222 protein-coding genes, 1 tRNA gene and 1 riboswitch (2 of these 224 running past the window's edge) are annotated in these 230686 nt (G+C 54.8%); of the genes, 102 read left to right on the top strand and 121 right to left on the bottom strand.

The features are described 5' to 3' along the window. Both QQL54_RS12840 and QQL54_RS12835 read right to left on the bottom strand, forming a co-directional pair. On the bottom strand, nucleotides 1-29 hold the start of the coding sequence (locus QQL54_RS12840) for a hypothetical protein (protein WP_284391392.1). It extends 832 nt beyond the left edge of the window; 29 of the gene's 861 nt are visible here — the first part of the coding sequence; it begins with the start codon at nucleotides 27-29; its stop codon lies beyond the left edge, outside the window. A 402-nt stretch (nucleotides 30-431) separates the two neighbouring features. Then, nucleotides 432-1439: an NAD-dependent epimerase/dehydratase family protein gene (locus QQL54_RS12835; RefSeq protein ID WP_284391389.1), complete on the bottom strand. Its 1008-nt coding sequence runs from the start codon at nucleotides 1437-1439 to the stop codon at nucleotides 432-434. Nucleotides 1440-1598: 159 nt separating this feature from the next. Here QQL54_RS12835 and glmS point away from each other — a divergent pair, with 159 nt between their 5' ends. Beyond that, on the top strand, nucleotides 1599-3413 hold the full coding sequence (gene glmS, locus QQL54_RS12830) for a glutamine--fructose-6-phosphate transaminase (isomerizing) (RefSeq protein ID WP_284391386.1): 1815 nt from the start codon (nucleotides 1599-1601) through the stop codon (nucleotides 3411-3413). A 9-nt stretch (nucleotides 3414-3422) separates the two neighbouring features. Then, entirely contained in the window at nucleotides 3423-4265 is an 843-nt protein-coding gene (gene rfbD, locus QQL54_RS12825; RefSeq protein WP_284391382.1) for a dTDP-4-dehydrorhamnose reductase, read from the top strand. On the opposite strand, the gene rfbC is transcribed toward rfbD, so the two are convergent. From rfbC to QQL54_RS12805, 4 genes are all read right to left on the bottom strand, one after another. Further along, nucleotides 4249-4800, bottom strand: coding sequence for a dTDP-4-dehydrorhamnose 3,5-epimerase (rfbC, locus tag QQL54_RS12820; protein ID WP_284391377.1), 552 nt, complete (start codon nucleotides 4798-4800; stop codon nucleotides 4249-4251). The two genes, rfbD and rfbC, sit on opposite strands and share 17 nt — an antisense overlap. A 1-nt stretch (nucleotide 4801) precedes the next feature. After that, complete coding sequence (locus QQL54_RS12815) at nucleotides 4802-5140, bottom strand: DUF2794 domain-containing protein (RefSeq protein WP_284391374.1); 339 nt, start codon at nucleotides 5138-5140, stop codon at nucleotides 4802-4804. Nucleotides 5141-5530: 390 nt separating this feature from the next. Beyond that, nucleotides 5531-6193 (bottom strand): DUF1223 domain-containing protein, encoded by a 663-nt coding sequence (locus QQL54_RS12810; protein WP_284391372.1) that lies wholly within the window; start codon nucleotides 6191-6193, stop codon nucleotides 5531-5533. Nucleotides 6194-6265: 72 nt separating this feature from the next. Then, complete coding sequence (locus QQL54_RS12805; RefSeq protein ID WP_284391369.1) at nucleotides 6266-7348, bottom strand: AI-2E family transporter; 1083 nt, start codon at nucleotides 7346-7348, stop codon at nucleotides 6266-6268. A gap of 80 nt (nucleotides 7349-7428) precedes the next feature. On the opposite strand from QQL54_RS12805, the gene QQL54_RS12800 reads away from it, so the two are divergent. From QQL54_RS12800 to rfbA, 4 genes are read left to right on the top strand one after another with little or no spacing between them, the layout of a single operon-like run. Next, the gene (locus tag QQL54_RS12800; RefSeq protein ID WP_284391367.1) at nucleotides 7429-8940 is read left to right on the top strand and encodes a helicase HerA-like domain-containing protein; all 1512 of its coding nucleotides are present in this window, start codon (nucleotides 7429-7431) and stop codon (nucleotides 8938-8940) included. A gap of 34 nt (nucleotides 8941-8974) precedes the next feature. Beyond that, nucleotides 8975-9712: a glutamate--tRNA ligase family protein gene (locus tag QQL54_RS12795; protein ID WP_284391365.1), complete on the top strand. Its 738-nt coding sequence runs from the start codon at nucleotides 8975-8977 to the stop codon at nucleotides 9710-9712. Further along, a complete protein-coding gene (gene rfbB / locus QQL54_RS12790) occupies nucleotides 9709-10770 on the top strand; it encodes a dTDP-glucose 4,6-dehydratase (protein ID WP_284391361.1) in 1062 nt (353 codons plus the stop codon). The genes QQL54_RS12795 and rfbB overlap by 4 nt, the downstream gene beginning before the upstream one ends. A 9-nt stretch (nucleotides 10771-10779) precedes the next feature. Next, a complete protein-coding gene (gene rfbA / locus QQL54_RS12785; protein WP_284391359.1) occupies nucleotides 10780-11658 on the top strand; it encodes a glucose-1-phosphate thymidylyltransferase RfbA in 879 nt (292 codons plus the stop codon). Between the two features lie 3 nt (nucleotides 11659-11661). Here the strand turns inward: rfbA and QQL54_RS12780 are convergent, their stop codons facing one another. Both QQL54_RS12780 and QQL54_RS12775 read right to left on the bottom strand, forming a co-directional pair. Beyond that, complete coding sequence (locus QQL54_RS12780) at nucleotides 11662-13023, bottom strand: HlyD family type I secretion periplasmic adaptor subunit (RefSeq protein WP_284391357.1); 1362 nt, start codon at nucleotides 13021-13023, stop codon at nucleotides 11662-11664. Then, nucleotides 13020-14894, bottom strand: coding sequence for a type I secretion system permease/ATPase (locus QQL54_RS12775; protein WP_284391356.1), 1875 nt, complete (start codon nucleotides 14892-14894; stop codon nucleotides 13020-13022). Before QQL54_RS12775 ends, QQL54_RS12780 begins: the two co-directional genes overlap by 4 nt. A 294-nt stretch (nucleotides 14895-15188) precedes the next feature. On the opposite strand from QQL54_RS12775, the gene QQL54_RS12770 reads away from it, so the two are divergent. Beyond that, nucleotides 15189-17597, top strand: coding sequence for an LPS-assembly protein LptD (locus QQL54_RS12770; RefSeq protein WP_284391354.1), 2409 nt, complete (start codon nucleotides 15189-15191; stop codon nucleotides 17595-17597). 18 nt (nucleotides 17598-17615) lie between these two features. Here the strand turns inward: QQL54_RS12770 and QQL54_RS12765 are convergent, their stop codons facing one another. Then, the gene (locus QQL54_RS12765; RefSeq protein WP_284391352.1) at nucleotides 17616-18413 is read right to left on the bottom strand and encodes a ferredoxin--NADP reductase; all 798 of its coding nucleotides are present in this window, start codon (nucleotides 18411-18413) and stop codon (nucleotides 17616-17618) included. A 206-nt stretch (nucleotides 18414-18619) separates the two neighbouring features. Here QQL54_RS12765 and QQL54_RS12760 point away from each other — a divergent pair, with 206 nt between their 5' ends. Further along, nucleotides 18620-19846: a methylmalonyl-CoA mutase family protein gene (locus QQL54_RS12760; protein WP_284391350.1), complete on the top strand. Its 1227-nt coding sequence runs from the start codon at nucleotides 18620-18622 to the stop codon at nucleotides 19844-19846. Further along, a complete protein-coding gene (gene scpA, locus QQL54_RS12755) occupies nucleotides 19843-21978 on the top strand; it encodes a methylmalonyl-CoA mutase (protein ID WP_284391348.1) in 2136 nt (711 codons plus the stop codon). The genes QQL54_RS12760 and scpA overlap by 4 nt, the downstream gene beginning before the upstream one ends. Before the next feature lie 19 nt (nucleotides 21979-21997). Here the strand turns inward: scpA and QQL54_RS12750 are convergent, their stop codons facing one another. Beyond that, nucleotides 21998-22954 carry a hypothetical protein gene (locus tag QQL54_RS12750; protein WP_284391347.1) on the bottom strand — a complete coding sequence of 319 codons (957 nt, stop codon included), beginning with the start codon at nucleotides 22952-22954 and terminating at the stop codon, nucleotides 21998-22000. Nucleotides 22955-23035: 81 nt separating this feature from the next. Here QQL54_RS12750 and gmd point away from each other — a divergent pair, with 81 nt between their 5' ends. The 6 genes from gmd (at nucleotide 23036) to QQL54_RS12720 (ending at nucleotide 29354) form a co-directional block, all read left to right on the top strand. Further along, complete coding sequence (gmd, locus tag QQL54_RS12745) at nucleotides 23036-24106, top strand: GDP-mannose 4,6-dehydratase (protein WP_284391343.1); 1071 nt, start codon at nucleotides 23036-23038, stop codon at nucleotides 24104-24106. Further along, nucleotides 24099-25052 (top strand): GDP-L-fucose synthase family protein, encoded by a 954-nt coding sequence (locus tag QQL54_RS12740; RefSeq protein ID WP_284391341.1) that lies wholly within the window; start codon nucleotides 24099-24101, stop codon nucleotides 25050-25052. The genes gmd and QQL54_RS12740 overlap by 8 nt, the downstream gene beginning before the upstream one ends. Nucleotides 25053-25108: 56 nt before the next feature. Further along, complete coding sequence (cysD, locus tag QQL54_RS12735; RefSeq protein WP_284391339.1) at nucleotides 25109-26212, top strand: sulfate adenylyltransferase subunit CysD; 1104 nt, start codon at nucleotides 25109-25111, stop codon at nucleotides 26210-26212. Further along, on the top strand, nucleotides 26212-28149 hold the full coding sequence (gene cysN / locus QQL54_RS12730) for a sulfate adenylyltransferase subunit CysN (protein WP_284391337.1): 1938 nt from the start codon (nucleotides 26212-26214) through the stop codon (nucleotides 28147-28149). The genes cysD and cysN overlap by 1 nt, the downstream gene beginning before the upstream one ends. Then, a complete protein-coding gene (locus QQL54_RS12725) occupies nucleotides 28149-29120 on the top strand; it encodes a hypothetical protein (protein ID WP_284391335.1) in 972 nt (323 codons plus the stop codon). Before cysN ends, QQL54_RS12725 begins: the two co-directional genes overlap by 1 nt. A 78-nt stretch (nucleotides 29121-29198) precedes the next feature. Then, complete coding sequence (locus QQL54_RS12720; RefSeq protein ID WP_284391333.1) at nucleotides 29199-29354, top strand: hypothetical protein; 156 nt, start codon at nucleotides 29199-29201, stop codon at nucleotides 29352-29354. Between the two features lie 7 nt (nucleotides 29355-29361). Here the strand turns inward: QQL54_RS12720 and zapE are convergent, their stop codons facing one another. Next, on the bottom strand, nucleotides 29362-30519 hold the full coding sequence (gene zapE / locus QQL54_RS12715) for a cell division protein ZapE (protein WP_284391329.1): 1158 nt from the start codon (nucleotides 30517-30519) through the stop codon (nucleotides 29362-29364). A gap of 311 nt (nucleotides 30520-30830) precedes the next feature. Here zapE and QQL54_RS12710 point away from each other — a divergent pair, with 311 nt between their 5' ends. Then, nucleotides 30831-32060: a mechanosensitive ion channel gene (locus QQL54_RS12710; RefSeq protein WP_284391327.1), complete on the top strand. Its 1230-nt coding sequence runs from the start codon at nucleotides 30831-30833 to the stop codon at nucleotides 32058-32060. A 63-nt stretch (nucleotides 32061-32123) separates the two neighbouring features. Here the strand turns inward: QQL54_RS12710 and QQL54_RS12705 are convergent, their stop codons facing one another. Beyond that, a complete protein-coding gene (locus QQL54_RS12705; protein WP_284391325.1) occupies nucleotides 32124-32600 on the bottom strand; it encodes an arsenate reductase ArsC in 477 nt (158 codons plus the stop codon). Between the two features lie 46 nt (nucleotides 32601-32646). Between QQL54_RS12705 and QQL54_RS12700 the strand changes: the two genes are divergently transcribed. The 4 genes from QQL54_RS12700 (at nucleotide 32647) to QQL54_RS12685 (ending at nucleotide 37801) form a co-directional block, all read left to right on the top strand. Beyond that, on the top strand, nucleotides 32647-33441 hold the full coding sequence (locus QQL54_RS12700; protein ID WP_284391323.1) for a 1-acyl-sn-glycerol-3-phosphate acyltransferase: 795 nt from the start codon (nucleotides 32647-32649) through the stop codon (nucleotides 33439-33441). Nucleotides 33442-33475: 34 nt separating this feature from the next. Beyond that, entirely contained in the window at nucleotides 33476-34870 is a 1395-nt protein-coding gene (locus tag QQL54_RS12695; protein ID WP_284391321.1) for a sensor histidine kinase, read from the top strand. A 116-nt stretch (nucleotides 34871-34986) separates the two neighbouring features. Further along, nucleotides 34987-36327, top strand: a complete 1341-nt coding sequence (locus QQL54_RS12690; protein ID WP_284391320.1) for a sensor histidine kinase — start codon at nucleotides 34987-34989, stop codon at nucleotides 36325-36327. An 85-nt stretch (nucleotides 36328-36412) separates the two neighbouring features. Further along, on the top strand, nucleotides 36413-37801 hold the full coding sequence (locus tag QQL54_RS12685; protein WP_284391318.1) for a sensor histidine kinase: 1389 nt from the start codon (nucleotides 36413-36415) through the stop codon (nucleotides 37799-37801). Between the two features lie 6 nt (nucleotides 37802-37807). Here the strand turns inward: QQL54_RS12685 and QQL54_RS12680 are convergent, their stop codons facing one another. The 5 genes from QQL54_RS12680 to QQL54_RS12660 all read right to left on the bottom strand — a co-directional run bounded on the left by QQL54_RS12680 (nucleotide 37808) and on the right by QQL54_RS12660 (nucleotide 42582). Continuing rightward, on the bottom strand, nucleotides 37808-38587 hold the full coding sequence (locus tag QQL54_RS12680; RefSeq protein ID WP_284391316.1) for a succinate dehydrogenase iron-sulfur subunit: 780 nt from the start codon (nucleotides 38585-38587) through the stop codon (nucleotides 37808-37810). Nucleotides 38588-38662: 75 nt separating this feature from the next. Further along, nucleotides 38663-40105: a cell envelope integrity protein CreD gene (gene creD, locus QQL54_RS12675; protein ID WP_284391314.1), complete on the bottom strand. Its 1443-nt coding sequence runs from the start codon at nucleotides 40103-40105 to the stop codon at nucleotides 38663-38665. 104 nt (nucleotides 40106-40209) lie between these two features. After that, nucleotides 40210-40530, bottom strand: a complete 321-nt coding sequence (locus tag QQL54_RS12670; protein ID WP_284391312.1) for a hypothetical protein — start codon at nucleotides 40528-40530, stop codon at nucleotides 40210-40212. 158 nt (nucleotides 40531-40688) lie between these two features. After that, nucleotides 40689-41417, bottom strand: a complete 729-nt coding sequence (locus QQL54_RS12665) for a DUF4197 domain-containing protein (RefSeq protein WP_284391310.1) — start codon at nucleotides 41415-41417, stop codon at nucleotides 40689-40691. Between the two features lie 331 nt (nucleotides 41418-41748). After that, nucleotides 41749-42582 (bottom strand): enoyl-CoA hydratase-related protein, encoded by an 834-nt coding sequence (locus tag QQL54_RS12660; RefSeq protein ID WP_284391307.1) that lies wholly within the window; start codon nucleotides 42580-42582, stop codon nucleotides 41749-41751. A gap of 220 nt (nucleotides 42583-42802) precedes the next feature. Here QQL54_RS12660 and QQL54_RS12655 point away from each other — a divergent pair, with 220 nt between their 5' ends. Then, nucleotides 42803-43372 (top strand): carboxymuconolactone decarboxylase family protein, encoded by a 570-nt coding sequence (locus QQL54_RS12655; RefSeq protein WP_284391305.1) that lies wholly within the window; start codon nucleotides 42803-42805, stop codon nucleotides 43370-43372. Between the two features lie 140 nt (nucleotides 43373-43512). Here QQL54_RS12655 and QQL54_RS12650 read toward each other — a convergent pair whose 3' ends face one another. From QQL54_RS12650 to sdhC, 7 genes are all read right to left on the bottom strand, one after another. Then, a complete protein-coding gene (locus QQL54_RS12650) occupies nucleotides 43513-45087 on the bottom strand; it encodes a PAS domain-containing hybrid sensor histidine kinase/response regulator (RefSeq protein WP_284391303.1) in 1575 nt (524 codons plus the stop codon). Between the two features lie 49 nt (nucleotides 45088-45136). Next, nucleotides 45137-46432 (bottom strand): replication-associated recombination protein A, encoded by a 1296-nt coding sequence (locus tag QQL54_RS12645; RefSeq protein ID WP_284391301.1) that lies wholly within the window; start codon nucleotides 46430-46432, stop codon nucleotides 45137-45139. A 933-nt stretch (nucleotides 46433-47365) separates the two neighbouring features. After that, entirely contained in the window at nucleotides 47366-49771 is a 2406-nt protein-coding gene (locus QQL54_RS12640; RefSeq protein ID WP_284391299.1) for a hypothetical protein, read from the bottom strand. A 449-nt stretch (nucleotides 49772-50220) separates the two neighbouring features. Further along, nucleotides 50221-50562, bottom strand: a complete 342-nt coding sequence (locus QQL54_RS12635) for a hypothetical protein (protein WP_284391297.1) — start codon at nucleotides 50560-50562, stop codon at nucleotides 50221-50223. Between the two features lie 3 nt (nucleotides 50563-50565). After that, nucleotides 50566-52350: a succinate dehydrogenase flavoprotein subunit gene (gene sdhA, locus QQL54_RS12630; RefSeq protein ID WP_284391295.1), complete on the bottom strand. Its 1785-nt coding sequence runs from the start codon at nucleotides 52348-52350 to the stop codon at nucleotides 50566-50568. A gap of 10 nt (nucleotides 52351-52360) precedes the next feature. After that, nucleotides 52361-52705, bottom strand: coding sequence for a succinate dehydrogenase/fumarate reductase transmembrane subunit (locus tag QQL54_RS12625; RefSeq protein WP_284391293.1), 345 nt, complete (start codon nucleotides 52703-52705; stop codon nucleotides 52361-52363). Next, complete coding sequence (gene sdhC, locus QQL54_RS12620; protein ID WP_284391292.1) at nucleotides 52702-53088, bottom strand: succinate dehydrogenase, cytochrome b556 subunit; 387 nt, start codon at nucleotides 53086-53088, stop codon at nucleotides 52702-52704. Before sdhC ends, QQL54_RS12625 begins: the two co-directional genes overlap by 4 nt. A gap of 195 nt (nucleotides 53089-53283) precedes the next feature. On the opposite strand from sdhC, the gene QQL54_RS12615 reads away from it, so the two are divergent. Further along, nucleotides 53284-53823 (top strand): GNAT family N-acetyltransferase, encoded by a 540-nt coding sequence (locus tag QQL54_RS12615; protein ID WP_284391291.1) that lies wholly within the window; start codon nucleotides 53284-53286, stop codon nucleotides 53821-53823. Nucleotides 53824-53941: 118 nt separating this feature from the next. On the opposite strand, the gene QQL54_RS12610 is transcribed toward QQL54_RS12615, so the two are convergent. Together QQL54_RS12610 and QQL54_RS12605 are read right to left on the bottom strand one after the other, a co-directional pair. Continuing rightward, nucleotides 53942-54487 carry a rhodanese family protein gene (locus tag QQL54_RS12610; RefSeq protein ID WP_284391290.1) on the bottom strand — a complete coding sequence of 182 codons (546 nt, stop codon included), beginning with the start codon at nucleotides 54485-54487 and terminating at the stop codon, nucleotides 53942-53944. Next, the gene (locus tag QQL54_RS12605) at nucleotides 54484-54810 is read right to left on the bottom strand and encodes an ArsR/SmtB family transcription factor (protein WP_284391289.1); all 327 of its coding nucleotides are present in this window, start codon (nucleotides 54808-54810) and stop codon (nucleotides 54484-54486) included. The genes QQL54_RS12610 and QQL54_RS12605 overlap by 4 nt, the downstream gene beginning before the upstream one ends. A gap of 66 nt (nucleotides 54811-54876) precedes the next feature. Here QQL54_RS12605 and QQL54_RS12600 point away from each other — a divergent pair, with 66 nt between their 5' ends. Beyond that, nucleotides 54877-55731, top strand: coding sequence for an MBL fold metallo-hydrolase (locus QQL54_RS12600; RefSeq protein WP_284391288.1), 855 nt, complete (start codon nucleotides 54877-54879; stop codon nucleotides 55729-55731). A 95-nt stretch (nucleotides 55732-55826) separates the two neighbouring features. Here the strand turns inward: QQL54_RS12600 and QQL54_RS12595 are convergent, their stop codons facing one another. Next, nucleotides 55827-56186, bottom strand: coding sequence for a response regulator (locus QQL54_RS12595; RefSeq protein ID WP_284391287.1), 360 nt, complete (start codon nucleotides 56184-56186; stop codon nucleotides 55827-55829). A gap of 193 nt (nucleotides 56187-56379) precedes the next feature. Between QQL54_RS12595 and QQL54_RS12590 the strand changes: the two genes are divergently transcribed. From QQL54_RS12590 to QQL54_RS12570, 5 genes are all read left to right on the top strand, one after another. Further along, nucleotides 56380-57279 (top strand): N-formylglutamate amidohydrolase, encoded by a 900-nt coding sequence (locus QQL54_RS12590; RefSeq protein ID WP_284391286.1) that lies wholly within the window; start codon nucleotides 56380-56382, stop codon nucleotides 57277-57279. Between the two features lie 193 nt (nucleotides 57280-57472). Next, nucleotides 57473-57874 (top strand): helix-turn-helix domain-containing protein, encoded by a 402-nt coding sequence (locus tag QQL54_RS12585; RefSeq protein ID WP_284391285.1) that lies wholly within the window; start codon nucleotides 57473-57475, stop codon nucleotides 57872-57874. Nucleotides 57875-57946: 72 nt separating this feature from the next. Continuing rightward, a complete protein-coding gene (locus QQL54_RS12580) occupies nucleotides 57947-58765 on the top strand; it encodes an inositol monophosphatase family protein (protein WP_284391284.1) in 819 nt (272 codons plus the stop codon). 175 nt (nucleotides 58766-58940) lie between these two features. Next, a complete protein-coding gene (locus QQL54_RS12575) occupies nucleotides 58941-60398 on the top strand; it encodes a Do family serine endopeptidase (protein ID WP_284391283.1) in 1458 nt (485 codons plus the stop codon). A gap of 38 nt (nucleotides 60399-60436) precedes the next feature. After that, nucleotides 60437-60988 (top strand): hypothetical protein, encoded by a 552-nt coding sequence (locus tag QQL54_RS12570; RefSeq protein WP_284391282.1) that lies wholly within the window; start codon nucleotides 60437-60439, stop codon nucleotides 60986-60988. Nucleotides 60989-61101: 113 nt separating this feature from the next. Here QQL54_RS12570 and QQL54_RS12565 read toward each other — a convergent pair whose 3' ends face one another. After that, nucleotides 61102-61824, bottom strand: a complete 723-nt coding sequence (locus tag QQL54_RS12565; RefSeq protein WP_284391281.1) for an aspartate/glutamate racemase family protein — start codon at nucleotides 61822-61824, stop codon at nucleotides 61102-61104. A 94-nt stretch (nucleotides 61825-61918) separates the two neighbouring features. Then, nucleotides 61919-65206 carry a carbamoyl-phosphate synthase large subunit gene (gene carB / locus QQL54_RS12560; protein ID WP_284391280.1) on the bottom strand — a complete coding sequence of 1096 codons (3288 nt, stop codon included), beginning with the start codon at nucleotides 65204-65206 and terminating at the stop codon, nucleotides 61919-61921. A 252-nt stretch (nucleotides 65207-65458) separates the two neighbouring features. On the opposite strand from carB, the gene QQL54_RS12555 reads away from it, so the two are divergent. After that, nucleotides 65459-65962, top strand: a complete 504-nt coding sequence (locus QQL54_RS12555; protein WP_284391279.1) for a MarR family winged helix-turn-helix transcriptional regulator — start codon at nucleotides 65459-65461, stop codon at nucleotides 65960-65962. Further along, entirely contained in the window at nucleotides 65959-68865 is a 2907-nt protein-coding gene (locus tag QQL54_RS12550) for a M16 family metallopeptidase (protein ID WP_284391278.1), read from the top strand. The genes QQL54_RS12555 and QQL54_RS12550 overlap by 4 nt, the downstream gene beginning before the upstream one ends. A 78-nt stretch (nucleotides 68866-68943) precedes the next feature. On the opposite strand, the gene QQL54_RS12545 is transcribed toward QQL54_RS12550, so the two are convergent. The 5 genes from QQL54_RS12545 to QQL54_RS12525 all read right to left on the bottom strand — a co-directional run bounded on the left by QQL54_RS12545 (nucleotide 68944) and on the right by QQL54_RS12525 (nucleotide 73369). After that, nucleotides 68944-69240, bottom strand: a complete 297-nt coding sequence (locus QQL54_RS12545) for a putative quinol monooxygenase (RefSeq protein ID WP_284391277.1) — start codon at nucleotides 69238-69240, stop codon at nucleotides 68944-68946. A gap of 28 nt (nucleotides 69241-69268) precedes the next feature. Beyond that, on the bottom strand, nucleotides 69269-69649 hold the full coding sequence (locus QQL54_RS12540) for a DUF1304 domain-containing protein (protein WP_284391276.1): 381 nt from the start codon (nucleotides 69647-69649) through the stop codon (nucleotides 69269-69271). A gap of 153 nt (nucleotides 69650-69802) precedes the next feature. After that, the gene (locus QQL54_RS12535; RefSeq protein WP_284391275.1) at nucleotides 69803-70963 is read right to left on the bottom strand and encodes an acyl-CoA dehydrogenase family protein; all 1161 of its coding nucleotides are present in this window, start codon (nucleotides 70961-70963) and stop codon (nucleotides 69803-69805) included. 109 nt (nucleotides 70964-71072) lie between these two features. Then, nucleotides 71073-72863, bottom strand: coding sequence for an acyl-CoA dehydrogenase C-terminal domain-containing protein (locus tag QQL54_RS12530; protein ID WP_284391274.1), 1791 nt, complete (start codon nucleotides 72861-72863; stop codon nucleotides 71073-71075). Further along, the gene (locus tag QQL54_RS12525; protein ID WP_284391273.1) at nucleotides 72863-73369 is read right to left on the bottom strand and encodes a MerR family transcriptional regulator; all 507 of its coding nucleotides are present in this window, start codon (nucleotides 73367-73369) and stop codon (nucleotides 72863-72865) included. Before QQL54_RS12525 ends, QQL54_RS12530 begins: the two co-directional genes overlap by 1 nt. A gap of 208 nt (nucleotides 73370-73577) precedes the next feature. On the opposite strand from QQL54_RS12525, the gene QQL54_RS12520 reads away from it, so the two are divergent. Both QQL54_RS12520 and QQL54_RS12515 read left to right on the top strand, forming a co-directional pair. Next, nucleotides 73578-76292 carry a peptidoglycan-binding protein gene (locus tag QQL54_RS12520; RefSeq protein WP_284391272.1) on the top strand — a complete coding sequence of 905 codons (2715 nt, stop codon included), beginning with the start codon at nucleotides 73578-73580 and terminating at the stop codon, nucleotides 76290-76292. A 48-nt stretch (nucleotides 76293-76340) separates the two neighbouring features. Beyond that, on the top strand, nucleotides 76341-76817 hold the full coding sequence (locus QQL54_RS12515) for a GNAT family N-acetyltransferase (RefSeq protein ID WP_284391271.1): 477 nt from the start codon (nucleotides 76341-76343) through the stop codon (nucleotides 76815-76817). Here the strand turns inward: QQL54_RS12515 and QQL54_RS12510 are convergent. The 4 genes from QQL54_RS12510 to QQL54_RS12495 form a co-directional block, all read right to left on the bottom strand. Continuing rightward, nucleotides 76814-78238, bottom strand: coding sequence for a DUF1501 domain-containing protein (locus QQL54_RS12510; RefSeq protein WP_284391269.1), 1425 nt, complete (start codon nucleotides 78236-78238; stop codon nucleotides 76814-76816). The genes QQL54_RS12515 and QQL54_RS12510 overlap by 4 nt on opposite strands. Nucleotides 78239-78249: 11 nt before the next feature. Next, a complete protein-coding gene (locus QQL54_RS12505; RefSeq protein ID WP_284391234.1) occupies nucleotides 78250-79983 on the bottom strand; it encodes a DUF1800 domain-containing protein in 1734 nt (577 codons plus the stop codon). A 151-nt stretch (nucleotides 79984-80134) separates the two neighbouring features. After that, nucleotides 80135-81421 (bottom strand): aspartate kinase, encoded by a 1287-nt coding sequence (locus tag QQL54_RS12500; RefSeq protein ID WP_284391233.1) that lies wholly within the window; start codon nucleotides 81419-81421, stop codon nucleotides 80135-80137. Between the two features lie 209 nt (nucleotides 81422-81630). Beyond that, a complete protein-coding gene (locus QQL54_RS12495; protein ID WP_284391231.1) occupies nucleotides 81631-81798 on the bottom strand; it encodes a CsbD family protein in 168 nt (55 codons plus the stop codon). Nucleotides 81799-81890: 92 nt separating this feature from the next. Between QQL54_RS12495 and ubiG the strand changes: the two genes are divergently transcribed. The 4 genes from ubiG (at nucleotide 81891) to QQL54_RS12475 (ending at nucleotide 85126) form a co-directional block, all read left to right on the top strand. Next, the gene (ubiG, locus tag QQL54_RS12490) at nucleotides 81891-82664 is read left to right on the top strand and encodes a bifunctional 2-polyprenyl-6-hydroxyphenol methylase/3-demethylubiquinol 3-O-methyltransferase UbiG (protein WP_284391229.1); all 774 of its coding nucleotides are present in this window, start codon (nucleotides 81891-81893) and stop codon (nucleotides 82662-82664) included. Between the two features lie 119 nt (nucleotides 82665-82783). Further along, nucleotides 82784-83443 carry a ParB N-terminal domain-containing protein gene (locus QQL54_RS12485; protein WP_284391227.1) on the top strand — a complete coding sequence of 220 codons (660 nt, stop codon included), beginning with the start codon at nucleotides 82784-82786 and terminating at the stop codon, nucleotides 83441-83443. Nucleotides 83444-83711: 268 nt separating this feature from the next. Continuing rightward, on the top strand, nucleotides 83712-84344 hold the full coding sequence (locus tag QQL54_RS12480; RefSeq protein WP_284391224.1) for a ParB/RepB/Spo0J family partition protein: 633 nt from the start codon (nucleotides 83712-83714) through the stop codon (nucleotides 84342-84344). A gap of 302 nt (nucleotides 84345-84646) precedes the next feature. Further along, on the top strand, nucleotides 84647-85126 hold the full coding sequence (locus QQL54_RS12475; RefSeq protein ID WP_284391222.1) for a DUF2141 domain-containing protein: 480 nt from the start codon (nucleotides 84647-84649) through the stop codon (nucleotides 85124-85126). Nucleotides 85127-85501: 375 nt separating this feature from the next. On the opposite strand, the gene QQL54_RS12470 is transcribed toward QQL54_RS12475, so the two are convergent. From QQL54_RS12470 to QQL54_RS12440, 7 genes are all read right to left on the bottom strand, one after another. Continuing rightward, nucleotides 85502-85963 (bottom strand): hypothetical protein, encoded by a 462-nt coding sequence (locus tag QQL54_RS12470; protein ID WP_284391219.1) that lies wholly within the window; start codon nucleotides 85961-85963, stop codon nucleotides 85502-85504. A gap of 83 nt (nucleotides 85964-86046) precedes the next feature. After that, nucleotides 86047-86202, bottom strand: coding sequence for a hypothetical protein (locus QQL54_RS12465; protein WP_284391217.1), 156 nt, complete (start codon nucleotides 86200-86202; stop codon nucleotides 86047-86049). Nucleotides 86203-86246: 44 nt separating this feature from the next. After that, nucleotides 86247-86711: a hypothetical protein gene (locus QQL54_RS12460; protein ID WP_284391215.1), complete on the bottom strand. Its 465-nt coding sequence runs from the start codon at nucleotides 86709-86711 to the stop codon at nucleotides 86247-86249. A 62-nt stretch (nucleotides 86712-86773) separates the two neighbouring features. After that, complete coding sequence (locus QQL54_RS12455; protein ID WP_284391213.1) at nucleotides 86774-87133, bottom strand: ElaB/YgaM/YqjD family protein; 360 nt, start codon at nucleotides 87131-87133, stop codon at nucleotides 86774-86776. 336 nt (nucleotides 87134-87469) lie between these two features. After that, a complete protein-coding gene (locus QQL54_RS12450) occupies nucleotides 87470-89194 on the bottom strand; it encodes a sensor histidine kinase (protein ID WP_284391211.1) in 1725 nt (574 codons plus the stop codon). A gap of 80 nt (nucleotides 89195-89274) precedes the next feature. Then, nucleotides 89275-89895 (bottom strand): sigma-70 family RNA polymerase sigma factor, encoded by a 621-nt coding sequence (locus QQL54_RS12445; protein WP_284391209.1) that lies wholly within the window; start codon nucleotides 89893-89895, stop codon nucleotides 89275-89277. Beyond that, nucleotides 89892-90173, bottom strand: a complete 282-nt coding sequence (locus tag QQL54_RS12440) for a NepR family anti-sigma factor (RefSeq protein WP_284391208.1) — start codon at nucleotides 90171-90173, stop codon at nucleotides 89892-89894. The genes QQL54_RS12445 and QQL54_RS12440 overlap by 4 nt, the downstream gene beginning before the upstream one ends. Before the next feature lie 85 nt (nucleotides 90174-90258). Here QQL54_RS12440 and QQL54_RS12435 point away from each other — a divergent pair, with 85 nt between their 5' ends. Beyond that, a complete protein-coding gene (locus QQL54_RS12435; RefSeq protein ID WP_284391205.1) occupies nucleotides 90259-91029 on the top strand; it encodes a response regulator in 771 nt (256 codons plus the stop codon). A gap of 36 nt (nucleotides 91030-91065) precedes the next feature. On the opposite strand, the gene QQL54_RS12430 is transcribed toward QQL54_RS12435, so the two are convergent. Together QQL54_RS12430 and QQL54_RS12425 are read right to left on the bottom strand one after the other, a co-directional pair. Continuing rightward, nucleotides 91066-91770 (bottom strand): Crp/Fnr family transcriptional regulator, encoded by a 705-nt coding sequence (locus tag QQL54_RS12430; RefSeq protein WP_284391203.1) that lies wholly within the window; start codon nucleotides 91768-91770, stop codon nucleotides 91066-91068. A gap of 76 nt (nucleotides 91771-91846) precedes the next feature. Then, on the bottom strand, nucleotides 91847-92335 hold the full coding sequence (locus QQL54_RS12425) for a hypothetical protein (RefSeq protein WP_284391201.1): 489 nt from the start codon (nucleotides 92333-92335) through the stop codon (nucleotides 91847-91849). Between the two features lie 149 nt (nucleotides 92336-92484). Between QQL54_RS12425 and QQL54_RS12420 the strand changes: the two genes are divergently transcribed. Genes QQL54_RS12420 through QQL54_RS12410 form a run of 3 tightly spaced genes read left to right on the top strand, consistent with a single transcriptional unit; the run spans nucleotide 92485 to nucleotide 95046 of the window. Beyond that, nucleotides 92485-92700, top strand: a complete 216-nt coding sequence (locus QQL54_RS12420; protein ID WP_284391198.1) for a hypervirulence associated TUDOR domain-containing protein — start codon at nucleotides 92485-92487, stop codon at nucleotides 92698-92700. Nucleotides 92701-92712: 12 nt separating this feature from the next. Continuing rightward, the gene (locus QQL54_RS12415) at nucleotides 92713-93663 is read left to right on the top strand and encodes a mechanosensitive ion channel family protein (protein ID WP_284391196.1); all 951 of its coding nucleotides are present in this window, start codon (nucleotides 92713-92715) and stop codon (nucleotides 93661-93663) included. A gap of 42 nt (nucleotides 93664-93705) precedes the next feature. Next, nucleotides 93706-95046, top strand: a complete 1341-nt coding sequence (locus QQL54_RS12410) for a DUF2254 domain-containing protein (protein WP_284391194.1) — start codon at nucleotides 93706-93708, stop codon at nucleotides 95044-95046. Nucleotides 95047-95067: 21 nt separating this feature from the next. On the opposite strand, the gene QQL54_RS12405 is transcribed toward QQL54_RS12410, so the two are convergent. After that, on the bottom strand, nucleotides 95068-95445 hold the full coding sequence (locus QQL54_RS12405; RefSeq protein WP_284391192.1) for a response regulator: 378 nt from the start codon (nucleotides 95443-95445) through the stop codon (nucleotides 95068-95070). A 125-nt stretch (nucleotides 95446-95570) separates the two neighbouring features. On the opposite strand from QQL54_RS12405, the gene QQL54_RS12400 reads away from it, so the two are divergent. Further along, nucleotides 95571-96047 carry a CreA family protein gene (locus tag QQL54_RS12400; RefSeq protein WP_284391190.1) on the top strand — a complete coding sequence of 159 codons (477 nt, stop codon included), beginning with the start codon at nucleotides 95571-95573 and terminating at the stop codon, nucleotides 96045-96047. A 213-nt stretch (nucleotides 96048-96260) separates the two neighbouring features. Here the strand turns inward: QQL54_RS12400 and QQL54_RS12395 are convergent, their stop codons facing one another. Next, nucleotides 96261-97295 carry a DNA topoisomerase IB gene (locus QQL54_RS12395; RefSeq protein ID WP_284391188.1) on the bottom strand — a complete coding sequence of 345 codons (1035 nt, stop codon included), beginning with the start codon at nucleotides 97293-97295 and terminating at the stop codon, nucleotides 96261-96263. Nucleotides 97296-97509: 214 nt separating this feature from the next. Here QQL54_RS12395 and QQL54_RS12390 point away from each other — a divergent pair, with 214 nt between their 5' ends. Both QQL54_RS12390 and QQL54_RS12385 read left to right on the top strand, forming a co-directional pair. Further along, on the top strand, nucleotides 97510-97692 hold the full coding sequence (locus QQL54_RS12390; protein ID WP_284391186.1) for a PLDc N-terminal domain-containing protein: 183 nt from the start codon (nucleotides 97510-97512) through the stop codon (nucleotides 97690-97692). A 38-nt stretch (nucleotides 97693-97730) separates the two neighbouring features. Then, nucleotides 97731-98096 carry a hypothetical protein gene (locus tag QQL54_RS12385; RefSeq protein ID WP_284391184.1) on the top strand — a complete coding sequence of 122 codons (366 nt, stop codon included), beginning with the start codon at nucleotides 97731-97733 and terminating at the stop codon, nucleotides 98094-98096. Between the two features lie 121 nt (nucleotides 98097-98217). Here the strand turns inward: QQL54_RS12385 and QQL54_RS12380 are convergent, their stop codons facing one another. Both QQL54_RS12380 and QQL54_RS12375 read right to left on the bottom strand, forming a co-directional pair. Next, nucleotides 98218-98676 (bottom strand): DUF4112 domain-containing protein, encoded by a 459-nt coding sequence (locus QQL54_RS12380; RefSeq protein ID WP_284391183.1) that lies wholly within the window; start codon nucleotides 98674-98676, stop codon nucleotides 98218-98220. A 77-nt stretch (nucleotides 98677-98753) separates the two neighbouring features. Beyond that, a complete protein-coding gene (locus QQL54_RS12375) occupies nucleotides 98754-99152 on the bottom strand; it encodes a hypothetical protein (protein WP_284391182.1) in 399 nt (132 codons plus the stop codon). A 185-nt stretch (nucleotides 99153-99337) separates the two neighbouring features. Between QQL54_RS12375 and QQL54_RS12370 the strand changes: the two genes are divergently transcribed. The 3 genes from QQL54_RS12370 (at nucleotide 99338) to QQL54_RS12360 (ending at nucleotide 102372) form a co-directional block, all read left to right on the top strand. Then, a complete protein-coding gene (locus QQL54_RS12370; RefSeq protein WP_284391180.1) occupies nucleotides 99338-99613 on the top strand; it encodes a hypothetical protein in 276 nt (91 codons plus the stop codon). 72 nt (nucleotides 99614-99685) lie between these two features. Continuing rightward, the gene (locus QQL54_RS12365; RefSeq protein WP_284391179.1) at nucleotides 99686-100936 is read left to right on the top strand and encodes a putative DNA modification/repair radical SAM protein; all 1251 of its coding nucleotides are present in this window, start codon (nucleotides 99686-99688) and stop codon (nucleotides 100934-100936) included. Continuing rightward, entirely contained in the window at nucleotides 100936-102372 is a 1437-nt protein-coding gene (locus QQL54_RS12360; RefSeq protein WP_284391177.1) for a UdgX family uracil-DNA binding protein, read from the top strand. The genes QQL54_RS12365 and QQL54_RS12360 overlap by 1 nt, the downstream gene beginning before the upstream one ends. Here the strand turns inward: QQL54_RS12360 and QQL54_RS12355 are convergent, their stop codons facing one another. Together QQL54_RS12355 and QQL54_RS12350 are read right to left on the bottom strand one after the other, a co-directional pair. Next, a complete protein-coding gene (locus tag QQL54_RS12355) occupies nucleotides 102373-102792 on the bottom strand; it encodes a VOC family protein (protein WP_284391176.1) in 420 nt (139 codons plus the stop codon). Nucleotides 102793-102963: 171 nt separating this feature from the next. Further along, a complete protein-coding gene (locus QQL54_RS12350) occupies nucleotides 102964-103143 on the bottom strand; it encodes a hypothetical protein (RefSeq protein ID WP_348520761.1) in 180 nt (59 codons plus the stop codon). Nucleotides 103144-103439: 296 nt separating this feature from the next. Between QQL54_RS12350 and QQL54_RS12345 the strand changes: the two genes are divergently transcribed. The 15 genes from QQL54_RS12345 (at nucleotide 103440) to QQL54_RS12275 (ending at nucleotide 119873) form a co-directional block, all read left to right on the top strand. Further along, the gene (locus tag QQL54_RS12345) at nucleotides 103440-103688 is read left to right on the top strand and encodes an HP1242/YdcH family protein (RefSeq protein WP_284391172.1); all 249 of its coding nucleotides are present in this window, start codon (nucleotides 103440-103442) and stop codon (nucleotides 103686-103688) included. A 74-nt stretch (nucleotides 103689-103762) separates the two neighbouring features. Then, nucleotides 103763-104137 (top strand): DUF983 domain-containing protein, encoded by a 375-nt coding sequence (locus QQL54_RS12340; protein ID WP_284391170.1) that lies wholly within the window; start codon nucleotides 103763-103765, stop codon nucleotides 104135-104137. 59 nt (nucleotides 104138-104196) lie between these two features. Continuing rightward, nucleotides 104197-104306, top strand: a riboswitch (SAM riboswitch). Between the two features lie 77 nt (nucleotides 104307-104383). Further along, nucleotides 104384-105358, top strand: a complete 975-nt coding sequence (gene metX, locus QQL54_RS12335) for a homoserine O-succinyltransferase MetX (protein WP_284391168.1) — start codon at nucleotides 104384-104386, stop codon at nucleotides 105356-105358. Next, nucleotides 105355-106482 carry a cystathionine gamma-synthase gene (gene metB / locus QQL54_RS12330; RefSeq protein ID WP_284391166.1) on the top strand — a complete coding sequence of 376 codons (1128 nt, stop codon included), beginning with the start codon at nucleotides 105355-105357 and terminating at the stop codon, nucleotides 106480-106482. Before metX ends, metB begins: the two co-directional genes overlap by 4 nt. 310 nt (nucleotides 106483-106792) lie before the next feature. Further along, nucleotides 106793-108463: a dihydroxy-acid dehydratase gene (gene ilvD / locus QQL54_RS12325; protein WP_284391164.1), complete on the top strand. Its 1671-nt coding sequence runs from the start codon at nucleotides 106793-106795 to the stop codon at nucleotides 108461-108463. A gap of 6 nt (nucleotides 108464-108469) precedes the next feature. Next, nucleotides 108470-109495: a ketol-acid reductoisomerase gene (gene ilvC, locus QQL54_RS12320; protein ID WP_284391161.1), complete on the top strand. Its 1026-nt coding sequence runs from the start codon at nucleotides 108470-108472 to the stop codon at nucleotides 109493-109495. Nucleotides 109496-109566: 71 nt separating this feature from the next. Continuing rightward, nucleotides 109567-111294 carry an acetolactate synthase 2 catalytic subunit gene (gene ilvG / locus QQL54_RS12315; RefSeq protein WP_284391158.1) on the top strand — a complete coding sequence of 576 codons (1728 nt, stop codon included), beginning with the start codon at nucleotides 109567-109569 and terminating at the stop codon, nucleotides 111292-111294. A 1-nt stretch (nucleotide 111295) separates the two neighbouring features. Further along, nucleotides 111296-111598 (top strand): ACT domain-containing protein, encoded by a 303-nt coding sequence (locus QQL54_RS12310; protein WP_284391156.1) that lies wholly within the window; start codon nucleotides 111296-111298, stop codon nucleotides 111596-111598. Further along, complete coding sequence (locus QQL54_RS12305; RefSeq protein WP_284391153.1) at nucleotides 111595-113142, top strand: 2-isopropylmalate synthase; 1548 nt, start codon at nucleotides 111595-111597, stop codon at nucleotides 113140-113142. Before QQL54_RS12310 ends, QQL54_RS12305 begins: the two co-directional genes overlap by 4 nt. A 1-nt stretch (nucleotide 113143) precedes the next feature. Further along, nucleotides 113144-114541, top strand: a complete 1398-nt coding sequence (leuC, locus tag QQL54_RS12300; RefSeq protein WP_284391150.1) for a 3-isopropylmalate dehydratase large subunit — start codon at nucleotides 113144-113146, stop codon at nucleotides 114539-114541. Continuing rightward, the gene (gene leuD / locus QQL54_RS12295) at nucleotides 114538-115122 is read left to right on the top strand and encodes a 3-isopropylmalate dehydratase small subunit (RefSeq protein ID WP_284391145.1); all 585 of its coding nucleotides are present in this window, start codon (nucleotides 114538-114540) and stop codon (nucleotides 115120-115122) included. Before leuC ends, leuD begins: the two co-directional genes overlap by 4 nt. Beyond that, complete coding sequence (gene leuB, locus QQL54_RS12290) at nucleotides 115119-116192, top strand: 3-isopropylmalate dehydrogenase (protein WP_284391143.1); 1074 nt, start codon at nucleotides 115119-115121, stop codon at nucleotides 116190-116192. The genes leuD and leuB overlap by 4 nt, the downstream gene beginning before the upstream one ends. Continuing rightward, entirely contained in the window at nucleotides 116182-117699 is a 1518-nt protein-coding gene (gene ilvA, locus QQL54_RS12285) for a threonine ammonia-lyase, biosynthetic (RefSeq protein WP_284391141.1), read from the top strand. The genes leuB and ilvA overlap by 11 nt, the downstream gene beginning before the upstream one ends. 97 nt (nucleotides 117700-117796) lie before the next feature. After that, nucleotides 117797-119650, top strand: coding sequence for a DUF3604 domain-containing protein (locus QQL54_RS12280; protein WP_284391139.1), 1854 nt, complete (start codon nucleotides 117797-117799; stop codon nucleotides 119648-119650). Between the two features lie 67 nt (nucleotides 119651-119717). Continuing rightward, the gene (locus QQL54_RS12275; protein WP_284391138.1) at nucleotides 119718-119873 is read left to right on the top strand and encodes a hypothetical protein; all 156 of its coding nucleotides are present in this window, start codon (nucleotides 119718-119720) and stop codon (nucleotides 119871-119873) included. A 60-nt stretch (nucleotides 119874-119933) separates the two neighbouring features. Here the strand turns inward: QQL54_RS12275 and QQL54_RS12270 are convergent, their stop codons facing one another. The 10 genes from QQL54_RS12270 to ahcY form a co-directional block, all read right to left on the bottom strand. After that, entirely contained in the window at nucleotides 119934-120476 is a 543-nt protein-coding gene (locus QQL54_RS12270) for a DUF7010 family protein (protein ID WP_284391136.1), read from the bottom strand. Continuing rightward, a complete protein-coding gene (locus tag QQL54_RS12265; protein ID WP_284391133.1) occupies nucleotides 120476-122161 on the bottom strand; it encodes a DUF8614 domain-containing protein in 1686 nt (561 codons plus the stop codon). The genes QQL54_RS12270 and QQL54_RS12265 overlap by 1 nt, the downstream gene beginning before the upstream one ends. A 14-nt stretch (nucleotides 122162-122175) precedes the next feature. Beyond that, on the bottom strand, nucleotides 122176-122610 hold the full coding sequence (locus tag QQL54_RS12260) for an HIT family protein (RefSeq protein ID WP_284391131.1): 435 nt from the start codon (nucleotides 122608-122610) through the stop codon (nucleotides 122176-122178). Between the two features lie 76 nt (nucleotides 122611-122686). Next, complete coding sequence (locus QQL54_RS12255) at nucleotides 122687-123241, bottom strand: DUF421 domain-containing protein (RefSeq protein ID WP_284391129.1); 555 nt, start codon at nucleotides 123239-123241, stop codon at nucleotides 122687-122689. A 41-nt stretch (nucleotides 123242-123282) separates the two neighbouring features. Next, nucleotides 123283-124428 (bottom strand): GNAT family N-acetyltransferase, encoded by a 1146-nt coding sequence (locus tag QQL54_RS12250; protein WP_284391126.1) that lies wholly within the window; start codon nucleotides 124426-124428, stop codon nucleotides 123283-123285. Nucleotides 124429-124433: 5 nt separating this feature from the next. Further along, complete coding sequence (locus QQL54_RS12245) at nucleotides 124434-124943, bottom strand: hypothetical protein (protein WP_284391124.1); 510 nt, start codon at nucleotides 124941-124943, stop codon at nucleotides 124434-124436. A gap of 46 nt (nucleotides 124944-124989) precedes the next feature. Then, entirely contained in the window at nucleotides 124990-127266 is a 2277-nt protein-coding gene (gene ptsP, locus QQL54_RS12240) for a phosphoenolpyruvate--protein phosphotransferase (RefSeq protein WP_284391123.1), read from the bottom strand. Between the two features lie 67 nt (nucleotides 127267-127333). Continuing rightward, a complete protein-coding gene (gene rimM, locus QQL54_RS12235; RefSeq protein WP_284391121.1) occupies nucleotides 127334-127882 on the bottom strand; it encodes a ribosome maturation factor RimM in 549 nt (182 codons plus the stop codon). Beyond that, nucleotides 127879-129081, bottom strand: coding sequence for a methionine adenosyltransferase (metK, locus tag QQL54_RS12230; protein WP_284391119.1), 1203 nt, complete (start codon nucleotides 129079-129081; stop codon nucleotides 127879-127881). Before metK ends, rimM begins: the two co-directional genes overlap by 4 nt. 108 nt (nucleotides 129082-129189) lie before the next feature. Further along, a complete protein-coding gene (gene ahcY, locus QQL54_RS12225) occupies nucleotides 129190-130599 on the bottom strand; it encodes an adenosylhomocysteinase (protein WP_284391116.1) in 1410 nt (469 codons plus the stop codon). 146 nt (nucleotides 130600-130745) lie between these two features. Between ahcY and QQL54_RS12220 the strand changes: the two genes are divergently transcribed. From QQL54_RS12220 to QQL54_RS12205, 4 genes are read left to right on the top strand one after another with little or no spacing between them, the layout of a single operon-like run. Then, on the top strand, nucleotides 130746-131735 hold the full coding sequence (locus QQL54_RS12220) for a glycosyltransferase family 2 protein (protein WP_348520759.1): 990 nt from the start codon (nucleotides 130746-130748) through the stop codon (nucleotides 131733-131735). Between the two features lie 52 nt (nucleotides 131736-131787). Further along, nucleotides 131788-133308, top strand: a complete 1521-nt coding sequence (locus QQL54_RS12215; RefSeq protein WP_284391114.1) for a phosphomannomutase/phosphoglucomutase — start codon at nucleotides 131788-131790, stop codon at nucleotides 133306-133308. A gap of 3 nt (nucleotides 133309-133311) precedes the next feature. Beyond that, nucleotides 133312-133950, top strand: a complete 639-nt coding sequence (locus tag QQL54_RS12210; protein WP_284391113.1) for a hypothetical protein — start codon at nucleotides 133312-133314, stop codon at nucleotides 133948-133950. Between the two features lies 1 nt (nucleotide 133951). Beyond that, a complete protein-coding gene (locus QQL54_RS12205; protein ID WP_284391110.1) occupies nucleotides 133952-134743 on the top strand; it encodes an SDR family NAD(P)-dependent oxidoreductase in 792 nt (263 codons plus the stop codon). Here the strand turns inward: QQL54_RS12205 and QQL54_RS12200 are convergent. Then, complete coding sequence (locus tag QQL54_RS12200) at nucleotides 134740-135519, bottom strand: hypothetical protein (protein WP_284391108.1); 780 nt, start codon at nucleotides 135517-135519, stop codon at nucleotides 134740-134742. The genes QQL54_RS12205 and QQL54_RS12200 overlap by 4 nt on opposite strands. 84 nt (nucleotides 135520-135603) lie before the next feature. Here QQL54_RS12200 and QQL54_RS12195 point away from each other — a divergent pair, with 84 nt between their 5' ends. Beyond that, complete coding sequence (locus QQL54_RS12195; protein WP_284391106.1) at nucleotides 135604-137367, top strand: alkaline phosphatase D family protein; 1764 nt, start codon at nucleotides 135604-135606, stop codon at nucleotides 137365-137367. Here the strand turns inward: QQL54_RS12195 and QQL54_RS12190 are convergent. Then, entirely contained in the window at nucleotides 137364-138302 is a 939-nt protein-coding gene (locus QQL54_RS12190; protein WP_284391103.1) for a sterol desaturase family protein, read from the bottom strand. The two genes, QQL54_RS12195 and QQL54_RS12190, sit on opposite strands and share 4 nt — an antisense overlap. 52 nt (nucleotides 138303-138354) lie before the next feature. Here QQL54_RS12190 and QQL54_RS12185 point away from each other — a divergent pair, with 52 nt between their 5' ends. Both QQL54_RS12185 and galU read left to right on the top strand, forming a co-directional pair. Next, complete coding sequence (locus QQL54_RS12185) at nucleotides 138355-139695, top strand: UDP-glucose dehydrogenase family protein (protein ID WP_284391101.1); 1341 nt, start codon at nucleotides 138355-138357, stop codon at nucleotides 139693-139695. Nucleotides 139696-139697: 2 nt separating this feature from the next. Beyond that, entirely contained in the window at nucleotides 139698-140573 is an 876-nt protein-coding gene (gene galU, locus QQL54_RS12180) for a UTP--glucose-1-phosphate uridylyltransferase GalU (RefSeq protein ID WP_284391099.1), read from the top strand. Here the strand turns inward: galU and QQL54_RS12175 are convergent, their stop codons facing one another. From QQL54_RS12175 to QQL54_RS12155, 5 genes are read right to left on the bottom strand one after another with little or no spacing between them, the layout of a single operon-like run. Continuing rightward, entirely contained in the window at nucleotides 140574-141491 is a 918-nt protein-coding gene (locus tag QQL54_RS12175) for an alpha/beta hydrolase (protein WP_284391097.1), read from the bottom strand. A gap of 22 nt (nucleotides 141492-141513) precedes the next feature. Further along, on the bottom strand, nucleotides 141514-141828 hold the full coding sequence (locus QQL54_RS12170) for a hypothetical protein (RefSeq protein WP_284391096.1): 315 nt from the start codon (nucleotides 141826-141828) through the stop codon (nucleotides 141514-141516). A 37-nt stretch (nucleotides 141829-141865) separates the two neighbouring features. Beyond that, nucleotides 141866-142240, bottom strand: a complete 375-nt coding sequence (locus QQL54_RS12165; protein WP_284391094.1) for a hypothetical protein — start codon at nucleotides 142238-142240, stop codon at nucleotides 141866-141868. 31 nt (nucleotides 142241-142271) lie between these two features. Further along, entirely contained in the window at nucleotides 142272-142739 is a 468-nt protein-coding gene (locus QQL54_RS12160; protein ID WP_284391092.1) for a heavy-metal-associated domain-containing protein, read from the bottom strand. Nucleotides 142740-142751: 12 nt separating this feature from the next. After that, nucleotides 142752-143354: a hypothetical protein gene (locus QQL54_RS12155; RefSeq protein WP_284391090.1), complete on the bottom strand. Its 603-nt coding sequence runs from the start codon at nucleotides 143352-143354 to the stop codon at nucleotides 142752-142754. 91 nt (nucleotides 143355-143445) lie between these two features. Between QQL54_RS12155 and QQL54_RS12150 the strand changes: the two genes are divergently transcribed. Beyond that, nucleotides 143446-143736, top strand: a complete 291-nt coding sequence (locus QQL54_RS12150) for a metal-sensitive transcriptional regulator (protein ID WP_284391087.1) — start codon at nucleotides 143446-143448, stop codon at nucleotides 143734-143736. Between the two features lie 25 nt (nucleotides 143737-143761). Here QQL54_RS12150 and QQL54_RS12145 read toward each other — a convergent pair whose 3' ends face one another. The 4 genes from QQL54_RS12145 to QQL54_RS12130 all read right to left on the bottom strand — a co-directional run bounded on the left by QQL54_RS12145 (nucleotide 143762) and on the right by QQL54_RS12130 (nucleotide 148429). After that, nucleotides 143762-144706, bottom strand: coding sequence for an isoaspartyl peptidase/L-asparaginase family protein (locus QQL54_RS12145; RefSeq protein ID WP_284391085.1), 945 nt, complete (start codon nucleotides 144704-144706; stop codon nucleotides 143762-143764). Between the two features lie 73 nt (nucleotides 144707-144779). Further along, nucleotides 144780-145838 carry a peptide chain release factor 1 gene (gene prfA / locus QQL54_RS12140; protein ID WP_284391083.1) on the bottom strand — a complete coding sequence of 353 codons (1059 nt, stop codon included), beginning with the start codon at nucleotides 145836-145838 and terminating at the stop codon, nucleotides 144780-144782. Nucleotides 145839-145856: 18 nt separating this feature from the next. Continuing rightward, complete coding sequence (locus QQL54_RS12135) at nucleotides 145857-147809, bottom strand: TonB-dependent receptor (RefSeq protein WP_284391081.1); 1953 nt, start codon at nucleotides 147807-147809, stop codon at nucleotides 145857-145859. After that, nucleotides 147809-148429: a TetR/AcrR family transcriptional regulator gene (locus QQL54_RS12130; RefSeq protein WP_284391044.1), complete on the bottom strand. Its 621-nt coding sequence runs from the start codon at nucleotides 148427-148429 to the stop codon at nucleotides 147809-147811. The genes QQL54_RS12135 and QQL54_RS12130 overlap by 1 nt, the downstream gene beginning before the upstream one ends. Nucleotides 148430-148635: 206 nt before the next feature. Between QQL54_RS12130 and clpB the strand changes: the two genes are divergently transcribed. Further along, nucleotides 148636-151233, top strand: a complete 2598-nt coding sequence (gene clpB, locus QQL54_RS12125; protein ID WP_284391042.1) for an ATP-dependent chaperone ClpB — start codon at nucleotides 148636-148638, stop codon at nucleotides 151231-151233. A 108-nt stretch (nucleotides 151234-151341) separates the two neighbouring features. Here clpB and QQL54_RS12120 read toward each other — a convergent pair whose 3' ends face one another. Beyond that, nucleotides 151342-152262 (bottom strand): DUF4282 domain-containing protein, encoded by a 921-nt coding sequence (locus QQL54_RS12120; RefSeq protein ID WP_284391040.1) that lies wholly within the window; start codon nucleotides 152260-152262, stop codon nucleotides 151342-151344. A gap of 177 nt (nucleotides 152263-152439) precedes the next feature. Beyond that, nucleotides 152440-153822: a M23 family metallopeptidase gene (locus QQL54_RS12115; protein ID WP_284391038.1), complete on the bottom strand. Its 1383-nt coding sequence runs from the start codon at nucleotides 153820-153822 to the stop codon at nucleotides 152440-152442. 170 nt (nucleotides 153823-153992) lie between these two features. Between QQL54_RS12115 and QQL54_RS12110 the strand changes: the two genes are divergently transcribed. Further along, nucleotides 153993-157097, top strand: a complete 3105-nt coding sequence (locus QQL54_RS12110; RefSeq protein ID WP_284391037.1) for an intermembrane phospholipid transport protein YdbH family protein — start codon at nucleotides 153993-153995, stop codon at nucleotides 157095-157097. On the opposite strand, the gene QQL54_RS12105 is transcribed toward QQL54_RS12110, so the two are convergent. The 6 genes from QQL54_RS12105 to QQL54_RS12080 form a co-directional block, all read right to left on the bottom strand. Beyond that, nucleotides 157094-157777 carry an MBL fold metallo-hydrolase gene (locus tag QQL54_RS12105; RefSeq protein WP_284391035.1) on the bottom strand — a complete coding sequence of 228 codons (684 nt, stop codon included), beginning with the start codon at nucleotides 157775-157777 and terminating at the stop codon, nucleotides 157094-157096. The genes QQL54_RS12110 and QQL54_RS12105 overlap by 4 nt on opposite strands. A gap of 305 nt (nucleotides 157778-158082) precedes the next feature. Then, nucleotides 158083-159576 carry a histidine--tRNA ligase gene (hisS, locus tag QQL54_RS12100; protein WP_284391033.1) on the bottom strand — a complete coding sequence of 498 codons (1494 nt, stop codon included), beginning with the start codon at nucleotides 159574-159576 and terminating at the stop codon, nucleotides 158083-158085. 40 nt (nucleotides 159577-159616) lie between these two features. Further along, entirely contained in the window at nucleotides 159617-159994 is a 378-nt protein-coding gene (locus QQL54_RS12095) for a response regulator (RefSeq protein ID WP_284391030.1), read from the bottom strand. A 111-nt stretch (nucleotides 159995-160105) separates the two neighbouring features. Then, nucleotides 160106-161656 (bottom strand): glucose-6-phosphate isomerase, encoded by a 1551-nt coding sequence (gene pgi, locus QQL54_RS12090; RefSeq protein ID WP_284391028.1) that lies wholly within the window; start codon nucleotides 161654-161656, stop codon nucleotides 160106-160108. Nucleotides 161657-161755: 99 nt separating this feature from the next. Continuing rightward, nucleotides 161756-162499, bottom strand: a complete 744-nt coding sequence (locus QQL54_RS12085; RefSeq protein ID WP_284391026.1) for a hypothetical protein — start codon at nucleotides 162497-162499, stop codon at nucleotides 161756-161758. 329 nt (nucleotides 162500-162828) lie between these two features. Further along, nucleotides 162829-164802 carry a ribonucleoside-diphosphate reductase subunit alpha gene (locus QQL54_RS12080; RefSeq protein ID WP_284391024.1) on the bottom strand — a complete coding sequence of 658 codons (1974 nt, stop codon included), beginning with the start codon at nucleotides 164800-164802 and terminating at the stop codon, nucleotides 162829-162831. A 638-nt stretch (nucleotides 164803-165440) separates the two neighbouring features. On the opposite strand from QQL54_RS12080, the gene QQL54_RS12075 reads away from it, so the two are divergent. Then, a complete protein-coding gene (locus QQL54_RS12075) occupies nucleotides 165441-166586 on the top strand; it encodes a glycosyltransferase family 4 protein (RefSeq protein WP_348520758.1) in 1146 nt (381 codons plus the stop codon). Here the strand turns inward: QQL54_RS12075 and QQL54_RS12070 are convergent. The 8 genes from QQL54_RS12070 to QQL54_RS12035 all read right to left on the bottom strand — a co-directional run bounded on the left by QQL54_RS12070 (nucleotide 166583) and on the right by QQL54_RS12035 (nucleotide 172537). Continuing rightward, nucleotides 166583-167308: an ABC transporter permease gene (locus QQL54_RS12070; RefSeq protein ID WP_284391019.1), complete on the bottom strand. Its 726-nt coding sequence runs from the start codon at nucleotides 167306-167308 to the stop codon at nucleotides 166583-166585. The genes QQL54_RS12075 and QQL54_RS12070 overlap by 4 nt on opposite strands. After that, nucleotides 167305-168237, bottom strand: a complete 933-nt coding sequence (locus QQL54_RS12065; RefSeq protein ID WP_284391017.1) for an ABC transporter ATP-binding protein — start codon at nucleotides 168235-168237, stop codon at nucleotides 167305-167307. The genes QQL54_RS12070 and QQL54_RS12065 overlap by 4 nt, the downstream gene beginning before the upstream one ends. Nucleotides 168238-168327: 90 nt before the next feature. Further along, nucleotides 168328-168504 (bottom strand): DUF4177 domain-containing protein, encoded by a 177-nt coding sequence (locus QQL54_RS12060; RefSeq protein ID WP_284391015.1) that lies wholly within the window; start codon nucleotides 168502-168504, stop codon nucleotides 168328-168330. A 9-nt stretch (nucleotides 168505-168513) separates the two neighbouring features. Further along, nucleotides 168514-168687: a DUF4177 domain-containing protein gene (locus QQL54_RS12055; RefSeq protein WP_284391013.1), complete on the bottom strand. Its 174-nt coding sequence runs from the start codon at nucleotides 168685-168687 to the stop codon at nucleotides 168514-168516. Further along, nucleotides 168684-168863: a type II toxin-antitoxin system antitoxin gene (locus QQL54_RS12050; protein WP_284391011.1), complete on the bottom strand. Its 180-nt coding sequence runs from the start codon at nucleotides 168861-168863 to the stop codon at nucleotides 168684-168686. The genes QQL54_RS12055 and QQL54_RS12050 overlap by 4 nt, the downstream gene beginning before the upstream one ends. A gap of 6 nt (nucleotides 168864-168869) precedes the next feature. Next, nucleotides 168870-169652, bottom strand: coding sequence for an SPFH domain-containing protein (locus QQL54_RS12045; RefSeq protein WP_431355941.1), 783 nt, complete (start codon nucleotides 169650-169652; stop codon nucleotides 168870-168872). Nucleotides 169653-169865: 213 nt separating this feature from the next. Continuing rightward, entirely contained in the window at nucleotides 169866-171821 is a 1956-nt protein-coding gene (locus QQL54_RS12040) for a S9 family peptidase (RefSeq protein WP_284391007.1), read from the bottom strand. A gap of 140 nt (nucleotides 171822-171961) precedes the next feature. After that, a complete protein-coding gene (locus QQL54_RS12035) occupies nucleotides 171962-172537 on the bottom strand; it encodes an SLATT domain-containing protein (protein ID WP_284391004.1) in 576 nt (191 codons plus the stop codon). Between the two features lie 38 nt (nucleotides 172538-172575). Here QQL54_RS12035 and QQL54_RS12030 point away from each other — a divergent pair, with 38 nt between their 5' ends. Both QQL54_RS12030 and QQL54_RS12025 read left to right on the top strand, forming a co-directional pair. Continuing rightward, a complete protein-coding gene (locus QQL54_RS12030; protein WP_284391002.1) occupies nucleotides 172576-173214 on the top strand; it encodes a MarC family protein in 639 nt (212 codons plus the stop codon). Nucleotides 173215-173300: 86 nt separating this feature from the next. Further along, the gene (locus QQL54_RS12025) at nucleotides 173301-174998 is read left to right on the top strand and encodes a carboxylesterase/lipase family protein (protein WP_284391000.1); all 1698 of its coding nucleotides are present in this window, start codon (nucleotides 173301-173303) and stop codon (nucleotides 174996-174998) included. A gap of 7 nt (nucleotides 174999-175005) precedes the next feature. Here the strand turns inward: QQL54_RS12025 and QQL54_RS12020 are convergent, their stop codons facing one another. After that, entirely contained in the window at nucleotides 175006-175995 is a 990-nt protein-coding gene (locus QQL54_RS12020; RefSeq protein WP_284390999.1) for a carbon-nitrogen hydrolase family protein, read from the bottom strand. Between the two features lie 35 nt (nucleotides 175996-176030). Then, on the bottom strand, nucleotides 176031-176342 hold the full coding sequence (locus tag QQL54_RS12015) for a DUF6958 family protein (RefSeq protein ID WP_284390997.1): 312 nt from the start codon (nucleotides 176340-176342) through the stop codon (nucleotides 176031-176033). A gap of 80 nt (nucleotides 176343-176422) precedes the next feature. Between QQL54_RS12015 and QQL54_RS12010 the strand changes: the two genes are divergently transcribed. The 3 genes from QQL54_RS12010 (at nucleotide 176423) to QQL54_RS12000 (ending at nucleotide 178113) form a co-directional block, all read left to right on the top strand. After that, entirely contained in the window at nucleotides 176423-177046 is a 624-nt protein-coding gene (locus QQL54_RS12010) for a class I SAM-dependent methyltransferase (protein WP_284390995.1), read from the top strand. Then, nucleotides 177043-177519 (top strand): hypothetical protein, encoded by a 477-nt coding sequence (locus QQL54_RS12005; RefSeq protein WP_284390993.1) that lies wholly within the window; start codon nucleotides 177043-177045, stop codon nucleotides 177517-177519. Before QQL54_RS12010 ends, QQL54_RS12005 begins: the two co-directional genes overlap by 4 nt. Nucleotides 177520-177630: 111 nt before the next feature. Continuing rightward, a complete protein-coding gene (locus tag QQL54_RS12000) occupies nucleotides 177631-178113 on the top strand; it encodes a hypothetical protein (protein ID WP_284390991.1) in 483 nt (160 codons plus the stop codon). Here the strand turns inward: QQL54_RS12000 and QQL54_RS11995 are convergent. Next, nucleotides 178110-178955 (bottom strand): enoyl-CoA hydratase-related protein, encoded by an 846-nt coding sequence (locus QQL54_RS11995; protein ID WP_284390988.1) that lies wholly within the window; start codon nucleotides 178953-178955, stop codon nucleotides 178110-178112. The two genes, QQL54_RS12000 and QQL54_RS11995, sit on opposite strands and share 4 nt — an antisense overlap. 2 nt (nucleotides 178956-178957) lie before the next feature. Next, on the bottom strand, nucleotides 178958-180043 hold the full coding sequence (locus QQL54_RS11990) for a DUF2855 family protein (protein ID WP_284390986.1): 1086 nt from the start codon (nucleotides 180041-180043) through the stop codon (nucleotides 178958-178960). A gap of 406 nt (nucleotides 180044-180449) precedes the next feature. Between QQL54_RS11990 and QQL54_RS11985 the strand changes: the two genes are divergently transcribed. Beyond that, entirely contained in the window at nucleotides 180450-180851 is a 402-nt protein-coding gene (locus QQL54_RS11985) for a UrcA family protein (RefSeq protein ID WP_284390984.1), read from the top strand. A 154-nt stretch (nucleotides 180852-181005) separates the two neighbouring features. Further along, nucleotides 181006-182136: an acyltransferase family protein gene (locus tag QQL54_RS11980; RefSeq protein ID WP_284390982.1), complete on the top strand. Its 1131-nt coding sequence runs from the start codon at nucleotides 181006-181008 to the stop codon at nucleotides 182134-182136. Nucleotides 182137-182148: 12 nt separating this feature from the next. Here QQL54_RS11980 and QQL54_RS11975 read toward each other — a convergent pair whose 3' ends face one another. Next, on the bottom strand, nucleotides 182149-183513 hold the full coding sequence (locus tag QQL54_RS11975; RefSeq protein ID WP_284390980.1) for an O-antigen ligase family protein: 1365 nt from the start codon (nucleotides 183511-183513) through the stop codon (nucleotides 182149-182151). Nucleotides 183514-183600: 87 nt separating this feature from the next. Here QQL54_RS11975 and QQL54_RS11970 point away from each other — a divergent pair, with 87 nt between their 5' ends. The 9 genes from QQL54_RS11970 to rpmE all read left to right on the top strand — a co-directional run bounded on the left by QQL54_RS11970 (nucleotide 183601) and on the right by rpmE (nucleotide 190750). Beyond that, the gene (locus QQL54_RS11970) at nucleotides 183601-184254 is read left to right on the top strand and encodes an HAD family hydrolase (protein ID WP_284390978.1); all 654 of its coding nucleotides are present in this window, start codon (nucleotides 183601-183603) and stop codon (nucleotides 184252-184254) included. Between the two features lie 39 nt (nucleotides 184255-184293). Next, nucleotides 184294-186051: an acyclic terpene utilization AtuA family protein gene (locus QQL54_RS11965; protein ID WP_284390976.1), complete on the top strand. Its 1758-nt coding sequence runs from the start codon at nucleotides 184294-184296 to the stop codon at nucleotides 186049-186051. A gap of 142 nt (nucleotides 186052-186193) precedes the next feature. Further along, nucleotides 186194-187369: an acyl-CoA dehydrogenase family protein gene (locus QQL54_RS11960; protein ID WP_284390974.1), complete on the top strand. Its 1176-nt coding sequence runs from the start codon at nucleotides 186194-186196 to the stop codon at nucleotides 187367-187369. 9 nt (nucleotides 187370-187378) lie between these two features. Beyond that, nucleotides 187379-188155, top strand: a complete 777-nt coding sequence (locus tag QQL54_RS11955) for an SDR family NAD(P)-dependent oxidoreductase (RefSeq protein ID WP_284390972.1) — start codon at nucleotides 187379-187381, stop codon at nucleotides 188153-188155. 83 nt (nucleotides 188156-188238) lie between these two features. Beyond that, on the top strand, nucleotides 188239-188802 hold the full coding sequence (gene efp, locus QQL54_RS11950; protein WP_284390970.1) for an elongation factor P: 564 nt from the start codon (nucleotides 188239-188241) through the stop codon (nucleotides 188800-188802). Nucleotides 188803-188838: 36 nt separating this feature from the next. Next, nucleotides 188839-189015 (top strand): hypothetical protein, encoded by a 177-nt coding sequence (locus tag QQL54_RS11945; protein ID WP_284390968.1) that lies wholly within the window; start codon nucleotides 188839-188841, stop codon nucleotides 189013-189015. A gap of 256 nt (nucleotides 189016-189271) precedes the next feature. Then, on the top strand, nucleotides 189272-189454 hold the full coding sequence (locus QQL54_RS11940; RefSeq protein ID WP_284390966.1) for a hypothetical protein: 183 nt from the start codon (nucleotides 189272-189274) through the stop codon (nucleotides 189452-189454). 175 nt (nucleotides 189455-189629) lie between these two features. Next, nucleotides 189630-190448: an inositol monophosphatase family protein gene (locus tag QQL54_RS11935; RefSeq protein WP_284390964.1), complete on the top strand. Its 819-nt coding sequence runs from the start codon at nucleotides 189630-189632 to the stop codon at nucleotides 190446-190448. A gap of 86 nt (nucleotides 190449-190534) precedes the next feature. Continuing rightward, the gene (gene rpmE, locus QQL54_RS11930) at nucleotides 190535-190750 is read left to right on the top strand and encodes a 50S ribosomal protein L31 (protein WP_284390962.1); all 216 of its coding nucleotides are present in this window, start codon (nucleotides 190535-190537) and stop codon (nucleotides 190748-190750) included. A 74-nt stretch (nucleotides 190751-190824) separates the two neighbouring features. Here the strand turns inward: rpmE and QQL54_RS11925 are convergent, their stop codons facing one another. Genes QQL54_RS11925 through cls form a run of 3 tightly spaced genes read right to left on the bottom strand, consistent with a single transcriptional unit; the run spans nucleotide 190825 to nucleotide 194064 of the window. Then, nucleotides 190825-191676, bottom strand: a complete 852-nt coding sequence (locus QQL54_RS11925) for a metallophosphoesterase family protein (protein WP_284390960.1) — start codon at nucleotides 191674-191676, stop codon at nucleotides 190825-190827. 7 nt (nucleotides 191677-191683) lie between these two features. Beyond that, the gene (locus tag QQL54_RS11920) at nucleotides 191684-192670 is read right to left on the bottom strand and encodes a diacylglycerol/lipid kinase family protein (RefSeq protein WP_348520735.1); all 987 of its coding nucleotides are present in this window, start codon (nucleotides 192668-192670) and stop codon (nucleotides 191684-191686) included. Then, nucleotides 192601-194064 (bottom strand): cardiolipin synthase, encoded by a 1464-nt coding sequence (gene cls / locus QQL54_RS11915; RefSeq protein ID WP_284390957.1) that lies wholly within the window; start codon nucleotides 194062-194064, stop codon nucleotides 192601-192603. The genes QQL54_RS11920 and cls overlap by 70 nt, the downstream gene beginning before the upstream one ends. Before the next feature lie 125 nt (nucleotides 194065-194189). Between cls and QQL54_RS11910 the strand changes: the two genes are divergently transcribed. Beyond that, on the top strand, nucleotides 194190-194954 hold the full coding sequence (locus tag QQL54_RS11910; protein WP_284390955.1) for an endonuclease/exonuclease/phosphatase family protein: 765 nt from the start codon (nucleotides 194190-194192) through the stop codon (nucleotides 194952-194954). Nucleotides 194955-194971: 17 nt separating this feature from the next. Here QQL54_RS11910 and QQL54_RS11905 read toward each other — a convergent pair whose 3' ends face one another. From QQL54_RS11905 to QQL54_RS11855, 11 genes are all read right to left on the bottom strand, one after another. Further along, nucleotides 194972-195643, bottom strand: coding sequence for a Crp/Fnr family transcriptional regulator (locus QQL54_RS11905; RefSeq protein ID WP_284390953.1), 672 nt, complete (start codon nucleotides 195641-195643; stop codon nucleotides 194972-194974). Between the two features lie 287 nt (nucleotides 195644-195930). After that, entirely contained in the window at nucleotides 195931-196089 is a 159-nt protein-coding gene (locus QQL54_RS11900) for a hypothetical protein (RefSeq protein WP_284390951.1), read from the bottom strand. Nucleotides 196090-196201: 112 nt separating this feature from the next. After that, entirely contained in the window at nucleotides 196202-196462 is a 261-nt protein-coding gene (locus tag QQL54_RS11895) for a DUF5710 domain-containing protein (RefSeq protein WP_284390949.1), read from the bottom strand. Nucleotides 196463-197081: 619 nt separating this feature from the next. Then, nucleotides 197082-197660, bottom strand: coding sequence for a type II toxin-antitoxin system VapC family toxin (locus tag QQL54_RS11890; RefSeq protein WP_284390947.1), 579 nt, complete (start codon nucleotides 197658-197660; stop codon nucleotides 197082-197084). Continuing rightward, nucleotides 197660-198472 carry a hypothetical protein gene (locus tag QQL54_RS11885; RefSeq protein ID WP_284390945.1) on the bottom strand — a complete coding sequence of 271 codons (813 nt, stop codon included), beginning with the start codon at nucleotides 198470-198472 and terminating at the stop codon, nucleotides 197660-197662. Before QQL54_RS11885 ends, QQL54_RS11890 begins: the two co-directional genes overlap by 1 nt. 69 nt (nucleotides 198473-198541) lie before the next feature. Beyond that, on the bottom strand, nucleotides 198542-199576 hold the full coding sequence (locus QQL54_RS11880) for an IS1595 family transposase (RefSeq protein ID WP_284390943.1): 1035 nt from the start codon (nucleotides 199574-199576) through the stop codon (nucleotides 198542-198544). 100 nt (nucleotides 199577-199676) lie between these two features. Next, nucleotides 199677-200231, bottom strand: a complete 555-nt coding sequence (locus QQL54_RS11875) for a hypothetical protein (protein WP_284390940.1) — start codon at nucleotides 200229-200231, stop codon at nucleotides 199677-199679. Nucleotides 200232-200317: 86 nt separating this feature from the next. Further along, complete coding sequence (gene astD / locus QQL54_RS11870) at nucleotides 200318-201685, bottom strand: succinylglutamate-semialdehyde dehydrogenase (RefSeq protein WP_284390938.1); 1368 nt, start codon at nucleotides 201683-201685, stop codon at nucleotides 200318-200320. Continuing rightward, nucleotides 201682-202944, bottom strand: coding sequence for a hydrolase (locus QQL54_RS11865; protein ID WP_284390935.1), 1263 nt, complete (start codon nucleotides 202942-202944; stop codon nucleotides 201682-201684). Before QQL54_RS11865 ends, astD begins: the two co-directional genes overlap by 4 nt. After that, a complete protein-coding gene (locus QQL54_RS11860) occupies nucleotides 202941-204281 on the bottom strand; it encodes an N-succinylarginine dihydrolase (RefSeq protein WP_284390933.1) in 1341 nt (446 codons plus the stop codon). Before QQL54_RS11860 ends, QQL54_RS11865 begins: the two co-directional genes overlap by 4 nt. Beyond that, entirely contained in the window at nucleotides 204278-205255 is a 978-nt protein-coding gene (locus QQL54_RS11855) for an arginine N-succinyltransferase (protein ID WP_284390932.1), read from the bottom strand. Before QQL54_RS11855 ends, QQL54_RS11860 begins: the two co-directional genes overlap by 4 nt. Nucleotides 205256-205462: 207 nt before the next feature. Here QQL54_RS11855 and QQL54_RS11850 point away from each other — a divergent pair, with 207 nt between their 5' ends. Then, complete coding sequence (locus QQL54_RS11850) at nucleotides 205463-206653, top strand: serine hydrolase domain-containing protein (protein ID WP_284390929.1); 1191 nt, start codon at nucleotides 205463-205465, stop codon at nucleotides 206651-206653. 22 nt (nucleotides 206654-206675) lie between these two features. Here the strand turns inward: QQL54_RS11850 and QQL54_RS11845 are convergent, their stop codons facing one another. The 3 genes from QQL54_RS11845 to QQL54_RS11835 all read right to left on the bottom strand — a co-directional run bounded on the left by QQL54_RS11845 (nucleotide 206676) and on the right by QQL54_RS11835 (nucleotide 210549). Continuing rightward, nucleotides 206676-208700, bottom strand: coding sequence for a LamG domain-containing protein (locus QQL54_RS11845; protein ID WP_284390927.1), 2025 nt, complete (start codon nucleotides 208698-208700; stop codon nucleotides 206676-206678). A gap of 67 nt (nucleotides 208701-208767) precedes the next feature. Beyond that, complete coding sequence (locus QQL54_RS11840; RefSeq protein ID WP_284390925.1) at nucleotides 208768-210132, bottom strand: hypothetical protein; 1365 nt, start codon at nucleotides 210130-210132, stop codon at nucleotides 208768-208770. Between the two features lie 334 nt (nucleotides 210133-210466). After that, nucleotides 210467-210549 (bottom strand) — tRNA-Leu (locus QQL54_RS11835). Nucleotides 210550-210661: 112 nt separating this feature from the next. Here QQL54_RS11835 and QQL54_RS11830 point away from each other — a divergent pair. Continuing rightward, the gene (locus QQL54_RS11830) at nucleotides 210662-211264 is read left to right on the top strand and encodes a YqaA family protein (protein ID WP_284390923.1); all 603 of its coding nucleotides are present in this window, start codon (nucleotides 210662-210664) and stop codon (nucleotides 211262-211264) included. A gap of 4 nt (nucleotides 211265-211268) precedes the next feature. On the opposite strand, the gene murI is transcribed toward QQL54_RS11830, so the two are convergent. Next, complete coding sequence (gene murI, locus QQL54_RS11825; protein ID WP_284390921.1) at nucleotides 211269-212093, bottom strand: glutamate racemase; 825 nt, start codon at nucleotides 212091-212093, stop codon at nucleotides 211269-211271. A gap of 83 nt (nucleotides 212094-212176) precedes the next feature. On the opposite strand from murI, the gene QQL54_RS11820 reads away from it, so the two are divergent. Then, nucleotides 212177-213658 carry an ArnT family glycosyltransferase gene (locus QQL54_RS11820; RefSeq protein ID WP_284390920.1) on the top strand — a complete coding sequence of 494 codons (1482 nt, stop codon included), beginning with the start codon at nucleotides 212177-212179 and terminating at the stop codon, nucleotides 213656-213658. A 6-nt stretch (nucleotides 213659-213664) separates the two neighbouring features. Here QQL54_RS11820 and msrA read toward each other — a convergent pair whose 3' ends face one another. Then, the gene (gene msrA / locus QQL54_RS11815) at nucleotides 213665-214381 is read right to left on the bottom strand and encodes a peptide-methionine (S)-S-oxide reductase MsrA (RefSeq protein ID WP_284390918.1); all 717 of its coding nucleotides are present in this window, start codon (nucleotides 214379-214381) and stop codon (nucleotides 213665-213667) included. A gap of 58 nt (nucleotides 214382-214439) precedes the next feature. Further along, on the bottom strand, nucleotides 214440-215861 hold the full coding sequence (locus QQL54_RS11810; RefSeq protein ID WP_284390916.1) for a cryptochrome/photolyase family protein: 1422 nt from the start codon (nucleotides 215859-215861) through the stop codon (nucleotides 214440-214442). Nucleotides 215862-215964: 103 nt separating this feature from the next. Here QQL54_RS11810 and cobT point away from each other — a divergent pair, with 103 nt between their 5' ends. The 3 genes from cobT to QQL54_RS11795 all read left to right on the top strand — a co-directional run bounded on the left by cobT (nucleotide 215965) and on the right by QQL54_RS11795 (nucleotide 220199). After that, a complete protein-coding gene (gene cobT / locus QQL54_RS11805; RefSeq protein WP_284390913.1) occupies nucleotides 215965-217800 on the top strand; it encodes a cobaltochelatase subunit CobT in 1836 nt (611 codons plus the stop codon). After that, nucleotides 217797-218969, top strand: a complete 1173-nt coding sequence (locus QQL54_RS11800; protein ID WP_284390911.1) for a serine hydrolase — start codon at nucleotides 217797-217799, stop codon at nucleotides 218967-218969. Before cobT ends, QQL54_RS11800 begins: the two co-directional genes overlap by 4 nt. Nucleotides 218970-219053: 84 nt before the next feature. Next, complete coding sequence (locus QQL54_RS11795; protein ID WP_284390910.1) at nucleotides 219054-220199, top strand: nitrilase-related carbon-nitrogen hydrolase; 1146 nt, start codon at nucleotides 219054-219056, stop codon at nucleotides 220197-220199. Between the two features lie 80 nt (nucleotides 220200-220279). Here the strand turns inward: QQL54_RS11795 and QQL54_RS11790 are convergent, their stop codons facing one another. Then, entirely contained in the window at nucleotides 220280-221293 is a 1014-nt protein-coding gene (locus QQL54_RS11790; protein WP_284390908.1) for a hypothetical protein, read from the bottom strand. Between the two features lie 164 nt (nucleotides 221294-221457). Then, entirely contained in the window at nucleotides 221458-221943 is a 486-nt protein-coding gene (gene bfr / locus QQL54_RS11785; protein ID WP_284390906.1) for a bacterioferritin, read from the bottom strand. A 78-nt stretch (nucleotides 221944-222021) separates the two neighbouring features. Between bfr and QQL54_RS11780 the strand changes: the two genes are divergently transcribed. Beyond that, a complete protein-coding gene (locus QQL54_RS11780) occupies nucleotides 222022-222276 on the top strand; it encodes a hypothetical protein (protein WP_284390904.1) in 255 nt (84 codons plus the stop codon). Nucleotides 222277-222326: 50 nt separating this feature from the next. Here QQL54_RS11780 and QQL54_RS11775 read toward each other — a convergent pair whose 3' ends face one another. The 3 genes from QQL54_RS11775 to mtaB all read right to left on the bottom strand — a co-directional run bounded on the left by QQL54_RS11775 (nucleotide 222327) and on the right by mtaB (nucleotide 226260). After that, nucleotides 222327-223112 (bottom strand): SDR family oxidoreductase, encoded by a 786-nt coding sequence (locus tag QQL54_RS11775; RefSeq protein ID WP_284390902.1) that lies wholly within the window; start codon nucleotides 223110-223112, stop codon nucleotides 222327-222329. 71 nt (nucleotides 223113-223183) lie between these two features. Then, nucleotides 223184-224944, bottom strand: coding sequence for a signal recognition particle-docking protein FtsY (gene ftsY / locus QQL54_RS11770; RefSeq protein WP_284390900.1), 1761 nt, complete (start codon nucleotides 224942-224944; stop codon nucleotides 223184-223186). A gap of 8 nt (nucleotides 224945-224952) precedes the next feature. After that, nucleotides 224953-226260 (bottom strand): tRNA (N(6)-L-threonylcarbamoyladenosine(37)-C(2))-methylthiotransferase MtaB, encoded by a 1308-nt coding sequence (gene mtaB / locus QQL54_RS11765; RefSeq protein ID WP_284390896.1) that lies wholly within the window; start codon nucleotides 226258-226260, stop codon nucleotides 224953-224955. Nucleotides 226261-226393: 133 nt separating this feature from the next. Between mtaB and QQL54_RS11760 the strand changes: the two genes are divergently transcribed. The 6 genes from QQL54_RS11760 (at nucleotide 226394) to QQL54_RS11735 (ending at nucleotide 230168) form a co-directional block, all read left to right on the top strand. Then, nucleotides 226394-226759: a DUF6249 domain-containing protein gene (locus QQL54_RS11760; protein WP_284390894.1), complete on the top strand. Its 366-nt coding sequence runs from the start codon at nucleotides 226394-226396 to the stop codon at nucleotides 226757-226759. Between the two features lie 2 nt (nucleotides 226760-226761). Then, entirely contained in the window at nucleotides 226762-227256 is a 495-nt protein-coding gene (locus QQL54_RS11755; protein WP_284390892.1) for an RNA polymerase sigma factor, read from the top strand. Next, nucleotides 227253-227600 (top strand): hypothetical protein, encoded by a 348-nt coding sequence (locus QQL54_RS11750; RefSeq protein ID WP_284390890.1) that lies wholly within the window; start codon nucleotides 227253-227255, stop codon nucleotides 227598-227600. The genes QQL54_RS11755 and QQL54_RS11750 overlap by 4 nt, the downstream gene beginning before the upstream one ends. Nucleotides 227601-227665: 65 nt before the next feature. Beyond that, on the top strand, nucleotides 227666-228481 hold the full coding sequence (locus QQL54_RS11745; RefSeq protein WP_284390887.1) for a UDP-2,3-diacylglucosamine diphosphatase: 816 nt from the start codon (nucleotides 227666-227668) through the stop codon (nucleotides 228479-228481). 37 nt (nucleotides 228482-228518) lie between these two features. Further along, nucleotides 228519-229430 (top strand): aminotransferase class IV, encoded by a 912-nt coding sequence (locus QQL54_RS11740; protein WP_284390885.1) that lies wholly within the window; start codon nucleotides 228519-228521, stop codon nucleotides 229428-229430. A 9-nt stretch (nucleotides 229431-229439) separates the two neighbouring features. After that, nucleotides 229440-230168, top strand: a complete 729-nt coding sequence (locus tag QQL54_RS11735; protein ID WP_284390883.1) for a sulfotransferase-like domain-containing protein — start codon at nucleotides 229440-229442, stop codon at nucleotides 230166-230168. Between the two features lie 25 nt (nucleotides 230169-230193). Here the strand turns inward: QQL54_RS11735 and QQL54_RS11730 are convergent, their stop codons facing one another. Then, nucleotides 230194-230686 carry the 3' portion of a DUF998 domain-containing protein gene (locus QQL54_RS11730; RefSeq protein ID WP_284390881.1) on the bottom strand. It continues 89 nt past the right edge of the window, so the window shows 493 of its 582 coding nt (coding positions 90-582); the start codon falls outside the window, past its right edge — the gene reads right to left on this strand; the stop codon is at nucleotides 230194-230196.

Here is a 230686-nt window from a genome sequence, read left to right as displayed (position 1 = left end):
GCACGCTCAAAGTCGCTAAGGTCTGTCACAATATATGTGTGCCCGTGTTTAGTGATGTCGAGTTGTTGCTACCGCACTCAGTTTCCGTAGCCCAAGCACCAAGCACCAAGCGCCACGTTTGCGAAGGTCTCAGTTCCGGCATAAAAAAAGGCGATACTACAATATCGGTCACGAGAGTCGTCGCAGTGCAGTGGGTAATTTTTTGCACGACATAAGCTTCACCTATCGAAATCGCCTCAGCGGAATACCGTCATAGGTGCATCGCTCCTGCTTATACTCATGCACGCCACCTTCGCAAAGTCGCCTGCAGCTCCGAATCGAGAATTCGCTAAGTCGCATCAATACAGCGCCAATACCAAGTTGGATCGACAGCGCCGTGCGGTGTCCCTCTAAGACTGAGGCCCTCGCTTTTAGCCCTCGTGACGGGTCCGCTAAGTCCCGGCCTGGTAGTAATCGCGGTACCAGTCGACAAAGGCTTGGACACCGTCACGGACCGATGTGGACGGACGATACCCTGTCAAAACCTCTAGTAAATCAGAGTCGGCATAAGTCTTCGTCACGTCCCCTGGCTGCATCGGCAGCAGCTCTTTTTCGGCCGTTACCCCGACCGCGCGTTCGATTTCTGCGATGAAGTCCATCAGCGGAACCGGGTCTGCATTTCCGATATTCACAAGCCGATAGGGCGCCACCGGGGACAGTGAATCGCGGTCCGAAACGGGCGCTCCACGAACCGGTGCACAGTCCAGCAAAAGCTCAATTGAGCGCGTCAGATCGTCGACATAAGTGAAGTCGCGCGCCATTCGACCTTCATTAAAAACCTTGATCGGACGACCTTCAAACATCGCCTTTGTAAACAGGAAAAACGCCATGTCAGGACGCCCCCAAGGTCCATAAACTGTGAAGAAACGGAGCACAGTGGTCGGCAAATTGTGAAGATGGCTATGGCTGTGCGCGATGAGTTCAGATGCCTGTTTGGTCGCCGCGTAAATGGTCAGGGGGAAGCTGGCCTTATCGGTCTCAACAAAGGGATATTGATCGTTCGCGCCATAAGCAGAACTGGTCGACGCTAGGACCAAATGCTCTACCGCATGTTCACGACTTAATTCGATCACGTTGAAACTGCCGGTCACATTCGTATCGACATAGGCGCGGGGATTTTCGAGCGAATAGCGCACGCCCGCCTGCGCGGCGAGGTGGACAACCCGGTCCGGTTTGAAGTCGGCAAAGACCGCCGACATCGCATCGAAATCTTCTAATGCAATCTGGTGCGTGGTGAAGCTTTCAAACGGCGTCAGCTGGGCCAGCCGGTCATGTTTTAGCGACACATCGTAATAAGGTGTGATCGAGTCGATACCGCAAACATCGTGGCCATCGCGAAGCAACCGCAATGCCAAATTCTGGCCGATAAAGCCTGCTGTGCCTGTGATCAGGGTTTTCATAAGGCGCGAGTGGTGATCATAAGTTAAGCTGTCAAGCACTCGGGTGATGCGCGAGGCTTGTCCGATCCCCTCACCCCGCAGAATAATCCATTTGTCGCATCTCACTTCCACTGTTAGGCGCGACCTAGGCAAAAATTTGCAAAACCCTAGGTAGGCAGAATGTGCGGCATTGTCGGCATCATTGGACGTGCACCCGTCTCGGATCGTTTGGTCTCGGGCCTGAAACGTCTGGAATATCGCGGCTATGATAGTGCCGGTATTGCCGTCATCAATGACGATACCGTCCATCGACGCCGCGCAAGGGGTAAGATTGCTAATCTTGAGGCCTGCCTCAATGACGATCCTATCGACGGTCATTCCGGCATAGCCCATACACGGTGGGCCACCCATGGTGCGCCTACAGAGACTAACGCCCATCCGCACCATGCGGGTCGCGTGGCGCTCGTTCACAACGGGATTATCGAGAATTATGCCGATATTCGCGAGGCCCTTCCCCCGAGAAATTATGAATCTGACACGGACACTGAAGTCGCCGCTCATCTGATCGATGAAGCCCTCAAAAACGGGCAGTCTCCGCGCGAGGCCTTTGCCGCTGCGCTGGCACAATTCCGCGGGGCCTACGCACTGGGTGTCTTGATCAAAGGTGCGGATGACGAAATCTTCTGCGCCCGTCACGGCTCACCACTCGCTATCGGCCTTGGTGACGGAGAAATGTATCTCGGCTCCGACGCCATGGCGCTGGCGCCATTGACGAGCCGACTGATCTATTTGGAAGAAGGCGATTGGGCCATTTTAAAGCGCGACGGAGTCGAAATCTTTGACAAGACTAACGCGCCCGTCGACCGCCCTGTCACCGACGTTAAAGGCGTGGACGAAGTCGCGAATAAGGGCGAATATGCGCACTTCATGCTCAAGGAAATCTATGAGCAGCCTGAAACACTCGCCCGGACCTTGTCCCACTATCTTGATCTAAGCGAAATGCGGGTCGATATGCCTGACGGCCTTGATTTCAGCGAAATTGACCGTGTCATTATCGTCGCCTGCGGCACAGCCTTCATTGCCGGCATGGTCGCAAAATATATGTTCGAGCAAATTGCCGCCATTCCAGTCGATATCGATATCGCTTCAGAATTCCGCTACCGTGATCCCGTCTTGAGCCCAAAAAGCCTGATGATCGTGGTATCGCAATCTGGCGAAACGGCGGATACGCTTGCGGCTCTGCGCTATGCAAAACAGCACGGGCTAACAACGGCCGCTCTGGTCAATGTCATGACCTCAACGATGGCACGCGAAGCCGATATTGCTATGCCGATCAAGGCCGGACCCGAGATCGGCGTTGCCTCGACCAAAGCCTTCACCTCGCAAACCTGTGCTTTGGCGGCTCTGGCCGTTGGCGCGGCTTTCCAGACTGGGCGTATCGATGACAATGCCGCCGCCACCCATTGTCGCGATCTCGCATCATTGCCGCAGCGCGTTACCGAAGCGCTATCCTCTGACACGATAATTGCCAAAACGGCCAAAGGCCTCGTTACCGCGCGTTCAGCGTTCTTCTTGGGACGCGGAGCCATGGTCCCAATTGCCTTGGAAGGGGCGCTCAAGCTCAAGGAAATTTCCTACATCCATGCTGAAGGTTACGCGGCGGGCGAGCTAAAGCACGGCCCCATCGCGCTGATTGAAGACGGAACGCCCGTGATCGTGATTGCGCCAGATGATGCGCTATACGAAAAAACCGTGTCCAACTTGCAGGAAGTCGCCGCGCGTGGCGCACGCGTCATTTTGTTCACTGACCCTAAAGGGGCAGCCGCGGCAAAATCGCTATCCGACGACATCGTCGTACTACCAGAAGCCACGCCACTAACCGCGCCGATCGTTCAGGCCATCGGCCAGCAACTTCTCGCTTATTACACAGCCGTGGAGCTTGGCACCGACGTCGACCAGCCCCGTAATCTGGCAAAATCCGTTACTGTTGAATAGGCGGCCCTCGTGACGGCTCCGCTTCTTGTTATTGGTCGATCTGGCCAGCTCGCTCGTGCTTTGTCGAGGCTGGAGCCTGACGCAATCACGCTCTCTCGAAGGACGCTTGATATATCAGATAGCGCATCAATCTCTCGAATTCTTGGGGACCTTCTGGACAGACAGAGCATTCGCGCTGTAATTAACGCCGCCGCCTACACACAGGTCGATCTGGCTGAATCAGACAAGGTGTTCGCTGATAGGATCAACGCGGCCGCCCCGGAAATGATCGCACAACTCTGCGATCAGCATTCGGTGCCTTTCGTTCATGTCTCAACCGATTATGTCTTCGACGGAACCAACACACGGCCCTACCGTGAGGACGATCCGACAAACCCAGTCAATTTTTACGGTGAGAGCAAGCTCGGGGGTGAGCGCGGGGTCCTCAATACGGCTAAAAAGGCCGCCATTCTACGAACCTCCTGGGTCTATGATCTGCAGGGAAAAAACTTTGTCACGACGATGTTGCGACTGGCCGAAGAACGCGATGAGCTCCGCATTGTCTGTGACCAAATTGGCCGACCCACCCACGCGAATGTGCTCGCCAAAGCCTGCATCGCCGCCATCAGACATGAGGGCATTTTCCACGTCTCCGGAACAGGTGATCCCGTCAGCTGGGCCGAGTTTGCGAAAGAGATATTCGAAGCAGCGGGTAAGACCATCAATGTCGTGCCGATACCGACGTCCGATTATCCGACGCCCGCAAAGCGACCAGCCTACTCTGTGCTCGATACATCGAAATTTGAAAGCGAGATTGGTCCCCTGCCCGACTGGCGGGACACATTACGCGAAAGCTTCAGTCGAACGGGCTGACCCAATCGGCAAAGGCGGGGGCATCCACATCCTTGCCCGACAGGATGGGAGCACTCGCGCCCAGATCCCAATCGACACCAGCACTCTTCCACAAAACTGAGCCGTCATGATCGCGCGAATAGGGCGCACTGACCTTATAAGCGATCTCGCTATTGGGCTCTCGCGTGACAAAGCCGTGCAAAAAGCCCGTCGGGACGAAGAGTTGGTGGGCGTTTTGTGCCGATAGCTCCACGGCAATCCACTGTCCGTAACTCGCTGAGCCGCGCCGCACATCGACGGCCACATCCAGAACCGATCCGGCAATGCAGCGCACGAGCTTGTCCTGCGCGCAAGGAGGTGCCTGATAATGCAAGCCCCGCAGCGTGCCGACAGCCGTGGACAAAGAATGATTATCTTGAACAAAATGAACTGTCCGTCCGGCGGCTTCATTCAGCGCGTCCTTACGATAGCTTTCCATGAACCAGCCTCGGTCATCGCCGTGGCGCATGGGTTCGCACAGGAGTAACCCGTCGATTGAAAGAGATTTGATGTTCATGTCAGATTGCGCGGAACCGCGCCTTGTCGAAAACTTTTAGGACCTGCGTCAGATCATGACCACGCTTCAGGATCAACCCACCCGGCGCAACAACTGCATATTGCCCTTGGCGATTGCGCAGCGCGGGCACTTTCTCAATTCGGTAGAGTGGATGTTCGGACGCTTTCCGAAAGACTGAAAACACACAGCGATCCTGCAGAAAGTCGATCGCGTAATCCTTCCAATCCCCCTTCGAGACCATCTGGCCATAGACATTGAGGATAAAGGACAGTTCACGCCGATCAAAACTGACCTGAGACGGGGACCTGAGTCCGTTGCCAATCCGAACGACGTTGCTCATTACAACCTACATAGCCTCTGAACATAGCTCATGGCAAAAGGTTTAAAGCCTCAAAAATAGCCTCAGCGATTATGGCTGTTCTCTGCACAAACCGTATGGTCGTGCCTCACTTTCACCACATTTGAGACAATTTTCAGGCATGGTTCGCAGGGATAGCGGCCATGTCGGGAGGATGGCGGCGGGATTGGCTTGGTTATTTTCAGCCCCCCAGCCCCCAAGTTGAAAACATCGCTGTTCTCTCGACACCCAAAATTCAGAGGCAAACGTCCTCTAATAATTCGGGTTGCGCTCTCCTGATCCGCACCCGGATCGGCCTTGGCAAATAGCAGGGGTCGAATAGCGGGTCGACCTCGTTCAGCCCCGGGGCCGGCCCGTTTTATCTATGAAACGCTAAGGCTCGAACCGCGCTGCACCGATGATCGCCGCCGTGGTCGCATCATGCGCAAGCACAGCGAGACCCGCTTTCGGGTGAAGGCCGCAGACCATCTGTCCGCTCCACTCACGATAATCCAAGTCTGTCACAACATTCGCCAGAGTCAGCGTATGACCGCGATTCTCACCCTTCTTCACGTTGACCGCCTGTATGCCGGGCTCATAGCCAATCAGAGCCAATTTCGACCCTTTCGGCAGCTTTCCTTCAACGCATAACTCACCGCTTTGGCGTACCAGCGCTATTGATGCTGGCACGTTTGCGCGAGTTGCCGTGTCGATGGGCATACGCGGCGCGTGGGCTTGACCACCCACAACCATCATCGGCGTATAAACGCCGGAATCGAGCGCTTGATCATATTGACGCTGACGCGCGGTGAAAGCTGGGTCACCAAACGTATCTTTCCAACCCAAATAGTCCCAATAGGTTACCCCATAAGACAGAGCCAGAACGTCCGGATGATCTGCGTCGAGACCAGCGATGAAAGCATTCGCTGTCGGGCAGGACGAACATCCTTGCGACGTGAACAGCTCGACCACAGAGGTTGGTTGCGATGTTGTCGCGGCTACTGCGGGTGCCGCGCACACAGTGATAGCCAATACGGAAAGAAGAGTGGATTTCATAAATCTCTCATACGCCAGAGCAAATTGACCTGCCATGAACGGCTGCATCACGTTGCGGTGAAGCGTTGATCGTTAGAGAGATTGTATTGGCGCTTTGTCGGGCTTTCCATCACCGTCCATATCGGGATCACCATCGGCTGAGAGCAGGATTGCAATCCATCGGGTTGTCGGAAACTGAGCCAAGATGATCATCAGAATGACGGTCATTGGTGCGGATAGAAACGCGCCGACCCCGCCCCATAATGCCCCCCAAACGGTTAGCGATAATACGACGACGAGCGCGCTCATGTTCATACTGTCACCCATCATCTTAGGTTGGATCGTATTGGACACAACAAATTGGGCGGCGAATAGAATACTGGCGAGCACTGCGACACGACCAAAGCTATCGAACTCAACCAAGCCGAACAGAACCGGCATCGCCACAGCGGCAAATCCGCCAACGATGGGGATATAATTCAGAATGAAGATCACCAAGGCCCAGAACAGGGCATTGTCGAGCCCCAAAGCGACCATGGCGATGTAAGAGATCACGGTCTGCATCAGACTGACGAGGGTCTGCACAGAAATATATTGCTCAATAGAATGACGAATGGACGTGCCGATCCGCGACGCCTGCGCCCGGCGGACCGGGTCTGGGAAGAGGTTGTCCATCTTACTTGGGAAACTGGCCTGAGCAAGAAACAGAAAGACGACATAGATCGCGATCAGGACGAATTCCGACAGAACCCCCTGAATGGTTGAGGCGAACCCACCGATTACACCTTCGAGCCGATCCGTCAGGGCAAACCGTTCATTCAACGCCGAGAAGGAAATATCCTGCCCCGTGAGCTCGCCCACCCATGCGAACAATTCTCCGATACGGGCCTGGTAGCGGGGCACTTCATCTACAACGCCGCTGACTGTATCGGCGACCACAACAACCAGTCCAGCCAGCAGGCCAACCGTAATCAACGACGCAATTGTGAGCGCAAACCAATAGGGAATGCGATCAGACAGATTGTCGATCCATCGCGCCAGCGCATCAATCGCCAACCAAAAGAAGAGTGCCAACGCAAACGGCGCGACAAGGTCGCGCGTTACGTAGAGCGTCCAAAATACGGCGACCGCCGCAATAACGAGGAGTGAGGATCGTATAGTCGTATCAACAGTCATAGAGTCCTTATATTGCATTCAAGGGGCGAGGCTCATAACGGTTTTTAATCACCCGGTCTCAGCGGGTAGGAGAACGAACTATGAGTGAGACAATTTTCATTGGCACTGACACGGATGGCGTGCGGCAGGAATTGCGGCTCGATAAGGCCAATCGCCATGGTCTGGTCGCGGGCGCAACCGGCACCGGTAAGACAGTGACTTTGCAAATTTTGACGGAAGGTTTCTCTAAAAACGGCATTCCCGTGTTTGCCGCCGATGTGAAAGGCGATCTCTCCGGTATCTCGCAAAGCGGATCGGAAACACACAAACTACACGACAAGCTGATCAGTCGCGCGGGCAAGATCGGGCTAGAGGGTTACAGCTACCGGGCGTTCCCGACGATCTTCTGGGATCTCTACGGCAAACAGGGCCATCCAGTCCGCACGACAATTTCGGAAATGGGGCCGGTTTTACTGTCTCGTCTGATGGGCCTGACGGAAACGCAGGAAGGCATCATGACGATCGCCTTCGAATTTGCCGATGATAACGGCATGCTGCTGCTCGACCTTAAGGACCTCAATAGCCTGCTCAATCATCTGGCTGAGAATCGTGATGAGATCAGCCGCGAATATGGCAATGTCACGGGCCAATCCGTCGCCGCGATCCGGCGCAACTTGCTGCAGCTGGAACGCGCGGGCGCAGAAGCCTTTTTCGGCGAACCGGCCTTAGAGCTCGAAGACTTTATGAAAGTCGGTGAGGACGGCATGGGCATGGTCAACATTTTGGCCGCCGACGAGTTGATCAACAGCCCGTCTCTTTACGCGACTTTCCTGCTCTGGCTCCTGTCCGAACTGTTCGAAGAACTCCCAGAAGTCGGCAACCCCGACAAGCCCGTCATGGTGTTCTTCTTCGACGAGGCTCACCTCCTTTTTGACGACGCGCCCAAACCCTTGATCCAGAAAATTGAACAAGTGGCCCGTCTGATCCGCTCGAAAGGCGTGGGCGTTTATTTCGTCACGCAAAACCCGATGGATATTCCCGACAGTGTGCTCGGTCAGCTTGGCAATCGCATTCAACATGCCTTGCGCGCATATACGCCGAGAGAGCAGCGCGCCGTCCGCGCGGCGGCCACTAGTTTCCGGGAAAACCCCGCCTTCGATACGGAAGAGGTCATCACCGATTTGGGGGTTGGTGAGGCGCTAGTCAGCTTGCTGAATGAGCGCGGCGCCCCTGACATTGTTGGCCGGACCTTGATCCGCCCACCCTCATCGCGCCTTGGCCCCGCCACAACGGCAGAGCGGAAGGCTGTGCAGGCTGATAGCCCAATCGGCGAGAAGTACGACACGGCCATCGACCGAGAAAGCGCCTACGAAACGCTGGAAACTCGCGCCGACAAGCGCGCCCGGGAAGAGGCCGCAGAAGCCAAGCGACTTGAGCGGGAAAAGGCGAAGACAAAACGCGCCACGACGACGCGCAAGCGCACATCACGGAAAAAAGAGAGCGTGCTGGTCAAAGAGGTTAAACGGGAGATGAAACGCGAAGGGCGGCTGATCATGCGGCGGGCCATGCGCAATGCGGTCCGCGGTATTCTCGGCGGGATGATGCGGCGCTAACGCACTCACCCATGTTTCACACGAAACAGAAATAATGCTGACCCGCTTCGCTCCATCACCAACGGGATTTCTCCATTTGGGCCACGCCTATGCAGCCGAGCAAGCCTTTTCACTTGGGCCGTGCCTGCTCAGGATGGAGGACATCGACAACACCCGATCTCGCCCTGAATTGGTTGATGCCATCTATGAGGATCTGAGATGGCTCGGATTTGATTGGCCTGAGCCAGTGCGGGTCCAGCGTGACCACATGGCGGACTATCAAGGTGTGATCGAGGCCTTAAATGCGCGCGGCTTGCTCTATGAAGATTATACGACCCGAACCGGGCGGGAAAATCGGGACCTCCCACCTGCGATCAAACTCTCTACCGCACGCGCCGTGAAAGCACTCGGCACGGATCAGTTGAGCTTTCAGGAAGGGTCGAAAACAATCCCAATCGACTTAACCCAGCTTGAGGACAAAACCTTAGTACGGCGCGACATTGGCACGAGCTATCATATTGCGGTGACGCATGATGACTGGCTGCAAAACATCACGGATGTTGGGCGTGGGTGCGACCTCTATGAGAAAACACCCGTTCACGTCCTGATCCAAAGTTTGATGGGGTGGCCGGTGCCGCGCTACCATCACCATGCGCTGGTGATGGAGACGGCAGACCGGAAAATGAGCAAGCGGTCAGGATCACAAACGATCCGATCACTGCGAGAGAGTGGACGATCTGCAGCGGAAGTGCTGGACCTAGCGCGCGCCAGCGTCGATAGGCCAGCCCCATGAAAAACGACCCAACGCTTCTTGTCACCGGCGGGTGCGGCTTCATCGGTTCAGCCGTGTGCCGCATGGCTGTGTCGCGCGGCCTGCGCGTCATAAATGTGGATTCGCTCACCTACGCCGCTAATCCGGCCAATGTCGCGCCGGTTGCGGATAGCCCGCTCTATAGTTTCGAGCATGCGGACATTCGTGACGCAGACGCCATGACGCGCATTTTCGAGGCCTATCAACCGACCGCCGTGATGCATCTCGCCGCTGAGAGTCATGTCGATCGGTCCATCGACGGCCCAACCGCCTTTGTCGACACCAACGTCATGGGCACGGCAACTTTGTTGCAAGCCGCCCGCGCGCAATGGGAAGCCATTGGAAAATCAGACGATTTTCGCTTCGTCCATGTCAGCACGGATGAAGTTTACGGCGATCTTGGCCCAGATGACCCCGCCTTTTCAGAAACGACGCCTTACGCGCCCAGCAGCCCTTATTCCGCGTCCAAAGCCGCGTCAGACCATCTGGTGCGCGCGTGGCATAGGACGTTCGGTCTGCCGATCCTGATCACCAATTGCTCGAATAATTACGGGCCCTACCAGTTCCCGGAAAAGCTGATCCCTGTTGTCATTCTCAACGGCCTCGCAGGTCGCCCAATCCCGGTTTACGGTGAGGGCACAAACCGCCGTGACTGGTTGCATGTCGATGACCATGCGGACGCCCTACTCACCGTTCTGGAGGGCGGGCAGCCGGGCCGAACTTACAATATTGGCGGCGATAATGAACAAGCCAATATCGATCTAGTTCACGAAATATGCCGCCAGCTTGACGCTCACCCCGGCGCGCCAGGAACCGACCATGCTGCATTGATTGAATTCGTCACAGACCGGCCCGGCCATGACCGCCGCTACGCGATTGATGCGTCGCGGATGCGGGACGAACTTAACTGGACCGCACGCACCAATGGCAGCGACGGCCTGTCAGCCACAGTGGATTGGTATTTGTCGAACCGCGATTGGTGGCAGGCGCTGACGGATCAAGCCGCACAACGGCTTGGCCAAGGCAACAAGACCCGCTAGGCGGTCCAGATGGAAAATAGACGCGGTATCATTTTGGCAGGCGGCACTGGGTCGCGCCTACACCCCTCCACGATCAGCGTGAGCAAACAGCTCATGCCAGTCTTTGACAAACCGATGATTTATTATCCGCTCTGCACACTGATGAGTGCAGGTATGCGGGAGATTCTCGTCATTACGACCCCCCGCGATCAAGACGCGTTTCGCAACCTACTCGGCGATGGATCACTGCTTGGCATTTCGATCACTTACGCCGTTCAAGCCAAACCAAAAGGAATCGCCCAGGCCCTTGTCATTGGTGAGGATGAGGGGTTTCTCGACGGTCATCAGTCCGCGCTCGTGCTGGGCGATAACTTGTTTTTTGGTGACGAGTTCGACGATCAACTTCTGGAAACCAATAAGCCGCATGTGGGCGCTACGGTCTTCGGATATCACGTCAAAAACCCCAAAGATTATGGCGTCTTAGGGTTTGATGATGATGGTCGCGTGACCTCGATTGAGGAAAAACCTGACAATCCTCAATCCAACTTTGCCGTAACAGGTCTCTATTTTTACGACGAACATGCGCCGACCTATGCACGCACAGTTCGCCCATCAGGCCGTCAGGAACTTGAAATCACGGCGCTCAACCAAGCCTATCTCGACCGGGGCGAATTGCGCGTGGAAACATTAGGCACCGGAACGACTTGGCTCGACACAGGGACGCACCGTTCATTGCTGCAAGCATCTAACTTTGTCGGGATTATCGAGGAACGTCAGGGCCGCCGGATCTGCTGTCCGGAAGAAGTGGCATGGCGTAAGGGATGGATTGATGATGCCGGATTTGCGCGCGCCGCAGAGCCCGTGGCGAAATCTAATTATGGACGCTATCTGCTCAGCCTGCTGGATTAAGGCTTATTCTTCACGCCCGGCACGGCGCATGGCGTCGATGGCGGGCTTCATCAGATAGTTTAGAACTGTGCGCGAATCCGTCTGCATGAAAGCTTCTGCTGGCATGCCGGGCACTAAGGTAAGCGTGTCAGACAAGCGCGACAGCTGGTCTGCTGGCAGTTCAACTTGCACTTCATAATATGGGAAACCCGTGGCCGGATCGACCAGTCGGTCCGGGGCAATGCGGACAATCGATCCGTTTAATTCCGGCGTAGTGCGCGCATTGAAAGCCGATAGGCGCACCGTGGCCAACTGGCCAACATAGATTTGATCGATGTCGGCCGGCTGGACTTGAGTCATGATGATCAACCGCGCTTCAGACGGGATAATTTGCATCAGCTCAGCCGCCGACTGAACCACGCCCCCAGTGGTCGTAATCATGAGATTATGGACAGTCCCCGTAACGGGTGCGGTAATTAGAACCCGGCCTGCCTGAGCGGACGCCGCCGTCATTTGCTCGCGAAAATTCGCCATTTCGGCTTCGGTCTGGCGCAACTCAGTTAAAACCTCGGCCTGCATATCGCGTTCCAGCTGGTCAATTTCGCCGCGTGTTTCTACGATTTGTCCGCGCAATCGGTCGATCTCGGACTGTCGTGATTGCACCTCGCCTTCAAGACGAAGCTGCTCGCGCTCCAGCGCCAATACGGCAGGTTTACCGAGAAATCCTTTATCGACGAGTGTCTGCTTGGCTGTGCGCTCCTCGATCAGCTTGCCAACTTGTGATTTATTAGAATCGATCAGCGCGCGCAGCCCCGTGATCTGGCTTTCCGACTGACCTAGTCGTTGCTGCAAGAGCCCGACCTGTCCCAACATCGCCGCGCGACGGGCAGCAAACAGGTTGCGTTGCCCTTCGACAGCACTACGGACCCGCGGATTAGATGCCGCCGACGCAAGCAAATCATCGGGAAAATCGATTTGGGCCAGACCATCCCGCTCGGCCTTGAGCCGCTCGACCCGCGCTCGGGTTTCATTCAGTTGAACTTGAACGATTTCGCGCGAGGCATCGATTTCAGTTGGATCAAGTTGGATTAGCGGGTCACCCACTTCGACCTTATCACCGTCCCGCACAAAAATCTCGCCGACAACGCCGCCGTCGAGATGCTGGATCAAGGCGGGTTTACCTTCGACCGCGACAAAACCCGGCGCAATCACGGCCCCTTTGATCTTGGCGACTGCGGACCACCCAAACAGGCCGAAAACCAACATAGCGACACCGATATAACCAATGCGCAGGTAGCGCTGATAACCATCATCCGAGACAGGCGGCTGTGCAGGCGACGCGCCGCTCAACTGGGCCGAAAAATCCGGAGGCAGTGGCGCATTCATGACGTATCACCGGAGCGTTTCGCGGCGGCGGACTGACCAAGCACAAGCGGCCCCGTACCTGTCCCCTTCAAAGAGATCGGAGATATGGCGGGCTTTGATGGTTTACTTTTTTTTGCCTTAGCCGCTTTTTTCTCCTGCATCGCGCCGCGCAAGGCGGCTAGAACCTCATCCTTGGGACCAAAGGCTTCCTGCTTGCCGTCGCGCAGGCTCAAGATCAGATCAACGGCAGCAATAGCGGATGGGCGGTGCGCCATAACGATCACGCTAGCGCCTTTTTTCTTAGCGGTCGCAATGGCCTTGGTCAGCGCCTGATCTCCCTCATGATCCAGATTGGCGTTCGGCTCGTCCAGCACGATCAGCTTCGGCGATCCGTAAAGAGCACGCGCCAACCCGATCCGTTGCGTCTGGCCACCCGACAGCACGGATCGACCGATACCGACTTGAGTTTCATATCCCGCCGGCAAGCGCAGGATTAGGTCATGCACCCCCGCCCACTTTGCGGCGGTGACCACGCTTTCATCCGTCTTTGCAGGATCAAAACGGGCAATATTCTCGGAAATAGTTCCATCGAATAACTCAACCATCTGCGGCAGGTAGCCAATATGGCGCCCGACAGTTTCCCGGTCCCACTGATCAAACGTAGCGCCATCGAGACGGACGGACCCGCGCTGCGGCATCCAAACCCCAACAAGCAGGCGCGCAAGGGTAGACTTCCCCGACGCGCTCGGCCCGATCACGCCGAGCCCTTGTCCCGGCTGAACTGAGAAATTCAGGCCTGACAGCACCGCTTTTTGCGCCCCCGGAGGACCTGCTGTGAGGCCTTCCACCGTAATATGACCTGTCGGATCGGGAAGCCGCGTCGATTGCGGCTGGTCGATTTCCCGCAAGTGGAAATCATTCAACCGATCATAGGCATCCCGCGCCTGACCGATATTGCGCCATTGGCCGATAATCATCTGAACGGGGGCTAAGGCGCGACCTAAAATGATAGAGCCAGCAATCATCGCACCGGGGCTGATAATCTGTTGGATTGCGAGCGCGCCGCCCGCGCCCAACATGGCAGATTGAAGAAACATACGAAATGCTTTGGTAAAAGACGACGCGCCGCCGGACCGATCTGCCGCCGCCACAGTCTCGCGCGAGCCCTCCACATTAAACTGAGCCCATCGGGCGCGGACATTTTCGCCCATGCCCATCGCCTGAATGGCTTCGGCATTACGCTGAGCCGTTCCTGCGAAGGCTTGTTCAGCACGCCTCAGCTTGAGGCTCTCCATCATCGGCTTTTCGGTCCGACGACTGGAAATCCAAGCCGATGTAAAAATGATGGCCGAGCCGATCACTGCGAGCACACCCAGTGTCCAATGCAGGAAGAAGATCAGCAAAATGAAGAGGGGAGCCCATGGCAAGTCAAAGAACGTCCCCGGCGCTGGGCCGGAGAGAAATTGGCGTAGCGTGCTAATGTCGGACATGGGCTGAGCCCGGGCCGCCGCCCCGCCACCCGTCGACTGTCGTAACCAGGGCGTGAACGTCTTAGACGTCATGACCCCTTCAAACTCGTCGGCGACGCGAACCAGCACGCGGGACCGCCAGAAATCAAACAGCCCCATGAAGAAATAAAGCAGCAGCATCGCGACCGAGATAAAGATCAGCGTCGCCATAGAGCGGCTCATCAAGACGCGGTCATAGACCTGTAACATGTAGATTGGGCCCGTCAGCATGAGCAGGTTCACGAAGAATGAGAACACGCCAATCCCGACAAAAGCGGACCGCGCACGCGTGAGGACTTCGCCAACAGGCGAGCGCAACCCCGTGCGGTCAGCAGCATCGCCCCCCGAACGTCGGGCTTTATCAACCGTCTTGCCTGCCGTCATTGATCGTCCCGATCTGTCCGGGCTGCATCATTACAGGCCGGATCAATACCTTAGGGGTCAGTCGATCCGGTTGCAAAGTTGCAATTCAGCCAGCGCTCTCAGATTCAGTCCTGCCGTAAAGCGGCGACTCCCTATTGAAAATTAATGCAAAACAACCGTCTTTTTTACCCGTGTGACCGTGGACCCGGTGCGGACGAGGCGCTAAGGCGGAACTTTAAAGGCAGGGATTTCTTCGAACCTTTTCGGTTCTGGAGGCCCGGTCGATGTCTGGCAAGGAACTGTTCACAACCCTTCATGACCGCCTCATTTACAAAACGGCCGACCACTCTGTTCTCGCGCTTAACGGCATGTGCGGCTTTGACGCCTATGCTCACGGTGGCAGCGATTGCGCTCGTGAGTTTCGCGACGCCGTCTTTAGCGCAAATGGCCCCTGATCAAACAGCTGCAATGTCTGGCCGCGCGCTCAAGCTTGCACCCGACAGCCCCTTTCGCGATCCCGACGTCATCTATCTTGAAGCGGACGAACTCATCAATGATGAGGCCGCGAACTTGCTGACGGCCATTGGCGAAGTGGAAGGCCGCTATCAGGACCGAACGTTGCGCGCCAATCGCGTCGAATATGATCTCAATACAGGGTTAGTTCTGGCCATCGGCGACGTCGTGCTAATCGATGCAACGGGCGACGTGCAATATGCGGATAAGCTAGAGCTTTCCGACGAACTTCAGGCCGGGACTGCCGCGAACTTCACCGCAAGACTGGCCACAGGCGCGACCACAGCCGCACGGTTCGTGACCCGTGACGAGGACGGCGAGTTCGAGCTTTTCAACGTCACCTACACGGCGTGCGAGCTTTGCAAGAATAGTGAAGGTAAGACCAAGAACCCGACTTGGCGGCTGCGCGCCCGTCGCGTCAAACAAGACGCAGAGAGCCGCACCATTCGCTACAATGATGCCGTCCTAGAGTTGTTCGGCCTTCCTATCTTTTACACGCCTTACTTGGCCCACCCTGACCCCAGCCAAGACAGGGCATCAGGGCTGTTGATTCCAACGATTGGGAATTCCGGATCTCGCGGCTTTACGACTGTCTTGCCCTATTACTGGGCAATTGATGATTATACTGAAGCGACCATCACGCCGCACATCTTCTCAAAGGTCAATCCGCTGCTCGATATTGAAGCGCGGCGGAAATTTCATACGGGTGAGCTGAATTTCGCCGGCTCTGTAACACGTGGAACTCTATTTGACCGTAATGGTGACCCTCTCGACGATCCGAGCCGTTTCCTCCTCCCGGGGGATGCGGAACGCGGCGCAGAAATTTCGAGCCACTTCTTTGTCGATGGCTATTTCAAGCCGTCTGACATTTGGAGTTACGGTTATACCGTTATGCTCCAGACCGATGACACCTATCTGCGGCGATACGGCCTCGATACGACATTTAAAACCAATGGTCTGATCGAAAATGAACCGCTGCGGAATACGACTCAGGCCTTCATTGCGGGCCAAGGCGACAATTTCCGCGTCTCGGCCGTCGCGGTTGGGTTTCAGGACCTCAGATCGCAATATTTTGAAGATGAGACGACCCAACTCATCTCTTTATTCCGGGACGATAACACGGTTCTACCGATCATCGCGCCGCGGGTGCAGGGCGAGTATTACATCAATGATCCCGCGCTTGGCGGACGGTTCCGTCTCTTCGGCGATGCAAGTTATCTCACGCGAGAGACTGGCAGTGATTATGGGCGCGCCACCGCAGGCGCTGAATATTCCAAGACTTGGATCGCGCCAGGCGGGATGGAGGTCAAACCTTTCGTCTGGGGTCGGTTCGACAATTACGACATTGAAAGTAATGCCGGGACCGAGATCGGATTTAGCCGCACTATCGGTCAAGCGGGGGTCGATCTTCGCTATCCATTCATTCGTCGCGGGAAGTCAGTCGACCTGATCATCGAACCCCGGGCTTTATATACGGAAAGCTTTGGGAACTCTAAACTGGATGAGTTTTTTGATCCCGCTGACGGCACTTTGTTAATCGAAGACGGAAGTTCACCCGATTTGGACTCGGCGTTGTTGTTTGAAGCCAACAAAGCTGATGGTTATGACTTCTTTGAAGAAGGCAGACGGATTAATTTGGGTGCGCGATTTGCTGCCCGCTGGGATATGGCTGGGCGTCCGAGTGAAGCCGCTATTTTTGCGGGTCGAAGCTTTAGCGATGGGGTCTCAGATCGGTTTGATCCGGAATCAGGCTTATCGAATGACAATTCGGAATATGTTGCCGAACTGGATCTTAATCTCGGCGGTTTCTTCAAATCCAACACTTGGGTCCGCTATGACGAGGACCGGGACGTGTTTTCTCGGATCGATTCAACGGTAAGTCTGGATACAAAGTTCGTGAGCCTGACAGGCCGTTATTACACGCTGGACCTCCCGACACTGGCCATCGTCCCTGGTACGCCGCAAGAAGAAATTTCAGGCGACATCACCGTCCGACCGTTTGGTGGCTGGTCCGTCGGCTATAGTGCCGTCCATGATTTCGATAGCGACGTGACCCGGACACAGAGAGCCACTCTGGGTTATCGGGATGATTGCACCTTGGTCGAAATCTATTTCCAGAAACAAGATTTTGATAATGACGTGATCCGGAACGACAGTACGATCGGCATCCGGCTTACCCTTGCGACATTAGGTGACCTAGGTAGCAACTAGACACCTATCGTTGGCTGGTTAGCCAACGAAGGCTTTTTCAATAACAAATTCTTTGGGATCAGAGTTTGATCCTTCGGTCAGCCCGAAGCCTGCGACTAATGCCGCTGTGTCATCAATCATGTCTTTAGATCCGCAAATCATCACCCGGTCAGTGGCGGGATCGAGTGGCGGTGTGCCCGCAGCCTCAAACAATTTTCCAGTTTCAATCAATGTCGTGATGCGACCCTTAAGCGGATGATCTTCGCGAGTGAGCGAGGTGATCAGCTTCAACTTCGGCGACCCGTCCTCATTGACCACCATTTCGCCGACCAGTGGATCGTTGATCAGATCAGCAACCAAGCGCTGTGAGTATTGCAGTTCGTCAGCTTCGCGACAGGTATGAGTCACGATGACCTCATCATAGCGCTCAAAGGTCTCCGGGTCGCGCACAAGCGAAGCGAAAGGCGCAAAGCCCGTGCCCGTCGAGAACATCCACAGCCGCTTTCCGGGCAGTAAAGCATCAAGGACCAGCGTACCGACCGGCTTACGACCCAGCAGAACCGTGTCCCCATTTTGAATTTTCTGTAAGCGCGAAGTCAGCGGACCATCTGGCACCTTGATCGAATAAAATTCGAGTTTGTCGTCCCAAGCGGGTGAAGCGATCGAATAGGCCCGCATGATTGGGCGTTTCTGGTCTTCAGTCTTGGGCAAACCAATCATGATGAACTCACCCGTGCGAAACCGAAAGGCAGGCGGCCGGGTAATTGAAAAGGCGAACAGACGATCCGTAAAATGCTCAACGTCGAGCACAGTTTCCTCTGTAGGAGAATTAGACATTGAAAGACGCCTTTCTGGAGCAAGTATGCGCAGCGCGGGGCCTCTAGCGGGACATCAACGCTGATTCAATGACTGATATAGAGAACATCTGTTCTTTATACAGAACACCTACCACGCTGGGCCATCACGTTTCCGATAGGACCATTTACGGAGTTTTTTTGGACCTAACTCAAGACGCCACCGGGTTGGACCGTTAAGAACACACCATGACTGAGCTGCAACTTCAAACCGAATTCCCTGACTATCACCGCGATGACTGGCAAGCGCTGGCGGAGGGCGGCCTGCGCGGCGCCGAATTCGATACACTGATTAGCCAGACAGAGGATATTCTAACGCGCGGGCCCCTCTTTGATGCGGGCAATCGGCCTGTCGATCATGCGTCCCTCCCACGTCGAGGCGCTCCGCTGCTGGAAGGTCGTCCTTGGCATATATGCGCAGCTATCAGCGACGCGGATCTGGCCTTTGCCAATGAACAGGTCTTAGCCGACCTTAAAGGCGGTGCCAGCGCGGTGCGAATCACGCGGTCCGGCTTCACCCGCCGCGCCGAGGTCAGACGCGTGCTAGAAGGCGTTCATCTTGATCTCGTACCACTGATCATCGCGCCTGGCAGCGATGCAGCAGAATTCGTCCTCCAAATGGATGAGCTAACCAACACGCCCGTAACCCTCGGTCTCGATCCACTCGGAGAGCAACCGGATTGCCCAAATGAATGGCGCGCTTTCACCGCCAACGCCGCCGCGATCCATGAGGCAGGCGGCACTGATAGGTTGGAATTGGCTGGATTTGCAGCCACGATGGCGGAAACGTTTCGTCGGCACGGGCCAAGCGTCCATGCGCATATGAGTGTCTTGCTCAGCCTTGGAACGGACGCACATTTGAACATTGTGAAAATCCGCGCGGCCCGGCGGATTTATACCAGTATCGCCAATGCCTTCGGGATCGAAGACCCGTCCCTGCCCGTTCACGCCATATCATCCCTCCGCATGATGCAGAACGAAGATGCTTGGACCAATCTATTACGCACTATGAGCGCTGGATTTGGCGCTGTGGCGGGCGGGGCGGACTATGTAACGCTTCGTCCGTTTACGGACACGCCTAGTGAAAGACGGCTCGGCAACGCGACGCCTTTTGGCTACCGAGTCGCGCGCAATCAGCAGCTACTAATGATGGAAGAGAGTCATCTCGGTCAGGTTCAAGACGCCGCTTATGGGAGCTACTTTCATGAGCGCCTAACCGAAGACCTCGCGCAAGCGGCTTGGGCCAAGTTCCAACAGATCGAAGGCGATGGCGGGATCGAACCGTATTTGATGAGCGGGGCGTTTAAGGCCGATTGCGATAATGCGGCCAAAGCACGAGACAATCGCTCTGATCCAATCCTTGGCGTCACCCTCCACCCCAGCAGCGACATGACCCCGCCGGAGGTTCGCAAATGACCCTCGACTTCACCAAAATCCCGCTAGGGTCCGCGACACCCTTTGATCGTTCTGGGGAGGCCTGGGAATCACCAGAAGGCATTACCATCGCCGCAGCTTACAGTCCCGACGATGTCAGCAACTTAGACAATCTGAACACATACCCCGGCCTCGCGCCCTATGTGCGCGGCCCCTACCCGACCATGTATGTTCAGCGGCCGTGGACCATCCGGCAATATGCGGGGTTCTCAACAGCGGAAGACAGCAACGCCTTCTACCGCCGCAATCTTGCCGCCGGGCAGAAAGGCCTGTCGGTCGCCTTCGATCTGGCAACGCATCGCGGCTATGATTCAGACCACCCGCGTGTGCCAGGTGACGTCGGCATGGCGGGCGTAGCCATCGATTCTATCTATGACATGCGGGTCTTGTTCGACGGAATTCCGCTCGACAAAATGAGCGTCTCAATGACGATGAACGGCGCTGTCCTGCCGATCCTCGCCCTCTACATTGCCGCCGCCGAAGAACAGGGCGTCGCGCAGGACCAACTCTCAGGCACAATTCAGAACGATATCCTCAAAGAGTTCATGGTCCGGAACACCTATATCTATCCGCCTGTGCCAAGCATGCGGATCATCGGCGATATTTTCGCACATACATCTGAGTATATGCCAAAGTTCAACTCGATCTCGATTTCCGGCTACCACATGCAGGAAGCGGGTGCGTCTGCGGATATTGAGTTGGGCTACACGATTGCCGACGGGCTGGAATATGTCCGCACCGGGCTAGCGGCCGGAATGGATATTGACCGGTTCGCGCCAAGGCTGTCCTTCTTCTGGGCCATTGGCATGAATTACTTCATGGAAGTCGCGAAGATGCGAGCCGCGCGTCTACTTTGGGCGAAACTGATCACGCCATTCGGGGCGGAGAATCCCAAATCGACCATGCTCCGTACACATTGCCAGACGTCTGGCTGGTCACTCACCGCGCAGGATGTGTTCAATAATGTCGGGCGCACCCATATCGAAGCGATGGCTGCCGTTGATGGCCACACGCAAAGCCTGCACACGAATTCTCTGGATGAAGCCTTGGCGCTTCCGACTGACTTCTCGGCCCGGATCGCGCGCAATACGCAGATTTTCCTCCAGACTGAAGGCGGACATACCAAGACGATCGATCCGTGGGGCGGCAGCTATTATGTTGAGGCCCTGACCCATCAGCTGGCGGATAAGGCACTGGCCCACATTCGCGAAGTGGAAGCACTGGGCGGCATGGCCAAAGCCATTGAAGCGGGCATTCCGAAACTGCGGATCGAGGAAAGCGCGGCGCGCACTCAGGCCCGCATTGATAGCGGCGCGCAAACCGTTGTTGGTGTCAATAAATATGTTACGGATGATGACCGCGAAATTCCGATCTTGAAGGTTGATAACGCCGCCGTCCGACAAGGACAGATCGCCCGACTTAAACAGTTAAAGGCAGACCGCGATCCGGGTGAGGTCGCTGATGCGCTCGACGCTCTGACGCAGTCGGCGGGAACAGGCGACGGTAATTTGCTAGCCCTTGCCGTTGATGCGGCCCGTAAAAAAGCCACGGTCGGCGAAATTTCTGATGCACTAGAAAAGGTCTATGGCCGGTTCGAGGCCAAGCCCGCAGGTGTGACGGGTGTTTACTCATCCGCCTTTGATGCGCGAAACCCGGCCTATGCTGAGGCGCTATCGCGCGTGCAGGCTTTCTCTGAGCTAGAGGGCCGCAAGCCCCGTATCCTGATCGCCAAAATGGGCCAAGATGGCCATGATCGTGGTCAGAAAGTCGTCGCCACAGCTTTTTCCGATCTTGGTTTTGAAGTGGTCATTGGGCCGCTCTTTCAAACACCTGAGGAAGCCGCGGCGCTCGGCATCGAAAATAATGTCGACATTGTTGCGGCCTCTTCCCTCGCCGCGGGTCATTTGACGCTTGTGCCGGGCTTGCGTGATGCCCTCGCCGCGCAAGGACGCTCTGACATCCTCATCATTGTCGGAGGTGTAATCCCACCCGAAGATATGGACACACTGCGCGAGATGGGCGCCAAGGCCGTCTTCCTTCCCGGCACAAATATTCCGGATGCGGTGCTAGAGGTATTGGAAGTCGTGAACGCGCGGGTCAGCCAGGGTGCATAACAGAGGGCGCTTAAAGCGCCTACTGAAACTCCAACCGTTCTTGCGAAGCGAAAAACAGAGACGCGACTTCGCTATCTTTGACGCTATCTTCTGGCGGCAGAGACAGGATCGTACGGATTGTCTGTTTGCGCTCGACGAGGGCGGTTTCAAAGTCGGCCTCAATCTTGGCGCGAGTCCCCCGGATTTCGAGATTGCGCATCAGCGATTCGTAGATATCCACCCGGCCCATCAGGAAGTAGCTTTCATACAGGATCTTTGATGCAATCTTCTCATGAATGTCGCGATAGGCGAGCTGTTCCAGCATTTTGTCGACCGGTTTAACGATAAAATCGAGCTCTTCACGCACCGATGGCATCATCAGGAACAGGCGCTTCACCTTCAAAAATTCTTTCTCGATCGCTTCGATCTTGTTGGGGTCAGCGGCATGATTGGTGACGATGACAATATCGATGTCGGACCCGTTGACTGGCACATCCAGCGTCGCATGCATTCGGCGTGTATCATGCGCCAGAAAATAGGCGATGTCGCCCGACAGGAAGACAACGCAATGATCGTTCAACTCTTTTTGCAAATCCGGACTTAGTTCCAGCAAAGCCTGACGCGCGCGGCTGAGCTTGCGTAAGGAAATGGTCCTGAACTTATTAGCCATCAGCGTCCCGCCTTCGACTGCGGCCACGCTTTGCTCCGGTAGATAAATCAGGCTGAAGGTCAGAAAATCGCGCAAAATGGACGGCGACAGGCGAAGCGTATTGTCGCGCTTAATATCGTAACGCAGATAGTAACGCGCGCAATTGCGCACGCGGATCTGATTCGACGTATAGCAGGTGCGCCAGAGATCGATTGGCGGAATATCCGACAACCACTCGGAAAGTTGATGCCCCGGCGTTGGCCCGTTTTCTCGGATCAGATCACAAATACGCTCAGCCAATGTTACGGCATTAAGATCGGTTGGTGATGGCGTTTCGGATTCGCTCATGGCGCTATGTTGCACGGCGTGACGGGAGCTGTATAGCCTGTCCCGTCACGGCGACACGCCCCTTTTAAAGGCCAGAAACCCATGAGCAAAACCGCGTTGATCACCGGTATTACGGGACAGGACGGCGCCTATCTGGCGGAGCTTCTGCTCGCCAAGGGATATGTCGTTCACGGTCTCAAGCGCCGTAGCTCGTCCTTCAACACGTCCCGCATCGACCATCTTTATGTTGATCCACATGAGGGCGATGGCCGCTTTCACCTTCACTATGGCGACCTGACGGATGCGACCAATCTAATCCGGGTGGTGCAGGAAACCCAACCGGACGAGATTTACAATCTCGGCGCCCAGTCCCACGTCATGGTCAGTTTCGAGACGCCGGAATATACGGCCAACGCCGACGCGATTGGCACGCTCCGTCTCCTCGAAGCGATCCGTATCCTGAAGATGGAAGACAAAGCACGCTTCTACCAAGCCTCAACATCCGAGCTTTATGGCAAGGTTCAGGCCGTGCCGCAAAATGAGGACACGCCCTTCTATCCGCGTAGTCCGTATGGGGCCGCGAAACTCTACGCTTATTGGATCACGGTCAATTACCGTGAAAGCTACGGCATTCACGCCTCGAACGGGATATTGTTCAATCATGAGAGTCCACGCCGAGGTGAAACTTTCGTGACGCGAAAGATCACCCGCGCCGTCGCCGCCATTCATCATGGCCTGCAAGACAGGCTCTATCTCGGCAATCTTGATGCCAAACGCGATTGGGGTCATGCGCGCGATTTTGTCGAAGGCATGTGGCGTATCGTGCAGCAAGATCATGCGGACGATTATGTGCTGGGCACAGGCGAAACCCATTCCGTGCGCGAATTTGCAGAACTCGCTTTTGCGCGCGCCGGGATTACGCTCGCATGGTCTGGCGACGGCGTCGATGAAGTCGGCCGAAATGCGGCGACGGGGGACACGTTAGTGCAAATCGACCCGCGTTATTTCCGCCCGGCAGAGGTCGATCTACTCCTGTCAGACCCGTCCAAAGCGAAGGCGGATCTCGGCTGGGAAGCCACGACCAGCTTTGCAGACTTAGTCGAAGAAATGGTCGACGCTGATCTGAAACTCGCCGCCCAGACGGCAGCCCTCGACGATATTGGTCATGGCTGATCCACAATTTGATTTATGCGGCCAACGCGTCTGGGTGTCGGGTCATCGAGGTATGGTGGGATCGGCCCTGCTCCGCCGCCTTGCCACTGAACCTGTCGCGGACGTTCTGACGGCAGGACGCGATCAGCTCGACCTGACCGATCAAGCAGCGGTGAACCAATGGGTGTCTGACGCCAAGCCGGACGTGGCTATTATCGCTGCGGCCAAGGTTGGCGGTATCGTCGCGAATGACAGCGCCCCTGCTGACTTCCTCTATGAAAACCTGATGATCGCGAGTCATTCCATTCACGCGGCCTATCAAGCGGGCGTGAAGAAGCTCCTCTTCCTCGGCTCATCCTGCATTTACCCCAAATATGCCGAGCAGCCGATCCGTGAGGACTCGTTACTGACTGGGCCGCTGGAACCCACTAACCAATGGTATGCCATCGCTAAGATTGCGGGCGTCAAGCTTTGCCAAGCCTATCGGGCTCAACATGGCTGCGACTTTATCTCAGCCATGCCGACCAATCTCTATGGCCCCGGCGACAATTACGACCTGCAAACCTCCCACGTTATTCCCGCCCTGATCCGCAAAGCCGAAGCCGCACGATTAGCGGGTGACGAGAGTATGGAAATCTGGGGGACAGGTTCGGCGCGGCGCGAATTTATGCATGTCGATGATCTGGCGGACGCCGCCATCTTCGTCCTGAAGCACTATTCCGACGCAGACCCGATCAACATCGGCGCAGGAGACGATGTCACAATCCTCGAACTAACCCAGGCAGTCATGGATGCCATCGGCTTCCAGGGGGAGATTACTCACGACCGAACTAGGCCGGACGGGACACCGCGGAAATTGATGGACGGATCGAAACTCAGCAAAATGGGTTGGGCAACATCCATACCCCTGAACGTCGGCTTAGCCCGCACCGTCGAGACATTTCGGCAAGAAATCGCGAAGGCGTGATGAGCTCAGTCGACTCTTCTATTGACGCGCAGACTTAATCGTGGGATTTTTCCCACATGAATACACAATCTCTTCTTTCCTCCTTAGAGGACTTCGCTCAACGTAGCGGTCAATCTGTCTCGACCCTATCGCGCAAGCTCTTCAATGATGGCAAAACGGTCGTGCGCTTGCGCGAGGGCGGACAACTCACCCCACGTACGCTGGAAAAAGCCTGCGAACGTCTCGAAGAACTAGAGAGAGAGGCGGCTGGGCCGCTCGGCCTCGAACTCTCGCATCTCGACCGGCTTGAAGCGGAGAGCATTCACATCATGCGTGAGGTCGTCGCGCAGTGCGATAATCCCGTCATGCTCTACTCCGTCGGCAAGGATAGTTCGGTGATGCTGGAATTGGCTATTAAGGCCTTCTACCCGTCTCCGCCGCCCTTCCCGTTGCTCCATGTCGACACACGCTGGAAGTTCAAGGAAATGTACGAATTCCGCGACAGCCGCGCCAAGGAAGCCGGAATGGAGTTGATCGTTCACATTAATCCTGACGCCATTGCGCAGGATGTCGGTCCGTTCACTCATGGCTCCGCAACGCATACTGACATCACCAAAACCCAAGGGTTAAAGCAGGCCCTCAATGCCGGGAAATTTGACGCAGCCTTTGGCGGCGCGCGTCGCGATGAGGAAAAGAGTCGCGCTAAAGAGCGCATATTCTCATTCCGGAATGAGCATCATCGTTGGGACGCCAAAAACCAACGTCCAGAACTCTGGGACATTTATAATGCGCGCGTAAAATCGGGCGAAAGCATGCGGGTTTTCCCGCTCTCCAATTGGACCGAGCTTGATATCTGGCAGTATATATACCGCGAAAACATCCAAATCCCCGGCCTCTATCTTTCCTCAGAACGCCCTGTTGTGAAACGCGACGGCACCTATTTCATGGTTGATGATGACCGCATGCCAATGGAGCCGGGCGAAACGCCAGAAATGCGCTCGGTCCGATTCCGAACATTAGGCTGCTACCCGCTCACAGGCGCCGTCGAGTCTGAAGCCAAGACGCTAGAAGGCGTTATTCAAGAAACTTTGCTCGCAACCACGTCTGAGCGTCAAGGCCGGGTCATCGACTCGGACTCCGGCGCATCGATGGAGAAGAAGAAAGAGGAGGGCTATTTCTAATGGCTCACCACGACCCCCTCATTGCGACTGACATTAAAGCCTATCTCGACTCCCAAGCGCGTAAGAGCTTTCTACGCGTCTTCACTTGCGGCTCTGTCGATGACGGCAAGTCGACCCTCATCGGGCGGCTGCTTTACGATTCCAAACTCATCTATGAAGACCAGATGGCGGCGATTGAGCGCGACTCAAAAGCCTCCGGCACAACGGGCGAGCGTCCCGATTTGGCGCTGCTGGTGGACGGTCTTGCGGCAGAGCGCGAACAAGGCATCACCATTGATGTCGCCTACCGGTTTTTCTCAACCGATAAGCGCAAATTCATCATCGCCGATACGCCTGGTCACGTACAATACACCCGCAACATGGCGACTGGCGGATCGACGGCCGATGTCGCGATCTTGCTGATTGATGCGCGGCACGGTGTGGTCGAGCAGACTCGTCGCCACGCTTTCATCGCAAGCTTGCTCGGCATTCCTCAAGTCGTTGTCTGTGTGAACAAAATGGACCTCGTCGATTTCGATCAGAGTGTCTTCAACGCCATTGATGTCGACTTCCGCGCGTTTGCCGACGGTCTGAGTTTTGACGACATCATGACTATTCCGGTGAGTGCGCTCAATGGCGACAATGTCACGACCCGATCGGATAAAGCCGACTGGTATAAAGGACCAAGCCTGCTCAACTTCCTAGAGGAGACCGAAGTTGACCGGGAGAGTCTAGAAGCGCCGTTCCGTCTGCCTGTCCAATGGGTCAACCGCCCCAATCTGGACTTTCGGGGCTTTTCCGGCACCATCGCGTCCGGCACGGTCTCCAAAGGCGACGAGATTATCGCTATGCCGTCGGGGAAACGCTCACGCGTCGCTGACATCATCCTGCATACGCAGCATTTAGAACATGCACGGCAGGATCAGGCCGTCACGCTGACCTTAGAAGACGAGATCGACATTTCACGCGGCGACATGATTTGCCGCACAGATCATCCCGTCGACATCGCTGACCAGTTTCAAGCCCATCTGATCTGGATGGATGACAATGCGCTATTTCCCGGACGCCAATATATTCTCCGCTCGACGAATACGTCGGTCACGGGGTCAATCACGGCCTTGAAACACCGGATCAATGTCACAGATTTCAGTGAAGTCGCCGCCAAGACGTTAGAGTTAAACGAAATTGGCGTTGTGACTCTCTCCCTCTCCAAAGCCATTCCCTTTGATGCCTATTCGGATAATCGAAAAACCGGAGCGTTCATCGTTGTGGACCGTCTGACCAACCGGACCGTTGGGGCTGGCATGATAGATTTCGCCTTGCGGCGATCTAAAAATATCGTGCGTCAGGACTTGATCGTCGACCGCACAGACCGGGCGTCCCAGAAAGGTCAGCAACCGACCGTGCTCTGGTTCACGGGTCTATCGGGGTCAGGCAAATCAACCATTGCCAATCTGGTCGACAAAGCCTTGTTCGAACGCGGCCACCACACCTATACTTTGGACGGCGACAATGTCCGGCACGGGCTGAACCGCGATCTGGGTTTCACTAAGGAAGACCGGATCGAGAATATTCGGCGCATTGGTGAAGTCGCGAAGCTGATGAGCCATGCCGGGTTGATCGTCATGTGCAGCTTTATCAGCCCCTATCGGGCAGAACGGCAAATGGTGCGTGATCTGATGGAAGAAGATGAGTTTTTTGAAATCTTCATCGACACACCGCTCGCCATCGCCGAAGATCGAGATGTGAAAGGCCTCTACAAACGTGCACGAGCCGGTGAGATTAAGAATTTCACGGGTATTGATTCAGAGTATCAGCCGCCCGTTAGACCGGATCTTCGTATCGACACGACGGTAACGTCCGCAGCGGATGCCGCTGAACAGGTGCTTGATCTCTTGCGATCGCGTTTCCGATTAGACGATCCAAAGCTCGTTATGCGTGACGGCGGCGGCATCTAATGGCTGATTTCGATCTCTTTAACGGCGATGCCGACGGCATCTTTTCGTTGCTGCAATTACGACAGGTCGAACCCCGACCCGATGCCGAATACATTACGGGCGTAAAGCGAGAGATCGCCCTCTTCCCACGCATCGCGGGACGAGCCGGCAAAGGCGACCGCGTCGTCGCGCTCGATATTTCAATGGCCAAGAACACAGCGGGCCTGACACAAGTTCTGAAAGACGGGGCTGAGGTCTTCTATGTCGACCATCACGCGACAGGCACTATTCCGGAAAGCGATCATCTCACCGTCATCACAGATGACGCCAAAGAAACGTGCACGGCCTATCTTATGGATCGTCACCTCAACGGAGCCAAGGCGACCTGGGCTGTTTGCGGTGCCTACGGTGATAACTTCCAAGATCTTGCAGACAAAATCGCCACATCCCGCAATCTCGCTGTGCCGATGGGTCGGCTGCGCGAATTGGGCGAGCTAGTGAACTATAATGCTTATGGGTTGAGCCTGGACGATCTGCACATCCACCCGGCAGCACTGTTCGAGATCCTTCTGGCCTATCCCGGTCCAGTCGAGTTTCTAGAGGATGCGCATCCAATCTTCACAACGCTCAAGACGGGCTTTCACAGTGACTGGGATGTGGCGCAAAGCGCCCGTGAGATCGATGTGTCGGACGCCGGTGACATCTTATGCCTGCCAGCCCTATCTGCCTCCAACCGGGTCAGCGGCTTATTCGGTAATGCGCTCGTCGATGAGGAACCACATAAGGCGTTTGCAGTGCTGACAGAATTGGGCGGCAATCCCTCGACTTACCGCGTCTCGATCCGTGCGCCCCGCGGTCGTGAAAGCGGGTCGGCTGCAAAACTGGCGACAGAGTTTGGCGGCGGTGGACGGGCCGCAGCCTCGGGCATTGACGATCTGTCAGATGCCGATCTTCCGCGCTTTGTCGATGAGTTCCGCAAAGCGTTCGCCTGATCACGAAATTTTGCGTGCCCTCGAATATGTTTGAGTGTATTAAGAGCGCAGGTTCCACCAGCTTTGATGGAGATAACCATGTCAAAGCGTCACCGCAAAAACCGTATGTTTGACGAGACCGTCATGAGTGAAGGGCCTGTTGCCGATCTACAGACCCCGAAAACAAAGCGTCCGAAGGGTAAGGATTGGGGCAAAGCTCGTCGGTCCAATCAAAAAGCCGCTTATTGGGACTGACCCGCGTCTAGCGGGTGAAATCCGAACCTGCCTTTCGCGCCTTTGCCAGATATTCGTCTGATCGCATTTCGATCATGCGAGACGCTGTTCGTTCAAATTCAAACGCGCCATCTCCCGATGGATAAAGATCGCTTGGTTCTGCGGCGGCGGAAACGATCAGCTTTGTGCGCGTTTCATAGAGCGCGTCGATCAGCGCCACGAACCGTTTCGCTTGGTTTCGCATGTCCCGGCTCATCTGCGGCACGTCATCGAGCATAAGCGTATGAAAGGTTGCGGCGAGGGTCAGATAGTCCGCCGCGCCCAAGGGGCGATCACACAGCGCTTCGAATGTTTCACGCGCGGCGCCGGAACCTGTCCGGGCTAAGGTCAGATTACGGCCTTGTACGCTCAGGGTCGTCGGCCGCATCTTAGCCTCTCCCGTTATTCGAGCCCAAGCCATGTCCATAGCCGCCTGTGTATCTGCATTGAGCGGCGCATAATAAACTGGTGCGGCGCTCAGCTGCCGCAAACGATGGTCCGTTTGTCCGTCAAAATCGAAAACGACTAAGTGCTGCGGCATCATTTTGATAAAGGGTTCGAACAAAGCGCGATTAAGCCCATTTTTGTAGAGATCGCGCGGCGGTCTGTTCGATGTTGCAACCACGACGACACCTTCCGCCCACAAGGCTTCAAACAGGCGCGCCAAAATCATGGCGTCCGTAATGTCCGTAATGTGAAATTCGTCGAAACAGAGCAGCGTCGCCTCAGCCGCGATGGACCGCGCGACAGGGACAATCGGATCGTCCCCATCGCCTCGCTTATGATGTGGACTGGCTCGCCGACCAGACCGGTCAAGCTTGCGCCATTCATTGATACGGTCATGCACATCGATCATGAAGGCGTGGAAATGAACCCGGCGCTTGGGTTGGGTCGGCGCGAGACGAAAGAACACATCCATCAGCATGGATTTGCCGCGTCCAACGCCGCCCCACAAATAAAGCCCTTTCGGCGTGGGGTCACGGCCGAACAGGCCCAGCAACCCCGGCTCAGGGTCATAATCTCTTAGGCGGTCCAAGGTGGCATCCAACGCAGCCGCTGCCAACGTTTGCACAGCATCATCAGTCAAAGCGCCCGATGAGCGTTTCGCCGCCAGCCATTCGCTTACAGACGTTGGCCGAACGATCAAAGCAGGAGCGCCAGAACTGCCGCGCCAAGGAGGCCAAACGCCACCATTGCCGAGGCATACAACAGGATAGGACGGCGAATAGGCGGCACCGAATCAGGGGCATCATCAGATCGAGTCGGGCGGGTCACGGCGCGGCTTTCGGCCATTCGCCCTATCTTCGTCAACAAATTCGAACCAATTAACGACTCAAGAGGGAACGAGTCCATTCACGCCACGTTTAACTTACTGTAAGGTAAGGTCACTCGGCCATCGACTCACACTGAGTCGACGGTATCGGTGCTACTTTGCCGAAATAGGAGGGGACCCTTATTATGGACCAGATCAACGAATTCATGGCGACCATGCCTGGCTGGCTCGCCGCCGTCATCACCGCCATCGTGGCCGTACTCATCGCTCTGATCATCAGAGCCGTTGTTGCAACTGTCATCAACAAGACTCAGTTCGGCGCCAAAGCGAAGACAACAGGGGGCAATATCGGTATCGCGCTCGGTCGCGCAGGCTTCTGGCTGACACTATTATTCTTTGTGCCGCCCTTCCTAGGTTTCCTCAATCTCGGCGAATATGCGCAACCGGTCGATGACCTGTTCCGCAACATTGCGGCCTTCCTGCCTAATTTGATTGGTGCAGCGCTACTCTTCGGTATTGGTTTCGTTATTGCCAAGATCGCGCAAAACGCCACATCCACCACATTACGAGCTGTTCAAGTCGACAATCTGATGTCGCGCTTTGGTGTTAATGACGCGACTGGTTCAACAGGGTCTTTGGCCAATGGTGCGGGCACACTCGTCTTTATCCTTGTCATCGTCCCCGTCGCGATCGGCGCACTCGGTATTCTTGATATTGAAGAGATTTCTGTTCCACTGAGTAACTTGCTGCAGGACTTCTTGGACTTTATTCCAGAGCTGATCAGTGCTGCTGTCGTCCTTGGCCTCGCGATCTTCATTGGTAAGTTTGTCTCGAACTTCTTGAAAGGCTTCTTGCCGACGCTTGGTTTCGACAACTCAGTCAACACACTGATGTCCGTCGATGATGGTCAAGGCCTGCGGGTTTCGCCGTCATCCGTCGCTGGCAATCTAGCCTTCTTGATTATCGCTGTTCTGGGTTTGACCGCGGCACTCGACATTCTCGGCATCGAGTTCTTGTCAGAGACGTTCAATGACATTGTCGCCTTTGGTGGACAATTGCTGCGCGCGGCCGTCCTCATCATGATCGGCGTATTCCTAGCGAACTTTATCGCTCGAATCATGGCCGGCGTGATCAGCCCACGCATCGCGGAATTCTTCCGCTATGTTGCGGTTCTGATTTTCGTCTTCCTCGGACTGTCCTCATTGGACCCTGCTGGCGATATCATCCCAACCGCTTTTGGCGCACTGGTCATTGGCACCGCTGTTGCTGGAGCCCTCGCCTTCGGCTTGGGAGGTCGTGACTGGGCGGGTGATGTCCTGCAGGAAATGTTCCCACCCAAGGATATGGGCGGATCAGCAACAAAGCCGGCAACGAAGAAACCGGCTCCGCGTCGCAAGACACCGCCGAAACTCTAGTCTCAATTGGTTTTCCCAAGCTGACTTCAAATCTGAAAGCCGCCTCCAAGTGAGGCGGCTTTTTTATTGCGCAATCGCCTGCAAAGCTTGCCGATCAGTCAAAGCTGTCTCAGGCAGCGCGATTAAAGCCTCAATGCGGGACCGACAAAGATCATAGACATCCGAGAATGCCTGCCGTCGGATCGTGTCGTTCTTAATATGGGCGGGATCTGGCGCCGACCAATGAACGCGAAGACCAGGGCCGTGAAAGACCGGGCATGTTTCCGCCGCCGCACTATCGCAGACGGTGATGACAATATCGAAGGCGGGCGCATCGTCCCCTGAGAAAGCATCCCAACTTTTCGAGCGATAACCTTCTGTCGAATGTCGGCGTCGGCGCAGTTCTGCCAAACCATCAGGATGCGGAACGCCTGAAGGCTGAGACCCCGCGCTAAATGCGCGAAAGCGCCGCTTTCCCAAATCGTTCAAAAGCGCTTCCGATAGGATGCTGCGGGCCGAGTTCCCCGTGCAAAGAAACAGAACATTGATAGGATCAGACATAGTCCGGCGCTTGCCAACCGGGCCGACCCCGGTCAAGACGCGCGGCGTGCATATCGTCGAACAGCTGATCCGCGAACGCGCGCCTAAACTTGTCAGCCGGCCACGGCTCTGGCGGGCTGTTCGCCCCCTGCTCTATCGACTCCTTGCGTATGATGCGGCGGTGTTCCTCGCCAATGCCGTGCGCCCCATGAGCGGTCACGAGGCATTTCGGATGGTGGCACATCATATCTCACCACGGACAGCGGTCGAGGGGCTTCAGAACATCCCGCGCAAAGGCGCGTGCATCCTTATCGCCAATCACCCCACTGGCCTCGCCGATGGGCTCGCCGTATTTCAAGCGATCCGTGATCGACGCCGCGATCATGTCTTCCTTGCTAATGCCGATGCGCTCCGCGTGATCCCAGAAGGCGAAGACATCATCATTCCAGTGGAATGGGTGAAAGAAAAACGCAGTCTCGCCAAAACGCGCGAGACGATGGTTGCCATGCGAAAGGCCATCAAAGAAGAGAAATGCATTGTCATCTTCCCAGCGGGTCGTCTGGCGCGGATGACATGGCATGGTCTGGTTGATCAATCATGGGAACGCTCGGCCGCTATGGTGGCCAAAAAATATAATGTTCCAGTGATCCCACTCCGCATTCAGGCCCGGAACTCAATGCTATATTACTTCTTCCATCGCGTCAGTGGAGAGCTACGCGATATCACCTTGTTCCATGAGCTTCTGAACAAGAAACACCGTCTATTTCGTCTGACTTTTGGCAATTTCATTCCGCCCGGCGAGATACCCGATAATGCGGACGAAGCGACGGCGCAGTTACGTAAAATAGTCACCAGCCTGTAGTGCCCCCTTAACCTCTTTCCCTTAGCCCATTCGGATGATCGGGAACTGGTCGCATCATAAAGACGCATTCGAGCGCTTCCTTCGGATCAGTCCCGAGATGAGCGCGGAAAAACGACTTCGCGCACGCGTCATATATCTGAGCTGCCTTGGCTTTTTGGCGTTACTCATCACAAATTTAATCTATTTCATGGTCTGTTATGACGGGTTCGCGTTAAAACGGCCTATATTGGCCGCGACTTGCGTCATCATGGCCTTGGCCCTTCTAATGGTGCGCTGGACCAAATCTGCAACGGTCTATGGCCTGTTTTTCACTGTTTTCCCTTTGTCAGCCGTCTGGATATCCGCTCGGCACAGCGTGGCGGCCAAGACCTCAGAAATGTTGGGCGGCGGCATCCACACACCGACATTGCCTATTCTTTGTGTCGGGATCGTTCTTGCAGCTATCGTCGGCACGCGATTGACAACAATGCTCTACGCCGTCCTTTGCCTCGGCTTGGTGATCGGGTTGAACCGAATGTCCGGCGTGGCACCGATGAGCGCCGAATTCAGCGTGATCACTGAACTGCGGTCCATGCAGATCTCCGTCGCCGTGTCTTTGCTCGGCATTACGGCCTTCACCCTGTCCCGATTAGCCTATTCGGCATTGGCCAACATCGAATCTGCACTCCGCCGCGCGACCCGTGCCGAAGCGGCCCGCAAAGAATTGCTAGCCACCATGAGCCACGAAATCCGTACGCCCCTCAACGGCATCATCTCCGTCTCAGATCTGCTCGGAAAAGGGGATCATAGCGAAACAACACAGAACCATCTCAACATCATTGAGATGAGTGCCTCTAATCTTCTGACCATCGTCAATGAATCGCTCGGTAGAGCTCGATCCGAACATCTTGGCGAGGAGAACACCAACGCCATTCAAATCAGCAACCAGCCATTTGATCCAAGTGATTTAATACAACAAGTCTGCAACCTGTTCACGGCCAACGCATCTCAAAAAGGCTTGTGGATCGGCACTTACGGTCTTGAGGCTCTGCCGGATAATCTGCTCGGTGATGCCCCACATTTAAGGCAAGTTCTCAACAATCTCGTCGGGAACGCGATCAAGTTCACACATCGAGGCGGCGTTCGCATCGGGGCCCGATTGGTCGGCTCTACCGAGGAGAACAATGCCGTCCAATTCTTTGTCCAAGATACAGGCGTAGGAATCGAGGACGATGCCAAGGCCCGTGTGTTTGAGCGATTTGGACAGAGCGCGTCAGGCCTGACGACCGAGGCTGACGGAACCGGACTCGGCCTCGCGATTAGCAATGATTTAGTGTCCGCCATGGGCGGAACGCTTGAAATGGAGAGCGCCGTGGGCGTTGGGACGGCCTTCTACTTCACTCTACCGATACCTATCGCGGTCGACAGCACAAAACCCGTCGCAGCCTAGACCCGCCCTATTCCTTTAGAAACGCGTTCAAGGTTAAGCCTCTTATAAGTCTTGACCGTTAAACCGCACGCATGTGGACGAGACCGAATATTCTCCTCTCCAGGTTAATGGAGTGGATGAACCTACCTGAAGATCTGCCTTCAGAAGATCAGATCCGGGTCCGTCTATTCTGCATTGCCAGCTTATGCTTCACAGTCGCGGCATCCATCAACTTTATCGGCCTGACCTGGGCTTTGGGCCTATTCGCTCCTCAGCATATGGTGTCTTTCTTTATCGCTTGTTCTGGCGTGATGTTCATGCTGCTCCTCAAACGGTTTAAGGACCCAATCGCCCTCACGTGGGTGTTTGCTATCATGTCGACGATGGGTGGGTGGCTGTCCGCCTATATCGATTATTCCGCAGCAACTGAAACGACAGGTATTGGCTTGGCTTATTCGCCCTATATGGTCGCCATCCTTGTCATCGTCTGCTTGCTGGGAACACGCCGAGCCGCCATTTTCTATGCTGGCCTATGCATCGCAACACTGATCGGTTTCTATCTGGCGACTGTCGCCTTGGGCTTTGCCCCCGCAATTCTCGAACAGAACCGGATGAGCGTCGTGATACGCAGCTCCGCCATCCTCCTCACGCTCGGCATTATGGTTCCGGTCAGCCAGATGATCTATTCGACCCTCCAAAATCTTGAATGTGCTGTTGAGCGCGCCAACAGGGCCGAAAATGCTCGCAAACAACTGCTCGCAACTATGAGCCACGAAGTTCGCACACCCCTTAATGGCATCATCTCTGTTTCTGACTTGCTGGATAAACGTCAGCATGACGAAACGACGCGGAGCTATCTCGATATTATCGGCATTAGCGCATCAAACCTGCTCACTATTGTCAATGAGTCATTGGGCAGAGCCCGCTCGGAACATCTGGGTGATGAGAACGGCAATGCGATTCAGATCAACAGCCAGCCATTTGACCCACGTGATTTAATTCAACAAGTCTGCAACTTGTTTACGGCCAACGCATCTCAAAAAGGCTTGTGGGTCGGGACTTATGGTCTTGACGCTCTGCCGGTCAGTTTACTCGGTGATGCCCCACACTTGCGGCAAGTCCTCAACAATCTCGTCGGGAATGCAGTCAAATTTACGCATCAAGGCGGCGTTCGTATCGGGGCCCGCTTGGTCGATGCTCATAGGCCTGATCATGTTGTTCAATTCTTTGTTCAGGACACTGGGGTAGGCATTGAGGACGATGCCAAAGCCCGTGTATTCGAACGTTTTGGCCAGAGCGCGTCCGGTCTAACGACTAAGGCCGACGGCACCGGCCTTGGCCTTGCCATTTGCAACGATTTGGTAACGGCCATGGGCGGGACCCTTGAAATGGACAGCAATGTGGGGGTTGGAACAGCCTTCTATTTCACGCTCGTCCTTCCGGACGCTGGACGTCAAGCAACCACTTTCGCAGCTTAAACGACCGTAGAATCAGCCGCATAATTTCGGATCATTTTGTCGCAAGCTTTAGCTTACGGAAAGATTTGCAGCCTATGGGGACCCGATGCTGAAGGGGCTCAGACATTTCGGCGAAAGCTTTGAGAGCTTTCTCAAGATCGACAAGACGTTGGACGCCGCAACCCGCGCCCGAGCGCGCATGGTCTATGGAATGGGTCTCATCTTCCTGACTGTACAACTTCTCAACATGATTTCGATGGCCGTCGTCTATGGCGGCTGGACACCCCAGCATAATATTTCCGTTTTTTCCTGCATCGTCTTCACCTGTCTGACTGTCGCAGTCCGGTTTACGAAGTCCCCAGTATTTTTCGGGCTGGCCTACTCTGTCCTAGCCCTCTCATCGATCGGCGTTGCCGCGTCGATTGAGACGATACCCGGCGTGCCTCCATATGGCATCAACACTGCTCTTTTACCGGTCCTCTGCGCGTCGGCGGCTTTCATCGCCTTTGTCGGAACTCGCCTGATCTCAACGCTCTACATTCTATCGAGCCTGGTTCTGATCGGCATCATGTACAAAATCACAGCCGCATCTGGTCCGACTGGTGTCGATGCCATTCTGGCTTGGCAGCGGACGGTTCAAGCCTGCGTTGCAGTCCTGATGGCGGGGCCGATCTGCGCGATCACAGCTGACATAGTATTTCGCAATCTCTCGCAATTAGAAAGTGCCGTCTCCCGTGCTCAAACGGCAGAGCGGGCGCGCGGCGAGTTTCTGGCGACAATGAGTCATGAAATCCGAACTCCGTTACACGGCATTCTCGGATTATCAGACATGCTGGCACAGTCTGATCTCCCTGAAACACAGGGTCGTTACGCGCACCTCATCACAGTGAGCGCGAATAGTCTGATGGAGATCATCGACGAAGTCTTGGACATGGCGCGACTTGAAGATGGCACAGTGCGAACCATTGCGGAGCCTTTTACTCCGCGGGAATTACTGCAAGATGTCAGCGATCTTTTCGGTGTCAAAGCCTCAGAGAAAAACCTTTGGATCGGCATAGATATCGGGCCGGGCATTCCGGAACAGCTGATCGGTGATGCCCCTCACCTTCGCCAAGTTCTTAATAATCTTGTGGGGAATGCACTGAAGTTCACACAATTGGGTGGCGTTCGTATTGGCGCGCGCTTGGTCGGCATTCGTGACGGTCTCGCCGGAGTTCAATTCTATGTTCAGGACTCGGGTGTTGGTATTTCGGACGACGAAAAAGGCACAGTCTTCGAACGGTTCAAACAGACGGCATCCGCCAAGACAACAACAGCCAAGGGAACCGGACTCGGCCTATCCATTTGTCGCGAATTGACGGAGATGATGGGTGGGACGCTAGAACTCCACAGCACACCTGGCAAAGGGACCGTGTTCTACTTCACCTTAGCTTTGCCGATGATCGACGACACCACAGTCAGCGCAGAGATTGGCGAACCACGTCACGCCGCCTAGTGAGTGCTACGCGCGCTCAACCATCATTTTCTTAATTTCAGCAATCGCCTTCGCCGGGTTCAAACCCTTGGGACAAACATTGGCGCAGTTCATAATCGTGTGGCAGCGATAAAGCTTGAACGGATCTTCCAATTCATCCAGCCGTGCGGTTTTGGCATCATCGCGGCTGTCCACCAACCAGCGGTAAGCCTGTAACAGCGCCGCGGGGCCAAGATAGCGATCGCCATTCCACCAATAGGACGGGCAAGACGTCGAACATGACGCGCACAGAATACATTCATAATAACCGTCTAGTTTTTCTCGGTCTTCAGGCGTCTGAAGGAATTCTTCCTTGGGTTCCGCTTCGGTTGTGTGCAGCCAAGGCTCGATCGATGCATACTGCTTGTAAAAGTTGGATAGGTCAGGAACGAGATCACGTACGACTGGCAAGTGCGGCAATGGACTGATTGTCACATCACCGCCCGGCACATCATCAATCGCGCGGGTGCAGGCCAGCGTGTTCCGCCCACCAATATTCATTGCGCAGGATCCACAGACGCCTTCGCGACAGGATCGACGGAAGGCGAGAGTCGGATCAATCTCATTCTTGATCTTAAACAGCGCGTCGAGAACCATTGGTCCACATTCGCTCAGGTCGATCTGATAGCTATCCCAGCTCGGCTGACCACCATCCGATGGATCATAACGATAGATCTTGAACGTGCGCAGATTTGCGCTCGCACCTTCAGACTTGAAGACCTTGCCTTTGCCGATCTTAGAATTTTTGGGCAGCGTGAGCTGAACCATGTGGACATCCTTTTCCTATAGACCCCGCTCTATAGCGGGGTCTGTGTAAGAAACGAAGTCCTTAGTCGATTGGATTCACCGTTCTAGGTCAGGCATTTTGTCGCCATACCAGTTCAAATTCCGCGTCAGATACAGGGTCGCGGCAACGGCGACGAAGCTGACCAGTGCGCCGACCATCAATGCAAAGTCCTGAATACGCATCAGCACGAAAAGCAAGGCGTAAACCGATCCAAAGACAAGCGCTGATTTCCAGATGAAACCCCGCCCGAAGACAGCGCCTGCATAGCCCGCTGTCAAAGCAACGGTCGCGGTGGCGCTCAATAGAAAGGCCAGAGTAAACCCGATATGTTCAGCGAAGGCGAGCAGCAGCAGGTAGAACACGGCCTGGGCGATCCCGATCAGCAGATATTGCGCAGGATGAACTCTTACACCGAGTAAGGTTTCCATGAGGAAATAGGCGAGAAAGACGAGACCAATGAACAGCACCGCATATTTCAGCGCCCGATTGACGGTTTGATATGGGTTGAGCGGGCTGACGAAATTGACCTGCATATCCGAGTTGCCGTGGACCAAACCCATCAGCTCTCCCGCCCGACCTTGAGATGGTAAACCGCGCCGTAGATATGGAACGGTCCATTCGGCGGAAAACCCCGTCTCCGTGATTGTTCGGTCTCCGGGCGGAAAACGGCCCGCAAAACCCGGATGCGGCCAATCTGAACTCATCCGTAACGTCGTACTTTTGGCATAAGGTAAAACAGAAAGCCGGTTCGCACCTGTAAAAGCAATTTGTGCCGAGACGGTCGTCTCGCCTTCGCTGAACAAATTGGACACAGGAACAGAGAGCAGCGTTACGCCGCCCGAATCTAACCGATCATAAATAATGGGCGGCGTTGTTGATTGCTGCTGAGTGTGTCTTCGCGCAGCTTCCACCTCATACATCCTGTCGGATCCATCAAAGCGCGCTGCGCCTGAATATGGCTCGAACGTCAGTGTCTGGCCACCAACCGTCAAACTCGCGTCGGACCGGAGACCCGTCACATCGCCAATCCCCACGACAATTTTGGCTTGCTCCATGTCGAAGGTGAGCCCCGTTTGTCGAGGCAAGGTCTCTTTCAAATCTGGCAAAGTCGCAGAGAATGTTGCGTCCGCCGTGTAAATCGGAACCTTATAAAGAGACCGAGTTTTCTCTTCGACTGTGACGCCGTCCAGAACTGCCTCACCCATCAGAGCCGAAACTATGTAATCGCCCTCACGAATTCCACCGTTGTGCAGGGTTTCACGATAAGGCACAACGAGGACGGGGCCCAGTAATCGCTGTTCACCACCATAAGTTTGGCTCACTTCGCGGGTTACCTCATCGGCGCGGGATGACCGCTCAAAGCTGATGAATGATATGAACATGACCGGCACAGCCATGAGCACGATCAGCGCCAGAATCACGATGAGCTTCAGCCCAAGTGACCGCGAGCCTGATCCCGGCGGCGAACTCGGATTCGGGGATTGAGAACGGTTGATCATGACAGCCTCCTAGCAATAAATCTCAGGAGGTCGTTATAAATAGCTTAGGCCGAATGATGGCTGAACAAGGTCAGACTGCGACCATGTGGCGGCAAGTCCAAGGCTCAGCGTACAGCCGCGCGTGTCTCGCTCTGTAATGTCGCGTGGAAATCCGGCATCATGACAGGATCACTATCATTCGCAGCAATCACTGGGTCCATAAATAGAAAGCCCAGCTCATCTGGGCTGCATTGCAGGACATTCGCAACGTCATTGAGGATCGTGCGACGAAGGGACGTTTGCGCGCCGCGCGCCGCGCGAAGACCACTGGCAATGAACATTCCGGAGTTTGATAGATCAGGGATATCGGCATCATCGAAGATAATGTCGATCCGTGCGCTCGGACGCCGCTTTGCTGATTTCCAAAATTTCCCAAATGTCGCCAAGATGGTTCTCCCCAAACCTGTCTACGCCCCACACGTAGACCCCAAAGGGGAGGGTCAACGCTACCCGGTATTATAGTCATCACAGATTGGCAGGAGACGAAAGTTAATAATGCATTAACCATCGATTTTAGGTCGTTTCGGTACCGAATTAAGCTGATTTAACCGAAAACACGTCTCAGAATAGCGGATGTTCGGGCCGCCGGGTCTTTACGGATGGCTTTTTCTTCTTCGGCAATGAAGTGGAAAACGCCGCGCAACCCATAGTCGACGCCGTGGCCAATGAGGTCAGATTTCAGATCGACCCCACTCCCTGTGAGAAGTCCCACAGGAACTTGCCGATCAATATCATCGACCAATCGCAGCGCCCCCGTATCGGCTAGAGCGCTCTCCATAATCGGCGAGAACAGATTGATTAGGCTGGTCGTCGTCCGGTCACGGAGATAATCCGTCGCCGCAGTATCTGGACCGCGAACAATGTTGATCGCATCTTGAATCGTCAGGCCCCGCACCGCATCGATGAAAATATCACGGGCAATAGGGGCGGCTTTCTCAGCCCCGCGGTTCAGCTGCTGCTGCAATTCTACCAACAATCCATCTGCCCCGATCGGCGCCAGATAGCCCTGTAAGTCTTGCAACACGCCGGGAAGCGGGATTTTGACAGTGGGATTGCCGAAATAACCGTCACGACGCCCAAGATTGCTCAGCGCATTCCCGACGCCATTGTCGAGCGCGGCACGAATACCGAGAGCCGCATCCCCTTCCGTTAACGCGCCTGATCCGAGCACGCTTTCGATTAGCGCTGGGTCGAGGGTTTCGCACGCGGTGAGGGACAGAGCCGAAACGCCCAAAAGGACGAAACGTCGGTCAAATTTTCGACTTTGAGTCATAATGACGGGCTCTTTTGTGATTGACGTATCTTATAGGATTTTTCAGCCGACGCCCAAGTCCACATACCCCAAAAAAGCCCTCCGATCATGAAGGTTGGAATGGCGAGAAGTAGATAAAAGAGAAAGCTGGGCTCATTGAAAACCGACATGAGTGCCGAGAAAATGAAGGCCGTGACTATACCCCAAAACAAAACGCCTCTCACGATGACAAAGTGCCAGTAACCTTTGGTCCGAATATTTAACCAGTTCGCTCTCTGCTTTTCATTCATGATCTTATCCTTCTCACGATCGCAACCACAGCCTTACAAACATTAATATACTCTAGCGTCTCCTAACCCGTATCACGATCAGCGAAGCGTGGCGCTCTCTTTTCCAAAAACGCCCGCACACCCTCTTCGCAATCTGGCGCGACAAACATCTGCTCTAACAAATCGCTCTCCGCCATATGCGCTGTGAAGGGTTCGGTCGCGAGTGTGCCGTGCCCCAGCATTGTAGCCCGGAGCAGGCGTTTATTTTGCGACACAGCTTCCGGTGAGCAGTTGATGGCAATGTCCCGCGCCAGTTCCATCGCGCGCGGCAAGACGGCCTCATTGTCATGTAATTCAGAGAATAGACCCGCGTTCAGCGCATCCTCGGGATCGATGAAAGACCCGGTGAGGGACCATTGCGTCGCTTTGGAAAACCCGACCAGTTTAGGTAAATAAAAGCTCGCTGCCCCGTCGAAGACAATCCCGCGCCGGACAAAAGGGAACGCATATTTCGCTTTCCGCGCGGCGATCCGAATATCGCACGGCAACGTCATGGTTAGACCTACACCCACAGCGGATCCGTTGATCGCGGCTATCACTGGCGTATCGAGACGAGCGATCGCCAAATTTAGCACGCCGCCTGTATCGCGCGGCACACCGTCCACTCGTTCCGCTTCAAAATCCAACCCAGCCGAGCCAAATCCATCCGAAATGTCCGCGCCCGCACAAAAGGCCCGACCCTGCCCCGTTAGAACAATCGCCCGAACGCTGTCGTCTCGGTCTAGCTCGTCGAACACTGTGACCATCCGCTGGAACAGCGCGATGTTGAAACTGTTCATCGCCTTGGGCCGGTTCAGCGTGACAATTGCAACGGACCCGACGTCTGAATCTCGGGACGATAGAACGATGTCTGACATGATGGTCTCCTTTGAATCCTGACTAACCGCCCGCCTCCGTCGCGTCCACGCGATCATTGCCTCATCAAAAGTCGGATGCTCACACGGCTGTGATCGGACGTGATGCGTTGTGATTTGAAATACTGGACCAGTGGGTCCAAATAGAAATGGACCGAACGGTCTAAAACTAATCACTTAACCCGATCGCAGGGTCGACCAGACCCAAACGAAAGAGACCATCATGACTGACTTCACACTTCACACCGTCGACTCCGCCCCGCAAACCGCCCAAGCGACTCTCAAAGGCGCGCAAGGGTCACTTGGCTTTATCCCGAACCTGTTCGCAACCATGGCCGAAGCCCCATCCTTGCTGAATGCCTATGCTCAGCTCGGTGAACTTTTGAACAAGACCAGCTTCTCCCCAACCGAGCAGCAAATCGTACTGATGACGAACAACCGGCTCAATGGCTGCGACTATTGCATGGCCGCCCACACGACGATCAGCCAAGCGACTGGCGTTCCCGCTGACGTCATCGAAAGCCTTCGCACCAATACGCCGATTGCTGAGGCGAAGCTTGAAGCGCTACGCACGTTCGCCCGCGTCGTAAATGAGACTCGCGGCTGGCCAACTCAAGATAATCTCGATGCATTCTTCGCGGCTGGCTATGGTCAACAGCAAGTGCTCGAAGTCGTTCTCGGCACGGCGTTTAAAGTCTTGTCCAACTATACAAACCATATCGCGAGCACGCCGCTAGACACGGCCTTCCAACCAAATGCTTGGAGCCGTGACGAGGTTCGTCAAGCGGCCTAGTCCCCGGGTTTCACACCCGTCCTCATCACTAGGCTGTCTGCGCCGTCGTCTCTCCCCGGGCGGCGGCGCTTTCTTATTAGCATGGCTGGAAAAACCGGGGATCAGAGAGCACTCTCTCAGAGATCGCTAGGAGATACTCCCTAACCGCTGCTTAGCCGCGAGAGCATTCGGTTAAAGTCTGTCATCACAATCGGCTTTACGAGATAGTCTTCGACGCCCACGGATTTAAATCCTGCCTTCACGGTCGCATCGTTCACCGACGACATGACAATAATGGCGAGACTGGCGAAGCGCGGATATTTACGCAGAGACTGCGCCAGTTTCAATCCATCCAAATTTGGCATTTGGTAATCTGTGATTAAAAGCGTGTAGGGATCGCCGGCTTTTTCTGCGGCAACGAGGTGTTCGACAGCGTCTTTAGCAGACGCGACGACATCCGCAGATAATCCCAACTGTTCAAGCTGAGATTTGATAATATCGAGATTAAGAGGAATGTCGTCGACGGCGAGTATTTTTAATCTCTCCAGCGATGGGTCGACGGGGGTCTCCAAAGCACAAGCCGCTGCCCCGTCCACGATGGGTAGAGCCACATTAAGCGTAAATCGCGCGCCCTCGCCCGGCACAGATGTCGCCGTGAGTGTACCGTCCATCAGCAATGCTAAGTCGCGAGAAATTGCGAGTCCCAGCCCAGTGCCACCATAGAGGCGTGTGGTCGACCCATCCGCCTGTTGGAACTTCTCAAAAATCGTCAAAAGCTTATCCGCAGCGATGCCAATGCCTGTGTCACACACACTGGCCGACAGCTGCAGTATGTCAGCGTTGATCTGCCCGTCGACTTCCACACAGACATATCCAGCGTCTGTGAATTTGACGGCATTGCCGATCAAATTCATCATGATTTGACGCAACCGCCCAGCATCCCCGATAACAATATCGGGCAGTCCCGGCGCAAATTTGACCAACAGGTCCAGCCCCTTGTCGCGCGCTACTGTCCCCAGTAGCACCGCCACATCGTCCACCATGCTGCGCAATTCAAACGGCTCCGGCGAGAGTTGCAACTGACCCGCTTCGATTTTTGAGAAATCGAGAATATCGTCGATCAAGCTCAGCAGCGCATTGCCCGATCGACCTAAAGTCTCGACCAGTTCCGACTGCATCTCGCTTAACTCTGTGCCGCGCAGGATCTGGGTCATACCCAAAACACCGTTCATCGGGGTACGGATTTCATGGCTCATATTGGCGAGGAACTCAGATTTGGCTCGCGCAGCCGCCAACGCATCCTGTTCAGCCTCTGCCAACTCAGCCTCATGCGCTTTCATGTCTGTCAGATCGGTGAGAACCCCGACGAGATATTCAGAACCATCTTCAGCGCAGAAATAGCTTTTCTGCGATTGCACCCACAGCGTCTCACCCTGAGCGTTCACAGTCTCTTCCTGGTTGATGTTCTTGCCGTGCGTGCGGAACACCTCATCATCCATGGCCCAGAAAATATCCGCCTGTTCGGGCGGGTTAAAATCATAATCTGACTTACCGAGCAGAGCGTCGCGCGGACGACCGAGCAGATCACAGAAGGCTTTGTTGGCCTCAACCCAAATATGGCTTCGGTCTTTCACATAGACCGGGTTGGGCAGCACATCGAGCACATGCTTGAGCAGATCCAGCGTGCTGCCTTGCGGCACAATCGGATGCGCAGATGATGACGACAAAGCGGTCATGATTCCATCTATAGGGTCTATTTCCTTTATGACAGTCTTTTGACGCGCGTTATTTGCGGCCCTCACGTAGCGCCTGCCAGCGCGCCATCCGGTCCGCGATCGCACTTTCCCGGCCCGCCTGTTTCGGCTGATAGAGCGCCACGCGCTCCATCTCGTCCGGCCAATAATCCGCGCCAGAAAACCCGTCCTCTGCATCATGATCATATTGATAGCCCGCGCCGTAGCCGAGCGACTTCATCATTTTGGTCGGCGCGTTGAGAATATGTTTGGGCGGCGCGACTGAGCCCGTTCTCTTCGCCAGTGCGCTCGCCGCTTTCCACGCTGTGTAGACCGCATTGCTCTTCGGCGCGGTGGCGCAATGGATGACCGCATGGGCTAGCGCCAGCTCGCCTTCCGGACTGCCGAGCCGCTCATAGGTCCGGGCCGCTTCCGCCGAAATCATCAGCGCGACGGGATCGGCCGCGCCTATGTCTTCGCTTGCAAAGCGCACGATCCGCCGCGCGAGGTAGCGCGGATCTTCGCCGCCATCGATCATCCGCGCGAGCCAATATAGCGCCGCATCAACGTCCGAACCGCGCATCGATTTGTGCAACGCGGAAATCAGATTGTAATGCGACTCCCCGCTCTTGTCGTACACCGGGGCGCGCTTTTGCAGAAATTTGCCCAGCGCCGCCGCGTCCAGTTCTGCCTTCTGCGCGAACACCTCATCCGCCAATGTCAGGAGATAGCGCCCATCCCCATCGGCAAAATCGATCAGCTGCGCCCGCGCATCCTGCGTCACCGGCAAGGCGCGCTCCAGCAGCCGTTCCGCCCGCGCCAGCAATCCCTCTAGCGCCGCCGCATCCAATCGGTTGAGCACAAACACTTGCGCGCGTGACAGAAGCGCGGCGTTAAGCTCGAAGCTCGGATTTTCCGTTGTCGCGCCAACCAATGTCACCACCCCCTCTTCGACAAAGGGCAGAAAGCCGTCTTGCTGCGCCTTGTTGAAACGGTGGATCTCATCCACGAACAGCAACGTCCCGGCCCCGGTCTCTCGCCGTGCGCGGGCGGCCTCGAACACTTTGCGCAAATCCGCCACGCCCGAAAATACGGCCGAGAGCGCGACAAATTCCAACCCGACATCGCGCGCGAGCAGCCGCGCAATCGTCGTCTTGCCAACGCCCGGCGGACCCCACAGGATCATGGACGATAAACGCCCCTGCCCCATCATCCGCCCAATCGGGCCGTCTTCGCCCAGCAAATGATCCTGCCCGATGACCTCGGACAGTTCAGCCGGGCGCAACCGTTCGGCCAATGGCTGCGGCGCACCGTCAGACAGTCCAGCAGATTCGAACAGGGAAGTCATGGCGACGGGGTAGCGTGGATAGGCGATGCGGGAAAGCAACGATGACGGATCGCCTGCCCACACACCATCCTGCGACTGACGGCGGTCGTCAGCATCACTCTAAAAAGTGTCTCCTCATCCACCCAAAAGGACATGAGGCGTGGGCTCTGTCCCGTGACCGGGATAGAGTAAGATAACCGTTTCGTCGCAGAGCAGAGCCCACGCGATCAAGACAGACGCAGCGGTCGCAACACGCCAGATCGATCCGAGGCCCGGCATCCGAGCGGCCTAACCCGAAGCGACCGTCGCCCTGTGAGGGGCAACCTCTCCGAGATGTTTGGCTCTCGCCCTTAGGCATAGACCCATTTCGATCCAGCGCCCACGGGACCCGAGCCAGACCGCAGGCACATCACCTGCCGCTGGTCAGAAGACCGGGCTATCGCTGGCTGAGAGATCAAAGATCAGCCCATCCAATCATTGGTCAGCTGTCACCCCGACCCACCCGACACACCCGCGCCGTCTCTCCCGTCCCGAACTCAGGGTTGATGTGTCCCCCTCATGCCTTGGGACGTGAGGTGGACGGGTTTACCATGGGGTTGGGAGGGAGTGGATTGGTTTTGGAGTTTGAGATGCAATCCAAGGGATTCACAGTAGGGAAACGCCGAACGGCACGGGCTATTTGGGATGAAGACCAAAGCAGACGTTTCACCTAATAATTAATCTGGTTTTTGGGCATTAAATCCTCTTAGCTGACATTAGCCGAGAGTCTTACTTGAGGCGACTTACGCCACTCGATATTTCGGGCATGGGCTTAAAATCGATATGTGCGGAGATCGACTAGGTGCAAGTTAATCGGTCCCCGTTGCCGTCAGTTCCAGAGTATGGAGCAATAGCCAAAGCGTCCTTGCTGAGGGTGACCGGAACATGATCGTCCCATCGGGCATGCAATATCACCTAGCTTGGCAAAAACCCATGCTCGAAGACTTGTGGACGCAGCTTCGCAGATAGGTCTGAATATGCAGCTTTGAAGGGACCGAAGTCGGTTAATTCCGTATCGCTGTAGGCTTCGAGCGCGCGGCGGATTTGATACCAACCTGCGTCCGCGCGTCCCAGTTTAAATTCCTGCCTGATCTTGTTTGGAAAGCTGGTTGCTTGGAAGCGCTGGAATAGCTTTCGGCCTTCGTCGAGGACGGCCTGCGCTTTGGCCGAGAATTCCATGTCTGCCATGTAGCCTACCATGAAATCGCTTTCAAACCGAGCCTTTGCGCCTACTTCGCCTTCGGTAAAAGGGATGAAGTGATTGGTGATGGACCAATCCCGATCATTCCAGCGCAGTTCGTCAGCACCTGCTGTGAGATTGCTACCATTGAACAGCATCCAGACAAGACAATCCGATTTGAATTCGTCAGTCAGCGGTTGTGAGGGTTGCAGGAACTGGTCACGGTCGTTCAGCCATGTTCGCTTGATTAAGCGCCTGACGGAAAAGACAATGGCGGCTTGCCAGAGATTTTCTTCGGTAACGAAAATTCCGTGCCCGCCATTGAATCCGGATGAGAACAGAGCCGTCTTATTCGCTTGCTGTAAGTCGTTGCTGTTACACCACATGTATGCAATCGCATTGTCTGACCATCGAGTGCCGCGCAGGTCTTTTGTTGCGGTGGCGGTTGTTAAGGCATTCTTAAGTGGAACTACCTCCTCACGATTTGAGCGAGGGCGTTCGATCCATTTGGTCAATAGCTTTCGACCTGTGCTAACGACGAACGATTTTTCACATACTTCTTGGCCGTCTTTGTCAAGAACTCGCGCATCAAAATCAGTGATTTCAGAGTTGACTGAGGTGTCCCATACTAAGAACGCGATGGGAAAGTTTCCCGGAACGCTGTCGAATGCTCGGCTATGGACCACAAAACCGTCAAGGAGTCGCGCTCGCCAAGTATTTCGAAACTTCTGTAAAGTCGGAGAAATCACATACTTTAGCGTCGAAAACATCGCAAGAATTGCCGAGGGTAATTCAAGATCAATTCTCGCAACAAATTGAGCAAATAGCTCGTTCGTGGCCTTGCCGTAGTCAGCCTTGAGGCTTGCGGCTATGCGAGTTTTTGCAACACTTTTCTTTGCACCAGAACCATCTTTCGCCACGCCTTTCGCGGTGTTGTCGTTCGTCGCCTCTGCATAGGGCGGATTGATTAGCACGAGGATCGGCTTCGCGCCTTTTTTCCCCTCTCGCGCATCGGCAATTGCTTTGCGCAGCGCCTGCGGCAGCTTGCCAGACAAATCGTAGTCAATCTGACCAAAATCATCTACGTCGTCGTTTAAATAATCATATTGAAAAATCTCAGCCCCTGCGAAAGCGGGGTTGCTACGCATGATTGTCACGTCCTCATGATCCAGTGTGGACATGTAGACATTGCGCAGGTTGCTGTGTTTGGCCTCAAGGTTACCGACGCCCGCACACATATCCCACACGATATATTTTTTCTGCCAGTTCTTTCCCAGCGTCGCGGTCAGCTGGTCATAGGCTTTGTCGACGATGTGTAAGGGGGTGTAGAAGGCGCCCTTGAACTTTTGCTCGTCCATCGGCAGCAGGCTGTCGCGTCGTTCAAGTAAATAATGCCGATGCTTCTTTTCAGGTGGGCGGTGGTAAATGTTCCAGAAATTGCGATAGCCACGTTCGCTGGCAAGTTCGTATTGGTCGGCCCCGATGATGAACACGGGCTTATTGCCGCTGAACAAGAGGCGGGCTGGAAGGTCACGCATCGCTTCATCGCGCCCGTCATGCATGATGTCGGCAAAGAACAGAACTGCGTAATCTGCCTCGTTTTCTACGCCGAGTTCAACGCCAACCATATCCACCCACCTGTCGAACACCTGCCGCAAGTTGTCGGGTGTGATTGGCGTGCGGATGATCCGTCCTTGTCTGATCGCGTCCTTAGTCGCCTTGATGAACTCCGCTTCATAATCGTCGATTTGGTAGATAATAAAATGCGTTTCGATGGTTGGGGCGATCTGAACTGCGAGCGTCATGTCAGCCGCAGAAGCGGCTTTAGGCCAGTCAAGTTTTTTGTCTTTAATTAGCGGTAGGGCATGCTCTGTTGCCATCAGCGCCGCTTTCTCGCGGTCCATGACGCAAAGGAATCCTGGGATCGCCTCGCCACGTTTGAACGCAGCACGAACGTAAACCAGCAATTGCGCGAACATTAGCAGCGGTGGCGTAGGGGATTCTTTGGCCTCGAACCAAATTTCAGGGGTTTGGATATCGACCAGTCCCTTATATACACCTTTGAGGCCAAGCGTCTCGATATAGGCGTCCTTGACGTCTTCCTCGGTTTTAGCGCGGGCAAGTGCTGTTGTCAGGCTCATACGATTAGTTCTTCATGAAGAGTAGTTTCCACAACAACGTTTTGTGACGCGGTTGAAACGGACCTGCGCCCCAACTTCTTATTAATTTTCTGGTAGATTCATTTGCTCACTTTGGCCTGATATGGCTCTCTGTTGCAACGGTTGATTTTGGGCGCTTTAAGACACTCACCCAATGTCCGCTTTGCCCCCAAAGCGGACCGAAATATGATTGATAATTGGATGCCACTGCAAACCAAAAAGTCGCCCCCCCCAAGTTGGGCCTCCACCCCTTGCTTTACATTGCAAACACCCCACGGATTCGACCCGCACTTCATTTTGAAAGTGTTTCGTATGGACTAGGAAGCTAGTGCGTTTCCATTCAGCCGACTCTGGCGGCATGGGTGACACTCTGCCCCCCGCGGAAGGGTAGCCTTCCAGATAAGCGATGACACGCAAACCTCACCCGCCTTTCAGCCCAACCCACTAATCCCCACCAGTCCGCCAATCACGCTCAGCACAATCCATCCCGGATGCCGCCACCGCGTCCCGTATGCGACCAAGATCGCAGAGAACGCTATCGCAGCGGCCATCATCATGAGCGTGTGGGCGTCGAGCCGGACGCGGATCAGGATGATCCCGATTATGGCGCCGAACAGGGTCAGCGCATGCCAGCTAGCCCAGATAATGCCGCGATGTTGCCGGGGGATATCAGGCGCAGTCTTGCGCCAGCGTGAAAAGATCAGCCGTTCACCAAGGATGGAATGCACGACCCCCAAAGCGATCGCCAGATATCCGGCAATCGCGAGGAGCATGGATCAGTAAACCCGTTTCTTCGGCTGAATATATTCAATCCCGTCCGTCATGGTGTAATCATGCACGGGGCGGTAATTGATCTTCACCTTATTCTTGGCGTCATCATACCAAGCCAGCGTGTGCTTCATCCATTTTGCGTCGAGCCGATCTGGATAATCTTCGTGGGCGTGGGCGCCGCGTGATTCTTTGCGGTTGTCAGCCGACGCGATAGTAACGCGGGCTTGCGCAATCAGATTGTCGAGCTCTAGCGTTTCCATCAGGTCGGTATTCCAGACCATGGTCTTATCCGCGACGGAGACATCGGACAGGCCGTCGGCAATCGCGGTGACTTTCTCGACGCCTTCGGCCAGGCTCTCTTCGGTGCGGAACACGGCGCAATGGGCCTGCATCGCTTTTTGTAGCTCGAGCCGGATCTCTGCCGTGCCTTTGGAGCCATCAGCGGCTTTGAACTTTTCGAGCCGGGCAATGGAGGCTTCGCCCGCATCATCGGCGAGCGGCTTTTTATCCGCGCCAGCTGTCAGCACTTCGCCGCAGCGCATCCCCGCCGCGCGGCCAAACACGACCAGATCGATCAGCGAGTTAGAGCCGAGACGGTTCGCGCCGTGGACTGACACGCAGGCCGCTTCGCCGACCGCCATCAGACCGGGCACAACCGCGTCCGGGTTCTTGCCTTTTTTGGTCACGACTTCGCCGTGATAATTGGTCGGGATGCCGCCCATATTATAGTGGCAAGTCGGCAGGACCGGTATCGGTTCCTTGGTCACATCAACGCCGGCGAAGATTTTCGCCGTCTCGGAAATACCGGGCAGACGCTCACCCAGCACGGCCGGGTCAAGGTGATCCAGATGCAGATAGATATGATCTTTGTTCGGGCCGACGCCGCGCCCTTCGCGAATCTCAATCGTCATCGCGCGCGAGACCACATCGCGGGACGCCAGATCTTTGGCCGACGGGGCGTAGCGCTCCATAAAGCGTTCGCCCTCAGAGTTGGTCAGGTAACCGCCCTCGCCCCGTGAGCCCTCGGTAATCAGGCAGCCCGCGCCGTAAATGCCGGTCGGATGGAATTGGATGAATTCCATGTCTTGCAGCGGCAGTCCGGCGCGCAGCACCATCGCATTGCCGTCGCCTGTGCAGGTATGCGCAGACGTTGCCGAGAAGAAGACGCGGCCATAACCGCCCGTGGCCAGGATCACGGTCTGTGCCTTAAAGCGGTGCAACGTGCCGTCATCCAGCTTCCACGCCGTAATGCCGCGGCAGACACCTTTTTCCATGATCAGGTCGAGCGCGAAATATTCGATAAAGAATTCGGTCTCGTGACGCAGGCTCTGGCCATAAAGCGTGTGCAGCATGGCGTGGCCGGTGCGGTCAGCGGCGGCGCAAGTGCGCTGCGCCTCTGGGCCTTGACCCATATTCTGCATCATGCCGCCAAAGGGGCGCTGATAAATCTTGCCTTCATCGGTGCGCGAAAACGGCATGCCCCAATGTTCCAGCTCATACACGGCGTCTGGCGCGTTGCGGCAGAGATATTCGATCGAGTCTTGGTCACCGAGCCAGTCTGAGCCCTTGACCGTGTCATACATGTGCCAGCGCCAGTCATCCGGGCTCATATTGCCGAGCGAGGCGGCGATACCGCCCTGCGCCGCAACCGTGTGGCTGCGTGTCGGGAAGACTTTGGTGACGCAAGCGGTCTTGAGCCCTGCTTGCGCCGCGCCGAGTGCTGCCCGGAGGCCGGAGCCGCCCGCGCCGACAACGACGACGTCATATTCGTGATCGATGAAAGTAGTCATCGGGGGTCCTTTAAAGGAAAGCGACGGACACAAGTCCGACGACGCTAGCGAGCCACAAAATGAGGGCGACGGCGGTGTTTTTCCAGAGGCCGAAACGACGCAGGCCACCGCTGAAATAATCCATAATGACCTCGTCCATCTCTAACTTGCAGTAGAGGATAGCCGCAGACAGAAACGCGATCATGCCGAGCGCACCAAGCGGACTGGACAGCCACATCTTGATACCGTGCGCACCGTACTGCACGTTCATGACCGCGTGGATCGCCGCAAAGGGCAGTCCAATGATAACGCCCCAGCCCGACAGGCTGTGCATCTTAAAATGTTTTGTGCCGTGCGAGGCGGACTGCGCGCTCATGACGCCACTCCCACATAGGTCAGGACCGCAGCGAGGATCAGCGCCAACACGATCATGCCGTAAGATAGTTTATTGTTCAGCTCTGGGTCGAACAGCTCACCCCGATTCCAAACCGCGTGCCGCAACTGCGCCAGCGCCATGAACATGAAAGCGAACAGAAACACGAACAAGCCGATGGCCCCCAAGGGGCTAAAGATGAGCCGCGCCAGTGGAATACCGCCCGTCAACATCATGCCAACGATGCCGAGCGACACAATGGTCAGCGCGACATAGCAAATGATCGCGCTCGCCCGGTGTAGGATCGAGCTGAGCATCGCCCCGTGCCAACGCCAAACTTGTAAATGCGGCGACATTGGCCGCGGATCATTCCATTCAGAAGACATGTAAGATCAGTTCCTTCCAGCTTGGCGGTGTGTTTACTCCGGGCACCGGAAAGGTCAACGCGTAGATGTGCGGGCGCGGCGGCGCGTCGCGGTCTGGCAGACGCTATATGACGGGCTCGATATGATAGGCTAGGGGCGGGCCATAGTCATATCATCGGCAATGTGTCAGGAACCAATCAACGAAGGCGCACTGTAATGACGGCGATCCACACAAAAATGACTGATGGTCGCGCGCTGTGTCTGCGCCCGCTACAAGACGGCGATGCCGCCCTGATTGAAGCAGGCATCATCGCCTTGTCAGACCGGTCCCGCTATTTGCGGTTCTTCTCCGGCTTCAAACAGGCGCCGCCCTCTGTGCTGACCCTCCTGACAGACTTCGATGAGGATCATCTGGCTTGGGGCGCTGTCGATGCAAGCCTGGACGACAAGCCGGCCATCGCGGCCGCGCATATCATCCGAACCGACACCTTACCCGACACACGCGGCGATTTCTCCATCGCCGTTCTGGATGACTATCACCATCAGGGCGTGGCGCGCGCCCTCATGCAATGCCTATTTTCCGACGCCCTGACCGACGGTTTCATACACGCCGAATTCGACGTCCTGCGCGAGAACAAAGCGGCCTTGTCTCTGTTCAAATGGCTGGGTGGACGCACGCTCACCGCCGCTGGCAATGTCGTCCACATGGAAATCGACATCCAACACGCCCTGTCGGTCATGGGCGCTCCCAGATAAATGTTCATTAGCTCGTATAGACGAGACACAGTTTACTTCCCGCCTGTCCCAATATCTTTGCCGCCAACTCAACGATTGCGCCATTTAACACGATTAGGACAATGATTTCGGGGTCAGCTCAATCATGAGCTAACTGAGCAGCGCTCTGATTATTCCACGGCATGATGCCCAATAGGGTTGCCATGCCGCACCAGCCACTCAACCCTGCAAACGTCAACCCAGCCCCAACAAAAGCGGCGATGCCGTAAAATCCTTGGTGAACAGACCAGCCCAAAATGGTGCTCAGTAGGATCAGGCTCCCCGCTGTGATCTGGACCTGACGGTTGATTTCAAGGGGAGCTTTACTGTCTTTTTCAATCGGCAAACCGTCAGCCCGCCAAGCCTCCAAACCACCGTCCAATACAAATGCGTCGCCCTCAACATGTTGCGCCAGACGGATACAGTGCGTGTCTGTGCGCCGCCCAGACTTACAGTGAAAGATCGCATGCTGATCCGCTTCCAAAGTCAGATCAGCGGCATGAAGCGCAGAAACTGGCAGGGAAATAGCGCCAGGAATGTGCTCACGTGCATATTCATCGGGCTCTCGAATATCGATTAAGATTGCGCTCCCCGCTTTAAGCCTGTCGGCTGCGATATTTGGTTTGAGTTTTGTAAGGCTTGTCATTTTAACATCTCCGGACAGAAAATTTTCATGAGTGTTTCTATAATTTGGCGAACAGCCGGGTCCGCCAAGGTGTAATAAATTGTTTGAGCTTCCCGGCGCGTTTCAACCAAGCCTTTCTGACGCAAGACAGCGAGATGCTGGGACAAAGCGGATTGGGACAGGCCGCTATCAACCAGCAGCTCACCAACTGACGCTTCAGATGCACCAAGACGGCATAAGATTATGAGCCTATGCGGGTTGGACATTGCTTTCAGCAAAGCGGCGGCATCATCCGCTTTGCTCTCAAACATCTGTGGATTCAGGGATTCGACTGTGTTCATCATAATTTCTATATATTAGTTATTGCTAAATTAGCAAGTATGAATATATAGAGACCTAGGAGTCGTGTTATGATAAATATTGAACCCTATTTTGATACCACCACCAATACGGTGACATATCTCGTCGACGATCCGGCGACCAAAGACGCTGTCCTGATTGATCCTGTCTTGGATTATGAACCGCATAGTGCCTCTGTGCGCACGCACTCTATTGATAAGATTATCGAAGACATCCGTTCGCGCGGATTAAATCTGACATGGGTACTCGATACGCATGCACATGCAGATCATTTCTCAGCGGCCGATTATGTACGTGAGCAGACTGGCGCCAAAATCGGCATGGGTCAGAAAATCAGGCAGGTTCAGACCCTGTTTCAAACCATCTTCAATGCAAAAGATGTGTGTGTGGGTGGATCATGCTTTGACGCGTTATTTGCAGATGGCGATCAAATTCCACTCGGATCCAGCATCATAGATGTCTTGCATACACCGGGCCATACGCCCGCTTGCGTGACTTATGTGATCGAAGACGCGGCCTTCGTCGGCGACACATTGTTTATGCCAGATTATGGAACCGCACGGGCCGACTTTCCGGGCGGTGATGCCCGGACCTTATATAAATCGATTCAGAAAATTCTCAGCTTGCCACCCAAAACCCGTATCTTTGTCGGGCACGACTACCTTCCAAGAAATCGCGACACGTTTGAATGGGAAAGTTCAGTGGCTGAGCAATCAGCGTCGAACATCCACCTACATGATCACGATGAAGAGAGTTTCGTAACGCTGCGCGAAGCCAGAGATAAAACACTACAAGTACCGCAGCTGATACTGCCGTCCTTGCAGGTCAACATAAGAGGCGGCGCATTGCCGCCCGCAGAAGATGACGGCCATATTTATCTGAAATTGCCAGTTAATCGGATATAGCCGACACGGTCGCCGCGGGGCCGATTAAGCGCAAAATGATCTCAGCGGGATCGATTGCACGCTTTCTAGCAAGCGTACTGAGTTAGCACAGCTGATTAGGCCGCGATCAGGCGGTCCACTTCGCTGACCAACTGGCGTAGATGCACGGGCTTGGACAGGACGGTCTGTTCTGCGGCGCGGGCGTCGCTCATGGCGACAGCGGCGAAGCCTGTGATGAACATGACTTTGATGCCCGGTGACAAGACTTCGGCCTGTTTGGCGAGTTCAATTCCGTCGACACCCGGCATCATGATGTCGGTCAGAAGCAAATCAAACGCCCCATCCGCAAATTTCAGGGCTCGTAAGGCCCGCTCACCGTCGGAACAGGCGATCACACTGTGACCCGCTTTTTCCAACGCTTTTTCGAAGAAACGGCGCATATCCGCATCGTCTTCGGCATAGAGAATCGTCGCCATAGTCTAATCCCAACCCTTCGTCAGTCGAAGGTTACCCAAAAATAGGCGCAACTGCGAGCGCCAAATCATATCCCTGTCGCCAACTGATCATCCCATAATTGGGTCGCGATCCTGACGCATGTTCGTCGCTGAATAGGCTGGTGCGACTTAAAAAACCCTGACTAAGCGCCAATCTTTCTATTAGGGTTATTGGATGATGAAGAGCCCGTACCCGCGAAAAGCTGCGCTCAGCGCCGAAGCCCGTGACTGTTTGCGCGCGCTGACGCCGGGTCATGACATTGACCGACCCGACCACTGGCGCGCTGGCGTCATCTTCGCCTCACCCCATTCCGGCAATATCTATCCGCAAGCCTTTCGCAACGCGTCGATCCTGTCGTCGGCGCAATTGCGCCGAAACGAAGATATGTATGTTGATCGGCTCGTGTCAGGCGCTGTGGCGGCCGGGGCCCCTCTACTCAGCGCGCGCTTTCCCAGATCTTATGTCGATGTGAACCGGGCCCCCGATGAACTCCCAGAAGTCTGGAGCGATGGCCCCATTAAAGAAAGCGCCCGCGCCCAAGCAGGGATTGGTGTTGTCCCCACCCATATTGGCGAGCGCACACCGATTTATCGCCGTCCGCCCAGTCGCGCCGATGCGAGGGCACGGGTCGATCAGCTTTACCACCCTTACCACGCAGCCTTGAAAACGCTGATTGATGAAGCCCAGTCCCGGTTCGGTCAGGCCTTATTGGTTGATTGCCATTCTATGCCAGGCTTTGCGCCGATGGGATCGCGACGACCGGACGTTATTCTCGGCGATCGCTTCGGACAGTCCTGCCATCCTGAAACCCTGTTCAACTTGCGTCAAATCTTGCAGGCTGAGGGTTTATCCGTCGCCGTAAACTACCCCTATGCGGGCGGATATGTGACGGAACATTATGGGAAGCCCGACACAGGCGTCGAGGTGATCCAGATGGAAATCAATCGCGATCTCTATCTCAATCCGATCACATTCGCCCCAAAGCGCGGCTATGATGACTTAGCCGACCGAATGTCTCATATTGTCCGTCAAATTATCGACAGCCGGGCCCCTCAAGCGCTGGCAGCCCAGTAAAAGAGCTATGTTACACCCCCGACCTGTCCGAAAACGACACAGAATAGCGTTAACTGAGCCGATTTGACGGTCATTAACCCTGTTAGGCGAGTCAGAATGGCCGAAATCGCTCCCTTATGAGGCGAACAACCGGGGCGATGCTGGCACGACGATTGCTCTCCTAAGAGGCGAGACGCAATTCGAGGATAGTAACATGACCAGCGACATCGATCTTCACGTCGGCAAGCGCTTACGCCGCCGCCGCCGCCTATTAGGGCTGACCCAACAAACACTTGCCGAACAAGTCGGCATTCGGTTTCAACAGATCCAAAAATATGAATGCGGGGCCAACCGCGTCTCGGCAGCTCGCCTGTTTGAACTCTCCGAAGCCCTCTCGGTTCCGGTACAGTATTTTTACGAAGGCCTGTCGGCCCGTGACGCCTATCTGGGGGAAGACCCGGCTAATATCGCCTCCGACGTCCTGTCGAAGAAAGAGACGATGGATTTAGTGCGGGCCTATTATTCCATGGGTGAAGCGCCGCGCAAACATCTGCTCGACCTCGCCAAGTCCTTAGAAGCGGCAACGAAACCAGCTCTGCGTCTGGTCGTTCAATAAGTACGATAGCCGTCCTCGGAAAAATCTGAGGACGGGCTTACAAATTAGCGGATGTCGGCTTAACCGCTCTACATGACCGCTATTTCTGACCGCCTCGCCTTCTTCGACACATTGTCGGACGCTGCGCGCGCCATCACCCTCCCTTTGTTTCGCTCTGGCGTTTCCGCGCAGAACAAGGCGCCGTCGGAAGGAAAGCCCGGATATGATCCGGTCACTCAGGCCGATGTTGAGGCGGAACGCGAACTCCGCCGCCTGATCCGCGCGCAATTTCCTGATGATTCTATCGAAGGCGAAGAACTGCCAGACCATGTTGGCTCCAACGCCTTTTCATGGACGCTTGATCCGATTGATGGCACGCGCGGCTTCGTCGCGGGTGTTCCCGTCTGGAGCACGCTGATCGCACTATCGCAGGACGACCAGCCTGTACTGGGTTTAGTTGACCTACCCGCGATGGGAATCCGTGCCTTAGGGGATCTTTCGAACAAGCCGACATCAACTCTGATCCGGGACGACGGCACATCGACGCCGCTTTCGGTGCGCACCATAGAGAGGCTCTCCGACGCGCGCCTTGGCTGCACCCAACCTTTTGGCATGTTCGGACCCGGAGAATTGGCCGCCTATAAAATCATCCAAAGCGGGGTCGCCTTTTCCCGACTCGGCCTCGACGCATTCGGCTATGTTCTGCTCGCGCAGGGACGAATGGATTTGGTGATCGAAGCGGAGATGAAGCCCTGCGATGTGCGGGCCCTGATGCCCGTCGTGATCGGCGCGGGCGGTGTCATTACAGATTGGCATGGCGGCAATCCGAAGGATGGCCCACGGTTGGTGGCCTGCGGCTCACCGGACTTGATGCCTGAGCTCTATACCTATCTCGGTCGGGCCATGACTTAGACTTGGGTTATGCTCAGATCAGGGACTACGGTGAGATCAGGCTGATTTCGACATCCCGAAAGTTTGAACAACCTTAAACCTTCGCCACTTTCTGTCGCATACACTTGCGGTTCAGGCCCTTCGCTTCATATCTTTCCATAAGATTACCAATTTTCGTCTCGCGAAGGAGTTTCCCTTGAAAAAGGCTCTTATTCTGTCTGTGGCCGCCATCGGCCTTATCGCTACCCCGGTCGCCATGTCCCAGGTGCTTGTGGATACGCCCGATCAATCTGCCCCAGCGTTCCAGCCCGTTCAGCTGTTCGGCAATAACAACTCATCTATGACCTTCGATTCTCGGCGCGGCGTCGTGACCATGGCACCCTTACTGGCCAAAGTGACCCCAGCTGTTGTCTCGATCAATACAGTCACTGAGAGTCCCAGCAATCAGATGGATGACGATCAGCGCGAATTGTTTGAGCGCTTTTTCGGTCAGAATCCGCGCAGCCGGGGTCCTCGGGCCGGGCTCGGCTCAGGCGTCATTGTTGATGCGCGCGAAGGTCTGATCCTGACGAATAATCATGTCATTGACGGCGCTGATGAGATTGAAGTTCGACTCGAGGACCGCCGCGAATTTATGGCCGAAGTCATTGGCGCTGATCCGAAGACCGACTTAGCCCTACTCAAAATTGACGCTCGAAATCTCACAGCGCTCGACATTGCTGACACAGACGATGTGATGGTCGGCGACTATGTGATTGCTGTTGGCAATCCGTTCGGCTTGTCCTCCACCGTCACCAGCGGCATTGTCTCGGCCTTGGGTCGGGATAATCGGGCGTCGCAGGATAATTATTCGGACTTCATCCAGACCGATGCAGCGATTAATCCCGGCAATAGCGGCGGAGCGCTGGTCAATTCGCGCGGCGTGCTGATTGGCATCAATACGGCCATCGTGTCTCGTTCCGGCAGCAGCGCCGGTATCGGCTTTGCCGTCCCGACCCGCATCATTCGTTCTGTCATGGGGCAGCTCACAGAATTTGGCGAAGTCAGACGTGGACGGATTGGTGTGCTGATTGGTGATCTGACACCGGAACTGCGCGAAGGTTTGGATCTTAAGTCCATTCGCGGCGCGCTTGTATCTAATGTGACGGAAGGCAGCCCAGCCGAAAAAGCCGGCCTTGAAAGCGGAGACGTAGTTGTGGCCTTCAATGGCGAAGTGATGGAAGACAGCTCTGATCTTCGCAATGCGGTTGGCTTGCTGTCACCGGGCGCTGAGGCTGACATCACCTATATTCGCGACGGCAAACGCCGCACGACACGAATTACGCTCGAAGCTATTGAGGACGATAATGACGTATTGGACGCCTCTGTCGCCGACGATATTCCGTCCATGCAGAGCTTCTCCGGCGCCACGATTACGGGGATTCCGGATGATCTCGATCTGCGAGATGGCAATGAGGGTGTCTATATTTCCAATGTTCGCCGGGCGTCCCGTGCGGCACGGGCGGGCTTACAGCGCGGCGACATTATCCGCCGTATCAATCGGACCAAACTCACGGATCTGAAGAGCTTTCAAACCTTTATCGAAGATAATGATGGCCCTTATGCGCTGGTCGTAGAACGGGATGGCCAGACGGCTTATCTGGGTGTGCGCTAATCCCGCTGTCTTTTGAACACGCTTGAGCGAGCAAGTGAATGATACGTCTGCCTCTTATCCTCGCCGCTATCACCAGTTTCGGGCTCGGCTTCTCGCCGGGCTCGCAGGCGCTGGCCGGAGACGCAGCAGAGTCCGGCTTCTCTCAATTCTTGGGGGTTTGGACTTTGAAAGATGACCGGTTCCAGCAAGTCTGGGACGGCGATACGGTTGAGACGCTGTCCATTCCAAATCATCTGACCCACTGCACGACGGCCAATACATTCAGCAGCGTTTCCTGCGCGGTCGATGCTGGCGGGTTTAAAGGCCAAATTTTCTGGGTGGCCGATCCCGCGCATAAAACCCTGCATCACCTATCCCATTTCGGCGAGAGTCGGACGGGCGTTGGTACGGGGCAGATCGACACAGAAGGAAATCTGATAAACCGCATTGCGTTCACAGATGAACCAGACGGGACCTATCGTATCTACGAGTATGATTGGGTCTCAGACGATGAATACACAATGATGTCGCGCCAATTTAACGCTGACGATGAGCCAACGGGCAATTGGTATGGCGGGACATTTGTTCGCGTCACTATCGAGGCAGATTAGCCCGCGGCACTATTCTGCAAGCTCTACGCCCCCAAAATGCCGCCGCAGCCATTGATGATGGCTTCGAAAGTACGGAGCTGAGAGGCAACAATGACGGCCCTAGGCGTTCGTCCTTAAAAGCGCTGACGCAACGATCCGTTGCGCTTTCCTACCCCGATTGCGTGCGCGATAGCGGATCGCGCTAGCAGTCGAGTAGAATCCAAGATTGGCAAAGGCGAGTCTGCCTGTTCGATCAGAAGAGGGATTTCCGTGCACCCAAGAATGACGCAGTCAGCTCCGTCATTTTTCAGCGTTTGGATAATGTCTGTAAAGCGCGACCGTGTGTCGGCCTTGAATTGACCATTGCATAATTCGTTGAAGATAGCTGAATTGACGTAATCTCTTTCAGCCTGTTCAGGGATAAGAATAGCGGGGCCACCATCCTCTTGGCTGCGTTTGTAGAGATCACTTGTCATGGTCCATTTCGTTCCGAGCAGCCCTGCCGACCGAAAATTATTCCGTATCATTTCGTTCTGTACGACATCGACAATATGGATTCCTGGGATAGGAAAATCAGCCTCCATCGCCGCGATCGCTAGATGAGCTGTATTGTCAGGACAGATGAAAAAATCTGCGCCCGATCGTTCAAGTGACTCAAGACTGCTGTGAAAAATTTCTGATAATTCAGACAACTCGAAGCCTTCCCACAAAGGCATCATTGGGCCCATAGCGCGAATATTCATCGTGATAACGGGGTGGTTTTGCTCACCAAGACATTCGGCAGCCTCACGGACTATCGTTTGAAAACACAGGCCAGCCCCTTCGGCGCTATGTCCCAATATTCCGATATGTTTCATAGCATCGGACCTTTGCACTTGTAGTTTCTACAAAGCTATTGGCCATCTTGAATGATGGTTACACGTCGACATCTATTCAACAGATACCATTCCGTCACCCAGCCGCAATGCTCTGTAGGCTCTCTACTTCGTAACCACCCGCTTTCAGCGCCTTGATCGCTTCGACCGTAGCGCGGCTGGCGGCGGCGGTGGTGAAGTAGGGAATTTTCTGGTCCAGCGCAGTACGGCGCAGGGAGAAACTATCCTTGAGGGCTTGTTTGCCTTCGGTCGTGTTGAAGACGAGCTGCACCTTACCGTTCTTCATCGCATCGACAATGTTGGGGCGGCCTTCATGGAACTTCTTGACGTAATCGACCTCAATCCCTTGCGCGCGCAGATATTTAGTCGTGCCGCCCGTCGCCATGATCGAGAAGCCCATATCGATGAGATCTTGCGCAAGTTCTGCCATCAGCGGCTTATGCTCTTCCTTGACCGAGATGAACGCTGTGCCTGTGTCTGGCAGGGTCACACCGCCGCCCAATTGTGACTTGGCGAACGCCACGCCGAACGTATCGGCAAGGCCCATCACTTCACCCGTCGAGCGCATTTCCGGGCCGAGCACTGTGTCGACACCGGGAAAGCGCGCGAACGGGAAGACCGCTTCCTTGACCGCAATATATTTCTGCGGCCGCGTGCTCAGATCAAACTCGGAGAGCGGCTTTCCTGCCATCACCTTGGCCGCGATGTTGGCAACCGGCAGACCAATGGCCTTGGCAACAAATGGTACCGTCCGGGAGGCGCGCGGGTTGACCTCGATGAGGTAAACGAGATCGCCTTTCACGGCGAACTGGATATTCATCAGCCCGACAACCCCAAGTTCCAACGCGAGCAGGCGCGCCTGACGGCGCATTTCGTCCTGAATATCGTCTGACAAGGTGTAGGGCGGCAGGGAGCAGGCGCTATCACCCGAATGCACGCCAGCTTCTTCGATATGTTCCATGATGCCCGCAACAAAGACGTCGGTGCCGTCACAGATCGCATCGACATCGACCTCGACCGCGTCGCGTAAATATTGGTCGATCAGCAATGGCGACTTGCCGGATACTTTGACGGCCTCAGTAACATAACGGTTTAGCTCCGCATCATTATCCACGATTTCCATACCACGCCCGCCGAGTACGTTAGAGGGACGCAGAACCAGCGGGAAACCCACTGTGGCCGCCGCCTCTTTGGCCTCTTTGACCGTTCGGGCGATGGCATTGTTCGGCTGACGAAGACCCAATTTTTCAACCAACGCCTTGAACCGTTCCCGGTCTTCCGCCCGGTCAAGCGCGTCCGACGGTGTGCCGAGCAAGGGAATGCCCGCTTTTTCCAGCGTGCTCGCAAGTTTGAGCGGGGTTTGACCACCAAATTGCACGACCACGCCGAGCAACTCACCACTGGCCATCTCGCCCTGGATCAACTCCAGAACATCTTCTTCGGTCAGCGGTTCGAAATAAAGCCGGTCGGATGTGTCGTAATCGGTCGAAACGGTTTCCGGATTGCAATTGACCATGATCGATTCAATGCCGAGATCGGCCATCGCGTAAGCGGCATGAACGCAGCAATAATCAAATTCGATGCCTTGCCCGATCCGGTTGGGACCGCCACCCAAAATGACAACTTTCTGTTTGTCAGACACGCGCGCTTCATTCTCAGCAACACCGCCAAAACTGGGCGTTTCATAAGTCGAATACATATAGGGCGTCTTCGCTGCGAATTCCGCCGCGCATGTATCGACCCGTTTATAGACCGGGCGGACGCCCGCTTTTTGTCGGGCTTTCCGAACGTTCGATTCCTTAGTGTCAGTCAACTCGCCGATACGCGCGTCGGAAAATCCTTCCGCCTTGATCGCGCGCCATTCAGATTCGGTCTTGGGCAGACCCGTCTCAGCAAGCCAACTCTCAGCCTTAACTAGGGTTTCAATCTGGCGCAGGAACCAAGGGTCGATCGAGGTGTATTGGAAAATCTTCTCGACGCTCATGCCGTGACGAAACGCCTGTGCAATGACGAGCAAACGATCCGGCGCGAGGATAGACAATCGCGCCTTCAGCGCGGCCTTGAGCGCATCCGGGTCACTATCGTCGAAGTCAATTTCATTCAGTCCAGTCAGCCCGGTTTCGAGGGAGCGGAGCGCCTTTTGGAAACTTTCAGCAAAAGTCCGGCCAATCGCCATCGCCTCGCCAACTGATTTCATCGCGGTCGTCAGAACGGATTCTGCACCGGGGAATTTTTCGAACGCAAAGCGCGGAATTTTGGTGACGACGTAGTCAATCGTTGGCTCAAACGCCGCAGGCGTTGCGCCGGTAATGTCATTATCGAGTTCGTCGAGCGTATAACCTACGGCCAGCTTGGCTGCGATTTTGGCAATCGGGAACCCGGTCGCTTTAGACGCGAGCGCTGAGGAACGCGATACGCGCGGGTTCATCTCGATCACGACCATTCGGCCATCGATGGGATTGATCCCGAACTGAACGTTTGACCCGCCTGTTTCTACGCCGATTTCGCGTAGAACGGCGATGCTGGCGTCGCGCATGATCTGATATTCTTTATCGGTCAGCGTCAAAGCGGGCGCGACGGTGATGCTGTCGCCCGTATGCACGCCCATCGGATCGATGTTCTCGATGGAACAGATGATGATACAATTGTCGGCGCGGTCGCGCACGACTTCCATCTCATATTCTTTCCAGCCGAGCAGGCTCTCATCAACCAGCACTTGATTAGTCGGAGATGCGGACAGGCCAGAGCGGATAATCTCGCGATATTCTTCGATGTTATAAGCGACCCCGCCGCCCGTGCCGCCCATGGTGAAGGCTGGACGAATGATAGCAGGTAGGCCCGTAAAATCGAGCGCGGCCATGGCTTCAGCGACACCAGCCGTAATGTCGACCTCGCCGTCTTCTCGCGTTGGCGCGGTGACGATGGTCGCGCGTGGGTTTTCCAGCCCGATCTTGGTCATGGCCTCGGCAAATCTCTCGCGGTTCTCGGCCTTGTCGATGACGTCAGCTTTCGCGCCGATCATCTCCACGCCATATTTATCCAGAACACCCATCTGTTCCAGCGCAAGCGCGCAATTCAGCGCGGTCTGCCCGCCCATGGTCGGCAGCAGCGCATCCGGCTTTTCAATGGCGATGATCTTCTCGACAATCTCTGGCGTGATCGGTTCGACATAGGTCGCATCCGCCATATCCGGATCCGTCATGATCGTGGCGGGATTGGAATTGACGAGGATGACCCGGTAACCCTCTTCGCGCAGCGCTTTACAGGCCTGGACCCCGGAATAATCAAACTCGCACGCCTGTCCGATAATGATCGGTCCGGCCCCGATGATGAGGATAGAATGAATATCGGTACGCTTGGGCATAGGGTCGCGATCCGTGACAGCGAAAAAGCAAATTGTCGTCTGTTAGTGAGATGGGAAGCGAGTCGCAAGCATGAGCTTGGAATCGTCTCACACAGCTTACACCTGCAGCTTTGAACCCAAAAAATCGGTTTCGCTCGGAGGCGTTGCGACAGCATCACATATATCAGGCTGAGCCTGTGCACAGCAAAAAGGACTTGATGGAAATATATACGCTATATATTGCGCAATATACAGAGCATTGGAGTACAAGACTTGGAACACGACTTCTTCGACCTTGAACTAGCCCAGACCGCTTTTTTGGGAAAACAACTGTCAGACTTGCTTCGTCTGCTCGATTCACAGGCTGGAGCCGTCTATCGAGACAGCGGCATCGTCGTCCCAGTCGCTGTCTCGTCCACTTTAATGGCCCTGCACGCGTTCGAACCGTTATCGATGGCTGATGTCGCCACAATCCTCAAACACCCGCATCAGACCATTGCCCAACATCTAGGAATACTCGACAAATTCCACCTGATCGAAAAGCGCTCTGACCCCAAGGATCGCCGTCGGAGCGAGATCATTCTAACAAAACAAGGGCGCGCCGAGGCAGACCGACTTGAAATATGCCTCAGTCAGATCGCGCGTGCCTACAAAGCTTTCTATGCTGAAATTGGGATCGATCTGAGTGCAGTTATGCTCGCCGCGCAAGAAGCCCTCACGGACGCGCCCCTAAAGGCCAGACTCTCCCAAATCATGACACTGGACGAAACCTTATGACATATCGTTCGGATTCATCCGCGCTGAAAGCCCTCATCCTATCCTTCAGCTCTGTCATTGCATTGGCCGCTGCAGGCTGCGCCGAAACGGCTGCACCGTCCGTCTCAAAAAGTCTACCCTCAGGCATCAGCCATGTTCAGACCTATAGCCCAGAGACCGACAATCCTGGCATCGGGTTCGAGAAATACGAATTGGACAATGGGCTGACAGTCATCTTGCACAAGGATCGTTCGGATCCGTTGGTCCATATCGATGTGCGCTACCATGTTGGCTCAAACCGTGAAGAGCCTGGCCGCTCCGGTTTCGGGCATTTATTCGAACATATGATGTTCCAAGGCTCGGCACATGTCGGCGATGATGAACATTTTAAGATTGTGTCCGAAGCCGGTGGGTCTGCAAACGGAGAGATCACGGACGACTGGACAAATTACTATCAGACAGTCCCATCCAACGAGTTGGAGCCCATGCTCTGGCTTGAAGCCGATCGTATGGGATTCCTGCTCGCCGATATCACTCAGGAAAAATTCGAGACGCAGCGAGACGCCGTCAAAAATGAACGGGATCAGAAGTTCGACAACGTTCCCTATGGCGTTGTCATGGAGCGAATTGGCGAAGCCATGTACCCGCATGGGCATCCCTATTCCTGGCACAGGATCGGTTATGTGGATGACCTTGACGCTGCCACCTTGGACGATGTGACGGCTTTCTTTCAAGATTGGTACGGTCCGAACAATGCAGTCCTAACGATCGGTGGAAGCTTTGATAGAGAGACGACACTTGGATGGATTTCAAAATATTTCGGATCTATCCCTTCCGGACCTGAGGTAGCCCCACTTTCTATCCCCACAATAACTTTGCCATCGGACCGATATATCTCAATGGAAGATAATATCGAACTGCCCCTACTCAGAATAGACTATCCGCTAGATTTGATTGCCTATGGACAGGACGAGGCCGCACTTGATGTTTGGTCTATATTGGCTGGAACTCGCAAATCTTCGACGTTGCAAAAGGTCTTGGTAGAGTCCGGCCTGACCGAAAATGTGGTTGTGCAGAATTTCTGTCGCGAACTCAGCTGTTTCATGACCATTGAAGTTCTGATGCGGTCCAACGAAGAGTTTTCCTTCGCCGATGCAGAGGCTCTCATCGAAAAAACGCTACAAGACATGATGTCCAACCCTCTGGACGATGTGGATGTACAGAGCGTCATAACCGGCATCACATCCGACAAACTGTACGACCTCGAAACCGTTCATGAAAAGGTCGACTATATCTCGGTGCACGAAACCTATTTGGGCCAACCGGATTATTTTGAAGACGATATGCAGCGGTATATGTCCGTGACGCCTGACGATATTGCAAAGGCATACACCCAACATATCAAAGACGCCTCAGCGGTTATCACCCGGGTCGTTCCAAACGGGCGAACTGACCTCATTATTCCCGAAGATAACTATGTATATCCCGGGCGGAAAATACCGTCACTGGACCGCATTTCCCGACCCGAATGGCAGGCGCCGGAGGATGATTTTGATCGGAGTGTAAAACCTGAACCGGGACCGGTGGAGAAAACGAGACTTCCGTCGTTTACGAAGTTTAATCTCGCCAACACCGTCCCTGTATTTCTGACGCAAAGTGACGAAGCGCCGATAACGACGATCGAAATCCTGATGGACATTGGTCGCAAGGACGATCCGATAGATCGTATCGGCATGGCCAAACTCATGACAGCCATGCTCGAAGAGTCGTCACTTTACACGCCCGCACACGAACTTTCCGAGCACCTGAATTCGCTGGGAGCCTCCCTCAACATCAGCGTGGGAGAGTCCCTGTCCGCACTTCGATTGAAGACACCGTCGCGTCATGCAGAGCAAAGCATGATGATCGTCGCGGAACATCTACTGGCGCCGAAATTCGATCCGGAAGAGTTCGAGACGGCTAAACGACAAGCCATATCCAACGCGCAATCCTCACTGAAGCGCCCATCATATCTGGCCTCGTCCCTGTTCAACCGCTTGGTCTATGGTTCCGACAACGCCTTTGCTTATCCAAGCGCCGGCTTACCCGAAACGCTAGAGGCCATCAGTCTGGACGATTTGAAAACGTTCTACAGAACCCACTACACGGCCGACCGCATTCAGATTCTATCCGCGTCAGACCTCGATAAATCAGAGTTGACGCAAGTGCTGTCGCCTTTGAAAGATACGGAAGTCGCGCCGGACCGATCCTTCACGGTTGAGCCCTTCCCAGTGATTTCAAAGCCGGTCATCTATTTCGTCGACAAACCCGGAGCGACCCAGTCGGAAATTCGAGTAGGCCGGGCGGGTAGCGCGTTTGATCATGACGACGCCCATTACAAAGCACGCGTCATGAATTACATGTTCGGCGCTGATTTCAATTCCCGACTGAATTCGAACCTTCGTGAAAACAAAGGGTATACGTACGGCATCCATTCGCGAGTGTCTGCCAATGGTGACTATGGCAGGTTTCGGATCGATACTGGCGTCAGAACAGACGCGACCGTCGATGCCCTTCGCGAAATCATCGCGGAAATGGAAAAGATGGCCGATACGGGTCTACGGGCCGGGGAGCTGGCTTTCACGAAAGCCTACTTTACGAAATCCAACGCTCTGAATTTCGAGTCACACGCGCAGAAGATATTTCTATTATCCCGATTGGCGCTCTACGACTTGGATCAAAACTATCTCGATGAACAAGCCGAGGCTCTCCGATCAATGACCGTCGACACGTTGAACGAAAAGTCGCGGAGCATCTTCAATATAGAGAGGCAGATCATCGTCATCGTTGGAAGCAAGGCCGACGTGTTCGACGGGCTGTCGAGTTTAGGATATCCCGTCATTGAAGTTGACGAAACGGGGACGCCCTGTTCATCGATGGACTGACAGTCTGGTTTACGTGACCCGCGATCCGGACTGTGGCTCCATGACGGTCATTCTGGCTGAGAAGCCCTCACCACGCCTCTAGATCGGGACAGGCTCGGAATGGAAAATTTTCATGTCAGGATCTTCTGATAGTAAGGGTCTGAGCGCCCGCACAAACGCTTTCGAGTCGTCAAGCGCAAAGTGATCCATCAACGCCGGCACATCGCGCCAATATTCGACAAACACGAACCGGGAAGAATTTTCGCAATCCGTGGTGACATCATGCGCGATACAGCCGGGTTCGGTTCGCGAGCGCCGGACATGCGCCAAGCTGAGCGCGCGGACCGCCCCTTCTTGTCCAAGAATAGCGGTCGCTGAGCCGACTACAATGATCATATCCAACCTTTGATCCTGTGCCGCGCAATTACGGCTGTCTCGGCTTTAAAAGCGTCACGCTCAATAGAGCCAGAACCGCCGGAACGGTTTGAACGAAGATGATATTCATGGACGCCGTCATCGCGCCGTAAAGCCCGGCAACCGCTACGCAGGCCAAGAAAAAGCAAGCGACATTCCGCTTCCAACTCACGTCCTTGATAAAGAAAAGCGCCCAAAACAGGCCCGCCGCCAAGAAGCCATTATAAAGCCCTTGATTAGCCGCCAGCACTTTGGTGGGCGCAAACAAATCTGGCGCAAAACTCGTGAAGACTTTTGGCCCGCGACTTTCCCATAAGAACATTTCGAAGACCAGAATGTAGCTATGGATGATCGCGACTAAGCCGATCAGAACTTTACTGACAATATGCATCTAACAAAACCTTCGAAATCGCCCGCACAGAGCCCTTTGTCGAAATAGGCCTTTAAACGTCCAGCATGCGTCTGTCGAATATGTGCCAGCGCACAGCAAAGCGTATAAAAAAGCGCCGCGAAGGGCGCTTTGCATTGGCTGTGTTCGATAGGACTACAATGAACGAGCAATCACCAGTTTCATGATCTCATTCGTGCCACCATAGATGCGCTGCACACGGCTGGCGCGCCATTGGCGACCGATCATATATTCATTCATAAAGCCGTATCCGCCATAGAGTTGTAAGCAGCGATCCATAACTTCACATTCGCGGTCCGTGACCCAATATTTCGCCATTGACGCCGTGACCGTATCAAGCTCACCTCGCAGATGTTTTTCGGCGCAGTCATAGGTGAAGACTTTACAGACCGTGACGATGGTTTTGAGTTCAGCCAGTTCGAATTGTGTGTTCTGGAAATCAATAATCCGTTGTCCGAACGCTTTGCGATCTTTCACATATTCGATGGTGTGGCGCAGCGCCTTTTCCATAGCGGCGACGCCTTGCACGGCAATGTTCAGCCGTTCCTGCGGCAGTTCCGTCATCAGTTGGATGAAGCCCTGCCCTGTGTCTTCGCCGAGAAGCGCGTCGGCCGGCACTTTCATATCATCAAAGAACAATTCAGCCGTATCCTGAGCTTCCATCCCGACCTTGTCGAGGATGCGGCCACGGCGGAAACCGTCGAGATCATCCGTCTCAACCACGAACAGTGATTTGGAGTGTTTGCCCTCGCCGCCTGTATCGGCAACGATAATCAGCAGGTTGGCGGTGCCGCCATTGGTGATGAAAGTCTTGGAGCCATTGATGATCCAGCCGTTGCCGTCCTTTTTGGCGTTGGTTCTGACATTTTGCAGATCGGACCCCGTGCCCGGCTCGGACATGCAAATCGCGCCGACTAGCTCGCCTGACGCCATACGCGGCAGCCATTTCTGTTTCTGCTCTTCCGTGCCGTAATGCAGGATATAAGGCGCAACGATCGCGTTATGGAGCGAGAGGCCGAACCCGTCGACTTCGGCGCGTTCCAGTTCTTCCATGATGATCATTTCATGGCGGTAATCGCCGCCACCGCCGCCATACTCTTCAGGGATGGCGCAGTTCAACAAGCCATACTCCCCAGCTTGATTCCAGAACTTGCGATCAACCTTTTTGTTCTTGCGAAACTCTTCCGAATGCGGCGCCATTTCATTGGCGTAGAATTTATAAACTGCATCGCGGAACATGTTGATGTCTTCTTCCTGATACCAATCAGGGTTTTTGAAATCGAGCACGTCGGCCATGGGGTCGTCCTTCAGATAGGTTGGGTAGGATCAGCTTAGCAGAAAACGAACTCAGCCCGCGGCGTGAAAAACGTCGCGGGCTGATCTTATCAGGTGGATGATGGGCGGTTTAAAACGCCGCTGCATCCAGCGCCATCAAGGGCTCGGCACCGGTTTTGATTTTGGCCAAGTGGCTGTCCATCATCGGCAGCATGCGCAGCATGAAATAGCGGCCCGTGATCAGCTTGTTCGGATAGAAATCCTCATTCGATCCATCGTCGATCTTGGCTTGTGCCACGACCGCCATTTTGGCCCACATATAGGCCAGCGTCGCAAGGCCGAGCATGTGCATATAATCGGTCGACCCAGCGCCCGCATTATTCGGGTCTTTCATACCGTTCTGCATCAGCCACATGGTTGCTTCAGTCAGCTTGGTTTTAGCATCAGCGAGACCATCCATAAATTCAGATAATCCATCCGTGTCTTTATTGTCTTTGACGAACTGATCGATTTCAGCATTGAGCGTCATCAGCGCGCGACCGCCATTGCGAGCGAGCTTCCGACCGACAAGGTCAAGGGCTTGCACGCCGTTGGCCCCTTCATAGATCAGGGCGATGCGGTTATCGCGAACGAATTGGGACATGCCCCATTCTTCCACAAAACCGTGGCCGCCAAAAATTTGTTGGCAATCAATCGTCGTCTTCATCGACATATCGGTCAAATAGCCTTTTACGACGGGGGTTAGCAGGCCGAGATAATCATCGCATTTTTCCGCGAGTTTTTCGTCGCCGGAATGCTTTTCCATGTCTTCATGTTTCGCCGCCCAATAGAGTAGCGCACGGCCAGCTTCGTTGAAGGCTTTGGTTTCCATCAGCATACGACGCACATCCGGATGGACGATGATCGGGTCAGCGGGCTTGTCTTCGTTCTTCGGTCCGGTCAACGCGCGACCCTGAATACGGTCTTTCGCGTAAATAGCGGCGTTCTGGTACGCGACTTCGGATTGACCCAAGCCTTGGAGGCCAACGCCGATGCGGGCTTCGTTCATCATGACGAACATGACCCGCAGACCCTTATTCTCTTCACCAATCAGATAGCCTTCGGCTTCGTCATAATTCATGACGCAGGTTGAGTTGCCGTGGATACCCATTTTTTCTTCGATGGAGCCACAGGACACAGGGTTGCGCTCGCCGGGGTTTCCGTTCTCGTCGAGCTTGAATTTCGGCACGATGAAGAGCGAGATGCCCTTTGTGCCTTGGGGGGCACCTTCGATTCGGGCCAAGACGAGGTGAACGATATTGTCGCTCATATCGTGCTCACCCGCAGAGATGAAAATCTTCTGGCCAGAGATTTTGTAAGAGCCATCAGCGTTCGGAACCGCTTTGGTTTTCAACATGCCGAGATCTGTGCCGCAATGCGGCTCAGTCAGGTTCATTGTCCCCGTCCATTCGCCGGACATCATTTTCGGCAAATAGGTCTGTTTTTGCTCATCCGATCCGCCCACGCTGATCGCTTTGATCGCGCCGCCAGTCAGGCCGGGATACATAGCAAAAGCCATGTTCGATGACGTCCACATCTCAGACGCGGCAATGCCCAGCATCCCGGGCATACCCTGCCCACCATATTGCGGATCCATCGAGAGCGCCGACCAAGCGTTTTCGGACATTTGCTTATAGGCGTCTTTAAAGCCTGTCGGCGTGGTGACAGAGCCATCCGCATGGCGGGTACAACCTTCATGATCACCAACCACGTTGAGCGGCGCGAGCACATCTTCAGAAAACTTGGCCGCTTCAACGAGAATAGCATCTGCCAGATCAGCGTCGACCTCTGAGAACGCGTCATATTTCGTTAGATCCTCAAAACCGAGGACTTCATGAAGCAGGAATTGCATGTCCCGCACGGGAGCCTTGTAGCTTGGCATTAAATTGATCCTTGTTGAGCAATAAGGTGGTTTTTGAAAGCTGCCTGATATCGGTCAGCCAATGTGGAGACGTCCTGATTGGTAACGTCTGAATTATCTTCGAGATGGGCATCGATAACCGCGACGATCTCGCCCATATCCTCGGCCAGTTGTTCGACATCGCGGCGACGATCCGCCAACCCATCAATCACGGCTTGGAAATTATCGCGCCGACGACGCAGCTCGCTCGCATCGGTGATGCGCCCTTCAAGCACGTCGAACACAGCTCGCATGTCATCCAGAGAGAACCCTAAACGCTTGCCACGTAAAATCCGCTCGAACTTAGCCCGATCTTGACGATGGAAGGTTCGGCTCTGGCCAATCCGTTCAGGGCTAAGCAGCCCTTTATCTTCGTAGAAACGAACCGTCCGGGTTGTGACGCCAAACATGTCGGCAAACTCGCGGATCGTCCACGCGTTTGCAACGTCACTTTTGGAGGCCTTATTCTGACCTTTGTGAATGTTCATACCATCGAGCACATTAGCTTGGTGGCATAAGTTGACGTTAACGTCAAGGTAAACAGAAATCTGATTCGTTAACGGTTTAACCGCCTCTTAACCATAGAGAGGCGATGGACAGACTTGGATCGGGGCGCCGGTCCCGTTTGGCCTAACTGATTCGGGGAATCCCGGCAGGACCAATCGACACAAGGATTGTGAGAAGGACGCGAGCGCTATGGTCAGTCGGGTTGCCGATGACGCTCCTAAATCAAACAACCCGTCAGACGGGTCGGATACGGCTGCGCGCGAAACTGATACCACAAAATCTACCGAACCGATGCAAACTCAGTCCAGCAAGTCTGAAGTCAGCCAATCCGACGCGAAGACGTCTGAGCCCGCAAAGGCCAAGACACAGGAAACAAGTTCAGACTCGCAGACTCCTGCGACCCGCCGCCGCAAACCGACTCCTGCTAAGACCGCGCGAGCGAAATCTCTGAAGGCCGATGTCGACCGATTGGAAGCGCGATTGAAACGCGCCGATGAAGCGACACAGAGCAGTTTAGCCTCGCTACAAACTGTGGTGTCCGCTCTGGAGGCCAGCCTCAAAACATCGACCGAGACCCAGAAAGGCCGACTGACGCAACATGTCAGCGACCTCACAACCCGGCTCGACCAGCAATCAACTGATATGCGCGAGGCTATTCGTAAAGAACTCAAATCCGCCCTCTCGGAAGGCGGGCTGGATTATCTGGACGCCGCCGTTGGACGCGCCTCTATGCGTCTTGATAAAGCAGAAATCGAACAAGCCGACGCAATCACGAAGGTCAATAAACACCTCGCCGACATTGCCCGCGCGGTTGACGCCCGGATGAAGGCGGAAAGCCGCAACCGTAAAGCTGAACTCGACACGCTGACTGAAAAATTGACACTCGCTATTGCGACTTCGCAGCATGATGTTGAAAAGCGCGTCACCGCAGTCGAACGCGATAGCGCCGAAGCGCTCAACCGTGTCGGCGCGACGATCGAGCAAATCCATAACAGGCTCGAACAGCGGCGTCAGTCATCCAGCGAGGGTGTTGCGGAGAAAATCAATGAACTGGCCCTGCAAACACAGGCTGAACTCGACGCCCGGTTAAAGGAAGTCGAGGCGCGACACTTGGCTGTTGGCACTGGCGCAGCCGAACGTGTCGTTGAGCGCGTCAGCCAAGACATTGATCATAAAATTGAAGGGCTACAGCGCCGCGTCATCGAACTTGAACGCGGATCAGGCGCTACCCCGCCCATGGCCCTAGCGCCACTCCCGCCATTGCCCGACACATCGACATCGTCCGTGACGAACTTAAGAGAACCCCTTGCGGACATGGTCGAGACCGATCTGCCGCCCAATCCGATTCAGACGCTAAAAGACCGCCTCACGACGTTCCGCACGCCCGCAGCCGCTCCGACACTCGTGCCCGCGCCCGCCCGATCAGCAGACCCATCCAATCCTTATGCGGCGGCGTTAGAGACCCAAGCGCCCTTAACGCTGGACCAGCCTGTTCCAACACCCGTGGTTCCACAGGCAGCACCGCCCGCACAACCTTTCCAAGTCCAACCTCACGGGGACGCAACACGTCCGCCACCTCTGCCACCTTTCCAAATGCCGACATCTCTGCCGCCTTTGCCGGCCGCAGAAGATTTCCAACCGGCCCCTCTGCCCGAAGAAGTTTATTCCAATCCGGCCTATGCGGAGAACGTCAATATGCGCGCGGGCCTCATGGCGCGTTCAAGGGTTGAATCGCCCATGGCGGTGCGTGTCGCCTCAACTAGCCCGCTCCAGCGCTTCTCGATGCCGTCTTTATCCAGTCGGAATGTCCGTGTTGCTCTATTAGCGACTGGCGTTGCCGTGGTCGCCTTAATGGCCGGACGGATGATTTTGAGTACAGGCGATAATCCTGACTCAACCTTAGCTCAGGGTGGTCAGCCGCCTGTCGTGACAACGACATCACCCAACAACTCTTTCCCGCTCAATAATGGGGCCCAAACCCCGAACACCCTTGATGCCAATATCGGTACGGGGGCTGTTGCGGGTCCGTCCACTGAGCCGATAGGCAACTATGCCGAAACTCAGCCCGTCATCATTGATAGTGCTGAGCTCGATACGCTCGAAGCAGCCGTTGAAGCGGGTAATCCCATTGCTCAATTCCAGATGGGTCTAGCTAAACTTGACGCAGGCGAGACCGAAGACGGCGCGTCACTCATTCGTCAGGCCGCCAGCGCCAACCAACCTGCTGCGCTTTATCGCCTCGCCAAGCTCTATGAATCGGGTGAAGGCGTTCCTCAAGACGATGTCATGGCGCGTCAGTTGATCGAACGGGCCGCCCGAGGCGGCAACCGGATTGCCATGCATGATCTGGCTTTATTCTATACAGAAGGTCGCGGCGGCGTTGAGTTAGATATGAACGCCGCAAAGTCTTGGTTTGAACAGGCCGCGCGCAGAGGCGTCGTCGACTCGCAATTCAATCTCGCCGTCTTGTCCGAAAGCAGTGAAATCGGCTCGACCCCAAATCCGGAACAAGCTCTATTTTGGTATTCTATCGCGGCTAGCCAAGGCGATCAGTTTGCCGTGTCGCGACGTGATGCGCTCCGCGCCAGTCTGGATGCCGATCGGCTCACTGCGATTGATGACCGCATCCAAGCGTTCACACCGCGCCCGATTGATGAAGCCGCAAACGGCATATTCTCGAATGTTCCGTGGGTGACGAGCGCCAGCTCATCCAGCAATAACCGAGTGTTAGAGGCTCAAACCCTACTCGCCTCAATGGGTTATTCCGTCGGCACCCCGGATGGCGTGATGGGATCAAGAACCCGAACCGCAATCGTCGAATTTGAGCGCGCCAATGGGCTGTCCGAAACCGGTCAAGTTAGCCGCGAACTCGTCAGTCGCTTGGCACAGGCCTCAGGCTCCTAAACCGCTTCTCGCTTGCACTCACCCGCTCAGCCGGGCGATAGTCACCTTATGAGCCTGCAAGTCCGTCGCGCTGAAACAACGGAACAGATCGCCTACGTCCGCGCGCTCTTTCTTGATTATCTGCACTTCATCGAAGCCTATCTCGGCCAGACCCTCTCCTTTCAGGGGACGGAGCGGGAATTTGCAGATTTCCCCCAGACTTACGATGCCTTGTGGTTAGCTGAGGTCAACGGTCATCAGGTCGGCGCCGTCGGGCTAAAGCCATTTGATGAGTGTACGGGGGAGCTCAAACGCCTCTGGGTTACACCAGAAGGCCGTGGACACGGCGTCGGCAAAGCGCTCTGCCAAGCCTGTATTGAAGGCGCGCGTGAGCAGGGTTACGTCCGCCTCTTACTCGATACGGACCGCGGTCTGACCCATGCCAACTCCGTTTATGAACGGCTCGGTTTTGTTGATATCGACCGTTATTACGACAATCCGATGGATTCTCGTTTCATGGCGCTCGATCTAACTTCTAAACACTAGGCTGAGGTTCCGCTGAGGAAGCCGAGGTCACGTTGGTTGAACCGACTGAGGTTGGGTAAGACCCGGTCAATTTCGCTGCCGTCTAACCCGAACCATGATCCAAGAGTCGCCGCATATTGATCAACGGACACGGACGGGATCAGACGCGCGCGCGAGCTGGTGAAGCGTTCCCCATCTGGATCCAATTCCGGCATGTCGCCATAAATACGTTGGCCTTGCACCGATCCACCAAAGACGAATTGGTGGCTACCCCAACCATGATCCGTGCCGTCGCCATTATCCCCGAGCGTGCGTCCAAAATCACTCATGGTGAAGACTGTGACCTGGCCCCACACCCCCATGGCAATCAACGCGTCACGGAAGGCCGCGATGGATTGCGCCAAACCGCCGAGCAGACCGGGCATACTGCCTGACTGATTATTATGAGAATCGAACCCGCCTGTATCCGCGTAGAATATTTGCCGCGAATTGCCGATTACGCCGCGTAGATTGATAGCGTTGGCAATCGCCGACAATTGTCGGCCTAATGAACTATTCGGAAAAGGTGTGCCGACAGACCCTGCTTGGGCAAACGCCTCTCGATAATCCCGCATATTCTCGATCCCACGGGCCTGACCGGCCACGACATCCCGCGCGAACGGATTGCTAGACCCATGTGTGGCATCACGAAGAAATTGATCCATCTTGTCGCGCGCCGCAGCGCCGTGACTGCCTGAGGTCAGGTTCGTTCGGACGCTCATATCAATGCCGAGATTTTCAGGATTTTCCGGGGCTTTAAATTGTAGAGCCCGCTCTGCGGCCAAGAAAATATCACCACTCCCCGCCGTGATCAGCGAGAAGTCGGGATTACCGACCCCGGAACCGCTCGCAATCATCTCATCCATGAAACTCCCACCCCAACCGCGACGGACCCCCTCGGTTTCGAGCGCCATCCAGGTTGATTGCTGGTCATTGTGAGAAAAGAGCCGCTTGGGCAAAGCATCCGTTCCGGACGCCATACCGGTGCGCGATGTGGGCGTTAGCAACGGCCCAACCGCGCCGACGACCGCACCTTCGCCGGCGTCGAACATGGCCTTCAGCGGCGCTAATTCCGGGACTAGGCCAAATTGACGACCGCTGAACATGTCGGGTCCGAGTGGGTTGAGTGCTAAGAGATTTTCGCGAGCACGCGAGCCGTCTCCATAGCGGTTCACAATCCCCGGACGGACATCGACTAAGGCGTCATAACTGGCCTGATCGCGTGGCAGCAGCGCATCAAACATGTCAGCGCCGCCCTTAAGGAAAATGCCAACCATGGCTTTGTAGCCACCCGTGTCAGCCGCAAAAGCCCCCTGACGGCCAAGACCCGCCAGCGCGCCCGTTGCGCCGAGGAAACCCGCCGCGGAGGCTTGTAGAAAGAGACGTCGATTATAATTGGTCATGATCTCGTCCCCTAATTCAGCGCGACAAAATCGGCAGAGCCGACGGTCATAAGAATGGCGATCCGCACACGAGAACGGATATCCGTATCGCGAGAATTCGTATCTCGTACCGGTAAGGCTTCGACGGCTTCGACAATTGCGGTGCGAGTTGTGGCATTCATCCGGCCCGCTGTTAGCTTGAGGTCAAGCAGATCAACGAGAGCTGCGGCATCGGCCGCAATGGCGAGTTCCTCAGACAAGTCTGGTACGGGGATACCAACCCGGTCCGTATCCCCTTGGATCAAAAACCGAGTCATAAAGTTGAGATAGCCGAGCGCGGACGCCTGATTGACAATCTGCAGTTCCGGTGCGGTTAACCCCGCATCGCCGGTCTCTGATCCCGGCGCGACGTAGCCCGGTCGATAGAAGTTAAATACCGATGGGCTTTTCAGGGGCGATTGCCCCAGCAAGCGCGTTGGATCGGACGTATCCGCAAACACGTTATATTCTGGGATGGTCAGGCGCAGTGAGTCCGGTTTGGCAAAGGTTCGCGCGAGTTGGACATATTTTAAAACGGGTTCGCGCAGCTTCCCTTCGGTCGCGTCCTGAACACCGTCATGAACCGTGTCGTCCAGAAGTATCGCCGCCAGTGTCGCCGATAAATCACCCCGTTGACCCGTCCCGAATGCCGTGCCGTCTTCCGCTGTGTAAGCGCCGGTTTCAAACGCGTTAGCAACGCGGCCGACATAGGCAGGACTAGGGCTGCTTGCCGTAAAGCGTTGAATAAGTTGGCGGGATATGAAGGGTGCCAGATTGGGGTGGGCGAAGATAGCGTCCAGCGCTTGATCAACAGATGCCGTGCCGGGCGTATTCGCCGGAATGGTCGTGCCCAGGAAACTCTTCTCCAATGTGGAATGAAAGTCCTGATACATCTCCATCGGCACGTGATAGGCATCGACCCCCCGGCGGCCTGAGCGGAAATCGGTCCCGGCATGCGCCAGTCCCGTGAAGACGCGGGCCAGTCCAACCACATCTTCATTATTGTAAGTCTCGATCTCATTGCCATTACTGTCGAGCTTCGCCGTGCCGTCCATATTCAGCTCGACCAGACCGATGGTGAAGAGCTGCAAGATCTCGCGAGCGTAATTTTCGTCCGGTTGACGCCCTGTATCCGGGTCGCCTTTCCGATTATAGGCATAGGTCAGATATTCGCCCATGATCGGCGAATAGGTGACCTCCTGCATCAGATCGCGGTAATTCCCGAACGCGTTACGATCAAGCACATCAAGCCACGTACCAAGACCGTACCGTACACGGCTGGAAAATTGGTTGTTGCTGATGACCGTGATTTGCGAGAGCGCGAAAGTCATCCGGGCCCGTAATTCGGCGTCTGACGTGATCATCGCTTCCCACATGGACTGAGACGACTGTCTGCGTGAGACGTCGTCTATGCTCACACGGGCCCGCATCAGCGCCTCATAGCCAAATTCTGGTTTGGCTAATTGTTCAGTGATCCAGCTCGACGCATTCTTCCCCGTTAAGGCGTCCACATCGGCGGCTTTGGTCGCCAGTCCGGCGGTCTGGAGAAAGGCGGCGGCTTCAGCTTTGGTTTCTAGTTCTGCCAAAGGTGTTGGCGGCGGCGGAGGGGGCGGGGGCGGTGTGACAATGATTGCGGGCGGTGCGGTTCCGCCGCCTCCGCCCCCACCGCCACAGGCCGCGAGGATCAGGGCCGCCAGAGCGGGGGCCATCACACGCATCATTCCCATAGATCCCTCCGACAGGTCCGCTTTGGCGGATACCCCCAAGTCAGACTGTCGGCTCTCTCTTAATTGAGGCCTAAATATGATGGTTACCGCAACACAGCCTATTTTGACCGCAATTGCGGTCATTTAAGCCGAAATGGGGTGAAGGTGCAATCTAGGGTGCAGTGACAGGCGGCGCCTTTGTCTCATGAAGATCAAACGCGTTATGGAGCGCGCGGACGGCCAGCTCCGTATATTCACTGTCAATCAACACGCTAATCTTGATCTCTGACGTTGCGATCACTTCAATGTTGATGCCCCGCTCGGCGAGGGCTTCGAACATGGTTTGCGCCACGCCAGTATGCGACCGCATGCCGATCCCTACGACGGAGACCTTGGTGACGTCGCGATCATGTTTGATCGCTTTAAAGCCGATCTCCTCTTGCGCAGCCTCCAATGCGGCCAGAGCAATATCGAGATCTCGTTCGCCAACCGTGAAGGTTAAGTTCGCGGCGTTATCAGATCGGGAGATGCCTTGGACGATCATGTCGACAATCACATTAGCGTCACTCATCGCCTTACAAACCTTGGCAACCATGCCTGGTTTATCGCTGAGCCTTAACAGAGTGATCTGAGCTTCGTCGCGCGAATAGGCGACACCGGAAACGACGCGCTCTTCCATGGTTTGGTCCTCGTGGCAGACAAGAGTGCCGGGATTGTCCTGGCCCTCAACGGCCATCGACGTCAGCACCCGGATGGGTAGATTATAATTCATGGCCAGTTCGACAGACCGGACTTGCAAAACTTTGGCCCCAAGCGAAGCGAGCTCCAACATCTCTTCAAACGCGATGCGGTTCAAGCGGCGAGCTTCAGGCACAATGCGGGGGTCGGTCGTATAGATACCGTCGACGTCTGTATAAATGTCACAACGGTCTGCTTTCAGCGCGATCGCCAGAGCCACGGCCGATGTGTCCGAGCCGCCGCGCCCTAATGTCGAGATCCGGCCATCATCGCTAATACCCTGAAATCCTGCTACGACAGCGACATTGCCGTCGGCGAGGCTTGGGCCAATGGCGGAGCTTTCAATCTCTGCGATCCGAGCTTTCGAATGGGCCATATCGGTGCGCAGTGGGATCTGCCAACCAAGCCAAGACCGGGCGCGAATGCCGCGGCGGCGCATCGCAATAGCCAGCAAGCCGGACGTAACCTGTTCACCCGAGGCGACTATGGAATCATACTCATCGTGAATATCGCCGCCGCATTTATCTTCCCCCGGCGGGCAATCAGCATCCAGCGCATCGACCAGCGAGACCAAACGGTTCGTCTCTCCGCTCATGGCAGAGACGACCACGGCAACTTCATGGCCCGCATCGACTTCCTTCGCGACCAGCGCCGAGACCGCCCGGATCCGTTCCAGATCTGCGACTGACGTGCCGCCGAATTTCATGACAATGCGCCCCATCTGCGCTCAGCTCCTTCAGATTAAGGCGAGCCCTGTAGGGGAAGGCGTCTCTGCAAGCAAAGGGAAAGGCGGGATGATTTGCCTTTAGAAACATCCATATTGCATGACAGGCAAAGTTTTGCCTCTAAAAGCCGTCCCCCTCAATCATTTGGCAAAAAAAAGACCGAGCATGAAGCCCGGTCTTCAACGTATCTTGGTTTTTGTGCGGCCTAGTCTAGTACGTCCTTGACGTCGCCAATGAAGTCTTGCCCTTTGGCCTTGAGTTGATCGCCTTTACCTTCGGCTTCCAAACTCTTGTCATCCGTCGCCTTACCAACCGTTTCTTTGGCTTTGCCTTTAAGGTCATTGGCGCCAGCTTTGACATGTTCGCTTTTCATAGTCTGTCTCCTGTTTCGGGGTGGGATATGAAAATTAAACGGCGCACATGCCTTTACGGTTCCGAATTGCGCTCAGGCGCGTATGTAGAGTTATGGCACACGACACGACCCACGCTCCCGAACATCTGACCTCAGTTTCTGTTGACCCGCGCGAGATGGAGAGCTTCTCCCGCATGGCGCATGACTGGTGGAATCCAGACGGCATGTTCCGCCCCCTGCACGTCATGAATGGGGCGCGGCTATCGCTGATTAAGGAGACGGTTTGCGACCACTTTCTGCGCGATCCTGATCAAGACCGACCTTTAGAGGGGCTCCGCGTTCTCGATATTGGCTGTGGCGGCGGCCTGCTCTGTGAACCAATGGTGCGACTGGGCGCGACCGTGACCGGAGTCGACGCGTTAGAAAAAAATGTCAAAACGGCAAAAACACACGCCAAGCAAGGCGGTATAGAGGTGGACTACCGTCACGGCACGATCGAGCAAATGGTTGAAGCGGGCGAAACGCCTTATGATGTCGTTCTCAACATGGAAGTGATCGAACATGTCGCCAATCCGCGCGACTTTATCGCAGACTGCGCGGCGATGGTCCGTCCAGGCGGGATCATGATGTGCTCGACCATCAACCGGACTCTCAAAGCCTTCGCCTTCGCCATCGTCGGTGCAGAATATGTGCTGCGCTGGCTGCCCCGCGGAACCCATCAATATGACAAGCTCGTGCGTCCGTCAGAATTGACGGCTTATCTCAACCTAGCAGGTTTGAACGTCGAGCGTGTCACAGGCATGAGTTTGAACCCAATGACCGAACGCTGGCGACTAAATGACGATACATCCATTAACTATGTCACCTCTGCGGTGAAGCCTGGATGACCATTAATACCCAATAATAGTCGTAGAAAAACTAATTTCTGAAATTTCGTCCCTAAATATTTTAAGTCTTAGTTAACCCTATTTGGAAAGTGTGTTTTAGTTTCTTAACCACATCTGGCATGCGACAAATTGAACAGTTGCCAGCCCGTTCGGTTAAAGGATTTCTGATGTCAACTAAGGCTCAGACCTATATTCCACGACATGCTAGTCTTGATGAATTTGACCTAATTCGCGGGCAGGTTTTGTTGGGCAGACGTCTTCGCGATATTCAGATTTTAGAAAATAGCATTGCCCGGTTTGGCCTGCTTTCCCCACTTATCGCCCTTAAAAAATCTAAGCGCTTAACCGTGATTGATGGGCGCAAACGGCTAACTGCAATCAGACGGCTTGAATTCCAAGGGCGCTTGCCAAGCTCACTTTCACGGTTACCGTATTTTTTTGCCCACGAGACAGAGAAGACTGAGCCCATTGCATCGGCTCTTCTCTCCAATTCAAGCCTATTTGATGCCGTGCAAGCTGAGTTCCAGCGCGGCACATCTACCGGCACCATTGCAGATCGATTCCAGATCTCTCGTCAGTGCGTGCGTGATATCCTGTCGCTTTCACGTCTGTCTCCCATGGTTCGTATGGCCTTTTTTGATCGCTCGATCGATCTTCCACAAACGCGCGCTTACGCCGCCATTCCTAGTCCTTACGAACAGGATATTTGCCTGATGCGGCTCGGCAAAGGGGCGACTCCAAAACAGATTTTAAACGAAAATCGTCTTTCTCACCCTTGAATATGACATCTGTAAGGTGATCGTAAAATCATCAAAACAAACCACAGAACAAAATCTACTCAATGCCATTTACAATGACCAAGGATAACTTTTTGGGCTTTGTGGACGACCTGTTGATGACTTGTGGATACTTAAGGCATCAAAATTTCCGCAACAAAAAATTAATGCCTCGTTAATCACACTGGGCAGGGTTTAATCTAATATTCGGAACCCTGTCATGTTCCCCAACATATAAGACTCATTAACCACGTCGGTTGGAGGTCTACATATGTTATGCACAGCACAAACGCAGATCCCGCGTCACGCGCCTGTGGATAGGTTTCAACTACTACGAGGACGCTTACTCACTGGCAATCGACTACGCGATGTTAAAGCGCTGCAAGATAGTATTATCCGGTTTGGTTTACTTTCCCCAATTGTCGCGATCGACAGAGCGGGTCATTTCATTGTCGTCGATGGACGGAAACGTATAGCAGCGATCCGACGCCTTGCATTTGAAGACCGGTTGCCCCGGTCATTGACGCATATCCCCTACCTGCTGACGGATGAGATGACCGCAGCAGAGCGCCGCGTTCCTATCCTTGTTTCCAACCGCGATTTGTTTGCAGCGCTTTTGAGCCAGTTCCATGACGGCGCCTCTGTCACAGAGATGGCTGATCGGTTTTGTATCTCAAACCAATGCGTCCGAGACATTCTCTCCCTCTCTCGGCTCGATCCGGCTGTCCGTGCCGCATTCTTCCGACGTGTGATCAATTTTTCTCAAGCCCGCGCTTATGCGGCTTTACCGGACAGACGGGCACAGGTTGCGCGGCTGCGCGAACTCGGCCCCTTTGCGACACCCAAACAAATATTAGAAGAGACGTCACCAGCAGAGGCTGAAGCAGATTTGGTTGCAGCTTAACCCAAGACCCGCTGAAAAGTCAGTACAAATGGCTGCCGTCGGGAACCTTATGGGTCGCCACGCATAGATTAAGAGGGCCGACGGGCAACTTTATTCCCATCTCGGTGCTCGTCGGTTCTACTCATCGACACAGGCCGTCTCCGCACGTTTAAAATTCCATAAACATCTGAATATATTACCTTTTTATTCGTTTCTATTGGAACGCATTCGATCTCTTGCGCGTTCATCTGGTGAACAAAAGCATTGGCCTTTCTTATGAGGCCACCTCCCGGCTTCGCCGAACCAGATAAGGATGGAATGACATGAATACCAAACGCTTCATTGCCCTCGCCGGCGCCCTCGCTGCAACGCTCGCCCTTCCTATCGGTGGTTCGGCTAAGGCCTCCGAATTCCTTGCTGCACAAAGCCAAGGCGGCGCAGCTCACGCGAAACTCGTTTTGCGGATTGAAGGCCTCCCCAGCTCTGACGGGCAACTGCTCATTGGTTTATATGACGCTGAGGACGGCTACAAAACTGATCAAGAACTCATCGGCAAAACTGTGAAAGTCGACGATACAGTCGTTGAAGTCGTTTTCGACAATCTTTTAGTGGGCCGTTATGCGTTTAAAGTTTTCCATGACGAAAATAGCGACGGTGAACTCAATACAAACTTCATGGGAATTCCGTCGGAGTCATACGGCTTCTCCAACAACGCATCTGACCCGTTCAGCGCCCCTGAGTGGAAAGAAACTCGCTTCTCTCTGCCGCGTGGTCGGATGACCCAGACCATCGATCTCAGCTAATCAATAACGCTATAAATGAGTATAAAGGCCAGCTTTCAAGCTGGCTTTTTTTTGGGCAGAGACACTTCAAGAATACCTCATTCGCATTCATTACGATCTTAACTGGACCGTCCGTCAGAAAATTCAACTTTAAAGCTGGCTCTCAGAGAGAGATTGGCTTTGCATTGGTGAATAGCTCTGACGCGGACAGTCTTATTGTCCGTGCGTCTTGTTGACTGCCTGCAACAGTGTGATCGGGTGAGAGTGTTGGGGATGATACGAAGGATGCCTCACGAACTGGTAGTATTTGTAAGTGAGGAGTCTAAGTTTAGTGCCTACAAGTGAAATTAGGTAATCAGCTTGTATGTCAAAGGACGCGCAATTACTTCTTAGCGTCTAGAATGAGGTCGAGACGCCAGCACCTGCAACCGTATAGAGCGGGTCAACACCGAGCGCTTCAGGATAAGCACCGCTGTCGCGTTGAGCATCGCGTGTATCGAATTCCGTTTGACCGGACGTCCCGATAAACACGGGGCTATCTTCGACTAGATCGAAGTTACGAAGATCTGTGTCAGACTTGAACTCACTTGATCTATGGATCACGTGTGCGCCAGCAAGACCATTCATCTGCATGTCTGTATTCAGAGGCACGACAAGCTCTGGCAGAGCCTCATAATGGCGGATGACCTTGGGCGTCTCACTCACGGCTAGCTTTTCATAAACCCATATCTGGGCTTCATACGCATTCAGCGTATTCGTATTGTCGCTAGCGTGAGCTTGGCTTGCGCCGAGTGTCAAAGCAGTGGCGGCCGCTGCAAGAATGAGGGTTCGGGTCAGAGTGAGTGTTGTATGTTCCATATATAAGAAACGCCCGGTCTCACGAGGAGTTCCGAGCGTTTTTGTGTCAACCTAAAGGTCTATATGATTGCGTTAAATACTACCTAGATGGCCACTGTCATGAAGATGACAATCATGGCGACTAGGACCAAAGCTGTTGAGACAACGAACATCCACCAAAATTTTGGTGAGCGTTCTCCGGCTTGAGCCTCGACAGGATCGAGATCAGCGGGATGGTCGTCGGTGTGAAGATCAGTCATATCGGTCTGTCCTTTTCGTCTTGTCGGTTTTTATAAGTTTTCAATTATTCGACAGCGTCCAGAAATTGATGCGAGAGCATCATACCCAGCCCAAGTGCCGTCGCGCTGGCAATCCAAGGTTTGTCTTCAACCTGCGCCAGAACTTTCTGGGTGAAGGGATGCATCAAAATATCTTCCGGAATGTGATCAGATAAAGGATCTTCTTTGGAAGCGAGCATAGTTTTTATGCGCAAGTGTCGGTCTTCGACCTTTTTAAGTTCAATGGTCTTGGACACACGCGCCATGATCGTCAGGCCAATCGCACCTAATGTTAGGATAAGCGCGATTGTCAGAAAAGCGACATCCAGGCCGAAATTGGTTGCGATCCAGGTGAACAAAGCTGCGAGGAAGAAAACCCCCGCAAACAACGTCATAAAAAGGGCCCCCATATAGCCTGTCAGAACCCTGACCGGATTGGGTGTCCCTTTGCGCATCAGCAGTGGAGCAATAATGGTTGCGTATCTCAGCACTCCACTCTCCTATCGATAAAGAAAAGCCCAGCGCCATTGGCGCCGGGCAAAAAATGGGCGAACTATTTGCGTAAGATAGCGCCGAGCACAAGACCAGCACCAGCGGCAATAGCCATCGAAGTAAGAGGCTTTTCGCGGATCTGAATTTCAGCTTTTGTGGTCAGCTCGTCATAACGAGCGACAGCAGCGTCTTTCTGATCAACAGCGACAGTTTTAACCGTTTCAGTGCGGCCTTCAACTTTTGCAAGAGTCTGTTCTTTAACAGACTTAGCAAGCAATTTTAGGTCATTACGAAGCGTTTCAAGTTGCTGAGAAATATCGTTCGTCATTGGGACGACATTGGCGCTCGTTGTCGTAACGCTTGGGGCTTTTGTTGTCGTTTTTTTTGTAACTTTGGGAGTGGTTGTCTTGACGGTCGCCATGATGGGGCTCCTTCTTCGGGGTTGATTGTCCGGGCGCATCCGAATGATGCGCGTTCATCAATTCAACGACAAGACCCCTGGATTCGTTCCAAAAGAGTCGTGTTTGTTTGCAGCTATCGACATAATCAGACCGGTTACCAAAACCAGATATCACAAGATAAAAACTTTTTTATTTTGTTGGGAACCGAATTTAAAGCTCGGGCGTATTCACTTTAACAACAGCATAAAACACCCGGTAACTCCCCTTCATCCCGGTGTTTCATAAGCCCGGACCCCCGCTCTTCCCCTGCACGGCGTCCGGGCTTTTCATTTTCCGATAGGGTAAGTTTGATACGCCTAGCGACGCTTCTGGCTTACCTGAAACGGTTGCTCAGGACTGTCGTCGATTGGAAGCGTCAGCCTTGCGGTCAGGCCTGGCGCATTGTCTTGAAACACAAGTGTCCCTGCAAGCTGACGGGCGAAGCCTTTCATCAAGCGCGTCCCAATACCGCGCATAGCATCCGGATCACCGACGCCTCGACCGTCATCGGCGACATCGATCTGCAAGACACCCGTTTCAGGACACTGTATGTCGATATGGATAGTGCCGCCGCGCTCAACCCCATGCTCTGCTGCATTGCTGATGGCCTCAACAATAAACAGCGCGACCGGGATCGCATGGTCGGCTGACAGGTGACAGGGCGCAACAGACTGCTTGACGCTAATGCCCGCTTCTTCGGCTCCAATGCTTTCACTGATCGATGCAACCAGCCGGGAAATGAACGGAGCGACATCAATGCCCCGCAGATCGGTGCTCTCGTAGAGACCTCGATGGACGATTGCGATCGCATTGATCCGCGTTCGCGTCTCAGAAATGGCCTCGATGGCTTCCGCGCCGACGGCCTTGCGCTCCTGCATATTAAGAAGGCTAATGATAATTTGTAGATTATTTTTCACGCGGTGATGGATCTCCCGCATCAGCGTGTCTTTTTCATCCATATTATCAGCGATACGTAAATCGCGTTCCTGAAGCTGATGCGCCATACTGTTAAAGGAATAGGCCAATCCCTGAACTTCAGCCGCCGCAGAATCTGACAATCTAACACGCGAGTCCATCTTGCCACCTGCAAAAAGCCGAGCCGTGCGCCTGACTTTGCTGATCGGGGCTAGCAGCATAGACCGTGTGCCAATCCAGATCAGTCCAAATCCGACCAACCATGCTAAGATAGGCAGCATGACCGATGTGTAGGGATTGATGAGCGAAAGAATGTTTTCGAAACGGACAGGCCGACCGACAGAAACATAAATACCCAGATATTTAAAGTATCTCGCCGCACTCCGCCGATTTTCACCATTTCTATTCGTGTAATCGAGCAATGACACGTCAGCATCGGCGATCCGATCTAGAAAAAACTGATTTCGTTCTTCAGATCTGTCCAGTCCAACAATGCCTGTTCCATCTAGCTTTGTCAGCGTGATCCTTGATCCGGCACCAAGCGTTACGTCTAAGACATCGCGGCGGCCCAAGTTTTCAGGAAGGATCAGCGTGTATGTGTGACCACTTGATCGGATAACCGTCTGCAGCACGACGACCATCTGCGCTTGGTCGCCTGTCCCCAAAAGTCCAGCCTCAATCCGAAATAGCTTGTCAGCTGAAAACGCATCTGGGTTTTCTAGAACCAAGTCTGAGACGGAAGACGGATTCTGGCAGATAACAGCATTCGTCGCGTCTTTAACGATGAGGGCTGTGTAGACGCCGAGCCGGTCTAGAACCTCAGCCGAACCCGCTTCGCATCCTAAATCAGCGATGATCTGAGGCGCTGCATCAAGGCCAAGTCGGCCCGCTTCAAGTGTCTGCCCGACTTCTGCGACCGTTGAGGAGGCCACAATATCAGCCAGACGGCTTTGCGAGACTCGGGCGCGATCAAGCTCCGCATAGGTTTCGAGAGCTGACAGTAAAAGCCACGGTAAAAGTGCTAAGGCGAGTAAGAGGCCAAACCGCAGGCGCACACTCTGCCACCACCGCGTATCATGCCTGACCGGGGTTCCATTTTCTGTGGTTTCGTCGCCCCTCACGGTCATATCTTACAGCTCTGAGACTTAATGTTCAGTGTTCATTACAGGCGATTTGAAAACGTTCAGGCTTAGCCACCCGAACAGGATTAAGGTTTGCCCGCAATCGTATCCGCTTCTTGGAGGATCGTTGACATGGCGTCGAGAGCGCGAACTTTATCGGGTTCGTCGTCAAAACGTCCTGAATCCATGATCGTCTCTAATGATTTACGCGCCCGACTAACGCGGCTTTTGATTGTACCAACCGCGCAATCACAAATTTCCGCCGCTTCTTCATAGGACAGACCTGATGCGCCAACCAAGATCAAAGCCTCGCGTTGATCATCCTTGAGCATATCGAGCCCACGCCGGAGTTCGTTAAGGTGCACGGACTGTTCAGCGTCAGTGTTGGCAACAATCGTCTGTTCAGCAACTTCAGGCTCCAATGATGTCGCGCGCCAAGATCGACGTTTGATCGAGTAGAACTGATTGCGTAAAATCGTGAAAGTCCATGCCTTGAGGTTCGACCCAGGCCTAAACTTGTGGCGCGCCTTCCAAGCTTTAAGCAGCGCATCCTGAGCAACATCATCAGCCAGCGTTGCATTGCCGCACAGCGAGCGTGAGAAAGCTCGCAAGTGGGGAATGAGCGCGGTCAGTTCTTGGCGAAACACCTCTTCGTCAAAGACTGGGACCTCTTCGTCTGCTGCGACGTCTTGAACAACAGAACTCACTTGGAGGCCTCGCCTTCATCCGTGGCAGCATCAGCTTGGCGCAGGAGATTCAGAAAATCATCCGGCACTTCTTCCGCTAGGACTTCATTATAGAGGTTTTTCAGGGAGTGGCCGATCTTATCGGGCAAAGGCTGTTTATCGAAAGAATCCGTGTCGCTAAGCCGGGGCTTACTCTTGAGGGTCGGATGTTTCTTATTGTCAGTCATCGGTTTTTCGGCCGCCTTATTATCCGGGTTCGATTGAATGATTACGTCTGGGAACCAAAAGGGTTCCCGCAAGTTATACAGCTTGAACAGCCAGCTTCTACCTGTAACAGATCGGAAGTTCCATCCGTGTTCTAGAACGAATTAAAGGGGATAAGACGTGAGTCTAGTCGATACATATGCACCATTCCTGCCGTACCTGAGACGGTTTTCACGCGCGCTGACAGGGTCTCAGAGCGAAGGCGATCGTTATGTTCGTACAGCGCTAGAAGCGCTGGTGGCCGGAGACGCAACAGTCGAAAATGGTCTCCATCCAAGAACAGCTCTTTACAGGATGTTTCTAGGAATTTGGGGCTCTACAGGCGCTCAACTTGAAAGCCTTGAATCGGGTGACGACGCCCCCTCTGATCGCATTCGCCGCCTACCGCCTGTTTCACGTCAAGCCTTTCTGCTGTCTGCACTTGAGGGCCTGTCCGTCGAAGAAATCGCAAGCGTCATGACTGTATCGGAAGATGAGGCCAGAGACCTTTTGGCAACAGCTGAAGCCGATATCGAAAAAGAGCTTCGGACGAACGTTCTTATTATTGAGGATGAGCCGATCATCGCTGCCGATATTGAAGAACTGGTCGAAAGCTTGGGTCATAGTGTCGACGGTATTGCGGCCACTCGGACAGACGCCGTCAAAATGGCGGGAGATCGAAAGCCTGGTATCGTATTAGCCGATGTGCAGTTGGCAGATGGATCGTCCGGCATTGACGCCGTAGATGACATTCTTGGCGAGCATGATGTGCCCGTGATCTTTATCACGGCCTTCCCAGAGCGGTTGCTGACGGGCGACAAGCCTGAACCCGCCTATCTAATCTCCAAACCATTCAAACCATCGAATGTGAAAGCGGCGATTAGCCAGGCGCTTTTCTTCCATAAAGGCTAAGCCTAAAGCGGCGTAGTAGCGCAGGCTTAACAGCGTCTATTGCGCCGCGAGCGGCACCGGCTTCGGCTCGAAAAGGGCCGGGTCATACTCCGCCAATTCTACTAGGCTATCGCGATCAATAATCTCAATGCCGCGGCGGCTGGTTTTTACCAGATCCCGGGCTTTCAGTGATGTCAGCGACCGCGAGATATGGACGACGGATAAGCCGAGGGCGTCAGCCAAAAAAGCTTGTGGCACAGGCAACGGAACGAAGTCATCTCGGTCACCATCGGCGATGTTTTGGCGACGGTTAAGTTCAAGGATAAAGTTAGCAATCCGTTCTTGCGCGCTCATCCGACCGATACGCACGATCTGCTGACGTAAGATTGTTTCTTCCTGCACAGTCACCCACCAAAATGCTGCCGCCAGACGGTGCGATCTTTGGATCGCCCGAAGGTAATCCTGCCCATTATAAATTCTCAGGGTCGTGTCCGTCGCCGCAGAAATTGTGTGATCAGACCGCGCGCCGACTAGTGACATTAAGTCAAAATAGTCTCCGGGCAGTTGAAAGTTTATGATCTGACGACGGCCGTCATCAAGATAACGCGCACGCAATGACCAGCCAGACGTAACAATATAGATTTTATCGACGGGCTCATTCAGCGCGACAATGGTTTTTCCAGCCGGAAAATCGACCGTTCTATGATTAAGATCGAGAAGCGGTGCGAGATCGGTGTCACCAATCTCAACATAATGCTTCATCCGCCGAACAAATTTCTCCAACGCTTTGATCCCGCTTGTAATCCCCTTGTGACGGGTTCGTCCGCGCTAGACCGAATTAGCCGATAGCGCTTTGTGGGGTGATGCGCAGAATGGCAGCGCGGCCATTAATATACAAGGTGGATATGTCGTCTTTAACGGGTTGGTTAACAATTTCGATCGCGATGGTTGTGTCTGTGACCTCTGCCGCCGCTTGAATATAGGCCGTTAATTCGGTGGTCCGCTCGACTGAACTTTCAAGATCATCCTCATCGGCATATTCTGGGAGGATTGGGATGATAGTGACTTCGACGTCCCCGCAGCCCTTGGCAGACCGTAAACCATCGGCGATGAACTCGGCGCTGTGTGTTGTAACGAGCGCGTCGTGAAAGAAAACGGGTAATTCGCCCATTTCACACGCTGATAGAGCATCTAGGTTCGGATCCGTCACAAGCTCGGCATAGGTCGCGTCTTCGACCTGTACAGGCAGCGTATCTGCTTCCGACGTCATCCATGGAATAATGGCAATTGGCACAATAGCGGCGGTGCAAAAGAGTAAGCGTAGCATTATAGTTAATCCTCGTTCCTCTAATCAATGCCGGACTACGCGTCCGGTTCCCGTCATTATTCTGGAACCTTTTTCGGTTGGGTCGGAACTTGCGCAGCAACACGCCGTTGAGTCTGACAAGAGCGCTCTAACAGGATGAGGAAGATAATATGCCGGGCTACAAGACAGGCACGAAAGTCAAATGGAATTGGGGCAACGGAACCGGAACTGGTGAAATCACGGAACGATTCACAGACGACGTCACTCGCACCATTAAGGGCAACAAAGTCACACGGAATGCCAGTTCTGATGAACCTGCTTATTTGATTGAGCAGGACGATGGAGACCGCGTCCTAAAATCACACTCTGAAGTGTCAAAAGCATAGACGGATACAGTCATGCAGACCTCCCCCCAAAGTCAGCCCAACTCCCAGGGTGCAGATGACACAATAGTCGACTTTAATACCGAAGCCGCCGTCGAACGACTTGATGCATGGCTTGACGGCTTCATTGCCCTGCTTCCCAATCTCGGAATCGGTCTTCTGGTCCTCATAATTTTCTGGTTCACATCCAGCTTCGTGAAGTCGCAATTTGTGAAACGTTTTCGCGATCATGAACGGCCAAGCCTCGGTATAGCTTTGGGGCGACTAGCCAAAATCGCCGTTCTTATTGTTGGCTTTGCCATCACACTGGCCATCATTGCGCCGTCTATTAAGCTCAGTACATTAGTTGGATCACTCGGCGTTGGCTCTGTTGCGATCGGCTTTGCCTTTAAGGATATTCTGCAGAATTGGTTGTCTGGTCTACTCATCCTGCTGCGCCAACCCTTCAAGATTGGTGATCAAATCGAAGCCGCTGGATTTGAAGGCACGGTCCAATCCATTGAAACCAGAGCAACGATCATCAAGACCTATAATGGCGAACACGCCATCATCCCGAACAGCGAACTCTATACCAACTCCGTGTTGGTCAAAACGAAGACAAATCTCAGCCGCGGCGATTACACCATCGGGATTTCTTACGATGCGGATATTGATCAAGCGCTCGACCTGATCCGCGGCGAACTCTCCAAGATCGATGAGGTCGTCGACGATCCAGCGCCAGAGGCGCATGTTTGGGAACTGGCGGATAGCAGCGTCAATATTCTAACGCGTTGGTGGACTAATGCAGAGAAGTCGGAGCAAGTGCGCATTCGGGGTCTCGCGGTACGGGCCATTAAGCTCGCCCTCGATAAGGCGGACATTGAGATCCCCTACCCTCACCTTGTCACGATCAAATCACCCGGCGAAACCGAGCCGAGTCACGACACACAAAATTCAGATGTGTCAGAGGCCGATAAAACGTCCTAAGCGACTTTCTGATCGTATAACCATAATGGATAAACCCTCTTCATGAGCGCTTGGATCATCCAATCATGGCTGCGCTTGCGCGCCAGCTACTATTTCATCCCAACGTTGATGGGGTTGAGCGCAATCCTGCTTGGTGTTCTGACAACGATTATTGATCTAAAATTTCAAGCTGAAATTCGGGACTTGCTGGGCTGGTTCTTCGCCTCGACCGTGACGAGCGCTCGGTCCGTCCTCACGGTCATAGCCGGATCAATGATCAGCGTGGCCGCTGTCACCTTCTCACTGACAATGGTCGCTGTGACAACAGCGGCTGGTCAATATGGACCGCGACTGATCGGAAATTTCATGCGCGACCGGGCTAATCAGGTGACGCTGGGCATGTTCATCTCGACTTTCCTCTATTGCATTGTTGTGCTGAAATCCGTGTCTGAAGAAATCACTATTGATGCGCAAAGCACGGTTGGATTGACGCCAAGCCTTTCAGTCCTTGTCGCCCTAATCCTGACCTTGATTAGTGTTGGTGTATTGATCTTCTTCGTCCACCACATCCCGGAAACACTCAATGTCGGCACTCTAACCGGAAAGGTTTCGCGCCAACTCATTCATCAGATCAAACAAGGCCGGTTTCCATCCAGCGAAAATTTGGACGTTGGGAATGTTGAGTCGCTTGGCGATCCGTTTGATCCAAAATTGACCCAATCCGTTCGCAGTCGATCCTCCGGCTATGTTGAGGCGATATCGCTGGGCGGGCTGGTTGAATGGGCCGACGAGAATAAGATGCGCATACGTTTATTACGCGTGCCTGGGGACTTCGTCATGTTTGGTGAGGCCGTCATGGATGTCATTAACGACGACGTCACCGCCGATTTTGATCATAATGTGTTTGAGACTGAGACTGCCAAAGACCTTCTCAGCTTCATTGCATTAGGTCGTGAGAGAACAGAATTTCAGAACTTGCTCTTCTTATCAGATGAGCTGGTCGAAATTGCGGCAAGAGCTCTATCGCCGGGCGTCAATGACCCTTTCACAGCGATCAATTGCATCCATCGATATGGGGACATATGTCTCGCGATGATGAATGCGCCAGCCGCCCCAGATTGTGTCTTAGGGGAGGATAGGACTCCACGGATTTGGGCCCGTCCGGTTAGCGTCAAACGTCTTTACGACGCACTTTTTGGTCAATCTCGACAATATATTTGTGAAGATGAGAACGCATCTCGCGAGACGTTGGAAGTTCTCTATCAGCTTAAAAGCCGGACCAGTGAGACATTTGAGGGCGTGATCAGCGATCAAATTGAAACGCTAAAAGTTGCCATCCAACAATCGTCAATGGGAGATGCCCAGAAGGCCCGCCTCAGCAGCGCCCCACCCTATCAATTCTAGAGGTCAGGCGTCTTATTCAGCCTAAGTTTGGACCAGTGTCTCAACTTCTGAGATCAGCTGACTTGGACGAAACGGTTTACCCATGACAGGGTACTCGTCATCAAAATCTTCCAACACCACGTCACGTGTCTGGCCTGATAAGAACATGAACGGAATAGAGAGCGTCAGCAATCGTCTCGCGATTGGTACTGAGGTCTCTTTACCAAGATTATAGTCTAAAAGAGCAAAGTCTGGACGCGTCTGATCTAGCAAAGCCAGCGTATCATTCACGTTGGAAAAGCAACCGATCACGTCAAAGTCGGCACCAAGGAGAACATCCTCAATGTCGAGCGCTATGAAGGCATCGTCTTCGACGACAATAACGCGAAGTCTCTGTTTTTTGTTCGTTTCAGTCATCATAGTCCCTCATACAACGCGGTATTTGACCAGCCGTTCCAAATGAGCTGCCGAATGTTCGGAACCGTGACACAAAAAGCACGTAGTATTTCGTTAAGCTTATACCAGGTTGGAATTAAGGAAGACCTATGCGCAGATTACTCTTCATCTCATCAGCAGCCTTGGTCTTATCGGCCTGTGGCGGTGGGGGCGCCGAAGTGGCCGAAATCAATAATGATTGGACGGGCAATGAGATCAAAATTGAAGCCCTCAATGATGAAAAAGTTCAGGGGGTAACCTGCCATATGGCGCATTTTGATCGTGGCGTGATTGATCGGCTGCGCAAAGGTGATTGGTTCGAAAACCCATCTAACGGGTCGATCAGCTGCGGCGTGACTGGCCCCATCACTATTGGCGACATTGAGACGCGAAAAAAAGGCGAAGAAGTCTTCCGCCAGAGTCAGTCCATTATCTTCAAGAAACTATCCGTACGCCGGGTCTATGACGCGGACAATGATGCCCTCGTCTACCTCGTCTATTCACGCCGCATTGTTGATGGGTCAGCGAAGATGAGCATCGCGTCGGTCCCTTTATACGGAGAGTCCGTGACGTGGACGAACCGCTAGTATCAATCCAAACCCAACAAAAAACCCGCCAAATGGCGGGCTTTTTTATTTAGGATTGCCAGCCTGGTTTATCGCGTGACCCGCTTCTTATTGTTGTCCTCTACCTCAGCCTCAAGATACTGCTTCACGGCAAAGGATAGAGCGGCAGCAAGAATAGTACGAATGAGAAAGCGGAACATTGAGGGGCCTCTTGGTCAGTGTTGTGTCATGTGTTTAACGGTCAATTGGCGCGACAAGTTCCATTGCCGGCGACTGGCTCAGTAAAGATATCAGTTGTTTTTCAGCTTTTGGAAGACCCTGCGGGGCGTGGCGAAGGTCAATAGCGGCCAGTCGTGCGGTCCGATCCGCATCACTGACCTTGGCGAGTTCAATAATGTGAGGGTGAATGTAGCTCTTCCGGGCAATAGCCTCTGTATTATGCAGCCGCTCGGCCGCCGCTTCGCTCATACGGCCAATCGTTAGGCCGGTAGGATCATCAATAGCGGTTTCTAGCGCTGATACAGTTCCATGCCATGTCCGAAAGGTCTTCGCCGTGAAACGGGGGTCTCCGCTAGCGTCCGCGATATACGCATTCACATCGTCCGACAAAACCGGATAGCAATTGCCCTGAACATCAAGACAAGAAAACAAGGCCCGACCTGGCAAGTCGTCAATTCGACCCAGAATCCGGGCCAACGTCGCATCCTTGATCTGTTGTCGGACCCTTTTTCCGCCTTTGGCTTGAAACGAAAGGCGTAAGTTTGGACCATCGAGCTTTAAATGCCGAGACCGCAGTGTGGTCGCTCCAAATGTGCGATTTTCTTCAGCGTAACGTTCAGAACCGACACGAAGGGCGCCCCTATCAATCAATCGCACAAGGGCGGCGCTCACTTGTATCCGGTCTGGCTGTTTGCGACGCATATCATGCTCTACTTGCTCGCGCAGCCGCACAAGCGCCCGTCCGAAATCCTCAAGGCGGTCAAACTTCTGATTATCGCGCATACGGCGCCAGTCTGCGTGATATCTATATTGCCGCCGACCCCGTGCATCCGTGCCGACAGCCTGCAAATGTCCATGAGCGTCCTGACAGATCCAAACATCCCTATAGGCCGGCGGCAGTCCGAGCCCTTTGATACGGGCAAGAGTTTTAGAGCATTCGATCCGGCGGCCCTTAGCGTCGTGATAGGAAAAACCGCGACCACGTCTTCGGCGTGACAAACCAGCTTCGTCCTGACTGGAATGTCGCAAACAGATGGACAGCGCAGACATAAGGCACACTCAACATAGCGGACGCATAGTCCTGATACGCCTTATCATCGCGCCAACCGCACCTCCCGTTCCCCGATGCGACAAGTTGACTGGCGTCCAACTGCAAAAAGTTGGACCATTTTAATTTTGAGCAAGATTTTTTGGAACGCAGATCAAAGCAAAGTGTTGTGTAGGGGCAAGGCAACTCGGCCTTGGCACAGAAAAGGAAAGTTCGATGGAGTATCTGCTAGGTCTCGTAATTCTCGCCCTCGTTATTTGGGCTCTTATCAATGTCTGGCAGTCTGGAGAGTCAACTCTGGCAAAAGTCCTTTGGACGATTGGCCTGATCCTCTTCAACGTTATCGGCCTCATCCTTTGGTTCTTCATTGGACCCAAGGCCAACAAGAACATCGCGTAAGCGACCTCAAACCCCACTCCCATTCAAAGGAAAAACTCATGACTAACGACGACAACAAAGTTTATCATAACCAAGGTACTGAAAAGAAGAGTGCTGCTGGCTGGATCATCGGTGGTGTAGCTCTACTCGCCCTCGGCGCAGCCGCTATCTATCTGACAGACATCGACCTGACTCAGACCGCTGAATTGCCAGAAGTCAGCGTTGAAGGTGGCCAGATGCCAGCTATTGATATGGACGTTGCCGACATTGATGTTGGCACGAAGGAAATCGAAGTAAAAGTTCCAACGATCGATATTACCCCGCCACAAGAGGGCGAAGAGGCTGACGATCTAGCCGACAATCTTGATGTTGACGTCAGTGTTGACGCCGACGTTGATGTCGAAATGGAGCCGGAACAAAACTAAGTTTCCGACACCACGCTAAATAAGAAAACCCGCTATCTTCGGATAGCGGGTTTTTTCATGTCCATTTGGCGATCACGACGAACGGTTGATTGATTCCAGTCGCGATGGAAAAGATAGACTTTTACGCGTGATCAATGATTCCCGCACGGGCGCGTTCGTCCGCCCAGCGATCTTCCGTTATATTCCTAAGAAGCGCCGCATTGCGCAAATTACCGCGCCACCCAATATCGAAAATATCACCAATCAACGGCACCAGACCGATCAACCAGTCAATGAATATATTACCGCCCATGCGCACCATGTGCCGCTTACGCGCCCCCAGTCCTAGGCCGTGACTGGCAATATACCCGGCAATGCCCAGACTGACCGTGTCTCCAATGCCTGGAACAAGTCCGACAATCGTATCGACGCCCAGAGGAATGTTTGTGCCAGGAATGGTGAAGGCTGCATCCATGGTCTTGGCAAGACTTTCTACACGCTCAAGCAGAACCCGTTCTGACGCATGGCGCATCAACAGCGCATCTTGCGTCTCCTCTGAGATCACTGGCACAGGCCCTGAATCAAATGATGGTCCAGCCATAGGAAAGACTCCAGCATAATTTTGCGCATAAAAAACGGGCCTCAAGGGCCCGTTACTATTGATTAGTCGTGATTGAGCTACTGCTCGTCAAGAACCTTATTGGTGAACACCAAGCCTCGATACTCAGTCGTATAAGTGTCGACGATTTCGACTTCGAGCGTGGGATCCGGCAGAGTTTCAATCGGAACCAAGTGATTGATGTAAAGCTCACCCTCATTGTCTTGAACGATATAAGCGTCCGTTGTTTGTTCTTCCAAAGCCCCCAGCACGGCAACTTTGCGCGGATCGGAATCGACTCGATAGAGCGTCAACTGACCGACCTGTCCGTCGGCATCGATCGTTTTAACAGTTTGTGAAACTGGCACTTCTGCGGTCTCGTCTGCTGATTGAGTGCCAGACGTAATGCCGGCATGTGCGTTCGCGGAAAACAAGGCCGCTACAGTTACGCCTAAAGTCGTTTTGATCAGTGTGCTCATAATATCGTCTCCTCTTAGAGGTCGGAACAAGTCCGCTGAAATATATCAACGTGCGTTAACCATAATAGGTTCCCGCAAAGAAAACTAGAGACGGGCCAAAAATCGCCCAAATCTTACTGAATAGTGGAGGGAACCGGAACAAGACCAGAGAGTTAATCAACTGTGACTAGAGCTTTGAGATCAGCATGAAACGAATCACATCACTGACTGAGACCGGCATGCACGTCCTGCCCAGCACAGGATCATACGTCCCTGTGGAAGACTATTTTCTCGTCGACGAAAGCCTCGATTTGAGAGGCCGATTCGTTCTTGGAGACGGTGGCCATGCAGATCTAACTGTCAAAGACATGTTGGTCGACCCTGACTCAAAGCGCGTCGCCATGATCGAACTTTCCGACGGTCGCCGCTTGCCGATTGAGCATGTCAGGCTTCAAGGCAGCTACGTCCGGATAGAGTCATAAAGACACTCCAATTCTATAGACGACCCTGCATCTCAGACTTGTTTATGTTCTGTTTTTGTTCCAATCGTTGGTATGACCCGACATACACTCATCGACAAGCTTGCTATCCTCGCCGATGCGGCAAAATATGATGCCTCCTGTGCAAGTTCAGGCACAACGACACGCAGTTCTTTAGGGAAAGCAGGCATTGGCAGCACCGAAGGTATGGGCATCTGCCATGCTTATGCGCCAGATGGTCGGTGTATCAGTCTGCTAAAAATTCTGCTGACCAATTTTTGCATTTTTGATTGCCGCTATTGCGTCAATCGTGTGTCCAGCAATGTCAAACGCGCGCGTTTCTCAGTCGATGAAGTCGTCACGCTCACGCTTGATTTCTACAAACGCAATTACATTGAAGGCCTGTTTCTGTCTTCGGGCATTATCCAATCGCCTGACTATACAATGGAGCGGCTTGTCGAAGTGGCACGTGTCCTACGCGAAGATTATAATTTCCGCGGTTATATTCATCTCAAGACCATACCTGAAGCCGATCCCATCCTAATTGAGCGCGCCGGAGAACTAGCTGATCGGGTGTCGATCAATGTCGAACTTCCCAAGGAAGAAAGCCTCGGCCACTTTGCACCGGAGAAGTCTCAGCCTGTCATTCGTCGGGCTATGGCGGGGGTAAAAGTCCGGCTTGATGATGCGAAGGACGCACAGCAGAGCCGTATTCTTCGCAAGGCCAAGGCCCCCATTTTTGCGCCGGGCGGGCAGAGCACGCAGATGATTATTGGCGCTGATACGAGTACGGATAGCGACATTCTGAAAACATCGACTGAGCTCTATTCCGGCTACGGCCTCCGCCGTGTCTATTACTCCGCTTTCTCGCCCATGCAGGATGCCTCGCTCGACTTACCGCCTGTTCGCCCCCCGCTTATGCGGGAGCACCGTCTGTATCAGGCTGACTGGCTGCTGCGTTTCTATGGCTTTGAGCGCAAAGAGATTGAGGCCGCCTCCACAGACGGTATGCTCGATCTCGATATCGACCCAAAGCTCGCTTGGGCGCTGCGTCACCGCGAGCGCTTTCCCATCGATATCAATCGAGCGCCACGCGAGCTCTTGCTGCGTATTCCGGGGCTCGGAGCAAAGACGGTTGACCGACTGATTGCGGCTAGGCGCATGACAGCGGTGCGATTGGGCGATCTCGCTAAGCTGACTAAAACGGTCAAGAAGGCCATGCCCTTTATTCAAACAGCGGATTATCAGCCGGGTAATTTGACGGATACGGAGAATTTGCGAGCCCGCTTCGCGCCGCCGCCAGAGCAGTTAGCCTTCGCAATCTAATGCAGATCGTTCATCTGGATCACCACGCCGATTTTAAGGCTTGGCAAACGCAGGCGCGGACATTGTGTGCGGCCCGTATTGTGCCCGCGCAAGTCCGCTTTGTTCCACCCGATCGGGGGGAGGCTGCCTTTGATTTTGGCACAACAGATCAGGCGAATAGCGAGCGCACGGTCATCGCATCGAAAGATTTCATCGACCGGGCTGAACGGGTCGTCTGCCATAACGATCCGTCCCGTTATGACCGACTCTATCGAATATTGTGGCGTCTGCAGGACCAGCCGAGCCTGATGCGTAATAGTGTTGATGATGATGTTCGTTGGATCATCGAAGCCGATAAGGCTGTTCAGCGCGATCGTCACAAAATGCACGCCTTTGTACGCTTTCGAAAAGTGGGCGAAGACGCGGCAGGCCGTGAACAGTTTATGGCTTGGTTTGAGCCGAGCCACTTCATTGTCGAGCTCGCCACACCTTTCTTCACACGCCGATTCCCCAACATGGATTGGGCGATCATCACGCCCTACCGGAGCGCTATCTGGACCGGAGACGCATTACGCTTCGATTCTGGCGGCCGGAAAGAAGATGTCCCAGCAGAGGATGTGGTGGAGGAACAATGGAAAACCTATTTCGCCTCCATCTTTAATCCATCACGACTGAAAGTCTCAGCCATGAAGGCCGAAATGCCGGTCAAGTACTGGAACAATTTGCCGGAAGCCTCGCTCATTCCGTCCTTGATACAAGGCGCGAAGGATCGCGAGCGAGCCCTAATGCGCAGCGTCAATCACGCGCCCAATCCCATTGCAGAGAAAGCCACTTATCAACCTGATGTCATCGATGAAGATTTGAGTCCCACCGACATTTCTGCCCTTTGGCAGCAGGTGGAAGGCTGTCGTCGTTGTCCGCTATGGAATGGCGCAACTCAAGGCATCGCTGGCGTCGGTCCGAGTAACGCCCGCATTATGATTATCGGGGAACAACCGGGCGATAAAGAAGACCTCGCCGGTCAGCCTTTTATCGGCCCCGCCGGGCAGCTTCTGGACCAAGCGCTGACTGAGGCTGGGCTGTCTCGTGATCAGGCTTATGTCACCAATGCCGTGAAACATTTCAAATATGAAGTTCGAAGCCAGCGACGCATTCATAAAAACCCAACAGCATCGGAAGTCAAAGCCTGCAATGTTTGGCTAGAGCGCGAGATCGAGCTGGTGAAGCCTGAAATCGTCATCTGTCTGGGTGGCTCTGCCGCCCGCGCGGTCAATGGTCGCCCCATCAAGGTGGGAGAGAATCGCGGCCATGTCCTGACCCGACCCGATGGTTTGAATTTCTTTATCACCACCCATCCCGCATATGTCTTACGGGTACAGCGGCATGAGGATCGGCCGGCAGCCTATCCGGATTTAGTCAGTGACCTTCAACAAGTCGCACAGCTCTTGGCAGCGTGATTAGACTTCAGGAAATAAGAGTTCGGGGTTTTTCATACATTTGATCTCAAGCACATTGCTATTCGGATCTGAGATGAAGAACGTCTCTTGTTCATATTTATCACCTTTGAAACGGCGATAGGGTTCATCGATATATTTTAGGCCCGCCGTTGCGATCCGGTCTTTGATGGCGTCAAAGTCGTCTTGGGTCAGGTGAATGCCAAAATGGGGAACCAGAACCGCGCCCATGTCGACGTCATGACGCACGGTCGGAAGCTGTTCTTCACTCTGATGCAATGTCAGTTCATTGCCCCAAAAGTTGACGTCGACCCAACGGCCCTCTTCGCTATTGCCAAGGCTGCACCCCAATATATCGGTGTAGAATTTCACCGTATTGCTAAGATCGCCTGCTGGAATAGCCAAGTGTAGAATAGCGCTCATTGATCCGTTCCCCTCTATTGCGTTTCCAATGAGGTAGAGGGGAATAAAGGGTGGTTGAAGGGTCGTAGCGGACGAAAGAAAGGCACAAATTTGCTTCGTTCTTGGGATTACGGTGGAAGATACCAGTTAGAGCCATCCCGCAATAATATCCCAGCCGGGCTGCCACACGCGTCAACGCTTTTTCTGGATTTTCAACTTGTCTTGCTTCGCTCTACTTTTGGTCGATTCCTCAGAGCGCGTCAGAGATTTGGCAATCGCCTTCAAACTCATCCCCTTTGCCACGAGCATATGTAGCTTTTGGATTTCAGCCTGCGTCCAAGCTTGGCGATGTCGTTCGTATCGGTCTTTCATCGGGGTTACTCCTTCCCACCATGTCGGGCCATTCAAGAGCATGATCGTTCTTATGGGGCCAGCCTGTTGGTAATAATCTTGCGGCTTAAACATCCGAAGAGAAACGCCTAGCATAACGCCAACCCGTCCATAAAAAGCGGGCTAGGAGCGCAAGCGTACGACTCATCTCGACTTTTATGACGACCGTCAATTTATTCTCTACCCCTCCAAATAGATTTGCTCCTTTGAGACATGAGATCTGACGAACCGCGAGACCCATTCTCACTTTTGGGTCTTGCCTGCTAAGGAGCCGCCATATGGGCCATACACCTCACGAACTGGCTGCAGACTTCCCGGAGTTTGTAGATCAACTGCATAAACTGAAACTTCGCGATAACCATTTCCAGAAACTTGCTGAACAGTACCATGACATCAACCGGACGATTCACCGGGCTGAAACCAATATTGAACCCACAACAGACGAACATATGATCGATATGCGAAAACAGCGCATGACGCTGAAAGATGAGATTCACGGAATCCTGAAAGCTGTCAAGGCGAGTTAGTTTTTAACGCTACGAACCCTCGCAAAAGCGTAATATGGTTGGCATCTTGAGACGGCGGACCCTATCTGCATCCCATGACTGCAGGACCTAAACCGAGCGGACCTTTATGGCCTAAGATCAAGCGCGGCTTGGCGATGAAATGCCCGAGCTGTGGGGATGCCAAACTCTTCCGGGCTTTTCTCAAACCCGTCGAGCATTGCCCATCTTGCGGTGTGAATTGGGGGGATGTTCGTGCCGATGACGGACCCGCTTGGGCATCCATGCTTGTTGCTGGACATCTAACTGCGCCCGTCTTTCACTGGGTCGTTTTCAAGACGGATATTCCAGGCTGGGCCTCGATCACAGGACTTAGCCTTCTGCTCGTCCTGCTGTGCCTTGCCGTGCTTCAGCCGATAAAAGGTCTGTTCATGGCCATCATCTGGGATAAGGGCGCGCCCACTTCCGGATAGGAACGCTCTCTGAATAGCCATCGGCTTGACGCCTTCTCCACTTCCCGCCATATGCCGCGCACTCATCAAGACCGGCGGGAGGGACAAGGCCCTTTGATCGCCGGGGCAACCGGCGAAAGCAATTTCGCATCAGGTGCCAAGTCCTGCGGGTTCGCCCGGAAGATGAGAGAGCGCTGAGCCCATTCGGCTCAAACGAGCGCCCTCCCCTTCCAAACCTGTGCTTGGCCCGCCCTAGAAAGGTAGACCGTGCAGGGTCGTGACATCGAAACTGAACTGGGTGACTGGACGCTGGAACGCGGCTGCGACATGCGCGGCGATGTCGTGCGCGGCCGTCTCTATGGGCCGGAGGGGGCGCCGCTTGTGATTGTGCTTGGCGGTATCTCCGCGACACGGTTCGTGGCGGACGGCGACCCCACAGACAAAAAAGGCAGGCGTCGAGGCTGGTGGTCACGGCTCGTGCGGCGCGGCGGCGCCATTGATCTCAACACGGTGCAAGTTCTCGGTCTGGATTTCACACCCAATGCCGGCGCACCGGACTGTCCTGAAACCATTACAACGGGCGATCAAGCGAAGCGACTTAAGGCCCTCATCGACGCGCACGCACTTGGCCCCATCACAGCCTTAATCGGCAGTTCCTATGGCGGCATGTGTGGCCTCGCTTTTGCCCGTGACTATCCAAAAGCTCTGCATAATCTCTGTGTCATCGGCGCAGCCCACAAACCCTATCCGATTGGTGTCGGTTGGCGCGGTATTCAACGCCGGATTGTTCGGCTCGGCATAGACGCTGGCCGTCCCGAAGAGGGGCTGAAGCTGGCGCGTGAACTCGCCATGACGACCTACCGCACGCCAGAAGAATTCGCTGACCGATTTGATCTGGCTGAAACACGGTCCAATCCGTCCAGCTTCGATATTTGTGATTATCTCGGCAGTCGCGGGGATGCGTTTGCCGAGCAGATGGATGCATCGCGCTTCCTCGCGCTCTCAGAGTCAATCGATCTACACCGCGTCGAACCGGAAGCCATCACCACGCCGACCCTATTGATGAGCGCCATTTCCGACCAGCTCGCACCGCTGCCTGATATGCGCGAATTACGCGACCGGCTCTCTGGCAAGAGTGAGCTCTATACCTTCACCTCTCTTTATGGACACGACGCCTTTTTGAAGGAGTATGATGCGATGGAGCCCAGGTTGACCGCATTCATGAAGGAGGCTGTAGAATGACCTCACCGACCACAAAACTCGTCCAATCCGGCATTGCTTGGGACCCGGCCTACGGGGCCATCGTGCCGCCGCTTTATATGTCGTCGACCTATGTCTGGCCGTCTGTAGATGAAAAGGGGCCGTATGATTATGGGCGATCCAATAATCCGAACCGTGATCTGCTGAGCCGCGCCCTCACCGAGCTAGACGGCGGCGCAGGCGCGGTCGTGACCAGTTCGGGCATGGCGGCAATCGATCTAGTGCTCAACCTCTTGTCGGCGGGCGCACATGTGGTTGCGCCGCATGATTGCTATGGTGGCACGCACCGCTTGCTCACAGCCCGTCATGATCAAGGTCAGATCCGCGTCGATTTTATTGACCAAGGCGATCTCGACGCGGTCCGCGCGACTGTTTCACGTGAAACAGCGATGGTCATCATCGAGACCCCCTCCAATCCGTTGATGCGCCTTAGCGACGTCGCAGCGATCTGTGATATTGCGAGGGCCGCCGACGCGCTCTCCGTCGTCGACAACACGTTCTTATCACCCCTGCGCCAGCAACCCCTTACGCTCGGCGCGGATATGGCTCTGCAATCAACGACTAAATACCTCAACGGCCATAGTGATGTGGTTGGTGGCGTCGTAGTCGCGAACACGGAAGAGCTGGCTGAAAAGCTTGCTTGGTGGGCTAATGCCGCCGGGCTTACAGGCTCACCCTTCGATAGCTACCAGACCCTGCGCGGACTACGGACGCTGGCTCTGCGCATCAACGCGGCAGAAACTAATGCCAAAGCCATCGTCGCCGTCTTACGCGACCATGATAAAGTGACGGATGTCTATTACCCGGACGCTGGCTTGGCCGTAAAGCAACAGTCCGGCCCGGGCGCGATGTTGTCTTTCCGTGTGGCAGGCGGCGCAGCCGCCGCTGCTTCGGTCATGGAGAGCATAGAACTCTTCCGCTTGGCCGCCTCACTTGGCGGGGTCGAAAGCCTGATTTGCCAACCTGCGACAATGACCCATCGCGGTATGGCACCAGAGGCACGGGCCGCAGCAGGATTGGACGAAACATTGATCCGTGTGTCGACCGGAATCGAAGCGAAAGAGGACCTCATCGCAGCGCTGGAGGCAGCCCTTGCCTCAATTTAACAATAATTAGGGCATGATTTTACAGCTTCTTCGAAGCTTTTTGCAAATCAGCGGCAAATTTTCCTCTTGAGACTAGGCCGCGTTTACGGTTTAAGGCTCACATGAACCCGTTTCATAAAGACGAGCCTAAAGTGAAGGTCGAGACCCGTGCGTCGAGCGCGAATGTCGAACTCGTACTAATCGTTGGTCTTATTGTACTCCTTCTTGGGGTGCTGAGCGGGTTGTAGGCGAGTATCTTAAGCCAGCAAGCAACCCGCCCCATTTGAGGCGGGTTTTTTATTGCGTTCATCTGGCTGTTAAGGGGATGGAAATGAGCAAGCGTTCCGACGCGATTGTCACTGGCCGAGACCGTTCTGCGGCGCGGGCCATGCTGCGGGCTTCCGGTATGACGGACGAGTCCTTCGAAGGGCCGATCATCGCCGTGTTCAATACGTGGACCAATATGGGCCCGTGCAACATGCATCTGGATAAGCTGGCTATCCCTGTTCGAGCGGGGATCCGGGCTGCAGGCGGCACGCCCGTCGATTTCAATTCCATCGCCGTGTCCGACGGCATCACGATGGGTAGCGACGGCATGCGGGCCTCACTAATGAGCCGCGAAGTCATTTGCGATTCCATTGAGTTGGCCGTGCGCGGCCACTCACTCGATGGTGTCATCATTTTGGTCGGTTGCGACAAAACCATTCCAGCGGCGGGCATGGCATTGGCACGCATGAATGTGCCGGGTGTCGTGCTCTATGGCGGTTCGATTATGCCGGGAAGTCACAAGGGTCGTGACCTGTCAGTTCAGGATGTCTTCGAAGCGGTCGGGGCCTGCGCAGCAGGGTTGATCGATGAAGAGGAACTGACCGAAATCGAGAAATCCGCCTGCCCCGGCGCAGGTGCGTGTGGCGGTCAGTTCACCGCCAATAGTATGGCGATGGCGATGACTTTCTTGGGCCTGTCGCCCATGGGCACAAACGATATTCCCGCCGTGCATGAAGATAAGACCCGCGCGGCCTATGATGCCGGTATGTGTGTCGTGGATTGCGTGAAACACAACCGCTTGCCGCGAGAGATGATCACCAAAGACAGCCTGATGAACGCAGCGATTGCGCTGTCAGCGACAGCCGCGTCAACCAATGCGATCTTGCACCTTCTGGCTATCGCCAGCGAAGCGCAGGTTGAAGAATTCAACATTGATGCGTTTGACCATGTCAGTCGCACCACACCCGTCATTGGCGATCTGAAGCCAGGCGGCAAATATATGGCGTTTGATCTGTATGAGGCTGGCGGGTCTGGCCTGATCGGACAGCGTTTGGTCGCGGATGATCGGATCACGGATCAACCAACAGTCAGCGGCCTCTCACTCTTCGCGGAAATTGCCGCCGCAGACGAAAAAACCGGACAGGATGTGGTCCGAACCTTTGACGATCCCGTCAAATCGCGGGGCGGTTACGGTATTCTGTATGGCGATCTCGCGCCCGAAGGCTGTGTTGTGAAACTCGCGGGTCACGGGGCGCTTTATTTTGAAGGCCGCGCCCGCGTATTCGAAAGCGAAGAAGCCTGTTTCGAGGTTGTCCAAAATAACGGCATTAACAAAGGCGACGTTGTCGTCATTCGCAATGAAGGCCCGCGCGGCGGACCCGGTATGCGCGAGATGTTAGCCGTGACGGCGGCGCTCGTTGGGCAGGATCTGGCCGACCATGTCGCATTAATTACCGACGGTCGTTTCTCTGGCGCAAGCTACGGCTTCGTTATCGGTCATGTTGCCCCTGAAGCCGCTCACGGTGGGCCGATTGCTTTCGTCCAAGACGGCGATCTCATCACCATTGATGTCGAAGCCCAAACCATAAATGTCGACGCTGACTTGAAAGCACGCGCGGAGGGATGGGCACCATCGCTCCCGCGCGACACAGTCGGTGCCTACGCAAAATTCGCCGCACTCGTCGGCAGCGCGTCCAAAGGCGCGGTCACCTCTTTCCCATTCCAACAGGACTAGACTCCCATGAGCATTGAAATTTTTTACGACGCAGATTGCGACGTTGATATCATCAAAGGCAAGCGCGTCGCCGTGCTGGGCTATGGCAGTCAGGGCCGCGCCCATGCCCTGAACCTGAATGATAGTGGCGTCGATGTCGTTGTCGGCCTGAAGCCGAGCAGCGCAACCAATAAAAAGGTCAAGCGGGACGGTCTCGAAAGCCTCGCCACAGCCGATGCTGTCAAAGGCGCAGACGTCGTCATGGTGCTGACGCCGGACGAATGGCAGGCTAAAATCTATCGCGAAGATATCGAACCCAATATCAAGGAAGGCGCAACACTCGCCTTTGGTCACGGTTTCGCCGTCCATTACGGCCAGATCATTCCGCGCCGCGACCTCGACGTAATCATGGTGGCGCCCAAAGCGCCCGGCCATACGGTTCGCAACGAATTCACGAATGGCCGCGGCATTCCCGATCTGATCGCTGTGGCGCAAGACGCCAATGGCGGAGCGGCGCTTGAGACAGCGAAGTCCTACGCCTCGGCTATTGGCGGTGGTCGCACAGCGATCATCTACACCACCTTCAAGGACGAAACTGAAACCGATCTATTCGGCGAGCAGGCCGTGCTTTGCGGCGGTATTGTCGAGTTGATTAAGATGGGTTTCGAAACCTTGGTCGAAGGCGGTTATCCGCCAGAGCTGGCCTATTTCGAGTGCCTGCATGAGACCAAGCTGATCGTCGATCTGATCTATGAAGGCGGCATTGCCAACATGAATTACTCGATCTCCAACAATGCGGAATTTGGGGAATATGTGACCGGCGAAGCGGTTGTGAATGAAAGCTCTCGCACTGCCATGCGCAAGGCGCTGAAGGACATTCAAGACGGCACTTATGCCAAGAACTTCATCATCGAAGGCGCCATGGGGTATCCATCCATGACCGCCCGCCGCCGCAACATGGAAGAGCACCAGATCGAACAGATTGGTGGCCAGTTGCGCGAAATGATGCCGTGGATCGCCGCCAACAAAATCATCGACAAGGATAAGAACTAGTCGGTTGAAATTTCGCCCTTTGTGAATGATCGCAAAGGCGCGGAAGGCCCAAGGCCTGACAGGAAGATAAAATGACGACTGCTACCCAGTTCGCCAAGCAACAGACCGAGATCTTTGAGAATCGTGCGCCGAAATCCGGCGCGCAGCTTCTCCTCGAAGCGATCGAGGCGCAGGGCGTCGATCTGATTTTCGGCTATCCCGGCGGGGCGATCATGCCTGTCTATGATGTGCTGCCACGCACGTCCCTGACACATATTCTCTGCCGTCATGAGCAAGGCTGCGGCATGGCAGCCATCGGTTATGCGCGGGCAACGGGCAAGGTCGGCACGGCGCTGGCGACATCAGGACCGGGCGCGACCAACCTCGTCACCGCTATCGCGGACGCCTATCTAGACTCGGTTCCGGTCGTCTTTATCACCGGTCAGGTCCCGTCCGATCTGATGGGCACGGACGCGTTTCAAGAAGTCGACATTGTCGGCATCACCATGCCGATTGTGAAGCATAGCTATATTGCGCGCGACCCGGCGGATATTCCGGGCATGGTCGCGGAAGCCTACTTTATCGCGGGCGAAGGTCGTCCCGGTCCGGTGCTGATCGACTTGCCCAAAGACGTCGCCAATGCTGTCACGACCGAGCGTCATCGCTGGCGACCTTATCCTAAGGTCAAACCAGAAATGGGCACGTCGGAAAATATCTCGCGCGCCGAAACTCTGATCCGCGCGGCGGAACGTCCACTCTTCTATATTGGTGGCGGCATCGCCCAAGGCGACGGCGTGGCGGAGCTGCGCGAGTTGGTCGAACGCACCGAAATTCCTGTTGTCTCAACCCTAAAGGGACTGGGCTCATTGCCGTCAGATCATCCGCACTATCTCGGCATGCTCGGCATGCATGGTCTTAAAGCCGCCAACTATGCGGTACAGGAATGTGACTTACTGATCGTCGCAGGCGCACGGTTTGATGACCGTGCCACGGGCAAGCTCGACACATTCGCGCCGGGCGCAAAAGTCATCCATATGGATATCGACGTGGCGGAAATCGATAAGCTACGCCGCGCCGATGTGTTCCTCGATGGCAGTTTGAAAAAGAACCTCTCTGCGCTCGATCCATTCAAAGACGAGCCCTATGAGAAAGCGCAGATCGAACCATGGCGAGAGCTCTGCTATTCGCGTCGGTCCATGTATGAGTGGGATTATGACGCGCCCGGCAACGGTGTTTACGCGCCCAAATTGCTGCATGATCTATCGCGCCGCGCACCCGATAGCGCGATTTTCACCTGCGACGTGGGCCAGCACCAAATGTGGGTCGCGCAGCATTGCTATTTCGATGACCCGAAAGATCACATCACATCCGGCGGCCTCGGCACGATGGGCTTCGGCCTGCCAGCTGGGCTCGGCGCAAAACTTGGCGCACCCGACCGAACTGTGATCACCGTCTCAGGTGACGGCTCGATCATGATGAATATCCAAGAGCTGCAAACGCTGCACCGCTACGGAATCCCGCTCAAAATTGTGCTCCTGGATAATAGCGCGCTCGGCATGGTGCGGCAGTGGCAGGAAGTCTTTTTCGAACAGAATTATTCCGAAGTGAATTTGGACGATAATCCGGAATTCTCCAAGGTTGCTGAAGCCTTCCGGGTTGAGAGCTTTGTCGTGCGTGAGCGCAGCGAAGTCGATGCTGGCATTGATCGCCTGCTGGCGGCAGACGGCCCGATCCTGATGCACGTCAAAATCGACACAATGGAAAATGTCTGGCCGCTCGTCCCGCCAGGGCGCTCCAATGCCGACATGATGGAGCGGTAGAATGACTGAACTTCAACGCGATAAAACCTTCGAATCCTCCGGCGTGTCAGGCACGCTCAAGGTCGTGCTGCATGATGTCTCTGGCACGCTGCTGCGAACACTCGGCACGATTGAACGGCGTGGTTACGATTATCGCGATGTCCACTGTACGCAGCGCGTCGATGGGGATTTCGATTTGCTGGTACGGATCGAGGATATTGGCGGACCGCGCAATCTCGACATTCTCTGCAAACAATTGGAACGGCTTTATAATGTCGTCAGCGCAGAGAAAGTTGGACGTCGAAAACGGGCGGAGCGGGCATGACCGATCGCGTAAAGATATTCGACACGACCTTGCGCGACGGTGAGCAAGCCCCTGGCTTTTCCATGAGCGCGGGACAAAAGCTCGCTATGGCCGAGGCACTTGAAGGTCTGCGCGTAGACGTGATTGAAGCGGGCTTCGCCGCCGCTTCTCCCGGTGATTTCGAGGGCATCAAAGCCATTGCAGAAATGGTCACGGAAGCCACCGTCTGCTCGCTTGCGCGCTGCAATGAGGGCGATATCCGGGCATCGGGCGAAGCCATTAAGCCTGCCCGATCCGGCCGCATCCACACCTTCATTGCGACCTCCCCGCTGCACCGCGAGTTCAAGTTGAAGATGGATAAGGACGAGATTGTCCGCCGCGCCATCGCCGCGATTGAACTCGCCCGGCAATATACGGATGATGTCGAGTTTTCCTGTGAAGACGCGATCCGCACAGAACGCGACTATCTGAAACGCGTTGTCGAAGCCGCTATCCAAGCGGGCGCAAGCACGATCAATATCCCGGACACGGTCGGGTACACAACGCCGGAAGAAATCACCGATTTGTTCCAATTCCTCACGACCGAAGTCGAAGGCGCAGATGATGTGATCTTCTCGGCCCACTGCCACGACGATCTGGGCTTGGCGGTTGCCAATAGCCTTGCTGCTGTGCGCGGCGGCGCGCGCCAAGTCGAATGCGCACTCAACGGTATCGGCGAACGGGCAGGTAATTGCGCGATGGAAGAAGTCGTCATGGCGCTACGCACGCGGCGCGACTTTTTCGGTATCGACACACGGGTTCGCACCGAGGGGATCTACGGCGCGTCCAAACTCCTCGCCGCGATCACAGGCAATGCCGTCCCGCGCAACAAGGCCATCGTCGGTAAAAACGCCTTCGCGCATGAGAGCGGTATCCACCAGCATGGTGTGCTCGCCAATCGCGAAACCTATGAGATCATGAAGCCGGAACATGTCGGCGTATCCACGGACAACCTTGTGCTCGGCAAACATTCCGGACGCGCCGCCTTGAAGAACCGGGCTGAAAAGCTCGGCTTCACCCTGTCGGACAATCAGCTTCAATCCATCTTCGTCGCCTTCAAAGAATTGGCAGATGCCAAGAAGGAAGTCTTCGACAGCGATATTGAAGCGTTGGTGTTGGGCGAAGCGGTTGGGTCCGTTGGCCCTTGGGAAATTGAGAGCCTTTATGTCTCCGCTGGATCGGACGAGCACCGTATGCCCAAGGCCACGGTGGCATTAAAACACAAGGATGGACGTACCCAAACGCATGTCTCCGAAATGGCCGGGCCGATGAACGCCGTGTTCGACGCGATTAGCCGGATTACCGACACACCAATGACGCTAGAACATTACGCTGTGACCTCCGTGTCGGGCGGTGAAGATGCGATGGCTGAAGCCACCGTGCGCGTCGCAACCGAGTTTGAAACTTATCAGGGGCGGGGCGCCAGCACGGACACCGTTCTCGCCTCGGCCCGGGCCTATCTGGACGTGATCAACCGCGTCGAGCGGCGCACCGTGCGTCAGGCCTCCATCGCGGCGCAGCACTGATATGGCCAGTAACCCTCTAACGCTCTTCGACAAAATCTGGGACGCGCATGTGGTGACGCCGGAAGCGGCGGCCAATCCGGCGACGCTCTATATCGACTTGCATTTGATCCATGAAGTCACCAGCCCGCAGGCCTTCACCGTCTTACGCGACCGGAACCTGCCCGTGCGTCGCCCTGACAGGACGCTCGCGACAATCGACCATTCGACGCCGACCTTGAAGGACGAGGACGGCGCGCCGCTTTATGTCAACGCGCAAGCCAAGACTCAGGTCGCGACCCTACTCGCCAACACAGCAGAGCACGGTGTCGAAACGCATGGTTGGGACAGTGACAATCGCGGGGTTGTGCACGTCATGGGGCCAGAACTTGGCGCGACGCAGCCCGGCATGACCATTGTTTGCGGCGACAGCCATACCTCCACACATGGCGCGTTTGGGGCTATCGCTTTTGGCATCGGCACGACCCAGGTCGGCCATGTGCTGGCCACGCAATGTTTGCTTATGCGCAAACCAAAGACAATGGCGATCGAACTGACGGGTGAGCTTGTCGACGGCGTGACGCCCAAAGATGTAATCTTGGCGATCATTGCCGAAATCGGTGTCGGCGGCGGTACGGGCTATGCCTTGGAATATCGCGGTACTGTATTCGAAGAAATGAGCATGGCAGGCCGAATGACCGTCTGCAATATGAGCATTGAGGCGGGCGCACGCTGCGGCTTGATTGCGCCGGATGAGACAACGTTCGATTTCCTGCGCGGGAGACCGCATTCACCAGAGGATTTCGATGCGGCTGTCGATCAATGGCGTAAGTTGACAACCGATGAGGGCGCGACGTTCGACAAGATCGTGCGCATGGACGCTGCAACAATTCGTCCGATGGCGACCTATGGCACGCATCCCGGCATGGCTGCGCCGATTGACGCGCCCATTCCAAACCCTGCCAATGAAGCTGACGAAAAAGCGCTCAGCTATATGCAAGTCACGGCTGGTCAGACCATGGCCGGGCAACGTGTTGACCGTGTCTTTATCGGCTCTTGCACTAATGCCCGCCTAGAAGACATGCGCGCTGCCGCGAACATTCTGTCAGGCCGGACCGTTGCGACAAGTGTTCGCGCAATTGTTGTCCCCGGCAGTGAGAGCGTCAAAGCAGCGGCCGAAGCTGAAGGTCTACACGAGATCATCATGGCTTCCGGTGCGGAATGGCGCGAACCGGGATGCTCCATGTGCATCGCTATGAATGGTGACAAGGCTGCACCGGGCGAGCTGGTGGTGAGCACGAGCAACCGCAATTTCGCAGGCCGTCAAGGTCCCGGCGCCCGCACCGTTCTAGCCAGCCCGGAGACAGCCGCAGCAAGCGCTATCGCCGGCGTTGTAACCAGTGTTGCGGGGTTAGCATCATGAGCAACGCCCCCCTCACCACTCTCACCTCCCGCACGGTTGTTCTTCCGGCGGAGAATATCGATACGGACCAAATCATTCCGGCGCGGTTCCTGACGGTCACCTCGCGCGACGGCCTCGGCAAACACGCCTTTAATGACTGGCGCTATGCTGAGGACGGATCGGAAACAGACCATGAGTTGAATGGTGAAGCCGCAAAAGCTTCGCAAATCCTCGTCGGTGGCCATAATTTCGGTTGCGGCAGCTCGCGTGAACACGCGCCTTGGGCGCTGACGGATTACGGCTTTCGCGTTGTCATCAGCAGCGAAATCGCCGATATTTTCCGCTCAAATGCAGTGAAGAATGGACTGCTGCCCATCGTGATCGAAAAAGGCGCACATCAATGGCTGCTCGATCATCCAGGCGCAGATGTGGCCGTCGATTTGATCCGCCGCGAAGTCCGCCTGCCCGGCAATGGCGGTACGTACCGTTTTGATGTCGATGATTTTTCGGCCCACTGCCTGATCGAAGGCGTGGACGAACTTGGTTATCTAGACGGACAAGTGAGCGCAATTTCCGATTACGAAGAACGGCTCGGCAAATGAATATCCAATTCACCTATCTGCCCGGTGACGGGATCGGTCCGGAAGTTGGCGCAGCAGCGATGGCTGTGCTCCAAGCGACCACTCAGAGATTTGGTCATACGTTAGAGGCCGAACACCATCTCGTTGGCGGGGCGGCGATTGATGCCGGCGAAAAACCCTTGCCCGAGACAAGTTTTGAGTCCTGCCAGCGCACAGGAGCTGTGCTGCTCGGTGCGGTCGGAGGTCCGAAATGGGATCATCTCAAAGGCGCGGATCGGCCTGAATTGGGCGCGCTTCTGCCGCTACGAAAGCGCCTGAACCTTTACGCCAATATCCGCCCCTGCAAGCCCTATGAAGCCCTGCTCGACCGCGCCCCGCTCAAGCGGGACCGGCTGGAAGGGACAGACTTCGTCGTCATGCGCGAACTCACCGGGGGCATCTATTTCGGCAAAAAAGGTCGTGATGCGGAAGGCGCTTATGATGAGTGCCGCTACTCTGAGTCCGAAGTCGAGCGTATTGCGATTAAGGCGTTTGACCTGGCGATGACCCGCCGCAAGAAGGTCACATCAGTCGACAAATCCAACGTGTTGGAAACCTCCCGCCTTTGGCGCGAAACGGTTGAACGCGTGGCGAGCCGGTATCCACAGGTCGAATTGGAACACCTCCTCGTTGACGCGATGACCATGCATATGCTGACCCGGCCGACGGCGTTCGATGTGGTGCTAACAGAAAATATGTTCGGCGATATTTTGACCGATGAAGCGTCTGTCCTGTGTGGGTCGATGGGCGTGATCCCGTCAGCCTCTCTTTCTGATGCCAGAGAGGACCAAAGGGTCGTCGGCATGTTCGAACCGATCCACGGCAGCGCGCCCGACATTGCGGGTCAAGGGAAGGCCAACCCGCTCGCGATGATCCTGTCGGCGGCTTGGATGCTGCGCTTGTCCTTCGGACTGAACCCAGAAGCCGCTGCCATCGAAACCGCGGTCGAACAGGCTCTGGCCTCTGGCGACGTGACCGGTGATCTGGGTGGAACCCTATCCACCGATCAGGTTGGATCGCAGATCGCAGATCGGGTCCGTCGTGCGACATGACATCCATGATCTACGCGCGCGCATCGACGCCGCACAAGTTTATGAACTGGCGCACCGCACACCGCTTCAGCTCGTTCCCAAGCTAAGCCGTGAATTGGGCCGCCGCATCTGGCTCAAACGCGAAGATTTGCAGGACGTTTTTTCGTTCAAAATCAGAGGCGCCGCCAACCGGATGGCGGGCTTAGGCGAAATCGCACGGGTACAGGGTGTGTGCGCCGCCAGTGCCGGCAATCACGCGCAAGGCGTGGCCAAGGCCGCAGCCCATTACGGCATTGATGCATTGATCTTCATGCCCGTCACCACCCCCACGATTAAGGTTGCGGCTGTTGAAGCGCTGGGCGGCAAAACACGCTTGGTCGGCGACAATTATGATGAGGCTTGCGACGCCGCCATCGAGCATTCACAAAAATCAGGCGCAATCTTTATTCACCCGTTTGATGAGCTGGACGTGATTGCGGGTCAGGGCACCGTCGCCAAAGAAATCTTTGAGCAAGCGACGCGGAAAATTGACGCTATTTATGTCTGTACGGGCGGTGGTGGTTTAGTCTCCGGCATCGGGGCTTACGCAAAATCTGTGTCGCCAGACACACGTATCGTCGCCGCTGAGCCCCTCGGGGCCGCTACGCTCAAGGCTGCGATGGCCGCCGGGCAGCCCGTCGATCTAGACCACGTTGACGGCTTTGCGGACGGGGTGGCCGTTCGGCGCATTGGAACGTTGACCTATGCGCTATGTTGCGACGTGGTCGATGATTGCGTCACTGTCACCAACGATGAAATTTGCGCGGCAGTCCGGGATATTTTCGAGGCAACACGAACCGTTGTCGAACCGGCGGGTGCCGTAGCCTTGGCGGCCTTGCGCCGCGACGTGGCCGATGGGCGCGCGCCCGATGGTGACTGTGTCGTGACTGTATCCGGTGCCAACGTCAATTTCGACCGGATCGGTCATATGGTTGAACGGGCCGAACTGGGTGCAGGCGAAGAAATGCTCTTCGGTGCGACGATCCCGGAACAACGCGGTGCATTTCAGCGCTTTGTCGAAGCTCTCGGCCACCGCGCCGTGACAGAATTTTCCTACCGCTACCAAAATGACGCACAGGCGCATCTTCTCGTCGGACTGAAGATCAAATCCGGGGCGGAACGCGACAATGTCATGAATGATCTGAACGCCGCCAACGTCGCCGCTCTGGATCTATCCAATGATCGTCTCGCCAAGCGGCACCTTCGTCATATGATTGGCGGAGACCCGGACACGACCATGCGTGAAGTCCTTTACCGCGTCGAGTTTCCGGAACGTCCCGGCGCTTTGGGGCAATTCCTCAGCGCGCTGGATGCACGGTGGAACATTAGCCTGTTCCACTACCGCAATCACGGCGCAGCCGAAGGACATGTCCTCTGCGGATTTCAACTGCCCAAGGATGATAAATCTGCCTTAGAAGAAAGCTTAAGCGCAATCGGTTTCCCGGTCTGGGAAGAAACAGACAATCCGGCCACGCAGCTATTCCTTTAACCAGCCGAACCAACCGCCTCATATCCACTCCCTGATAAGTTGGAGCCCGTTTTGACGCTGCGCAATCTTCAATTTAATTGAAAGATGAGGAGTCGGCATGAAACATCTATTGCTCAGTGCAACATTGATCGCGTTGGTCGGATGTCGAGCTGCATCGGACAATGCTGAACCGAGCGCACCCGTCGCAGTGCCCGCCGCCGAAATCACTCGCACACCCACTAAAGTGGCTCTGTTCGGCGATTTACATGTTCATACAGCCAACAGTTTCGACGCCTACATTCTTGGAACAAGGGCTACCCCGGACGATGCTTATGCATTCGCGCGCGGGGCCACGATCGACAATGGTGCCGGGACTTCAATCACCCTCTCTGGTCCTCCGCTCGACTTCTACGCCGTAACGGATCACGGCGAATATCTCGGTATTATCAAAGAAATGCAACGACGCGGTTCCGACTTGTCCAAAACGGAAACGTCCAAGTCGATTTTTGGTCTGTTTGCACAAGATCGCCGCGCCAATTTTCTCAGGGTCGGCGCAACCGTCGTTTCAGGCGAACCCATCATGGATGTCTATGACCGGGATCACATGGACAGTGTCTGGTCCGACACGGTTGCGACGGCGGAGCGTCACAATGCGCCTGGCACATTCACGACTTTTGCAGGTTATGAATACACAGCCATGATGCAAGCGACAGAGACGGGTGCCGCCAACCTCCACCGCAATGTGATTTTTAAAGACACAACGCCTGATCGGCTGTTCACAACATTGGATAGCACCAACCCGGAGGATCTGTGGGACTGGATGGATAACCAACGCGACACGGGTCACGATCTACTCACAATTCCGCACAATAGTAACGCCAGTAATGGCATGATGTTCGCGATGACACAGACAGATGGATCGCCCATCGGCGCCCCGTATGTCGAACAACGCATGCGCAACGAGCCCTTGGTCGAAATTACTCAGCTCAAAGGCACATCAGAAACTCACCCGCAACTCGCGCCCAATGATGAGTGGGCCAATTTCGAACAATATCGGAATCTTATCGGATCGAATGAAGCCTCCATCATCGTCCCGGGTAGTTTTGTGAGAAACGCGCTCGCGCGTGGACTTGGCTTCGGTGCTGGTGGGGTCAGCAATCCTTATGAAGTTGGTGTTATTGGCAGTTCTGACACTCATCTGGGCGCGCCGTCCCTGTCCGAAGAAGATCATTTCGGTAAATTTTCACATGATATGGACAATGTGATGCGCCGGTCCGTACCCAGTGACCTTAAAGCCGGATGGGCAGCCGAGACTGAAGCCGACGAGGAGCTGATTTCTGCTCCGCAATATGGGGCGTCCGGTTTGGCGGGGGTTTGGGCTGAAGCCAATACGCGCGAGGACATCTTTAGTGCCATGCGTGCGCGCGAAACCTTTGCGACCTCTGGCCCGCGCATCCGGGTACGGTTGTTCATGGGCGATTATAGTATCACGGACCTAACCGCACCGGACCTATTAGAGCGTGCCTATGCTTCTGGTGTGCCGATGGGCACTAAGACGGATGTGACGGGAACACTCATGGCGCTGGGCTATGCTGACCCACAGGGCGAACCATTAGAGCGGATGCAGATCATTGCTCTACGCGAAGATGGGTCGGAAATGATTTATGATGTTGCCTGCGCCGACGGCGCTCCGATTAATCCGAACACGCATCGCTGCACCTTGCCGGAAGGCGAAGTCGATCTGTCGACCTGCGCGTCAAGCGGCGCAGGAGCGGGTGAACTATCCGCCCTGTGGGATGACCCTGACAGTCGTGACGGCGAACGCGCGGCGTATTACTTACGCGTCCTTGAGCGACCTAAATGTCGTTGGAGTACATGGGACGCGTTGCGCGCCGGTACGCCACCTAGTCCAAAAATGCTGACGACTTTACAGGACCGTGCGTGGAGCAGTGCCATCTGGGTTGGAAATTAAGTCTGATTAAGATGGAACAGATTGTCGCACTCTGTGTTAGCCTTTAGCCATTCATAGGAGAGACTTCATGGCAAATAAATCCGGCGGAAACGCAATGTATTTCATCATCGGCGCGATTGTCGTCGCCGTGATCGCGGTTGGCTTCTTTATGGTTCAAGAATCCAACGAACCTGATCTGTCGATCGATGTCAGCGAAAGCGGGATCGATATTGATACCAACTAGCGAACAGCTTAGTCGGACGACAAATTTAACACCCGTCCTGAGCAATCAGGGCGGGCTTTTTTAGATCTTGCGATTGCAACCCGTGAGCCAAATACCGAACGTAATTTCGATCACGGCAATGGCATAGGCGGTTATTATTCCGCCAAACAAACCCATCATAAGGCTGGCAAAACCGACCGCCATCATGAGCGCACCCAGTACCCAATAAGTCCTGTCGCCATATGCCGTTCGAAACGGAAAGTAATGCGCGCCGACAGCGATCGCTGCGAGCGGAAACACCCAATCCGGCTTCACATTCAGCAGCAGGAAGCCGATCACCAGTACGCCGATCATTGCTGGCAGCGTTTCCATCGCCAGCGCACCGCCCGGATTGTCGGCACGAACGGCCGGACGTTTGAAAAACAGTTTTCCGATCAACGTGGCGAGCGGGAATATCAGAAAACCGCCAAAGAAGAGCGCGGTGTAACCGACCTCTATCCCGGCGCGGGATGCTGTGATGGCAGCCGCCAACCAGACCAATCCCGAAACAATTGCACCGAGACCACCACCTAAATAAGACCGTCGTAAGTCAGCCTGATGTTCCGCTAGGGTGACGCCGGACATTAGATTTTGTTCGGGTAGACCGGCCGAATATCGTACGGGATGTCATCGAGGTTACTAAGGATGATTTCGGCCTCAGCATCAAGGACCGCGTAAGTGTCCATGAAGGTTTTCGCCGCATCATAATCGCCGTCGCCTTGTAACATCACGACCTTACCTGTCAGGTCGCTAATCGCTTCTGCCAACTTGTCGAAATCAATGCGGAAGCGCTCGACTTCCGGCAACCATTCGACGGCGCCAACTTCACGGTAATAGCGGTATTGATAGGCCGCGCCTTTGGCATGGGCGGCTGTCACGCCGAACCGCATAGAGCGGAATTTTCCAGTAAAATAAGTCGCCAAGAACGCATTACGATCCGTTGGATCCAGCTCTCCCCGGTCCATCATGTAAAGGATGTTATAGGCCCCCATCACATCGGCCTTGCCTTCCTCAAGCCCGGAATAAAGCTCTTTCAGTTCAAGTCGAACTTCGGTTTCACGTCCATTCACCGTGATTTTGCCAGGGCCGAGCGAGTGTGACAATTCGTGGAAGAGTGTGTTATTGCTCATCCATTTTTTGGCGGTCAATTCAGCTTGTTGTGGGACCAGAACGCGTTCGCCAATCGGCGCAAGGATACGGTCATATTTTGCGCCCAACACGTTGGACAGGATGACTTTCTTCGCACCTTTGGCTTCGCGCACCCGTTCATCATTCGGCAAGTTAAACGCAATGGTCTGCACGCCGTTGGAATTATCGCCACCGCCTTTGATTTGATCGACCACCGCAATTGGGCTTTCAAATCCACGCGTTGTATTCTTGTAGCGGTCGTCGACGGGCAGGTTAGCTTCCATGTCCGGGAGGTAGGCTTTGTATTTGTCTAGCGCGGCAGAAGCTTGCGGATCTTTGAGCGTTAGAAACATCTCATACGCCGTCTTGTAGCCAAATAGCTGGTCATCATAGACTTCGTAAGGACCGATCGCGACTTCGATCGGACCTTCCAGATCCATCCAAGCCAGTTCGGATTCAAAGTAATCATCGGATTCGAAGGCATCCGCGCGCAAGCTCAAGAAACGCTTGAGCGTTGGCTCCTCACTCAATGCAGCAGCTTCGCGCAACAGGCGCGTGGCTGGCTTGAGTTGGTCAGCGTAAGCCTCGGAATAAGGCACGGCGTAGAGGCCGCCGTCTTCATTACGACGGATCACGGTGTAGCCCGATGTGAACGCGTCGCGGTCGTCAGGATTGACCGCCAAATGCGCGTCAAACTCATCCTTGCTCATATCCGCCGGATAGAAGCCGCCCCCGAGTGGGCAATCGCCCAGACCGTCGGCAAACGGCGCGTCACCTTCCAGCCCGTCACAATGCGCAAAATGCAAATCAAACATGGCAAGCGCATCCGCGTCACCTGTCGAGGCAATGCGCGTACGGATGGCGCGATTATCGGCGTTGCGTTGTAATAGGAATATTTCGTCCAGCAGCGGGCCCACTTCCATCAACTTATTGGCCACGGCCCGTTCGCTATCCGTCAGAAAGGACGTGTCGGAGTCCATCCGGATTTCAGCGAACTTCGCATATTGGCCCTCTACATCGTAGAATGGCTGCGCCTGGACTTCGACCACTTCGGTTTCAGTCGTGTCGGCAACATCCGATTCGGAAGCGCCTGAGCAGGCCATAAGCACGGTGGCTGAGGCAAAGAGAAGCCAATGTTTCATGAAAATATCTCCGATTAATTGAGGGCGGCGCGAATGCGCTCTGCCAATGAATCAAGCTCATCTTTATCGGCCATCTTGCCTTGGGCATGTTCGGACATGTCCGACAGATTATACCGAGGAATGATATGAGCATGGGTGTGGAAGACCGTCTGCCCGGCCGGCTCACCATTAAATTGCGAAATGATGATCCCATCTGGCTTCAAGGCCGTTTCCACGGCCTTGGCAACCCGTTGCACTAGCCCAAACAATCGACCCAAGTCCTTGGGCGAGACCTCAAGAAGATTGCGCGATGGAGATTTGGGAATGACGAGACAATGGCCGCGCGTCTGTGGAAAAGCATCCATGATGGCAATGGCGTGACCTTCGTCTGCGATCACGGCTGCCGGAATTTCCCCGCGCAATATCTTCGCAAAGACGTTTTCAGGATCGTAATTACCGTGCAGGGACATGGGGCCTCTATAAGATAAAAACTGCGATCAACCACCCCCATCAACCATTCCCCGCAAACCCCTTGTGAGATACGCTTCAGGCCTTGTTGGACCACCCCAACACATCCTCCATCAGCACCGTGTCGATTTTACGATCATCACCCGTCTTGTGTAGAACAGAGATATCGCCCGTCGTCTCCACAACAACCGCGAGAACATCCTCAAGCCGAAGGGCGTTGGCTTCACGCATTTTCGCAACAATGTCAGACCGCGTTATTTGCGCCCGCTTCATCTGGTCCTCTAGGAACTCGCCGTTACGATAAACAAGCCGAGCATCATTGTTGATAAGGCGCGCGAAACGATCCGACCTGCGGCGCATAAAGGCAAAAATAGATTGAACGCCGAATAGCGCCAGCAGCGCGATGCCGCCTTGCAGAACCGACGGGTTCTCGGACATCACCACCCCGCCTAAGATCGAACCGAATGCGACCGTGATCGCAAAGTCAAACCCGCTCAGTTTGGAAAAGCTTCGCAAACCGAACATACGGTTGAAGCTGATGAGTATTATCACACCGAGTATGGCGCTGAGAGCAACCCAGATAATTTTGTCCGGGTCCATCATGAACCAGTCTTGCATTGGATCGTCCTTCATTGTTGTTTCAAAACAACGCCTCGACCATAGAATGTTTCCGATCAGTTGTTCTTTTTGAACGGCGTGTGCCGCCCGAGCACAGCGACATCGAAATCGACGGCGTTACGTTCACGTTCCAAATAGTCGCCGACCGCGTCTCGCAGGCCCGGATGCGCGAGATAATGGGCGCTATGAGTGGTCACGGGCTCATAGCCCCGCGCGAGCTTATGCTCACCCTGAGCGCCCGCTTCGACGCGCGGCAAACCTCGCTCAAGGGCCGCTTCGATCGCCTGATAATAACAAAGCTCAAAATGCAGGAAGGGCTTATGCACAAGCGCGCCCCAATTGCGGCCATAGAGCGCGTTAGAACCAATAAAGTTAAGTGCAGCGGCCACGGGATCGCCGTCCGTCCACGCCATGATCAAGACGATATCATCCGCCATCGTTTCATGAATGCGCGCGAAAAACTCTCGGTTTAGATAAGGGTTTCCCCATTTTCGACGTCCCGTATCGAGATAGCAGCGATAGAAAATGTCCCAATGCTCAGCTTTAAGGTCGTCACCAGTGAGACGTTTGATCGTCACGCCGTCTTGCGCGGCTTTCCGCTCTTTGCGGATGTTTTTGCGCTTACGTGACGCGAGGCTGGCGAGAAACGCATCGAAATCCGGATAGCCACGATTGATGAAATGAAACTGCCTATCCATGCGGTGAAGAAACCCGGCTTCATCACACACGCTGCGATCCGACTCAGACAGAAACGTCAGATGTGCCCCCGAACAATCAAGCTGTTGGCAAGCCTGAACCATCGTCGCCAGTGCAGCTAGCTGACCTTCACGCGTGGGAGCCAGCAAGCGCGGCCCTGTCGCGGGTGTAAACGGGACCGAACATTGTAACTTGGGATAATAAGGAATACCCGCGCGCTCCAACGCATCAGCCCAACCGTGATCGAACACATATTCGCCTTGCGAATGCGTTTTTGCATAAAGCGGTGCGGCGGCAATAGCGCTGCGGTCCGGGCCTTCAACCCAGACGTGGTGCGGGGCCCAACCTGTCTCCACGGTCGCGCAGCCTGACGCTTCGAGTGCGTGCAGGAAGCGATGGCTCAAAAACGGGTGATTGCCAGACGGGATCAACGCGTCCCAGTCCTCAGCCTCAACCTCCGATATTCGTGACAGCAAGCGCGCCGTCACAGCCGTCGCATCAGACATGCGGATCAATCATTAGCCGTGAAATCGACAATCCCGTCGCGCAGCTCCGTCACGTCCATGCAGCTTTCGCCAGAATCAACCAGACGGCAATTCAACTGCCCGCCGTCGATCTGCTTAGCATTTTTACAATCCGCGCCCGGCAAGACAATCTGCGCCGTCTTTATCACGCCCGCCTCGGCTGTTTGCGGAAACATATTCGCGCCTGCCGTCTCGCCATTGCCTGTGACGTTAAATGCGAACAGGCCCGCATTCACTGTTTCGTCTGTGCCGTTGACGACAGACATCATGACCAGACAGGCGGCGGATTCAGGCACCAGTCGCTCAACCGTAATCAGAACTTTGCCGTCAGCATCCATTGACGATGGAATGTTAGAGGGTTGATCGAGGCTCACAAGGTCCATCTGCGTTTCAGCAGTCGAGCTTTCAGTCGGACTTTCGACCGAGCTCACGTCGCTGGAATTACCGCAGGCAGTTAGGACAAGGGCGAATACAGATATTAGACGAGCATATTTCATAAGGTCTCTACGCATGGATTGTGCGGCAAGTTTCAGATCGGCCTGCTTAAACTGGAACACCATTGTCGATACAATAGTTTCGCACTGTCTCGCGTAGCGATGATAGTCGCGACGTGACCTTGATGTTTGGCAGGATCAGTTCTCGTAGTTCGGCGGCATTAAGTGCCATGAGTGTACTCTTCACAGGGCCGATCCCGGTGGCCGACATCGACAAGGTATGAAAGCCAAGGGCGACAAGACAGGCTGCTTCCAACGGTCGACCAGCGATTTCTCCGCACACGGAGACGGGCGTATTATTTTGGCGACAATTCTCCGCAATAAAACTCAAGATCGACAGAGCGGGAGGCGAGAGCGGATCATAACGGTCTGACACACGAGCATTGTCCCGGTCAGCAGCAAAGAAGAACTGCATAAGATCATTCGCGCCCACACTGACAAAATCAGCATGATCGCACACGCTGATGACCTGCCACGCCAGCGATGGCGTTTCCAACATCACCCCCACTTCGACCTTGGCCGGCAGTTCGCGACCTAATGTCTTGGCGCGTTCGATCTCGCGGTCAAACAAAGCGCGCGACGCGACCATTTCCTCCACCGTCGTCACCATCGGGAACATGACACGTAAATGTCGGCCTGCGCCCGCTGCCACTAAGGCACGAAGCTGATAGCGCATCAGGCCTGGTCGATCCAAGCCAATGCGGATCGCGCGCCAGCCGATCGCTGGGTTTTCCTCTGGCACCGGGTCGATATAGGGCAGGATCTTATCGCCCCCGAGATCAAGGGTCCGGAAGGTGACAGGTCGGTCCCCTGCCGCCAAGATCGCCTTGCGGTAGAGGTCGGTCTGTTGTTCCAACCGCGGCATGAAATCACTGACCATGAACTGAAATTCTGTCCGGAAAAGGCCAATGCCATCTGCGCCAGCCAAGTCCAACTGCGGTAGATCGACAAGCAACCCGGCATTGAGCATCAGATCGACCTCAATGCCGTCCCGCGTGACCGCTTTTTTAAACCGAAGCTGGTCATAAGCCCGGCTCATCTCGCCGCGAATATTGAGCCGCAACTGGAAGCCGGAAACTTGCGATTCCAACGGCCGAAGATGGATATTACCGTCTTCAGCATCCACGAGGACATCGTCGCCGGTCTCAATCCGGTCGAGCACACCGCTCACCCGGCCAATCAGGGGCAAGCCCAGAGCGCGCGCGATGATGGCGGTATGGGATGATGCCGATCCTTCTTCCAGAACCAACCCCGCCAGTTTTTTGCGGTCATAGTCCAGCAACTCAGCCGGGCCGAGTTCGCGCGCAAACAGAATAGCGTCATCAGGAATTTCTGGCGTGGTGCTTTCACCAGCTAAGAGACGCAGCATGCGATTGGCGAGGTCTTCGAGATCATGCAGCCGCGCCCGCAAATAGGGATCCCGCACTTTCATCAGACGAGCGCGATGTTCGTTGCGCACGCGCTCTACGGCAGCCTCAGCTGTCAGCCCTGAATGGACCGCTTCGCGTAACCGACCGACCCATTTCCGGTCATAGGCAAAGGTGCGATAGGCCTCGTAAATTTCCTTGGACGCCCGGGTCAGAGCCGCAATTTCGCCAGAGACCATAGCGTCAACATGACGGCGAAGCTCAGCAATCGCGTCTTCGAGACGAATTTCTTCCTGTGCGATATTCTCGGCTAGCAAATTAGCCGGTGCGACAGGCGGGCGGTGCAAGACAGCATGACCGCGCGCGAGCCCCGGCGAGAAAGCTTTGCCAGTCAAACTCTCGGGCTTGATCTGGGTGAGTTGGATACCTTTTAGGGCCGCCTTCTTGCCGCCGATCCGTTCGTCATCAACGATAATTTCGGCCAGCACCATCGCTACGGTCAGTAGGTCTTCGACCTCATCTTCAGAAAAAATGCGGTCTTCCTTGGACTGAACCACAAGAACACCCAGCGTGCGGCCACCGCGCAAAATCGGCACGCCGAGGAAAGACTTGTATGGATCCTCGCCCGTCTCCGGTCGGTATGAGAAGAGTGGATGGGACGGTGCATCGGCCAGATTAAGCGGACGAGCCGTCAAGGCAACATGGCCGACCAAACCTTCACCAGGCTTCATCCGTGTCTTATGCACGGCAGAGCGCTTCAAGCCTTTCGTGGCAGAAAGCTCCAACTCATCGCCTTTTCGCAAGAGATAGATCGACGCCACATTCACCCGCATCGACGAACTGATCGCCGATACGAAGTCATCCAAGCGGACCTGAACCGACTCTGTTCCGGCCATTGCAGCGCGGATGGCCCGCATTAATTTCGGCGGGGTCGTGACTATGTCTGGAGTAAGGCTCATTATGAGCTGCTTAGCGCACCAACAGGGGTCCTGTCAGGATCAATCGGACGAAGGAGGTTAAAACGGGCTAATGTTCGTCAGCAGATTGTGCAGGCGCTCCGTCTCCGCGGGCTTCTTCGGCTTCCTCTTGCACAATTATGATGTGCCGGGCTGCTATATCCACAGTCGGCGCATGTTCGAGCGTGAACGGGTGGTAGAAGCTTGGGCCTTGGGATGGTTTGATTTCCAGCGTGTCACCCGCCCCGAATTCATGCACGGCTTGGACCGTTCCGACAGTTTCGCCGTCTTGATTGTCGACCTGCAGTCCAATCAGATCAGAATAGTAAAATTCGTCCTCATCTGGCTCTGGTAAAACCGACCTCAAGACATAGAGTTTGGTCGATTTTAGCGCTTCGGCCTGCTCACGCGTCATTTTTTCCTCAACCGACAGGCTGAAGAACCGTCCAACCGGGCGGGCCTTGATAGGAGTCAGGATTTTTTCGCCGGTCTGATCCAGCAGTGACCCATAAGTCGCAAAAGCGGCTGGATCACGCGTGAAGGACTTAATTTTGACATTGCCGTGGACGCCATGAGCATCCGCGACAGCGGCCACGCAGGTGAGCGCAAGCTTTGTCATTGGAGCCTCGACTTAATCTCATCGACCAAGTCCGTTTTCTCCCACGAAAATTCCCCATTCGCCCCCGGATCACGACCGAAATGACCATAGGCCGCGCTCGGCGCATAGATCGGCTTATTGAGGTCAAGGTGCTTACGGATACCGCGTGGAGTCAAATCCATGACAGATCGAATAATGGTCTCGATCTTATCGCCTTTGATCGGGTTATGGTCATCAACATTGACATAAATTGATGTCGGCGCGGCGATACCGATGGCATAGCTGACCTGAATTTCAACCCATGGCGCAACGCCCGCAGCAACAAGGTTTTTGGCGAGGTAACGCGTCGCATAGGCAGCAGAACGATCAACTTTCGTTGGATCTTTACCAGAAAATGCGCCGCCACCATGTGGAGCCATACCCCCATATGTATCGACAATAATCTTACGACCCGTCAGCCCAGCGTCCCCATCGGGTCCGCCAATGACGAATTTACCCGTCGGGTTGATGTGCCAGATCGTATTATCCGTGATCCATCCGGCCGGAAGGACTTCGTGAATATAGGGCTTCACCCGCTCTGCGATATCGGCAGAGTCGAGGCTAGCGTCCAGATGCTGAGTAGACAGAACAATAGCGGTGGCTTCGACCGGGCGACCATGATGGTAGCGGACCGTAACCTGAGATTTGCTGTCCGGGCCAAGCCATGTCTCACCTTCATGCTTGCGCGCCTTGGCGAGACGTTCGAGAATTTTGTGACTGTAATGAACGGGAGCTGGCATCAGGTGGCCTGGCACGTCCAACGTCGCATAACCAAACATGATGCCTTGATCGCCCGCACCTTCTTCAGAATGCAGCCCAGTCCCGCTATCGACGCCTTGTGCAATATCGACGGATTGAGCGTGAAGAAGCACGTCCACGTCGGCATGTTTCCAATGGAATCCTTCCTGCTCGTAACCAATGTCCTTGATCGCCGCGCGCGCAACCTCTTCGATCATATCGTGTGTAATACGGTCCGTACCCCGCGTTTCACCCGCAATGACCACCTTGTTTGTCGTCGTCAGCGTTTCAGCCGCGACGCGAACATCCCACGGCGACATGCCGTCAGCAATCGATTCGCGGAAATAGAGATCCACAATCTCGTCAGAAATTCTGTCAGAGACTTTATCGGGGTGGCCCTCAGAGACTGACTCGGAGGTGAATTCGTAAGTTTCGCGACTCATAATAGGCTCCAGGATTTTAAGGCTCTGCGCTTTTTATTATTATTCGGAGCCTGGAAATGAATGGCGCGGATGCCCCGCGCCCTAATGAGATTTGTCTGAATTGACTGACTAGTAGCGGTAATGTTCCGGCTTGTAGGGGCCTTGTTTCGGCACACCGATATAATCCGCTTGCTCTTTGGTCATTTCGGTCAACTTCACGCCGATTTTCTCTAGGTGCAAACGCGCGACTTTTTCGTCGAGATGTTTGGGCAGCATGTAGACTTCGTTGGCGTATTTCTTGGAAGACGCCTTGCTATCTTCCCACAATTCGATCTGCGCCAGAACCTGGTTGGTGAAAGAGGCAGACATAACGAAGGATGGGTGACCCGTTGCATTACCGAGGTTCAACAGACGACCTTGGGACAGCAGGATCATGCGCTTGCCACCGGGGAAAGTGTACATGTCAACTTGGTCTTTAATGTTGGTCATTTGGATGTTGTTGAGCGCCGCAACTTGGATCTCATTATCAAAGTGACCGATATTGCCGACAATCGCCATGTCTTTCATCTCGCGCATATGCTCGAGGCGGATGACGTCTTTATTACCTGTTGTAGTGACAAAAATATCCGCAGTTGAAACCGCATCTTCCAATGTTGTGACTTCGAACCCGTCCATGGCTGCTTGTAGCGCGCAGATCGGGTCAACTTCGGTGACTTTCACGCGGGCGCCAGCGCCTTTAAGCGACGCGGCAGAGCCTTTACCGACATCGCCGTAGCCGAGGACAACAGCGGTTTTACCCGCCATCATTGTGTCCGTTGCGCGGCGGATGCCGTCGACGAGGCTCTCTTTACAGCCATATTTATTGTCGAACTTCGACTTGGTAACGGAGTCATTCACGTTAATGGCTGGGAACGGAAGACGGCCTTCACGCTGCAGTTCATACAGGCGGTGGACACCGGTTGTGGTTTCTTCAGAAACACCCACAATATCGTCGTGTGTTTTTGTGAACCAACCCGGGCTCGCAGCCAGACGTTTTTTGATTTGTGCAAAGATCGCGGCTTCTTCTTCGGAACCCGGCTCGCCCTCAATGAGGTCTGTCTCTCCAGCTTCGACGCGGGCGCCAAGCAGAACGTAAAGGGTTGCATCGCCGCCATCATCAAGGATGATGTTCGCACCTTCTGGGAATAGGAACGACTTGTCGAGATAATCCCAATGCTCTTCCAGCGTCTGACCTTTGATGGCGAAGACGGGAACGCCGGACGCTGCAATCGCAGCGGCCGCATGGTCTTGTGTGGAGTAGATATTGCATGATGCCCAGCGAACGTCTGCGCCGAGCGCAGTCAGCGTTTCGATCAAAACGGCTGTCTGGACCGTCATATGCAGCGATCCGACAATCCGCGCACCTGCAAGCGGCTTGGATTCACCAAATTCTTCACGCAGCGCCATAAGGCCCGGCATTTCAGTTTCAGCGATATCGAGTTCTTTGCGGCCATAGTCGGCCAGCTTGATATCTTTAATAATGTAGTCGTGTGCGCTCATGACTGAGGCCTTTTGCGAAGGTGTTATGGAATATGAAAGTCGCGCGCCCCATAAACCACTCCAGACGATATAACAATTTCTTTATATGCGTTTTTACATGGCTTCGGGTCATTGCTTGACCCCAATCGCGTCGTTAGGACCGCTCCATCTCGATTCCATCCAAAATTCCGACTTTTTCCGTCATCATCGTCAATTATAATGGCGGCAGCTATCTACCTCGCGCCGTCAAGGCGTTGGCCAGCCAGACATTGGCAGACTTCGAAGCCTTTATTGTCGATAACGGCAGCACGGACGGGTCCATGGCGGCCTTACCTGATCTTGATGACCGTTTCACCATCATAGAAGCGGGCGAAAATCTCGGTTTTGCAGCAGCTAATAATCTCGCCGCGCTCCAAGCGCGGGCAGATTGGCTGGTGATGTTGAACCCCGACGCTTTCGCCAAGCCCGATTGGCTCGCAGCCTTACACAGAGCCACTCAACGCCATCCTTTCGTGACCATGCTGGGGTCTATGCAAATCGCCGCTGAAACGCCGGAAAAATTCGATGGCACGGGCGATGAGCTTTCCATCTTCGGCGTGGCGTACCGTGCGGGGTACGGCAAACCTGTTCGCACAGTCAGCGAAGACTTTCCCGTCTTTGGCCCCTGCGCCGCAGCCGCGGCTTACAAACGAACCGATTTTGAGGCCGCAGGCGGATTTAACGAGCGGTTCTTTTGCTATCACGAAGATGTCGAAATAGCCCTGAAGATGCGTCGTCTGGGTGGTCGAGCCATGCAGGTTCACGATGCTGTGGTTCATCATGTCGGATCCGGCATCAGCGGCACTGAGTCTGAATTCGCGGTCTATCACGGAACCCGCAACCGGATGTGGACCTGGTTTGGGGCGATGCCAATCGGTCTTATGATCGGTCTATTGCCGCTTCACCTCGGTGCAACGATTGCTTTTATCGTCTGGAGCGCCTTCCGATCCGGGCGTTTTCGCGCCACCGCACGCGGTGTCTGGCATGGCATTAAGGGGCTTCCCAGCATATTGGCGTCACGTCGGTCTTACCCCAAAGGCAGCACCACTATTCTTCCCGTCCTGATCAAGAACCCGCGCGCCGTGACTGAACGGCGGAATCGTGTCCGGTCTTCATAAGGCGTTGGTGAAATTGCGCTAACAAGCCCTCAGACACTAGCAGGGGCTCTCCATGTCACGCAAACCCGAGGCGCAAATCGCGCCCAATAGCTACGCCTTTGAAACCACAGCGCTGGTTAAGCCAACGGGGTTTCGCGAATATGATGCGCGCTGGTGGTTCGGCATACCGGGAGACGGCAAAGATCCAGAATTAAACCTCTATGGCGTGCGCGCTCTCGGCGAAGGGCTCGGCACGCTGATGCATGAACGTGGCATCGATCCGGTCATCGCGGTCGGACATGATTTCCGGCACTACAATATGGGCATCAAGATGACACTCATCGCCGGGCTCATGAATGCCGGGATCAAAGTGCTCGATATCGGGCTCGCCCTCTCACCGATGGCCTATTTCAGCCAATTTCATCTCAACGCCGCTGGTGTCGCGATGGTCACGGCTTCGCATAACTCCAATGGCTGGACCGGCGTGAAAATGGGGATCGAACCGCCGCTTACTTTCGGACCTGACGAAATGGCCCGGTTGAAAGCCATCGTTCTGAATGGCGAAGGCAAAGCCCGCCCTGGTGGATCCTATGAGTATGTGGACGGCGTCCGCGACGCTTACATCGACGATGTCGCTAAAGGCGTAAAACTCTCCCGCCCGATCAAGGTCATTGCAGCTTGTGGCAATGGCACGGCGGGGGCGTTTGCGCCGGAGCTACTGAAACGCATTGGCGCCGAGGTTATCCCGATTGAGTGCGATCTCGATTACATGTTCCCGCACTACAATCCGAATCCCGAAGCGATGGAAATGCTGCACGCTATGCGCGACGCCGTGTTAGAACACGGCGCCGATGTTGCGCTTGGGTTTGATGGCGACGGGGATCGATGCGGCGTGGTCGATAATGAAGGCGAAGAGATTTTCGCAGATAAGGTCGGCGTCATGCTCGCGCGCGATCTCTCCGCCATTCACGCTAACGCACAGTTTGTCGTCGATGTGAAATCGACCGGGCTCTATCACACCGACCCGGTGCTGAAGGCCAACGGGGCAAAAACCGACTATTACAAGACGGGTCACAGCTACATCAAACGCCGTGTCAACGAACTAGACGCGTTGGTGGGGTTTGAGAAGTCCGGTCATTATTTCTTCAATGCACCAATCGGCCGGGGCTATGATTGCGGCCTCGTCAGCGCTGTCGCGGTCCTGCAAATGCTTGATCGTAATCCGGACAAGAGCTTTGCCGATCTCCGCCGTGACCTGCCAACGACTTACGGTTCTCCCACCATGAGTCCCTACTGCTCGGATGAGGAAAAATACGGCGTCGTCGACCGTATCATCACTGAGATCAAACACGCCGCCGATACGGGCGAGACGATTATCGGCCAATCCATTGTCGACGTAAATACGATCAATGGCGTGCGTTTCACCCTCGAAGATGGCAGTTGGGGTCTGATCCGCGCGAGTTCCAACACACCTAACCTCGTCGTCGTCGTCGAAAGCCCGACGGCGAAAGAGAACACGGTTGGTATATTTCGCGATATTGAACGACGCTTGGCCGCCTACTCTGAGGTCGGAGCGTTCGACCAGAAAATCTGAGTGATGAAAAAACCTGAATCTGTTGTGAGCCTCACAGAATTGGGACGCGTTCAGCTTTCCGACAATTTTTTCATGCGCGACATGTTATATTCTGAGGTGGCGAACCATCACGGAATGCCCAATGTTCCTGACTTTCCGGACATCGCAATCGAAACGGGATCGCGTCTCTGCCAAGAGCTTCTGGAGCCGCTGCAAAAGACCTTCGGTAAAATTAGCATTCGGTCCGCTTACCGAAGCCCAAGCGTCAACGCCTTCTGCAATGAAAAGCAAAAAAACGGAAAATCGGGTTATAGCTGCGCTAGCAACGCAGCGAACTACGCCCATCACATCTGGGATTACCCGGACACAAACGGTCACAAAGGCGCACTCGCAACTGTGGTTGTGAACCGATACATCGATTACTTTGATCGTACGCAGGATTGGCAATCACTGGCATGGTGGATCCACGATCATCTGCCCTATGGATCGCTATACTTCTATCCAAAGCTCTGTGCTTTCAACATTGGATGGCACGAAAATCCAGCCCGACGGATCGACAGTTACGTCGCGCCTAAAGGCTGCCTGACCAAGCCTGGCATGGACAATCACGGTGGTGATCACTCGAACCATTACAATGAGGCGATCAAGCGTCTAAACACTTAGAATGCGCGATCCCTTTTCTCCCTTTACTTATGACTTGTCTGACCGGGTGGTGTTGGTCACGGGGGCCTCATCGGGGTTGGGCGCACGGATGGCGAAAGTGTTGGCGACGCATGGGGCGAAGGTCGCCTTAGCCGCAAGGCGGGTTGATCGCCTCGCCCAGCTCCAACGCGATATTGAGGATCACGGCGGAACAGCTTTTGCCGTCAACCTTGACGTAGCGTCCGAAGAACAGACCATCGCCGCCTATGACGCCGTCGAAGCAGCGCTCGGCCCGGTTAATACGGTGATTGCTAATGCGGGTATTGCGAGAGATCTAAAGCGTGCGACTGACAACCCACCGGAAGATTTCGACACGACCTATGCGGTCAATTTGAGAGGCGTTTTCCTGACTGCGCGTGAAGGGGCCAAGCGGATGATGGCAGCCGGTTCGAAACAGAGCGAACACGGGCGCATCGTTCTGATCAGTTCCATCACCAGTTTCGATATTTCCCCCCATTCCACTTTCTATTCAGCGACAAAGGCTGGCGTCTCACAAATGGGTCGGGTCTTGGCGTATGATTGGGCGCGCATGGGCATCAATGTGAATATGATCGCACCCGGCTATATCCAGACGGAGATAAATGATGGGCTGTTCGAGACGGACTATGGACGCTCCATGTTAGCCAAATGGCCTCGACGCCGGGTCATTGATGCGGACGCGCTGGATAGCACCGTCCTATTTCTGTGTTCCGATCACTCCCGACAGATCACGGGCACCGTTACAACCGTGGATGATGGACAATCACTATCTTAGACCAGCAATATGACGAAGACGACAATCAGGCCTAGAATAGCAACGGGCGTGACGGCTGATAGAATACCAAGACGGTAATCCGCCTCATCGGTGACGTCCGCTGCAAATTGATAGGTTTGAACGGCCGTCAATCCGATGACCGTCAGAAACGCCAGACCCGTCAAACCAGCCAATATAGGCGTTGGCAGAAAACTAGATGCGATGGTGCTGATTAGCACGGTCATTCCCATCCAAAGGATGATTGTCCCAATGTTATAAAGCGCCGCCCCGACCGCATGGGCCGCTGTCCAGCCCGGTGCAATCCAGCCCATTAGAACTCGGTTGATCAGAGCCAGCGCGATAGCAAACGCATAGACTGGCACCACGATGACAATGGCGCTCCAGATATTACCTGACATCACACGTTGTTCGAACATATCGATCAACTGTGCTAATGCATAGCCGACCTTATAGCTTGCACTGGACTGCACGATTTCACTTACGTCTCTCGGCTCAGCGCTGGGAACAGCCTGAAGTTTTAGCAAATACATGACGACGATAAAGATCAGCAGGCTGAGAACGAAAAACAGCCCGGGACCAAGATAGCGGTTTGGCTTTCCTTCATTCTTCGCATCGGCAGCTCGTCCGATCAGATAGGGTGACAATTTTGAGGGACTCGCGATCAGACTTGCGAACGTTCCCCATATCCCAATCAGCGCGACCCCAAGGCCGATCAAGAGCAGATCGACGCGATTGATCGAATCCCCGCTGCCGGACTCCAGCTCATCAGCTTCCATTAGATTCCCCTAAGTCGAAGCCCTGACATTTCCGGCTCATGCAGTGCTATAGACGCAATCCCCGAGATCGACTAGCGAATCACTATGTCAGACTTACCGCGTCATAAATCCGGAGTCGGCCCGACCCGACGCAATGCACTATCCTTGCTTGGCCTCGGGGGTGTAGCCGCTTGTGCGCCGACAGTTGAGCGCACCTTATCCGGCGATGTCGCTGCGAGCGGAACGTTCGATCACGGCGTCGCGTCCGGCGATCCGATGGCGACGTCAGTTATTCTCTGGACGCGGGTCACGCCGAATGAAAGCGGTGTCGTCCCAGTGGTGTGGGAAATCGACACTGATGCCGACTTTTCCAACCCGATAAGCGGCGAAATCGAAGCGCGGGCGGCCAAGGACTTTACGGTCAAAGTGGAAGCCACCGGCCTGCAAGCCGGTACAGTCTATCACTACCGCTTTAAGACTGAGGACGACGTATCCGTCACCGCCCAGACAAAAACTCTGCCTGAAGGCAGTCCAGAACAGGTTCGTTTCGCCGTCGTTTCCTGTGCGAATTACGAACATGGTTTTTTTAATGTCTATGATTTGATCGCTCAGAAACAAAAGAGTGCGGGCGGCGACCACTATGATGCCATGCTGCATCTGGGCGACTATTATTATGAATATGGTGCCGACGTCTATGACGCACCGGATAAGCCTGAAGGGCGCATCCACGAACCAGCACACGAGATCATAACACTCGACGACTACCGCACACGTCACGCGCAATATCGTCGCGATCCCAACCTCCAAGCGGCCACAGCCGAAATGCCGATGATCGCGATTTGGGATGATCACGAGACGGCCAATGATAGCTGGCGTGGTGGAGCCCAAAATCACAACGAAGATGAAGGCGAATGGGAGACACGCAAACAGGCCGCTCTACGTGCCTATTATGAATGGATGCCCGTCCGCGAACCCGTCCCGGGTCGGGCGCGTGAGGCGTTTTACCGTAGTTTCCAGTTCGGTGATTTGCTAACACTCGTCGGGGTTGAAACACGTCTGACAGCCCGTGCTGAGCCGCTCATTATTGAAGAGTTTGTCGAAGAGATTATCGCCGACGTTGATGCATTTCGGGATCAATATCTGAACGATCCGAGCCGGGAAATGCTCGGCAAAGAGCAGCAAGATTATATCGTCGAAACCTTCGCCCAATCGAAGGCCGACGGCGTGTCCTGGCGCATGTTGGCAAACCAAGTCATTCTCGGTCGATTACTGACGCCGGACTTCACACCTTATGTGACCGAAGAAGCGACCACCGCAATTGAGAAAGACTGGCCCGGCATCCACGATTTCCTGACCTTATCCAAATACAATCTGCCCTTCTATCCAGATAGTTGGGACGGTTACCCATTCGCGCGCGAGCGGTTTTTTGAGGCGTTGGACGACGCTGGCGTTAATGACGTTCTGGTCGTGACCGGTGACGCGCATGAATTCTGGGCTAACCGCCTAACCCGTGACGACGGCACTCATATGGGGGCGGAATTCGTCACCTCCTCCGTGTCTTCCAAGACGCTGATCGCCTATCTTGGCGATGCCACGGCGCAGCATAATTTGCTGCTGACCCGGGAGAATGACGATGCACGTTATTACAACGCGCTGCACAATGGTTTCGTTGAGGTCGAACTGGGCCGTAAGTCTGGTAAAATCACCATGCATGCCATCGATAGCGTCAATACACGCGATTACGGATCGTTCCGCGCCGCCAGTTTCTCAGTCAAACCGCGCCGTAAGGACGGGAAAGAAACGCTCCGGATTGGGGCGCCGCGCGGCCTTGGCCTCGCGCAACGCGCGCTGTTTGCTGGGCTGGGCTAGCCGGCGTCTTCGCGAGCTTTCCACTCCGCTAATATCTCTTCGCTGCCCTGCCTTGACCCGTCATGGCTATAGCCTGGCGGGGCGAAGACGTAGCCAAAACGCTGACGTAGCGTCAGGCCCGGTCCGAAGGCATCTCGAAAAATCGCGACCCATTCCGCCAAAGCAACGCGCACAGGATTGTAGGTTTCGATATTCTTGACCAGCCCATAGGTCATCACCTCATCATCACGCTCTTCCACAAAGCTACCAAACATCCGGTCCCAGACGATGAAGATGCCCGCATAATTCATATCAAGATGAGTCGGGTGAGTGCTGTGATGTACGCGGTGATGGGACGGGGTATTGAAGATGAACTCGAACCAACGCGGGAACTTTTTGATCGCTTCGGTATGTATCCAATACTGGTAGAGCAGATTGATCGCGCCCACGAAACCGATCAGCAATGGATGAAAGCCAATCAATACTAGCGGCGATGAGAGCAGCACGTAACCAGTGAAGTTGCTGGTCCAGGGCTGCCGCAAAGCAGTCGATAGATTATAATGCTGACTGCTGTGGTGAACCACATGCGCGCTCCAGAACCAGCGAATGCGGTGGCTGGCGCGGTGCTTCCAATAATAGACGAAATCCTGCGCCACGAGAGCCAAGAGGATGATCGGCAGGCTGACGCCCAGATCAATCAGACGGAACTGCCAAAAGAAAACGAGGATTCCGAGACTAATGAAGCCAAACAGCAGGTCGGTCACCAGATTGCCGAGCCCCATTGTCATAGATGTCACCGCATCGCGCCATTCATAACGCCCGCCCAGTTTACCGCGCGCAACGAGCCACCATTCCAGCGCAACCGTCACGACAAAGAACGGGGCCGCCCAAGCTAAAATCATCGGAAATGAGAGTTCTGTTTCCATATGCAAGCCTAGCTCATCTCTGTCACGCATTTTGTCAATGCAGGCGGGTGACGTTCGGCTGCGATCCGGCTAAGCGGCTCTCATGAAAGTTACGATGGTCGGTACGGGTTATGTCGGTCTGGTGTCGGGAGTCTGCTTCGCAGATTTCGGCCATGAAGTGGTCTGTGTGGATAAAGACCCCGCCAAGATCGACACGCTCAATGCGGGCGGGGTTCCGATCTATGAGCCGGGCCTTGAAGACTTGATCGCCAAAAATGTGAAGGCGGGGCGCCTATCTTTCACGACGGATTTGAAAACCGCGATGCAGGGAACGGATGCCGTCTTTATCGCCGTAGGCACACCGTCGCGGCGCGGTGATGGCTATGCCGACCTGTCTTATGTCTATGCCGCCGCAGAAGAGATCGCCGGACTGATTCCGACAGGAGACAATAGTTTTACTGTCGTCGTCAACAAATCGACGGTTCCGGTCGGCACAGGCGATGAGGTCGAACGGATCATGGCTGAACATGTCTCCCGCGCGGCCTTTGAAGTCGTTTCCAATCCCGAATTCCTGCGCGAAGGCGCGGCCATTGATGATTTCAAACGGCCCGACCGTGTCGTGGTCGGCACCAAGGATAGCCGCGCCGAAGCTGTCATGCGGGAGCTTTACCGCCCGTTATATCTGAATGAGACACCCATCGTGTTTACCGAGCGCCGCACATCAGAACTCATCAAATATGCCGCCAACGCCTTTCTGGCGACCAAGATCACCTTCATCAATGAAATGGCCGATCTGTGCGAAGCGGTCGGCGCGAATGTGCAAGAAGTCGCACGCGGCATCGGGTTGGATAAACGCATCGGCAACAAATTCCTCCATGCCGGGCCGGGCTATGGTGGCTCCTGCTTTCCCAAGGATACGTTGGCGCTGGCGCGAACGGCTGAAGAAGCCAATGTGTCGCTCTCGATTGTCTCGTCCGTCATCGACGCGAACGAAGCGCGTAAGCGCCGGATGGCCAATAAGATCGTCGCAGCTTTGGGGGGCGACGTTCACGGGCTTCGCATTTGCATCCTCGGCCTCGCTTTCAAACCCAATACGGATGATATGCGCGACGCCCCGTCGCTCACCATTATTCCGCGCTTGGTCGATAAGGGCGCAGAGATCGTCGCCTACGATCCCGAAGCGATGGAGGAAGCGAAAAAGCACCTGCCCGATATTGCCTATACGGACTGTCCCTACGCCGCCATCGACGGCGCAGATGCCGTTGTCATCGTCACGGAGTGGGACGAATTCCGCGCGTTCGACATGCGCAGGGTCAAAGAACTCCTCAACGCGCCAAACGTGATTGATCTGCGCAATATTTATCGCGGCAAGCAAATGCGCGCTCTTGGCTTTTCCTACACCAATATCGGTTATCCAGCGGTGCCTGCTAACGAGAGTGCCTGATCATGAAACCCGTTCGTATCGCTGTTATGCCTGTCGCTGGTTTCGGGACTCGCGTTTTACCCGCGACCAAAACAGTCCCGAAGGAAATGTTACCGGTCGTCGACCGCCCGGCCCTGCAATATGTGGTGGATGAAGCGTTAGAAGCCGGGATCGAACATATTGTTTTTATCACTGGGCGAAACAAAGGCGCGATCGAGGACTATTTCGACGAAGCTTATGAGCTGGAAGCCGCACTGGACGCTAAAGCTAAGACAGAGATTGCCGACGAGCTAAAACGTCTACGACCGAAAGAAGGCACGATGAGTTTCGTGCGGCAGCAATCTGCGCGCGGGCTCGGCCACGCCGTTTGGTGCGCACGGGATATTGTCGGTGATCAACCCTTCGCCGTGCTGCTACCGGACGTCATCATTAAAGGCGAAACTGGCTGCCTGCAGCAGATGATGACTGCCTATTCTGAGGTCGGCGGAAATATCATCGCCGTTGACGAAGTGCCCGAAGCGGACGTGTCAAAATACGGCGTCATAGCCCCGAAGGGCCGTTTGGACGGACCGTTGATCGCCATGTCCGGCATGGTTGAAAAACCCGCCATCGAAGACGCGCCGTCACGCTACAAGATCACGGGGCGCTATATTTTGCAGCCTGACGTCATGGACCTGCTGGCGACACAAGACACCGGTGCGGGGGGTGAAATCCAGCTCACGGACGCGATGGCCCGTGCAATGGATTCGGGGTCGCCCTTTCACGCTTTCGCTTATGCGGGTCAGGATTATGATTGCGGCTCTAAGCTTGGCTATTTCGAAGCTGTCTTAGCACACGCTCTCACCCACCCGGAAATTGCGGATGGAGCCCGAGCGTTAGTGCGTGATGCGCAAGCCTAGTTACGGCGTGTCCGTCGGCGGCTCTTCGCCCTCGATCAGATACCAAGGCATGTCGCCATAAGGCTCTGCCGCAATGCCGTGCAGCAGGATCAGCGCATCGCGGGCAGCGTCGTGATAGATTGTGCTGTGGCTTTCACTACCCGATCGATCGAGAAAGCTCAGCGTGATCGCTGGGTCGGCGGCAGCCGCATCCCGAAAAGCCAGCGTACCCATCTCCATTGTCCCGCCTTCATTGGCCATGGCGAGCACCAGTCTCTTGCCTATCGGCGTGTCGGCCAAAGTCTCAGTCGCTGACTTTGCAAGCTTGCGATCATCCCACCAGCTACTGGGCGAAATTGCTATATAGTCATCGAACAAATCCGGCTCCGCCGCGAGTGTGTCCAAGACGAATAATCCGGCCAGTGACTCACCTATCAAAGCGGGACGGCCCGTGTGGCCCAGAGACCGTACAAAGGGTTGAACTTCGTCGCGCAGAAAGCGTCTGAACGTGTCCGCGCCGCCATAGCCTTCAAACTCAGCGATATAACGCGGGTCGGTTGGCTCAGGCGTGATCTCGCCGTAGCGGTCGTCCGTTTTAACGCCGACGATAATGGCTGGACTTCGTTCAGCATTGATCAAGGGAAGATGCGACAATCCCGCGAGATGGATGAAGTCCTGTTCCAGTCCGCCGTCAACGACGTAAAGAACGGGTAGAGGGTCATCAAAATAACCATCCGCCCAACCCGGTAAATCAGGCACGTAAACATTGATTTCGCGCGGACCGCCAAACACATCCGACATCAGCGTATAGGACTGTCCCAGTGTGATAGGTTCACTTGTGGCGGGAGCTGGGGCTTCACCCACCACAGAAGGCGTCCACGTCTGGTCACAAGCCGTCAGCAGAAGCGTGCAGAAAAGCGTTAAATGTCTCAGATCCATGGCAGGGCCTATGGCATAGGCATCAACCGTTGGACAGATCGGCCAGTAAGTCTCCGGCGAATATAACTTCGGTCGGTTCGCAGAGATCCGCCCAATCGAGACGCATTTCCACGAATTCAAGTTTGGGTTCATGCGCGGCAGAGGCTTCGAACACCTCGAGGGACGGCCATTGCGCGTAAGCGAAAAACACGCCGTCCTCACCCTGATGTAGGCGCGAGCCATGCGCTTTGCATTCTCGTTTCAAATAGTCGGTGATCCCGGACCAGGTTTCGACGAACCTCGCTTCAGTCGCCTGGGTCGGCTCAATCAGTTTGAAACGGTAGACGATGCAATACATGGCACCAAGATAGGGTAATCGCAGCGGGATTCAAATCCTAGAGCAGTAAGTCCGCCGCAAAGAAGGCAAAAAACCCGCCAATCAGCAAAATCACTACTGAGCCATAGAGCATAATTCCGCTGACGCGGCGGATGCGCTGACATGCCTGCGCTTGGTCAGGATCGATGGGACAGGGGGCGTTGCGGGATCGCCAGCGCATGATCGCAGCCAGCGCCAGCATAAAGCCACTGGCGAGAAACAAACCGACCTTATGTTCAGTCAGCCAGATGTAGCCCGGCACGTTTGAGGCGAGTCCAGCCATGACCGCGCCCGCCCCGATCGTTACCAGCAGAGCTGGCAGCGCACAGCAGAGCAAGGTCGACGTACTGGCAAACAAAGACAGTGTCGGGGCCAGATAAGCCTTTTTTGTCATGGGCTGTGTCATGGCTTAGTTCGCTGCAAGTTTAGCTGGTTGGGAGAGCCGGATCACGGTCGATCACATCAACCTGATAGCCGGCTTTCTTAACGACTTTGCGGAGTGTCTCGTCATCAAGTTCCGCGCCTGGTTTTAACACGAGGCTGAGCGTCTTCGCGTCGAGATCAACATGGGTTGCGGCGACTTCATCACGTTTCCCAAATGTCTTGTTCATGGCCATGGCGCAAAAATCACAAACGGCGCCCAGCACTTTAGCCACTATCGGTTGGCCGCCCGCCTCCAATGCCGCCTGTAATTCCGGCGTGGTCGCCAAACTCAAGCCGGCCATATCGATATTGGAGGGCGTCTCCATGGACGCCTGATCCATATTGGCATGATCATGAACCTCATGATCACCGCTTATATCGTGACTAGTCATTTGATCATGGTCGGTCATTTGGCCGAAAGCCGGGCCTGCCACGCTGAAGGCAAGAATTATGGTGAGGGATCTAAGCATGGGTCTCTCCGTCTAGAAGCGATATTGAAAATTGATGAGCGGTTGATTGTCCCGCAAGCTGTAACCCGCTTCGAATAAAGCTGAGCCTTTAAAGAACCGCAGCAGCGGGGTGACGTCGGTCGGGTTTTCTGCGTCAGGTCGATGATCTACATCCAACATGAGCCAGGTATGAAGATCACCCGTATCACCTTCATAGGCCGCCCAACCGATACGCGCGCCCTGCATGGCAGAACGGTCTAGTGATCCGTAATCATTGGCCCGCGCGCGATAGCCGAGATACCATCGCCGTGTTTCCCAATCCGCCATAACACCGATAATAGCCCCGGCCCGTGCATCGCTGGGATTACCATCCACACCGTCGACCACCCCGCCTGCGCCCCAGAAATAGAGATTGGCTTGGTAGTTGTCACCGAACCAGCGTTTTGCGAGCCACGTTCCTTGCACGCCTGTGAAGAGAAGATCGTCCACCCGATCCCATTCAGTCCGCAATCCAATTGAATAGGCCGGATCAGGCGTATAATGAACAAGCGCCGAGCTTGATTGCCGGTCTGACTCGGCGATCAGCGTCCACCCGCCTTGATAGGAGACGGGTCGCGCATGGGCAGCAGTCGCCATCAGGCAGACCGAAACTGGGAGAAGGGCTCGACACAACATACCCTATAGGGGTATAGGGTGTTTGCAGTGTCCGCAAGATGGAAAAAACAGAATGACTAAAACGTCACCCACACGGATAGAACGCCGCACGAATGTCTCGAAACGGCTCGCGCGGATCGAAGGCCAAGTTCGGGGTCTGTCCAAAATGATTGAGGATGACCGCTATTGTATTGATGTGCTGACACAGGTGAAGGCCGTCAGCGCCGCGCTGAAAAAAGTCGAAGGCGAGCTTCTAAAAGATCACGCCGATCACTGTCTGGCCGCGGCAGTTGCCAGCGATGACTTAGATGAGCGCGAACAGAAGGTGGCTGAACTGGTCGATCTTTTGATGCGGAAACAGTAAATCAGCCTGCCCCACTGATCGGCCTTTACTGGTCCGCTATGGGCGCGATCCGGTCGCTGGTCATGCCGTGAATCATACCAACGGTGGAATGGATCGCGGCGAAATTACCGTTGGCGTCGACGGACACGATCCCGCCCTGCCCGTCACGACCCGGTCCAGCTGTGTCCATCCCGTCGATCACGGCTTGAACGGCATCCGATAGGGTCTGATTGCCGTAATCCATACGCGCGGCGACAGATCGCAGCGCCGTGTGGCGGACGAAATATTCGCCATGTCCGGTCGCTGATCCCGCCATCACACCGTTTTGCGCGTAGACTCCAGCCCCGATGATAGGACTATCGCCAACCCGCCCCGGAATTTTACTGCCATAACCGCCCGTGGACGTGCCTGCCGCCAAGTCGCCACAACGATCAAGCACGGCCGCGCCGACAGTGCCGTGTTCCTTGGGCTCTTTGGCTTTTTTGGTCGCCCGCGTGAAGTATTCCTCCGGCACCACAGTTTCTGCACCGAGCGCCGTAACCGCCACCTCGCCCCGATCACCCACCATCATAACGTGCCGGGTTTCATCCATCACCAGACGCGCCGCCCGGATCGGGTTCTTGATCGCACGCTGCGAAGCGACTGACCCGGCGTTAAGGTTCCGGCCATCCATAATTGAAGCGTCGGTTTCGACATAGCCCGCCGAATTAGTAATCGCCGCCTTGCCTGCATTAAACAGGCCTGAATCTTCCATCGCGACGATGGCCGCTTCGACCGTGTCGATCGCGCTGGCGCCTGCATTGAGTTCCGCCCGGCGGTCAGCCAGCATGGTTTCAATAAAAGCCAGACGTTTGGGCCGAGCTTCGCCTGACGAGGTTCCGCCGTGAACAATGATTGCAAAGCGGGTCTGGGCCTCGCACATAGCGTCCTGCGCAATGGCCGGCGCGGCAGTGGTAGTTAGAAGGGCGAGTGGGAGACAATATTTGATCATAGAGAAACTATGACTGAGAGTGTCGCAAAGCGCAAATTTATCAAATCAGGATGCCGGATAAAGACTGAAATGCTTACTGCATCTCCGCCAGCTTCGCCGCCTGGTCTTCCGTAATCAGCGCGTTGATCACTTCGTCCAGCGCATCGCCCGCAACAATCTTATCGAGATTATAGAGCGTCAGATTGATTCGGTGGTCCGTCACCCGGCCCTGCGGATAGTTATAAGTGCGGATCCGCTCACTCCGGTCGCCCGAGCCGATCTGGCCAGACCGCGCTTCAGAACGTTCTGCATCCTGCTTGGCTTTTTCAATGTCGTAGAGCTTTAACTTCAAAAGCCGTTCGGCATTGGCGCGGTTTTGGTGCTGGGATTTGGCATCGCAGAAGACGACAGTGCCGGTTGGCTCGTGCGTCATGCGCACGGCGGAGTCGGTTTTATTGACGTGCTGTCCACCCGCCCCAGAGGCGCGCAGCGTATCGACGCGCACATCATTCATGGAAAAACCGATATCGATATCTTCGACTTCTGGCAGGACCGCGACAGTCGCCGCCGATGTATGAATGCGACCCTGCGTTTCAGTGACAGGCACACGTTGCACGCGGTGGACGCCGCTTTCGAACTTCATCTGCCCATAGACACCCGCCCCGCTGATGCTGGCAGAGATTTCCTTAAATCCGCCCATGTCAGCTTCAGCCGAGGTTTCAATCTCGACGCGCCAACCCTGCAAGCTGGCATAGCGCTGATACATGGCGAACAGATCGCCTGCGAAGATCGCCGCTTCGTCACCGCCTGTCCCGGCCCGGATTTCTAGCACCACAGCCGCCTGATCGTCTTTGTCCTTAGGCAAGAGTAGCAGGGACACTTCGTGTTCCAAATCGGGCAGTGAATCCTTAAGCGTCTGCAATTCGTCTTTGGCCATCGCGGCCATTTCCGGATCATCCATCATGGCTTCCAAATCCGCCATTTCGGCACGGACGTCCTGCAATTTTCGGACACCTTCAGCGATCGGCTTCAGCTCCGCATAATCCTTGCCAAGTTGGACGATCTCTTCGCCATCCGTGGTCGCGCCCATGCGGGCTTCGATTTGCTCAAAGCGGTCGACGACCTGAGCTAATTTTTGATCGGGAATGTGCATGGCGCGTCAGCTAGGCTTTCAATAGTTCGCCGTCAAACCGACAAACAGCGTTCTTGGTCGTCCGGGGAAATAGCGTTCATTGCCGAAGGCGAAATCGGCACGGTCCGCATAGCGCGTATCGAACAGGTTATCGACGCGCCCAAAGACACGGACTGTATCTGAGACGTCATAAGACGCGCGCGCGACAAAGATGTCGTGGCCTGGATAGGTCTGAGTATTGGCTTCATTTGTGTAGTAGCGTCCGACATGACGCCATTCGATCCCGGCACCAATGTGACCCCAATCTGCGTTTAATCGCATCGTACCGAGTGTATTCGGCGCGGTGTCCACGGCGAGACCGTCGCGTATGCCGCTACTGGCATCATTAAAGGCGTAGCTTTGATCGGACACAGCCCATTCACCAGAGGCTGAGAGCCAACCCGTCAGTGGCGCGGCGAAGGAAAATTCAACGCCCGTATGACGCGTTTTTCCATCCACCACATTAAAACCCGCCGCATTGCGGAAAAAGAAATTATCTTTCCACATTGTGTAGGCTGTAACCTCAAACCGGGTCTCCCCTTGCCCGAACCGAACCCCGCCCTCCAGACTATCGAGTGTTTCGACATCGGCTTCACCAGGAGTCTGGTTCTGGACGACCGCATAGAGGTCGGTCGTTTGCGGTGCGCGTGACCCGCGCGCAGCGCGGGCAAAGACCGTGATATCATCCGCCGCCACGTAGGTTAGACCAAGTTTCGGCGTCAGCGTAAAAAAGTCATCGGTTCGATCTGGCGACCGAATGAAACGTCCCGACACACCTGGCGCAGCCAGCGTGTCATAATCATAATGCGTATATTCGCCTCGCGCACCGACATCGAGGCGTAATCGGTCCATCTCGAAAGATTTTTGCGCGTAGCCCGCTAAAACAAGAGCTTTGACATGATAATCAAAATGCAGCCCTTGGACGAATGAGAAACGCGTGGGGTTGTCTTGGAATTCATAGAGGAACCCGTCCGTCCATTCCCCGTCAACCCCAACAGACCAATCGTCGCCGATCAGCGCCGTCTGCACACCAAAGGCCGTATGGCCGTTTTTCTCTAGAGCTTGACCCGGCACGAAATGGCGTAAAAAGCGCAGCTCTGCCCGACGCGCATAGGGCGTCATGACCAGCTCGGCCTCGCCCAGATCCCGCGACAGTCGGACTTGTGCCCGGTAATTTTTCCCGTCGCGAAAGGCTTCCACGTTGGGATTGGTGAAGCGTAGCGTATCGTCCACATAGGCGTCTGTCCCTTGAACAAAGCCAGCCGTCTCTTGATTGAGATTATTGAATGCCGCGATGGCGTCCACAGCCCAAACGCCGAAATCCGTGCGGTAGCGCAATTCTGCCTTTTGTTGATCAAACCCGCTCTCGTCGCGGAAGCCGTCATCATGAGCGAGACTGATAGAGGCGCGAAGATCGTCCGTTAAATCATGGCCCACGATGACACGGCCATAACCGCGAGTACTACCAATAATGGTGGTTGTGGAGCCGGACCCCGGTTCGGGTGTCACAATATTGATTAGGCCATGCACGGCGTTGGAGCCATATTCCGTCGGCCCCGGCCCTTTGAAAACTTCGATCTGTTCCGCAAACTCAGTTCCTGCCTCAAATAGGCCGTTCACGTTGGCAAAGCCTGCCGAGCGCAACGGAATCCCGTTTTCCAGAAATAGAAAACTCCCGGCCCCAGCGCCGCCGGTCAGAACAGGTGAGCGAATGGCCGTCAGATGTTCTTGTCCTGAACCCCGGTGGATATTTACGCCCGCGACCGCGTTGAGCGATTCGGCCGGATGGACGAACGCACGTGCTGCCTCTGCCGGAATGATATCGATGCTCTCTGGCCGGTCATTCACCCGCATGATTTGGTCCGTGACGGTGACTTCGTCTACGACCGGATCTTGCGCATAAGCGGACGTTGCCGCGAAGATGGCGGCGGTTATAATCACAGCAAAGCGCATTAGACAGGCTGGCTTAAAATGTCGGCGATACGGCCCACATAATCATACATTTCTTCGGGTTTGAAATTATCAAACGCCATGGCCGCCAACAGGTTGGCCGCACCATACAAAATGCGTGCTTCAGCCCGCGCCTTGGCCGGATCTTCCGGGTTGTCCGGCAAATAGGCGACAAGAAAATCAAGCATCCGCGTCTGAAACGCCAAATAAGTCGGGCGAATATCCGGATCGAATGACACACCCCATTTCAGGAAGGTCTTCGCCGCACCCGGCTTGCGTTCGACCATATTTTGATAGGCCGTCGCGAGTTGTAGAATGCGGTGGCGCCGAACATTGCCTGTCTCAGGCGTCTCAACAGGAACGCTTGCGAACATCTCCGCCACATCCCCTTCGATCTCGGCTAAAACCGCTTCGACCAGACGGGCGCGGGTTGGGAAGTAGTTGAACACGGTCGGTGTTGATACACCGGCCCGCTTGGCAATGTCCCCATGACCAGCGCGCTCAATGCCCATTTCTGCAAACACGTCGACCGCCGTTTCAAGCAATTGCGAGCGCCTCTCTTCAGGCGAGAGACGTTTGCGCTTGGCCGCGCTGGGGCGATTAGAAACGGACGCAGTCATCATCGCCGCCTTGCCGCTGCTTTTGTTCGATTACAAGCATGGGAGTGAGTGAATGCTTGTAGAGAGACAAACTGCCGAAACTAACCGATCAAAATAATATAGATCCACCCCTTACACTTTAGGACATCATTCCTATCTCAGACTCAGCATCATGCACTGGCGATCTGCGCTATTGCACATCCAAAGAATTTTGAGACGAGGACGGTAGAATGGATATCCAAGCCTATACCCAACGCGGCCGCGCAGTCATTCAATCGGCGCAAACCGAGGCTGTAACGCGTGACAATCAACAGATCATGCCTAGCCACATCATGTTGGCTTTGCTGATGGAAGACGGCGGATTACCGCGCAACCTAATCCAAATGGCGGGTGGGTCCGCTGAAGCTTTGCAGGTCAATGTTGAGCGTACGTTAGACCGTCTGCCCAAAGTTCAGGGCGGGTCAGGGTTATCCCTATCCCAAACGGCGGCAAAAACCTTTGCCAGTGCGGAAAAGACCGCCAAGAAAGCAGGTGATGCCTTTGTCACGGTTGAACGCCTATTGCTGGCCACAGCTCTAAATGCCGATAAAGACTTAGTCTCTGCGATGGATGCCGCTTCCGTCGACATATCTCGCCTGACTGAGGCGATTAAAAGCGTAAGAAAGGATGACCCTGTGACATCTGACAGTGCCGAGGATCAATATGACGCCCTGTCCAAATATGCGCGCGATCTGACGCAAGCCTCTCGCGATGGCAAACTCGATCCTGTTATCGGGCGCGACGAGGAAATTCGCCGAACAATCCAAGTGCTGAGCCGACGCGGTAAGAATAATCCGCTGCTGATCGGCGAACCGGGCGTCGGCAAAACCGCTATTGCAGAAGGCCTCGCTAACCGCATCGTCTCAGGGGACGTGCCGGAATCGATCCGCGACAAACGGTTGCTCGCCCTCGATCTGGGGTCGCTCGTCGCAGGTGCAAAATATCGCGGTGAGTTCGAAGAACGGCTCAAGGCTGTGCTCAAGGAAGTGGAAGACGCAGATGGACAGATCATTCTGTTCATCGACGAAATTCACCAGCTGGTTGGTGCCGGCAAAACGGATGGCGCGATGGATGCGGCCAATCTGCTCAAACCCGCGCTCGCGCGCGGAGAGCTTCACTGCGTCGGCGCGACCACGCTGGATGAATACCGCAAACACCTGGAAAAAGACGCGGCGCTCGCCCGCCGCTTTTTAACCGTGTTCGTTAGTGAACCGACCGTAGAAGACACGATTTCGATCCTGCGCGGACTCAAGGATAAATATGAAGTCCATCACGGCATCCGCATTTCGGACGGATCCATTGTGGCCGCGGCAAAACTGTCAGACCGTTACATCACCGACCGCTTTCTACCCGACAAGGCCATCGACCTGATGGATGAGGCGGCCTCACGCCTGCGCATGCAGGTCGATAGCAAGCCAGAAGCGTTGGACGAGATCGACCGACGGCTAGTTCAGCTGAAAATCGAAGTCGAAGCGCTCAAAAAGGAAAAAGATGATGCGTCTAAGGATCGGCTTGAGAAACGGAAAGCCGAGATCAAAGACCTGACCACCCAATCCAACGAGATGACGGCGGCTTGGGAGGCTGAACGTGGCAAATTGGCCTCCGCTACAGACGTGAAGGAACAGTTGGAGCAAGCCCGCTTCGAATTGCAGAACGCTGTGCGTCAGGGTGACTATGAAGCCGCTGGCCGGTTGCAACATGTCGAGATTCCAAAACTAGAGGCTCGAGAAACCGAGTTGGAAGATAGCGATGTTGACGTGATGGACTCGGAAACCGTCACCTCTGAAACGATCGCCGCTGTGGTGTCGCGCTGGACCGGTATTCCCGTCGAAAAGATGCTGGAAGGTGAACGCGATAAGCTGATGGAAATGGAGACGCTACTGAGCGCGCGCGTCGTCGGCCAGGACAGTGCAGTTGAGGCGGTGTCAGACGCGGTGCGTCGTGCCCGCGCAGGGCTGCGTGATCCACAGCGACCAATCGGCTCCTTCATGTTCCTCGGCCCAACTGGGGTCGGCAAGACCGAACTGACCAAGGCGCTTGCTGGATTTCTGTTCGATAGTGATCAGGCGATCACCCGTATTGATATGTCGGAATATATGGAAAAGCACAGCGTCTCGCGCCTGATCGGTGCACCGCCCGGCTATGTAGGCTATGAGGAAGGCGGCGCGCTGACAGAAGCCGTCCGCCGTCGTCCCTATCAGGTCGTTCTCTTTGACGAGATTGAAAAAGCTCATCCGGACGTCTTCAACGTATTGTTGCAAGTGCTCGACGATGGTCGCCTGACTGATGGTCAGGGACGTACGGTTGATTTCCGCAATACGCTGATCATCATGACATCCAATATCGGGGCGCAGCATCTGCTAAATCTCGGCGACGGAGAAAGCGTACAGAAAGCCAAAGTTGGCGTAATGGCAGAGGTCAACGCACATTTCCGGCCCGAATTCCTCAACCGGATTGATGAGATCTTGTTGTTCGAAAGACTGAAGCCTGAACATATGGGCGCGATTGTCGATATTCAGATGAAGCGCCTACAAGGGTGGCTGCGTGACAAACAGATCACGATCGAACTAACCGACGCGGCACGTGAGCATTTGGGCAAGGCGGGTTATGATCCGAGCTACGGAGCCCGTCCGCTCAAACGCGTTATTCAAAAACAAGTGCAAGATGAGCTCGCCCGTGAACTTCTTGCTGGGCGTATTCATGACGGCGATACGATCAAGATCGACGCTGCTGGCGGCAAAATCCGTCTGAGCGTCTTGGGGTCCGTCGCGCTCGACGCTCAGCCCTAATAGAGCCAATATTGACGATAGTTTCTAAAGACATCGCAGTCTTATCGACCAAATAAAAAAGCCCGGTTCAATGAACCGGGCTTTCATAATTCTTGAGGCTGGAGCCTATTATTTGGATTTAGGTCCAGGCTTTTTGCGCGGCGTGCCGTCTTTCTTGAGCAGATTACCATCTGCGTCACGTGGGATTGGTGCCCCTTTTTTCGGCCCCGGCTTAGTCCCGGTTGTGGATTTATTCTTTGAACCCTTCGGACGACCGCGACCGCGTTTAACGGGCGCGGCAGTTGTCGCTGCATCGGCTGTTGTTTTATTCTTAGAGCCCTTCGGACGACCGCGGCCACGCTTCACAGGTGTCGTGCCGTCTGCAGATTTTGCCTCTGTCTTCGGCTTGTTAGTCGAACCTTTAGGACGACCGCGGCCCCGTTTGACAGGCGCGGATGCGCTGGCTGCAGATGCTGTGCCAGCTTTAGGCTTATTCGTGGAACCCTTTGGACGCCCGCGACCACGCTTAACGGTGGTTGAGTCGACTGCAGATGGCTCTAATGCCTTCACGGGTGTTGGCTCATCACCAGCTTCTGGGACAGATCCTTTACCCATAACAGCTTCGGTCTTTTCCTTGGACGTCATCGAAGGTGCTTTTGTATGGGTGACAAGACGAGTCTTATCCGTGGCACTTTTAGTTATCTCCCGCGTCCGAGCCGTGGCATGCTCAGCGGCTTTAAGCGCTTCTCCAACCGGATCAATATCGGCCAGTTCCGCTTTTCCACCATCCGGCGAAAGATTGTCGTTAATTCTAAATATTGCGACAAAAATTTCCGACACAATCCGGATCGTGACAAGAACGAGCAGGACTTCGGCAAAGAAGCCGACAAATTCAATCAGCCTCGCAAGTGGATCTAGCGCAATTGTATCAAGCGCTTCAGCAGAATAGGCCAGTGCCCATACGATGAGAGCCAGCCAAAAAAATGGGACAATGAGCTTCTCTTTGAACAATTTGTCGAAAGAGAAAAAGAAATTGAGCAGGTTTTTCATGGGGAATATCTACCGGTGAAGTCGAAAATCTAGCGGGAGCGATAGACCAGACTGAAATAGATACGCAAGCGAATTGGTCTGTTCGACCAACCTAAAGTTAATCAAATAATACTTACACGCCAAAAAACCCCTAAGGCGTGATCGGATAAAGAAATATCGGCGGAATTAACGTGTGAATTAACCCGGAATTTCGGCCGACATGACTGCCATAGGCTGCGCTGGCTGCACAACCGTCGCATTGGCACGAAGGGATTCGATCTCAGCCCGGCGAGACTCAAAGCTTGGTAATTGATCTTTAGAGAGCGGCTTGCCTGACAATTGGCTCAGACGACGCGGATTAATTTTCTTGCCATTGTGAATGACTTCATAATGTAGGTGCGGGCCAGTTGAGCGACCCGTCGTACCCACATAACCGATAACTTGGTCCTGCCGCACACGCGCGCCAGCTTTAATTCCTCGCGCAAAACCTTTCATGTGAGCATAGGCCGTTTTGTATCCATCCGTATGACGAATACGGACATAATTACCAAAGCTGCCATACCGGTTCGCGCGTTCGACTACGCCAGACCCTGCGGCCAAAATTGGGGTCCCACGCGGCGCGGCGAAGTCTACGCCCGAATGCATTTTTCGATAGCCAAGAATTGGGTGTTTCCGGCTGCCGTAAGATGAGGATAGGCGCGCGCCATTAATCGGTGTCGCGCGCAATTTACGCTTGGCGGTTTTGCCATCAGCATCATAAAAATTCTCTCGACCGTCATTGTCTTCGAACAGCCAATAATCGAGCGTGCGTCCTCGAGGTGAGAATGAGGTATAAAGAAGATCGCCGGCTTTGACGATATTACCCTTATGATCGCGAGCGACTTCAAAGAAGAGTTCAAATTCATCGCCAGGTTGGATGTCGCGTTGGAAGTCGACAGAATATTCATAGATATTGGCGAACTGCGCCACGACTTTGTCCGGCGCACCAAGGCGAGTCGCATCAACATAGAGCGAATTTTCAATCGTCGCCCGAACCGACAAGGTCTCATAGCGGAACTCAGCTTCCACAGCGCGAGATAACCAGTCTTCCCCTTTACGGGACACAAAGATCGTTTGTTCTGCAAATGGCCGGAACGTCACATCGCTCACAACGCCGTCTTGAAGATGTAAATTAAAAGTCTGACCGCCTCGCAACCGACGCGGTGAGAAGTCTTTGGAAAATGCTTGTACGAAACGATGCGCATCGGACCCGCTCAGGCCTTCGCGTTGCAACATTGGCCCTAGATTGTCGCCGGGCTTTAGCGTGACTTCACGAATTTCACGTCGAGGCACGATAAACTCATCAGATAAAGCCATGTCGAAGCGGGACAAATCATGAGCAGGCGTTGCGCTAACCAACTCTGCAACATCGGCGGCTTCGTCATTGATGGGGGATTGCGGCAGCGCCATCAATGCAATCAAAGTCAGCGCCCCACCTGCCACCAAAGCTTTAAGCTTATTTCGTGTCGGAATTTGGGTCGAACTATATCCCGCAAAAGCGCGCATTCGGACAGACAGTTCGTTTTTGAAAGTGTCAGTCATGTGTCGTGTCGTCCTTGGGCACTGTGTCAGGGTCGGAATGTGTCACTGGGTTTGGCTTGCTTCCCATTGTGCCCGCCTCCCCTTCGTAAAGTGTTAACTCTATTGTCGAACTCAGTCACCTTACCGCTTTTTTATGGTGGGTTCAGATTAGCCCGCGTAAGTGTTCTGGCATGAGCGCGGCCATCCATGCAAACAAGAAGCGCAAACCCCTTCAGCGCGCGCTCCGTATTCTGGCCTGGCTGGTTGCGACGGCGCTGCTGATTATTGCGCTGGCCGCCGCCTGGGCCTGGTCCAATCGATATGAGTTGGTCGAACGTCAAGCGATCACCTATCTCGGCTCCCTCGGCATTGACGCGGACCTGAAAATCAGATCCGCAAACGGTAGATCAGCAGATATTCGCAACATCCGCCTGTCCTATGAGGACGACCCGTTTCTTACTATTGATCGCTTGCAAGCCTCATACCAATGGCGAGAGCTTCTGAACGGGGCCGTAGAACGCCTCGTCTTCACGGGATTAGATGCGACGATCACGGTCGATGAGACTGGGCAAATTGTTGATGGCTGGCGTCCGCCCTCGACAGGTAGCGGTGGCGTTGCGTTACCCCCTGATGGGATTGAGGTCGAACGCGGCACAATCCTGTTGAAAACGCCCTTCGGCAACGTTCCCGTTTCGGGAGACGCCACCATTAAGAGCCTTGAGGCCTTCACCTTCGACGGCAGGTTAGCAGAAACCACGCTAACCCGCGACGGCGTGAGTGTGACTGCGGCCGGACCTGTTTCGATTGAGCGGCAGGGCAAACCCGTGTCTGTAGAGGCCCCAGAGACACGACTGACGCTCAATCATCCATCCGGTAATGTGCGCGACACAGTTTTGTCTACCACAGCAATTTTCAATCCAGATGATAGCTCGCTCTCGGGTCGCGCCCGATTGCAAGGCGGCGCGTTCGACGCATCTGCGGGTCTGGCTGGCGAGCTAAAGAAGGTAACGATTGACGGACGATGGGTCGATGGGTCTGCCACCGCGGACATTGATGCACAGATCACGGACTTAACCGTGACAAATGCAGACCGACGCAAATCTCTCTCGCGGACACTCAGCTTAGCTGACCTGTTGTCAGATACGCCTGTCGCAAAAAATTTCGCGCCCAGTCTGGTGGGTCCGGTCGCAGATTTACTCATCGGCGCTGAGTTGGACGCATCCGTATCACTTTTGCTCAACAAACAACAAAGACAGCTGTCTCTGCGCGGGCCAATGACCGTGAAGACGAAAAAGACAACCGCTATTCTCTCGCCTGTCGCAGACATGGCTTTCTACCGCTATCAGGATAATTCAGGCGAGTTTTCGCTCAACACTCAGATCGATCTCTCTCGCCCCCTCCCTCTTTCGCTCAACCCTCTGAATGTCCGCATTCGGTCAAACGATGGATTGACTATTGACGGGATAGCGAGCGCAACGGGACAGTTTAAAACACACGCGCCATGGCGTGCCACGACCCGAGCGGGACGGCCCGCGCGGGTCGCTCCTTTATCAGTCGGTTTTGAGTATGACGCTCCATTGGACAGCCCTTCTCGCCTGATGCTCCGCTGGGCCGTCGATTATAACGGTGACATTCCCGGGGGTTATGTTGAAAGTTTGACCGCAGGGGGTGTCCTGAACATGCGACTTAATGCGGGTCGGACCCAACTTGACTACAAACCTGACCGCAAGCTGACGTTCTCAAAGCTGGAAACAACGTCTGACTGGCGTGTTGAAAATTTCTCCGGATCTATCGCCCCACGCTCGCCGGTTTACGCGCGCACCGCATCGGCTATCACTACGATCCAGACCAATCTCAGCGATGCAAGTTTCTCCGCCGTCAGACCCGCAACTGACTCGTTAGATGTCGCCACGCTCTTTCTACAGGTTGGCAGCGCCAAGATCGCGGGTCGGGTCCAAAACATAGCCCAAAATTGGGACGTCGGATTTTCCGACGTCAGCGTCAAATCGGAAACCTTCCCTGTCATCGGCACAGATCTCACTTTACCAGAGGGTGAATTGACGGTCGGTCTGTCAGCTGATGCCCCGCTATCCTTCTCCATGACTGCACCTGCATCAACACTGATCACGCCCGGCTATGTCGTGCGCGGCATGGCTGTGGATGCAGCAGGCACGATTGAGCGCTATACAATGAACTATAGTGGCGGACGGGTGCGCATGATCTCGCAGACGGAGGATGCGATACCGCTTCCGGTTCTGCCAGTATCTGGTGACTTGACCGTCGACGCGGGCATCTTTTCCGGACAGGCGCTAACATTTCTGCCCCGTGTGCCAGATACACCGGTTAATATCGTCTACCGAATGATCGACGGTCAGGGTGAAGCCGACGTCACGATCGACCGCCTTCGTTTCAAACCTGGTGGCTTACAACCGCAAGAGATGGCGCCAGCCCTGCGCGGTAAGATTGCACGGGTCGATGGCATCGTTGATGCCAAACTCCATATCTTATTTGGCGGTGAGACGCCGCCATCCGGCACGGGCTCCATTGAAATTTTTGACATGTCGCTCGGCACCGCACCTGGTCCGATCACGGGCCTGTCGGGACAAATTGAACTCACCTCACTCTTTCCGATTGTCACAGCCCCCGACCAGCGTTTGCGCATTCGCAGTTTCGATCCGGGCTTTCCGTTGGAGAATGGTGAACTCGTTTATGCCTTGGTGGCTGACGGTGTTGAAATTTCCGAAGCGGTTTTCCCCTTTGGTGAGGGTCAGGTTTCGTTCGATCCATTCACTTGGGTTTATAGTGCCGTGGAAAACCGCGTTGTTCTCAGGGTTGCCGAGGTCGAAATTGGTGAGTTCCTGAAAGACATTGGCGATGGCCGACTATCCGCAACAGGCACATTGGTCGGCACAATTCCGGTCCTCGTGCGTGGTATCGATGTACGTGTGGATGATGGGCGGCTTGAAGTCCGCAATGGGGGCACCATCCGCTTCAAGAGCCAGGGTGGAGTCGACGCCCTACCGAATGAGTATGCACAACAAGCTATTAAAGCGCTCGAAGATTTCAATTACGAGGCTCTATTTCTCGAAATTGACGGACCGCTGGATGGCGACATAGAAATGGGCGTTCTGTTTACCGGCTCCAACCCTGAAGTGCTGTACGGTGTTCCGTTTCAGTTCGCTATCACGGTCGAGGGCGAGTTGTTCAATATCGCGAGAAGTCTCAATCCGAATGGCCTACAAGAGCGGATCGTCGCATCGGTCGTCAGCCAGCAGCAGACCGACAGTCAGCCTTAGCCAGGTCCACTTGTGTTCGGCCCAGATGTCGCGCCTTCCCCGACAAATGGATTGTGCCGCCGTTCTTGTCCGAATGTGCTCATATTCCCGTGACCTGGCACGAACCGCATCTCATCGCCCAGTGGGAAAAGTTTGGTCTTGATACTGTCGATCAGCTGCGCGTGATTACCTTTGGGGAAATCCGTTCTCCCGATTGAGCCCTCAAATAGGACATCCCCGACAAAGGCGATCTTCATGTCTTGATTGTGGATCACCACATGGCCCGGCGTGTGACCGGGCGTATGCGAGACATCGAAGGTGATATCGCCGAGTTTTAACTGATCGCCCTCATCCAGATAGCGGTCCGGGACCACGGCGCGGCCCATACCAGGATGGCCATAACGTGCCCAGTGATCTCCAATCTCATCCATCCAGAACTGGTCGTCCTTATGCGGACCGATGACCGGGACACCCGTTTCCTCGCGTAGCTGATCCGCCCCGCCCGCATGATCGAGATGGCCATGCGTCAGCCAGATTTCAGTTAGGGTGACGCCGAATTCCTGTAGCTTAGCGCGCAAGCGGTCCACTTCACCGCCCGGATCGATCAGAACCCCCTTCATCGTCTCCGTATCGTAGAGCAGAGAACAATTTTGTTGGAACGGGGTGACGGGAATGATCTTAAGTTCAAGCATGGCGCCCATGTCGGGGGCAATGAGAGCTACGTCAACGCCGTGCATGACAAAATGGACATTCAGGGAGTGTTCAGAGCGAACATCCTACTCCGTCATTAGGCCGTTCGCGGTCTCTCTCTTTTCAACTTGGCTCGAACGTTCGCGTTCGGGCCTTTTTTTTGCGCGAGGTGCATTCTCTCACAAACATGTCAGCCAATCGTCATGCTGAGGTCACGATTGAGGGGTTAAGCAAGATCATCCCTTAACTGGGCGGCTTGCGCCATTCCCTCCCCTGACGAACGCGCAAGCTGCCCCCCTTTTCGGGTGGCTCACACTTATTCTGACATCATATCTCGGATCGTGGCGACAGCTTGATCACGGCTGACCGTTTGTTGGGCGGGTCGTGCCGACTTCCACTCTTCATTTGTCTCAATCGCTTTCGCCATTTCCGCGCCAAGGACAAGATCCTTGATTGTCACCTCGCCGGCTGCCGCCTCATCCGACCCAATCAGAACCGCTAAGGTCACGCCGCGGCGATCCGCATATTTCAGCTGCTTGGTTACATTGCCCGATCCGGTGAAGACTTCTGCCCGGATGCCGGCCGCCCGAAGCTCAGAGGCAAGTTGGAAATAGTTGGGCAGCAAAGCACGGTCGAAAACAGTGATTAGAACAGGTGGTTGCGCGGCAGCAACCAGCGCATCCATGCGCTCCAATGCGGTCACGAACCGCGACACGCCAAAGGAAAAGCCCGTTGCCGGAACCGCTTGGCCACGAAAACGCGAGACCAGATCATCATAACGACCGCCACCGCCAATCGAGCCGATCCGGACTGGGCGGCCCTTACGGTCGGTAATTTCAGCGAGTAACTCCAGCTCAAAAACGGGACCGGTATAATAGCCAAGACCGCGAACAACCGATGTGTCGAAACTCACGCGCTCCGGACCGAAACCAGTCGCTGTCAACAATCGGTCGATCTCCGCCAACTCATCAACGCCCGCCTTGCCGCGATCAGAGATGCCGACCAATCCGGACAGAGTTGCCAAAGTGACTTCGCGGTCGGGGTCTGACGCTGTGGTGAAACCGAGAACAGCGCGGATCCCAGCCGGGTTCAGCTTTGCCCCCTTGGTATAGTCGCCGGACTCATCTTCGCGGCCTTCACCCAATAAAGCTTCGACGCCATCTTCGCCCAGCCGGTCCAACTTATCGATCGCGCGCAGAACTTGTAAGCGCTGCATCGCGCCCTCTTCTGTATTAGCAACACCCGAGGCTTCAAGAATACCGTCAAGGAGTTTGCGGTTGTTCACGCGCACAGCATATTGATCATCCCCTAGGCCAGCCGCCCGCGCGACCTCAGCCGCGACCATGATCATTTCTGCATCGGCAACAGCACCACCCGCGCCGACCGTATCAGCGTCGCACTGGGTGAATTCTCTGAAGCGACCCGGGCCAGGCTTCTCATTCCGAAAAACAGAGCCAGCCTGATAGCGCCGAAATGGTTTCGGAATACCATCGTAATTTTCTGCCACATAGCGTGCGAGCGGGGCGGTCAGATCATAGCGCAGTGATAACCACTGCTCATCATCATCCTGCAAAGCGAAAACCCCGACATTGGGGCGATCTTCGTCCGGTAGAAATTTTCCGAGTGCATCGGCATATTCGAAAGCAGGCGTTTGAAGTGGCTCGAAACCAAAAGAATCATAGACCGCGAACGCACTTGCGACGAGCGCAGCTTCCGCGCGCATGACATCTGCCGGGCGATCCTCAAATCCACGCGGTCGGCGTGCCTTTGGGCGGAAAGGTTTATTCTGCTTTTTCGATTTCTGGGCCATAGCGCCGCGCCCCTAGCGGGCGGCGCGAGGAGCGGCAAGCCTAGCTATCGGATGGGCTGTCACTAACTGGGCCAAATGCTATGGCGATATCCTCACGCGTGTAAGGCTTTTTTAGCAGAGGCTGGCTCTGATAACGCTCTGGAAGGATCGAGAGATCACTATAACCCGTGGCAAAAACAAACGGGATACCGCGTTCCTGCAACGCGTCAGCAACGGATACAGATGTATCATTATCGAGATTGAAATCGAGGATTGCTGCCGTAATTTCGGCTGACTTGATCGCGCTGAGAGCTTGGTCGCACGAGCTAGCAATATGGACTATGGTCGCTCCAAGCTCAGTTACAAGCTCTTCGACGTCCATGGCGATGATAAAATTGTCTTCGACAATCAGAACATCGCCGGTGAAGACGGTGGTCAAATTGGGCCCCTTCGCGAACCATGACTCAACTCGGGTTCCGTCCAGATCCGATTGAGCTTTAATATGTTGTGGCCGCTTAAACTACTTCAATCGAGCAACCAATAACATGGGTTATCGCGCCATGCGAATGAGGGCGATTGTTGATGGATCATGTTGACCAGCCTCACCGCTCTCCAACTCTGACAAAATCGTCTCCGCTAGAACTTTGCCAAGCTCAACACCCCATTGGTCAAAACTATTCAGCCCCCAGATTACGCCCTGCACGAACGTCTTGTGTTCATAGAGCGCGATCAAGTGACCAATAGCCGATGGGGTCAGCGCATCTAGTGTGAGGGTCGTTGACGGACGATTGCCCGGAAAGGTTTTTTGCGGAGCCAGACTGTCAATGTCTTCGCGGTCCGCATTTTCCTGCCGGACAACAGCCTCACCCTTGCCGAGCATGAGTGCTTCGGATTGCGCGAAACAATTGGCTAAGAGCGCAAGGTGGTGATCGGGACGATCTTCGTGATCTTTGAGTACAGCCACAAAATCCACAGGCGCACCGCCATTACCACCATGACTTGTGCCCTGATGCAGCCATTGGAAGAATGCGTGCTGACCATTCGTGCCTTCATCGCCCCAGATAACAGGACAGGTAAGTCCCGCCTGTCCCCCGTCGCGCGTTGCGCCTTTGCCATTACTCTCCATTTCCAACTGCTGTAGAAACGCCGCTAGCTTCCGCAGACGCCGCGCATAAGGGATCACCGCCAAACTATCATAACCATGTGCGTTGCGGTTCCAGACCCCAATTAACGCCATCAAAACGGGGATGTTTTCCGCCATTGGCGTATCGCGGAAATGTCGATCCATCGCGCCCGCACCATCCAACATCTCGCCAAAGGCATCCGGCCCGTAAGCAATAGCCAAGGACAGACCAACTGCGCTCCAGATGGAATAGCGTCCACCGACCCAGTCCCAAAAATCGAAAATATTATCCGGATCGATCCCGAAATCGATTGCCCGGTCACGGTTGGCCGACACTGCTAAAACATGATCGGCCGCAGAGCATCCTGCTGCCGTCAGCCAATCCCGAACCGACTCGGCGTTCATCTTAGTTTCTTGCGTCCCAAAGGATTTAGACACCACGATCACCAATGTGCGTTTCGGGTCTAATCCCCGGATGGCATCATTGACGGATGCGCCGTCGACATTATTGGCAAAATGCAGACGCGGTGACGCCGTCAGAGTGGCCGCAAAGGCATCAGCGACCAGACGCGGCCCAAGGTCAGATCCACCAATGCCAATATGAACAATATCATCAAACCTGTTTGAAGACCGAATGTCTGTCGCGAAACGTCCCATGCGCGCGCGCATAGCAGCGACGTCATCAGCCACAGCCTTACCGCCCACACCGCGCAAGGCCGTATGAAGAACCGCTCGCTTTTCGGACTGATTGATCGGGTCGCCCGCGAATAGACGCTGTTGCCAACCCGGCACATCCAGCGTGTCCGCCATGGCAATCAAAGCCTCAAGATCGTCCGCGCTCACATGCTGTTTGGAAAAATCCGCCCGTAGAGGTCCGACTCTGTGGCACATCCGATCAAGCCGGTCTGGTTCGTCATCAAATAAGGACGCGATAGACGGCGTGGAGACTGCGCGGGACTTGAGATCATCTAAGGTCATGGCGCGAGCCTATGCGCAACCGCGCATGGATGTTCAAGCGGTCACACGGATTCGATATTGTGTCGTTTGCTGACTGTCAGCGCGACAGTGTCGCTGCGCTTAACGTTTCCAGGTGAAGGACAGAGCCGCGGCGTCTTCATTGTAGCTAAAGCCCTCTGCATTGGCTTCGCGGCGTAGATAGGACAGCGAAACATCCGCATCGCCGATCCGGTAACCAAGGCCAGCTTGAGCATCACCAACGATGATGCGGTCTTGCAGATGGAATTGCCCCGAAGAGAGTTGGCGGACACCATCAGGTGAATAGGTCAGCGCTTCGGCGTCTGCGCCAGCAAAGAGGTACCAAGTGTTCGCCCCCATTTCGGAGCCGCGACGCAAATCTTCACCAATCTCAACGACGGCACCGACTAAAGCCGAGCTACTATCATCATCGAAGCGGAAGCTCGCCCGTGGACGTAGGACAAGGTCAATGCCGTTATCCTGCTTGGCCGCAATGAATTTGGAAATCCCCACATCAACACTGCCTGATCGTCGCGCACAGCTTGCTGAACCGCTTAGACAGTTTGGATTTGAAAGATCGAGCTTGAATAGAGTGGAGCCAACCGCATCAACCGGAAGATCCAAGCTTGGCACGAATAGATTGTCGAAACTATCAATGGCGCGTGATGGCCCTGTCGGTAAATTATAGGACAATCCGTTAGAGGCTGGCGGGGTCGAGGGAAGCTGGATCGATTGAAGATCGATATTCGGTTTCGGATCTTGAGCGTGAGCAGGGACCGCTAGCAGGAGGCCTGTCAGAAGGCCAAATGTCAACGTCGCCGCGCGGTGTGCGGTCTGACGAGCCATCTTTTTGACTCTGCGATGTTTGGACATTGCCAACATCGGAGATCCTTTTCCTGTTTGCCGATTGATCATTTCTGATCAGCCGACGCGTCTTTTACCCCTTCGAGCCTGAACAGTTCCCGAACGTGAAACCACTTTGGCGGTATTTTGCCTAACACTTCAATAGCAAGTGTTGTGCCGAAAGGCCCTTAGGATCACTTTGGCACGAAAATGTGGCAACAAGGTCACGGTTCTCTTAACATGGCGCAATGTAAGCGATGAAAAAGGGCCCGAAGCGATGCTCCGAGCCCTTATTTCGATAAATATATACACGCTCTACGTGCACAATATCACTATTGGCAAGCGATACATTCCTCATAATCGGTCGGAGCAGCCGCTTCCATCGCCACTTCAATCTCCGATTTTGCACTCTTATCCTCGGTTTGACCCGCAAAACCCGCCCGCTGTACCGATTTGGAACGGCAATAATAAAGCGACTTCACGCCCTTCTCCCAGGCTTGCCAATGCAGCATATGGAGATCCCATTTGTCGATATTGCCGGGCAGGAAGATGTTGAGCGACTGTGCCTGACAGATCAATGGCGCACGATCCGCAGCATGTTCGATCACCCAGCGCTGGTCGATTTCAAAGGCTGTCTTAAAGACGTCTTTCTCATGGTCGTCCAAACAATCAAGATGATCGACAGAGCCTTCATTCTCTAGGATTGTTGCCCAGATCCCATCCGTATTCTTCCCTTTCGCTTCCAGCACCTCTTCGAGGAACTTGTTGCGAACGGTAAAGCTGCCAGACAGTGTCTTATGCGTGTAGATGTTGCCTGGAATAGGCTCAATGCCCGCTGACGTGCCGCCACAGATGATCGAGATCGACGCCGTCGGCGCAACCGCCATCTTGTGCGAGAACCGCTCCATACGGCCCGCATCGGCTGCATCAGGGCAAGCTCCCCGTTCTTCTGCAAGCGTCTGGGACGCCGCATCAGCTTGGCTACGAATATGGTTGAACAAGCGCATATTCAGCGACTTGGCCATGGCACTTTCAAAGGCCACGCCTTTCTTTTGCAACAGACTATGAAAGCCCATCAGACCGAGACCGACAGAGCGTTCGCGCATGGCGGAATAGACGGCGTCAGACATGCCGTCTGGCGCGCGGTCGATAAAGTCCTGCAACACATTGTCGAGGAAGCGCATAATGTCTTCGATGAAGCCATCGACATTCTTCCACTCGTCATATGTTTCGGCATTGATCGACGAGAGGCAGCACACAGCCGTGCGTTCCCGGTCAAACTGATCCTTACCCGTGGCCAGCATGATTTCGGCACAAAGGTTGGACTGCTGTACCTTCAGGCCAGCGTCGCGCTGATAGTCCGGTAATTTGTCGTTCACCGTGTCTGAGAAGATCAGATAGGGCTCGCCCGTTTGCAGGCGCATTTCGATAATTTTCTGCCACAAGGCCCGCGCATCGACGGTCTTGATCACCTCGCCGGAAGCCGGAGAAATCAAGCCGAATTCCTCGCCGGCCCGCACCGCTTCCATGAACTCGTCCGTGATATTCAGGCCGTGATGCAGGTTCAGTGATTTGCGGTTGAAGTCGCCAGATGGTTTGCGGATTTCCAGAAACTCTTCGATCTCTGGGTGGTGAATATCAAGATAGACAGCCGCGGACCCCCGGCGCAGCGAGCCTTGGGAAATCGCCAGAGTCAGACTGTCCATCACGCGGATAAAGGGAATAATGCCCGACGTCTTGCCGGCACGACCAATTTTCTCACCGATAGAGCGCACACCACCCCAATAGGTACCGATGCCGCCGCCATTCGAAGCGAGCCAGACATTTTCATTCCATGTGCTGACAATCGATTCGAGACTATCATCAACGGAGTTGAGGAAACAACTGATGGGCAGACCGCGACCCGCACCCCCATTGGAGAGAACTGGCGTGGCTGGCATGAACCAGAGCTGGGACATGTAATCGTACAGGCGCTGCGCATGCGCATCGTCGTCGGCATAGACAGCGGCGACGCGGGCAAACATGTCCTGATAGCTCTCCTCGGGCAGAAGATAGCGGTCAACGAGTGTCTTTTTGCCAAAATCGGTCAACAGCGCGTCGCGCGACCGATCTTGCTTGGGCGCTCGAGCGCGCTTCTTTTGATCAGCAGCCTTCGGCTTCTGGCGTTTACGTGAATCGCCGCCTTTAGGCGCAATGGCGCGCGCGATCAGCTGACTGGCAGCCTCTTCAGCATGCTCCAATTCGGCCACATCCAATTCTTTTCCAAACTCAGCTTCACTCATATTCACGGTGCTCTCTTCCCCCATAATTTGGGTCTTTGCAGACCGAAACGTCCCTGCGGCCCGGCGGTAAAGTCGGGCTCGCCTTCGTTGAAGTTGTGAAGACGAAGCAGGGAGCTTCTAACTACATATAGTGTCGCTCACCGCTAATACGTCAACACCTTGTGTGGTTCCAATGGGGGAGACAGGCTTAACAACTCGTTAAGGCCTTGGTTTCGCGACAAATATTTCGTGCCGACGTCACGCGATTGTCGCGCAGGTCAAAGACCGCCTTCGGCTAAGTCTTTGAAGTGTTTCAAAGAATCGATTTCGAAACGAAACCATGCGCCTTGTCTATGATTGTGGATGGGGCTGTATAACCATCCCGCCTGCGCAACGATTCTTACACAGGCACACGCATTGAACACCGCTGCAATCAGTAACCCATATGTAAGAGAGCCGATTGGGGCGAAACGAAGTTATTCCGCTTTAAGAAAATGCCTCATTCTTTGCAGAAGAAGCGTCGAAATACTCAACGGGCGAATCGTTCACGCAGTAAAAGACTATAAATTGCATACTTGTCTATTCCGGTCGGTCGGGCATTGGAAGCGGTAGGACGACCGTATAGGGCTGCTCTGCAAGGGTCTCTTTGATCTTGCCAAGAGTGGATGAACGGAGAGGGCGCTGTGAAAATCCTGCTCGTAACGGATGCTTGGCATCCGCAGATGAACGGCGTTGTCCGCACACTTGATACGACTGTGGAATTACTCCGCGCTCGGGGACACAAGGTCGAGGTCATTGCGCCGAGCGATGGTTATTGGACGATGCCGCTGCCGACCTATCCAGACATTCGCCTGGCCCCCTTTGCCAAACATGATGTGGAACAACGTATTGTCCGGTTTGGCCCCGAAGCGGTTCATATCGCAACCGAAGGCCCGTTGGGATTGGCGGCACGGTCGCTTTGCCTGCGCTGGGGCATGCCGTTTACAACCAGCTATCACACCAAATTTCCGGAATATATCAAAGCGCGCGTACCCTTCATTCCAATGGCACTGACCTATAAATTCGTGCGCGATTTTCATAATTCGGGCGGCCGAACCATGGTCACGACGCCGAGCATGGCGGAGTTTCTAAGCACACGCGGCTTTACCGGGCTCGGCGTGTGGGCGCGCGGCGTGGACACCGACTTATTCCATCCCGATAAACGCCATGCGCCGGATGACGTTTATGCGGATCTGCCCCGCCCCATTTTCGTTAATGTCGGGCGGGTGGCCGTTGAGAAGAATATCGAAGCTTTTCTTGAGCTCGATCTGCCGGGCTCCAAGGTCGTGGTCGGTGACGGTCCACAAATGGACGCGCTTAAAAAACGCTATCCTGACATCATCTTTACGGGCGCGAAGTTCGGCGTCGATCTCGCGAGGCATTTCGCCGACGCGGATGTATTCGTCTTTCCGTCAAAGACGGATACATTTGGTTTGGTCATTATAGAAGCCATGGCCACAGGCACACCGGTCGCCGCTTATCCGGTCAGCGGTCCCATCGACATCATCCCGGACTCAAAAGCCGGGATTGTCGCAGAGGATTTGAAGACAGCGTGTCTGGACGCGTTGGACCTGTCCCGGGAAGACACGCGCAGCCATGCGGAACGGTATAGCTGGGACGCGGCCACCGATATTTTCTTCGACCATCTGACTCCTGTCTATGAACCCAATGCCCGCAGACGCTGGCGCCGGGTCCGCCGTCTCGGCAAGATCGCCAGCAGCCCGCTGCATGTTATTCGCCGCGAAACCCGGAGGCTCTGGCGAATTCTACGCGGAAAGAGTGTGCGTTAGTGCCAATCTCGGCGTGAGAGCCAAGCGATGGTTAGTGCGAATAGTAGCACGCCGCCGAGACTCCCCATGAGAAGTGCCTGCTGCGCCCGTTCAGGGTCGGAGTTCAGAATATTCGTCGCCATCAGCCACGGGAAATACAGGCCCGCCTGAGCGCTGGTCGCGACAACCGCCACGAAAGTGCCCGCAATGCCGACCACGACTGGGACAGCGAAACTTTCAAACCGCATCGCGACCGCAAACTGAATGGCGACAACCAACAAACCGGTCAGCCACATCTTGAACAATATACCGCCCATGAGCGCCAAGGGCAGATCGCCCTGCATCGCCGTCTCTGGCGCGATCCAGCCAGCAACGATTCCACTCATAATCGTTGCGACCCCAATGAGCGCACTGATCACGGCCATGACGAGTACAATGATGACGGCCTTCGCGGTGAACACGGCCCATTTAGGATACGGCAATGCCAGCGTGTAGGACCAAGCGCGCGAGCCATGTTCAAGCTGCGCAATCAAGGCGGTCAACGCTGTCGCCGACATTGGCAACAAGAAGAAACTCCAAATGGCCGCGCCGCTCATCGCCATATTGTTCCATTGGTCGGTACTATTTCCGGTCGCGATGGCAGCTACACCGAGCAGGAAGACCATGGTCGGGATCGATAGGATCAGCAAAACGATGAGGGAGCGCCGCAGTTTGAGGCATTCAGCCTGCAATAAGGCGATCATGACATCGTCTCCATGCGGTCTGTCGGCATTTGAGCATCCGCCGTCAGGGTCAGGAAGAGCTGTTCCAAGCTGGGTTCGACAAGGCGCGCTTGGCTGACGGAACATCCGACCTCAACCAAGGCTGTGATCAAGCGCGCGCGCGCTTTCACATCGATGGGTGAGGTGACCACGATACCGTTAGGCCCAGCCTTCGCGTCCAGCTTCATAGATGTGGCCGTCGCGAGCGCCACCTCTATGTCAGACGTATCGATCACTAGTGCCGCCTGAGTCTGCGCCATCAAACTGTCGAGCCGCCCTTGGAAGAGAAGACGCCCAGATTTGATCAGGGCGACATGGTCCGTCATCTGTTCCATTTCCGACAATTGATGACTGGAAACAAAAACCGTCGTGCCGGATTGCTCTGGCAGTGTCTTGATGAGACGCCGCATATCCGCGATGCCCGCCGGATCGAGTCCGTTGGTTGGCTCGTCCAGCATAAGTAGTTTCGGATGCCCCATCAGGGCCCGTGCTAAAGCCAAGCGCTGGCGCATGCCGAGCGAATATCCCCGCACGCGCCGATCTGCGGCCTGGCGTAGATCGACAATCTCTAACACGCGGGCGATTTCGGACGTGTCGAGTTTGAGCAGCACGGTCGAAATTCGTAAAACTTCTCGGCCCGTCAAGTTTGGATAAAGCGCCGGATTCTCCACGATGGCGCCGACTTTGGCCAAAGCCACCGAGCGTTGCGTGCAGATATCGGCCCCATTGATCCAGACTGACCCCGCATCAGCGCGAATCAAACCCAGCAATAATCGTATCGTTGTTGTCTTGCCGGATCCGTTCGGACCGAGAAAGCCGAACACACTGCCTGTCGGCACATGCAGGTCGATTCCATTCACGGCCTGCACAGAGCCGAAGGCCCGCCGCAGTCCGTCCGTTCTAATCGCCAAATCCATTCTATCTCGCTCCATCAACATTGCATCCAGTCTTGGCGCACCCATCATGGCGAGACATGGCCCCAATCAGGGCATTCTGACGACCTATTTCTCCCGCTTAAGGAAGGCCTGCACATTTTGGGCGATGGGCGTGACGCCAACCAGTTGCCAGCCCAGCATACCCAGCTGATTAAGCTCAGATTGAAATTGCTGGTCCTTCTTTTCAGGCTTCCCGCCCCAGACGCTGCCTTTGAGTGTGATGACTTTATATTCGTATCGCATGACCGTTTCCTATCGCGGGCGTTTGAGGTAAAAAACCGTCGGTGCTGTGTTGAAGTGAGCGGCGTAACATTCCCAGCCTTCCAGTCCGAGCCGGTTAAGAATATCAGTGCTGGCATCGCGGATTTTTCCGCCGGTCATGCCTTTCCCACCTTCAACAATCCTATATTCCCACTTTTGTCTCATGTGTCGTCTCCATCGTCCGCTTGGTCCCGTGACAAACGACCTTGCTTTCGCAGCGCGTCGCGCAGGACATATTCAATCTGCGCATTTAAAGAGCGCAATTCATCATCGGACCAGCGGCGCATGGCGTCGAGCACCGGCGCGCTGATCCTTAAGGGATATGACTTTTTATCAGCCATAGCTCGTTAGTAGAGGCTGCCGGTATTCACGATCGGCTGGGTCGCCTTGTCCGAGCAGAGCACGACCAGAAGATTGCTGACCATGGCTGCGCGACGTTCTGGGTCCAGGTCGACAATGTCTTTGGATTGCAGCTCTGCCAGAGCGTCTTCGACCATACCGACAGCGCCTTCGACAATCTTCTTACGCGCCGCGATGATAGCCCCGGCCTGCTGACGCTGCAGCATGGCTCCGGCAATTTCAGGCGAATAGGCGAGGTGCGAAATACGACTCTCAATGACGTGAATACCCGCCTTGGCCAAACGCTCTTGGATCTCGTGACGGAGGCGCTCCGAAATTTCATCCGGGTGAGACCGCAGGCTGATCTGGTCATCCTCATGTTGATCATAAGGATAGCTGGTCGCCATGGCCCGAATGGCGGCTTCAGACTGGATTTGGACGAAGCTCTCATAGTCGTCGACATTGAACACGGCTTCAGCCGAATCTGAGACTTCCCAGACCACAATCGCGGCGATTTCGATCGGCGAGCCATCCAGTTCATTGACCTTCAGCTTGCCACTTTCGAAATTGCGTACACGCTTGGAAATCTTCTTCTTCGTGTAGAAAATATTGTTCCAGCGCAGGCCCGTTTCATCAACCGTACCGACATATTTTCCAAACAGAGACAGAACCGCGGATTGGTTCGGGGCGACCGTGTAGAGACCCGCCATGAGCGCAAGCCCAATCAGAGCTGCCAGAATGCCGCCAATGGCAACGATTCCCGCGTCAGCGCGGATCAAGGCAATGAACATGTAGGCGCCTGCCACGATCAAAGCCAAAGATGCCAACAGCATGGGTATGCCTGGCAGTGAGCCCGTATCTTTCTCTCTTATTTCACTCATCAGTCTCTCCTCTCAACTTATTATGATATCAATATGATATCGTTTTATCGTTTGTCGAGATGAAAAAACCCGCAACCGAGGTAGCGAGTTGATTCAGTTAGAAATTTTTGAGCCTAAAAATACTTATTTCTCGAGAACCTCGGCAAGGAAGTCGGCTTGGACTCGTTCATAATAGAGACGGTTGCTCAACTTGCGCCAACCATGGCCTTCATCGGGCATCAAAACATAGTCAGCGCGGATACCGTTGTCACGTAACGCCCGGACCATCACTTCTGTCTCATGCACATCGATACGAGGGTCCATCGCGCCGTGTGAATATAGGACAGGCACGCGGATTTGGTCCGCCTTCCCGATGGGGCTGATTTCCGTATAAAAGGCGCGCCATTCAGGATCGTTGATATCGCCATATTCGATCAAGTCCGCCGCCTTCAGGCCCGGACTCGCCACTTCCAGTGCCGTGACCCAATCGCCGACACCAAAGAGGGCCACACCTGCGTCGAAAACGTTAGGATAATCCGCGAGCACAGCGTTGACCATATAGCCGCCATAAGATCCGCCCATTACGGCGGCACGGGATGTGTCCACGCGGCCATCGCTTTCTAGATGATCGAGCATGTCGACCAGATCACGCACAGAATCCAAACGATTCCGCTGATCATCCAGCGTGACATAAGTTCGGCCAAAACCGGTTGAGCCGCGCACATTGGATTGGAACACGGCAATACCGCGCGACAGTAAATATTGGACCGTACCGTTATAGCTAGGACGCGCCTGTGCGGTCGGACCGCCATGAACCATAAAAACAACCGGCGGCGTTTCGAGCGCCCCGCGAGGCAGATAGAGCAAGCCCTGTACTTCAACGCCATCGCGCGCGTTCAGTCGAACCGATTCAGGCTGGATCAGAAAGGCCGGATCAAGCGTGTCATAGTCGGAGGTAAAGATGCGACGCGATTCCAGTGTTTCGAGATCGACGTGGTAAAGATCGCCTGGAATGTTGGAAGCAGACACACGGACGAGCGCCTGACTGCCCGCACAGTCGACAGAGTGAACCCCAGCGGGTAATCCCTCAACAGCGACATTTTCGTCATTGGGTCGCACCACACGTGTCTCAGAGAAACCGTCCTGATTGACCGTGTATAATGTGCTGCCACCGCAAACGCTGAAACCGTCCACGTCTCTGTCTGCTGCTGGCACAAAGGGGGTCGCCGCCTCACTTCCGCTGACATCGAACAGTGTCAGAGCTGCAAACTCGCCGCCCCGATTCGTCGCCAAAAGCACTGAATTTGCCGATAGATACTCTACTCCAGCATCGGTGTGATTGGCGCGCGGTGTCGGATCAGACAGAACTGTCCGCTGACCACTCTCTAGATCAAGCGCAAACAGTTTGTCGCTATCTTCACCAACGGTCTCGCTAATAATGGCCGTGCGGCCGTCAGGGCCGACAGCTTGGACGTAATTCCCAAGCACACCTTCATAGACCAGAGTGGCCTCTCCGCTTGTTACATCCGCTTTATAGATGTCGAAATCTGCGCCGTTTCGTTCGGTCGAACTAAAAACAATAGTCTGGCCATCGCTCGTAAAGCCTCCAAATTGCCGGAAGCCTTGCTCAGTCGCCGCCAAGATCAAGCTTGGCTCTCCCCAAACACCATCGACTTTGGACACGCGCCAGTAATTTTCCCGCTCATCGCCATTATTGTCCGACCCGAAAACCAAGTCGCCCTTGGGCGAGAACTCAAAGAAAGTGATGCCAGACCCGAAGGAGAGTTGTTGCAACGTTTCTTTTGGGTCGTCGGCATTCGCATCCATCACGTAAAGCTGCCGATCACCGGTTAGGGACAGGCGCGTGGCGATAGTGGTCCCATCCGGCGACAGACGCGACGGCCCCGCCCCGCGCGCCATCACATAAGGCGCGACGGCACTATCGAGATCCGCGTCGCTGGCCACGGGCTGCATGTAGGTGAGCGGCGCAGGTTCGGTTTTCACCACCTCTGTTGCGTCTGGCGGCACCTCTGTTTGCGTGGCGTCGGGCGCGCAAGACGCCAACAAGAAAGCAAGTGGAAGCAAATATCGTATGGTCATTCCCCCTTGCATCACAGAGAGGGCTGCCATGCAAGCATGACGGGTCGCTAGACTTGCCGCGCCTTGACGCGGCGATTAAAGCGCCGTGATGAGCGCCTGGTTCGACATGGCTGTTTGCTAAATTAGGCAAATATACGCGACTAAGATGAATCTCCTTGGAACAACAATGCTACGATAAGGCGGGCAATGATCAAGAATGGAATTGCAAAGCAAACAGCTACAACCAACCAAAACCATGCCTTTCTAAGGAAGTAAGTTAAATATGCGACCCGACTTAGTTTGATCACAACGCCTTTAGAGTCAGTGCATGTTCTCTTTCTCAAGATTTTTTCATCGACTAAAATTTTAAGGTAATCGACTTGATGATGATTTTGATAACCAGCCAGTAACTCATGGTACTTGCTGTCTACATCCTGAGATGTATCTGAATTAAGACGGTCTAGACGAAGGTAACATTCACGATGCTCACTAGCTTTGCCGCTGAAGTTTCCGGCAAAGGTCATGCAAGCAGTTGTAAATGTAGCAATATTCAAGAGAAGTATTAACGGGGTTTCAAATAGAGATTCGCCTGTGCCAAGCGCCACGAGCGCGATAGCAATTAAGGAAAAGGCATAAAAAATAACAAGCCAATTCAAAATACTGTTATAGGTTTTGTATCTTCTCTCCGCATTCATTCGAGCCCTAGAAGTAAACCATATCTTTGTCCGAATACACATTTCTTAGCTATAAGCGTTTAAAGTAGGAATCTGCAATCATGTCATCTTGGTTCGACATGGCCGTCTTCGTGTCGGCTTTCACGACGCTATTCGTGATTGTGGACCCGCCCGGCTGCGCGCCCATTTTCGCGACGCTGACCCAAGGTACGTCCAAATCCCATCGTCGGAGGATGGCCTATAAAAGTGTCGGTGTGGCATCCGTCATTTTGATCGGTTTTGCCTTTGTCGGCGAATGGCTGTTCTCCAAGCTTGGCATTTCACTGGACGCACTGCGTATTGCGGGCGGTATCATGCTGTTCATCATCGGGCTGAACATGGTGTTCGAGAAGCGCACAGAAAAACGCGAAGACCGCGCCGAGGACCTGCTCGAAGACATTGCTGATCCAGAAGATATTTCTGTCTTCCCGATGGGTATTCCCATGATCGCCGGACCGGGCACGATGGCCTCGCTACTGCTGATGATGGGCGACCAACCTGATCATGCTGGCGAGATTGCTGTCATGACCGCCCTAGTCGCTGTTCTGCTGATTACACTGGTCAGTTTCCTTCTGGCCGGCGGTCTTATCAAGCTAATGGGCAAGACCTTCACCAATGTACTGACCCGCGTGCTCGGTGTCCTGCTCGCGACGCTGGCGGCGCAATTCGTGCTGGACGGCATTCAAGGTGCGCTGTTCTAGCTATCGCGTCTGGATTACCGGCCATCACATAGACGATTGCCACGGAGCGATTTGACCATCGGGGTTAGTCGCTCGTAACAATGTCTATGCGTTCTATCCTTCTCGTTTCTGCCTTCATCCTTGCCGCTTGCTCAAGCGTGCCAGATTCCACCGCCATACTGTCGACGCCGCAAGGCCCGGTGCAGGGCATTATCACCGACAATCCTGCGATCGCGTCCTACCAAGGCATTCCCTTTGCCGAGCCGCCAATTGGCGATCTGCGTTGGGCGCCGCCCGCACCGGCTCCGACTTGGACGGAAGCGCGTGACGCCAGTCAGTTTGGAACCCGGTGCATGCAGGCGACAGATACGGAGGGCGACTTTTTTGACCGATTGATCGACGGGCACGGCCTGTCTTGGATCAAGAGTTTTGCGATTAAACGTGTCGTCGCCGCGATGGACCCACCGCCTGTCAGCGAAGATTGTCTTTATCTGAATGTGCGCGCGCCAATCGATGCCAAGGATGCGCCTGTCATGGTTTGGATTCATGGCGGCGGTCATCAGTTTGGATCGAGTGATTTCGATTATTATCAAGCCAACGCCCTGCCCGAACGCGGCATCGTTCTGGTCACCATCAATTATCGGCTCGGTGCCTTCGGCTATATGGCGCATCCGGCGCTCAGTTCGGATGATGCGCGCGGTGTGTCCGGCAATTACGGCACGTTGGATCAGGTCGCGGCTTTAGAATGGGTTCGCGATAATATCGCCGCTTATGGCGGCAACCCAGAGCGCGTGACGATCTTTGGCGAAAGCGCCGGCGCTTGGTCAGTAACGGAACTAATGAGCACACCGCTAGCGGAGGGCTTATTCCATGGCGCGATTTTGCAATCCGGCGCCTCGACCTATCACTTGGGTCAGTTGGAGGGAGACGGCCTTGGGTGGCCATCCGGGCACGATACCGGACGGGCCGTTGCCGAAGCGCTCGGCCTCAATAATCCCAGCGCGGCAGACTTACGCGCCATTCCTGCGGATGAAATCCAGGCCGTTGTCACCGAAACCCTGTCGGAAGGCTTCCACCATATACGTGACGGCGTCGTCTTCCCTCACAATGTCGGACAAGCTTTTGACCGCGGCCAAATCCATTCTGTACCCATGATCGCGGGGTATAATTCCGATGAAGGCACATTGTTCTTCCCAGACGATCCGCAGCCCACAGTCTGGCTCAACGATTTGGAGCGAGGCGGCCGCGATATGTTGATCGCACAGCTCTCGGATCCGTTCCCGACCCAAGCCGCAGAGATTATCGATCTTTACAAGCTCGACACAGATTTCGAGGCGGGCGGCACACAGATGATGGGTGACGAGATTTTCGGCGTGAATATCCGCTTTGCGGCACAAGCGACCGCCAAGACGGGCGCACCGAGCTGGACCTACTTCTTCTCCCGCGTACCGCCCTCCAAGAAGCAGACGATGGGCGCGTTTCACGCCGCAGAGATCCCCTTCGTCTTTGGCAGCCACGAACCCGTTCTAGGTCTGACCGATCAGGACGATGCTTTAACGGATCAGATGATCGGATATTGGGCGAGCTTTGCCGAAAATGGCGATCCTAATGCACCAGGCCTACCCGAATGGCCGCAGCATCAAGAAACGAACTGGATGCATTTTTCCGCTAATACAGACCGCCCGACGGCACAGCTTGAAACCGATTTACGCGGCGACAAACTCGACCGACTGTCCGAAGGTCTGCATGTCAAGCTCGACGCCCTGAGCCAGACCGAGCCCGGCCGGTACGCTGCGTTCGACTAGGACACGATCAATCTGTTTTGAAGGTGGCGATGGCCTGCCGAGTCCGGTCCACGATCAGCTGAGTCACATCAGGGCGGGAGTAATGGCCTGACGGGTCGAAGTTTTGTCGTTCCTCGCGCACCCGTGCAATATCGATCTCAACGGTACGAACTCCGGTCTCTCCAACCCCATTGTTTCCGACCCAAGGCTCCATAAGAAACGTTCCGTCTGGCGCGCAAATGCATGAGCCACCATCCGCTGCTAACTCACCAATCGCGTCGCGCACAAATTCAGCCTCCGGCATGTCGTCGCGCACGTCAGAGCCGCGCATCACAGAGCTGACACTGATCACATAAGACCGACCTTCCTTGGCCAGAACCGGCGTCAGGTCTTCCGTATTGCTTCGACTGCCCGGCCAGCCTGCCACATGCAGGTCCTCGCCCTGTGCATAGAGCGCGGCGCGCGCCAGCGGCATCCAGTTTTCCCAACAATTCAGCCCGCCCGTAGTGAAAGCGCCCAGCCGGTGCGTCACCAATCCGTTCCCGTCGCCCGGTGACCAGACCAGACGTTCTTCATAAGTGGGCTGCAGCTTGCGGTGCACGGACTGCACCTCGCCGCTCGCATCAATATAGACATAGGAACAGTAGAGCGAGTGACCGGAACGATCGCGCGGACGTTCAACAATACCGAGCCACGCCGCCATCCCAGTCGTGCGCAGCGCGGCGCAGATCGTATCCAGATGCCCATCCTCAATAGTGACAGCCTGATCGGAATAATGCGAAAACAGCGTTTTGTTGCGCGCATCATTAAACCGCGCCCCGTCGCCTGCCGATAGCCAAAACGGATATCCGGGGAGGTAGCTTTCAGGAAAGCAGATCAGGTCCGCGCCCTGATCTGCGGCCTCAGTAATTGCAGCAATAACACGGTCTGTCCCGGCCGCTCGGTCGAGAAAGGCCGGAGCCAGTTGCGCGACGGCAACACGCAAGCGTGTCCGCGTATGAGATGATGCTTTTGCCATAGGGTCTTATCTTTCTAGCCTGCCAGACGCGCTGACTACCTTAGGACAACCAAGCGCTGCGGTGATCCCGACAACCGAGCAATATCGCCCTCGACTTCCATATTCAGTTTAACGGTCGTGACATGCCAGCCAAGAGAGCCAATTTTATCCAGTTGGTCCGCGCTTAAGCGAGGCCGCACCGCCTCAGTCAGTTTTGAAAAGACGAACCCATCAGATCCAGCCTCCCTAACGACCTCAACAATAACGTCGCGCAAACAATCATACTTCCAGCTCGGAATTCGGGTCACCCCATCGCGGCCCTCAGCCGGAGTCCTGCATTCAGTTTTGGGGTCATCAGTCTTAGACATCGTGCTCTCCTATTCCGAAACTCCACGTCGCGACAATCAACTCTCTGGAAGTCCGCCGTCAAGCGCGCTAGGCGATCCGTATGGGTTTCTACAACACGACGATCTTGCCAAAAGTGCTCGACCTCGCTTGTGGCACCAAGCCAATCGCTAAACAGCGCGAGAAGGTTATCCCGCAAGCGCGCGGCGACGTCGTCGAAATCGGCATCGGTTCAGGTCTCAATTTACCCCATTATGACCCAGCTAAGGTTCGCCGCATCACCGGCATCGACCCGGATGATGGCTTGTGGCACCGCGCCGAACCCCGGGCTTCAGCCTGCGATTTCCCGGTCGATCGGCTCGGCCTATCGGGCGAAACTCTGCCACTAGGTGACGCCTGCGCGGACACCGTCGTTGTCACTTATGCGCTTTGCACCATTCCCGACCCGGTCGCCGCCTTGCGCGAAATGGGTCGTGTGCTCCGTCCCGGCGGAGAGATCTTATTCACTGAACATGGCCGTGCGCCGGACCTGAATGTCGCGCGCTGGCAGAGACGCATCGATCCGATCTGGAAACATATCGCCGGCGGGTGTCAGACGGGCCGCGACATTCCAGCACTGTTCCGGCAGGCAGGCCTGAAACTTGCACGTCTTGATGAGATGTACATTCCGGGACCGAAAGTCCTCAGCTACAACTATTGGGGCGCGGCGACGCGTGGGGATTTATGAGCCGTTTAATCCAGTCCTTTACCGTCCTGATCGGCGCGTTCATTATCATAGCCTGTCAGGGCGATGTCGGGCCCGATAAAAGCTTGTTGATCGGGACTTGGGCGCAGCAAGGCGCAGCGCAGACCGACCCAACTTTAGTGGTTGAAAACGCTGTCATCACCTATGCACAAGACGGGCGGTCGACCTTTAACGGCATCATGATCATCACAGAAAATGACGGCATTCCGGAGCGATTTTCGATAGCCGCCACGGTCGGCTGGACCTTAGAAGAAACTGTCCTGACCCGGACGTTGCAAGACGTCAAAGTCACACCGGATATTTCAACACCAGAAGCCGATGAACTCGCGCGGGCGCTCGAAAATGCCTACCGAAACAGCCCGCCCGGACGATTGATTATCGAAACCTTAGACGCGGAAACATTGGCCTTGCTGGACGTCGATACGGGTACGACCCTGACTTATGATCGCCAATAGTCTTTAGATTCAAACACACTCTGGCCGGGAACAAATTGCGCGTCCGCGAATAAGATCAATCGAGCACCGTCGTAATGTTTGCGGCGCGTCCGATCGATCTTGGGGGGTCTCATGCGCTATTTCACTCTCACCACTCTGACGGCTGCCGTATTGCTAACGGCCTGCGGCTCCGGCGCACCTAAAACACAGGCGCAGCTTCTAATCGGTGAATGGGATCAGGCTGAACCAGTCGTAATTTCGCAGAATGGGTCCACACTGAGCCTGACAGATGGCGAACTGGATTTTTACAAAAACGGAACAAGTGACAGCGAAGGTCTTTTGACCTTCCAAGACGTTCCCGCACAAATTGCGGCTTACAGGATTAGGTCAACGGCCAATTACGTGCTGAACGGATCGACCCTCAGCGAAACCACGACCAATTTATCGGTCATGCCCGTCGACTCTAATCCGGACTCTTTACAAATGGCGTCCGGCCTGACGAATATGATGGGCACGGTCGAAACATCGACTCTGGAAATCGTATCGATCGACAAAGATCGTTTGGTCCTGCGCGACCCCAAATCAGACGTGGTGATGACCTATAATCGGGACTAATCCCTAGCCACTTTTGGCAGATCGGCGAACGTTCCCGCCCGCTTCTGCCCCTTTGCCATCATCGCTTCCATCATCTCCGATGGGATGAGCATAGACATGTTCCAGACGCCGATCTGGTCAAGCGTGTCCGCCGTGCTGTGATCGCGCGCATAGGTGATGATGCGTTTGCAGCCATAGATCGCCAAGGGTGGCTTGGACGCGATCTGGCGCGCTGTCGCCATGACGGCCTCCATCATCGCTTCATCGCTCTCGTAGGTCGCATTGAAAAGACCGCGCTGCTCGCATTCTTCCGCGTCCATGCGGCGACCTGTATAGGCCAACTCGCGTACCACGCCTTCGGGCATATGGTTGAGAATGCGCGGGAACGTCCCGACATCTGCCGTCATGCCGACATTGATTTCATAGATGGTGATGTAGGCGTCCGACGTACCGTAGCGCATGTCGCAGGCCGTAATCAGATCAACCCCGCCGCCAATGCACCCGCCATGGATCGCGACGATGACCGGGATGCGGCAATTTTCAAGCGCCGTGAAACTATCCTGCAATCGGAGGACATTCTGATAGAAGACCGCGCCGTGCTGCGGATTGTTCTTATCATTGCCGGACACGCCGCCAGAGCTAAACATCGACACATCAATTCCAGCAGAAAAGATTGGACGCTCGCCCGTTGTATCGGCAGAAATAACAATCACGCGTGCCTTGGCATTGTCGTCGATATCGCGGACGATTTCTGGTAGGTCGGCCCAGAAAGACGGGCTCATAGCGTTGCGCTTTTCTGGTCGGCTGAGCCGGATATGGGCGATCTGATCTTCAATCGAAACGTCAAAACATTCGTAAGCCATGATTAGCCTTTCAACGAAAATAGCGCGGCTTGCGTTGGGTCTGTTGTCCCGTTGAGCAGATTTTTATAGGTGGTGAGCATCGCTTCGACGCCTGCCGGTTCTCCGACACTCATCCATCCCGCAGCATCACCGAGAAACGGAATCCAGCGTTCAGCCAGGCGTGTGGCAAACCCGCCCCCGCCCCATTCCGCAATGCGCGACTTGGCGTAATCCGGCGCGAAGAACATCTTCATCGGCGCGCCCTCATCAGGTTTTGGTGCCGCATCGCCCTGATAGTGGGACTTCCCGACGGCGCAGCCATATTTCACATTGTCGCGCAAATGGGCGTAGATCCGCGCCAATAACTCGCCATTGCCAGCCATGTCGACGATGACGGTCGGCACGCGGTCCAATCCTTCGATCATCTCATAGGTCACGACCGTATCGTAATAGCCTGTCTCTTCGACAAAGGCTCGATTGCGTTCCGATGTCAGGCCCAGCACTTCAACGCCCCCGCGCTGTTTGAGGCAATAGGCCGTGCCGAGCGCGGTCTTGGACGAAGCGCTGGTGATCACCACCCGTTCCGCACCGAAGAATTTTTCGCTGGAGACGAAATCGTCGATCAAAAAGCTGGTCAAAAACAGCGGACGCAGCACGGGCTGGATTGCTTTCTGGACCGCATAAGACGGGTCAGCGGCAGTATAAGAATAGCCATTATAGACAGGATGGAGCGGCGCGCGGTGATCGGCCACGTCCTGAAATCCTTGCGGCGACAGCTTGCTGGGCTTCACGACAATTTCGTCAGCCACAGGCAGGAAACCGTAGACTTCCGTACCAACAGGGACGTCAGAACATTTGGATTCTGACACCGTCGCGAACCCCCAAACCGGCATCCGGCCCTGATTGTCTTCGCCGAAGCCATAGGCTTTAGGATCAAAATAATGCCAGTAACCGATGTGATCACCGAAGATCATATAGGTGACATTATTGGCCGTCAGCGCGAAGCTATCGATGGCAAGGCGGACCTCCCCGTCTTGCAGCGCGGGGCTGTCGGTTTTGAAAAGTGTGATGTCGGCCGGGTCGGTCCGGTTTACCAATAGAGTGTGCATGAGGCGCGCTTATCACGGCCCACCCCGTCCCGTCAGCCCGTTGATCGAATAAAGCCTATGCAATGGCTTGCGACATCTTCAGCCAAAATCCGCACATTTCAGACCAATTTTTGTTCAGACGTGATCAATTGAGTGAGTTGGGTAGCAATCGCATTGACGGTGCAGAATCACCTGCCAATGGCACAGTTAGAGACGACCGACTTGATGTCACAACCAGGCATTATGGCGGAGCACTTCCCCCTACCTAAATCGTAACATAAGCATCTGTTTTCATTATGTTTTATTGCATAGCAGGTGCCGCACGGATGGCGGTTCCCATCATTCAGAACCTATGCGAGCAGAGTGGCGACGAGGGTGTGACCTCGTCGCCTGTCGCTTGACAAATTAACTGGAAAGGATTCTTCCAATGACCACCAAACGAAACGACACCATGAATTTTGCGGCGCGCCGCGTCAAGAAAGTCGCAATATCTGCTTTTGGGTTTTTAGCTCTGGCCACAGGCGCCATCGCCCCGAACGCTTTCGCAAACGGGGCATTGTTGGTCGACAGGACCGTCAGTGTAAAGTTTAGCCTGACTGAACTTCGCGCTCCGCAAGGACCAGAAAAAATCTATGCCAAGCTAGAAAAACGCGCGATGTCTTTTTGCAGGGCCGACAAAGCGACCTTGCGATATCTGGACCAGTCTCTTGCGGAATGTGCCAATGACATAGTCGACCAGTTTGTTCAGAGCGTGAACATTACTGCTCTCACGGATTATCACAAGGCACAAACCTATCAGGCGCGCCCTGTTCAAATTGCCTCTAATTAACCAGCTAAATTCGTTCAATGCCAGCGGGTTTGTCCTTATGACAAACTTGCATTGACCGGACTAACGCCGACACATTTTAAGGCTCTGCTAACCATAATGTCCGGCAGTTGGCTCGTTAAACGGTTGCTACATCTTCCTTTGCTAATCGCGCGTCATGGATATGACGTCACAGATCGGGCAGCCGCCGCGAACGCATGAAGAAGCGATCACCGCCAAGGCTCGCTACGGCTATATTCCGGGGCTGGACGGTCTGCGCGCAATTGCCGTGCTGATCGTCCTGGTCGCCCATTTTGGGCTCGGCCATTTGGTCCCGGGCGGGTTTGGCGTCACCGTGTTTTTCTTCGTCTCCGGGTTTCTGATCACACGTCTGTTGATTGCCGAAGCCGAAAAGAAGGACGGGATCGGTCTGAAGGATTTCTATATTCGTCGCGCCATCCGTCTCTTTCCTGCCCTGATCGGCATGACCTTTGTCACCACGGCCATCCATATGTGGCTGGGACTAGGCGCCCCCGTTGCCGGGGAATTCGCAGCCGCCAACCTCTATTTCACCAACTATTATCAGATCGCCGAGCAGGCCGCAGGCCACGCGCCCTATATGAGTTGGACCCCGCTTTGGTCGCTGGCGGTCGAAGAACATTTCTATCTCTTATTCCCGGCGCTTTTGATGCTAACGGGATTGAATTGGCGGCGCATTACGACTGTTCTGCTCGCCTTGATCGTGTTGGTTCCACTGTGGCGATTGGCGGTGAGCCTGATCTGGCCTGAGACGGCTGAGCTTTACACTTACATGGCGACGGACGCGCGGATCGACAGCATTGCTTATGGGTGTCTGTTCTCGCTCGGCCTGCACCAGCTGAGCGATCCGGCAAAACTGCGCTGGCTGATCGGCTGGATTCCAGCGGGACTGGCCGTTTTAGCTTTGCTCGCCACTTTCGTCATTCGCGACGAGATGTTCCGGCAAGTCCTGCGCTTCTCGGTTCAGGGTGTGGCCATCGGTGTGTTGATGTTGAACCTCTATTTTGGACGCGCCTTTACGTGGGCCTTTCCGGTGCTGGAGCTGCCGCCGCTGCGTTGGATCGGTCGAGTGAGTTACGGGCTATATCTATGGCACTTCCCGGTTCTGGATCTGGTTGAGCGCATGGCGTGGTCACAAGCCGCGACCATCATCGTGGCGTTAATCGCGTCCTTTGCCATCACCGCACTCAGTTTCTATTTTTGGGAGCAGAAATTCGTGGCGCTACGCAAACGGTTCGGCGCACATATCGTGACGCCCAAAGCGAGCTAAGCCAAAAACGCGTCAGTAGAGGCTCCGCTGGCCAGGCGCGCGGTGAATACCGACGCGCGCAACGGTGCCGCGGCGTTCCCCGCGCGATCCCGGACGCCACCAAGCTGGATCATTGGCCCAGAGTTTTGCGGTGGTCGCGGTGAACAGGAACCAGCTAATATCATTCTGCTGCAGAATCGCGGATTCAGAGATCGAGAACAGCAAGAAGAAGAATAGCGACAGGACAACCCAATAGGTTTCCACACCACCTGTCTTGATCCGGGTCAGGCTTTTGATCGCCGTCATTAGCGTCAATAGACCGAATAGGATGATGATTACGGCGCCGCCCGACAACCAACTATCGAGCCAGCCATTATGCGCTGTCGGCACTGACCATTGCAGCACTTCGCGCGTTTGATAGCTCGGCCCCAACGGGTCCATCCAGAAGGTGCCGTACCCGTAACCGAGCCAGAACTTATCCTGGATGGCCATGGCCAAAAGTTGCCAAATATCCGTTCGACCCGTCAGGGTCGGATCTTTGCCGATCAAGCCCAACGCCCACTCTAGCCCGACGGTCATGATCAGGGCGAGACCCGCCGTACCGGCAATCACCGCCCAGATGACGGGAACGCGCAGAAACGGGAACCGACGGAACACTCGTACCACCAGAAAAATACCGAAACAGCCCATCATCGCCAGTAACGCTGTTTTCGATCCTGACATCAACATCATGAAGAGGCAGAGCATTGCAGTCGGCCCCCATATCCAGATGCGTTTGGGGCGCATCGCAAAGGCGCAGAGCATGACCGCAAACCCCTTCGCCATGATCCCGCCTAGATAATTTTTTTCCGCCCACGGACCGCGCCACGCGCCGGGATAGATTTCCTGCATGATACCGCGCGTTGGATTGAGCAGAACCAGCATCAGTGTAATCAGGCACAGGATCAGCACGGCCGCGCCAATATGCTGCACCATTTCGCCCCAATCATAGCGCGCCGCAAAGGCCAATCCGGCCATTGTCGTCATTAACAGACCGATGGATCGGCGCATCGTCACGCCGGGATCAATCGACCAGAAGAAGGTCAAGCCGAGCCAAAGGACACACATGATAATCAGCGGGTTGCGCGAGACCAGTCGTAAGACCTTGGCAAAATTCATCAGCGTCATGCCCGCGACAATGCCGTAGATTGGATACCAGAGCAGACGTGCCAGCGGGCTATCGCCCGCTTCTAGTGCTTCAGCAGACGGAAACGTCAGGCCAACAATGGCCCCTGAGAAGAACACTAGAACCAAGACCCAAATGGCGGATTCCAAAAAGCGACCCAGTCCGATCAGTGCATAATTGCGCTGCTGGAGTTCGGCGTGGCTGAAGCCGGGTGATGGGGCTGTGAAGGCCATGATCTGGCCATGCCGTCAAAGGGTTAGGGCGGCGTTAACCATGCTGACACGAGAAGGCATTTTCCTGCCCCTTGATCAACGACCTCTATGCCCTTGATAACGACAGATCAGACCGACTTGATCATCTTTGATTGTGACGGCGTTCTGGTCGATTCTGAACCACTCTCCAACGCGGTCATGGCTGAACACATCACGCGCCTGGGCTGGGCCATGAAGGGCCACGAATCGATCCGTCTCTTCAAAGGTAAAACCATGGCGCAGGTTCACTGCGCGATCGAAGACCGACTTGGTAAGCCGATAGATAAAAAATGGACGTCCGCTTTCCATCTCGATCAGGAGCAGCGGATGCGGCGGGATTTAACCGTTGTCGCGGGCGTGAATGACTTGATCGCGCGCGTGCAGGCTGCGGGACTGCATAGCTGTGTGGCCTCACAAGGAAGCCACGAAAAGATGGCGATCAGCCTCGGCCTGACGGGCCTATGGGATCAATTTGAAGGGCGGATTTTCTCCGCCCGTGATGTGGCTAACCCCAAACCAGCCCCCGACCTGTTTCTGCATGCGGCCATTCAAATGAACGTGTCGCCAACGCGCTGCATCGTGATCGAGGATAGCCCCACCGGGATTGCAGGCGCTCTTGCCGCGAAGATGAGAGTAATCGGCTATGACCCGGACGAAAGCGGCGTCTTGGCGCAAGGCGGTATCGAGATCGTCAGTCGCATGGACGCGATCACAATCGTCTAAGCCCTTTACGGGCCGCCTTAAGGCGGTCATCCATCATGCATGAGCAAAACCATCAGGATCGGCGGGGCTTCGGGTTATTGGGGCGAGAGCGATATGGCGTGGGGTCAGTTACTGGCCGCGGAGCCCAGCCTCGATTACTTAGTTTTCGACTATCTCGCCGAAATCACAATGAGCTTGATGGCGCAGATGAGAGTTCGCGACCCCGAGGCTGGATTTGCCACGGATTTTGTCTCTGACTTAACCCGGCACTTGCCTGAGATTGCGCGCCAAGGCGTGAAAATCTGCTCCAATGCCGGCGGCGTCAACCCTGATGGCTGCGCGGCTGCCGTTCGGGCCGCCATCGACAAAGCTGGATTGGATCTCAATGTCGCGGTCATCACGGGTGATGATGTTATGGACCGACTGGACTCGCTTGAAGAGGCGAGAGAGATGTTCTCCGGCGACCCGCTCCCCAACGCGAAAATGATCGTGTCCGCCAATACCTATCTCGGTGCCTTCCCAATCGCGAAGGCCCTTGGCGAAGGGGCAGATATTGTCATCACGGGACGCTGCGTCGACAGCGCCGTCACGCTCGGCGCATTGATCCATGAATTTGGCTGGCAAAGCGATCAGTTGGACAGCTTGGCGCAAGGGTCGCTGGTCGGGCATTTAATCGAGTGCGGCCCACAAGTGACGGGCGGAAACTTCACTGACTGGAAAAGCGTCGCCGACACGTTGGTTGATATTGGCTACCCCATTGCAGAGGTCAGTGAAGACGGCGCTTGCGTCATCACCAAGCCAGACGGGACAGGCGGGATCGTCAATCGCGGTACGCTCGGCGAGCAAATGCTCTATGAGATTGGCGACCCAGCCGCCTATTTGTTGCCGGACGTGATCTGCGATTTCACTCAGGTTACGATTGAACAGGTTGGCCCCAACCAAGTCAGAGCCAGCGGCGCGCGCGGCATCGGCGTCCCCGACCATTACAAGGCCAGCGTCACCGTCACGGACGGACACCGCCTCTCTTTGCTCTTTTTCATGGTGGGTGAGGACGCGTCTGAGAAAGCCCAACTTGTCTTCGACGCCACACTAGCTCGCGCGCGGCGAAAACTTCGCGACCGTAATCTGCCCGATTACAGCCAAACCGAGTTAGAGTTGGCGGGGCCTGAATCACATTTCGGCGCGTTCGCGCAATTTGCTCAGACCCGGGAAGTCGCCTTTCGCATGTCAGTCCGTCACGACAGCGCCGCAGCCTGCGCTTTGTTCCTGAAAGAAGCGTCCGGTTTTGGCCTCGCGACACCGCCGGGTCTCGTGCCGTTTTCTGGCGTTCGCTCCAAGCCACAGCCCGTCGTGCGGCTGTTTTCAACCCTGATCGATAAGAGCCTTCCAGACATTCGCATCAATGGGACAGCTTTCGTGCCCGCGCCGCCTATGGCGCCCTCATCTGTTTCACGTGAAACACCCAAGCCCCCCACATTTGATCCCGACACGGAGGTCCCGCTGGTTCAGCTCGCTTGGATGCGATCCGGCGACAAGGGCGACAAAAGCAATATTGGCGTGATCGCACGGCAGCCGGACTTCATACCCTATATCTGGGCCGCAGTGACCGAAGCCGCCGTACGTGAACGCTTCGCCCATTTCGTCAATGGCGACATTGAACGCTGGTACTTACCGGGGTCGCACAGCCTCAACATCTTGATGGACAAAGCTCTGGGCGGCGGCGGCATAGCGAGCGTGCGCAATGATGCGCAGGGTAAGTCGTTTGGACAGATTTTAGCCGCTATGCCGATCCCAATTCCTAGACAGCTTCTTCAGTAAACCGTCCCCGGCATTTATCGTCAGGGACAGGTGAGTTCCAATCCGTCATGTGATAAACTCGTCCTGTGACGTGACGCACCCTTCCCAACGGCGATGCCTCTCCCCTACCCCTTGATGAAACGATCCGTCGGGGGATACCGTCATGCGCCAGTTTACAGAAGAACAAATCCTGTTCCGGGATTCTTATCGCCAGTTTCTGGAAGAAGAGATCAAGCCGAATATGGCCACATGGCGCGAAGCCGGGATCGTTGACCGCTCGGCCTTTCGCAAAGCGGGCGAACGCGGCATGTTGATGATCTGGCCAGACGAAAAATATGGCGGTCTTGGCGATTCCGATTTCCGCTGGGATCAGATCATCATTGAAGAAAGCGCCCGCGCGGAAACGGGCGAGTTTTTCGCCACCCTGCACTCGCGCCTTGTTGGCCCCTATTTCAAGAATATCGGCAATGAGGAGCAATGTGCGCGGTTCCTGCCCAAATGCGTATCCGGTGAAACCATTCTAGCCGTCGCCATGACCGAGGCCGGGGCCGGGTCTGACCTGTCGGGTATGCGCAGCACGGTCCGCGACATGGGCGATCACCTGATCCTCAACGGATCCAAAACCTACATCTCCAACGGCATTAACGCCGACGTGGTCATCGTGGCGGGGAAATATATCGCCGAAGGCGCGGATGAACCCGCCAACCCGCACGCTATGGCCTTGGTGATTGTTGAGCGCGGCATGGACGGGTTCTCTCGCGGACAAAACTTGAAGAAAATGGGCCTTCCGGCGCAAGATACGGCCGAATTGTTTTTCGACGAAGTCGTGATCCCCCGCAACAATGTGCTCGGCACACCGGGGATGGGGTTCATTCATTTGATGGAAGGCTTGGCCGAAGAACGGCTGATCGCCGCAACTGGCTATGCCGCGTCCGCGCGACATGCCTTCGATCTAACACGCAGCTACGTCATGGACCGTCAGGTCTTTGGACGCCCTCTCTCCAAGATGCAGAATACGCAGTTCAAAATGGCGGAACTGGATAGCGAAATCGACATGCTGCAAGTCTATGTCGACCATCTGGTCTACCAGCATAATCAGGGCTTACTGACTGCCAACGCGGCCGCCAAAGCCAAACTTTTGGGCAGCGAAATCCAGTGGAAAATGATGGATGAAGGGGTCCAGCTGCATGGCGGCGCGGGCTATATGGATGAATATTCTATCTGCCGCATGTTCACGGGATCACGCATCAACCGTATCCTCGCCGGGAGCTCCGAAGTCATGAAGTTGATTATCGGACGAGATATCTTTTCCCAAACCTATCAATCGATGTTGAATTAGGAGCACACGATGGAGCTCAAAGGCAAAACCGCGCTGGTCACGGGCGGAGCGTCCGGTCTCGGCGAAGCAACAGTCCGGCGCTTTCACCGACAGGGCGTGAACGTCGCAATCCTCGATATGAATGATAAGCGCGGCGACGCGCTCGCCAAGGAACTGGGCGACCGCGCACGCTATTTCAACGGCAATGTGACGAACGAAGAACGCGTGGCTGAGATCATCGAAGACACCGCCAAGACCTTTGGCGGTCTGCATATTTGCAATAATTATGCGGGCATCGGTAGCGCCCATAAAACCTATGACAAAAAGAGAGACGCGCCGCATCCGCTTGATACGTTTAAGCGCGTTCTGGACGTTAATCTGATCGGCACATTCAATGTCGCGCGTCTCGCCGCCCAACAAATGTCGCGACAAGAACCGGTGACGGATGACGGCCAGCGCGGTGTTATCATCAACACGGCCTCCGTCGCAGGCTATGAAGGTCAGATCGGACAGGTCGCCTATTCTGCCTCAAAAGGCGGCATCATCGGCATGACGATTGTGATTGCGCGCGATCTGGCACAGATCGGCGTGCGCTGTAATACCATTGTGCCAGGTCTGATCCACACACCTTTGTTCGACACGCTGCCTGACCACATTTTCGAAGCGCTAGAAAATTCAGTTCTCTACCCCAACCGCCTTGGGAAACCCGACGAGATTGCCATGCTGGCCCAGCAGATTGTCGAGAATGATTATATCAACGGCGAATGTATCCGCATGGATGGCGGGATCCGAATGACGCCTCGTTGATAAACTTACCTACCGTCCGCCTCTGTTGCTCCGGTCCCGCCCCTCTGTTAGGCGCGCGAAAACTAACATAGGACCCACGCCCCATGAAAATGAACGGCAACGAAATTAAGGTCGGCAACATCATCAAGCACCAGGATACGCTCTGGGTTGCGGTGAAATGTAATGCCGTGAAGCCTGGTAAGGGCGGCGCGTTTAATCAGGTTGAGATGAAGAACCTGCTGGATGGCCGCAAACTGAATGAGCGCTTCCGCGCGGCAGAGACAGTCGAGCGGGTTCGCCTCGACCAAAAACCACACACTTATCTCTATGATGATGGCGACGCGGCTGTGTTCATGAACTCCGAGAATTATGAGCAGATCCACTTGCAGAAGGACTTCATCGGCGACCGCGCTGTGTATCTTTCCGACGGCATGGCTGTGGAACTGGAATTCTACGAAGACAAACCGATCAGCGTCTCCCTGCCGGATCAAGTGACCCTTGAAGTCATTGAGACCGAACCTGTGGTGAAGGGTCAGACGGCAGCCAACAGCTTTAAGCCCGCCATTCTTTCCAATGGTGTCCGCACCGCCGTCCCACCTTTTGTCGGCACGGGCGAACGGTTGGTGATCAATACGGAAGACGGTAGCTACGTGACCCGGGCAGACTAGAACCGCATTATAAAAACATTAGATTGGGAGAAGAGCGTGACAGAGAACCTCGGCAGGCGTCTTGCCATTCTGCGCTTTATCCCGATCCTTATTTTGATCGCACTGGCGTTTGGGTTGGACCATCTCTTTGGTCTGGACCGGCTGCTCAGCGCGGGTATCGCTCTTGTCGTCGCGATCCTCGTTCGGATCGCCCTGATGCGATTTTGGAAGTAAGGTGGGCGAGCAGCTTAAAAAGGCTGTATTTGCAGCATTAATAGGATTGATCGTCAGCCTAATCTACCTTGCGTTATTTCGAAATTCTGATGACCCTCTGTTGGCAAATGCCAAGCTAAGCTCAGTTATAGCCTGCGGCGTATTTCTAGGGTCTTTACTGGGTCAGCTTATCAGATCGAACAATCAGAATTGTGAAGATCACAACAACTAGCTAATTAAGACCACCATCTAAGGCGTTGCCATGCAGGGTAGATCGATGAACGAGCGTTTCAAAACAGCCCTGGCCGGTGGGGTCGCGGGTTTGATTATCGCGGTATTCATCTTCTTCTTTTTTCGAGATCCTGAGGCCGGATTTACGAGCAATGTCTTGCTACTGGTCTTAGCGCCCGTGGGCGGGTTCGCCGGTGGATGGCTGGGCTATAAGCGTGACAAAAGCTGACGCAGTCGGCCCGGTGAAGAAGACGGTCGCGCTCACGCTCTGACCTGCTATAGGGCGCGAAACGCTGGATGAGACAGAATACTGGATTAGGCTGGCGACCCACCGCACCGTCAACACGGTAACGACACCCCGACATCTGGTCGGACACTCTGTAATACTTCGAACGGAAACACCCATGAGCGGAATGTCAGCAATTATGGGCGTTATGCAGAACGCCGCCCGCAAGGCCGCACGCGGTCTACAGCGCGACTTCGGTGAAGTCGAAACTCTGCAAATCAGCCGTAAAGGCCCATCCGATTTCGTCTCCCGTGCCGATAAGAAAGCGGAAGAGGTCATCCATGAACAGCTCTCCTATGCCCGTCCCGGTTATAGCTTTCTAATGGAAGAAGCTGGCGAGATTGAAGGCACGGATAAGTCCCACCGCTTTATCGTTGATCCGATCGACGGCACGACCAATTTTCTGCACGGTATTCCGCATTTCGCCATCTCCATCGCGCTGGAGCGCGAAATCGATGGTAACCCACGCGAACTCGTTGCCGGACTGGTTTATAATCCGATCACCGACGATATGTGGTTCGCTGAAAAAGGCCGCGGCGCCTATATCAATGACGGCACACGCGGTGGTGCGGATCGTCGTCTAAAGCCCTCGCAGCGCGATCTGTTCTCAGATTGCATCTTCTCCACTGGAATCCCGTTTAAAGGTAAGCCCGGCCACGCGAAATACCTCAAGGAACTGCATCAAGTCATGGGCACTAGCGCCGGCGTTCGGCGCTTTGGCGCAGCGTCACTCGACCTCGCGTGGACGGCGGCTGGTCGTTACGATGGTTTCTGGGAGCGCGGCCTCAAACCGTGGGACATTGCCGCCGGCGTTTTGATCGCGCGCGAAGCGGGTTTACAGGTTGAAAGCCTATCCGACGGCGACGTCATGGATACGGGCGACATTATCGTTACCAACGACACATTGCTGCCAATGTTGAAGGATCGAGTGACCTAGGTCTCTTGATTCCCATCGCCGCTGCCAATATAGGCCGCCGCTTAGCGGTGGACCAAGCAAAGCCGTACCGAACATAGAGAAGACTCATGAAAAAAGACGGACATCCGGATTACCACACCATCAACGTCAAGATGGTCGATGGCAGCACTTACGAAACACGCTCCACTTGGGGCAAAGAGGGCGACACGCTCTCCCTCGATATTGACCCAAAAACACACCCAGCCTGGACAGGCGGCGAAGCGCGCATCAGCGATCGCGGACGGGTCAGCAAGTTTAAAGACAAGTTCAAAGGCTTCTCATAAACGCCCCGCGCGTATTTCTGAGGTAACCTCAATGACATTCAAAGCGGCTCCCACGGGGCCGCTTTTTTCATGCCTTAACGCTGCGTATCCAACACAACGGCGTCCGTGCGCATCTGCGTGTGGCCCTCGCGCCGCCAGCCTGACAGCTCGTTCCGTTTCTTACGGAACTTCTCGGTTCTGACATAATTATCGTCTGAGAACTCAACCATGGTGATGGCTACCTCATCCGCGTCCACATGAATATGGTTGAACGCTGGCTTGTTGTCCCGGCGGCGCGTCGAGAGCGTCCCTGAAGACACGGAGAGCAGCTCGCTCCCCCCCGGCTTACGTTCAATAACAAACGGAACATGGACATGGCCGCTCAGCACCATATCGCAATTGCCGTCAGCCAGCCGCTTTAACCCTTCGGGGCCGTTATCAGTTGTCTTTTGCAGCGGGCTTTCAGGCGGATAGATAAAGGGGTGGTGGACGTTAAGCAGACGCAGCTTGCCCCAATCACTCTGTTGGAACCGCGTAATCTTTTGGTCGAGATCATCGAGATTGACCACGCCAACCGACCAGTCGAGCTTCATCTGAACGCCTCTGGCCGTATTCATGGATTGGATGATTACATTCTCATCTTCAAACAACCCCTCATCAAACGGATCGATATATTCAGCGTAGCGATCAAACGGTTTAAGAATGCGGTCCACGATCCCGTACATGGGCGTGTCGTGATTGCCGGCCGTAATAACTTTTGGACCAGACAGTTGTTCAATCCAACGGGCTGCCGCTTCGAATTCTGCCTCTGATCCAGTCTGTGTAATATCCCCCGATATCACTGAAACATCAGGTTTGAGACTTTCGATTGTTGCGTCGAGGCGCGCGAGCGCGGCTTCATCCTCAACCCCAAAATGAACATCGGCGAAGTGTAAAATTGATGTCACGGCGTTCCTATGCCTCCCGTGAGATCGGAAAACTCATCGCAGGCCAAGGGGCCAAAACCAACCCATGGTTTTTGTCGAGTTCAACGGTGACTTCACCTTTGAACGTCATTGGTTCGCCGTCGAGTAAGCCTTCAATCGCAGAGTCAGAGCGAAGTCGAAACTGCTTGGTCTTCACATTTTCCACGGCCTGGCTTTGACGGATATTTCCCATCAATGCCGCCACACCAAGCGACAAAGTGCTTCCGCCCGTGACCTTGTCAAAGAGGGTTAGGTCGAGCCTATCCGGATCCAGCGCTTCACCGTCCATGAAAGGACAGGTTACATTGATCAATTCCATTGACCGTTCGTCATAGTCACGATCTGGTAAGGCGATCCGTATGGGCGACGCGTCTGAAGTCGTTTTCATCGTCTCGATTGCCCCTTTGGCGGCATCCATAACGTTTCCGTCGCGCAGATCTTCCCGCGCTTCACTCATTTTGGTCGGCTTCCCGAACATACACCCGACCAGGAAGGTGCCTGTCTGCCCGCTTTCATCGCGCACAATACCGGCCGTCATGGGTCGTGGGCTCGCAACGGCTAGACCCCGGATCAAACAATCTTGCCAGACGTCGGACCCATAAAGGCCCTGCATCAACATGTTCATGGTTCCGCCCGGCAAAGCGATGAAGGGGACGTTCTGATCGCGGGCGATTGAGGCCACTGCGGCCGCCGTTCCGTCGCCGCCAAATGCGATCAGCAGATCGCCCTTAGCGTCTCGCATTTTGCTCATCATCGATTTCATGTCGGACGATTCGCCGACGAATAGGTCTGGTTGACCATAGCCGTAACGCTCGAAAATAGCCCCCAACTGGCTCGAAATATCCTCCGAGGAAGACGAGGATAGGTTTGTGAGAACGACGGGTTTTCTAGGTAGTGTTTGACAAGTCAAAGTAAGGGGCTCGCAAGACGAAGGATGTTCTCTTTCCAACGTAGGAACGGGCCACGCTGTTCCCATTTGTCTGGATCCAGCATTTCTGACGCGGCGATATAACTATCGACGAGCGCGTTGATTTCCGCAGCGAACGTATCGTCATAGACACACAGGGTCATTTCCAAATTAAGGTAGAAACTCCGCATATCGATATTGGCTGTGCCGATGAGCGTCATCTGGTCATCAATCTGAACCAGTTTCGTATGCAACATACCACCTATAAAGCGGTGCACTTCGATCCCAGCCCTAATCAACTCGTCAAATGTGCTTTCCCCGGCATGGCGCGCCATGATGGAATCGACCCGCTTGGGCACAATCAGCCGGACGCTGACCCCGCGATGGGCTGCGTTGGTCATCGCTAATTGGAGCGTTTCGTCAGGGACAAAATATGGCGTCACAATCGTGACTGATTTTCGCGCACCAAAAATCGATGCGACGATCAACTCATGAATGATTGAGGTCTGCATCTCAGGTCCGGATGGAACGAGTTGCATCGCCATACCTTCCGAAAAATGCGGAGCCGCGTCGCCATCATCTGACAGTTCGGCCAGATCCTGATCCGTATGGTCCATACCCTGACTGTCGAAAATATAGTCCGTGTTGAACATGCATGAGAGCGAAGAGACAATGTGACCTTCAAGCCGCAGCATTACGTCAACCCATTCACCAAACCCCTTGCCTTGCTTGAACTTGACGGGGTCGGTCAGATTGAAGCTACCTGTGTAGCCAATTTCCTGATCGACCAGAATGACCTTGCGGTGGTTGCGAAGGTCGGTGCGTTTGGAAAAAGCTTTGATCGGATTGACTGAGAGCGAATGGATGACTTCGGCGCCCGCAGCCACGAGCTGCTCATCCCATTCCGATCGAAAAAAGGGTCGGCCACCAAAATCATCGACCATTAGCCGCACATCAACACCGCGGGTTGCAGCCCGTTCCAGCGCAGCGAGAACATCGACGATCAGGCCTTGCGGATCGACGATATAAAATTCCAGATAGACGCTGTCTTTCGCCGCATCAATGTCAGCGATTATGGCCTCAATCAGCGGCGGCGCCTCAGAATAGAGTTTGTGCTTGTTTCCTGCAGCAGGGAAGAACCCGGTCTGAATGGACAACATCCACGATAATTCTTGTAGATAGTCAGCGACGGGCAAGTCTTCGCGCGCGACGCGGCGCTTACCTATTCCGAAATCACGCTGATAATATTGCCGGATCGCCCCACCAGTTTTGAGCCGCTTCCGCCCGAGAGACTGACTCCCGAACAAGAAATACATAATAGGCCCAGCAATTGGCAGAACAGAAAGCAGGATGATCCATGACAGCGTCGTGGAGACATTGATCCGACGACTTATGATCATCAGCGACAAGATCACCGTTACAATAATGTGCGCGAGTATCAAAAGTGGACTGGTTGGCAGCATTTATCTTTTCCCCGGCCCCGCAGTGCCTTAACGCCTGTTCATCGAGCTAATAAAGGAACGGCTGGGGCCTTCAGGGGTTCCTTACATTGCACGCGCGGACTGACAAGAATGGAGACGGCAGATAGATGAGCGAAAAATTCTCTGTCTTGTCCTACAATATTCAGGCCGGAATCGGGACCCAACGGGCCCATCATTATGTCACGCGCGCTCACAATCAGCTGATGAGCACAAAGGTGAAAGAGCGCCGATTACGCTCCATCGGCAAATTCATTTCGGAATATGATGTGGTTTGCCTACAAGAAGTCGATCCCGGTGGTCGTCGCGCGGGATTTTCCAATCAGGGTGATGTGCTCCGTCAGGCCAGTCAGCACCCCCACCATGTATTCCAGGAAAATCGATCTGTGCGCGCTATTTCCCGTCATGGGAACGCAATCCTGTCGCGTGTCGCGATCAAGAATTGCGAAGATCTGAAATTACCGGGACGGATTGGTGGGCGCGGCGCATTGGTGGTCGAACTCGATATGGAACCCGCCACCGTTGTGGCCTGCGTTCATTTGTCTCTTGGGCTCGAAGATCAAACCGAGCAGCTCGCATTCCTTGCCAAGCACCTTAACTTACCGCGTTATGGTCGCGCCCGAACGATTGTTTGTGGAGACCTCAATTGCAGCGCTAATTCTGCGCCAATCAAGCATTTTTCGACCCTGACAGGGTCACGCCCCCTCACTGGTGGGCCGCATAAAACCTACCCATCTTGGGCCCCTCGATTAGGGCTTGATCATATCCTGAGTGATGATCACGCGCACAAACATGGGGTCGAAGTTGAAGATGCCGGATTTTCCGATCACCTGCCCGTATCCGCAAAATTCAGAGCCTCTATTCTTCGTCCCTAATATGGCAGCGCAGGTGACTACAGATTGGCAACAAGCCGGGTTGGCTCCGCGTCTGTGTAGTCCGACTCTAAACGCATACCGCAAATCTGAGAGAGAGCCGCGACATCCTGGACGATAATACGATTGCGCGCATAATCTATCAGCTCTTCTCTCCGAAAAGCGCTCATCAGTTTTGAGATTGAGACATTCGTCAAACCGAGCATGTTGCCGATCTCTTCTTGGGTCATTGGAAGGTGAACGGTCTTCCCGACTGATGATGGGTCTGTCTGTTGGGCGACATCAATGATCTTAAGCATAGCGAAGGCCAGTCGCTGACGCGCTGATAATTGTCCAAGTGTTGTTAGATGGCGATAGGCACGACGAGTGTGCCCTGCGAGAGTCTCGAAAAGCCAAGCTGTTAGCGTTTCGTCCTGGGCGCAAAGCCTTAGCAACGTGTCGATTTCAATTCGGTATACAGACACAGTTTGAAGTGCGACCGTTGAGTAACCTTCTGCGCTCTGGTCATTGAGACTCGTCATCTCTGCGATACTGCCCGGACCGAGTATATCGATGATTTGTGTATTGCCCGTTTCAATCGACAGTTTTGAAACCGCCCACCCTTCAGAGATCAAATAAATTGCATTTCTTGGGTAGCCTGTGTCGACAATAGCATCGCCTCGCGCAATTTTAATCCGGCGCTGGCTTGCCAATTGTAACCCGCTAACCAATGCAGGTGGCAAACGGCCCAGAACGGGATCTGAACTCGAAGTTAAAACCGGAATCGTCGCAGTTAGGCGGGTGATATGACAATCTCTGATAAAAGTAGTTAATGGTAAGTGTTGATCAAGAAACGCCTGCACGAGCGGTTCTGTTCCAGATAACTTATTACAAACTGATCACAGTGTGACGGGCGACAGATTAGCGAGACGAAAATTGACTCTGTTGGCTCAAAACTCAGCAAACATGTCTCGGGACAACGTAAAGTCGGGTTCAATAATCAATCGAAACGATTGCCATCCGGCAGAGATTGTTTGCCAGCCTGACCGCCATCTGTTTCTGCATCATCATTGAGTGCGGGGGAGCTCGTCATGTCGGCTTCGTTCGCCTCATCGCGAACTTTTTTAGCGGCAGATTTCTGTTTGTCAGTTTCAGTCATCGTCTAATCCTACAATCGTGAGAGGGCTGACTGACACTACGTTTCGAAAACTCTTCGGGTTCCGATAAACGGTCACACAGAGTGTGAACGTGACTCTAGATTGATCGGGACTCTAGGCCAGAAATGAAAGCTGATCGCCGCCCTGAGTTGACCGGGCAATATTGGAATTGGCCGCAACAGACGGCGAAACCATCCCCTCAGGTCCAAACGGGTCGGACACGTCGCGTCCAGAGGGTTTGCGCCAACTATAAACCTTGGCCAGAGCCGATCCGGGTGGACAATACCAACGCTTCACCGACGCATCCCAGCGCGCGCCAAGCCGCTTGGCGATCTCCCGATCCTTATAGGCCACATTGATGTAACGTTTGGTCATGCTCAATCTCTACGTTCCAGAATTAGAACATAGAGAGAACAAACGGGATTTTCAAGGAATAAATTGGCGTATGTGTCTTTGACAAACCCACGAATCGGGTCATCAAGTTTGGATGAACCAAACTATCATTTCAGCAATTCAGAATCGTGAAATTTTGGAGTTTCACTACAAGGGTCGGATGCGTCGGGTTGAGCCTCATATGTATGGGATCGACACAAAAGGGCATCCATCCCTAAACGCTTGGCAGCTTTCCGGCGGTAGTGGCCAAGACTTCCGCAATTTTCACTTAGATATTCTATCCATGCTTTGCAAAAGTGGACAAACATTCTCAGGTCCAAGACCCGGATATAACCCAAACGACCCGGCGGTGCCGCAAGTCTTCGCTCGGCTATAACGTTGCAGTTACACCATCTTGGCCGATTGGCTGGAATTTTCTTAAGCGCGCAATTACTAGAATGTTGGAACATGGGTTAATGTTACAACCAATCATAGGTTTATTCAATCGCTATCCATTTTATTATCGGTTTTAGCGATCTTCCTCAGCTTCCGCTCAAACGCTTCCTCTGACTCATCACATTCGAGTTCGCGGGCGGTCTGCTTGAATTTGTCGAGTTGGGTCTTAGGAGGCATTGTTGAACATTGTAGGCGATGGATGAACTGGCGTGCATCGGTTAAGCTGAATTACCCTTGATGCGAGCGGGTCACTTTCTATACCCTCACACCACTCCTCATAGGTCAACATGGGAATAGCTTTCCCGCCTTCTGGGCTACGAGGCCCCTTGCCGTTATCGAAGGTATGAAAAGCGTCAAGTTTAACCTTGTATGTTAGCTCTAGTTCTAATGCAGTAGCGAGCATGATCGCATCCCCTGTAGTGAGAATACGCTTTGTGGAATTATTTTTCTTGTAGGGCAGATCCTTTAACTCAGCAGATAATGCGCCAATATTTGGATCGTTACCTACGGTAATGATTTGGCTTCTAAAATCGGCGAGAAAGTCGTTAAATGTTCCATACTCTGATCTAACGAGCCTCTTTGGAGTGACTTCTGAGAATGCTATTGAGGAGGTGTAGATCTTACATTTGCCAAGTTTAGCGTCCTCCAAATACTGTTTTATACTTGGAATGTCGTATATATCTTTTTCGTCATTCAAAAAGGCTATGAATACGTTGGAGTCCCAAAACAGGTTGCTGACAGACATTACCACAAATCCCCATCTCTAATGGGAGGAACATCAAAAGCCCCACACCACCGCAATAGGTCTCCATCAGTAGCCACTGGCGTGATCAACTTAATGTCTAATCGCGTGGGCAGTCTCTTTGTGCCGTCATAGCTTGCCGCAGCTTGAACAATGACTCGCCTATCAAGGGTTTCCCTCAAATTTGTCACAGACACGGAATTGCAGATACAGTCAATTTCTACATTACCCGCAGACAGAATGAGTTTTGCGCTGTGGATTTTTCCACGCAAATCGACTTCTTTTATAGTTCCGTCAAACTCCCCAAAGGATGTGCCCTCATAGAAGGCATCTTCCCGCGCGGGTTTCGTAAATTTATCCAATATTACACCAGCCTGTTTATCAAAATAGGTGTCGAACCTGACTATGTTATCGTTATTCTCAGGCATCTGCATTTCTCCGTGAGAGAAAGTCTTATCTGCGCCATCGCCCAAGGCTGCCAAACTCTTTAAAACTTGGATCGGTGTGTCAGGTTTTATAGGGCCGCCTGTTGCAATATCATTTGCAATTTCTTGGTAATACTCAATGCCAGAAGCGCTAAAACTCACCTTGCGACTGTAAACCTCCTCGGATATTCTCGCTAGAGCACTGCCGTATTCTAAATTTGTTATGAGGTGGTTTACAGCCTTCTTGCCGTTGACGTGCTTATCAGCAGCTTTCAGTCCGTTGACAAAATCAGCCAATTTTTTGGCAAAAACATCCGCCCTGACCGCTCCATCTTTTTCATGGCGCAATCCATAAAGTTTGAAGTCTATTTCTTTAACTTCACGTACCAACTTACTGACCTTTCAATCAGATTCTATCGGCCTGCAGACGTAAAATCAAACCCATACTGAAACCCAACCTTAACAGGCGGCTTGGCCGTCAACTGATCGATACGTCAAACGCTTGCCTACGATACCTTGCAGGGCGTTTGCCGTCCGTCCCATATCATTCACGCCAAGGCGCTCACGGTTGTTATAGCGGAAGTCGAACTCCGCTAGATAGCGGTGCAGATGCTTCTCGTTACAGTGCTGATAGACGCCCTTCATGCCGCGCTTAAAGATGCTGTAATAACCCTCTAGCGTGTTCGTGTAGGCTTCACCGCGCACATATTCGCCGCGAGAATGGTTCACGGCTTCATGGCCCGCATATTCAGGGCCAACGTCTTTGTAGAGCAAGCTTTCGTCTGTCATGAGGCGGGAACGACGATCCACATTCTGACGCACAATGCTAGACACAGTATGCTTGTTCGCACGGTCCACGTTGAAAGAGCGAACAGAGCCGCCGCGCTCAACCAGAGAAACGATAGGGAACTTGTTGCCGGGACCGCCGCCCAGACCTTTAACGCCACGACGCTTAGCCGCTTTCTTCTTTTTGAGGCTAATACGGTTGCCGAAATAGGTCTCATCAGCTTCCACGACAACGCCTTCACCGCCCATAGGCGGTAGATCGCCTTGCATCATGGCTTCACGCAAGCGGTGAGACATAAACCACGCGGTTTTGTAGGTGACTTCCAACGTGCGCTCTAGCTGCTTAGAGCTAATGCCCTTCTTAGAACTCATCATCAGAAACGCGGCTTGAAGCCACTTGTGCAACGGGACGTGGCTGGACTCGAACACAGTACCGACCGTGACGGTGAATTGCTTACGGCAAGCGTAGCACTTCTTGATGCCGTAGCGGGTTGGGCTGTATTTCCAGACCTGATTGCCATTAGCGTCCAGCTTCAAAGACTTGTCAGCGTTTTTCACTTTACGACGCGGGGTCACAGGCTTAAGCGCGCCGACCTTTTCAGCCTCACCGCAATGCGGACAGACAGGCTGGCCCTGCCAGATCAGTTCTTCGAGATAAGCGAAGGCGGCAGCTTCATTGTGAAAGAAGGATTTGGACAGGATAGACATACCATCCTAGTGCCTAATCACACTGGGTTTGTCAAGTATATATACGCCAATAAATTCTTACTGAAACGACAGTTTCGCTGTCATGATGCGATCCGCTGCGTCATGCAAAAAGCGCGAGAAAGAGAAACAGAATGGATCCAATACTCAGAGCGACAATGGTTTTGCCGCGATAGGCTTTGGACAGGAGCCCGACGAGAACGCCGCCCAGAACCACACCGATCAAGAACAGAGCCACGAATTTTTGATAGAGTTTGAACAGGCTTGGACCGTGACCCTTGTGAAGTTCGATCATCGATTTTTGTAGGTTTGGGTTGTGGCGCGTGGCGGTGAGTCCATCCGGCGTCTGAGACAAAGAGAGATAAGTCCGAGACGTTGGGCGTAGCTCGATCGTCGTGCCGCGATCACGGATATATTCGAACGAGTGATCAATGCCGCTCTGTGAAAGCAAGGCGCGCACATCAGCTTCTAAACTATCGCTGCTGAAATCGAGCATCGAGCCCGCCGGTAACACCACGGGCGTGTCCACCGTTTGGCCTTTATTGCCGATCAGATAGAGCCCACCAGAAATGGCAACCAAAATGAAAGCCGGAGCCATTAAACCGGCAAAAATCAGATGTAGATTGATCAACAGTCGGCGAGTTTTCAGTGCGTTCATGGCAAGGGCTCCGATAGGCAATTCAAGCGCGTTTATTGGCGCAGAGGTTGGGTCGTGGCAAGTCGGCTGAGCTCAGACGGGGCTCACTAGAAATTCGGCAAAGCCGGAGACGTCGGAACAGCCGCGATCTGACTGGCCTGCGGCCACGCACAATAATCCGCCGCATAATAAGCGCCAGGTCGGAAATTCCCAGACAGACCTGGACCGCCGAACGGCATGGAACTGGCGGCCCCCGTTGTCGGCTTATTCCAGTTAACGATCCCGGCCCGCAGGCGCGGCCGCGCGTGATCCCAAAGCGCCGCATCGTCACTGACCAGACCTGCCGCTAAACCGAACCGAGTATCGTTAGCGAGCGCGATCTGAGCCTCTATGCCGTCCGTGCGATAAACCTGCAGGAAAGGCGCGAAAATCTCTTCGTCCGGCGCGTTAGCCTGTGTCACATCCATAAGGCCGGGACGTAAAAATGCGCCGTTGCGCTCTAAAGCGACGAGCGTCTGCCCGCCTTTAGACATCAAGTCCGCTTCAAACTGGATGGCAGCCTTGGCAGCATCCTCAGACACGACTGAGCCGATAAATACATCCTCATCCGGCGCGCCGACAGCCATCGCAGCGATCCGCACCATGATCCGGTCGAGAACAGCATCACCAAACGCCCCGGTCGGCAAAATCAGGCGGCGCGCACAGGAACAACGTTGGCCGGCAGATATAAAGGCCGACACAGTCGCGATATCGGCCGCGGCATCGATATCGGCGGCATCGTGAATGATCAGCGGATTATTACCGCCCATTTCCAGTGCCAAAATGACATTCGGACGCCCCGCGAAATGCTTATGGAAAAACGTCCCTGTTCCGGCGCTTCCGGTAAATAAGAGTCCGTCAATATCGGCATTTAGGAGCGCAGCCCCTGTGTCGCGTCCGCCCTGAACGATGTTCAATACACCGTCGGCTAAGCCTGCCTCTCGAGCCAGATCTGCGAAAATATCACCCACGCTCGGAGCCAATTCGCTCGGTTTAAAAACAACCGTGTTCCCGGCCAGCAGGGCGGGAATAATGTGACCATTAGGCAAATGACCGGGAAAGTTAAACGGTCCAAAGACCGCCATGACGCCGTGCGGTCTATGATTGAGCGACATGGCGTCTGAAGCGGTTGATCCCGCGCGTTCAGCCTGCGCTCGGATCGAATGCGCAACTTTGCCCGCCATGGCCCCAGCTTCGGTGCGGGCTTCCCACATGGGTTTTCCGATTTCGTCCGAGATCGCCCGCGCGATCTGTTCCTTACGAGCCAAGATAGCCTCGCCCCAACGCTCCATCATCGCAATACGCTCGGATAGGGGCGTCATCGAAAAGTTGTGAAACGCCTCACGAGCAGCCGCAACAGCACCCTTCACCGCCTCTGACGACGCGGCGGCGCCGTCCCAGACAGTCGCACCTGTAATAGGATTGGTAGACTTCATGACATCAAGGCCTTGATCGCGGGGCCGTCCATACGACCATCCGCCAAACGATTGAGAAGGAGCGCGGACAGTCCAGCTCGTTCAGACAGGCTGCTAACCACCATAAATTCGTCGGATGAGTGAATACGCCCGCCGCGAACACCTAGTGTATCGATGTTGGGCGTCCCAGCCGCGAAGACATTATTCCCTTCGCAAACACCGCCCGTGTCCTTGAAGACCAAATCGAGGCCGATCCCTTTCGCAGTTTCCCGCACATCACCGATCAATCGATCTTGCGCGGCATTGCGTGGTTTTGGCGGGCGATAAAAACCACCATGCGTATGTGCAGTGATGCCGTCACGTTTGAGAACTTCATCAAGTGCTGTCATGATCTGCGCTTCCGCCCATTCGGCAGATTCTGGATCTGGAGCCCGAGACCCAACCCGCAGCACCGCATTATCGGGCACAATATTCACTGCTGCACCGCCATCGACGGACCCGACATTAAATACGACCCCGTCGCGCACGCCCATTAAAGCTTCGACCTTAAGCGCCATCTCACACGCTGCCCAAATGGCAGATCGTCCCTTTTCCGGTTCACGGCCAGCATGGGCAGAGCGACCCCGAAAGATGATATCCCAAATGCCTGAGCCCTTGCGCGCCCCAGCCAGCGCGCCGTCTTCCATGGCAGGCTCAAACGTCAGTCCGACATGGGCTTTTTTAGCGGCGTCCCGCAAAAATGTGTCGGAGGCAAAATTGCCCGTTTCTTCATCGGGAGTCAGGATGATTGTGTAACCCAGTTGATCCGTTTCGCCGTGCGCTTCGAAGGTCTTCAGCGCCTCAATCATCACAGTGATCCCGCCCTTCATATCGGCGAGGCCCGGACCGTTGAGCTTGCCGTCGCCAATATCCGTAATGTCAGTGAAGCTATTCGGAGGAAAGACCGTGTCATAATGCCCGGTCAGAACAATCTGTATCGGCGCGTCAGGACGCTGCACGGCCCGCAGGACCGGGCCTGTGTGAAAGGCGTCCGTCTCGCCCTTTGCGTTGATTTTCTCAATCGGCGGCGCGTTGACAATTTCGACCTCGGCTCCGGTTTCGCGTAGCGCCTCTGCAATGGATGGGGCTAGCTGTTTCAGCCCGTCTGCATTCCAACTGCCCGTATTGACGGCAGCCCAACCAAGCACACGGTCGAGCATTGCGTCTTGCCGCGTTGCCGCATGATCGAGCGCTGCGCGATCCGCTGCGTTTAGATCAGCCAAATTCACGGATTGCGTCACGCGGCATCCTTCTGAAAATCGTAAAGATTGGGGAGGTCCAGAACGGCAGAAAGCGCGTCCAAAGTTTCGCGAACATCCGTCAGGAATTGCGGGTCGCCTATGTCCTCAATCGTCAAGCGATCTCGATAATGGTTGGACACAACGCCCCGGAGCGCCGCGATTTTATCTTTCGTCATCACCACGCCGGAATGAACCGCACCCATTGCGTCCGCGCCCATCGCAACACGCAGTCGCAGACAGGCCGGACCACCGCCATTGCTCATGCTCTGTCGCAGGTCGAGATAATGCGCGTCTTGAATAAACCCATCCGCGAGCAAGCTGTCGACATAGGCTTTCGCGCTCGGCATTTCTTCCGTTTCCGTCGGTAGGATCATCGCCATGCTGCCAGCCGGAAGCGACACAAGCTGCGAGTTGAACACATAGGACTTCACCGCATCTTCAATCGGTATCTCAGCACGAGCAAAACGCGGCGCAAAGCCGAGCGGATCGCAGGCGCGCGTCAGGTCTGCTTCCATCTGATCCGGAGTTTCAAAGGCCAGCGCGTGATACAGCATTGTGTCTTCATTCACGACGCATACGACATCATTGTGAAACGCGCCTGCATCAATGGCCGCCGGATTCTGCCTTAGGAAATGCGCCCGGCTAAGACCGTGATGGCTGGCCAAGACGTGACAGCTTTCCAGCGTTTGGCGGGCTGGGAATGTTGGGTCATCATCCCGTGCGGCAAGCGCCGCCCTGCCGTAGACGAACACTTCCAATCCTTCTTCACCGTGGGACTTGCAAAGACGGTTGTGATTGGCTGCGCCTTCATCGCCCAGCATAGGGTTCATCAGCAGGGCGTCATGAACTTTGAAATGAGCGTCATCTACAAAGATGCGCGATAGAATGCGTTGCGTCAGCCCATGCTCAAGCGCGCGGTGCGGCATGGAAATCAGATTGGCCGGAGTGAAATGGACGCGGCTATCGCTCGTGTCTGCGGCGGGGGACACGGTCGCCGCATTCGCCGTCCACATAGACGACGCTGAACTAACATTGGCCAGCAGTGCCGGGTTGGCGCGCAGGGCCAGTTGCAGAATATCGGCATCAGATCCCGTAAAACCCATTTGGCGCAGCACGGAAATACGCGGCCCATCATGTGGCGGCAGCACGCCCTGCGGAATGCCGAGATCAATCAGCCGTTCCATTTTGGTCAAACCTTGAAGCGCGGCCGCTTTTGGATTGGAAACGAGGCCCTTGTGCGAGGCGCTAGCGATATTGCCGCGCGACAGACCCGCATAATTATGGGTTGGGCCAACCAGCCCATCAAAATTCATTTCTTGTGTGGTTTTATCTGTCATGAGTGCCGCCTATCTTGAGCCAGTGCGATCCGCGCTTGTCCGAGAGGTTTGGCCACATCAGAAATGAAGCCAGACGCAATATCCCCCGTCGTCAGCGTGGCGCGAAAATCCGTGCCTGTTCCAGCAAACGCCAACAGCCGTTGGGGACCGTCCTTATAATCCACAATGTCACGAACCGTCCGAGCGATCAGCGTCGCGTCAGCGCGGCACTGGATCGCGGGACCGCCATCAAAAATATCGCACAGTTCCGTCTCCTCAAAACCTGCGCCCATCAACAAGTTCATTGCCCCGCGTGAAATGTCGTGGGGTCGACCCGCGCAAATCCGCGCCGCATCCGGCAAGAGGTTCATCAGGATCGGCAAGCTTGGCAGCAATTCCATGATGAAGCGCCCATCTGAGGCAGACAGACGATCGGCGATGGCGAAATCCGTATTGATGAATTTGGAGGTCAGATGCTCCCAAAACGGGCTGACCCCGGCCTCATCTACCCAACCGCGAATATCCGCCATCAGGCGACGATCGAACATGTCGGGATGCGATTCCACGAAGCAAAGCCGGCCAAGCGAGAGCAGCCGCGCAACCCCTCGACCCCGTGCTTCTGGTGCCAGAAAGATTGAGGCCAGTTCGGTATAACCATCGAAATCTGTGGTCAGTTGCAGCGTCTCATATTCGGTTCGCAGATCCATTTGTGAGGACAGCCGGGCATGGCGCGATCGTTTGAAGGAATAGAACGGGCGATCCACGCCGAGTTTAGGGATAATCCCGGAAATCCCCATCACTGCGCCGTCGCATTCAGCGACGAAGAGCAATCGGTTTGCTTCCGGCTCTCCACCCAAATAGCGGTGCGTGGCATTGATATAGGCGTCCACCCGCTCCCGTGTGCGCGGGACCGTCGTCAGCCCCGCTTCTGCAGCACTCGTAAAGCGCGCAATAGCTTCGGCATCATCAGGGGTGGCTAGGCGAAAGACGTCCAAGGAAGACCTCGTCGCTTGCGTCCGCGAGCCGGTCCGTTGGGGCACAGCAGTCAGGGGACGTGGCGACCATCTAGCGGGGGAAGCTAGGTGATTCAAGGGGCGGACATCAACAGTTGAGGGTCGGACATTAAGGGCAAGCTGGTCATACGCTTGAAGAAACCGCAGTCAGACCGTAGACAAACGTTAGACTGAGGAACGGAACACAATATGACCTTTAAGATTATTGCTGGTTTGCTCCTCTCTGCCTGTCTGGCTTCCTGCACTCAAGGACTGGACAATGAAGGGCCAGATGAGCTGGCCACGTCGGCAATCCCTTCCACATCACAACTCGGCTCGGATTTCTCTGCGACTGACACAATGCTGACGGAAGCCTGCGCAACAGATGTGTTTTCGGGAATTGTCACAATCGTGACACCGACAGACATGATTTATAGCTTTGCTTGTAACGGCGGAGCAACTGACGACCCCACCATAACCAGCGACACAAATTTCAAGCTCTTCTCGACCAGCAAACAGATCACGGCGACGGTGATTATGCAGCTTATAGAAAGCGGTGATCTGTCGCTCGAAACATCTGTGTCGGACTTCTTCGCCGAAGCTCCGCAAAGTTGGAATGACGTCACCGTCAGAGATCTTTTGATTCACAGTTCTGGAATTCCCGATCTTACTTTAGGTCTCTTGCAACAGTACCAATCCGGGGTGGTGCAGCACACAGACGCTGTAGAATTGGCCATCTCAACGGCCGAGACTTCACCCGATACGTCGGGCACCGGGAGTTGGACTTACAATAATTTTGGTTATGAAATGCTCGCTGTGATCGCAGCAAAAACTTCGGGTCAGCCGTTTGACGCGCTGGTCCGTATGCGCGTGTTTGAACCCGCTGGAATGGTTCACGCCAATATGGAACAGCTAGATACCAAGGCAGGTGATATGGTCGCCGTGCCAGATGACGGTCTTATCCAAGGCTATAACGGCACGGCCGGCGCGCGTACAGAAACGCTCAGCTATTCCTTTGTTCAGCAAGGTGCAGGCGCCGTCCATGCGTCTGCGTCGGATATGATCAATTATTATCGGGCTTTGTCGGATGGTCGGCTTCTCTCTGACGACAGCCGAGCGCTACGCCGAGCACAGACTTTAACAGTCAGCGACGCGACAACCGTCATACCGGGTTGGTTCATTACACAAACCCGAGACTTGGAAACACTCAGTCATTCGGGCGGTAGCAACGGCTATATCTCATGGTTTGGTATTATTCCCGAACGAGACGTAGCGATTATCATGCTGAGCAATTACGGCGATGCCCCGACCCGTAATATTCGCGAGGTCTTGTTCGATGATTTGTTGGGCCCGGTCTCACCTGTCGAAGTAGACGCGCATAACGGCGCCCACAACGACTAGGGGTTTTAGGCAGGAGCCATCCCTAATGAGCTCCAAAACTGACAGATCCGGACACACTTGCATTGTTGTGAGTGGCGCTTCTATCGCTGCCATCCGTGTGGAGCGTCCAATCCCCCACCAAACCCGCTGATGAAGAACTCACTTCACTATTGATCGTTTGGCGGAGTTTAGCGGCGTCAAGAGCAATGTTCCAAACGCGCGCATGGCTAATCGAACCTTCATAATGAATATAGGGCTCTTGGTTTTGCTGAACACTCCCAATCAATAGGGGTAAGTCATTGCTGACATTAAGCGGAGACGCCAAGCTGCCTGATAAGGTCGCCGAAATCTGCTGACCATCAACAAAAACGGTCATGGATGATCCCGACCGAACAGCTGAAACGTGATGCCAGTCACCGTCAAATACGTTCGACGCATCTGTAACAACTTGGCTGTAACCAAACCCATTATCCGTCGCGAGTTTGAATTTTCCATCAGGTTGCAGAACGAGAAGCAACCCAGCATTGGCGCCACTACCCCCCGCAGTCGATTTCTTCCCAAAAATCGTTCCCGCACGCGTTGGTTTTATCCAAGCCTGTAATGTGAAATCTCCAGTTCCGAACTCATAGGCTGCGTTCGACGGAACAGAAAGATGTCCACTGCCACTTAACTTAGCGGATGGGTTGATCGAAAAAACCTTGCTTTTTTCACGAATGATGATGAGCGAGTTGTATAAATACTCGCTATCCCCCGTTTCTGGATCTGGATGCTTACCACTTAGATAATCATAAGTCGTGATGATCTCGAAGTTGTTATTCTGACTGGAATGCTGAGTCTTTTTAACCTTCCCCTCATTACTCGAGTAAAAGGTTTTTATATTTGACGGCAATGTTGCAGAGGTCATCAAGCTATTATTTCCGGCGAACGGAATATCGAACATACAGGCCATTTGCTGAACGATTGCGCCCGTTTTGGGGTCCTTCAAACTAAACGTCATAGCATAGCCTAGGCCATGAAATTTAGAGTCGCTCTGGAACCGAAAAGCTGTGGCAGAATACCATTCGCCCAAATTGATATTATTAGGGCCCGTTTTGGACTTTAAGGGCGCCAATGTCTTGGTAAGAACGTTATGATCGCTGCCCTCGTAAATATACCCAAAATCGAAATCGAGTTCGTACTTCGTCAAGTTGTACAGGTAGACATTCTGATAGGTATAATGAAGCGCATAGGTTAGAATTAAGTAGATCGTCGCAACCACCAAAACACCGACGAGTGTGTATGCTAACGCGGATGCAGTGATAGCGACGAAAGCGCCTTCGGCTGCTTCACCCACAGCGGCGACACCTGCTGCCCAAGCAGCTGCGACTCCGCCGCCCTCGGCCACCAAACCCCCGATAAATGCCTGCGTAAAGACATAGACCATTTGAAGCGCGCCCGAGACAGCGGACCAGAGAACCTTGAATACTGCTGTATTGATACTGGCTAGCGCTGCGGCAAACGCACCAATACCAAGCGACGAAATCACACCGGCAACGGCGGCTCCAAGTGCTTCTGTCCCAACAACAAACAAGACGGTATCGATAATAATACTATTTTGATTACCAACCCCGAAGTGCATCGGAATATTCAAACGGACGAAGTATTTTTTACCGTCCACTGTAATGTACGTTGTTTCACGATCGATCTTGTATTTCTTCGCAACAGCATCGATTTGCGACTGGCTTTTAACTTCCTCAAGAACCACACTTTCGAGCATATCAGATTTACGCATCGTAAGCGTATGAGACTGACCATTGACTGTCTTGGTATAGGTGAAGGTCTCATCGCCATTGCTCTTCTGAGACGTTGCCAGTTTGTTGAAGTCGACTTTTGAAACAGCTTTGTAAAACTGACCTTGATTAAACGCGATTTGCGCAAGCGTCTTAGTTGTCGCGTCACTGACGTTAGCACCGAGCGCGATGTTACCCACTCGCGTCGTTCCACCTTCAGCTGTATTCTGCGGGTAGCTTGAGGTAATGCTTTCGACTCTTACCTGATTTCCAATATCAGCTGATACCATTACGGCCATGACCATTCCTTTGATCTAATTGCTAGAAGGTGATCGAAACTATTCTCGAACCCGATAAGGTTTTGGATCAAACGACGTCGCGGATGATAACCAGTGAGCTATAGAGGTACAGGCTATTGCCTGTCTGAGGATCCTCGTGCTTTCCGCTTAAATAGTCGTAGGTAACAATTATTTCCTGACTGCCATCATTAGTCGAATATTGCTTTACCTTATGAGCGCCACTGTTCGATGAATAATAGTCACTGTAACTCTTTGGCTCTGAGGTTGACGCAAATAGAGAATTATCACCGTCAAAGGGCACATCAAACAGACAGGAGAATGTTTTGACAACGGTTTGTGTTTTAGGATCTTTTAACTTGAACCGCATTGTGTAGCCGAGGCCATGAAATTCAGAGTCGCTTTGATAGCGGAAAGCGACGCCGTTATACCACGTACCCAAATCAATTCCGCCTGGGCCAGTTCGCTTACTTGCTGCAACAACATCTTTCGTTGGAAGATTATGATAGTCCCCTTCGTCCTTGTAGGGAAAATCAAGCTCTATATCGTATTCTGTTAAATTATAGAAATATACGTTCTGATAGGATTCGTGCAGGACAAATTCAATGATCAGAAGTAAGACGACAATGATGACCACTCCAACAACAGTGTATTTCATCGTTGTTGACGTCACTCCCTCGACCGACTCCGCCCAGGCTTCGCCTGCTGCCGTACGTGCAGCGGCAACAGCTTCGTCAAAGGCGACGCGATCAACCAATTGTCCAATGAAAGTGCTCACAAATCGGTAAGCCGCTTTGACCGCACCTGACGTAACCGCCCATAGTGTTTTCATAACACCGCTGGCGATGTTCTTGAGAGCGTCTTTAAATGCATCAATACCGAATGCCGCGATAACCCCTGCGATAGCCGACGCTAAGATACCGTCGCCCAGAACAAAGACGCCAAGATTAATCCATGTATCGTTGTTTTGTCCCGTGCCAAAATGGAGCGGCACATCCATACGGGTGAAGTATTTTTTTCCATCAATAGTTATATAGGTTTGTGTCGGGTCAATCTTGTACTTTTTGGCAGCCGCATCGATTTCCTGCTGACTTTTCACCTCTGTCAGCGTTACGCTACTCAGAATATTTGATTTGGTAATATAGAAATTATAATCCTGATTATCGATCGCCGCGTCCATAACCCAGGCTGTATCTCCATTGGATTGGGGAACCTCTTGTAAGTCTTCAAAGGGCGTCTTTGAATACTCCCGCATGAATTTACCCATGCGATAGTTCTGTATATTCAGATTTTTGGTTGTGGTGTCATTGACTGGTTTATTGCCAGTTATAGGGCTAACCATCCCATCAGGAGCAAATTGCGACTGTGGATTATCAAAGCGTAAACCCGGGGCCACATCCGCATCAGTCAATGTGGATAAATCAATTTTGGTCATGTCTTGAAGAGTCACTGGCAGCCTCAATAGTTTAGCGATGAAATCGTCACCCTTCAAAATGCAAGCGATATGATTTACACTTTAAACGGGCATAAATTCATTAACACAACTAAATATTTAAAACAACTATAGATTAACTTAGGTTATAAATCACTTTTAAGTTGTGTTCTTTTGTGCGAGCTAGCCGATTACTTATGGCTTTTATTCCAGTCACTGTTGCGCGGCACCTTTCAAAAACGACTATTCTATCACTGGCTCAGCAAAGCCGTATGATAGACCGCTTCCCCCGTACGGGTCGGTAGAATAGCTATAACTAGAAGGGTGGAGAGGCGCGTACCGGTGGTCGGACTCGAACCGACACGTCCTAGGGACACGGGATTTTGAATCCCGCGTGTCTACCAATTCCACCACACCGGCGCGCGGAAGGGGTCATACTGCGCAAATAGCGGCGGTCAACGGGCAAGATCACTCAGGATGGTCACTTTGTGCCCTTTACCAGACCCTAATCTATCGCCACTAGCCCGACCGGATGAAAGGTCGTCTCGCATTTCTCGAACGCTGGTATGAAGGCGTCAAATCCGCAGCGCGGCATCCCAATGCTGAGCGCACCTTTGCCGGCATCTGTTTTATCGAAAGCTCCGTCTTTCCAATTCCGCCCGACGTGATGCTGATCCCGATGGTTCAGGCCGCGCCTCAGAAAGCGTGGCGATTAGCAACGATCGCCACGATCTTTTCTGTCTTGGGCGGTGTATTCGGCTATCTACTGGGTCTGTTTTTGTTCGACGCGTTGGCGATGCCTGTGCTGGAGAGCTTAGGCAAGGCAGAGGCCGTGACGGATTTCTCTCACCGGGTCGAAGAATATGGCGCGATTGCCGTGTTCGGAGCTGGGCTGACACCCTTTCCTTATAAAGTCATCACCATCATGAGCGGCGCGCTAAAGATCAACTTCGCGGTCTTCATGATTGCGTCAGTCCTATCCCGCGCGCTGCGGTTCTTCCTCGTCGCTTGGATCGTGAAGACATTTGGCCCTAAGGCCGAGCAGATCATGAAGGAACGGTTTGGCTGGTTCACGGCGGGCTTGTTTGTCCTACTGGCCGCCGCTTATTGGGCGTACAAAACTCTGCTGCACTAAACCGTTAAACGGTCGACAAACTCACGACGCGGTTAAACCCGTAATTGGCGAAGGTCGCGCGTCGGGCCGGGTCTATGTCGGGGCCAATCAAAAACGCGGTTTCCTCTATGGGGGCATGGCTCGGCGATTCCAGTTTCGCCCGTAGCAGGCTCTTTACGCGCCGCGCGACCGCCTCCCCACTATCGACCCACGTCACAGGTTGATTGGCCGCTGCCTGCAATTCATCCCGCAAGAGCGGGAAATGGGTGCAGGCGAGAACGACGGCGTCAATGTTGGCACCACTAGGGCCGTCAAACAACGGCACGATTTCGGCACGGATTCGCGTCATATCGACCGGCAAACCGCGCAGCTTGCGTTCTGCTTCTTCCACGAGGGAAACAGACCCTCGCAGCCGCACCACACAGTCGCTGGCATATTGGTCGATCAGCGTATCAACATAGGCGCGGCGGACCGTGCCAGGCGTGCCCAGAACCGCAATCGTTTTCGTTTTTGAAATCGCGGCCGCCGGTTTGATCGCTGGAACCACACCAACCACCGGAATATCGAGCGCGGCACGAATGGATGGAAGCGCTGTCGTGGACGCCGTATTGCAGGCAATCACGACAATATCCGGCGACAGCATGGCGCAGATCGGCGCGAGTAATTCCGGTAGCCGCGCGCGTAACTGCTCTTCTGTCTTCTCACCATACGGTCGGAAGGCATCATCGGCGAGATAGCTCTGATGCAGATCCGGCAGGACGGCGCGAATTTCGCGGCTGACAGACAGCCCCCCAACTCCGGAGTCAAAAACCAGGATATGCTGGGCGGATTGTGGGCGAAACAGGGTCACAGGCCGTCATAGGACAAAATCATGACCTGAACATGGACCCGAATAAGGTTTATTTTGCGCAAATGTCAGCTTAGCGACCCTCTGTGAGCGATCCGCAACTCAAATCCAACACGCCTTACGGTGTCTGGGCGACGGCCCTGATCGCTGGTTTGCTATTATTCCGTGTGGTCCTACTCTGGCTCAACCCATCCGGTCTACATGGGGATGAAGCCCAATATTGGGCATGGGCACAAGAACCGGACTTTGGTTACTATTCCAAACCACCGCTGATCGCCTGGATCATCTGGGCGACCACGGCGTTATTTGGGGATGCGGAATGGGCGGTACGCCTCGCCTCGCCTATTCTCCACACGTTTACAGCCATATTGTGCTTCCTGACGGCGCGACGGCTTTACAACGCAAAAGCTGGATTAGTCGCGGCGGCGCTCTACGCCTTGATGCCGGGCGTGGCCCTGTCCTCCTCACTGATCAGCACGGACGCCGCACTGCTCGTCTTTGTCGCCCTATTTTTATATTCGTGGGTTCGCGTGCGCGAAGAGCCGAGCTGGCGCTGGGCGCTCCTAATCGGTGCGGCCCTAGGTTTCGGGCTGCTGGCCAAATATGCCATGACCTATGTTCTCCCCGCTTTTGGTCTCGCTGTTTTATTCGAGGCAAAAACGCGCAAAGCTATGCTGAGTTTACGTGGGGTCGTAGCTGGGCTGCTTTCCGGTCTGATCATCCTGCCCAACATTCTGTGGAATGCGCGCAATGATTTCGCGACCATGGTTCACACGACTGACAATGCTAATCTGAAAGACGGGCCGCAGTTTAACGTCGACGAGCTGGCGGAGTTCCTATTTGGTCAACTGGGCGTGTTTGGACCCGTAACGTTCATTCTACTGTTGATTGCGATTTGGGGAATGCGGCGAAATCGTAGATCCTTCGATCTCTGGCTCATCCTGCTCGTTCTGACGCCACTGCTGATTATTTGCGCTCAGGCCGTGGTCAGCCGCGCCAACGCCAATTGGGCCGCCGTCGCCTATGCCAGCGCGCCCATATTGCTCGCCGGGTGGACAATCCAGTTGCGTCGCGCCATGCGGTGGGTGGCGGCCGGACTGATCGCTAACCTTCTGCTCGGCGTTGGGCCAGGTCTGGTAATGACATCACCTACGCTGGTTGACCGGCTTGGGTTTGCCAATGCGGTGAAGCGTCAACGGAGCTGGCCAGAAACGGTTGAAGCGATTCGGGCTGAATATGATCAAGGAGATTTTGACGCCATTGCCGTCGATAACCGGCTGCTTTTCTATGATCTGCTCTATTACGAAATGGAGGAGACGGCGCCGCTCTTTATGTGGCGGTATGAGCCGCGCCTCAATAATCATGCTGAGCTGACCAAAGCGCTCCCTCAGGACGACCGATCCGTTCTGCTTGTGTCTTATTACGCCCCCTACACAGAATATTTTGCGCAGGATTTTGAAACACTGATCCCACTGGGCGAGATCAATATTGATCTCGGAGGTGGTAAAGTCCGTGCGCTCAAAACCTACGCTGCGTCAGGGTATAAGGGTCCAGCTTATCGTGACTAAGGCGTGCTATTTACCGCCATGCGCCGCATCACCCCAGAGCTTCTTCAGCGTCGCGTCGCGGCGGCAAGCCGCGCGGTAGGTGCGGTAACGGATCGGGTTCTTCTTATAATAATCCTGATGGTAATCTTCGGCGTCATAGAAGGTCACAGCAGGCACAAGCGGCGTGACGATCGTTTTTGAAAACGGCTTGTTCGCTTGCACGGCGGCGAGGCTAGCCGTGGCATCTGGGAGCTGTTCGGCTGTCGCGAAGACGGCGGTGCGGTAGGATGTACCCTTGTCGCAGAACTGACCGCTCGCATCGGTTGGATCGACCGTCGTCCAATAAAAATCAACAAGCTCACGATAACTCACCTGTTCTGGATCGAACAGGACTTCGGCGGCTTCATAATGACCCGTCTCTTTATAACTGACCTGTTTGTAGGTCGGATTGTCGAGCTCACCGCCCGTATAGCCGGACAGAACTTCGATCACGCCGGGCACGCCTTCGAAATCCTTCTCAACGCACCAGAAACACCCACCCGCGAAAATGGCAGTCTCCAACCCGTCAGGCGCATCCGACACATAAGGCGCTTGAGGGCCCGATACGGCAGCCGCGACCATCGTCTTGGGTTCGGCTTGGGGTTCAGACTGTTCGCTATCCGATTGGACGCGTGATGGTGCGTCCGCACAGGCAGATAAAAGGGTCAGGGCGGCGATAGAGGCCAGGAGGAATGAATGTTTCATAATACTACTATGAGATTGAGGGGGTTCCGGTTCCAATGAACTTGCGGTGAGGTTTGCGTTACGCGCTATTCCGGGCTGTTTTATACGCCTCCAGCACGCGCTCACGGGCCTGTTTGTGATCTACAATCGGTTCGGGGTAGTCGCGGCCGAGCTCAATACCTGCCGCGTTCAGAACCTTATCCGGTGCCGTCCATGGCTGCTGAATATACTTGTTCGGAAGATCTTTAAGCTCCGGCACCCATTGTCGAACATAGTCGCCATTCGGATCAAATTTTTCGCCCTGACCGAACGGGTTGAAAACTCGAAAATAGGGCGCGGCATCGGCACCCGTTCCGGCAACCCATTGCCAACTGGCAGCATTCGACGCGAGATCAGCTTCGAGCAAGCAGTCCCAGAACCAATCTTCGCCGTCGCGCCAGTCAATCATGAGGTGTTTGATTAGAAAGCTGGCGACGACCATCCGCACGCGGTTGTGCATCCACCCGGTCGCCCAGAGTTGGCGCATTCCGGCATCAACAAAAGGATAGCCCGTCTGCCCTTTCGTCCACGCCTCAAACGCCTGATCATCATGATCCCATTCCATGGCCTCATACCCGTCCGCGAAATTCTCAGTCGCCAAATCGGGATTGTAGAATAGCAGCGTGTAGGAAAATTCTCGCCAGCCAATCTCGGACAGGAATTTGCGCGATGTGACTTCATTGTCTTTGCACGCATCCCAAATCTGGCGCGGCGAAATTTCACCGTGGGCGAGATGGGGCGAGAGCTTTGAGGTCAGCGCTTTGTCCGGACGATCCCGACCCTGTGCATAGTCTTCAATCGGGCCGTCGAGAAAATCAGTCAGTCGGGCGATCGCCCCGGCCTCGCCGGGCGTGTGATGATTCAACATTTTTGACCCCCAGTCAGGCTGGGTCGGCAGTAAGCTCCAATCATCGAGCGCGGCGGACAAAACTTTATCAACGCACTCCAACTTCTTGGGTGCAGGTAGCGGATCGCTAACCTCCATCCCGTCCTTGGCCGCCCGCCAGAACGGCGTGAAAACTTTGTACGGCGTGCCAGCCTTGGTTCTTACCTCCCACGGTTCGACCAGCAGATTGGCCTTAAAGCTCTCAACGGCCACATCGCGTTCGGTCAGCGCTTCTTTGATTGCAGCGTCGCGGTCGCGATCCGGTTCATGGTAGCGCCGATTCCAGAAAACTGCCCTCGCGCCGCTATCCTTGATCAATGCATCGATCACGTCCGCAGCCACACCCGTGCGCAAGATCAGCGCGCCGCCTCGGTCCTCAATATCGGATTTCAAGGCCTGCAATGAATGATGCAACCACACGCGTTTTGCCCCGCCCGGTTTCCGCGCCGCATCCTTTTCTCGGATATACAGCAATATGAGCGGTCCACCGCGATGGATAGCGGCATTCAGCGCCGGATGATCACCGAGGCGAAGGTCATCTCGAAACCAGACAATAGAGGGAGAAAGAGCGGTCATGACGTGAATACGGATAGGCGGCGTGAAATGTTTCGATAATCTCGCGATAATCTGATCACATCCGCGCTACACATCCGCGTCGCTGCGCCGTAAACAGATCGCGATGAAAAATGACAGCACTCAACCGATTGATGGTTTCAAGCGCTCCCTAAGCGCCGCGACGAAGGCCATTGCCGCGCGTGAAGACCTCGAAGTCTCTTATGGCGGAGACGTGGCTGGTCTGGTGCGCGATCAGGTGATGCTACCGAGCCTGCCCCCGCGCCCCAAACCGGGTCAAATCGCAAAGGCACGCGGTGAAGCCGATGCGCTAGCCCTGCGAATTGCGCTGCATGACGCAGAGGTCCACGCGACCAACATGCCGAAATCCGGTGCGTCTCGCGCCGTTTTTGAAGCGCTAGAACAGGCGCGCATTGAGACTCTGGGCGGGCAGCATTTGGCGGGGCTAGCCGACAACCTCAGCGCGGCGCTCTCGGCACGGGCAACGAAACGCGGGTTCGACAAAGCTGACATTGCCAAAGACGACACCAGTTTCGCCGAAGCGATTGGCCTCTATGCGCGCGAGCGGCTGTCAGGCCGTGATCTGCCTGCCTCCACCAAAGGCATTATGGAGGCTTGGCGTGAGGAGATCGGCCAGCGCAGCAAAGGCCGGATTAAGGCTTTACTCGACCATATTGGCGATCAGGATCAGTTCGGGCGCATGGTCAATGACTTCATCGCTGATCTGTCGCTCGACCGGGACAATGCCGATCCTGAGCAAGATGACGATCAGAATGAGGACAGCCAAGAAGACGAGCAGGAACAGGAAGACCAATCTGCCGATTCGCCCAATGAAGAACAACAGGGTCAGACCGAAGTCTCAGATGCAGACGCGCTCGAAGACGAATCAGACGACGCTCAAGACATTGTCGATGCCGAAAATGTTGATGGCGAGAGCGACGATTCAGAACAGTCGCCCGACGCGCCGTCACAGCGCCCTCAACCGCGGAATCTGCCCGATCCTTACCGCGTCTATTCGACCCGTCATGATGAGGTGATTAAGGCTGAAGATCTTTGCCCAACGGACGAACTGGAGCGGCTGCGCGGTTATCTCGACGGCCATATGGCAGGTCTGTCGTCGGTTATTTCCCGCCTCGCAAATCGTCTGCAACGGCGTTTGCAAGCACAGCAACAACGCAGTTGGACGTTCGACCTGGAAGAAGGCATGCTGGACACAGCGCGGTTAACCCGCGTCATTATCGATCCCATGTCCGCCCTGACCTTCAAAGAAGAGAAGGAAACCGACTTTCGCGACACGGTCGTGTCGATTCTGATCGATAATTCCGGCTCGATGCGCGGGCGTCCGATCATGGTGGCCGCCGTCTGTGCGGACATTATGGCCAGAACGCTGGAACGATGCGGCGTGAAAGCTGAAATCCTCGGCTTTACGACCAAGGCGTGGAAGGGTGGTAAGTCGTTCCAAGACTGGATGGCAGCGGGTAAACCCGCGCAACCCGGCCGCCTCAATGATCTGCGACATATTGTTTATAAGAGCGCGGATATGCCGTGGCGGCGCGCCAAACGAAATCTTGGCCTGATGATGCGCGAAGGGCTGCTCAAAGAGAATATTGACGGCGAAGCGCTTGATTGGGCCTATCGCCGCCTGATGGCGCGGCCTGAACAACGCCGGATCCTTATGGTGATTTCCGACGGCGCACCCGTCGATGATGCCACGCAGAGCCAGAACAAGACCGGGCTTTTGGAGAGCCACCTCCGCCTAATGATCGATAAAATCGAAAACCGCTCAGAGGTCGAACTCGTCGCCATCGGCATCGGTCACGACGTCACCCGTTGGTATAGCCGCGCGATCACCATCATGGATGTCGAACAGCTCGGCGGGGCGATGACCGAAAAGCTGGCGGAGCTGTTTGATCAAAATGGCAAAGCTGGGCGCGGGCGATGAAACTCTTCCTCAAGATCATCGTTGGCATCTTTGCTTTTTTTGGGTTGTTAGTTCTCGGCGTTGTGGTTGCGACGACCCTGTCGAACCGACCGGGACCGACAGCCGAACCGCTCGCTGCATTGACATCGCAAGGGCTTGAAGACGCGATTGCAGGGATTGCCGAAGAACGGAAGCTGGTAGGCATCGCCGCTAAAGTCATGGTCAGCGACACCATCATCGCGGAAGCGGACACAGGCTGGCGCACGAAGGACGAAACTGATCCGCTCTCCGTCTCCGACCTGTTCCATGTCGGCTCCATCGGGAAGTCTATGAGCGCCACCGCGATCGCGACACTGGTCGAGGATGGGGTGATGGCATGGGATGATAGGTTGGGCGACCGCTTAACCGACATACCCATGGACGCAGACTGGCGCGACGTCACCCTCGCCCAACTCCTGACGCATACGGCTAGCGCACCCCGTGCGCCGATCACGGCGATGATGAATTCGGTCAGCGAAGCTGAGCGGTTAGCCGAGGTCCGTCGCGAAACCGCCGCGACAATGCTAGCGGACCCTCCAACAGTCGAACCCGGCACGGCCTTCGCTTATTCCAATGAAGGCTTCATGCTCGCCTCGCTCATGGCTGAGGAAGCTACTGGCGAGAGTTGGGAAACCATCATCCGCAGGCGGGTTGCTCAGCCCTTGGGCCTCTCTACGCTCGGGTTTGGCGCACCGACGGGCGATGTCCCGTGGGGACACCGTAAACTGGCCGGGATCAAAATGGCTTTGGACCCGGCAGAGAATGCCGACAATCCGCCCTGGATGGCGGCGGCGGGCACCATGCATATGAGCCTCGATGATCTGCTGACCTATGGCCGTGCCCATCTGGATGCGGGGCAAAGCGAAACCGCCCTGCTCTCCCCAGTCACATTTGATCGACTGCATACGCCAGTCCTGAACGACTATGCCTATGGCTGGGTGGTGCAAAGCCGGGACTTTGGCGAGGGCAACGAGCCCGTCATCTGGCATAATGGATCGAACACTATGTGGTATGCGGTTCTCGTCCTGTTACCCGAGCGTAATGCAGCCATCGTCATCGCGACAAATGACGGCTCGCACCTCAATCTGACCCAACAGAAATTTGACGAGCTCGCCGCTCAGATTGCGAAAGTGATCGTCGCGCGAGGGTGAAACCACGCGTTGCGCGGCTTGCGGCAACGCAAGGCGATAATCTGTATCCTGTTCCAGCCTCGTTTTTGAAATGAGGAGGACATCATGAAATATCTTGGAATTTCGGCACTGGCGCTTCTAGCGGCCTGCGCGACCGCACCCGGCACATCGGCCCAAGACGGCCCCACCCATTCGGTATCGCAGACGCTGGTTCAGCCTGACGGATCTTACGAAACAGTCCCGCTAGCAAAAGACGTCATCACGCTGAAAGTCATGCAAACGACCGTGAAGAACCTGTCCGACTATCCAACAATCCAAGAGGGTCTGGATGGGAATTTAGCGCATATGAAAGCGATGGCGGACAAGGCCTGCACAACGGGCAATAAGCCCGACATCCTGCTATTCCACGAATTTCCCCTGACAGGTTACTCATCCGGCACGCGCACGGAAAAGCTGAAATATACGGTGCAGATGCCCGGCCCGGAGACGGACTATCTGGGCGAAATTGCGCGGAACTGTGACACTTATATCGTCTTTGGATCTTACGCGACGGACCCAGACTGGCCGGGCCACATTCTCAGCCTGAACGGAGTCATCAACAGAGACGGAGAGCTGGTTGAGCGCTTCTGGAAAACACGTAACATCAAACGGCTTTACCCGGATCGGGAGATCACAACGACGACCATCGAATCAGTGCGCGACAAATATCGCGCCATGTATGGCCCAGAGGAGGAGTTTCCGGTTGTGAAGACCGAGTTCGGTAACCTCGCCGTCTCGACAGTGCAGTTCGATCCGTTCGTCTTCGCGGCCTTTGCCATGCGCGGAACAGAAATCATGTTACGAACCGCCACCCTTTTTGCGGATTTCGACGTGCAAGCGACAGCCGCGCAGAATAATTATTACTCCGCCATGGCTAACATCGCCTTTGACATCCCCGGCTATAATGCGGGCGAGTCCATCATCGTCGACAATAAGGGCAAAATCATCGCTAAATCGCCGAGCTTGGTCGAGGACGACATTATCGAGGCTCAAATCCCGATTGCGGAATTCCGTGAAGGTCGCCGTATCCCAAACTTTGCCGTCGATGTGACCATGCCAGTGATCGAGCAATATGTGCAGGAATTCCCGGTCAATCACATGGATGTGGCCCGTGAAGACCTGCCTGAAACCGGGGCCGCTATGAAAGCGCTGATGGAACGCGCCTCGCGCTTCAATTCAGACGAAGAGAAAGCGAACTATATCGGCAAGTAACACCGCCCGAACCTAGAACAAAAAAGCCGGCCCCCTGATGATCCAGGGAGCCGGCTTTTTTTGCGTGGATAATGCATCCGTTAGAAGGTCGGCATACTGCCTGTCGCCGCCCACGGCACGAAGAAGGCGATCGCGACGGAAATGGTCAGGCCAAAGAGCAGACGCCCCGCATCCCGCGTCACGTCGCGCATCGCTTCTGAACGATCACGCAATCCGCCAATATAGGCGACAGCCAGTTCGCGACCCGCGATCAGACCCAAGAACACCCAGGTCGTGCTCATCGGAATATCGTTCATTTCTTTGAAGACGAACAGGATAATACCGAACATCAAATCGACCAGAACACCCACTCTTGGGTCTTGCGTCCCTGTTTTGCTGTTGACGATTTCCTGAATACGACCGCCGCGTTTATAGAAAATATAGCCGAGCAGAGCGACAGTTAGCGCGCCCCCAAGAAAAGCGATGCCGGGTTGAACGACAACAACGCCGTCCACCGTCTCGCGCGGCAGGAAGACAAAGATATTGGCCAAATCTTGCATCAACCACTGCGTCCAGAGGAATCCTGTCGTCAACCATTTCAGAGTGTACCAAGCCTTCGCTGGGTCATGATCGCTTGTGTTGTGCACCCAGCGCGAGAACGTCCGCGCAATCATCGCGTACACAACGATACCAACACCGAACGCCACGGCGTAACCGAGCGCCGATTTCAACATCATTTTGCCCAACACGCCCTCTGTCGCCGCGCCGCCCGTCAGGGCAAACATGGTCAAAACGAGGAAAGTCGTTGAAACAGGGACTGTGAGGCGGGTCAGCGCTATCAAAGCGATTGGTGGAATGATGTGATACCACTGAATGCCGCCATCAGGGTATGGAATCGTATTCAATCGGCCATAGGCAACATCCCCGGCCTGCGTGAAATATCCATAGGCTAGGACTGCAACGAAAATACCCGCCACATAGAGCCACAAAATCCACCAAGGACGCTTCTGATTTGACCTTAGAAAAGTCCCGAGTGTCTGAATCGCGTCATTTGCGACGACTGAATAGGCCGCCAAAGCAAATCCGATGACACCCAATATCTCAATACTAGACATATAAGGCCCTGTGGGATGTGTTCCTGAACACGCTTAAATATGGCTCGACGCTAAGAAAGCGCGAGGATTTCCGCCCGATACACGGCGCATATCATACAAGCCAAGTGACAGTTTTGCGACGCACCCATAGGCTGCACCCCTCAGTCATTTGGAAAGGCTAGAGTCTAGCCCGCCTCATCCGCCGGAGTGCTCTGCAACTTGATATAGCGCTCGATTCCGATCTGTTTGATCAGATCAAACTGAGTTTCCAAGAAGTCGACATGCTCTTCTTCCTCAACTAGGATTTTTTGCAGCATGTCGCGCGTCACGTAGTCACGCACAGATTCGCAATGATGGATCGCGTCTTTATACATTGGGATCGCCATCTCTTCGAGTGACATGTCGCATTCGAGAATTTCTTGGACCGTCTCACCGATGCGAAGTTTGCCCAAATCCTGTAGATTTGGCAGGCCACCCAGAAAGAGAATGCGCTCAATGATGTCATCGGCGTGGTTCATTTCCTCGATCGATTCTTCATACTCTTTCTTTGCGAGGCGTGTGACGCCCCAATCCTTGAGCATGCGGGAATGCAGGAAATATTGGTTGATGGCCGTCAGCTCAGCTTTGAGCGCGCGGTTAAGCCAGACGATAACTTCAGGATCAGATTTCATAGGGGAAGTCTAAGCAGCGCGCTAAGCCGGGTCAAACGCGAAGCAGGTAAGCGACTTTCATTCGCAGAAAAAATTGTCGTGGCCCAAATGACCTGCACGCCGGCAGGCCGAAAACTACTCCGCAGCGTCGAGCATCGGTCGTGTTTGGCGCCAGGAGCGCAGTCGCTCTTCAATATCCGTGCGGCATTGGCCGCAACGAAACCGAGAGCCACACGCGCGTTGAACACAGGCTGCGCTTTCCGCACCTTTGGCGGCGGCGGCATCCACGGCGGACGTATTGATGTTATTGCAAATGCAATGGATCACGCATTCGATTTAAGCGAATGCGAATGATTGTCAATAACCGGAAGGCAGCTTTCTCATACGCCCACCTCAGGTGCAGCCTAGCGCGGGGGCATCCGCGCACCGGCGTCGGTGCGGATATATTCGCCGTTGATGTAGGCGTGCTCACACATAAACTTGACGACATCGGCATATTCGTCCGGCTGCCCGAAGCGGTTCGGGAACTGCACATGGGCGCGCAAATTCTCTTTTACTTCCGGTTTCATCTGCTCGTAGATCGGCGTTTCGTAAAAGCCGGGTAGAATCGTGTTCACGCGAATGCCTTCCCGCGCAAGATCACGTGCCATAGGCAGCGCCATGGAGAGAATTCCGCCTTTTGACGCCGCATAGGCAACCTGCCCGATTTGACCGTCTTGCGCGGCGACCGATGCCGTATTGACGATAACGCCGCGTTCTCCGTCTGGCTGCGTCGGGTCCAGCGCCATCATGCCGGCAGCCGACTTCGATGCGCATAGGAAGCTGCCGATCAGGTTGATATTGATAATGCGGATGAACGCTTCCGGATCATGCGCGACGATATCGCCCGTATCGCGTTTACGCGAGACGGTCTTGATCCCGCCGCCAATCCCGGCGCAATTGACCATGATCCGTTCCTGACCGATTTCGGCCCGAACAGCCTCAAACCCAGCATCAACAGACGCATTGTCAGACACATTCACTTTCACAAACACGCCGCCAATCTCTTTGGCGACCATCTGGCCGCGATCTTCATTCATATCGAAAATACCGACTTTGACGCCCGCAGCGGCCAACATCCGGGCCGTGCCTTCACCAAGGCCAGACGCGCCGCCCGTGACAATCGCTGAGAGGGAATTATTGAGTTTCATGGGAATACTCCGTTCAAAATTTCGCGTCCTGCTATGGCGCGATTGGGGGCGGGACAAGACCCGATCTATGGTTAGGCGGATACCGCGTCAGCGACGCCCGATAAGGCGGCGGCGAAGACAGGCGCAGAAAAGGCCTCTAGATCCTCGATCCGCTCTCCAATGCCAATAAAGTGGATTGGCAGCGCATATTTTTCGGACAGGGCCACAAGCACGCCCCCTTTCGCAGTGCCGTCGAGCTTAGTCATGACCAGACCCGACACATTCGCGGTCTCTTTGAAAGCTTCGACCTGCAACAGCGCGTTCTGACCTACAGTGGCATCGAGCACGAGCACGCTATGGTGCGGGGCTGACGGGTCTGTCTTTTCGATCACACGGATAATTTTAGCCAGTTCGTCCATCAATTCCGTACGGTTTTGCAAACGCCCCGCCGTGTCGATCATCAGAATATCAAAGCCCTCATCCCGCGCCCGGTTCATAGCGTCGTAAACGAGGCTCGCCGCATCTGCGCCCGGCTTGCCAGACATGACCGGCGCTCCCGCGCGTTCCCCCCAAACCGTGAGCTGTTCGACAGCCGCGGCGCGGAACGTATCGGCCGCGCAGATCAGGACCTTCTTGCCCTGATCGCCAAAGCGCTTGGCGATTTTGCCCAGTGTCGTCGTCTTGCCAGAGCCATTGACGCCAACGAATAGAATTACCTGTGGCCGAGCAAGACCCAGCACGAAGGGCGTTTCCAGTGGGGTCAGAATGTCTGAAATAGTTTCGGCCAATGCGACCTTAATCTCCAGATCAGTGACCGTTTTGTCGAACTTGTCTTCGGCCAGCGTCGCACTGACCTTCCCGGCCACATCCGCGCCCAGGTCAGCCATGATGAGGATGTCTTCCAGATCCTCCAACGCGTCGCTGTCCAGCGTGCGCTGGTTGAAGCTCGCCGCCATTTGGCCCGACATACGCGATGTCGATTTCCGCAGGCCCTTGGTGATGCGGTCCAAGAACCCGCCATCAGCTGTGACGTCGAGATCGGGCTCGGGTTGTTCTTTGGCCTTTTGAACGGCCCGTTCCGCCGCAATGCGCGCGCGTTCTTCGTCTTCGGCCTGCTCACGCGCTTTGCGATCAGCGGCGCGGGCGGCCCGGCGCGCAGCCTCTTCCGCTTCACGGGCAAGCCGTTCAGCCTGCGCTGTCTGGCGCGCCTCTTCCTCCCGTTGTGCGGCCTCGGCGGCCTCGGCAACCCGGCGCTCTTCAGCCAGACGCGCCTCTTCCGCGAGGCGCTCCGCTTCAAGACGCGCGCGCTCGGCAGCGTCCGCATCCGCTTTCCGTTTGAGCTCGGCAGCTTCCGCTTCAGACTTCGCGCGAGCAATTTCTGCCTCACGGTCCGCTCTGAGCCGTGCCTCTTCTTCGGCGCGTACTTTTGCTTCGGCTTCGAGACGCGCGGCCTCTTCGGCCTCTTTGGCGGCTCGCTCTTTCGCCAGACGCTCTGCTTCAGCCTGACGATCTGCTTCGGCCTCACGCTCAGCCGCCTCAGACGCCGCTTTACGCGCCTGTTCTTCAGCGAGTTGCTTGGCGCGTTCAACATCGCGCGCGGCTTGGATTTCGGCTTGGCGCTGATCGTCTGCGGCCTGTGCCGCTTTTTCCTCATCAGACACTTCTGCAGCGTCTGCATCTTGCGCACGCGCAGAGGCGAGCGCCGCAGCATTAATCGCGGCCATGCGCGCGGCCATTTGCTCATCGATCAGCTTTTGCTGTGTCGCGCGTTCTGCGGCTTCAAGGGCCAGCTTCTCATCCTTGGATTTAAATCCAAGTTTGGAAAGAAAACCGCGTTTCTTCGGCTCAGCCATGTTGTCCCTTAGACATTCAGAGTTCCCGTGAGGTGGTCGTCCGTCGCACCTATCACGGTGATTTCGACAAGCGAACCCGCTGGTGGTGGATTGTCCATGCGGACGACGCTGAAATCTGGCAAGCGACCCAGTCTTGTTTCAGGCCCGGTCTCCTCAAACAGAGCCACATCTGCCTGACCAATCTTTGATTTCAGATGGGCTGTTTTGGCCTTAGCACCCGCATCGCGGAGCTGTTTGGCCCGCGCCTTGACGATATTGCCATCCACGGGCGGGATCTTTGCGGCGGGCGTGCCTTCGCGCGCCGAATAAGGAAAAACGTGCAGCCATGGAATGCCGATCTCTGACACAATGCTCAGGCTGTTATCGAACATCGCGTCCGTTTCTGTGGGGAAACCCGCGATAATATCCGCGCCAAAGGTAATGTCCGATCGGCGCGCACGCAGCGCTGCGCAAAGCTCAACGACTTGCTGGCGCGTATGACGGCGCTTCATGCGTTTGAGGATCATGTCGTCACCAGCCTGCAACGACAAGTGCAGATAGGGCGTCATGCGCGGCTCGCTCACGATCAGTTCAAACAGGATCGGATCGACTTCCGCCGGATCAATGGAGGATAGGCGCAAGCGTGCCAGCTCTGGCACTAATTTGAGCACTCGGCGCACCAGATCGCCCAACGGCGGTGATCCTGGCAAGTCCCCGCCCCAGCTCGACAGATCAACGCCCGTCAGCACGACCTCCCGATAGCCTTGCCGCACCAACGACCGAACATGGCTGACCACTTCACCTGCGGGAACAGAGCGTGCATTGCCGCGACCATATGGAATGATACAAAAAGTGCAGCGATGGTCGCAGCCATTTTGCACCTGCAGAAACGCGCGTGTCCGTGACTGCGCTTTTTCAGGGGAATTGTCAGACCCCATAAATTGAGGTGCACTGTCCCGAACCGCCATGATGTCATTCACGCGGATACGTTCAGAACCCTCACCAAAGTGATGGTCTAGAAACGCGCCTGGTAACATCTTGTCGTGATTACCCAAGACCTGGTCGACTTCCGGCATCGCCGCAAAAGCTTTCGGATCGATCTGAGCCGCGCAACCCGTAACGATAATTTTAGCATCCGGTCGGTCGCGTTTCGCCTTACGCACCCGACGACGGCTTTCCGCCACGGCTTCATTCGTCACAGCGCAGCTATTGATGATGACGGCATTGCGCAGCCCATCATCACGGGCCAAAGCCGCCATAGCGTCGGATTCCGACGCATTTAGGCGGCAGCCTAGGGTTATGACGTCAACATCATTTATGTCGGGTTCGGAGGTCACGACGGTTCATGTGGTCGGGCGACCCATCGGGGTCAAGCGCAGCAGGCACTCTCAAATAAATTTGATAGCAGTGCATCCAAATCACTCCGTCATCACGTCTGCTTTAATGTAACCCGTCTGAAAGGAGACACACATGGAAGACATTCTCGTCCCGATCGCCTTGTTTGCGATCATCCCCTTCATCGTTTGGGCTGTCAGCGCCTATCGCTATAAATCGCACGCTCAGACCATCAGCCTGTTGGATACGATGGCCAATAAAGGCGAACCCATCACGACCGATCTCGTCAAAACACTGGGTGTGCGCCGCAAACCGAAACATGCCGACCTTCGTCTTGGACTAATCTTGATTGCCGTCGCAGTCTCGACAGTCATCTTCGGGGGCGCCGTGGATGATGCAGAAGCTGCTCGGATTTTCGCCGCTATCGCGTCTTTCCCATTCTTGGTCGGTCTCGTTTTTCTAGCTCTGTGGTTCGCCATAACCCGCAAAGACGAAGACTGATCTTGAACCGGGTCTGCGATTTTGACCCGATCGTCCGCGCCCATCAGGGCGCGGTCCGTACCTTTCTGCGCCGGCTCTGTCGGAATAGTGCCCTTGCCGATGAGCTGGCGCAGGATACGTTTCTCAAGGCCTTCCGGGTCAGAGACCGCCTCTCAAGCGTCGAGGATGTTCGGGCATGGTTGATGCGCATCGCCTATCGCTGCTTTCTCGATGACTATCGCCAAGAGACCCGGCGACGCGATCTAAGCGATCATAAGTCTGCCCCGGATGAGACGCCTGTCGCCGACACTGGGACACAGCTCGATATTACTGAGGCAATGAACGCCTTGCCCCCAGAACGGAGAGCCTGCGCCATGCTCTGCCTCGCTTTAGGTCATAGCCAGGCCGACGCCGCGAAAATTACTGACCTGCCGCTGGGCACGGTCAAGTCGCATGTCACCCGCGCAAAAACTGCGCTAAGGGAGAGTCTGCGCGCTTATGAAGGATCGACCTCATGACTGATGACACATTGAAAGACTTGCTAGCCGATTACGTAGCTCCAACTGAAGATGGCGGCTTTTCCGAGGCGATTATGAAAACGCTGGAAGCTGAAGCTCAAGATACGCTGGTTGATATTCATACACTGACCGCCCGGCCCGGTCGGGTCTGGCGCAGTTGGCTCGTGGCGTTGGTCTTGGGCATCACGGCGGGTTTGCTATGGAGCAGAAGCGGTGTCAGCTTGCCCGACATGGGGTTTGATCTGGGAATCACATGGCCAGCGTCCGCAGACTGGATGCTATATGCACTATGCGCTGCTGGGATCGGCGTGAGCCTCATTCTGGTCGAGTCCGAGGCGCTCTAATCGTCATGTTTGTGTAACCTAGTCGTCACATGATGGACACCGAACCCCCTTAGCGGGCGGCGCAAATGCCGCATTATCGTTCCATCTTTATTTCGGACCTCCATTTGGGGTCCAAAGGCTGCCAAGCCGAAGCGCTTTGCGTCTTCATGAAAGAGCATACGTCAGAGCAGCTTTACCTCGTCGGCGACATCATTGATGGCTGGCGATTGCGCAAGAAATGGTATTGGCCGCAATCTCACACCAATGTTGTGAGGCGTATATTGACCGCCGCCAAACGGGGGACAGACGTTACTTATATCATCGGCAATCACGACGAATTCCTGCGTGGTTTCATGAAATTCCGCCTAATGTTCGGTGATATCGCCGTTAAGAATCGCGCCGTTCACCAAGGTCGCGACGGCAAACGCTATCTGGTCGTCCATGGTGATATGTTCGACGGGCTGATGCGCACAGACCGGAAATGGATCATGCATCTGGGTGATAGCGCCTATAATCTGCTGCTCTCACTCAATACGAAGCTGAACGCCGTGCGTCGGCGGCTTGGCCTTGATTACTGGTCATTGTCAAAGACGCTCAAATCAAAAACCAAACGCGCGATGAATTTCATCCAGAGTTTTGAGGGTCATGTCGCCGATTATTGTCGGCGCAAAGGCTTTGACGGGGCGATTTGCGGGCACATCCACGTCGCTGAACAGCGCGATATTGATGGCATCCATTATCGCAATACGGGCGATTGGGTCGAGAGCTGCACGGCGCTGGTCGAGCATTTTGACGGACGCTGGGAAATCCTGCATTTTGCGCCACACGCTGCGGTGATCCGCGACCGGATCGAATATGGCCTGGCTGAGCCCACACCAACTGGGCTCGTTCCCGCCGAGTAAAGCTTCCATCACACTCAATCTCTGCTAATCCCCTCCCATGAGCTTTGGGACACATGCCTACGTCGCCGATGAACGCAATGCGTCGGTTTTATTCAATCTCAACGGTGCAATCGTCCCGCGTGAGAAGGCTGTGGTGAATGTATTCGACAGCGGTTTCATGCTGGGCGACGGCGTCTGGGAAGGGCTGCGCGTCCATAACGGTAAAATTGCTTTTCTCAGCGATCATCTTGATCGCCTGTGGGAAGGGCTCGCCGCGTTAAAGATTGATATTGGTCTCACGCGGCAAGAGCTGACGTTGCGCCTTTCCGAAACCCTGACCGCCAATGGCATGACCGATCATGTCCATATCCGACTCATGGTGACGCGCGGCCTACGATCCACGCCCTATCAGGACCCTCGTGTTGTCATTTCACCCGCCACGGTCGTGATTGCGCCAGAATATAAACAGCCGGACCCGGCGACGGCCGAACGTCCTTTGTCTCTGCAAAGCGTCGCAACCCGGCGCGGACGTCCAGATGTTCAAGATCCGGGGTTAAATTCACATTCCAAGATCAACTGTATCACGGCTTGTATCCAAGGCATCGAAGCCGGCGCGGACGAAGCCATTATGCTCGACCCGCACGGCTTCGTGGCCACCTGCAATTCGACGCATTTCTTCATCGTTAGACAGGGCGAAGTCTGGACCTCGACCGGGGACTACTGCCTCGGCGGGATTACGCGCGGCAAAGTCATTGATCTGTGCCGAGCCAACGACATTCCCGTTTTTGAGCGTAACTTCACTCTGCGCCATTGCTACGCCGCCGAAGAAGCCTTCACCACGGGCACGTTCGCTGGGCTCGCACCTGTTGGATCGATTGACGGACGACAGATCGGCGCCGGCACACGCGGCCCGATTGTGGAGCGGTTGCAACAGCTCTATCTCACCCTGATCGACACAGACACGAGCTGAGCGTGACATATGTCTAAGATACTCTGCCTCTGGTCCGGGCCACGCAATATATCGACAGCGATGATGCGAAGTTTCGGATCACAATCTGATGTGACTTGTTGGGATGAACCCTTCTTTGCGGCTTACTTAAAGCAAACGGGGCTGACGCATCCGGGACGCGATGAAACATTAGCGGCCTGCGAAACTGATCCAGACCGTATCGTGGACCGCATTCTCGCGCCCGTTAAGACACGCTACCATTTCCAGAAACATATGGCGCACCATATGATTGCCGGGATGCCGATGGAGTGGACGGCGGATGCGCGGCACGTACTGCTTTTGCGTCACCCGGCGCGCGTCATTGCATCTTACGCCAAAGGACGTCCGAATTTTACTGCCGATGACCTTGGCTTCGCCCGGTTGCGAACGCTTTATGCCGAACTCAAAGATATCACAGGCCGCGCACCGATGGTCATGGATAGCGACGATATTCTCGCGCGTCCGCGAGTCATGCTCAAGACCATGTGCGAAGACGGGTTCAACATACCTTTTCGCCGCACCATGTTGAAATGGCCCGCTGGCCCGCGGCCCGAAGACGGTCCGTGGGGGGCTTATTGGTATGATAGCGTCGTGGCTTCCACTGGGTTCGGAGCGCCGCGTAACGCGCTCCCCGACGTGATACCAGATCACCGACTAATCTATGAAGGCTGCCTGGACAGCTATGAGTCGCTGAGACGCCTGAGCGTCCCGAACCTATAAATTGCGTGCTAAACCCGCAAGGCAATCAAGTCGCAGGTTGTTTCTTCAGGGCCATCAAGGCGAACATAAATGGCCACGCATAATTGATGGATCCGAAGATGCGCTGGGTCAGACCACTATAGCCTTCCGGCTCAAACCCGGTCAGAATCAACCATAAGTAAAAGACCGCTGACACGCTCACAAACGCTGTGAATGCGTGCAGTTTTCGTCGCAAATCATTATCGCGAATATCCAGCAAGCAGAGTGCGGGCGCGATGATATTGAAAATGCCGATAATGTAGAAACCATGCAACCTTGACCCCATCGGCCATGTTCCATTCGTGATCATCGCTATGCCGAATAGGATCATACAAATAGCACCTACCGAAATCCGACGTTCTGATAGACGCCAAACCCCAATCGAAAAGAGTATGAGCGTCACGCCGGCCAACCAAGCCGCGATGTTCACAAGACTATGCGAAAGACCCTCCGTCAGGGTCATAACGCTAACATGCGACTCTATCGGATTATATCCGGCT

It is taken from the genome of Algimonas ampicilliniresistens, from assembly GCF_030159955.1.
GTDB lineage: Bacteria > Pseudomonadota > Alphaproteobacteria > Caulobacterales > Maricaulaceae > Litorimonas > Litorimonas ampicilliniresistens.
The sequence above is the reverse complement of the archived record's forward strand: the minus strand, read 5'-3'. Positions and strand labels throughout refer to the sequence as shown.

Bases quoted from the DNA above. Each gene is read 5' to 3' on its own strand.
- QQL54_RS12835 (WP_284391389.1), bottom strand. From the start codon at position 1,439: ATGAAAACCCTGATCACAGGCACAGCAGGCTTTATCGGCCAGAATTTG.
- glmS (WP_284391386.1), top strand. From the start codon at position 1,599: ATGTGCGGCATTGTCGGCATCATTGGACGTGCACCCGTCTCGGATCGT.
- rfbC (WP_284391377.1), bottom strand. From the start codon at position 4,800: ATGAACATCAAATCTCTTTCAATCGACGGGTTACTCCTGTGCGAACCC.
- QQL54_RS12815 (WP_284391374.1), bottom strand. From the start codon at position 5,140: ATGAGCAACGTCGTTCGGATTGGCAACGGACTCAGGTCCCCGTCTCAG.
- QQL54_RS12810 (WP_284391372.1), bottom strand. From the start codon at position 6,193: ATGAAATCCACTCTTCTTTCCGTATTGGCTATCACTGTGTGCGCGGCA.
- QQL54_RS12805 (WP_284391369.1), bottom strand. From the start codon at position 7,348: ATGACTGTTGATACGACTATACGATCCTCACTCCTCGTTATTGCGGCG.
- QQL54_RS12800 (WP_284391367.1), top strand. From the start codon at position 7,429: ATGAGTGAGACAATTTTCATTGGCACTGACACGGATGGCGTGCGGCAG.
- QQL54_RS12795 (WP_284391365.1), top strand. From the start codon at position 8,975: ATGCTGACCCGCTTCGCTCCATCACCAACGGGATTTCTCCATTTGGGC.
- rfbB (WP_284391361.1), top strand. From the start codon at position 9,709: ATGAAAAACGACCCAACGCTTCTTGTCACCGGCGGGTGCGGCTTCATC.
- rfbA (WP_284391359.1), top strand. From the start codon at position 10,780: ATGGAAAATAGACGCGGTATCATTTTGGCAGGCGGCACTGGGTCGCGC.
- QQL54_RS12780 (WP_284391357.1), bottom strand. From the start codon at position 13,023: ATGAATGCGCCACTGCCTCCGGATTTTTCGGCCCAGTTGAGCGGCGCG.
- QQL54_RS12775 (WP_284391356.1), bottom strand. From the start codon at position 14,894: ATGACGGCAGGCAAGACGGTTGATAAAGCCCGACGTTCGGGGGGCGAT.
- QQL54_RS12770 (WP_284391354.1), top strand. From the start codon at position 15,189: ATGACCGCCTCATTTACAAAACGGCCGACCACTCTGTTCTCGCGCTTA.
- QQL54_RS12765 (WP_284391352.1), bottom strand. From the start codon at position 18,413: ATGTCTAATTCTCCTACAGAGGAAACTGTGCTCGACGTTGAGCATTTT.
- QQL54_RS12760 (WP_284391350.1), top strand. From the start codon at position 18,620: ATGACTGAGCTGCAACTTCAAACCGAATTCCCTGACTATCACCGCGAT.
- scpA (WP_284391348.1), top strand. From the start codon at position 19,843: ATGACCCTCGACTTCACCAAAATCCCGCTAGGGTCCGCGACACCCTTT.
- QQL54_RS12750 (WP_284391347.1), bottom strand. From the start codon at position 22,954: ATGAGCGAATCCGAAACGCCATCACCAACCGATCTTAATGCCGTAACA.
- gmd (WP_284391343.1), top strand. From the start codon at position 23,036: ATGAGCAAAACCGCGTTGATCACCGGTATTACGGGACAGGACGGCGCC.
- QQL54_RS12740 (WP_284391341.1), top strand. From the start codon at position 24,099: ATGGCTGATCCACAATTTGATTTATGCGGCCAACGCGTCTGGGTGTCG.
- cysD (WP_284391339.1), top strand. From the start codon at position 25,109: ATGAATACACAATCTCTTCTTTCCTCCTTAGAGGACTTCGCTCAACGT.
- cysN (WP_284391337.1), top strand. From the start codon at position 26,212: ATGGCTCACCACGACCCCCTCATTGCGACTGACATTAAAGCCTATCTC.
- QQL54_RS12725 (WP_284391335.1), top strand. From the start codon at position 28,149: ATGGCTGATTTCGATCTCTTTAACGGCGATGCCGACGGCATCTTTTCG.
- QQL54_RS12720 (WP_284391333.1), top strand. From the start codon at position 29,199: ATGTCAAAGCGTCACCGCAAAAACCGTATGTTTGACGAGACCGTCATG.
- QQL54_RS12710 (WP_284391327.1), top strand. From the start codon at position 30,831: ATGGACCAGATCAACGAATTCATGGCGACCATGCCTGGCTGGCTCGCC.
- QQL54_RS12705 (WP_284391325.1), bottom strand. From the start codon at position 32,600: ATGTCTGATCCTATCAATGTTCTGTTTCTTTGCACGGGGAACTCGGCC.
- QQL54_RS12695 (WP_284391321.1), top strand. From the start codon at position 33,476: ATGATCGGGAACTGGTCGCATCATAAAGACGCATTCGAGCGCTTCCTT.
- QQL54_RS12690 (WP_284391320.1), top strand. From the start codon at position 34,987: ATGAACCTACCTGAAGATCTGCCTTCAGAAGATCAGATCCGGGTCCGT.
- QQL54_RS12685 (WP_284391318.1), top strand. From the start codon at position 36,413: ATGCTGAAGGGGCTCAGACATTTCGGCGAAAGCTTTGAGAGCTTTCTC.
- QQL54_RS12680 (WP_284391316.1), bottom strand. From the start codon at position 38,587: ATGGTTCAGCTCACGCTGCCCAAAAATTCTAAGATCGGCAAAGGCAAG.
- creD (WP_284391314.1), bottom strand. From the start codon at position 40,105: ATGATCAACCGTTCTCAATCCCCGAATCCGAGTTCGCCGCCGGGATCA.
- QQL54_RS12665 (WP_284391310.1), bottom strand. From the start codon at position 41,417: ATGACTCAAAGTCGAAAATTTGACCGACGTTTCGTCCTTTTGGGCGTT.
- QQL54_RS12660 (WP_284391307.1), bottom strand. From the start codon at position 42,582: ATGTCAGACATCGTTCTATCGTCCCGAGATTCAGACGTCGGGTCCGTT.
- QQL54_RS12655 (WP_284391305.1), top strand. From the start codon at position 42,803: ATGACTGACTTCACACTTCACACCGTCGACTCCGCCCCGCAAACCGCC.
- QQL54_RS12650 (WP_284391303.1), bottom strand. From the start codon at position 45,087: ATGACCGCTTTGTCGTCATCATCTGCGCATCCGATTGTGCCGCAAGGC.
- QQL54_RS12645 (WP_284391301.1), bottom strand. From the start codon at position 46,432: ATGACTTCCCTGTTCGAATCTGCTGGACTGTCTGACGGTGCGCCGCAG.
- QQL54_RS12640 (WP_284391299.1), bottom strand. From the start codon at position 49,771: ATGAGCCTGACAACAGCACTTGCCCGCGCTAAAACCGAGGAAGACGTC.
- QQL54_RS12635 (WP_284391297.1), bottom strand. From the start codon at position 50,562: ATGCTCCTCGCGATTGCCGGATATCTGGCGATCGCTTTGGGGGTCGTG.
- sdhA (WP_284391295.1), bottom strand. From the start codon at position 52,350: ATGACTACTTTCATCGATCACGAATATGACGTCGTCGTTGTCGGCGCG.
- QQL54_RS12625 (WP_284391293.1), bottom strand. From the start codon at position 52,705: ATGAGCGCGCAGTCCGCCTCGCACGGCACAAAACATTTTAAGATGCAC.
- sdhC (WP_284391292.1), bottom strand. From the start codon at position 53,088: ATGTCTTCTGAATGGAATGATCCGCGGCCAATGTCGCCGCATTTACAA.
- QQL54_RS12615 (WP_284391291.1), top strand. From the start codon at position 53,284: ATGACGGCGATCCACACAAAAATGACTGATGGTCGCGCGCTGTGTCTG.
- QQL54_RS12610 (WP_284391290.1), bottom strand. From the start codon at position 54,487: ATGACAAGCCTTACAAAACTCAAACCAAATATCGCAGCCGACAGGCTT.
- QQL54_RS12605 (WP_284391289.1), bottom strand. From the start codon at position 54,810: ATGATGAACACAGTCGAATCCCTGAATCCACAGATGTTTGAGAGCAAA.
- QQL54_RS12600 (WP_284391288.1), top strand. From the start codon at position 54,877: ATGATAAATATTGAACCCTATTTTGATACCACCACCAATACGGTGACA.
- QQL54_RS12595 (WP_284391287.1), bottom strand. From the start codon at position 56,186: ATGGCGACGATTCTCTATGCCGAAGACGATGCGGATATGCGCCGTTTC.
- QQL54_RS12590 (WP_284391286.1), top strand. From the start codon at position 56,380: ATGATGAAGAGCCCGTACCCGCGAAAAGCTGCGCTCAGCGCCGAAGCC.
- QQL54_RS12585 (WP_284391285.1), top strand. From the start codon at position 57,473: ATGACCAGCGACATCGATCTTCACGTCGGCAAGCGCTTACGCCGCCGC.
- QQL54_RS12580 (WP_284391284.1), top strand. From the start codon at position 57,947: ATGACCGCTATTTCTGACCGCCTCGCCTTCTTCGACACATTGTCGGAC.
- QQL54_RS12570 (WP_284391282.1), top strand. From the start codon at position 60,437: ATGATACGTCTGCCTCTTATCCTCGCCGCTATCACCAGTTTCGGGCTC.
- QQL54_RS12565 (WP_284391281.1), bottom strand. From the start codon at position 61,824: ATGAAACATATCGGAATATTGGGACATAGCGCCGAAGGGGCTGGCCTG.
- carB (WP_284391280.1), bottom strand. From the start codon at position 65,206: ATGCCCAAGCGTACCGATATTCATTCTATCCTCATCATCGGGGCCGGA.
- QQL54_RS12550 (WP_284391278.1), top strand. From the start codon at position 65,959: ATGACATATCGTTCGGATTCATCCGCGCTGAAAGCCCTCATCCTATCC.
- QQL54_RS12545 (WP_284391277.1), bottom strand. From the start codon at position 69,240: ATGATCATTGTAGTCGGCTCAGCGACCGCTATTCTTGGACAAGAAGGG.
- QQL54_RS12540 (WP_284391276.1), bottom strand. From the start codon at position 69,649: ATGCATATTGTCAGTAAAGTTCTGATCGGCTTAGTCGCGATCATCCAT.
- QQL54_RS12535 (WP_284391275.1), bottom strand. From the start codon at position 70,963: ATGGCCGACGTGCTCGATTTCAAAAACCCTGATTGGTATCAGGAAGAA.
- QQL54_RS12530 (WP_284391274.1), bottom strand. From the start codon at position 72,863: ATGCCAAGCTACAAGGCTCCCGTGCGGGACATGCAATTCCTGCTTCAT.
- QQL54_RS12525 (WP_284391273.1), bottom strand. From the start codon at position 73,369: ATGAACATTCACAAAGGTCAGAATAAGGCCTCCAAAAGTGACGTTGCA.
- QQL54_RS12520 (WP_284391272.1), top strand. From the start codon at position 73,578: ATGGTCAGTCGGGTTGCCGATGACGCTCCTAAATCAAACAACCCGTCA.
- QQL54_RS12515 (WP_284391271.1), top strand. From the start codon at position 76,341: ATGAGCCTGCAAGTCCGTCGCGCTGAAACAACGGAACAGATCGCCTAC.
- QQL54_RS12510 (WP_284391269.1), bottom strand. From the start codon at position 78,238: ATGACCAATTATAATCGACGTCTCTTTCTACAAGCCTCCGCGGCGGGT.
- QQL54_RS12505 (WP_284391234.1), bottom strand. From the start codon at position 79,983: ATGGGAATGATGCGTGTGATGGCCCCCGCTCTGGCGGCCCTGATCCTC.
- QQL54_RS12500 (WP_284391233.1), bottom strand. From the start codon at position 81,421: ATGGGGCGCATTGTCATGAAATTCGGCGGCACGTCAGTCGCAGATCTG.
- QQL54_RS12495 (WP_284391231.1), bottom strand. From the start codon at position 81,798: ATGAAAAGCGAACATGTCAAAGCTGGCGCCAATGACCTTAAAGGCAAA.
- ubiG (WP_284391229.1), top strand. From the start codon at position 81,891: ATGGCACACGACACGACCCACGCTCCCGAACATCTGACCTCAGTTTCT.
- QQL54_RS12485 (WP_284391227.1), top strand. From the start codon at position 82,784: ATGCGACAAATTGAACAGTTGCCAGCCCGTTCGGTTAAAGGATTTCTG.
- QQL54_RS12480 (WP_284391224.1), top strand. From the start codon at position 83,712: ATGTTATGCACAGCACAAACGCAGATCCCGCGTCACGCGCCTGTGGAT.
- QQL54_RS12475 (WP_284391222.1), top strand. From the start codon at position 84,647: ATGAATACCAAACGCTTCATTGCCCTCGCCGGCGCCCTCGCTGCAACG.
- QQL54_RS12470 (WP_284391219.1), bottom strand. From the start codon at position 85,963: ATGGAACATACAACACTCACTCTGACCCGAACCCTCATTCTTGCAGCG.
- QQL54_RS12465 (WP_284391217.1), bottom strand. From the start codon at position 86,202: ATGACTGATCTTCACACCGACGACCATCCCGCTGATCTCGATCCTGTC.
- QQL54_RS12455 (WP_284391213.1), bottom strand. From the start codon at position 87,133: ATGGCGACCGTCAAGACAACCACTCCCAAAGTTACAAAAAAAACGACA.
- QQL54_RS12450 (WP_284391211.1), bottom strand. From the start codon at position 89,194: ATGACCGTGAGGGGCGACGAAACCACAGAAAATGGAACCCCGGTCAGG.
- QQL54_RS12430 (WP_284391203.1), bottom strand. From the start codon at position 91,770: ATGAAGCATTATGTTGAGATTGGTGACACCGATCTCGCACCGCTTCTC.
- QQL54_RS12425 (WP_284391201.1), bottom strand. From the start codon at position 92,335: ATGCTACGCTTACTCTTTTGCACCGCCGCTATTGTGCCAATTGCCATT.
- QQL54_RS12420 (WP_284391198.1), top strand. From the start codon at position 92,485: ATGCCGGGCTACAAGACAGGCACGAAAGTCAAATGGAATTGGGGCAAC.
- QQL54_RS12415 (WP_284391196.1), top strand. From the start codon at position 92,713: ATGCAGACCTCCCCCCAAAGTCAGCCCAACTCCCAGGGTGCAGATGAC.
- QQL54_RS12410 (WP_284391194.1), top strand. From the start codon at position 93,706: ATGAGCGCTTGGATCATCCAATCATGGCTGCGCTTGCGCGCCAGCTAC.
- QQL54_RS12405 (WP_284391192.1), bottom strand. From the start codon at position 95,445: ATGATGACTGAAACGAACAAAAAACAGAGACTTCGCGTTATTGTCGTC.
- QQL54_RS12400 (WP_284391190.1), top strand. From the start codon at position 95,571: ATGCGCAGATTACTCTTCATCTCATCAGCAGCCTTGGTCTTATCGGCC.
- QQL54_RS12395 (WP_284391188.1), bottom strand. From the start codon at position 97,295: ATGTCTGCGCTGTCCATCTGTTTGCGACATTCCAGTCAGGACGAAGCT.
- QQL54_RS12390 (WP_284391186.1), top strand. From the start codon at position 97,510: ATGGAGTATCTGCTAGGTCTCGTAATTCTCGCCCTCGTTATTTGGGCT.
- QQL54_RS12385 (WP_284391184.1), top strand. From the start codon at position 97,731: ATGACTAACGACGACAACAAAGTTTATCATAACCAAGGTACTGAAAAG.
- QQL54_RS12380 (WP_284391183.1), bottom strand. From the start codon at position 98,676: ATGGCTGGACCATCATTTGATTCAGGGCCTGTGCCAGTGATCTCAGAG.
- QQL54_RS12375 (WP_284391182.1), bottom strand. From the start codon at position 99,152: ATGAGCACACTGATCAAAACGACTTTAGGCGTAACTGTAGCGGCCTTG.
- QQL54_RS12370 (WP_284391180.1), top strand. From the start codon at position 99,338: ATGAAACGAATCACATCACTGACTGAGACCGGCATGCACGTCCTGCCC.
- QQL54_RS12365 (WP_284391179.1), top strand. From the start codon at position 99,686: ATGACCCGACATACACTCATCGACAAGCTTGCTATCCTCGCCGATGCG.
- QQL54_RS12360 (WP_284391177.1), top strand. From the start codon at position 100,936: ATGCAGATCGTTCATCTGGATCACCACGCCGATTTTAAGGCTTGGCAA.
- QQL54_RS12355 (WP_284391176.1), bottom strand. From the start codon at position 102,792: ATGAGCGCTATTCTACACTTGGCTATTCCAGCAGGCGATCTTAGCAAT.
- QQL54_RS12350 (WP_348520761.1), bottom strand. From the start codon at position 103,143: ATGAAAGACCGATACGAACGACATCGCCAAGCTTGGACGCAGGCTGAA.
- QQL54_RS12345 (WP_284391172.1), top strand. From the start codon at position 103,440: ATGGGCCATACACCTCACGAACTGGCTGCAGACTTCCCGGAGTTTGTA.
- QQL54_RS12340 (WP_284391170.1), top strand. From the start codon at position 103,763: ATGACTGCAGGACCTAAACCGAGCGGACCTTTATGGCCTAAGATCAAG.
- metB (WP_284391166.1), top strand. From the start codon at position 105,355: ATGACCTCACCGACCACAAAACTCGTCCAATCCGGCATTGCTTGGGAC.
- ilvD (WP_284391164.1), top strand. From the start codon at position 106,793: ATGAGCAAGCGTTCCGACGCGATTGTCACTGGCCGAGACCGTTCTGCG.
- ilvC (WP_284391161.1), top strand. From the start codon at position 108,470: ATGAGCATTGAAATTTTTTACGACGCAGATTGCGACGTTGATATCATC.
- ilvG (WP_284391158.1), top strand. From the start codon at position 109,567: ATGACGACTGCTACCCAGTTCGCCAAGCAACAGACCGAGATCTTTGAG.
- QQL54_RS12310 (WP_284391156.1), top strand. From the start codon at position 111,296: ATGACTGAACTTCAACGCGATAAAACCTTCGAATCCTCCGGCGTGTCA.
- QQL54_RS12305 (WP_284391153.1), top strand. From the start codon at position 111,595: ATGACCGATCGCGTAAAGATATTCGACACGACCTTGCGCGACGGTGAG.
- leuC (WP_284391150.1), top strand. From the start codon at position 113,144: ATGGCCAGTAACCCTCTAACGCTCTTCGACAAAATCTGGGACGCGCAT.
- leuD (WP_284391145.1), top strand. From the start codon at position 114,538: ATGAGCAACGCCCCCCTCACCACTCTCACCTCCCGCACGGTTGTTCTT.
- leuB (WP_284391143.1), top strand. From the start codon at position 115,119: ATGAATATCCAATTCACCTATCTGCCCGGTGACGGGATCGGTCCGGAA.
- QQL54_RS12280 (WP_284391139.1), top strand. From the start codon at position 117,797: ATGAAACATCTATTGCTCAGTGCAACATTGATCGCGTTGGTCGGATGT.
- QQL54_RS12275 (WP_284391138.1), top strand. From the start codon at position 119,718: ATGGCAAATAAATCCGGCGGAAACGCAATGTATTTCATCATCGGCGCG.
- QQL54_RS12270 (WP_284391136.1), bottom strand. From the start codon at position 120,476: ATGTCCGGCGTCACCCTAGCGGAACATCAGGCTGACTTACGACGGTCT.
- QQL54_RS12265 (WP_284391133.1), bottom strand. From the start codon at position 122,161: ATGAAACATTGGCTTCTCTTTGCCTCAGCCACCGTGCTTATGGCCTGC.
- QQL54_RS12260 (WP_284391131.1), bottom strand. From the start codon at position 122,610: ATGTCCCTGCACGGTAATTACGATCCTGAAAACGTCTTTGCGAAGATA.
- QQL54_RS12255 (WP_284391129.1), bottom strand. From the start codon at position 123,241: ATGAAGGACGATCCAATGCAAGACTGGTTCATGATGGACCCGGACAAA.
- QQL54_RS12250 (WP_284391126.1), bottom strand. From the start codon at position 124,428: ATGTCTGATGCGACGGCTGTGACGGCGCGCTTGCTGTCACGAATATCG.
- QQL54_RS12245 (WP_284391124.1), bottom strand. From the start codon at position 124,943: ATGAAATATGCTCGTCTAATATCTGTATTCGCCCTTGTCCTAACTGCC.
- ptsP (WP_284391123.1), bottom strand. From the start codon at position 127,266: ATGAGCCTTACTCCAGACATAGTCACGACCCCGCCGAAATTAATGCGG.
- rimM (WP_284391121.1), bottom strand. From the start codon at position 127,882: ATGACAAAGCTTGCGCTCACCTGCGTGGCCGCTGTCGCGGATGCTCAT.
- metK (WP_284391119.1), bottom strand. From the start codon at position 129,081: ATGAGTCGCGAAACTTACGAATTCACCTCCGAGTCAGTCTCTGAGGGC.
- ahcY (WP_284391116.1), bottom strand. From the start codon at position 130,599: ATGAGCGCACACGACTACATTATTAAAGATATCAAGCTGGCCGACTAT.
- QQL54_RS12215 (WP_284391114.1), top strand. From the start codon at position 131,788: ATGTCACGCAAACCCGAGGCGCAAATCGCGCCCAATAGCTACGCCTTT.
- QQL54_RS12210 (WP_284391113.1), top strand. From the start codon at position 133,312: ATGAAAAAACCTGAATCTGTTGTGAGCCTCACAGAATTGGGACGCGTT.
- QQL54_RS12205 (WP_284391110.1), top strand. From the start codon at position 133,952: ATGCGCGATCCCTTTTCTCCCTTTACTTATGACTTGTCTGACCGGGTG.
- QQL54_RS12200 (WP_284391108.1), bottom strand. From the start codon at position 135,519: ATGGAAGCTGATGAGCTGGAGTCCGGCAGCGGGGATTCGATCAATCGC.
- QQL54_RS12195 (WP_284391106.1), top strand. From the start codon at position 135,604: ATGTCAGACTTACCGCGTCATAAATCCGGAGTCGGCCCGACCCGACGC.
- QQL54_RS12190 (WP_284391103.1), bottom strand. From the start codon at position 138,302: ATGCGTGACAGAGATGAGCTAGGCTTGCATATGGAAACAGAACTCTCA.
- QQL54_RS12185 (WP_284391101.1), top strand. From the start codon at position 138,355: ATGAAAGTTACGATGGTCGGTACGGGTTATGTCGGTCTGGTGTCGGGA.
- galU (WP_284391099.1), top strand. From the start codon at position 139,698: ATGAAACCCGTTCGTATCGCTGTTATGCCTGTCGCTGGTTTCGGGACT.
- QQL54_RS12175 (WP_284391097.1), bottom strand. From the start codon at position 141,491: ATGGATCTGAGACATTTAACGCTTTTCTGCACGCTTCTGCTGACGGCT.
- QQL54_RS12170 (WP_284391096.1), bottom strand. From the start codon at position 141,828: ATGTATTGCATCGTCTACCGTTTCAAACTGATTGAGCCGACCCAGGCG.
- QQL54_RS12165 (WP_284391094.1), bottom strand. From the start codon at position 142,240: ATGACAAAAAAGGCTTATCTGGCCCCGACACTGTCTTTGTTTGCCAGT.
- QQL54_RS12160 (WP_284391092.1), bottom strand. From the start codon at position 142,739: ATGCTTAGATCCCTCACCATAATTCTTGCCTTCAGCGTGGCAGGCCCG.
- QQL54_RS12155 (WP_284391090.1), bottom strand. From the start codon at position 143,354: ATGGCGACTGCTGCCCATGCGCGACCCGTCTCCTATCAAGGCGGGTGG.
- QQL54_RS12150 (WP_284391087.1), top strand. From the start codon at position 143,446: ATGACTAAAACGTCACCCACACGGATAGAACGCCGCACGAATGTCTCG.
- QQL54_RS12145 (WP_284391085.1), bottom strand. From the start codon at position 144,706: ATGATCAAATATTGTCTCCCACTCGCCCTTCTAACTACCACTGCCGCG.
- prfA (WP_284391083.1), bottom strand. From the start codon at position 145,838: ATGCACATTCCCGATCAAAAATTAGCTCAGGTCGTCGACCGCTTTGAG.
- QQL54_RS12135 (WP_284391081.1), bottom strand. From the start codon at position 147,809: ATGCGCTTTGCTGTGATTATAACCGCCGCCATCTTCGCGGCAACGTCC.
- QQL54_RS12130 (WP_284391044.1), bottom strand. From the start codon at position 148,429: ATGATGACTGCGTCCGTTTCTAATCGCCCCAGCGCGGCCAAGCGCAAA.
- clpB (WP_284391042.1), top strand. From the start codon at position 148,636: ATGGATATCCAAGCCTATACCCAACGCGGCCGCGCAGTCATTCAATCG.
- QQL54_RS12120 (WP_284391040.1), bottom strand. From the start codon at position 152,262: ATGAAAAACCTGCTCAATTTCTTTTTCTCTTTCGACAAATTGTTCAAA.
- QQL54_RS12115 (WP_284391038.1), bottom strand. From the start codon at position 153,822: ATGACTGACACTTTCAAAAACGAACTGTCTGTCCGAATGCGCGCTTTT.
- QQL54_RS12110 (WP_284391037.1), top strand. From the start codon at position 153,993: ATGAGCGCGGCCATCCATGCAAACAAGAAGCGCAAACCCCTTCAGCGC.
- QQL54_RS12105 (WP_284391035.1), bottom strand. From the start codon at position 157,777: ATGGGCGCCATGCTTGAACTTAAGATCATTCCCGTCACCCCGTTCCAA.
- hisS (WP_284391033.1), bottom strand. From the start codon at position 159,576: ATGGCCCAGAAATCGAAAAAGCAGAATAAACCTTTCCGCCCAAAGGCA.
- pgi (WP_284391028.1), bottom strand. From the start codon at position 161,656: ATGACCTTAGATGATCTCAAGTCCCGCGCAGTCTCCACGCCGTCTATC.
- QQL54_RS12085 (WP_284391026.1), bottom strand. From the start codon at position 162,499: ATGGCTCGTCAGACCGCACACCGCGCGGCGACGTTGACATTTGGCCTT.
- QQL54_RS12080 (WP_284391024.1), bottom strand. From the start codon at position 164,802: ATGGGGGAAGAGAGCACCGTGAATATGAGTGAAGCTGAGTTTGGAAAA.
- QQL54_RS12070 (WP_284391019.1), bottom strand. From the start codon at position 167,308: ATGATCGCCTTATTGCAGGCTGAATGCCTCAAACTGCGGCGCTCCCTC.
- QQL54_RS12060 (WP_284391015.1), bottom strand. From the start codon at position 168,504: ATGCGATACGAATATAAAGTCATCACACTCAAAGGCAGCGTCTGGGGC.
- QQL54_RS12055 (WP_284391013.1), bottom strand. From the start codon at position 168,687: ATGAGACAAAAGTGGGAATATAGGATTGTTGAAGGTGGGAAAGGCATG.
- QQL54_RS12050 (WP_284391011.1), bottom strand. From the start codon at position 168,863: ATGGCTGATAAAAAGTCATATCCCTTAAGGATCAGCGCGCCGGTGCTC.
- QQL54_RS12045 (WP_431355941.1), bottom strand. From the start codon at position 169,652: ATGTTCATTGCCTTGATCCGCGCTGACGCGGGAATCGTTGCCATTGGC.
- QQL54_RS12040 (WP_284391007.1), bottom strand. From the start codon at position 171,821: ATGACCATACGATATTTGCTTCCACTTGCTTTCTTGTTGGCGTCTTGC.
- QQL54_RS12035 (WP_284391004.1), bottom strand. From the start codon at position 172,537: ATGTGTATTCGGACAAAGATATGGTTTACTTCTAGGGCTCGAATGAAT.
- QQL54_RS12030 (WP_284391002.1), top strand. From the start codon at position 172,576: ATGTCATCTTGGTTCGACATGGCCGTCTTCGTGTCGGCTTTCACGACG.
- QQL54_RS12025 (WP_284391000.1), top strand. From the start codon at position 173,301: ATGCGTTCTATCCTTCTCGTTTCTGCCTTCATCCTTGCCGCTTGCTCA.
- QQL54_RS12020 (WP_284390999.1), bottom strand. From the start codon at position 175,995: ATGGCAAAAGCATCATCTCATACGCGGACACGCTTGCGTGTTGCCGTC.
- QQL54_RS12015 (WP_284390997.1), bottom strand. From the start codon at position 176,342: ATGTCTAAGACTGATGACCCCAAAACTGAATGCAGGACTCCGGCTGAG.
- QQL54_RS12010 (WP_284390995.1), top strand. From the start codon at position 176,423: ATGGGTTTCTACAACACGACGATCTTGCCAAAAGTGCTCGACCTCGCT.
- QQL54_RS12005 (WP_284390993.1), top strand. From the start codon at position 177,043: ATGAGCCGTTTAATCCAGTCCTTTACCGTCCTGATCGGCGCGTTCATT.
- QQL54_RS12000 (WP_284390991.1), top strand. From the start codon at position 177,631: ATGCGCTATTTCACTCTCACCACTCTGACGGCTGCCGTATTGCTAACG.
- QQL54_RS11995 (WP_284390988.1), bottom strand. From the start codon at position 178,955: ATGGCTTACGAATGTTTTGACGTTTCGATTGAAGATCAGATCGCCCAT.
- QQL54_RS11990 (WP_284390986.1), bottom strand. From the start codon at position 180,043: ATGCACACTCTATTGGTAAACCGGACCGACCCGGCCGACATCACACTT.
- QQL54_RS11985 (WP_284390984.1), top strand. From the start codon at position 180,450: ATGACCACCAAACGAAACGACACCATGAATTTTGCGGCGCGCCGCGTC.
- QQL54_RS11980 (WP_284390982.1), top strand. From the start codon at position 181,006: ATGGATATGACGTCACAGATCGGGCAGCCGCCGCGAACGCATGAAGAA.
- QQL54_RS11975 (WP_284390980.1), bottom strand. From the start codon at position 183,513: ATGGCCTTCACAGCCCCATCACCCGGCTTCAGCCACGCCGAACTCCAG.
- QQL54_RS11970 (WP_284390978.1), top strand. From the start codon at position 183,601: ATGCCCTTGATAACGACAGATCAGACCGACTTGATCATCTTTGATTGT.
- QQL54_RS11965 (WP_284390976.1), top strand. From the start codon at position 184,294: ATGAGCAAAACCATCAGGATCGGCGGGGCTTCGGGTTATTGGGGCGAG.
- QQL54_RS11960 (WP_284390974.1), top strand. From the start codon at position 186,194: ATGCGCCAGTTTACAGAAGAACAAATCCTGTTCCGGGATTCTTATCGC.
- QQL54_RS11955 (WP_284390972.1), top strand. From the start codon at position 187,379: ATGGAGCTCAAAGGCAAAACCGCGCTGGTCACGGGCGGAGCGTCCGGT.
- efp (WP_284390970.1), top strand. From the start codon at position 188,239: ATGAAAATGAACGGCAACGAAATTAAGGTCGGCAACATCATCAAGCAC.
- QQL54_RS11940 (WP_284390966.1), top strand. From the start codon at position 189,272: ATGAACGAGCGTTTCAAAACAGCCCTGGCCGGTGGGGTCGCGGGTTTG.
- QQL54_RS11935 (WP_284390964.1), top strand. From the start codon at position 189,630: ATGAGCGGAATGTCAGCAATTATGGGCGTTATGCAGAACGCCGCCCGC.
- rpmE (WP_284390962.1), top strand. From the start codon at position 190,535: ATGAAAAAAGACGGACATCCGGATTACCACACCATCAACGTCAAGATG.
- QQL54_RS11920 (WP_348520735.1), bottom strand. From the start codon at position 192,670: ATGGGAACAGCGTGGCCCGTTCCTACGTTGGAAAGAGAACATCCTTCG.
- cls (WP_284390957.1), bottom strand. From the start codon at position 194,064: ATGCTGCCAACCAGTCCACTTTTGATACTCGCGCACATTATTGTAACG.
- QQL54_RS11910 (WP_284390955.1), top strand. From the start codon at position 194,190: ATGAGCGAAAAATTCTCTGTCTTGTCCTACAATATTCAGGCCGGAATC.
- QQL54_RS11900 (WP_284390951.1), bottom strand. From the start codon at position 196,089: ATGACTGAAACTGACAAACAGAAATCTGCCGCTAAAAAAGTTCGCGAT.
- QQL54_RS11895 (WP_284390949.1), bottom strand. From the start codon at position 196,462: ATGACCAAACGTTACATCAATGTGGCCTATAAGGATCGGGAGATCGCC.
- QQL54_RS11890 (WP_284390947.1), bottom strand. From the start codon at position 197,660: ATGTCTGTCAGCAACCTGTTTTGGGACTCCAACGTATTCATAGCCTTT.
- QQL54_RS11880 (WP_284390943.1), bottom strand. From the start codon at position 199,576: ATGTCTATCCTGTCCAAATCCTTCTTTCACAATGAAGCTGCCGCCTTC.
- QQL54_RS11875 (WP_284390940.1), bottom strand. From the start codon at position 200,231: ATGAACGCACTGAAAACTCGCCGACTGTTGATCAATCTACATCTGATT.
- astD (WP_284390938.1), bottom strand. From the start codon at position 201,685: ATGAAGTCTACCAATCCTATTACAGGTGCGACTGTCTGGGACGGCGCC.
- QQL54_RS11860 (WP_284390933.1), bottom strand. From the start codon at position 204,281: ATGACAGATAAAACCACACAAGAAATGAATTTTGATGGGCTGGTTGGC.
- QQL54_RS11850 (WP_284390929.1), top strand. From the start codon at position 205,463: ATGACCTTTAAGATTATTGCTGGTTTGCTCCTCTCTGCCTGTCTGGCT.
- QQL54_RS11845 (WP_284390927.1), bottom strand. From the start codon at position 208,700: ATGGCCGTAATGGTATCAGCTGATATTGGAAATCAGGTAAGAGTCGAA.
- QQL54_RS11840 (WP_284390925.1), bottom strand. From the start codon at position 210,132: ATGACCAAAATTGATTTATCCACATTGACTGATGCGGATGTGGCCCCG.
- QQL54_RS11830 (WP_284390923.1), top strand. From the start codon at position 210,662: ATGAAAGGTCGTCTCGCATTTCTCGAACGCTGGTATGAAGGCGTCAAA.
- msrA (WP_284390918.1), bottom strand. From the start codon at position 214,381: ATGAAACATTCATTCCTCCTGGCCTCTATCGCCGCCCTGACCCTTTTA.
- QQL54_RS11810 (WP_284390916.1), bottom strand. From the start codon at position 215,861: ATGACCGCTCTTTCTCCCTCTATTGTCTGGTTTCGAGATGACCTTCGC.
- cobT (WP_284390913.1), top strand. From the start codon at position 215,965: ATGAAAAATGACAGCACTCAACCGATTGATGGTTTCAAGCGCTCCCTA.
- QQL54_RS11800 (WP_284390911.1), top strand. From the start codon at position 217,797: ATGAAACTCTTCCTCAAGATCATCGTTGGCATCTTTGCTTTTTTTGGG.
- QQL54_RS11795 (WP_284390910.1), top strand. From the start codon at position 219,054: ATGAAATATCTTGGAATTTCGGCACTGGCGCTTCTAGCGGCCTGCGCG.
- QQL54_RS11790 (WP_284390908.1), bottom strand. From the start codon at position 221,293: ATGTCTAGTATTGAGATATTGGGTGTCATCGGATTTGCTTTGGCGGCC.
- bfr (WP_284390906.1), bottom strand. From the start codon at position 221,943: ATGAAATCTGATCCTGAAGTTATCGTCTGGCTTAACCGCGCGCTCAAA.
- QQL54_RS11775 (WP_284390902.1), bottom strand. From the start codon at position 223,112: ATGAAACTCAATAATTCCCTCTCAGCGATTGTCACGGGCGGCGCGTCT.
- ftsY (WP_284390900.1), bottom strand. From the start codon at position 224,944: ATGGCTGAGCCGAAGAAACGCGGTTTTCTTTCCAAACTTGGATTTAAA.
- QQL54_RS11760 (WP_284390894.1), top strand. From the start codon at position 226,394: ATGGAAGACATTCTCGTCCCGATCGCCTTGTTTGCGATCATCCCCTTC.
- QQL54_RS11750 (WP_284390890.1), top strand. From the start codon at position 227,253: ATGACTGATGACACATTGAAAGACTTGCTAGCCGATTACGTAGCTCCA.
- QQL54_RS11745 (WP_284390887.1), top strand. From the start codon at position 227,666: ATGCCGCATTATCGTTCCATCTTTATTTCGGACCTCCATTTGGGGTCC.
- QQL54_RS11740 (WP_284390885.1), top strand. From the start codon at position 228,519: ATGAGCTTTGGGACACATGCCTACGTCGCCGATGAACGCAATGCGTCG.
- QQL54_RS11735 (WP_284390883.1), top strand. From the start codon at position 229,440: ATGTCTAAGATACTCTGCCTCTGGTCCGGGCCACGCAATATATCGACA.